This window comes from Algibacter sp. L4_22 (assembly GCF_023473045.1).
Classification (GTDB): Bacteria; Bacteroidota; Bacteroidia; order Flavobacteriales; family Flavobacteriaceae; genus Algibacter.
In genome coordinates, this window is sequence record NZ_JAMCOK010000001.1 from 1 (window position 1) to 230,686 (window position 230,686).

At 32.9% G+C, this 230,686-nt stretch carries 195 protein-coding genes, 3 tRNA genes and 1 riboswitch (1 of these 199 cut by a window edge); of the genes, 73 read left to right on the forward strand and 125 right to left on the reverse strand.

Going from position 1 to position 230,686, the window contains the following annotated elements; all coding sequences use genetic code 11:
• Positions 1-832: 832 nt before the first annotated feature.
• The 5 genes from M4I23_RS00005 to trxA form a co-directional block, all read right to left on the reverse strand.
• Positions 833-906, reverse strand: a tRNA-Asp gene (locus M4I23_RS00005).
• 233 nt (positions 907-1,139) lie between these two features.
• Positions 1,140-1,213, reverse strand: a tRNA-Asp gene (locus M4I23_RS00010).
• Positions 1,214-1,294: 81 nt separating this feature from the next.
• Positions 1,295-2,224: a DUF58 domain-containing protein gene (locus tag M4I23_RS00015; protein WP_249753025.1), complete on the reverse strand. Its 930-nt coding sequence runs from the start codon at positions 2,222-2,224 to the stop codon at positions 1,295-1,297.
• A gap of 107 nt (positions 2,225-2,331) precedes the next feature.
• The gene (locus M4I23_RS00020) at positions 2,332-2,877 is read right to left on the reverse strand and encodes a ClpP family protease (protein WP_158845515.1); all 546 of its coding nucleotides are present in this window, start codon (positions 2,875-2,877) and stop codon (positions 2,332-2,334) included.
• Between the two features lie 85 nt (positions 2,878-2,962).
• Positions 2,963-3,280, reverse strand: coding sequence for a thioredoxin (gene trxA / locus M4I23_RS00025; RefSeq protein ID WP_042496930.1), 318 nt, complete (start codon positions 3,278-3,280; stop codon positions 2,963-2,965).
• Positions 3,281-3,829: 549 nt separating this feature from the next.
• Between trxA and M4I23_RS00030 the strand changes: the two genes are divergently transcribed.
• Positions 3,830-5,416, forward strand: a complete 1,587-nt coding sequence (locus M4I23_RS00030; RefSeq protein ID WP_249753026.1) for a hypothetical protein — start codon at positions 3,830-3,832, stop codon at positions 5,414-5,416.
• A gap of 400 nt (positions 5,417-5,816) precedes the next feature.
• On the opposite strand, the gene M4I23_RS00035 is transcribed toward M4I23_RS00030, so the two are convergent.
• The 5 genes from M4I23_RS00035 to dnaE form a co-directional block, all read right to left on the reverse strand.
• Positions 5,817-7,571, reverse strand: coding sequence for a hypothetical protein (locus M4I23_RS00035; protein ID WP_249753027.1), 1,755 nt, complete (start codon positions 7,569-7,571; stop codon positions 5,817-5,819).
• The gene (locus tag M4I23_RS00040; RefSeq protein WP_249753028.1) at positions 7,559-8,776 is read right to left on the reverse strand and encodes a DUF4249 domain-containing protein; all 1,218 of its coding nucleotides are present in this window, start codon (positions 8,774-8,776) and stop codon (positions 7,559-7,561) included. The genes M4I23_RS00035 and M4I23_RS00040 overlap by 13 nt, the downstream gene beginning before the upstream one ends.
• A 2-nt stretch (positions 8,777-8,778) precedes the next feature.
• Positions 8,779-11,541, reverse strand: coding sequence for a carboxypeptidase-like regulatory domain-containing protein (locus M4I23_RS00045; protein ID WP_249753029.1), 2,763 nt, complete (start codon positions 11,539-11,541; stop codon positions 8,779-8,781).
• A 9-nt stretch (positions 11,542-11,550) separates the two neighbouring features.
• Positions 11,551-12,282, reverse strand: a complete 732-nt coding sequence (locus M4I23_RS00050) for a hypothetical protein (RefSeq protein ID WP_249753030.1) — start codon at positions 12,280-12,282, stop codon at positions 11,551-11,553.
• A gap of 167 nt (positions 12,283-12,449) precedes the next feature.
• Positions 12,450-16,838 (reverse strand): DNA polymerase III subunit alpha, encoded by a 4,389-nt coding sequence (gene dnaE / locus M4I23_RS00055; protein ID WP_249753031.1) that lies wholly within the window; start codon positions 16,836-16,838, stop codon positions 12,450-12,452.
• 221 nt (positions 16,839-17,059) lie between these two features.
• Between dnaE and M4I23_RS00060 the strand changes: the two genes are divergently transcribed.
• The 7 genes from M4I23_RS00060 (at position 17,060) to M4I23_RS00090 (ending at position 26,172) form a co-directional block, all read left to right on the forward strand.
• The gene (locus M4I23_RS00060) at positions 17,060-18,121 is read left to right on the forward strand and encodes a lactonase family protein (RefSeq protein ID WP_249753032.1); all 1,062 of its coding nucleotides are present in this window, start codon (positions 17,060-17,062) and stop codon (positions 18,119-18,121) included.
• Between the two features lie 119 nt (positions 18,122-18,240).
• Positions 18,241-18,756 (forward strand): 30S ribosomal protein S16, encoded by a 516-nt coding sequence (locus M4I23_RS00065; protein ID WP_158845537.1) that lies wholly within the window; start codon positions 18,241-18,243, stop codon positions 18,754-18,756.
• Between the two features lie 187 nt (positions 18,757-18,943).
• Positions 18,944-19,471: a ribosome maturation factor RimM gene (rimM, locus tag M4I23_RS00070; RefSeq protein ID WP_158845540.1), complete on the forward strand. Its 528-nt coding sequence runs from the start codon at positions 18,944-18,946 to the stop codon at positions 19,469-19,471.
• A 65-nt stretch (positions 19,472-19,536) separates the two neighbouring features.
• Positions 19,537-20,247, forward strand: a complete 711-nt coding sequence (locus tag M4I23_RS00075; protein WP_249753033.1) for a tRNA1(Val) (adenine(37)-N6)-methyltransferase — start codon at positions 19,537-19,539, stop codon at positions 20,245-20,247.
• A gap of 172 nt (positions 20,248-20,419) precedes the next feature.
• Positions 20,420-21,598 (forward strand): acyl-CoA dehydrogenase family protein, encoded by a 1,179-nt coding sequence (locus M4I23_RS00080; RefSeq protein WP_158845546.1) that lies wholly within the window; start codon positions 20,420-20,422, stop codon positions 21,596-21,598.
• Between the two features lie 143 nt (positions 21,599-21,741).
• Positions 21,742-25,188, forward strand: a complete 3,447-nt coding sequence (locus M4I23_RS00085) for a hypothetical protein (protein WP_249753034.1) — start codon at positions 21,742-21,744, stop codon at positions 25,186-25,188.
• Between the two features lie 84 nt (positions 25,189-25,272).
• Positions 25,273-26,172, forward strand: coding sequence for a metallophosphoesterase (locus tag M4I23_RS00090; protein WP_158845552.1), 900 nt, complete (start codon positions 25,273-25,275; stop codon positions 26,170-26,172).
• 5 nt (positions 26,173-26,177) lie between these two features.
• Here M4I23_RS00090 and M4I23_RS00095 read toward each other — a convergent pair whose 3' ends face one another.
• The 4 genes from M4I23_RS00095 to rimP all read right to left on the reverse strand — a co-directional run bounded on the left by M4I23_RS00095 (position 26,178) and on the right by rimP (position 31,640).
• Positions 26,178-26,867, reverse strand: a complete 690-nt coding sequence (locus M4I23_RS00095; RefSeq protein ID WP_158845554.1) for an aspartate/glutamate racemase family protein — start codon at positions 26,865-26,867, stop codon at positions 26,178-26,180.
• A gap of 109 nt (positions 26,868-26,976) precedes the next feature.
• A complete protein-coding gene (gene infB / locus M4I23_RS00100; protein WP_158845557.1) occupies positions 26,977-29,832 on the reverse strand; it encodes a translation initiation factor IF-2 in 2,856 nt (951 codons plus the stop codon).
• A gap of 100 nt (positions 29,833-29,932) precedes the next feature.
• On the reverse strand, positions 29,933-31,165 hold the full coding sequence (nusA, locus tag M4I23_RS00105) for a transcription termination factor NusA (protein WP_158845559.1): 1,233 nt from the start codon (positions 31,163-31,165) through the stop codon (positions 29,933-29,935).
• 13 nt (positions 31,166-31,178) lie between these two features.
• A complete protein-coding gene (gene rimP / locus M4I23_RS00110) occupies positions 31,179-31,640 on the reverse strand; it encodes a ribosome assembly cofactor RimP (RefSeq protein WP_158845561.1) in 462 nt (153 codons plus the stop codon).
• 214 nt (positions 31,641-31,854) lie between these two features.
• Here rimP and M4I23_RS00115 point away from each other — a divergent pair, with 214 nt between their 5' ends.
• The gene (locus tag M4I23_RS00115) at positions 31,855-32,682 is read left to right on the forward strand and encodes a universal stress protein (RefSeq protein WP_158845564.1); all 828 of its coding nucleotides are present in this window, start codon (positions 31,855-31,857) and stop codon (positions 32,680-32,682) included.
• Between the two features lie 54 nt (positions 32,683-32,736).
• Here M4I23_RS00115 and M4I23_RS00120 read toward each other — a convergent pair whose 3' ends face one another.
• From M4I23_RS00120 to M4I23_RS00145, 6 genes are read right to left on the reverse strand one after another with little or no spacing between them, the layout of a single operon-like run.
• Positions 32,737-33,285, reverse strand: coding sequence for a CopD family protein (locus M4I23_RS00120; protein WP_158845566.1), 549 nt, complete (start codon positions 33,283-33,285; stop codon positions 32,737-32,739).
• A 12-nt stretch (positions 33,286-33,297) separates the two neighbouring features.
• Entirely contained in the window at positions 33,298-34,650 is a 1,353-nt protein-coding gene (locus tag M4I23_RS00125; protein WP_249753035.1) for an MATE family efflux transporter, read from the reverse strand.
• 2 nt (positions 34,651-34,652) lie between these two features.
• Complete coding sequence (gene hemH, locus M4I23_RS00130) at positions 34,653-35,684, reverse strand: ferrochelatase (RefSeq protein ID WP_158845572.1); 1,032 nt, start codon at positions 35,682-35,684, stop codon at positions 34,653-34,655.
• Between the two features lie 5 nt (positions 35,685-35,689).
• On the reverse strand, positions 35,690-36,394 hold the full coding sequence (locus M4I23_RS00135) for a ThuA domain-containing protein (RefSeq protein ID WP_249753036.1): 705 nt from the start codon (positions 36,392-36,394) through the stop codon (positions 35,690-35,692).
• 8 nt (positions 36,395-36,402) lie between these two features.
• Entirely contained in the window at positions 36,403-36,558 is a 156-nt protein-coding gene (locus tag M4I23_RS00140; protein WP_199269907.1) for a hypothetical protein, read from the reverse strand.
• 53 nt (positions 36,559-36,611) lie between these two features.
• A complete protein-coding gene (locus M4I23_RS00145) occupies positions 36,612-37,520 on the reverse strand; it encodes a helix-turn-helix transcriptional regulator (protein ID WP_249753037.1) in 909 nt (302 codons plus the stop codon).
• A gap of 182 nt (positions 37,521-37,702) precedes the next feature.
• Here M4I23_RS00145 and hemA point away from each other — a divergent pair, with 182 nt between their 5' ends.
• From hemA to M4I23_RS00195, 10 genes are all read left to right on the forward strand, one after another.
• Positions 37,703-38,965 carry a glutamyl-tRNA reductase gene (gene hemA, locus M4I23_RS00150; protein ID WP_249753038.1) on the forward strand — a complete coding sequence of 421 codons (1,263 nt, stop codon included), beginning with the start codon at positions 37,703-37,705 and terminating at the stop codon, positions 38,963-38,965.
• Positions 38,958-40,532, forward strand: a complete 1,575-nt coding sequence (gene hemC, locus M4I23_RS00155) for a hydroxymethylbilane synthase (protein ID WP_249753039.1) — start codon at positions 38,958-38,960, stop codon at positions 40,530-40,532. The genes hemA and hemC overlap by 8 nt, the downstream gene beginning before the upstream one ends.
• A 55-nt stretch (positions 40,533-40,587) precedes the next feature.
• Positions 40,588-42,339: a TrkH family potassium uptake protein gene (locus tag M4I23_RS00160; protein WP_249753040.1), complete on the forward strand. Its 1,752-nt coding sequence runs from the start codon at positions 40,588-40,590 to the stop codon at positions 42,337-42,339.
• A 31-nt stretch (positions 42,340-42,370) separates the two neighbouring features.
• Complete coding sequence (locus M4I23_RS00165) at positions 42,371-43,087, forward strand: TrkA family potassium uptake protein (protein ID WP_158845588.1); 717 nt, start codon at positions 42,371-42,373, stop codon at positions 43,085-43,087.
• Between the two features lies 1 nt (position 43,088).
• Positions 43,089-44,114: a uroporphyrinogen decarboxylase gene (hemE, locus tag M4I23_RS00170; protein WP_158845591.1), complete on the forward strand. Its 1,026-nt coding sequence runs from the start codon at positions 43,089-43,091 to the stop codon at positions 44,112-44,114.
• Positions 44,115-44,270: 156 nt separating this feature from the next.
• Positions 44,271-45,032: an EI24 domain-containing protein gene (locus tag M4I23_RS00175; RefSeq protein WP_249753041.1), complete on the forward strand. Its 762-nt coding sequence runs from the start codon at positions 44,271-44,273 to the stop codon at positions 45,030-45,032.
• Entirely contained in the window at positions 45,019-45,564 is a 546-nt protein-coding gene (locus tag M4I23_RS00180) for a GNAT family N-acetyltransferase (RefSeq protein ID WP_249753042.1), read from the forward strand. Before M4I23_RS00175 ends, M4I23_RS00180 begins: the two co-directional genes overlap by 14 nt.
• Before the next feature lie 6 nt (positions 45,565-45,570).
• Positions 45,571-46,473: an oxygen-dependent coproporphyrinogen oxidase gene (hemF, locus tag M4I23_RS00185; RefSeq protein ID WP_249753043.1), complete on the forward strand. Its 903-nt coding sequence runs from the start codon at positions 45,571-45,573 to the stop codon at positions 46,471-46,473.
• Positions 46,474-46,491: 18 nt separating this feature from the next.
• Positions 46,492-46,878: a YchJ family metal-binding protein gene (locus tag M4I23_RS00190; RefSeq protein ID WP_249753044.1), complete on the forward strand. Its 387-nt coding sequence runs from the start codon at positions 46,492-46,494 to the stop codon at positions 46,876-46,878.
• 18 nt (positions 46,879-46,896) lie between these two features.
• The gene (locus tag M4I23_RS00195; RefSeq protein WP_159019122.1) at positions 46,897-47,670 is read left to right on the forward strand and encodes a hypothetical protein; all 774 of its coding nucleotides are present in this window, start codon (positions 46,897-46,899) and stop codon (positions 47,668-47,670) included.
• Positions 47,671-47,685: 15 nt separating this feature from the next.
• On the opposite strand, the gene M4I23_RS00200 is transcribed toward M4I23_RS00195, so the two are convergent.
• The gene (locus M4I23_RS00200; protein WP_249753045.1) at positions 47,686-50,313 is read right to left on the reverse strand and encodes a DEAD/DEAH box helicase family protein; all 2,628 of its coding nucleotides are present in this window, start codon (positions 50,311-50,313) and stop codon (positions 47,686-47,688) included.
• Between the two features lie 53 nt (positions 50,314-50,366).
• Here M4I23_RS00200 and hemB point away from each other — a divergent pair, with 53 nt between their 5' ends.
• From hemB to M4I23_RS00245, 9 genes are all read left to right on the forward strand, one after another.
• Positions 50,367-51,359 carry a porphobilinogen synthase gene (gene hemB, locus M4I23_RS00205; RefSeq protein ID WP_249753046.1) on the forward strand — a complete coding sequence of 331 codons (993 nt, stop codon included), beginning with the start codon at positions 50,367-50,369 and terminating at the stop codon, positions 51,357-51,359.
• Between the two features lie 88 nt (positions 51,360-51,447).
• Entirely contained in the window at positions 51,448-52,149 is a 702-nt protein-coding gene (locus tag M4I23_RS00210; protein WP_249753047.1) for an Ig-like domain-containing protein, read from the forward strand.
• Between the two features lie 21 nt (positions 52,150-52,170).
• Positions 52,171-53,037 (forward strand): hypothetical protein, encoded by an 867-nt coding sequence (locus tag M4I23_RS00215; RefSeq protein ID WP_249753048.1) that lies wholly within the window; start codon positions 52,171-52,173, stop codon positions 53,035-53,037.
• A gap of 522 nt (positions 53,038-53,559) precedes the next feature.
• Positions 53,560-54,645, forward strand: coding sequence for a CNNM domain-containing protein (locus M4I23_RS00220; protein WP_249753049.1), 1,086 nt, complete (start codon positions 53,560-53,562; stop codon positions 54,643-54,645).
• A complete protein-coding gene (locus tag M4I23_RS00225; protein ID WP_249753050.1) occupies positions 54,645-55,118 on the forward strand; it encodes a methylated-DNA--[protein]-cysteine S-methyltransferase in 474 nt (157 codons plus the stop codon). The genes M4I23_RS00220 and M4I23_RS00225 overlap by 1 nt, the downstream gene beginning before the upstream one ends.
• Position 55,119: 1 nt before the next feature.
• Positions 55,120-55,644, forward strand: coding sequence for a DUF4442 domain-containing protein (locus tag M4I23_RS00230; protein WP_249753051.1), 525 nt, complete (start codon positions 55,120-55,122; stop codon positions 55,642-55,644).
• 65 nt (positions 55,645-55,709) lie between these two features.
• Positions 55,710-56,864 carry a serine hydrolase gene (locus tag M4I23_RS00235; protein ID WP_249753052.1) on the forward strand — a complete coding sequence of 385 codons (1,155 nt, stop codon included), beginning with the start codon at positions 55,710-55,712 and terminating at the stop codon, positions 56,862-56,864.
• Positions 56,861-57,574, forward strand: a complete 714-nt coding sequence (locus M4I23_RS00240; protein WP_249753053.1) for a 3'-5' exonuclease — start codon at positions 56,861-56,863, stop codon at positions 57,572-57,574. Before M4I23_RS00235 ends, M4I23_RS00240 begins: the two co-directional genes overlap by 4 nt.
• On the forward strand, positions 57,575-59,251 hold the full coding sequence (locus M4I23_RS00245) for an ABC transporter ATP-binding protein (protein WP_249753054.1): 1,677 nt from the start codon (positions 57,575-57,577) through the stop codon (positions 59,249-59,251).
• A 344-nt stretch (positions 59,252-59,595) separates the two neighbouring features.
• Here M4I23_RS00245 and M4I23_RS00250 read toward each other — a convergent pair whose 3' ends face one another.
• From M4I23_RS00250 to M4I23_RS00275, 6 genes are all read right to left on the reverse strand, one after another.
• The gene (locus M4I23_RS00250) at positions 59,596-60,249 is read right to left on the reverse strand and encodes a 3-oxoacid CoA-transferase subunit B (protein WP_249753055.1); all 654 of its coding nucleotides are present in this window, start codon (positions 60,247-60,249) and stop codon (positions 59,596-59,598) included.
• A gap of 94 nt (positions 60,250-60,343) precedes the next feature.
• On the reverse strand, positions 60,344-61,045 hold the full coding sequence (locus M4I23_RS00255; protein ID WP_249753056.1) for a CoA transferase subunit A: 702 nt from the start codon (positions 61,043-61,045) through the stop codon (positions 60,344-60,346).
• Positions 61,046-61,284: 239 nt separating this feature from the next.
• Entirely contained in the window at positions 61,285-63,630 is a 2,346-nt protein-coding gene (locus tag M4I23_RS00260; protein WP_249753057.1) for a transglycosylase domain-containing protein, read from the reverse strand.
• A gap of 49 nt (positions 63,631-63,679) precedes the next feature.
• Complete coding sequence (locus M4I23_RS00265; RefSeq protein WP_158845657.1) at positions 63,680-64,174, reverse strand: gliding motility lipoprotein GldH; 495 nt, start codon at positions 64,172-64,174, stop codon at positions 63,680-63,682.
• On the reverse strand, positions 64,161-65,579 hold the full coding sequence (locus M4I23_RS00270; RefSeq protein WP_158845660.1) for a regulatory iron-sulfur-containing complex subunit RicT: 1,419 nt from the start codon (positions 65,577-65,579) through the stop codon (positions 64,161-64,163). The genes M4I23_RS00265 and M4I23_RS00270 overlap by 14 nt, the downstream gene beginning before the upstream one ends.
• Positions 65,580-65,852: 273 nt before the next feature.
• The gene (locus M4I23_RS00275; RefSeq protein WP_158845663.1) at positions 65,853-66,368 is read right to left on the reverse strand and encodes a CvpA family protein; all 516 of its coding nucleotides are present in this window, start codon (positions 66,366-66,368) and stop codon (positions 65,853-65,855) included.
• A gap of 146 nt (positions 66,369-66,514) precedes the next feature.
• Between M4I23_RS00275 and M4I23_RS00280 the strand changes: the two genes are divergently transcribed.
• A complete protein-coding gene (locus M4I23_RS00280; protein WP_158845666.1) occupies positions 66,515-66,871 on the forward strand; it encodes a hypothetical protein in 357 nt (118 codons plus the stop codon).
• Positions 66,872-67,009: 138 nt separating this feature from the next.
• On the opposite strand, the gene M4I23_RS00285 is transcribed toward M4I23_RS00280, so the two are convergent.
• Positions 67,010-67,082 (reverse strand) — tRNA-Gln (locus M4I23_RS00285).
• Between the two features lie 162 nt (positions 67,083-67,244).
• Here M4I23_RS00285 and M4I23_RS00290 point away from each other — a divergent pair.
• Together M4I23_RS00290 and M4I23_RS00295 are read left to right on the forward strand one after the other, a co-directional pair.
• The gene (locus tag M4I23_RS00290; RefSeq protein ID WP_249753058.1) at positions 67,245-70,628 is read left to right on the forward strand and encodes a DUF2723 domain-containing protein; all 3,384 of its coding nucleotides are present in this window, start codon (positions 67,245-67,247) and stop codon (positions 70,626-70,628) included.
• 5 nt (positions 70,629-70,633) lie between these two features.
• Entirely contained in the window at positions 70,634-71,302 is a 669-nt protein-coding gene (locus tag M4I23_RS00295; protein ID WP_249753059.1) for a polysaccharide deacetylase family protein, read from the forward strand.
• Here the strand turns inward: M4I23_RS00295 and M4I23_RS00300 are convergent.
• The 10 genes from M4I23_RS00300 to M4I23_RS00345 form a co-directional block, all read right to left on the reverse strand.
• Positions 71,292-71,921 carry a hypothetical protein gene (locus tag M4I23_RS00300; RefSeq protein ID WP_249753060.1) on the reverse strand — a complete coding sequence of 210 codons (630 nt, stop codon included), beginning with the start codon at positions 71,919-71,921 and terminating at the stop codon, positions 71,292-71,294. The two genes, M4I23_RS00295 and M4I23_RS00300, sit on opposite strands and share 11 nt — an antisense overlap.
• A 358-nt stretch (positions 71,922-72,279) precedes the next feature.
• Positions 72,280-72,858 carry an alkylphosphonate utilization protein gene (locus M4I23_RS00305; protein WP_158845676.1) on the reverse strand — a complete coding sequence of 193 codons (579 nt, stop codon included), beginning with the start codon at positions 72,856-72,858 and terminating at the stop codon, positions 72,280-72,282.
• Positions 72,859-72,985: 127 nt separating this feature from the next.
• Positions 72,986-73,807 carry a hypothetical protein gene (locus tag M4I23_RS00310; RefSeq protein WP_249753061.1) on the reverse strand — a complete coding sequence of 274 codons (822 nt, stop codon included), beginning with the start codon at positions 73,805-73,807 and terminating at the stop codon, positions 72,986-72,988.
• A 154-nt stretch (positions 73,808-73,961) separates the two neighbouring features.
• The gene (locus tag M4I23_RS00315; protein WP_158845682.1) at positions 73,962-74,321 is read right to left on the reverse strand and encodes an MmcQ/YjbR family DNA-binding protein; all 360 of its coding nucleotides are present in this window, start codon (positions 74,319-74,321) and stop codon (positions 73,962-73,964) included.
• 66 nt (positions 74,322-74,387) lie between these two features.
• Complete coding sequence (locus M4I23_RS00320; protein ID WP_158845684.1) at positions 74,388-74,789, reverse strand: GNAT family N-acetyltransferase; 402 nt, start codon at positions 74,787-74,789, stop codon at positions 74,388-74,390.
• A gap of 11 nt (positions 74,790-74,800) precedes the next feature.
• Positions 74,801-75,409 carry a DUF4230 domain-containing protein gene (locus M4I23_RS00325; protein WP_249753062.1) on the reverse strand — a complete coding sequence of 203 codons (609 nt, stop codon included), beginning with the start codon at positions 75,407-75,409 and terminating at the stop codon, positions 74,801-74,803.
• 49 nt (positions 75,410-75,458) lie between these two features.
• Positions 75,459-76,211: a cyclase family protein gene (locus M4I23_RS00330; protein ID WP_249753063.1), complete on the reverse strand. Its 753-nt coding sequence runs from the start codon at positions 76,209-76,211 to the stop codon at positions 75,459-75,461.
• A gap of 14 nt (positions 76,212-76,225) precedes the next feature.
• Positions 76,226-77,401, reverse strand: coding sequence for a radical SAM family heme chaperone HemW (hemW, locus tag M4I23_RS00335; RefSeq protein WP_249753588.1), 1,176 nt, complete (start codon positions 77,399-77,401; stop codon positions 76,226-76,228).
• A 67-nt stretch (positions 77,402-77,468) separates the two neighbouring features.
• Entirely contained in the window at positions 77,469-78,038 is a 570-nt protein-coding gene (ruvC, locus tag M4I23_RS00340; RefSeq protein ID WP_158845693.1) for a crossover junction endodeoxyribonuclease RuvC, read from the reverse strand.
• On the reverse strand, positions 78,035-78,673 hold the full coding sequence (locus M4I23_RS00345) for an outer membrane beta-barrel protein (RefSeq protein ID WP_249753064.1): 639 nt from the start codon (positions 78,671-78,673) through the stop codon (positions 78,035-78,037). The genes ruvC and M4I23_RS00345 overlap by 4 nt, the downstream gene beginning before the upstream one ends.
• A gap of 143 nt (positions 78,674-78,816) precedes the next feature.
• On the opposite strand from M4I23_RS00345, the gene M4I23_RS00350 reads away from it, so the two are divergent.
• Together M4I23_RS00350 and M4I23_RS00355 are read left to right on the forward strand one after the other, a co-directional pair.
• Entirely contained in the window at positions 78,817-79,737 is a 921-nt protein-coding gene (locus M4I23_RS00350) for a lysylphosphatidylglycerol synthase domain-containing protein (protein ID WP_249753065.1), read from the forward strand.
• Positions 79,734-80,858 (forward strand): glycosyltransferase, encoded by a 1,125-nt coding sequence (locus M4I23_RS00355; RefSeq protein ID WP_249753066.1) that lies wholly within the window; start codon positions 79,734-79,736, stop codon positions 80,856-80,858. Before M4I23_RS00350 ends, M4I23_RS00355 begins: the two co-directional genes overlap by 4 nt.
• A 44-nt stretch (positions 80,859-80,902) precedes the next feature.
• On the opposite strand, the gene M4I23_RS00360 is transcribed toward M4I23_RS00355, so the two are convergent.
• From M4I23_RS00360 to M4I23_RS00370, 3 genes are all read right to left on the reverse strand, one after another.
• A complete protein-coding gene (locus M4I23_RS00360) occupies positions 80,903-81,379 on the reverse strand; it encodes a hypothetical protein (RefSeq protein WP_249753067.1) in 477 nt (158 codons plus the stop codon).
• Positions 81,380-81,543: 164 nt separating this feature from the next.
• On the reverse strand, positions 81,544-82,968 hold the full coding sequence (locus M4I23_RS00365) for a M56 family metallopeptidase (protein ID WP_249753068.1): 1,425 nt from the start codon (positions 82,966-82,968) through the stop codon (positions 81,544-81,546).
• Positions 82,965-83,330 carry a BlaI/MecI/CopY family transcriptional regulator gene (locus M4I23_RS00370; protein WP_158845709.1) on the reverse strand — a complete coding sequence of 122 codons (366 nt, stop codon included), beginning with the start codon at positions 83,328-83,330 and terminating at the stop codon, positions 82,965-82,967. The genes M4I23_RS00365 and M4I23_RS00370 overlap by 4 nt, the downstream gene beginning before the upstream one ends.
• 141 nt (positions 83,331-83,471) lie before the next feature.
• On the opposite strand from M4I23_RS00370, the gene M4I23_RS00375 reads away from it, so the two are divergent.
• Positions 83,472-83,975 carry a DUF456 domain-containing protein gene (locus tag M4I23_RS00375; RefSeq protein WP_249753069.1) on the forward strand — a complete coding sequence of 168 codons (504 nt, stop codon included), beginning with the start codon at positions 83,472-83,474 and terminating at the stop codon, positions 83,973-83,975.
• Between the two features lie 266 nt (positions 83,976-84,241).
• Here the strand turns inward: M4I23_RS00375 and M4I23_RS00380 are convergent, their stop codons facing one another.
• The 5 genes from M4I23_RS00380 to M4I23_RS00400 all read right to left on the reverse strand — a co-directional run bounded on the left by M4I23_RS00380 (position 84,242) and on the right by M4I23_RS00400 (position 88,494).
• Entirely contained in the window at positions 84,242-84,916 is a 675-nt protein-coding gene (locus M4I23_RS00380) for a response regulator (protein ID WP_158845715.1), read from the reverse strand.
• Positions 84,917-84,925: 9 nt separating this feature from the next.
• Positions 84,926-86,755 (reverse strand): tetratricopeptide repeat-containing sensor histidine kinase, encoded by a 1,830-nt coding sequence (locus M4I23_RS00385; protein WP_249753070.1) that lies wholly within the window; start codon positions 86,753-86,755, stop codon positions 84,926-84,928.
• Positions 86,756-86,822: 67 nt separating this feature from the next.
• The gene (locus M4I23_RS00390) at positions 86,823-86,966 is read right to left on the reverse strand and encodes a hypothetical protein (RefSeq protein ID WP_158845721.1); all 144 of its coding nucleotides are present in this window, start codon (positions 86,964-86,966) and stop codon (positions 86,823-86,825) included.
• Between the two features lie 46 nt (positions 86,967-87,012).
• On the reverse strand, positions 87,013-87,180 hold the full coding sequence (locus tag M4I23_RS00395; RefSeq protein ID WP_158845724.1) for a hypothetical protein: 168 nt from the start codon (positions 87,178-87,180) through the stop codon (positions 87,013-87,015).
• Positions 87,181-87,486: 306 nt separating this feature from the next.
• Positions 87,487-88,494 carry a LacI family DNA-binding transcriptional regulator gene (locus M4I23_RS00400; RefSeq protein ID WP_158845730.1) on the reverse strand — a complete coding sequence of 336 codons (1,008 nt, stop codon included), beginning with the start codon at positions 88,492-88,494 and terminating at the stop codon, positions 87,487-87,489.
• Between the two features lie 135 nt (positions 88,495-88,629).
• Between M4I23_RS00400 and M4I23_RS00405 the strand changes: the two genes are divergently transcribed.
• The 3 genes from M4I23_RS00405 (at position 88,630) to M4I23_RS00415 (ending at position 92,969) form a co-directional block, all read left to right on the forward strand.
• A complete protein-coding gene (locus tag M4I23_RS00405) occupies positions 88,630-89,445 on the forward strand; it encodes a helix-turn-helix transcriptional regulator (protein ID WP_249753071.1) in 816 nt (271 codons plus the stop codon).
• An 80-nt stretch (positions 89,446-89,525) separates the two neighbouring features.
• A complete protein-coding gene (locus tag M4I23_RS00410) occupies positions 89,526-92,033 on the forward strand; it encodes an outer membrane beta-barrel protein (RefSeq protein ID WP_249753072.1) in 2,508 nt (835 codons plus the stop codon).
• 126 nt (positions 92,034-92,159) lie between these two features.
• Positions 92,160-92,969 (forward strand): HAD family hydrolase, encoded by an 810-nt coding sequence (locus M4I23_RS00415; protein WP_158845738.1) that lies wholly within the window; start codon positions 92,160-92,162, stop codon positions 92,967-92,969.
• Positions 92,970-93,050: 81 nt separating this feature from the next.
• Here M4I23_RS00415 and M4I23_RS00420 read toward each other — a convergent pair whose 3' ends face one another.
• Positions 93,051-93,719 (reverse strand): bifunctional 4-hydroxy-2-oxoglutarate aldolase/2-dehydro-3-deoxy-phosphogluconate aldolase, encoded by a 669-nt coding sequence (locus M4I23_RS00420; RefSeq protein ID WP_087520051.1) that lies wholly within the window; start codon positions 93,717-93,719, stop codon positions 93,051-93,053.
• Between the two features lie 89 nt (positions 93,720-93,808).
• A complete protein-coding gene (locus tag M4I23_RS00425) occupies positions 93,809-94,855 on the reverse strand; it encodes a sugar kinase (protein WP_158845741.1) in 1,047 nt (348 codons plus the stop codon).
• A 160-nt stretch (positions 94,856-95,015) separates the two neighbouring features.
• On the opposite strand from M4I23_RS00425, the gene M4I23_RS00430 reads away from it, so the two are divergent.
• Complete coding sequence (locus M4I23_RS00430; RefSeq protein ID WP_249753589.1) at positions 95,016-96,038, forward strand: LacI family DNA-binding transcriptional regulator; 1,023 nt, start codon at positions 95,016-95,018, stop codon at positions 96,036-96,038.
• A 58-nt stretch (positions 96,039-96,096) separates the two neighbouring features.
• On the opposite strand, the gene M4I23_RS00435 is transcribed toward M4I23_RS00430, so the two are convergent.
• The 10 genes from M4I23_RS00435 to M4I23_RS00485 form a co-directional block, all read right to left on the reverse strand.
• Entirely contained in the window at positions 96,097-96,861 is a 765-nt protein-coding gene (locus M4I23_RS00435; RefSeq protein WP_158845743.1) for an SDR family NAD(P)-dependent oxidoreductase, read from the reverse strand.
• Between the two features lie 49 nt (positions 96,862-96,910).
• The gene (locus tag M4I23_RS00440) at positions 96,911-98,194 is read right to left on the reverse strand and encodes an MFS transporter (protein WP_158845746.1); all 1,284 of its coding nucleotides are present in this window, start codon (positions 98,192-98,194) and stop codon (positions 96,911-96,913) included.
• A 136-nt stretch (positions 98,195-98,330) separates the two neighbouring features.
• Positions 98,331-99,032 carry a FadR/GntR family transcriptional regulator gene (locus tag M4I23_RS00445; protein ID WP_158845749.1) on the reverse strand — a complete coding sequence of 234 codons (702 nt, stop codon included), beginning with the start codon at positions 99,030-99,032 and terminating at the stop codon, positions 98,331-98,333.
• A gap of 162 nt (positions 99,033-99,194) precedes the next feature.
• Positions 99,195-100,112: a polysaccharide lyase family 7 protein gene (locus tag M4I23_RS00450; RefSeq protein ID WP_249753073.1), complete on the reverse strand. Its 918-nt coding sequence runs from the start codon at positions 100,110-100,112 to the stop codon at positions 99,195-99,197.
• Positions 100,113-100,126: 14 nt separating this feature from the next.
• Positions 100,127-102,091 carry a PKD domain-containing protein gene (locus tag M4I23_RS19845; RefSeq protein ID WP_306799958.1) on the reverse strand — a complete coding sequence of 655 codons (1,965 nt, stop codon included), beginning with the start codon at positions 102,089-102,091 and terminating at the stop codon, positions 100,127-100,129.
• A gap of 20 nt (positions 102,092-102,111) precedes the next feature.
• A complete protein-coding gene (locus M4I23_RS00465; protein ID WP_249753074.1) occupies positions 102,112-103,284 on the reverse strand; it encodes a hypothetical protein in 1,173 nt (390 codons plus the stop codon).
• Between the two features lie 12 nt (positions 103,285-103,296).
• Positions 103,297-104,898, reverse strand: a complete 1,602-nt coding sequence (locus M4I23_RS00470; RefSeq protein ID WP_158845762.1) for a RagB/SusD family nutrient uptake outer membrane protein — start codon at positions 104,896-104,898, stop codon at positions 103,297-103,299.
• A gap of 6 nt (positions 104,899-104,904) precedes the next feature.
• Positions 104,905-108,135: a TonB-dependent receptor gene (locus tag M4I23_RS00475; RefSeq protein ID WP_249753075.1), complete on the reverse strand. Its 3,231-nt coding sequence runs from the start codon at positions 108,133-108,135 to the stop codon at positions 104,905-104,907.
• Positions 108,136-108,627: 492 nt separating this feature from the next.
• Positions 108,628-108,999: a cupin domain-containing protein gene (locus M4I23_RS00480; RefSeq protein ID WP_158845768.1), complete on the reverse strand. Its 372-nt coding sequence runs from the start codon at positions 108,997-108,999 to the stop codon at positions 108,628-108,630.
• 24 nt (positions 109,000-109,023) lie between these two features.
• Entirely contained in the window at positions 109,024-111,297 is a 2,274-nt protein-coding gene (locus M4I23_RS00485) for an alginate lyase family protein (RefSeq protein WP_249753076.1), read from the reverse strand.
• Positions 111,298-112,177: 880 nt separating this feature from the next.
• On the opposite strand from M4I23_RS00485, the gene M4I23_RS00490 reads away from it, so the two are divergent.
• The 5 genes from M4I23_RS00490 to M4I23_RS19885 all read left to right on the forward strand — a co-directional run bounded on the left by M4I23_RS00490 (position 112,178) and on the right by M4I23_RS19885 (position 119,522).
• Positions 112,178-115,219: a TonB-dependent receptor gene (locus M4I23_RS00490; RefSeq protein ID WP_249753077.1), complete on the forward strand. Its 3,042-nt coding sequence runs from the start codon at positions 112,178-112,180 to the stop codon at positions 115,217-115,219.
• A gap of 21 nt (positions 115,220-115,240) precedes the next feature.
• Positions 115,241-116,791 (forward strand): RagB/SusD family nutrient uptake outer membrane protein, encoded by a 1,551-nt coding sequence (locus M4I23_RS00495; protein WP_249753078.1) that lies wholly within the window; start codon positions 115,241-115,243, stop codon positions 116,789-116,791.
• 115 nt (positions 116,792-116,906) lie between these two features.
• Entirely contained in the window at positions 116,907-118,094 is a 1,188-nt protein-coding gene (locus M4I23_RS00500) for a glycoside hydrolase family 88 protein (RefSeq protein WP_249753079.1), read from the forward strand.
• A gap of 573 nt (positions 118,095-118,667) precedes the next feature.
• The gene (locus tag M4I23_RS00505; protein WP_249753080.1) at positions 118,668-118,946 is read left to right on the forward strand and encodes a hypothetical protein; all 279 of its coding nucleotides are present in this window, start codon (positions 118,668-118,670) and stop codon (positions 118,944-118,946) included.
• A 414-nt stretch (positions 118,947-119,360) separates the two neighbouring features.
• Complete coding sequence (locus tag M4I23_RS19885) at positions 119,361-119,522, forward strand: hypothetical protein (RefSeq protein ID WP_368736168.1); 162 nt, start codon at positions 119,361-119,363, stop codon at positions 119,520-119,522.
• Positions 119,523-119,611: 89 nt separating this feature from the next.
• On the opposite strand, the gene M4I23_RS00510 is transcribed toward M4I23_RS19885, so the two are convergent.
• From M4I23_RS00510 to M4I23_RS00630, 25 genes are all read right to left on the reverse strand, one after another.
• A complete protein-coding gene (locus M4I23_RS00510; protein ID WP_249753081.1) occupies positions 119,612-121,378 on the reverse strand; it encodes a glycerophosphodiester phosphodiesterase family protein in 1,767 nt (588 codons plus the stop codon).
• 68 nt (positions 121,379-121,446) lie between these two features.
• Positions 121,447-123,948, reverse strand: coding sequence for a TonB-dependent receptor (locus tag M4I23_RS00515; RefSeq protein WP_249753082.1), 2,502 nt, complete (start codon positions 123,946-123,948; stop codon positions 121,447-121,449).
• Positions 123,949-124,218: 270 nt separating this feature from the next.
• On the reverse strand, positions 124,219-126,435 hold the full coding sequence (locus M4I23_RS00520) for a heparinase II/III family protein (protein ID WP_249753083.1): 2,217 nt from the start codon (positions 126,433-126,435) through the stop codon (positions 124,219-124,221).
• Between the two features lie 118 nt (positions 126,436-126,553).
• Complete coding sequence (locus M4I23_RS00525) at positions 126,554-128,866, reverse strand: chondroitinase-B domain-containing protein (RefSeq protein WP_249753084.1); 2,313 nt, start codon at positions 128,864-128,866, stop codon at positions 126,554-126,556.
• Positions 128,867-128,964: 98 nt separating this feature from the next.
• Positions 128,965-129,114: a hypothetical protein gene (locus tag M4I23_RS00530; protein WP_249753085.1), complete on the reverse strand. Its 150-nt coding sequence runs from the start codon at positions 129,112-129,114 to the stop codon at positions 128,965-128,967.
• Between the two features lie 342 nt (positions 129,115-129,456).
• Positions 129,457-131,556, reverse strand: a complete 2,100-nt coding sequence (locus M4I23_RS00535) for an energy transducer TonB (protein WP_249753086.1) — start codon at positions 131,554-131,556, stop codon at positions 129,457-129,459.
• A 156-nt stretch (positions 131,557-131,712) separates the two neighbouring features.
• Positions 131,713-132,507, reverse strand: a complete 795-nt coding sequence (locus M4I23_RS00540; RefSeq protein WP_249753087.1) for an energy transducer TonB — start codon at positions 132,505-132,507, stop codon at positions 131,713-131,715.
• A 128-nt stretch (positions 132,508-132,635) separates the two neighbouring features.
• Positions 132,636-133,355 (reverse strand): energy transducer TonB, encoded by a 720-nt coding sequence (locus M4I23_RS00545; RefSeq protein WP_158845798.1) that lies wholly within the window; start codon positions 133,353-133,355, stop codon positions 132,636-132,638.
• 61 nt (positions 133,356-133,416) lie between these two features.
• On the reverse strand, positions 133,417-133,794 hold the full coding sequence (locus tag M4I23_RS00550; RefSeq protein ID WP_249753088.1) for a VanZ family protein: 378 nt from the start codon (positions 133,792-133,794) through the stop codon (positions 133,417-133,419).
• Positions 133,787-134,167, reverse strand: coding sequence for a glycine cleavage system protein GcvH (gene gcvH, locus M4I23_RS00555; RefSeq protein WP_158845803.1), 381 nt, complete (start codon positions 134,165-134,167; stop codon positions 133,787-133,789). Before gcvH ends, M4I23_RS00550 begins: the two co-directional genes overlap by 8 nt.
• Before the next feature lie 99 nt (positions 134,168-134,266).
• Positions 134,267-141,496 carry a cell surface protein SprA gene (gene sprA / locus M4I23_RS00560; RefSeq protein ID WP_249753089.1) on the reverse strand — a complete coding sequence of 2,410 codons (7,230 nt, stop codon included), beginning with the start codon at positions 141,494-141,496 and terminating at the stop codon, positions 134,267-134,269.
• Between the two features lie 6 nt (positions 141,497-141,502).
• Positions 141,503-142,084, reverse strand: a complete 582-nt coding sequence (ruvA, locus tag M4I23_RS00565) for a Holliday junction branch migration protein RuvA (RefSeq protein WP_158845806.1) — start codon at positions 142,082-142,084, stop codon at positions 141,503-141,505.
• Positions 142,085-142,124: 40 nt separating this feature from the next.
• Complete coding sequence (locus M4I23_RS00570; RefSeq protein WP_158845808.1) at positions 142,125-144,416, reverse strand: NADP-dependent malic enzyme; 2,292 nt, start codon at positions 144,414-144,416, stop codon at positions 142,125-142,127.
• A 262-nt stretch (positions 144,417-144,678) separates the two neighbouring features.
• On the reverse strand, positions 144,679-145,584 hold the full coding sequence (locus M4I23_RS00575) for a hypothetical protein (protein WP_158845811.1): 906 nt from the start codon (positions 145,582-145,584) through the stop codon (positions 144,679-144,681).
• Positions 145,585-145,683: 99 nt separating this feature from the next.
• Positions 145,684-146,886, reverse strand: a complete 1,203-nt coding sequence (locus tag M4I23_RS00580; protein ID WP_158845813.1) for an ATP-binding protein — start codon at positions 146,884-146,886, stop codon at positions 145,684-145,686.
• Positions 146,887-147,045: 159 nt separating this feature from the next.
• Entirely contained in the window at positions 147,046-147,966 is a 921-nt protein-coding gene (gene queG / locus M4I23_RS00585; RefSeq protein WP_249753090.1) for a tRNA epoxyqueuosine(34) reductase QueG, read from the reverse strand.
• Between the two features lie 21 nt (positions 147,967-147,987).
• Positions 147,988-149,010, reverse strand: coding sequence for a Holliday junction branch migration DNA helicase RuvB (ruvB, locus tag M4I23_RS00590; RefSeq protein WP_249753091.1), 1,023 nt, complete (start codon positions 149,008-149,010; stop codon positions 147,988-147,990).
• 155 nt (positions 149,011-149,165) lie between these two features.
• Positions 149,166-150,959, reverse strand: coding sequence for a cbb3-type cytochrome c oxidase subunit I (locus tag M4I23_RS00595; RefSeq protein WP_249753092.1), 1,794 nt, complete (start codon positions 150,957-150,959; stop codon positions 149,166-149,168).
• 27 nt (positions 150,960-150,986) lie between these two features.
• Complete coding sequence (locus tag M4I23_RS00600) at positions 150,987-152,054, reverse strand: cytochrome c oxidase subunit II (protein WP_158845823.1); 1,068 nt, start codon at positions 152,052-152,054, stop codon at positions 150,987-150,989.
• A 30-nt stretch (positions 152,055-152,084) separates the two neighbouring features.
• Positions 152,085-153,470: a quinol:cytochrome C oxidoreductase gene (locus tag M4I23_RS00605; protein WP_249753093.1), complete on the reverse strand. Its 1,386-nt coding sequence runs from the start codon at positions 153,468-153,470 to the stop codon at positions 152,085-152,087.
• A gap of 22 nt (positions 153,471-153,492) precedes the next feature.
• Entirely contained in the window at positions 153,493-154,044 is a 552-nt protein-coding gene (locus M4I23_RS00610) for a cytochrome c (protein WP_158845827.1), read from the reverse strand.
• 8 nt (positions 154,045-154,052) lie between these two features.
• Complete coding sequence (locus M4I23_RS00615; protein ID WP_158845829.1) at positions 154,053-154,583, reverse strand: DUF3341 domain-containing protein; 531 nt, start codon at positions 154,581-154,583, stop codon at positions 154,053-154,055.
• Positions 154,584-154,592: 9 nt separating this feature from the next.
• Positions 154,593-156,326, reverse strand: a complete 1,734-nt coding sequence (gene nrfD / locus M4I23_RS00620) for an NrfD/PsrC family molybdoenzyme membrane anchor subunit (RefSeq protein WP_249753094.1) — start codon at positions 156,324-156,326, stop codon at positions 154,593-154,595.
• A gap of 28 nt (positions 156,327-156,354) precedes the next feature.
• Positions 156,355-159,618 (reverse strand): TAT-variant-translocated molybdopterin oxidoreductase, encoded by a 3,264-nt coding sequence (locus M4I23_RS00625; protein ID WP_249753095.1) that lies wholly within the window; start codon positions 159,616-159,618, stop codon positions 156,355-156,357.
• Between the two features lie 72 nt (positions 159,619-159,690).
• Positions 159,691-160,986: a c-type cytochrome gene (locus tag M4I23_RS00630; protein ID WP_249753590.1), complete on the reverse strand. Its 1,296-nt coding sequence runs from the start codon at positions 160,984-160,986 to the stop codon at positions 159,691-159,693.
• A 214-nt stretch (positions 160,987-161,200) separates the two neighbouring features.
• Between M4I23_RS00630 and M4I23_RS00635 the strand changes: the two genes are divergently transcribed.
• Positions 161,201-161,599, forward strand: coding sequence for an SPOR domain-containing protein (locus M4I23_RS00635; protein ID WP_158845835.1), 399 nt, complete (start codon positions 161,201-161,203; stop codon positions 161,597-161,599).
• Between the two features lie 9 nt (positions 161,600-161,608).
• Here M4I23_RS00635 and M4I23_RS00640 read toward each other — a convergent pair whose 3' ends face one another.
• The 4 genes from M4I23_RS00640 to M4I23_RS00655 form a co-directional block, all read right to left on the reverse strand.
• Positions 161,609-161,950, reverse strand: coding sequence for a hypothetical protein (locus tag M4I23_RS00640; protein ID WP_158845837.1), 342 nt, complete (start codon positions 161,948-161,950; stop codon positions 161,609-161,611).
• Positions 161,951-162,088: 138 nt separating this feature from the next.
• Positions 162,089-162,418 (reverse strand): 2Fe-2S iron-sulfur cluster-binding protein, encoded by a 330-nt coding sequence (locus M4I23_RS00645; RefSeq protein ID WP_158845840.1) that lies wholly within the window; start codon positions 162,416-162,418, stop codon positions 162,089-162,091.
• A 177-nt stretch (positions 162,419-162,595) separates the two neighbouring features.
• Entirely contained in the window at positions 162,596-162,841 is a 246-nt protein-coding gene (locus M4I23_RS00650; RefSeq protein ID WP_249753096.1) for a NifU family protein, read from the reverse strand.
• A 5-nt stretch (positions 162,842-162,846) separates the two neighbouring features.
• Positions 162,847-163,983: an Mrp/NBP35 family ATP-binding protein gene (locus M4I23_RS00655; RefSeq protein WP_158845846.1), complete on the reverse strand. Its 1,137-nt coding sequence runs from the start codon at positions 163,981-163,983 to the stop codon at positions 162,847-162,849.
• A 183-nt stretch (positions 163,984-164,166) separates the two neighbouring features.
• Here M4I23_RS00655 and M4I23_RS00660 point away from each other — a divergent pair, with 183 nt between their 5' ends.
• Positions 164,167-165,009, forward strand: coding sequence for a hypothetical protein (locus M4I23_RS00660; RefSeq protein WP_249753097.1), 843 nt, complete (start codon positions 164,167-164,169; stop codon positions 165,007-165,009).
• A 6-nt stretch (positions 165,010-165,015) separates the two neighbouring features.
• On the opposite strand, the gene M4I23_RS00665 is transcribed toward M4I23_RS00660, so the two are convergent.
• Genes M4I23_RS00665 through trmB form a run of 3 tightly spaced genes read right to left on the reverse strand, consistent with a single transcriptional unit; the run spans position 165,016 to position 166,654 of the window.
• Positions 165,016-165,345, reverse strand: coding sequence for an MGMT family protein (locus M4I23_RS00665; protein ID WP_158845852.1), 330 nt, complete (start codon positions 165,343-165,345; stop codon positions 165,016-165,018).
• A 2-nt stretch (positions 165,346-165,347) separates the two neighbouring features.
• Positions 165,348-165,977, reverse strand: coding sequence for a LysE family transporter (locus M4I23_RS00670; RefSeq protein ID WP_249753098.1), 630 nt, complete (start codon positions 165,975-165,977; stop codon positions 165,348-165,350).
• A gap of 2 nt (positions 165,978-165,979) precedes the next feature.
• The gene (trmB, locus tag M4I23_RS00675) at positions 165,980-166,654 is read right to left on the reverse strand and encodes a tRNA (guanosine(46)-N7)-methyltransferase TrmB (RefSeq protein WP_158845858.1); all 675 of its coding nucleotides are present in this window, start codon (positions 166,652-166,654) and stop codon (positions 165,980-165,982) included.
• A 284-nt stretch (positions 166,655-166,938) separates the two neighbouring features.
• On the opposite strand from trmB, the gene M4I23_RS00680 reads away from it, so the two are divergent.
• The gene (locus M4I23_RS00680) at positions 166,939-167,994 is read left to right on the forward strand and encodes a glycosyltransferase (RefSeq protein ID WP_158845861.1); all 1,056 of its coding nucleotides are present in this window, start codon (positions 166,939-166,941) and stop codon (positions 167,992-167,994) included.
• Here the strand turns inward: M4I23_RS00680 and M4I23_RS00685 are convergent.
• Entirely contained in the window at positions 167,971-169,014 is a 1,044-nt protein-coding gene (locus M4I23_RS00685; protein ID WP_249753099.1) for a cell wall metabolism sensor histidine kinase WalK, read from the reverse strand. The genes M4I23_RS00680 and M4I23_RS00685 overlap by 24 nt on opposite strands.
• Positions 169,015-169,020: 6 nt before the next feature.
• On the reverse strand, positions 169,021-169,701 hold the full coding sequence (locus M4I23_RS00690) for a response regulator transcription factor (protein ID WP_158845867.1): 681 nt from the start codon (positions 169,699-169,701) through the stop codon (positions 169,021-169,023).
• A 196-nt stretch (positions 169,702-169,897) separates the two neighbouring features.
• Between M4I23_RS00690 and M4I23_RS00695 the strand changes: the two genes are divergently transcribed.
• Positions 169,898-170,239 (forward strand): T9SS type A sorting domain-containing protein, encoded by a 342-nt coding sequence (locus tag M4I23_RS00695; RefSeq protein WP_233267602.1) that lies wholly within the window; start codon positions 169,898-169,900, stop codon positions 170,237-170,239.
• Between the two features lie 136 nt (positions 170,240-170,375).
• On the forward strand, positions 170,376-171,356 hold the full coding sequence (locus M4I23_RS00700; protein WP_249753100.1) for an acyl transferase: 981 nt from the start codon (positions 170,376-170,378) through the stop codon (positions 171,354-171,356).
• 130 nt (positions 171,357-171,486) lie between these two features.
• On the opposite strand, the gene M4I23_RS00705 is transcribed toward M4I23_RS00700, so the two are convergent.
• From M4I23_RS00705 to M4I23_RS00725, 5 genes are all read right to left on the reverse strand, one after another.
• A complete protein-coding gene (locus M4I23_RS00705) occupies positions 171,487-172,266 on the reverse strand; it encodes an amidohydrolase (protein ID WP_249753101.1) in 780 nt (259 codons plus the stop codon).
• 15 nt (positions 172,267-172,281) lie between these two features.
• Complete coding sequence (locus tag M4I23_RS00710) at positions 172,282-172,851, reverse strand: hypothetical protein (protein ID WP_158845876.1); 570 nt, start codon at positions 172,849-172,851, stop codon at positions 172,282-172,284.
• 552 nt (positions 172,852-173,403) lie between these two features.
• Positions 173,404-175,173: a DNA mismatch repair protein MutS gene (locus M4I23_RS00715; RefSeq protein WP_249753102.1), complete on the reverse strand. Its 1,770-nt coding sequence runs from the start codon at positions 175,171-175,173 to the stop codon at positions 173,404-173,406.
• A gap of 137 nt (positions 175,174-175,310) precedes the next feature.
• A complete protein-coding gene (locus M4I23_RS00720) occupies positions 175,311-176,015 on the reverse strand; it encodes a Bax inhibitor-1 family protein (RefSeq protein WP_249753103.1) in 705 nt (234 codons plus the stop codon).
• A gap of 40 nt (positions 176,016-176,055) precedes the next feature.
• Positions 176,056-176,754 carry a zinc metallopeptidase gene (locus M4I23_RS00725; RefSeq protein ID WP_249753104.1) on the reverse strand — a complete coding sequence of 233 codons (699 nt, stop codon included), beginning with the start codon at positions 176,752-176,754 and terminating at the stop codon, positions 176,056-176,058.
• Between the two features lie 150 nt (positions 176,755-176,904).
• On the opposite strand from M4I23_RS00725, the gene M4I23_RS00730 reads away from it, so the two are divergent.
• Both M4I23_RS00730 and M4I23_RS00735 read left to right on the forward strand, forming a co-directional pair.
• Entirely contained in the window at positions 176,905-178,320 is a 1,416-nt protein-coding gene (locus M4I23_RS00730; protein ID WP_249753105.1) for an SDR family oxidoreductase, read from the forward strand.
• Positions 178,321-178,387: 67 nt separating this feature from the next.
• Positions 178,388-179,137 carry a hypothetical protein gene (locus M4I23_RS00735; protein WP_249753106.1) on the forward strand — a complete coding sequence of 250 codons (750 nt, stop codon included), beginning with the start codon at positions 178,388-178,390 and terminating at the stop codon, positions 179,135-179,137.
• A 220-nt stretch (positions 179,138-179,357) separates the two neighbouring features.
• On the opposite strand, the gene ald is transcribed toward M4I23_RS00735, so the two are convergent.
• The 3 genes from ald to M4I23_RS00750 form a co-directional block, all read right to left on the reverse strand.
• Entirely contained in the window at positions 179,358-180,458 is a 1,101-nt protein-coding gene (gene ald, locus M4I23_RS00740; protein WP_249753107.1) for an alanine dehydrogenase, read from the reverse strand.
• 256 nt (positions 180,459-180,714) lie between these two features.
• A complete protein-coding gene (locus tag M4I23_RS00745; RefSeq protein WP_158845900.1) occupies positions 180,715-180,984 on the reverse strand; it encodes a SemiSWEET family sugar transporter in 270 nt (89 codons plus the stop codon).
• A 109-nt stretch (positions 180,985-181,093) separates the two neighbouring features.
• The gene (locus M4I23_RS00750; RefSeq protein ID WP_249753108.1) at positions 181,094-184,186 is read right to left on the reverse strand and encodes a leucine--tRNA ligase; all 3,093 of its coding nucleotides are present in this window, start codon (positions 184,184-184,186) and stop codon (positions 181,094-181,096) included.
• A gap of 173 nt (positions 184,187-184,359) precedes the next feature.
• Here M4I23_RS00750 and M4I23_RS00755 point away from each other — a divergent pair, with 173 nt between their 5' ends.
• The 4 genes from M4I23_RS00755 (at position 184,360) to M4I23_RS00770 (ending at position 187,845) form a co-directional block, all read left to right on the forward strand.
• Positions 184,360-185,274 (forward strand): DMT family transporter, encoded by a 915-nt coding sequence (locus tag M4I23_RS00755; protein WP_158845906.1) that lies wholly within the window; start codon positions 184,360-184,362, stop codon positions 185,272-185,274.
• A gap of 109 nt (positions 185,275-185,383) precedes the next feature.
• On the forward strand, positions 185,384-186,262 hold the full coding sequence (locus M4I23_RS00760; protein WP_158845909.1) for an ABC transporter permease: 879 nt from the start codon (positions 185,384-185,386) through the stop codon (positions 186,260-186,262).
• A gap of 40 nt (positions 186,263-186,302) precedes the next feature.
• A complete protein-coding gene (gene trpB / locus M4I23_RS00765) occupies positions 186,303-187,505 on the forward strand; it encodes a tryptophan synthase subunit beta (protein ID WP_158845912.1) in 1,203 nt (400 codons plus the stop codon).
• A gap of 85 nt (positions 187,506-187,590) precedes the next feature.
• Positions 187,591-187,845: a DUF3098 domain-containing protein gene (locus M4I23_RS00770; RefSeq protein ID WP_158845915.1), complete on the forward strand. Its 255-nt coding sequence runs from the start codon at positions 187,591-187,593 to the stop codon at positions 187,843-187,845.
• 75 nt (positions 187,846-187,920) lie between these two features.
• Here the strand turns inward: M4I23_RS00770 and M4I23_RS00775 are convergent, their stop codons facing one another.
• Positions 187,921-189,054, reverse strand: coding sequence for a glycerate kinase (locus M4I23_RS00775; RefSeq protein ID WP_249753109.1), 1,134 nt, complete (start codon positions 189,052-189,054; stop codon positions 187,921-187,923).
• 114 nt (positions 189,055-189,168) lie between these two features.
• Between M4I23_RS00775 and M4I23_RS00780 the strand changes: the two genes are divergently transcribed.
• The 3 genes from M4I23_RS00780 to M4I23_RS00790 are packed head-to-tail and all read left to right on the forward strand — an operon-like array spanning position 189,169 to position 191,435.
• Complete coding sequence (locus M4I23_RS00780) at positions 189,169-189,963, forward strand: undecaprenyl-diphosphate phosphatase (protein WP_249753110.1); 795 nt, start codon at positions 189,169-189,171, stop codon at positions 189,961-189,963.
• A gap of 1 nt (position 189,964) precedes the next feature.
• Positions 189,965-190,657 (forward strand): tRNA pseudouridine(55) synthase TruB, encoded by a 693-nt coding sequence (truB, locus tag M4I23_RS00785; protein ID WP_249753111.1) that lies wholly within the window; start codon positions 189,965-189,967, stop codon positions 190,655-190,657.
• A 52-nt stretch (positions 190,658-190,709) separates the two neighbouring features.
• Positions 190,710-191,435: an energy transducer TonB gene (locus M4I23_RS00790; RefSeq protein ID WP_249753112.1), complete on the forward strand. Its 726-nt coding sequence runs from the start codon at positions 190,710-190,712 to the stop codon at positions 191,433-191,435.
• Here the strand turns inward: M4I23_RS00790 and M4I23_RS00795 are convergent.
• Positions 191,432-192,052 (reverse strand): thioredoxin family protein, encoded by a 621-nt coding sequence (locus M4I23_RS00795; protein ID WP_249753113.1) that lies wholly within the window; start codon positions 192,050-192,052, stop codon positions 191,432-191,434. The genes M4I23_RS00790 and M4I23_RS00795 overlap by 4 nt on opposite strands.
• A 326-nt stretch (positions 192,053-192,378) precedes the next feature.
• On the opposite strand from M4I23_RS00795, the gene M4I23_RS00800 reads away from it, so the two are divergent.
• The 9 genes from M4I23_RS00800 (at position 192,379) to M4I23_RS00840 (ending at position 201,206) form a co-directional block, all read left to right on the forward strand.
• Positions 192,379-192,942 (forward strand): DNA-3-methyladenine glycosylase I, encoded by a 564-nt coding sequence (locus tag M4I23_RS00800; RefSeq protein ID WP_249753114.1) that lies wholly within the window; start codon positions 192,379-192,381, stop codon positions 192,940-192,942.
• A gap of 37 nt (positions 192,943-192,979) precedes the next feature.
• Entirely contained in the window at positions 192,980-193,606 is a 627-nt protein-coding gene (locus M4I23_RS00805) for a DUF2490 domain-containing protein (protein WP_158845930.1), read from the forward strand.
• Between the two features lie 117 nt (positions 193,607-193,723).
• On the forward strand, positions 193,724-195,574 hold the full coding sequence (locus M4I23_RS00810) for a tetratricopeptide repeat protein (protein ID WP_249753115.1): 1,851 nt from the start codon (positions 193,724-193,726) through the stop codon (positions 195,572-195,574).
• Entirely contained in the window at positions 195,574-196,311 is a 738-nt protein-coding gene (locus tag M4I23_RS00815) for a LytTR family DNA-binding domain-containing protein (protein WP_158845934.1), read from the forward strand. Before M4I23_RS00810 ends, M4I23_RS00815 begins: the two co-directional genes overlap by 1 nt.
• 107 nt (positions 196,312-196,418) lie before the next feature.
• A complete protein-coding gene (locus M4I23_RS00820; RefSeq protein ID WP_249753116.1) occupies positions 196,419-196,829 on the forward strand; it encodes a hypothetical protein in 411 nt (136 codons plus the stop codon).
• A gap of 42 nt (positions 196,830-196,871) precedes the next feature.
• Positions 196,872-197,843, forward strand: coding sequence for a hypothetical protein (locus tag M4I23_RS00825; protein WP_249753117.1), 972 nt, complete (start codon positions 196,872-196,874; stop codon positions 197,841-197,843).
• Between the two features lie 13 nt (positions 197,844-197,856).
• The gene (locus M4I23_RS00830) at positions 197,857-198,513 is read left to right on the forward strand and encodes a hypothetical protein (protein ID WP_249753118.1); all 657 of its coding nucleotides are present in this window, start codon (positions 197,857-197,859) and stop codon (positions 198,511-198,513) included.
• 38 nt (positions 198,514-198,551) lie between these two features.
• Positions 198,552-199,706 carry a DUF6882 domain-containing protein gene (locus M4I23_RS00835; RefSeq protein ID WP_249753119.1) on the forward strand — a complete coding sequence of 385 codons (1,155 nt, stop codon included), beginning with the start codon at positions 198,552-198,554 and terminating at the stop codon, positions 199,704-199,706.
• A 6-nt stretch (positions 199,707-199,712) separates the two neighbouring features.
• Entirely contained in the window at positions 199,713-201,206 is a 1,494-nt protein-coding gene (locus M4I23_RS00840) for a M48 family metallopeptidase (RefSeq protein WP_249753120.1), read from the forward strand.
• A 99-nt stretch (positions 201,207-201,305) separates the two neighbouring features.
• On the opposite strand, the gene M4I23_RS00845 is transcribed toward M4I23_RS00840, so the two are convergent.
• The 5 genes from M4I23_RS00845 to M4I23_RS00865 all read right to left on the reverse strand — a co-directional run bounded on the left by M4I23_RS00845 (position 201,306) and on the right by M4I23_RS00865 (position 204,096).
• Complete coding sequence (locus tag M4I23_RS00845) at positions 201,306-201,515, reverse strand: hypothetical protein (protein ID WP_249753121.1); 210 nt, start codon at positions 201,513-201,515, stop codon at positions 201,306-201,308.
• 70 nt (positions 201,516-201,585) lie between these two features.
• Positions 201,586-201,882, reverse strand: a complete 297-nt coding sequence (locus M4I23_RS00850) for a Bor family protein (RefSeq protein WP_249753122.1) — start codon at positions 201,880-201,882, stop codon at positions 201,586-201,588.
• Positions 201,883-202,035: 153 nt separating this feature from the next.
• Complete coding sequence (gene aat, locus M4I23_RS00855) at positions 202,036-202,659, reverse strand: leucyl/phenylalanyl-tRNA--protein transferase (RefSeq protein ID WP_249753123.1); 624 nt, start codon at positions 202,657-202,659, stop codon at positions 202,036-202,038.
• A 148-nt stretch (positions 202,660-202,807) separates the two neighbouring features.
• Positions 202,808-203,185: a DUF3127 domain-containing protein gene (locus M4I23_RS00860; protein WP_158845948.1), complete on the reverse strand. Its 378-nt coding sequence runs from the start codon at positions 203,183-203,185 to the stop codon at positions 202,808-202,810.
• A gap of 41 nt (positions 203,186-203,226) precedes the next feature.
• Positions 203,227-204,096, reverse strand: coding sequence for a flavin reductase family protein (locus M4I23_RS00865; protein WP_249753124.1), 870 nt, complete (start codon positions 204,094-204,096; stop codon positions 203,227-203,229).
• 120 nt (positions 204,097-204,216) lie between these two features.
• On the opposite strand from M4I23_RS00865, the gene M4I23_RS00870 reads away from it, so the two are divergent.
• Complete coding sequence (locus M4I23_RS00870) at positions 204,217-205,383, forward strand: HAMP domain-containing sensor histidine kinase (protein WP_158845952.1); 1,167 nt, start codon at positions 204,217-204,219, stop codon at positions 205,381-205,383.
• Positions 205,367-205,738 (forward strand): hypothetical protein, encoded by a 372-nt coding sequence (locus M4I23_RS00875; protein WP_158845954.1) that lies wholly within the window; start codon positions 205,367-205,369, stop codon positions 205,736-205,738. The genes M4I23_RS00870 and M4I23_RS00875 overlap by 17 nt, the downstream gene beginning before the upstream one ends.
• On the opposite strand, the gene M4I23_RS00880 is transcribed toward M4I23_RS00875, so the two are convergent.
• Entirely contained in the window at positions 205,722-206,111 is a 390-nt protein-coding gene (locus tag M4I23_RS00880; RefSeq protein WP_158845956.1) for an HIT family protein, read from the reverse strand. The two genes, M4I23_RS00875 and M4I23_RS00880, sit on opposite strands and share 17 nt — an antisense overlap.
• 56 nt (positions 206,112-206,167) lie before the next feature.
• Positions 206,168-206,641, reverse strand: coding sequence for a transcription elongation factor GreA (greA, locus tag M4I23_RS00885; RefSeq protein ID WP_158845958.1), 474 nt, complete (start codon positions 206,639-206,641; stop codon positions 206,168-206,170).
• A 170-nt stretch (positions 206,642-206,811) separates the two neighbouring features.
• Here greA and M4I23_RS00890 point away from each other — a divergent pair, with 170 nt between their 5' ends.
• Positions 206,812-207,240 carry a hypothetical protein gene (locus M4I23_RS00890; RefSeq protein WP_158845960.1) on the forward strand — a complete coding sequence of 143 codons (429 nt, stop codon included), beginning with the start codon at positions 206,812-206,814 and terminating at the stop codon, positions 207,238-207,240.
• A 53-nt stretch (positions 207,241-207,293) separates the two neighbouring features.
• Here M4I23_RS00890 and M4I23_RS00895 read toward each other — a convergent pair whose 3' ends face one another.
• From M4I23_RS00895 to M4I23_RS00925, 7 genes are all read right to left on the reverse strand, one after another.
• Positions 207,294-209,429 (reverse strand): TonB-dependent receptor, encoded by a 2,136-nt coding sequence (locus tag M4I23_RS00895; RefSeq protein WP_249753125.1) that lies wholly within the window; start codon positions 209,427-209,429, stop codon positions 207,294-207,296.
• A gap of 99 nt (positions 209,430-209,528) precedes the next feature.
• Positions 209,529-209,620, reverse strand: a riboswitch (TPP riboswitch).
• 55 nt (positions 209,621-209,675) lie between these two features.
• Positions 209,676-210,083 (reverse strand): alternative ribosome rescue aminoacyl-tRNA hydrolase ArfB, encoded by a 408-nt coding sequence (gene arfB / locus M4I23_RS00900; protein WP_158845964.1) that lies wholly within the window; start codon positions 210,081-210,083, stop codon positions 209,676-209,678.
• Between the two features lies 1 nt (position 210,084).
• Entirely contained in the window at positions 210,085-211,635 is a 1,551-nt protein-coding gene (locus M4I23_RS00905) for a DUF4301 family protein (RefSeq protein WP_249753126.1), read from the reverse strand.
• Positions 211,636-211,639: 4 nt separating this feature from the next.
• Complete coding sequence (locus M4I23_RS00910; protein ID WP_158845966.1) at positions 211,640-212,203, reverse strand: AAA family ATPase; 564 nt, start codon at positions 212,201-212,203, stop codon at positions 211,640-211,642.
• Positions 212,164-212,796, reverse strand: coding sequence for a nicotinamide riboside transporter PnuC (gene pnuC / locus M4I23_RS00915; RefSeq protein ID WP_158845968.1), 633 nt, complete (start codon positions 212,794-212,796; stop codon positions 212,164-212,166). Before pnuC ends, M4I23_RS00910 begins: the two co-directional genes overlap by 40 nt.
• 23 nt (positions 212,797-212,819) lie before the next feature.
• Positions 212,820-213,533, reverse strand: a complete 714-nt coding sequence (locus M4I23_RS00920; RefSeq protein WP_158845970.1) for a geranylgeranylglyceryl/heptaprenylglyceryl phosphate synthase — start codon at positions 213,531-213,533, stop codon at positions 212,820-212,822.
• The gene (locus M4I23_RS00925) at positions 213,530-214,159 is read right to left on the reverse strand and encodes a 4'-phosphopantetheinyl transferase superfamily protein (RefSeq protein ID WP_249753127.1); all 630 of its coding nucleotides are present in this window, start codon (positions 214,157-214,159) and stop codon (positions 213,530-213,532) included. The genes M4I23_RS00920 and M4I23_RS00925 overlap by 4 nt, the downstream gene beginning before the upstream one ends.
• Positions 214,160-214,290: 131 nt before the next feature.
• On the opposite strand from M4I23_RS00925, the gene ahcY reads away from it, so the two are divergent.
• Positions 214,291-215,607 carry an adenosylhomocysteinase gene (ahcY, locus tag M4I23_RS00930; protein ID WP_249753128.1) on the forward strand — a complete coding sequence of 439 codons (1,317 nt, stop codon included), beginning with the start codon at positions 214,291-214,293 and terminating at the stop codon, positions 215,605-215,607.
• Between the two features lie 389 nt (positions 215,608-215,996).
• The gene (gene tyrS / locus M4I23_RS00935; RefSeq protein ID WP_249753129.1) at positions 215,997-217,292 is read left to right on the forward strand and encodes a tyrosine--tRNA ligase; all 1,296 of its coding nucleotides are present in this window, start codon (positions 215,997-215,999) and stop codon (positions 217,290-217,292) included.
• 92 nt (positions 217,293-217,384) lie between these two features.
• Here the strand turns inward: tyrS and M4I23_RS00940 are convergent, their stop codons facing one another.
• Both M4I23_RS00940 and M4I23_RS00945 read right to left on the reverse strand, forming a co-directional pair.
• A complete protein-coding gene (locus tag M4I23_RS00940; RefSeq protein WP_249753130.1) occupies positions 217,385-218,989 on the reverse strand; it encodes an Ig-like domain-containing protein in 1,605 nt (534 codons plus the stop codon).
• A gap of 56 nt (positions 218,990-219,045) precedes the next feature.
• Positions 219,046-219,723 carry a ComF family protein gene (locus tag M4I23_RS00945; protein WP_249753131.1) on the reverse strand — a complete coding sequence of 226 codons (678 nt, stop codon included), beginning with the start codon at positions 219,721-219,723 and terminating at the stop codon, positions 219,046-219,048.
• Positions 219,724-219,796: 73 nt separating this feature from the next.
• On the opposite strand from M4I23_RS00945, the gene M4I23_RS00950 reads away from it, so the two are divergent.
• Complete coding sequence (locus tag M4I23_RS00950; RefSeq protein WP_158845982.1) at positions 219,797-221,338, forward strand: glycine--tRNA ligase; 1,542 nt, start codon at positions 219,797-219,799, stop codon at positions 221,336-221,338.
• A gap of 94 nt (positions 221,339-221,432) precedes the next feature.
• On the opposite strand, the gene M4I23_RS00955 is transcribed toward M4I23_RS00950, so the two are convergent.
• From M4I23_RS00955 to M4I23_RS00970, 4 genes are all read right to left on the reverse strand, one after another.
• The gene (locus tag M4I23_RS00955; RefSeq protein ID WP_249753132.1) at positions 221,433-221,999 is read right to left on the reverse strand and encodes a hypothetical protein; all 567 of its coding nucleotides are present in this window, start codon (positions 221,997-221,999) and stop codon (positions 221,433-221,435) included.
• A gap of 65 nt (positions 222,000-222,064) precedes the next feature.
• On the reverse strand, positions 222,065-222,535 hold the full coding sequence (locus M4I23_RS00960; RefSeq protein ID WP_158845987.1) for an Lrp/AsnC ligand binding domain-containing protein: 471 nt from the start codon (positions 222,533-222,535) through the stop codon (positions 222,065-222,067).
• A 254-nt stretch (positions 222,536-222,789) separates the two neighbouring features.
• Entirely contained in the window at positions 222,790-223,749 is a 960-nt protein-coding gene (locus M4I23_RS00965; RefSeq protein ID WP_158845989.1) for an OmpA family protein, read from the reverse strand.
• 30 nt (positions 223,750-223,779) lie between these two features.
• Positions 223,780-224,541: an exodeoxyribonuclease III gene (locus M4I23_RS00970; protein WP_158845991.1), complete on the reverse strand. Its 762-nt coding sequence runs from the start codon at positions 224,539-224,541 to the stop codon at positions 223,780-223,782.
• Between the two features lie 216 nt (positions 224,542-224,757).
• Here M4I23_RS00970 and M4I23_RS00975 point away from each other — a divergent pair, with 216 nt between their 5' ends.
• Positions 224,758-228,180 carry a hypothetical protein gene (locus M4I23_RS00975; RefSeq protein WP_249753133.1) on the forward strand — a complete coding sequence of 1,141 codons (3,423 nt, stop codon included), beginning with the start codon at positions 224,758-224,760 and terminating at the stop codon, positions 228,178-228,180.
• A 10-nt stretch (positions 228,181-228,190) separates the two neighbouring features.
• Here the strand turns inward: M4I23_RS00975 and M4I23_RS00980 are convergent, their stop codons facing one another.
• From M4I23_RS00980 to M4I23_RS00990, 3 genes are all read right to left on the reverse strand, one after another.
• A complete protein-coding gene (locus M4I23_RS00980) occupies positions 228,191-229,135 on the reverse strand; it encodes a M28 family peptidase (protein ID WP_249753134.1) in 945 nt (314 codons plus the stop codon).
• A 106-nt stretch (positions 229,136-229,241) separates the two neighbouring features.
• Complete coding sequence (locus M4I23_RS00985; RefSeq protein WP_249753135.1) at positions 229,242-229,919, reverse strand: hypothetical protein; 678 nt, start codon at positions 229,917-229,919, stop codon at positions 229,242-229,244.
• Positions 229,920-230,385: 466 nt separating this feature from the next.
• A protein-coding gene (locus M4I23_RS00990; RefSeq protein ID WP_158845996.1) for a ribonucleoside-diphosphate reductase subunit alpha crosses the window boundary here: on the reverse strand, positions 230,386-230,686 show its 3' end. 1,493 nt of this gene lie beyond the right edge of the window; the window shows 301 of its 1,794 coding nt (coding positions 1,494-1,794); its start codon lies beyond the right edge, outside the window; the stop codon is at positions 230,386-230,388.

The window sequence follows — 230,686 nt, forward strand, 5'->3', positions numbered from 1 at the left end:
TTAATCCCTTCAAAATCTAAACTAATCAACCTCTGTATGAACGTTACCGCTTTAAAATTTTTACCTTTTTTAGCGGGGTGCAAATATACATGCCTTTTTGATTCTAACAACCTTTTTAGGAAGGTTTTTTGGATTAAATTAAACATAAATTTTAACAAACTAATTACTAGTCGTTTACTAACAAAACAATATCAAAACATATTGCCTCTCGAGATAAAGATATACAAGAAGCTGATAAATCGATAAAACACACCTTGAAAGCATTAATCGATTAAGATGAATTAAACTAGTTATAAGTATTCATTATTATAGACATAATAACAATTAAACTATTGAATAGGTCAAAAAGAAGGCGTTTATTTTTTTAATCATTATCTCAATTTAGAAAAAAAAGGGATAAGCTATATTAAAACCTATCGCATACACCTAACAATATCTAAAGATAAAGCTTCTATTTTTAGTTGTATTAGCAAAATGGAGCATAAAGATGAAGACTGTTCGTTTTTAATAGTTCTAAAGTCACCGCAAAAAAGTAGATATCAAAGATAAAAAAACCACAACTACTTTGATCTTAGAAATTCAATACTTCTACCTAATCTTAGAAAGCTAAAACAAAAAATTTTAATCAAGACTCCTTTAAAGTTAAAAAATCAAAACCTCTCTAAAACAAAAAAGCATCCCAATCTTCTTCACAGAAAAAAGGAAAGCTTCTCATTGGTTTACCAAAGTAAATTTGATAAAACTACTTCCCCGAATAAATTCGGGAACAACACAACTTCTTATTGCCAAAAAAAGCCCTAATTTCTCAGAGCTTCTTTGTTTGCAATTTTAGCGGTCTGGACGGGACTCGAACCCGCGACCTTCGCCGTGACAGGGCGACATTCTAACCAGCTGAACTACCAGACCGTTGCTTTATTGCGAGTGCGAATATACACTATTATTATAATCTAAACAATTTTAACTTTACAATTAAAACAAAAAAGCATCCCAATCTTCTTTACAGAAAAAAGGAAAGCTTCTCATTGGATTACCAAAGTAACTTTGGTAAACTACTTTCCCGAATAAATTCGGGAACAACACAACTTCTTATTGCCAAAAAAAGCCCTAATTTCTCAGAGCTTCTTTGTTTGCAATTTTAGCGGTCTGGACGGGACTCGAACCCGCGACCTTCGCCGTGACAGGGCGACATTCTAACCAGCTGAACTACCAGACCGTTGCTTTATTGCGAGTGCAAAGATACACGCTTTTTTGAATCACACAAACTTTTTTTATTATTTTTTTTAAAAAAAATTCATCAAACAAACCGCTGCCGCTCTACAATGTAGGTTGTCAGTATGTTATTGAAATTTTTATTTATATCCGCTTCAACATATTTTATTTTGTATTGTGCACATTTCAATTTTAAATCTGAAAAGTAATTATTTACCGTTTGACTATAATTATCCTTAATAGAATCGGCATAAAGGTTAATATGCTCGCCAGTTTCAACATCAATAAAACGTTTTGGTTTATTATCAAAATCGAAATTCAACTCCTTTTCTTTATCAAAAACATGAAATAAAACCACTTCATGCTTATTATATTTTAAATGGCGTAATGCTTCAAAAAGCTTTCCCTCGTCTTCGGATGTTTGAAACATATCAGTAAATAAGAAAATTAAAGAACGTCTATGAATGTTTTCTGCTATTTCATGCAAATACTTATACGTTTCGGTTTGCTTGTTTAGAGGTCTCGATAGCACCGAATTACTCAACTCGTGTAAAAGCATTTGATGGTGGCGTTCACTCCCCTTTTCCGAAGTATAAAAATCATAAGCATCACTATAAATACTTAAACCAACAGCGTCACGTTGTTTTTTTAGCATATGCATTAAAGCAGCAGCTGCCAATGCCGAAAAACTAATTTTATTTAATTTATCAATCGAAAAACTATCTAGTTCTGGATAATGCATCGAACTACTATTATCCAATATAATATGGCAACGCAAATTCGTTTCATCATCATAACGTTTGGTATAAAGCTTTTCTGTTTTAGCAAAGAGTTTCCAATCTATATGTCTTGTACTTTCACCTGGATTATAAATTTTATGCTCTGCAAACTCCGCCGAAAATCCATGAAACGGACTTTTATGCATACCAGCAATAAACCCTTCGACTACCTGTTTTGCAAGTAATCCAAGATTTTTAAAACCTTCTGCCTTATTTAGCTCGTTTTGTAAATTCATAATAACCAGAGTTTAAATACTTAATTTATAAAACCACAAAACAGACCTTATTGTGAAGTTTAATTCAACAACCCAGTCTGTTTTATAGTTTCTAAAATTTTATTCTTTTATTTAGCAATGCCATCTACAATACCATAAGTTACAGATTCTTCTGCACCCATCCAATGATCGCGATTAAAATCCTTCATTACTTTCTCAAAAGTTTGTCCGCAATTATCAGCCAAAATTTTCGCACTTAATTCTTTAGTAATCACGATTTCTTTAGCAGTAATTTCGATATCACTAGCTTGTCCACGCGCACCGCCGCTTGGTTGATGTATCATAACACGAGCATGAGGTTGGATGAAGCGTTTTCCTTTTTGTCCTGCCGATAAAATTAACGATCCCATAGAAGCTGCAAAACCAGTACAAACTGTAGAAACCTCACTTTTTAAAGCCTTAATACAATCGTAAACAGCAAAACCAGAGGTTACGTAACCACCTGGACTGTTAATATAAAGCGTAATATCTTCAGTACCCAAAGCATCTAAATACATTAACCTATCTACAACATGCTTTGCAGAATCATCATCAACCTGTCCCCACAAAAACACTTTACGCTGCTCTATAAAATTACTATCTATTGCGTCTTGAATTTTTTTATGTCCACTCATCTTTTTAATATCTTTTAATTTTCATCTAAAATAAAAAAAGGTTCACCATTACGGCAAACCTTTTCAATTTTTATTTTACTATATGCTATAATAATGCATCGATCGCTTCTGCGTAAGTTGCTTTAGGTGCTACACCAACTTGACGACCAACAACTTCTCCGTTTTGAAAAACCAAAACTGTAGGAATGTTACGCACTCCGTATTTTGCAGCAAATTCCTGATTTGCATCTACATCTACTTTACCAACAACGGCTTTTCCTTCGTACTCGCTGCTAATTTCTTCAATAACTGGTCCAACCATTCTACATGGTCCACACCAAGCTGCCCAAAAATCAACTAATACCGGTTTATCACTTTTTAAAACCGTTTCCTCAAACGTTGCATCCGTAATTTCTAATGCCATAATATTTATATTTTTATATGTTCTTAATTCATTTTAATAACACAAATTTAGTCAAAAAATTACCGATTCCTTACAAAGCTATCATTTGTTTTACCTATAATGGCATTGAGTACAGTTATTTAATAGTGAATTTAGGCACAACCACAAGGGGACACTGCTTTCACTACTCGTTCGATCCTTTGCTTAAAAAACTTAAACATACCTTGTCATTCCTAGTGTGAGGCATAATATCTAACCAAGATTATTTATTGAAAATTAAAAAACAACCAAAAAACACAAACTTCTAACTAATAGTGTTTTATATCAAATTCAACTAACCATATCATAGGCACATAAATACTCTCCTATTTTTATTTCTGAATATAACAAAAAATTAAAGACCAGTAAAATATGGATTTTAACACAAATTAACACTTGTTAGAAATAGTAAAAACCGATAATAAAAAAAAACAAGGACGTATTGCATAAGACGATAACAAACATAAGTTAATATATTTTTTATATATTACAACCGCTATTTACAGCACAAATCTTAAAATAAACCTATTTATGTACAAAAAAATCACCCTAGCATTTGCATTGATTACTTATGCTTTTTCTTTTTCACAAAATGCCAATTTAGACAGAGAATACTTTGAAGTAGCTTATGTTAAGCTGCCATCTAAACCAATATTAGAAGATAGTAAACGAACATATACTTCTAACAAAAGAGCCATTTCCATTTCAGGATTTTCTAGAGTTAAATCTAATGGCACCATAGATGTCAACTATACATTTAACGGAACTAATATTGGAAATGTAGATATTATAAAAACAAAACACGAAACAAAAGACAAAGATGGTAAAGTAACTTCTACAAGTTATACTTATGCAGCACATAATACTTATTCTTCATCAGGTAGCTTATCAATAAACAATTCTGTGGTTTTAGAAAATAGTTTTGAAAAAACCTATTCAGAAAAAGATGATTACGTAAGTAGCTCATTCAAATCATACAAACAAGCACAAGACTACTACAACAACAATCGTTATAATATAAAAAAAACACACTCTACCAAACACCAGCAAAATATCCTTTCTTCAATTAATAGTAGTCTAAATAGCACGTATGGCTATGTGAAATCTAGCACTAGCAATGAGAATTTTTGGATTTTAGGAACTAAAAAACATCCAGAATATCCAAAACACATGGAAGCCTACGAAACCATGAAAGCTGCTTTTTCAAAAATGAAATACAACGAATCTACAGCTGATTTAAAAGCTGAACTTGAACCAGTAATAGATTACTTCAATAGCTTAATACCTGTTTACGAAGGGCCTAAGAAAAAAATGAAGAAAATGAGATATGCTAGTTATTACAATTTAGCTAAAATATACTATTACTTAGATATGCCAGAAGAGTCAAAAATATTTGGTCAAAAATTAATTGACAATGATTATGATAAATCAGACGGTAAAAACTTTATAAGAATCTCTGATAATCTATTAAGTAAATTTAAAGCAAACGAAACGGACAATAGGCACTTTGAAGTTGTAACTGAAGACCTTACGAATATCGAAGATGAACCAGAGGCTGAAGAAGAATCAGTTTCAGATAATAAATTAGAATTAGTTAAGGCTTATTTAATATCTAAAGCCGGAGACACCACTTTAGTAGACATGGAAACTAAAGATATTAAACAAATTGCTTATGAATTAAGAACAGTGCAATATACTACAGACGGTACGCCTATTGGCACAGAAGTTAAAAGCGCTAAAGGTTTTAACGAAGTTCTTTTTGTTGATGGTACACATTACAAAAATATAGCTTTCAAAGAATCTTCTGTAAAAGGAGATGCAGTAAACGCTGGCCAATTATTACTAGGAGGTTCATCAGAAAAGCTTTGTAAAATATTATATGAATCAGAAAAATTGAACTTATACCTTTTTAACAATGAAGAAACTGTAATATTTACTCCTGGAAGTAAAAAAGGCAAATCTACTTTATCTACAGGTTTTGTATTTGGGTTTAAAAAGAACCTTATTAAACTTGCGGAAGGATGTGCTTCTTTAATTGAAAAAGCAGAAAACAAAGAATTCAAAAATACTCCAGAAGATTTAATCAAATTCGCTAAAGAACTTGCTTCTTGTGAATAGTAGGTATAGTTTTTTGTAAAATTAAAAAGGTGTTACTAAATATTTAGTAACACCTTTTTAATTTTACAAAAATAAGCAGCACCTTTAATTCTTTTAAACATTTTGTTTATTGTATAACTAATTCAACTTATACTTAACATCTTGCGCTTCTAATTCAGTTATAAGTTCCTGAGAAACTTTAACCTTTTGCTTTCTACTAATCATAGGCAATTTAATTTTCTCTTTCATATCATAAACTAAAAAATTAAGCGCCTGACTTCCTGGGCGCTCATTTAATAAATAATTATAGTGCTACTAAATGAGTCGGGCTTTCACTATTCACCCCCTTCTATCGTATGGAAGCTTAAACATGCCGTTCAACCCCTAGCGCTATTTAGAATAGGTTGTAAATTTTGTACTTTTAATTGCCAACCTTAAATACACGCTTAGATTTAATGTAATCACCATTTACAGAATACCCTTCTAGAACGATTATAAAATCTCCGGTAACATCCGATGTGTAAAATTCTATTGTATTATTTTCTTTTTTCAACTCTAAATTTGGAACCCACAATAATTGCGTTCTGTAATCGGGAATTCTTTTTAAACTTTCGTTTTCAACAGTATAATTAGGATGATAATATAATTTTGACACTTGCGGAGCCTCAAGATTAAATACTACTAAACCTTCATTATTATGTAAAGGCCTAAAATCTCCCTTTTTTGTTTTAAAGTCTAAAACACCATTATAAATTACCGGTCCAGAAAAATAAATACCGCGCACTAAACTTATAGATTCTATTTTATCACAATCAAAATCTACTATATCTGCATTATCCTGAATTAAATACCCATCAACTAAAACTAATGGATCATAATCTTTAAAGGCGCTATTCTTAAATTCTACTAACGCATTAACCCTAAAACTATAACCTTCCTTAGACTCTCGAATAGCCGCGTTTTGAATAACCTCAACGAATGTTTCTCTAACCGTTGAAAACCTTTTATAATCATCCAAAACATAAGTTAGGGATGGCTTATCGTAAAAAACACCTTTAGGCACCCTATACACAATACTGTCCTTTTTAGAGTTAGCATAAGCATTCTCTATTTGTCTACGAATACTTTGTTTTAACAACCACGGCTTAATACTAGTATCTAACTTAACCTCATTAAACTTTAAATCCTTAGAATATAAAAATAATTTTGAATCTAAAACAACATCATATTGATCTCTATCAACATCTTGCACCTGAATTAAAGCTTCCGCATCTTTATAGTTTTCATATAGATTGAAGTAAAAGGCTCCAATATCGTTTGTTTTAACATTCTTAAAAATATAATCTTTTCCGGGTAATACTAATGTTACAATTTTACCTGCAGCAGACGTTCCATCTTTTTTATTTAACACTTTACCAGAAATAATTTCACTCCTAATTTCAGGCAGATAAAAACCATTGATTTCTTTTACGCTTTCATTAACTTGTTCATCCTGATTAAGTTTTAAAGAATTAATTTTTTTAATAGAAAGGGAATAATTCCCCTTATAGACATTTGCCAAATTACTTTTCAAATTAACCACAACCTTACTTCGTGTTGCGTAAGATTGCTTTTCTATATCAAGACTTATTTTATCAACTTGATTATCGAGATTATTTGTTACATTTTCATTTCTTATTATATGTACCGTGTTTTTAGTATTATTTTGATTTTCTTGAAACAACATACCATTTACAGTAAACGGATTTATTACATAAATATCCTTTACGAAAAATGGTGAGGAGACATTATTCTCCATCCATTTAGTATAACCTAATAATTTATAGTGTCCCGTATTAATACTAGATGGCATAAAAAAATCACTACTTGCTAATCCTTTTTCTAAATTTAATTTATGTTCAAATAGCAAATAATTATTTGCGCCAATTAACTGTACATACCCAACATTACTAACATCACTTGGTTTATTGTTTGTTGTTAAACTATAAAATTTATAATACAGAGTTTCGCCTGCCAAATAAACACTTTTATTAGTATGAACAACAACTTTTTCAGTTGGTATTACTTTTCTAACCTTGCTTAGCTGTTCTTTACTTATTTGTCCCGAAGCCTGAATAAAAAACAGGCACACCACGATACCTATAAAAACCTGTATTTGTTTAATTAATCTTCCCAAAATCCTGGTTTTATGTTAGATGCAAAAGTTGAACAATCTCCACATTCAGGATCAACAATCTCATAAAGAGTACCAAAACCTGAAATATATTTAAACGGAGGATTATCTGTTAATAACGTTAATAAAATTGACCTTTCATCAAGCTGATATGGATCCAAACTACCTACTTTATCATAATCAAGTAATCTTACCTCACAATCAAAATAATACGGCGGTAAAACAAAATTAAAATCGGCATAATTAAAATAAATTCTTTTTGAAGTAACCGTAGATACGTCGAAAAAACCAATAACTTTTTCTTCTAAACTTTCTTCCGAAAAAATATTTCCTTGAACAAAACCAGGTTGACTAGTTACAAATACACTTTCGCTATCTCCTCCTAATTCTTTCAAAATTTTATAAAAGTTATTAGCATCGGCCGATTGCACATACTGCTTAACCAAAATACTATATCGATCTCTCAAAAAAGGGCTGTTCTCCGAAATGAACTTAATTGGAAATCTCGAAACTCTGTTTTCACTTAAACTACTTACACTCATGAGAAGAATTTCGGTAGAAGCATTTGTGCTGTAGCAATTTTCTTGATCTGCGGGCCTTTCAATAATATCAATATCATAAGCACGCTCATTATCTATACCTTGTATATTAGAAACAGAAATATCTTGAAATCTAAAATATGGGGTTACAATTTTATAAGTCTCTTCATATTCATATCTAAAAAATGCAGCTCCATCTAAATCATTATTACTATCGACTAAAACCTGAACTCCACGCACCTCATCCGAACTCCCCAATTCTGCAAACAAATTTTCCAGCTCTGCTTTAGGAGCCAACACTTCAGAATTAGAATAGTACTTTTTACCATCGGAAGTTGTAATTAATAATTTATAGCTTTCATCTTTAATAGCTTGAAATTGTTCATCTGAATAAAAAACTCCCTCACCAACATGATGGAAATTATAAGTTTTACCACTAGTTGCAATCTGTACACTGGCACCAGCATCAAAAACCGGTGTATCACTTTCTAAAAGAAAAGTACGTGTAACTTTTACTTCTTGAATTTTAAATTCATCTGTTATTGTAGCTTCAACCACCAAAACATTTTTAAAATTTTCGGTTGATAAAGGAATTTCTTCTGTACAACTAAAAAGAACATAAAAGCCAAACAACAAAAAAACATGAGTATATAATTTATTTAATTTCATTTTTAAAATTTAAAATTATAAGTTACTGTAGGAACAGGAATAGAAAATATGGATGATTTGTAAGCCTTAATTTCTCCTGAATTATTTACAAAAAACACAGAGTACGGATTATTTCTACCTAACACATTATAAACTGAAATATTCCAAAAACTATGAGCCAATTTTACGTTTTTATGGTTCCCTTCAATATTTACTCCTAAATCCAAACGATAATAATCAGGGATTCTATGTTCATTTCTATCACTATACAAAACATGCTCACTATTGTTGTAATTATATTTCCCTATTGGGTATGTAATTGGCCTTCCCGTTTGACAGTTAAAATTTAAGGAAAAACTATAACGTTTGGTAAGTCTGTAATTTGAAATTATACTAAGGTCGTGCGGTCGGTCTTGGTTTGCAGAAAAATACTCACCATTGTTTACTTGATTACTTAAAATATCACTATCGAGTTTAACAAAAGATCGAGAATATGAATATCCTATCCATCCATTAAATTTACCCTTTTCTTTTTTTAATAGCACTTCTGCTCCGTATGCCTTGCCTTTACCTTGAAGCAATTCTGTTTCTATATCTTCATTTAAAAACACCTGAGCTCCAGTTTTAAAATCTAATAAATTATTCATTTTCTTATAATACCCTTCAAGACTTAACTCATACAAACCGTCTTCAAAGTTTTTAAATACTCCAAAAGAATACTGCTCGGCACGCTGAGGCTCTATATTCAAATCTGACAACTTCCATGAATCTACAGGCGAAGCTGTTGAATTTGTAGACAGTAGATGTGAGTACTGAATGGTTTTATTATAACCAGCTTTTATCGATAAATCTGGCTTCAATTCATATCGAGCAGAGATTCTGTATTCGGGACCTCCATAAGTTTTAATTACCTCGTTTTTGCTATATGTTTTAGCTTCAATAATAGACTCTTCGCTTTTAGGTTGCGATACATCATAAATATTTTGAGTACTTGCTCCTAAAGCGGCGTATATAGAGTACCTAAACCCGACATCTAATAATAATTTCTTATTCACTTCAATTAAATCTGAAATAAAAACAGCAGATTCTAAACCTTTTTCTTGATCAATACTTTGCCTTTCAATTACAGACTCGTCTCCTAAAGCCTCAATACTACCTGGTTTTACAGAGTAAAACTTACTACTAAAACCATATCCGAATTTATGTTTTTTATTGTGTAAATATTTTGCATTTAGTTTCAATTCTGTCTCATTAATACTGTAACCATAATCAAAATTTCGATTAAAATCACCATCGTAAACGATATTAAACTTATACTCACTTGTTGCCAATTGCAATGTTGCTCTATTTTTTTTATCAAATTCATGACTCCATTTTAATGAAGCGAGCTTATTACTGTATTCATAAATAGAATCTGAAGTAATACTAAACTGGTCGTTACTAAAATAACCTGTTCCCTGTATATCGTTTTTATCATTAATTTTATGATTATATTTTAAAATAGCATCATAAAAATTAGCTTTACTATTTTTAATAGACTCCTCGGAAACAGCTTTAAGAACCCAATCTGAATACGTTGCTCTAACCCCTGCCAAAACCGAAGCCTTACCTTCAACAACTGGTATTTCTAACATTAAATTCCCCGTTATAGGACCAATATTACCTTCACCAGAAAATTTTTTATTATTAGCTTCCTTAGTTGAAATATCTATTACTGATGAAAGTCGACCACCATACTCGGCAGGTATACTCCCTTTATAAATATTTACACTTCCTGTAGCAAAAGGATTAATAGCAGAAAACACACCAAAAAAGTGAGAAGGATTATACATGGTAGCACCATCAAAAAGTATTAAATTCTGATCAACTTTACCTCCTCTAACATTATAACCTAATGCGCCTTCGCCAGCCGTTTTTATACCCGGCATTGTTGTAGCCACCTTAAGCACATCGCGCTCACCCAATACTAACGGAATGTTTTTTATGCCTTCCACTTCTATTCTGGTAACACCAACTTCGGCTTTTCTAATATTATCATCCCTACCAGATTCTATAACGACCTCATCAAGATATTCTGCAGATTCTGACAGTATAAAATCTAAGATTCCTTCTCCATAAACCAAAAGTGTTCTGCTTGTTTTACCGTAAGAAAGCGAAGAAGTTTCTAATATATTTTCTCCTAAAGGAAGCTCCAAAGTATAAAACCCAGATGCATTTGTAGTTGTGTTGATGTTTTTATCTTTCACATACAAAACCAAGTTATCTATACCCTTAAAGGTATTAGCATCTCTAATATACCCCGAAATAGAAACCTTATCTATATTACGATTTTTAGCCTCTTTACCGATAGGTATAATTTTATTACTATTAAATGAACTAGGTTTATATTGTTTTTGAAAAACAGGTGTTTTATTAATACTAGCCACGACAGGACTAGATTCATCTGTTTTAACAATCCCGTTTAAACCAGGAGGTAAATGATCTATAATAGCATTATTTTTAGTTAAAATAACTTTCCCTTCAAATAATAGAAAATTAATAGGTGTCTCTTCTAATAGTTCGGTTAAAACATAATCTAAGGTTGTATTTGTAAATGATTTTGTAACGGTAGAATCATCAAACCAACCTGCTTCAAAATAAAACTTATAATCAACTTTTTTCTCAAGATCTTTAAGCGCTTCTAACCTATTAACATTAATAAACTCTATTGTTATCTCTTTATTTGTTTGACAGATGATAGTTTGTGCCACCAAAACCAATAACCAAGTAAATACTGTTCTAATCATATTACAATTTTACTTTTCTAAATTATTTAATTGATTAAAAAGCTTTTCGTAGAACAACTCTTTATCTGTTTTATAGAGTCGATTATTTTTATTGTAAAATGTCTGAATTTCTTTTTTTCTTATGGGTATTGCCTTTACTAAATCTTTTTTAGAATTGATTTTAAAAAATTGATCCTCAAAACACAAAACATAAGTTGCTTTCTCACTAAACTTATAATAAAGTTTATTGTCTTTAATTATTTTATGTTTCTCTTTTTTTAATTTAACATACAACTTGTATTTACTGGTAGCATTGTGAATTTCTTTAAAAAACCCATTACCATAAAAAGAGGATAAACCTTCATTTATTGTTAATCGAACAAATTTAGAATCACCTAAAAAAAACGATTCAACCATACTAGAGTTTAATTGTAAATAATTAACCTTTTTATTTACAAACTCTAAAATTATTAAATCGTCTAAGAGATTATACTTCAATTTTAAATTAAAATATGGCTCACCAGCATAAACGACGGTACCATTAAAAAAATCATAACTTTGATAAAACTTATTATTATCTGTATCCCAACATCTATAGATATCAAAATATTCTAACCCGTTATAAATACTTCTATTCTCTTCTTTAGAGAAAGAATCTAAAACACTATAATAATCCGGGTTTTTATCAATAGAATTAGGTTGCGAAGCCAGCAAATTAGAAGAAAACAAGCAAACTAAATACAGTAAGAGCAATGGCCTCATAAAACTTTCTATTATAACATATACTTAAACAAAATAAAAAACAGCCATTTTAATGACTGTTTAAAAAGATATTAGCTAGTGAGCTAAACTATGCACATATTTCAACAAAAACAAGAAAACAGTAAGAATTATTAACCAAAAAGTTGAATTCACTGAAAAAAATCAAACTAATTCAACTTATACTTAACATCTTGCGCTTCTAATTCGGTTATAAGCTCCTGAGAAACTTTAACCTTTTGCTTTCTACTAATCATGGGCAATTTAATTTTCTCTTTCATATCATAAACTAAAAAATTAAGCGCCTGACTTCCTGGGTGCTCATTTAATAATTCTTTTAACGCCATGATTTTTTGCTCCGTTAAATCTTTTATATTTATTTGAATAGATAATTTTTTAGCGTAATTCTCCATTACATCATGCAATAGTTGAAAACTATTAAACTGTAGTCGTGGATCACTTTTTTTACCTGTATCCTTATTAGTCCAACCTTCTCGAACAAAGGTTTTCACAAACACAAAACTATTAATCATAAAAAAGTGTCGAAACTTTAAATACTCTTCACCAAAAACTCGGAATTCAAAACTATCAGTATAATCTTCAATAGTAAATAACGCCCAACCTTTACCTTGCTTACTTACACGGTGTTGCACATCTGTAACTACGCCTCCAAAAACAATTTCACGGTTTACGTAAAGATTTAAATCATTAAACATCCCAATAGTACCGTTACAAAAAGTTTTCATTTCTGTTTTAAAGTCGTCGAGCGGATGTCCAGAAATATAAACCCCAACAACTTCACGCTCTTTGCTTAGTTTTTCCATAGTTCCCCACTCTTCACAAGGCGGAACTTCGGGTTCAGGTATTTGCACATCACTAGCTTCTCCAAATAAACTTACTTGCGCAGAGTTCTCGTTTTCTTTATGCTTGTGCGCGTATTTTATTGCTTTTTCTAAAAAGGTAATACCATCGCCATCATCATGAAAATACTGTGCACGATGCGTATCAGATAATCCATCAAAACCACCAGCTAAAGCTAAATTTTCAAAAGCTCTTTTATTAGCTGCACGTAAATCAATACGTTTAGCAAAATCGAAAATAGATTTATATGGGCCATCTTTTTCTCTATGTTCCACAATCGTCATTACAGCTCCATGCCCTACTCCTTTAATAGCCCCCATTCCAAAACGAACCGCATAATCTTTATTTACAGAAAATTTATAAAACGACTCATTTATATCTGGACCAAGAACGGCTAACTTCATACGTTTACATTCCTCCATAAAAAATGTAACCTGCTTAATATCGTTCATATTATTCGACAAAACAGCTGCCATATATTCCGCAGGATAATGTGCTTTTAAATAAGCCGTTTGATAAGCAATCCAAGCATAACATGTGGAGTGCGATTTATTAAATGCATAACTCGCAAAGGCTTCCCAATCCTTCCAAACTTTCTCTAAAATTTTAGCATCATGTCCATTAGCACTGGCTTGCTCAATAAACTTAGGTTTCATTTTATCAAGTACGGCAATTTGCTTTTTACCCATCGCCTTACGTAAAACATCGGCTTCACCTTTAGTAAAACCCGCAAGACTTTGAGACAGTAACATTACTTGCTCTTGGTAAACTGTAATACCATAAGTTTCCTTTAGGTACTCTTCCATCGCTGGTAAATCGTACTCAATATCCTCGTCACCATGTTTTCTACGAACGAAACTTGGAATATATTCCATTGGTCCTGGACGATACAAGGCATTCATGGCTATTAAATCTTCAAAAACTGTTGGCTTTAAATCTTTAAGGTGTTTTTGCATCCCTGGAGATTCATACTGGAATACACCAACTGTTTCTCCACGTTGGAATAAAGCATATGTTTCTTCATCATCTAAAGGAAAAGTATCTGGATCAAGCAAAATATCATGCTTGGCTTTTACAATTTTAACGGTATCTTTAATTAGGGTTAATGTTTTTAACCCCAAGAAATCCATTTTTAGTAATCCGGCATCTTCCACCACCGAGTTATCAAACTGGGTGACATATAAATCGGAATCTTTTGCCAACGAAACCGGTACGAATTTGGTAATATCATCGGGTGTAATAATAACACCACAGGCATGAATACCTGTATTTCTTACCGAACCTTCCAGTGTTCGAGCTAGATTTAAAGTTTCGGCTTGTAAATCACTACCATCGGCAATATTGAGAAGTTCATTGACTTTTTCTAAATCCTCAGCTCTAAATTTTTTCCCTAATTCCTTTTCAGAAAGACCAAAAATCTTTCCAAGTTTAGACATATTCGGAATTAATTTTGCAATTCTATCGGCATCAAACAACGGTAAATCTAGTACACGTGCGGTATCACGAATAGACGACTTTGCTGCCATGGTACCGTAGGTAATAATTTGTGCTACTTGGTTAGATCCATATTTTTCGATTACGTAATCCATAACACGACTTCGACCTTCATCATCAAAATCGATATCGATATCGGGCATACTTACACGATCGGGATTTAAGAAACGCTCAAAAAGCAAATCGTATTTAAGCGGGTCAATATTTGTAATCCAAAGGCAATATGCAGCCACAGAACCTGCCGCAGAACCACGACCAGGCCCAACGGAAACATCCATTTTTCTGGCTTCACGAATAAAATCTTCAACAATAAGGAAATATCCTGGATATCCTGTTTTTTCAATTACGCCTAACTCAAAATCGAGACGCTCAACAACTTCTTCCGATAGTTCTTCGCCATAACGTTTTTTAGCACCTTCATATACTAAATGATTTAAAAAGGCATTCTCACCTCGTTTTCCACCATCGGCTAAATCTTCAATGTGTTTAAATTTTTCTGGAATATCAAAGGCTGGCAATAATACATCACGCGCCAATTGATAAGCTTCCACTTTATCGACAACTTCTTGCACATTAGAAATAGCTTCAGGAACATCCTTAAAAATCTGCTTCATTTCATCGGGAGACTTAAAATAATACTCCTGATTTGGCATACCATAACGATAACCACGTCCGCGACCAATTGGTGTTGCTTGTTTTTCACCATCTTTTACACACAATAAAATATCGTGAGCGTTAGAATCGCCTTTCTTTCTATAATAGGTATTATTTGTGGCTATTAATTTAACCTCATGCTTTTTTGCTAACGAAATTAACGTTGGGTTTACACGATCTTCATCTTCTTGATTGTGGCGCATTAACTCCACATACAAATCGTCGCCAAATTGTTCTTTCCACCAAATTAAGGCTTCTTCGGCTTGATTCTCACCAACGTTAAGAATTTTACTTGGTACTTCACCATATAAATTCCCTGTTAAAACAATTAAATCTTCTTTATATTCTTCAATTAACTTCTTATCAATCCTTGGCAAATAATAAAACCCATTTACAAAGGCATGAGATGATAATTTAGCTAGATTATGATAACCATTTTTATTTTTTGCGATTATCACAATTTGATAACCGTTATCCTTTCGCGACTTATCTAAATGGTTCTCACACACAAAAAATTCGCAACCAATAATAGGTTTCATTTCTTTTGCAGTAACCGTCGCTCCAGTAATTTCTGCTTCTTTTCTTTTATTTTTTACACTCCCATTATGTTTGTTTACCGCATTCACGAAATGAAATGCTCCCATCATGTTTGCATGATCGGTAAGCGCAACAGCTTCCATATTATATTCCGCTGCAGCGGAAACAATATCCGCAACACCCATTGTAGATTGTAATACCGAAAACTGCGAGTGATTATGTAAATGCACAAAATCGACATCGGCTAAAGCAGATACGTTTTGCTTAATATCTTCGGAAGACAAACCGCTGCTTTCGCTTTTCTTTATGCCCTCTAGTATTTTAGAACTTTCGCGCTTTAAGTTTATGTGCTTTAAACCAATAAGATCAATGGTAGCCGGGTTTTTTTCATTAAAATCCTGAAAATACCCAGGCTCAACATCTAATTGCTCTTTGGTATATTCACCCAAACGTAACAACTCGAAAAAGCAACGCGTGGTTGCTTCCACATCGGCAGTAGCATTATGCGCTTCAGAAAAACCAACACCAAATAAATGTTCGTGTAATTCTGATAACGTTGGCAATTTAAACTTACCATAACGTCCACCAGGAATCTGGCATAAATTAGCTGTATGTTCCGTACAAGTATCTAAAACAGGCAGTTCTTGCAATGGGTTTTCTACATTGCCCCTCACAAACTCGGCACCCATAATATTTAAATCGAACTTTACGTTTTGGCCAACCACAAATTTAGTTTTCCCTAAAGCTTCATTAAATTTCTCTAAAACTTCAGCTAACGGAATACCTTGTTCTTGAGCTAAATCGGTAGAAATACCATGAATTTTCTCAGCATCATAAGGAATATTAAACCCTTCAGGTTTTACTAAATAATCTTCATGTTCAACACAATTCCCCATCTCGTCATGCAACTGCCATGCAATCTGAATACACCTTGGCCAGTTGTCGCTATCGGTTATGGGCGCATCCCAACGCTTTGGTAATCCTGTGGTTTCTGTATCGAAAATTAAGTACATGCTTTGCTTTGTTCTTTGAGGTTAAGCTGTTTAACTCCTATTAACCTTCTTTGTTATTTGAAGAAAATTTGAATATAAAAAGTTTATAAAAATACAGAGAATATTTTCTTTTTAGGGATGAAATGCTCAAGAGTTTTTAACAAATCTATTTTTAAAAGTAAGACCATTTTTATTAGACTTCATTTTAATTATTATATTTTTGAATCCATCTATACCATACTATGAAATTTAAAATATTGATTACAGGGCTCTTATTTACTTTTTTCAATGTGAAAGCACAAAACACATCACTTTATGTTGGCACATACACCAATGGTGACAGCGAAGGCATTTACCGACTTCAATTTAATACGGAAACAGGAGAACTGAGCCAAAAAGAATTGGCCATTACAACCGAAAACCCATCGTTTATCACCTTTTCGAAAAACAAGAAATTAATTTACGGCGTTAGCGAAGGCACAACCAGTGCAGTTACAGCCTTTAAAATCAAAGCTAATGGAAAGTTAGAAGTTTTAAATACCAAGAGCAGTAACGGAAAAGGGCCATGCCATGTATCATTGAATAAAAACAGTACAAAAGTTGTTGTTTCAAATTACGGAGCTGGTACGTTTTCGATTTATAATTTAAATAAAGACGGTAGTTTGAATAAAGCTTCTCAGGTTTTTGATCATAATTCTGAAACTAAAAAATCGCATGCACATTCAGCACAATTTTATAAAAATGATTTATTTGTTTCAGATTTAGGACGAAATCGCCTTTATCAATATAAATTAGAAACAGATAGTTATAAATTAAAATCTCCGACAATCGTTGAAATGAAAGACAACCCAGGACCAAGGCATTTTTCAATTAGTAAAAACGGAAAGTTTATTTATATCATAAATGAATACGGAAGCTCGATAACTTCGGTTAAAAAAACAAAAAAAGGATTTAAACAAATTGATTACGACTCCACTTTAGATGAAAACTATGATGGAGAAAATTCTTGTGCAGATATTCATTTATCGCAAGACGAACGTTTTTTATACGGATCTAACCGGGGAGAAAATTCTATTGCTGTTTTTAAAAGAAATAAAAAGAAAGGAACGTTAGATAAAATTCAGAACATAAGCGTTCATGGAGATTGGCCAAGAAATTTCACACTTGACCCTTCAGGTAAATTTATTCTTGTTGCCAATAAAAAAAGCAATAATATTTCGGTTTTTAAGATAAATCTTGATAACGGAAAACTTACTTTTTTGAATGATTCCCCTGTACCTGCGCCTGTTTGTTTACTTTTTTAAAAACACGCTTTAATTACCTATTAATTTCAAAAGAAATAATAAGCTGATAGTTAAATTATTATAGTATCTTTGCGCCCTTATTAATAACCGAGGTCGCGAACCTCAAATAATTAATTATTATGCCAGTAAAAATCAGATTACAAAGACACGGTAAAAAAGGAAAACCTTTTTACTGGATCGTTGCAGCCGATGCAAGATCAAAAAGAGACGGTAAATACTTAGAGAAATTAGGTATCTACAATCCAAACACAAACCCAGCAACTGTTGAATTAAACGTTGATGGTGCTGTAACATGGTTACAAAACGGTGCGCAACCAACAGATACAGCAAAAACTTTGTTGTCTTACAAAGGAGCTTTATTAAAAAATCACCTTGCAGGTGGTGTTAGAAAAGGCGCTTTAACTGAAGAGCAAGCAGAAGCAAAATTTGCAGCTTGGTTAGAAGAAAAGACAGGAAAAGTTCAAGCGAAAGCTGATGGTTTATCTGAAGTTGAAGCAAAAGCGAAAGCTGATGCATTTGCAGCAGAAAAAGCGGTTAACGAAGCAAGAATTGCTGCGGCAGTTCCTGTTGTTGAAGAAGTAGCTGAAGAAGCTGCTCCTGAAGTTGAAGCAGAAGCATCAAACGAAGAAGAATAAAAAACACAATTTTTTATACTTTTAAACTCCGATAGCAATATCGGAGTTTTTTGTTTTCTAGAATATATTTTTCAGAAAACCATCCCGTCGAAAAGCAGGTTCTTTAAATTGTAAATTTTGACTACTTTTGAATCGTCAATAATCAAATGAGATTTCCGTCTACGCGGAAACAAAAAAATGCCATTCTATGAAAAAGGAAGATTGTTTTTACTTAGGTAAAATTGTAAAAAAATATAGTTTTAAAGGAGAAGTTTTAGCCAAACTAGATACCGATGAACCGGCTATTTATGAAAATCTAGATGCTATATTTTTAGAACTTCGAAATAATCTTGTACCTTTTTTTATAGAGAGTTCACAATTACACAAATCGGAATTACTTCGAATTAAGTTTGAAGATGTTGATGAAGAAGCAGATGCTGATGCCATTATGAAAAGTGGCCTTTACTTACCTTTAGATTTATTACCAAAACTAGAAGGTGATAAATTCTATTTCCATGAGGTTATGGGCTTTACTGTTCAAGATGTAAACTTTGGGGAAGTCGGTATTATTAAAGCTATTAACGATTCTACAGCGCAATCCCTTTTCGAGATTGATAGAGATGGTATTGAAATTTTAATACCAATGAATGATGAATTTATCACTAAAGTAGATCGTAAAAACAAAACAATTATAGTGGAAACACCAGAAGGACTAATCGATTTATATTTAGAATAACTTTTTTATAAAACACCATACACCTCCATAAGTTTTTTGGAGATATGGAATTTAGAATTTTTAAAATGAAACCCTTCAAGTTCAAACAATTTACAGTTAACCAAGACCAATGCGCCATGAAAATTGGTACAGATGGTGTATTACTAGGCGCATGGACCAACTTAGAACCTAACACCTTTGCTATTTTAGATATTGGTGCAGGAACAGGCGTTTTAGGGTTAATGCTTGCGCAACGAAGTAATGCTGAAGTTATTGATGCTATTGAAATTGATGATGATGCTTACGAACAATGTGTTGATAATTTTGAACACTCTCCATGGGGCGACCGTTTATTTTGTTATCATGCTTCTTTAGAAGAATTTGCAGATGAAATTGATGATGACTATGATGTTATAATCTGTAATCCACCTTTTTATGCTGAAGATTATAAAACAGAAAACGATTCGCGAGATTTAGCTCGTTTTCAAGATGCGATGCCTTTTAACCATTTACTTGAAAGTGTTTCAATTTTACTTTCACCAGAAGGAACTTTCAATGTTATTATCCCTTTTAATGAAGAAGAAAAATTTATCGCATTAGCTAAAAATGTCCTACTGTTTCCTAATAAAATTTGTCGTGTTAAAGGTAATACGGAAACAGATGTAAAACGAAGTATGCTAACGTTCTCCTTCCGCGAAAGCGAAATAACAATAGAAGAACTTATTATTGAAACGAAAAGACATCAATACACCCAAGATTACATTAATTTAACAAAAGATTTCTACTTAAAAATGTAATTGATTTGCTAATTATTCTTTAAATTTGATAGCATAATCTGTTTTATTCTTAAAAAAATAAGTTTTATAGTAAATAAACTATAATCATTGTTGATTTCAATAACATCAACTTGACCATTAGAATTTAATTTCTAACCAACTTCGCATTTCGAATAAAACATAAATCTCTGCTATGAAACCAGATTTATTTGAAGCGCCCGATTATTATAATTTAGACGATTTATTATCCGATGAACATAAATTAGTTCGAGATACCGCACGTGCTTGGGTAAAACGAGATGTTTCGCCTATAATTGAGGAATATGCTCAAAAAGCAGAATTTCCAAAGCAAATAATAGGTGGCCTATCGGAAATTGGAGCATTCGGTCCATATATACCAATGGAATACGGTGGCGCTGGTTTAGATCAAATAAGTTATGGTTTAATAATGCAAGAAATTGAACGTGGAGACTCAGGAATTCGATCTACAGCTTCGGTGCAATCTTCTTTAGTTATGTATCCTATTTGGAAGTATGGCAATGAGGAACAACGCCAGAAATACTTACCCAAATTAGCAAGTGGCGAATGGATGGGCTGTTTTGGATTAACAGAACCAGATTACGGCAGTAACCCGTCGGGAATGATAACCAATTTTAAAGATAAAGGCGATCATTATTTGTTAAATGGTGCTAAAATGTGGATTTCTAATGCACCATTTGCTCAGATTGCAGTTGTTTGGGCAAAAGATGAAAATGGGCGAATCCATGGATTAATTGTAGAACGTGGTATGGAAGGTTTCTCAACGCCTGAAACACATAATAAATGGTCTTTACGTGCTTCGGCAACAGGCGAGTTAATATTTGATAACGTTAAAATTCCGAAGGAAAATTTATTACCGAATAAATCTGGTTTAGGGGCTCCACTTGGTTGCTTAGATTCTGCGCGTTACGGCATTGCTTGGGGTGCAATTGGTGCCGCTATGGATTGTTATGATACCGCACTGCGTTACAGTAAAGAACGCATACAGTTTGGAAAACCGATTGGACAATTTCAATTACAACAGAAAAAACTAGCCGAAATGATTACTGAAATTACCAAAGCGCAACTTTTAACATGGCGATTAGGTGTTTTAAAAAATGAAAATAAAGCAACTTCTGCCCAGATTTCTATGGCGAAACGTAATAATGTAGATATGGCAATTACCATTGCTCGGGAAGCTAGGCAAATACTAGGTGGCATGGGGATTACAGGTGAATATTCAATTATGCGCCATTCCATGAATCTAGAAAGTGTAATTACATACGAAGGTACTCACGATATTCATTTACTAATTACGGGATTTGATATTACAGGATTGAATGCTTTTAAGTAGTTTTCTTAAATTTTTCCTTAATAAATTGATTTTTTTTTAAATTTTTCTAATTACTGACATTTGACAGCTTTTTTAAATCGTTTACTTTTTATATTTACGTAAAATAGAACCTTTTACAAGGTTTAAAAGCTTAAAACAGCATTATGGAAGAATCAAGAAAAGACATCGTTCAATTTATTAACCTCCAATTAGCCTCATTAGGTCAACCTATTTACAGAGATTTAGAAGATAGTTTAGAAAAATTTTGCGACCCAAAATTTGAAGAATTAACCAGTGGTTTAATAAAGAGTATCCGTGAAAAATCAAGACTTTTAGCGAATCATCATTCCCCTGTAGATACAAGAATTCAAAATTTTTTAAACGATTATTTAAGCGATGTTTCTATTGATAAACCGTATATACTGCCTAACGATACTTTAGTTTTATCTAAAAAAGGACATGCTAGAGAAGTGAGCTTGCCTCCTAACGGGAATTCATTTAAAAGTGATAATGTAACGTCTCATAGAATTAAACAAGGGATTTTGAACAATCCGCTACATGATAAAAGAACAACAAAAGGCACGTTTCATATCGTGGAAGGTAATTTACCTGTTCCTTTAGATAAAAAGGAAGTTCCAAAAATTGCGTTCGCTCACTTTTTAAACTCAGCTTTTAATCCTTCAGATGAATTAAAAACATTGCCATTTACAGCAAATCAAAAACAACAGGCAAAAACCATAGTCTCTATGTTATTACGCCCAATGGTTTGCCCTGAAGTACCTTTAATAATTTCAAAAAAATCTCTAGAAGTTCGCTTTTTTGCTCCAGGAAGCCTAGTAAGTAATTTAGACTTTGTTGAATCTATTTTCGGTAATGCCGGCGATCCTAATTTAGCTCAAAACGATGCCGGATTAGATACAGAACACTGGACCGGACATACTGGATGTATCATTTTGGCTCCTCAATTAAGAACTTTAAAAAAGAAAGATGTAGGATTACCTCATTTTGATGATGCCACAGAGCGTCAGAAAAAAGAAGGCATGTGCTGGAAAAATGCAGATGAATTATATAATGAAGGTGGTGCTTTTAAAATTACTTGTAGAAATGACAGAGGTGTTGTTGTAACTATTATTGCTGATAACTATTACGGGTATTCTAAAAAAGAAATTAAAACTCAAATAAGTTATTCTGCTAATTTATTTGGACTAGTAGAAGAAGAACACTCTGGTGGTGCTATTGCATATCCAAGAGGTGTTATGGGTACTATTGTTGATGGTGTTGCATTTTCAGGAAAACACGGCGATAATTTCTCTTTTGAAGATGTTAAAAACTTATTAGGTGATAGAATTGATGTACAACCAGAAAACTATGCTATCGATAAAAAATATCCAGATATTATTTATATTCCGGAAGCATCTTTTATAAATACAAATACTAATAGTATTACTTGGACGCATAACGGAAAAGAGCAAAAGCTTAAATTATCACCAAAAAAGAAATATGTACACCCAACAGGTAATAAATTTACATTAGAAAAACATCCAGCTATCCCATTATGGCGTATAGTGAACACCATGGCAGAAGGCATATTTTGCCATAAACCTTGTACCGTTTCTGGTGGTGGAAAATCTGAGATTTCAAAATCCATGTTAAATGCAATTACATACAGCACATTTAACATAAGAGATATTGACGAGGATTTCAAAAAAGCAGATGAAATAATAGAATACAATTACGCCAAACGTTGGAAAGATTATGATCCTTCGCTAAAGCCATCTAGAACTTTTTTAAGTAAAGGAAGAACATTAGGTTCTGCCGTAAAACTACTAACACCTTCCGATAAATGCACCGATGAATACAACGAATTTGTAGCAAATATACCTGTACATATCCGATCTTTAGTTTTATTTGTAAAACGATTATACCGTCAAGATTTCGAAAATTTAAGTTGGAAAGATTGCATGTCTGTAGAATTTATTAACGGTAAAAAAGGAACAGGATTACTCTATAATAACACCGCAGTTGTGGGTAGTTATGTTCGTATTGGTTTCAATGAAAACGGCAATTGGTTATTAAACAAATTACGTTCAGATTTTTCTGCAAGTATAAAAATTCAGACTGAAGATGACATTTCCGCTTCAATAACAATTCCGCGTGAAAGATTTAAACACCTGAGCCCAAAATTTCAAAACAAAAGTTTGAAAGTTGTGGCAAATTGCGAATCTTATCTATTCCAAAGACCCGATGAAGCCATTATAAGAGGTTATGATAAAAATGCTGAAAGAGATATTGTTTCTCCAAACACCTATTTAACCAATTATGAATTACTGAAAAAGAAAGATGCTATTGAAATTTATGAGGACACCATTAATTTTGACAAGTACACACAACCAGTAAAAGATTTGATTTTAAGCGTTATTGAAAGTCCAAACGAGGAAGAATATTTCGCATTACCATCGCATACTAGAATCGTAAATGGTGAACCAACAAAAAACCCGCGTTATCTTGAACGTAATGTAAATACTGAAGAAACTAAAGAAAGCTATTTAGGTGAAATTGGAATTCGATTATTCCGAAAAATACCAACAAATGATCCTGTAATACAAGTTGTAAACGCTGTGCTACCAGGTCGTAGAAATAATCCTGCGGACAGAAAAGCTGGTATCCGTCCATTAGCTGTTTACAACCCAATACACTATCAAGAAACGCCAGAATTATTTATGGATTTTATTTGTAGCTTAACAGGTAAATCCCCATCAACAACTGGAGCCGGATCTGAAGGTGCTTTAACAAAAAGTCCATTCAATATGCTTACTCCAACAACAGATTTAAATAATGCTCTGCTATCACACATACTAACAGAATCCGATGCTTTTAGTACTGCTGCGGGTTATGTTGGTGGCGACAATAAAGTAGACCACGATATTAGCTTACTAATTCCAGAAATTTGGGCACGTTTAACTCCAGAGGATAGAGATCCTAAAAAATTAATTGAACATGGAGCTTTAGAAAAACTGGAAGATTTTGAACACAATGGAAAAACTATTTTGGCCAGCCGCTTAGGTTACAGAATAACTAAAACATTTTCTTTAAGATGTTTAAACCGTTTATTTGACGAGCCAACGGCTGTTTTTAACGAGAAAATGTTAAAACCAGAATTACAAGGTTTAGAAGATTATGTAGATGGCATTAATAATATTGTTGAAGCTCAACAAAAAGTAGCTTTAAGTTATTTTGAAGACGGAAGTATAACATCTGCCGTACCGCCGTTAAAAATATTATTACACATTATGGCTTATGGCAATTACGAAGGTAAAAATATTAGCGATCCAGAATTACGTAAATATTTTGATAGAGACTACGTATTAAATAGCGATTGGTATAAAGAGCGACTAGAATTAAAACAACAAAAGGATATTTCTTTTTATGATGCTCAAATTACATATTTGCAAGATTTTATAAAAAATCCAAATAACGAGATTCTTGTTTCTGAAATGAATATAGAAGATCGCTTACATGCTGCTAAAGAACATTACAGTAACGTAATATCTGAAGATTATTTAAAAGAATTGGTAGGTACTATCGGAGCAGATCCGCTGTATCGAAATTAAATTTAGATACATTTTACAATACCATTTTTTTAAAATCATTAAAAAGCGTTTCAAATTGAAACGCTTTTTGTTTACATTTACTTTATGTTTTCAGCTAAAAAAAGATTAGATAATGCTTATAATAATGCCAAAGTGGTCGAATTTGATGACGATAGCAAATTTATACTTTTTAGTGATTGCCATCGCGGTGATAATAGTTTTGCAGATGATTTTGCAAATAATAGAAACATTTATTTCCATGCATTAAAGCATTATTTTGATGAAGGTTTTGAATATTTTGAAATCGGAGATGGCGACGAACTTTGGGAAAACCTATCGTTCGAATCTATTTTAAATGCACACAAAAATGTCTATATGCTTATGAAACAATTTCATACAGAGCATAAATTACATATGATTTGGGGAAACCACGATATGGTTTACAGAAATCCAAGTTATGTTGAAAAGCATTTATCAACTTATTTCGATGCCAAAACTGGTGAAGATGTCGAGTTATTTAAAGATATAAAATATCACGAAGGCATTATATTAAAGCATTGTTCTACAAATCAAGAAGTATTTTTAACCCATGGCCATCAAGCTGATTGGTGGAACTTTTTATTTTGGAAATGGAGTCGTTTTTTGGTACGCATACTATGGAAACCTTTAAATGTAATGGGTATTGCAGATCCAACAAGCCCTGCTAAAAACTACACGGAGCTTATAAAAGTAGAGCGGCGAACAAAAACTTGGATTGCAGAAAACAACAATTTAATAACGGTTGTTGGCCATACGCACAGACCACGATTTCCAGAGCCTGGAGATATTGCTTTTTTTAATGATGGTAGTTGTGTGCACCCTAGAAGCATAACGGGGATTGAAATTGAAAATGGAGAAATCTCACTAATAAAATGGGGGATTTCTACAAAAGACGATGGCACTTTACAGATTGTTAGAAATGTTTTAGAAGGCCCAAGAAAACTTATAGATTATAAAACAACATAAAAATTTTACTTCACTGCTAATTCAAAAGCGGCTTTAGCATGAATAGTTGTGGTATCAAAAACAGGAACTTCAACATCATTTTGCTCTATGAGTAATGGAATTTCAGTACAACCCAAAATAATTCCTTCTGCTCCACTTTTTATTAATTTCTGAATGATCTTAAGGTAAATAGCTTTTGACTCTGAAGTTAATTTTCCTTTAGACAATTCATCATAAATAATTCTATGAACTTCATTTCTATCATCTAACTCAGGAATTATAGTTTCTATACCAAAAGATTTTAAAACATCTGTATAAAACGTTTTTTCCATGGTGTATTTTGTTCCTAGAAGAGCTACTTTTTTTAAGCTTTTGGTTATAATTTCTTTTGAAGTAGCTTCGGCGATATGTATTACAGGAACACTGACACCTTTCTTAACTGCCTCAATGGTTAAATGCATGGTGTTGGCGCAAATTAAAACACAAGTCGCCCCTGCCTTTTCTAAACTTACGGCAGCATCGCACATTAGATTATCTAATAAATCCCAACGATTTTCTTTTTGAAGTTTTGCTATTTCCCCAAAATCAACAGAATTTATAATAACTTTTGCTGAATGCGACTCACCATAAGTAGATTGCGCTAAATCGTTTAATATTCGATAGTATAGAACTGTAGATTCTGGCGTGATGCCTCCAATTAAGCCGATAGTTTTCATAAGTTATTTTTATTTGAATTAAAAGTAGCGCAATTACTTCAACCTACAAAACAAAAAAAGCCAGAACTTACGTTCTGGCTTTTTGATAATTTATAAAGTTAATTTTGAATTACTTCAACTTTTTCTTAACCTCTACTTCATGGAATGCTTCAATTACATCACCTTCCTTAATATCGTTGTAATTTTTAATTTGTAAACCACAGTCGTAACCTTTAGTTACTTCTTTAGCATCATCTTTAAATCGTTTTAACGAAGTTAATTCACCTGTATAAACAACTACACCATCACGTATTAAACGAATACCTGCATTACGCGTTATTTTACCATTAGTTACCATACAACCTGCAATAGTACCAATTTTAGATACTTTAAACATTTCTCTAATTTCTGCTGTACCTAAAATCTCTTCTTTCAACTCTGGAGATAACATACCTTCCATAGCATCTTTAAGATCATTGATAGCATCGTAGATAATAGAATATGTACGGATATCGATTTCTTCTTTATCAGCAATTGTTCTAGCATTTCCAACCGGACGTACATTAAATCCAACAATAATGGCATCGGAAGCCGAAGCTAACAATACATCACTTTCGGTAATAGCTCCAACTCCTTTATGAAGAATATTAACTTGAATTTCTTCAGTAGAAAGTTTTTGGAACGAATCGGTTAATGCTTCCACAGAACCATCCACATCACCTTTAAGGATAATATTTAATTCTTGGAAATCACCAAGTGCTATACGACGACCAATTTCATCTAACGTAATATGACGTTGCGTTCTAACGGATTGCTCACGTTGTAATTGAGCACGTTTAGAGGCGATTTGTTTCGCTTCACGTTCGTCTTCAAATACATTGAATTTATCACCTGCTTGTGGTGCACCATCTAAACCTAAGATAGAAACTGGAGTTGAAGGTCCTGCTGCAAGAACATTATTTCCACGTTCATCATGCATAGCTTTTACTTTACCACTATTTCTACCTGCTAAAACATAATCTCCAACGCGAAGTGTTCCGGCTTGTACTAATATAGTTGATACATAACCACGACCTTTATCTAAAAAGGCTTCGACTACAGTACCAACAGCTGGTTTATCTGGATTTGCTTTAAGCTCTAATAATTCAGCTTCTAGCAATACTTTTTCTAATAATTCTTTAACACCTGTACCTACTTTAGCAGAGATATCGTGTGATTGAATTTTACCACCCCAATCTTCAACTAAAAGATTCATTTGTGCTAAACCATCTTTAATCTTTTCAGGATTAGCATCTGGCTTATCTATTTTATTAATGGCAAATACAATTGGCACTCCCGCAGCTTGTGCATGCGAAATAGCTTCTTTAGTTTGCGGCATAATATCATCATCGGCAGCTGCTACAATAATAGCAATATCGGTAACTTGAGCTCCACGTGCACGCATGGCTGTAAAGGCCTCGTGACCTGGTGTATCTAAGAAGGCTATTTTTTGTCCATTCTCTAATTCAACGCCATAAGCACCTATATGCTGTGTAATTCCACCAGACTCGCCAGCAATTACATTTTCTTGACGAATATAATCTAGAAGAGATGTTTTACCGTGATCTACGTGACCCATTACCGTAACAATTGGTGCACGAGGTTTTAAATCTTCTGGTTTATCTATAACTTCTTCAATTGATTCTTCAATATCCGCAGTTACAAATTCTACTTGATAACCAAACTCATCTGCAACAATAGATAAAGTTTCAGCATCCAAACGTTGGTTCATTGTAACCATCATTCCTAACGACATACATGCCGAAATAATTTGTGTTACACCAACATCCATCATAGTTGCCATTTCGCTTGCCGTAACAAACTCGGTAACCTTAATGATTTTGCTTTCAGCTGCTTCTATTTGCTGATCAATTTCAGTCTGTTCTCTATGTTTATCTCTTTTATCTCTTCTGTTCTTAGCACCTCTACCTTTGCTAGATTTACCTTGAAGTTTTTCAAGTGTTTCACGCACTTGTTTTTTAACATCTTCCTCACTAGGTTCCTCTTTAACAATACTACGACGTCCAACACCTGGCTTACCTTTAAAGCGGTCATTCCCACCTGGTCTAGCTGGTCTAGCAGTACTTGGTCTATTATCTCCAGGAGCTCCAGCTTTACTAATACGACGACGCTTTTTCTTATTTGCCGCTGCACCTGCCGCTGGTTTCCTTTCTACAGGTTTCTTTTTAGGTTTATTAAATTGAGATAAATCAATTTTATCACCTGCTATTTTAGGACCTGTAAGTTTTTGATATTGTGTTTTTACCTTTTCTTCAGGAGTAACAATTTCACCATCAACAATAATGGTTTCTTGCTTCTCTATCTTTTCTGTTGCAATTTGTTTTTCTTCCGCTTTAGGTTTTTCAATAACCTTTGCCGCTGGTTTCTCTTCAACTTTTGGCTTAGCTTCTTCAACTTTAACAGGTTCCTTTTTAGTTACTTCTACAGGCTTTTCTGTTTTAGGAACAACTGCTTCTTCCTTAACAACTTCTTTTACCTGTTCTTTAGTAACTTCTTTAACAACCTCTTGTTTTTCAACTTTAGGCTCAACCACTTTTGGTTTCTCCTCGATTGTTGGTTTTGGAGTTTCTTTTTTACCGTCTAAATCAATTTTACCAACCTGTTTAGGTGGGTTAAGTGTTTTAGTCGCTTTAATAATCTCCTCTCTTTTGGCAGCTGCTTTTTGCTTTTCTTCAAGTTCACGCTCGCGTTGCTCACGTAACACTTCTTTCTCTTTTAGTTTTGCTTCACTAACCTCTAAAGATGCCACTTTTTTACTAGCGTCTGTTTGAAACTCATCGGAAAGAAATTTATATGTTTCCTTTGATATTTTCGTAGTCGGACGCTTCTCTATTTCGACACCTTTAGAATCTAAAAATTCTACGGCACGATCTAGAGAGATGTTAAGCTCGCGTAATACTTTATTTAATCTAATTGTTTCAGCCATAATTGCCTTTAAAATACTCAAATATATATATTATACCAATTCTATCATAAAATTAAGAAACATCTAACGATAATTTCTTGTAATTTTTATGAAATTGATATTATTCTTCGAATTCTTCTCTTAAAATCCTAATAACGTCGTTAATGGTTTCTTCCTCTAAGTCCGTTCTTTTAACTAAATCTTTCACCTCTTGTTCTAAAATACTTTTAGCAGTGTCTAATCCAGCTTTACTAAATTCATCAATAATCCATGATTCAATTTCATCTTTGAATTCACGTAATTCTACATCTTCCTCTGCGCCTTCTCTAAACACATCGATCTCATAACCTGTAAGTTGACCAGCTAAACGGATGTTGTGACCGCCTCTACCAATTGCTTTACTTACTTCTTCTGGTTTTAAGATAACCTCTGCACGTTTTGTTTCTTCGTTTAATTTAACCGAAGTTACACGGGCTGGACTTAATGCTCTAGTAACAAATAATGGTAAGTTACTAGTATAGTTTATTACATCAATATTTTCGTTTCCTAATTCACGAACAATACCGTGAATACGAGATCCTTTCATACCTACGCAAGCTCCTACTGGATCAATTCTATCATCATACGAATCTACAGCTACTTTTGCTTTTTCGCCTGGAATTCTTACTACTTTTTTAATAGTAATTAAACCATCAAAAACTTCTGGAATTTCTTGTTCGAATAATTTTTCTAAAAATATAGGGGAACTTCTAGACATGATAATAGTTGGTTTAGCTCCTTTAAGCTCTACACTATCAATCACTCCACGAACATTATCTCCTTTTCTAAAGAAATCCGAAGGGATTTGTTTGTCTTTTGGAAGTACAATTTCGTTTCCTTCATCATCCAACAAAATAACCGCTCTATGACGAATATGGTGTACCTCTGCTGTATATATCTCACCTACTAAATCTTTAAAATGTTTAAAGACAATAGTATTATCGTGTTCATGTATTTTAGAAATCAAGTTTTGGCGTAATGCTAAGATAGCACGACGACCTAAATCGATAAGTTTTACTTCTTCCGATACATCTTCACCTACTTCAAAATCTGGTTCAATTTTGCGAGCTTCCGTTAACGAAATCTCTTGATTTTCTTCTTCAACCTCACCATCAGCAACAACAACTCTATTTCTCCAAATTTCTAAATCACCTTTATCTGGATTCACAATAATATCAAAATTATCATCATCCCCAAACTTTCGTTTTAAGGCACTTCTAAAAACATCTTCTAAAATAGCCATTAACGTTACTCTGTCAATAAGCTTATCGTCTTTGAATTCTGAAAAAGAATCAATTAACGCAATATTTTCCATAACTGGTTTCGATTTAAAATTTTATCACAACTTTTGCTTCTACAATATCGTCGTAAGCTATATTCGCTTGCTTCTTTACCGTTACTTTCCCTTTACCAACGGGCTTAGGTTCTCTAGTTTTCCACTCTAGTAGTATATCGTTTTCGGTAGCGGCTGTTAAAACACCTTCTACTTCTTCCGTTTTTGTACGCACATTTAGCGTTCTATCAATATTTTTTATATACTGGCGTTGATGTGTAAACGAAGCTGTTGCTCCTGCCGACATCACTTCTATAGAATAATCATGTTCTTCCCTATCCAAATCATTCTCAACAAATCTGCTAATAAAAATACAGTCCTCAACTAAAACGCCGTTATCACCATCGATAACAATGTTTATATGACTTTCTGCACTAATAGTTAAGCTGATAAGAAATAAATCTTGTCGCTCTGTTAATGCCTCTTCGAGTAAATTTTCTACGGTAGTTTTAAACATTTTCTAGTATAAAAAGAGGGGACTTTCCGTCCCCTCATTTTCTTAATTCGCCTTTCAACGGTGCAAATATATAAAATATTATTGATTCTTAAAGGAATTTTTCATAAATTTAGATACGCCATAGCTTATGTTACAAACAAATAAGTGTATTTTTAAGCTTTATATCTGTAATGCAAATAATGCCTTACTCAACCACTAAACACCTAACGATTCTATGAAAAAAATTCTTGTACCCACAGACTTTTCCGACCAAGCCGAGAACGCCTTAAAAGTAGCAGCACAACTAGCTAAAACTTACGATTGCGAAATTTATTTACTGCACATTATTGAATTACCAATCGATCAAGTTGATGCTTTAACGTCTCATAGCGATTTTCCTGAAGCTTTATTTTTCATGAAGTTAGCACATAAAAAATTCGAAGAATTAAAAACCCAAGACTATTTAAAAGATATTACAGTTCATGAAACTGTTGATTTTCAAGAAATTTTTAAAGGAATTTTTCATGTTAGCAAAAAACACGATATTGATTTAATAATCATGGGATCTAATGGCGTAAGCGGACTAAAAGAAATGCTTATTGGAAGTAATACTGAAAAGGTAGTAAGAACATCAGAAACCCCTGTTTTAGTAATTAAAAACGAGCACAAATATTTCAACGTCAAAGATTTTGTTTTTGCTTCCGATTTTAAGGAAGAAAGCAAACCAAGTTACGAGCAATCGCTTCGTTTTGCTAAAATTTTTAATGCAAACATGCATTTATTAATGGTTAATACTCCAAACAAATTTAGAACCACAGGAGAAGCCAAGGCTTGTATGCATGCTTTTGCTAGCAACTTTGAATTCCCGAAACAGAGTATTAATATTTACAATGATATAAGTATTGAAAATGGCATCATGAATTTCTCGCAATCTATCTCAGCTGATTTAATTGGAATGAGTACGCATGGTCGACAAGGAATTTCGCACTTTTTTAACGGCAGCATAAGTGAAGATTTAGTAAATCATGCTAAACGCCCTGTTATCACTTTTAAGATTGATTAACAAAAAACTAGGGTTATCTGGATTAAAATAAGAATTAGGTACAGACAATATTTATTATGCGTCAGGATTTTTACTTCTTATATTTTTATAAACTTTGAATCCTAACATGATTAAAACCCCTAGAACAAGAATTCCTACTACACCCCAAACCCAGTTAATGGCGCTTTTTAAAATCACTAAAAACACAACAGCAAAAAGAATAAAAGTTGCACCTTCATTCCAAATACGCATAAAACTAGATGTTTTTTTAACCACATCATTCTGCAACTGCTTAAAATATTGATGCGTTTTTAAATGATAAATAATAAGAAGCACCACAAAAGTAAGTTTTACATGCATCCAAGGTTGCTCCAACCAAAACGGTTGTAAAACCAAGAGCCAAACAGCAAAAATAGTACACAAAATTGCCGACGGCCAAGTAATAATATACCACAAGCGCTTTGCCATAATTTTTAGTTGTTTACCCAAAATCTCTTTATCTGGCGATGGTTTATGATAGGCCTCAATTTGATAAACAAATAACCTAGGAATATAAAATAGGCCTGCAAACCAAGTAACAACAAATATAAGATGAAACGATTTTATATAATTATAATACTCCATACTGCTATTGATTTATACGGTTTTTACTATTAAATTTTTTCGGATTTCGCGATTTAAAAAATACGCTGTTACTATTGTGGAAAACACATCGGAAATAGGAAATGACATCCATACACCTAGTTCGCCATAAAATTTTGGTAATATAAATATAAGCGGTATAAAGAAAAACCCTTGACGTGACAAAGTAAGCAACAAAGCAGGCGTTGCCTTACCAATAGCCTGAAAATAAGCCGCTCCAATAAGCTGCAGCGCGATTACTGGTGTTGCAGCAAAAACCCAACGCATAGCGGATGGAGTTTGCTCTATAACCGCTGTATTTGTGGTAAACACTTTGGTGATAGCCTCCGGAAAAAGCATGAGAACAATAAATATTAGAGTTGCCAAAATAGCCGCATATTTTATAGCAATATTAAGACTCTCTCTTACTCTATCGTAATTTTTTGCACCATAATTAAATCCCGCAATCGGCAAAAACCCTTGGGTAACACCCAAGACAGGGAACAAAGCAAACATAAGCATTCTACCAACTATAGCATATGATGTAACCGAGGTTTCTCCACCTAAATCGAATAAAATATTATTCATAAACAAGTAAGTAACACTTACCACGGCCTGCCTAGCAAGGGTTACAAAACCCAAAGAACCTATCTCTTTTACAATAGGAAAATGCAAACCAAAGTCTTTTATATTTATTTTTAATTCTGAATTTTTAGAAATGAAAAACCAAAGAATAAATGTAAATGAAAAACCATAAGAAATAGTGGTTGCCCATGCAGCGCCAGCCATTCCATAATCTAAAACATTAATAAAAATATAATCTAACAGCAAATTCGCTACCGACGGAATCATCATGGAGTACATCGCAAACTTAGGCTTACCTTCCGCCCGTATTACATTGTTTCCAAGCATAGAAAACGCCAAAAGAGGAACACCATACAATACTATTTTATAATATATCTTAGCAGGTTCAAAAATGGCACCTTTACCTCCAAACAACAAAATGATATCGTCAACAAAAAACAACCCGAGTGCAACAATAGAAACCGTTAACAATAAAACAAGTGTTATTTGGTTTCCAAAAGTTTTTAGAGCTTTTTCGTAATTTGAAGCACCAAGTGCTCGAGAAATAATCGAGGCGCCTCCAATACCAATACTCATTCCCAAAGCCGCAATAAAAAAAGAAACCGGCAACACAATATTTATAGCAGCAATAGCAATTGCCCCAATCCATTGACCTACAAAAACTGTATCGACCAAAACATTAAGAGACATTACTAATACACCAATAGATGCCGGAACAGCCTGCTTAATAAGCAATTTACCAATAGGTTGCGATCCTAAATCTTCCGAAGATACCTTAGCCATTATCAGTCATTAGTTTTACCAGCTCCCCAAGTATTTATCCATTTTGAAAGCAATTCTACAAACTCATCATCGTCGTTTAAACAAGGTACCGTTGTAAAATCCTTACCACCCATTTCATGAAAAATTTCTTGACCTTCCATTGCTATTTCTTCAAGAGTCTCTAGACAATCACTAACAAATGCAGGTGTTATAATCGCCATATTCTGCACTCCTTTTTTACCCAAACGCTCAATAGTTCTATCTGTATAAGGTTGTAACCATGGATCAAAACCTAAACGAGATTGAAAAGATGTTGAAAACATATCTTCCTTAAAACCGAGTTTTTCACCAACCAATCGAGTTACCTCTAAACACTGGTGTTTATAGCAATACTCGTGAGCTTTACTTGGGGTAACACAACAACTTTTATCAATTTTGCAATGCGATTTTGTAACATCACTTTTTCTAATATGCCGTTCTGGAACACCATGATAAGAAAACAATACGTGATCATAATTCTTATCTTTTAAATGATTTTTAATTGAATTTGCAAGCACTTCTATATAATCTGGTTTATTATAAAAAGCAGGAACAGATTCAATTTTTAAATCAGGAAAATACTCCTGACGCAATTCTTCAGCTAAAACCGTTATTGTTTCAGTGGTTGCCATAGCAAATTGAGGATAAAGAGGAAAAAGTAAAACCTCCTCTACACCTTTATCTACTAATTCTTGAAGCCCCTTTTTAATAGTCATACTACCATAACGCATAGCAAGCGCAACAGGATACTCTACTTCTTTTTGAATTTTATTTTGAAGCCTTTCTGAAATTACAATAAGCGGAGAGCCCTCTTTCCACCATATCTTTTTATACGCCGCTGCCGATGCTTTTGGGCGCGTTTTTAATATAATCCCTTTAACTAAGGCGGCTCTAGCAATATACGGAAGATCGATTACGCGTTCGTCCATTAAAAACTCACCTAAATATTTTTTTACGTCTTTTGGCTCAGGACTTTCCGGTGAACCAAGATTGACAAGTAATATACCTTTTTTCATTTATTTTATTTATCTAAACAATATAAGATTCCACCTAAAAGATGCGCTCTAAATTCTGGATTTGAATATGATTCTACAGTATGCCCTAGCCCAGTGTAAAACATTCTACCACCATCAAATTCTTGACACCATGCAATAGGGTGAAATTCTCCATTTTCACCACCTGTATAACTCGATTCATCAAGTGTTAAAAGCACATGGATATCGCTACTTATACTTTTAAAATTATACCACTCATCATAATGACTCCATGGACTTGGCAAATGCTTGGTGGCTTCGTGATTTTTATCTTTTACCTCAATAGAGGCTTGCGCTTGCTTTGGGTGACTTACAAAATAAGCTCCAACAAGTTTTCCGTACCATTCCCACTCAAACTCGGTATCTGTAGCGGCATGTATTCCTAAAAAACTGCCACCATTATTAATATACTTTTTAAAAGCCGCTTCTTCTTCAGAATTTAAAATATCTCCTGTAGTGCTTAAAAAAATAATTAAATCGTATTTCTTTAATTTTTTACTTAGGAAAACCTTAGAATCCTCACTATGCGTAACTTTAAAATTATTATCAGCACCTAAAGTCTCAATAGCTTTCACTCCTGTTTCAATAGATTTATGCCTAAACCCTTCTGTTTTTGAAAAAACTAAAACGTGATCTGTAGCGTTACAAGCTAGAGTAAAAAACACCAATACTACAATTAAAATTGCTTTCATGTTTGCTCTTATTTATTTTTGGTTAGTTGTTGGTGATATAATTTAGGACGATCTTCTGTATACTCGCAATCTTGAAAAATACCACAAGAGGTACTTGTTCTAGCTAAAGACTTAGTGCTTTCATATTTGGCTAACGCCGCTATTTCTGGAGATAAATATTTCATTTTTTTTGTTTTTTTATCAGAAGGAAAACATAAGCTGTACTACTTCCGTGTTTTTAATTGGTTAAGGACATCACATACTTTTTAGGAGTCGTGCCATATTTCTTTTTAAATGCCGCAATAAAATGACTAGAAGTACTGTAACCTACTTTAAGTCCAACTTCGTTCACATTATCATTTCCTGCCTCTAGTAATTTTCGAGCTACTTCCATTTTATAGTCGAATAAAAAACTGAAAACTGAATCGCCATAAATTTGTTTAAAGCCTTCTTTTAATTTTTTAATATTTAATCCAATTTCATCAGCAAGTTCCTGTAAACTTGGCGGCTCTGCTATTCTTGAAATTACAATATCTTTAGCCTTTCTTATTTTTATAACATTTGTTTCATCAACTAAAAACGGACATTGTTCAACATCGGCATCTTCACTTCTATTAAAATACAAACTTAAAAGTTCATAAGCCTTTCCTTTAAAATATAAGTTTTTTATAGATTGATTTAAGTTATAATTTATTAACTGATTTAAAACTATAGCCATAGATGGCGAAATTACACCGTCTTTATAATATTTTTTATCTTTATTATCATCGCTTAAAAAAGTAATATAACCAGCTTCTTGAGAAAACAAACCGTGAAATTTTTTAATTGAAATTAATATAGAAACCATCCAAGAATTGGGTTCAATTTTTAGATTAATTGGCAAATCGCGCTGTGGGTTATACAAAAGCAACGAGTTTTCTTCAAGTATATTCAACGTATAGCGGCCTTCATTAAATATAAATTGACTAGAACCTTTAACACAAAAATGAAATTGAATGAAATCGCTATATATTTCTTTTACAATGTTTTGCACTTCACTTTTATCATTCTTATACATTAAAACAAAAAAACCATCATCAACTTCCGTTTCTAAAAACGAACTTTGAGCGTTACTTTTTTGGTTATTTTCAATGTTATTCTTATTCATCTTATTTAGATTGGTTCTAAATTAACTCCTTCAAATCAATTGATTTCACTACAAAAATATGATATTTATCACATATTCAGCAAAAACAACGCTAAAAAACCACAAACGACACTAAAAGTTCTTTGAGCGTTACTTTTTAACCCGCCATCCGTATATTTTTGCCACACAATTTTAATCAACGCATGCAGCAATATAACGTTTCGAAAAGCAGTTACTTTTACGCCATTGGTTTAAGTTACAAAAAAGCCGATGCCGATATTCGAGGACATTTTAGTCTAAGCGAAGATGGTAAACTTTCACTTTTAAATCAAGCTAAAGATAGTAAAATAGAAAGCTTGGTAGTAACTTCTACCTGCAACAGAACCGAAATTTATGGCTTTGCCCAACACCCTTTTCAACTTATAAAATTACTTTGTGATAACACACGCGGTACTGTTGAAGAGTTTCAAGAGGTTGCTTACATTTATAAGAATAAAGACGCCATATCTCACATGTTTCGTGTAGGCTCTGGTTTGGACAGTCAAATTCTTGGTGATTTTGAAATTATAAGTCAGTTAAAAATTAGTGCTAAACTTTCAAGAAAACACGGGTTACTTAACCCGTTCTCAGAACGATTAATAAATGCAGTAATTCAAGCGAGTAAGCGTATTAAAACCGAAACCGAAATTTCATCGGGTGCCACATCTGTATCATTTGCTTCGGTTCGCTATATTTTTAATGCTGTTGAAGATATTAGCAATAAAAATATTTTACTCTTCGGAACAGGTAAAATTGGTAGAAATACTTGCGAAAACTTGGTTAAACACACCAAAAATGAGCATATTACCTTAATAAACAGAACTAAAACAAAAGCGGAGCAAATTGCCGGGAAATTTAATTTAGTAGTTAAAGATTACTCTAATTTACAAGAAGAAATTACCGATTCGGACATTTTAATTGTTGCCACTGGAGCACAACGCCCAACAATTGATAAACATATAATACAAAATAACCGACCACTTTTAATTTTAGATTTATCGATTCCGAAGAATGTAGATGAAAATGTTTTGGAATTAGAAGGTGTTAAATTGGTGCATTTAGATCATTTATCTCAAATTACCGACCAAACGCTCGAAGCTCGAAAAGAACATATTCCTTCTGCGGAAGCGATAATAGAAGAAGTAAAAACAGAGTTTAATAATTGGTTAGAAACTCGAAAATTCGCGCCAACTATTAAAGCTTTAAAACATAAACTAAACGATTTTGCAATGGCGGAATTAGATACACAACGTAAAAAAATGTCCGATTTTAACGAATCGCAAGCCGAAATTATCAGCAGTAACATTATTCAGAAAATAACTAATCATTTTGCGCATCATTTAAAAGATGATGACGTTTCTACAGACGACAGTCTTGAACTTATTAAAAAAGTGTTCCAATTAGAACCTTCTACAAAAAATGTCTAAAATCATAAAAATTGGTACTCGTGATAGCGAATTAGCGCTATGGCAAGCCAAAATAGTACAAAGTCAACTCGAACAATTAGGTCATAAAACCCAGATAGTACCAATAAAATCTACAGGCGATTTAGTTTTAGACAAACCGCTTTACGAATTAGGTATTACAGGTATTTTTACCCGGACGTTGGATATTGCAATGCTTAACAACGATATCGATATTGCTGTACATTCCTTAAAAGATGTACCAACGGTTTTACCAAAAGGTATTGTGCAAGCAGCAGTTATAAAACGTGGTAATCCAAAAGACACTCTTGTTTTTAACGACAACGAAGAGTTTTTAGGATCGAAAGATGCCGTAATTGCAACCGGAAGTTTACGCCGACGTGCACAATGGTTAAACCGTTTCCCGACACACACCATTACAGATTTAAGAGGCAACGTTAATTCACGCCTACAAAAACTTGAAGACAGCGAATGGAACGGTGCTATTTTTGCTGCCGCCGGTATTGGAAGAATTGGTGTTAGACCGGAAGAAGCCATTAATTTAGACTGGATGATTCCTGCACCAGCGCAAGGAACTATTATGGTTACAGCTTTAGAAGAAGATGAATTAGTAAGAAGCATTTGCGCCGAGTTAAATCATGAAGAAACCGAAATTTGTACTACAATAGAACGTGAATTTCTAAATAAATTAGAAGGTGGTTGTACAGCTCCTATTGGTGCTTTAGCCGTAATAAAAGACGAAGAAATCACCTTTACCGGTGTTTTATTAAGTCCAGATGGAACAAAACGTATTGATGTATCTCGTGTTAAAAAACTAGGAGAGCACCATGATGTTGCTCAATATTGCGCCGATTTTATTATTGAACGTGGCGGAAAACGGTTAATGGATAACATTAAAAATTCTGATAGAAAAACTAATGTATATTCTACAAAATCACTAACAGAAGATCAACGTTTGTTATTTCATGAAAAGGTGAAATCTGAAAGTACCGATGTGGTTAAAATTAGCTTAAACCGTATTCATCCTAGATTCTTAAAAAACGAAATTGAAAACGTGATAATTACAAGCAAAAATGCTGTAGAATCGCTAACCACAAACTATTCTGCTCTAGAGCTACAGTTTAAAAACATTTATTGTGTTGGCCGTAGAACCAAGCGTTTAGTTGAAAATAGAATAGGAAAAGTTACTCACTCGGAAAATAATGCTAAAAAATTAGCCGATTATTTGGTAGAATATATGACCGGTGCAGAAGTAACTTACTTTTGTAGCGATATTAGATTAGATGCTTTGCCAACTATTTTAAGTGAAAACAATATCAAAGTTACCGAAATTGAAGCTTACCAAACTAAATATGATGGCGTAAGAGTTAACGACTCTGTAGAAGCTGTTATGTTTTATAGCCCTTCTACAGTTGAAAGTTTTACTCAGAAAAACAAAAAACAAGTTATTGCTTTTTGTATTGGTGAAACTACGGCAGCAGAAGCTAGAAAACATTTTGAAGATATTCGTGTAGCAAAAGTACCAACGGTAGAAAGCGTTATAGAGTTAATAAATGAGTATTATATTTAGTACCATCTAGCTTTTATTTTAAAACAGGTTTTCGTTATAAATCATTAGATTTAAAATGCCTAAATTAAAAAAACAATCATTATTAAATTACGTGTATCGGTTTTTCGATATAATCGTATTATTTTTTATTGTCTTCGATTTAGGCTACGATCATGCCGATAATTATACATCACCACATGTTTTTGGTTTAATAGCATTATCGGTTTTATTACTAGTATTTAATACTGTAAAACTTTTTATTTACAAGTATAAAAACAACAAACGCGTAGCTCAAGTTAACATTTTAATTATCTCAATTTTATTGATAACCTCTATAGTGGTCTCGCTAACGCATATGCATAACGACTACCATTTTGTTCTACAAAAAATAAAACCCATACTCGAACTCGGCCTTATTTTATACTTCCTAATAAGGTTACTTGTATTGGTGCGTTATATTTATGAAGTCTATTTTAATCCAGCCATCGTTTTTGTAGGCAGCTTTTTTATTATGGCCATTCTAGGTGCTTTTTTACTTATGCTGCCAAGTGCTACTATAGAAGGTATTAGCTTTACAAATGCTCTTTTTACAGCTACAAGCGCCGTTTGTGTTACGGGCTTAGCCGTTTTAGATACTAGTCACGATTTTACGTTAGTTGGTCAATCTATTATTTTAGTTTTAATTCAACTAGGAGGATTAGGAATATTAACTTTCACCTCCTTTTTCGCATTTTTCTTCAGAGGAAGCTCCTCATTTAAGGAAGGTTTAAATACTAAAGATTTTATTGCACAAGAAGGTTTGAGAGATGTGTTTAGAGCAGCTCTAAACGTGGTTGCATTTACGCTTACTTTAGAACTTATTGGAGCTGTATTTATTTATTTATCTGTACATGATAACACGGTAATTAAAGACAAATTGTTTTTCTCGGCTTTTCATTCTATTTCGGCATTTTGTAATGCCGGATTTTCAATTTTACCATCTGGATTGTTTGAAAAAAGTATTCGTTTTAATTACGGTTTTCAATGGATCATTATGATGCTTATTATTTTTGGAGGTTTGGGACACAACATCATTTTTAATTTCTATAAAAAAATAAGAATTTATTTTTTAGAAATTTTCGAAAGAGATGCTGTCCATAAACGTGTGCCAATAATTACTTTAAACACTAAAATAGTAATTTATACCACATCTATTTTACTATTTGTAGGATGGGTGTTTTTCTTTATATCAGAATACAACAACACCATGTTGGAACACACGACCATTGTTGGTAAGTTAACAAATTCAGCATTTAATTCGGTTAGCCCTAGAACTGCAGGATTTAACGTGATTAATTATAGTGAAATGACTATGCCTTCCTTATTATTTATAATATTATTAATGTGGATTGGTGCTTCACCAGCATCAACTGGTGGTGGTATAAAAACGAGTACCTTTGCATTAGCAACATTAAATATTTATGCTACGGCAAGAGGAAAAAGTCGTATTGAAATTTTCGGAAAACGAATCTCGGCAGAGTCAACATCAAGAGCCTTTGCTATTTTATCTCTTTCTCTAATAGTTATAGGTTTTTCTATTATGGCGCTTTTAATTTTCGAACCTAAACATACGTCATTATTAAGTATAACTTTTGAGTGTTTTTCGGCATATAGTACAGTTGGCTTGAGTTTAAATTTCACACCTAGTTTAACAGAGCCTAGCAAATATGTTATAATTTTAGTCATGTTTATTGGTAGAATAGGAATGCTCAATTTAATGATTGGTTTAATGCGCCAAATCAATCATCAATTTTATGAGTATCCAAAAGAAAATATTTTGATCAACTAAATGTTTTTCAAAAAATAAATAATTTATATAGATGAAAATAATAGTTATTGGACTCGGAAATTTCGGAAACGCTCTAGCATTGAGTCTTACCGAAACAGGCAACGAAGTAATTGCCATAGACAAGCAAATAGAGAAAATCAACCTGGTAAAAGACCTAGTTTCTCACGCCATTTGTATGGACTCTACCAACGAGTTAGCCTACAGCGCCGTGCCTTTAAAAGATGCCGACAAAATAGTCGTTGCCATTGGTGAAAATGAAGGAGCCGCCATAATCACTACAGCTATTGTTAAAAAATTATGCGATGTAAAAATTATTAGCCGTGCACTTTCACCCATCCACGATACCGTTTTAGAAGCTATGGGCGTGCATAATATTATTCATCCAGAACAAGATTCAGCTAACAGGTTAACCAAACAAATCAATTTTAAATCTACTTTAGAAAATTATCAATTAGATAATAACTTCACAATTTCCGAAGTAAAAGCTAAAAAAGATTTCTTCGGAAAAACACTAAAAGAGCTAGATACAACAAACAAATTTCAGCTTACATTAATTACCATAATTCGCGAAATAGAAAAACGTAATATTTTAGGTAAAAAACATATTATAAAAGAAAGTATTGGCCGAGTTAATTCGGAAACCTTAGTCCTCGAAAATGATATTTTAGTCGTTTACGGAAACAACAAAGACATTGAAGATTATTGCATGGGCCAAGAAGAATACGATTTAAGAAATAAAAATATATAACATGATTAAGAACGATTTATTTTTACGAGCATTAAAAGGAGAAACCGTAGACCGTCCACCCGTTTGGATGATGCGTCAAGCAGGGCGATATTTACCAGAATTCATGGAAATTAAAGCCAAATACGACTTTTTTACGCGCTGCCAAACTCCAGAATTAGCGAGTGAAATAACCGTACAACCCATAAAACGTTTTGGTATGGATGCCGCTATTTTATTTAGCGACATATTGGTGATTCCACAAGCCATGAATATCGAAGTGCAAATGAAACCAAATTTTGGTCCATATTTACCTAATCCAATACGCACACAAAAAGATGTCGATAATGTAATCGTTCCCGATGTTACTGTAGCGCTAGATTATGTTTACCAAGCCATAAAAGCAACTAAAGAAAAACTAAACGACGAAATTCCTCTAATTGGTTTCGCAGGTTCTCCATGGACTATTTTATGCTATTGCGTACAAGGCCAAGGCAGTAAAAATTTCGATAAAGCCAAGGAGTTTTGCTTTACAAACCCAATTGCAGCTCACGGATTATTACAAAAAATAACAGATACTACAATTGCTTATTTAAAAGAAAAAGTAAAAGCAGGTGTTAACGCCGTACAAGTTTTCGATTCTTGGGGAGGCATGCTTTCCCCTGTAGATTATCAAGAATTTTCTTGGAAATATATCCAACAAATCATCGATGCCTTAAAAGATGAAACTCCGGTTATCACTTTCGGGAAAGGTTGTTGGTTTGCACTTAACGAAATGGCAAACTCTGGTGCTTCGGCACTTGGTATCGACTGGACGTGTTCTGCAAGAAACGCGCGTTATTTAACTGGTGGAAACATAACTTTACAAGGTAATTTTGATCCTACACGTTTATTTTCCCCACCAGCAGAAATCAAGAAAATGGTGCACCAAATGATTAACGAATTCGGTAAAGACAAATACATTGTAAATCTAGGACATGGTATTTTACCAAACATCCCAATAGAAAATGCTCGCGCCTTTATCGATGCCGTAAAAGAATATAAAGTTTAAAATTATTTGGACGTTACCTACTTTTTTAAGTAACATTTTAGCTAAACATGCTACATATAGCTGGAAAAAGTAGGTCGCGCTTTCACTACTCGCTCCCTCCCGAAAAGGTCGGGGAGCTTAAACAGACCGTTCAATCGCTAACGCAAGAGTAACGTCATGATTAAAAACATAATTTCTGGTATTAAAGCATACTTCGGTGCTTTCAGCTTAATATCAAAACTCAAACTCTGGAAATATTTTGCCATCCCCATGCTCATTAGCGTGGTAACAGCGGCCGCTATTTTCGGTTCAGCCTATGGTCTATCGGATAATATTGGGAGTTTCATTTCTAAAATTTGGATTTGGGATTGGGGTAAAGACACCTTCACCTCTATTAGTAATTTTATTGGCGGCCTTTTTATTGTAGTTATTGGTCTTATATTATTTAAACACATCATTATGGCACTATCTGCGCCATTTATGAGTCCGGTTTCCGAAAAAATTGAAGCACACCTAACAGGCAACGCTCCGCATTCTCATCGCGATACCACATTCTGGCAACAATTAATGCGTGGTATAAAAATTAACGGACGTAATTTAATAATGGAATTACTACTAACAATTCCTTTACTTATTTTAAAATTCATTCCAGTTGTTAATATTTTTTCCGCAGTTTTACTATTTCTTTTACAAGCCTATTATGCAGGTTTTGGTAATATGGATTACACTTTGGAGCGCCATTTTCAATACAAAAAAAGCGTACAATTTGTCAAAAAAAATAGAGGTATCGCTATAGGAAATGGTATTGTTTTTATTCTATTTTTATTAATTCCAATTATTGGTGTAATTTTAGTGCTACCTTTATCAGTAACTGCAGCAACTATAAAAACAGTTAATGCTCTAGAATTAAAAAACAATGCAACACATGCAAACTCTTAGTTTTAAAAACTTCAACATAATACCCATTAATGCTAACGATGCTTGGCCTCTATGCAATTTTATGTCAGCAAATGAAGATCGATTAAAACGTTATTTCCCAAAAACTTTACAAGAAAACTTAACACCAAGTTTAGCTAAATCCTTTACAGATAAAAAAGTTAAACAATTTCAATTAAAAGAAGAGTTTCTATTCACGATAAAAGAAAAACAATCCAATGATGTTGCGGGCTTAATCTATATAAAAGACCTTAATTGGACAACCAAACAAGCAGAATTTGCATATTGTATTTCTTATCAATTTGAAAGCAAAGGCATCACAACAAAATCAGTAGCCCTTTTATCCGATTATGCTTTTGAAACTTTAGGCCTAAAAACGCTTCAAATTATAGTACATAAAGACAATCTTGCAAGTGTTGCTGTGGCAATGAATAACAGCTTCACTTGGATAAAAACATTAAAAAACGAACATACACCTCCAAACGAAAGCCCATTAGATATGGAACTTTACGAGCTGTATTATGAAATGGAATAATTAAAAATGAAAAACAAATTCTACCAATATATTCAAAACCTTCAAGATAGTATTACATCTAAACTAGAAGCTATTGATAGCAAAGCAACCTTTCAAGAAGATATTTGGGAACGTCCAGAAGGCGGTGGCGGACGCACCCGAGTAATAGAACATGGAAATGTTTTCGAAAAAGGAGGTGTAAATATTTCAGGTGTAAACGGCAAATTACCAAAGTCTATGCAAGACTATTTTAAAGTTGGCGATGTCGATTTTTTTGCATGTGGTTTAAGTTTGGTACTTCACCCTACAAACCCAATGGTACCAACCGTGCATGCTAATTGGCGCTATTTTGAAATGTATGATAAAACTGGAGAGATCGTAGGTAGTTGGTTTGGTGGCGGACAAGATTTAACGCCTTATTATTTATTTGAAGAAGATGCTAAACATTTCCATCAAACATGTAAAACAGCCTGCGATAAACACAACCCAGAATTTTACTCAAAATACAAAGCTCGTTGCGATGAATATTTCTACAATACACACAGAAATGAAGGTCGTGGATTAGGCGGTTTATTTTTCGATTACTGCAAAGCAACAGAAGACATGACTATGGAAAACTGGTACAATTTTGTAACCGAAGTAGGCGATAGTTTTCTAGAAGCTTACGTACCAATTGTTGAAAAGCGTAAAGATTTACCATATACAGAAGCCCAACGTAATTGGCAAGAAATTCGTCGTGGACGCTATGTGGAATTTAATTTAGTGCACGATAAAGGCACCCTTTTTGGATTAAAAACCAACGGACGCATAGAAAGTATTTTAATGAGTTTACCGCCACATGTACAATGGGTTTACGACCATCATCCAGAAGCTGGTAGTGATGAGGAAAAATTAATTGAAGTTTTACAAAATCCAATAAACTGGGTTTAAAAACTTAACACCTCATCGATGAACTGTTACTGCGGAAACGAAAAACCATACGCCAATTGTTGCGGAAAAGCACATAAAGATTTAAGCAAAGCTAAAACAGCCGAACAACTTATGCGCTCGCGCTACAGTGCTTTTGTGTTAGCCAATGGCGATTATTTAATGGCTACGCATCATACATCTACACGCCCAATAAAAGAAAAAAAAGCAATAGTAAACTGGGCGAAATCTGTAAAATGGATAAAATTAGAAGTTCTAGAAACCTCCGAAGGACAAGAAAACGATACTAAAGGCACTGTTACGTTTAATGCTTATTTTTTCGAAAATGGAAAAGTAGATATGATACACGAAAAATCGGCTTTTGTACGAGAAAACAATCTTTGGTCGTATTTAGGACTAAGTAAATAGAAAACATACTACAACATTATGAGTAAAATATTTCAACGCGTGTTTTTAATTATTAATTTTAAAACACTCTTGATCACGGGTTTATCTATTGCTTCCACAGCGTTTTGTTTACATTTTGAAATTAAAGCAGATTTCCCATTAACCTTAATTGGTACTGCTATTGTGTTCCCAATTGTTTTTTCTATTGGTGGCGCTTACAAACGTCGTGAAGTTGCTTTAGATGAATATGGTTCGATAAAAGCTCATGGCCGAGCGTTGTTTTTTGCAGTTTCAGACTGGGTAGAAAACCCACCTCAAGAGCTCAAAGATGAATTAAAAGAAAACCTGAGAAACCTTTTAAACTCATGTAAGCATGTTTTTAGTAATCCTAAAGAACAACTAGAAGAAAACGAAAAAGGTGTATATACCAGCTTTGAAGATCTTTCTAAGTTTATAAAAAGTATGCGTGCACATGGTTTACCTTCTGGCGAAGCATCGCGTTCTAACCAGTTTTTAAGCAAAATGATGATTTCATTCGAGCGCATCAAACATATTTATCAATACAGAACACCAAGAACACTACGTACTTATAGTGATATTTTTATTGTGCTTTTACCAATTATCTACGGACCACATTTTGCACACAACGTAACAAGTTATAACTACGGCTTGGAGTTTGCTGTTCCTATTATGTTCAGTGTTATTTTAGTCGCTTTAGATAATATACAATCACACTTAGAAAACCCTTTCGATCAACAAGGTGAAGATGATGTTTACATTAATGTCGATAAATTTATAAGAAATTTAGACTAAGTTTTTTCAACTTAATTATTTCCAAACCATCACCTCTTTTGATACTTTTTTAAAAGCATTATGCACATGCGCCAATCTAGCTTTTAATAGTAATTTCCGGCCTTCCTTATGCCTTGTGTAAAACAATTTACTTTTGCCAATATGCATGTTCCAATGTTTTTGAAAAACTAAGGCCTTAGTTTTTTTATCTCCAAAAATTTCAGGAACCGGATAGAAGTTTTCAATATCTAATCGCTTTCTGAAGAAACTACTTTTAATAATAAGATATCTCGGTGAATCTATCGGGTTTATAATTTCACTTAATGCTTTAGAGAATACAGCACTTTCATAAGCATTCCCTCCAAGTAAGCTACACGACACATCGCCTTTATTTACAAGACTAGATGTTACAATTAGCTCATCTTTTTTCGTTGTTATATAATTCAATTCAACCATAGTATCCAATATGGAAAGGCCCATATTTTGTATCTTTTTGTACAGATATCCATGTTTTATATAAAGCGTTATAGCACGATATAACTTAAGTCCAAACGAAAACAAAAAGGCCGCTAGAAATGCATAAATAAAATATAGCACACCACGTTGTATCACGAGGTTTATACCTCTTAAAATAAACTCGACATAAAACACAGAAACAGCAAGCATTAACTCGACTACAAAAAAGCGAATAGCATCAAAATAATATAATTGTCGCTGTCTAGTAAAAGGTTTATCGCCTATATAAAACAGCCTCACATCTTTAGTTAATCTTGTTCCTTTACCAATAGAGTCTTGCCATTTTTTGGCTGTTTCACTTCTGCTTTTTGCACGTTTTAAAGTCGTTTCATTTAAAACATCAATATCTTCTTCTAAAAAATGCTCAGGAAAATTTAAACGATCAATGCCGTTAGAAATAAACGGAATATCATTATTAGTAACACCTACAAAAGCATCAAAACGTCGCTTTAAAACTTCAACATCTCGCCCACCGCTTGCATCTGTAATATCAACGCAAGCCAAATGCCAAATATTCCCAGTTTTATCTGGCTTATCGGCATCTTTTCTAATAGCACGACCGCGCATTTGATTAGATGAAACAAACGAACCAATAAAGGAAGCTAAAATTAAACTATTGATAGAAGGTGCATCCCAACCTTCACCAAGCAACGATTTTGTACCCACCAGAACTTTAATATCTCCATCTTCAAAAAGCTTTGTAATAATACTAACAATGCTATTTTTTGTTTTAATTTTAGATGATACCACTAAAAAATCGGCATCAATTTCTAAAGGGGAAAAGGAAAAATCATCACAACTTTCAATCTTATCAAAAGCCACCAACAGGTTTTTATGCACAACAACTAAGCTTCCTGAAAGCACCGCCAGGTCTTCTTTATGCGAGCAACTACTTCTTATAAACTGAAATATTGGCATAACACCAATACTATTTATGAGTTCTTTTTGGCTGTTTAAAAATTCTTTCCGAATGTAATCGGTTAAAATAACGCAACGTAAATCTTCTTTTAAATTTTCGCGTTCTGCCTTTACAATATCAACAATACTTTTTAATTTACTCGGGCTGTTTGACAGTGATTTATACAGCAAATTTTCACCAATAAAATCTACTCTTCTTTTTCGAAACACATCTAATTGTCGGAGTTTCTTTTCCAACCTCATCAAATACACCTCGTGATCTATCAAAAGCTCTCGATCGGACACTAATAAATTCTGAAATAAAACACCCAACCATTCTAATTGTAACTCTGGAAACTGAATAGTTTCATCACCCTCAAAACCAAGAAGTTCAAGTTTTTCCTTTTCAATACTAATTCCGCAGACATTTAAAAAAATAAGTATGGCCGAAAAATATTCAGTATTGCTATAAATAGCTTCTAAATGATACTTCGGACTTTTATAAAAACGATGGGCTTTTAAAAAAGAAATAAAAATTTCATCTTCTATTAATTCATCTTTAAACGTTGCTATTTTCTCTCTGTATTCAACTATAAAATTAATCTCTAAATCTTCAGGTTTAGAAAAGTAAACAAAATCTTGATGCGGACATAAATCGGTTTCTCTAACTAAATCTGGTACCGCGATTTCATCGTCTATGTCTCCACATAGCTTAAAATATTTAGCAACTTCCGTTCTATCGCTATCATAAGGTGGCGTGGCGGTTAAGGCCACTAAATGAAACGGAATATTTTCTTTTAAATCAATTAAGCAGGTCCACCATGCATTTTTTAAATGATGCGCTTCATCTAAAACCAATGTTTGAATATTATGCTTTTTGAAAAAGGCGTAATAATCATTTTTATCTTCGAACGTTTTGTAAAAAGCATGTAACGATTGGTAAGTAGAAAAGGTAATATCTTTAGGCGCTTTTAAATCGAAAGAAAACGGCTCGAAATCTTCATCTCTAGTAAAAAAGGTTTGTAAGCGGTTTTCCCATTGATTTCTAATAGTTAAGGTTGGAGCCAAAACCAAAGTTTTCTTGTTTAATTTTCTAATAATTTCAATGCCTAGAATGGTTTTCCCAGATCCTGGAGGTGCAATAACATGAAAATGATTGTCCTCAATATGAGTATTGAAGTGTTTTAGCAAATTAGCCTGATAACTTCGCCAAGGAAAGTTAAATTCTAAAAATCGAAACGATTCGAGCAAGATAAAAAGGGTTTAAATTATTAACTTTGTATTCGATAAAAGTAATAAAAACTATGTATCCATTACGAAGAAATAGAAGATTGAGAACTAATGAAGCTATTCGTAGCTTAGTTCGTGAAACTGTAATAACTCCAAACGACTTTTTAGTACCACTTTTTGTGGTTGAAGGGAAAGGTATTAAAGATGAAATAGCATCGATGCCAAACTATTTTAGGTATAGCTTAGATTTATTAGAAGGTGAAATAAAAGAACTTTGGAGCCTTGGACTAAAATCGGTTTTACTTTTTGTAAAAGTGCCAGATAACTTAAAAGATAATAAAGGCACTGAAGCTTTAAACCCAAACGGATTAATGCAACGCGCCATTAAAACGATAAAAAACGTTTGTCCGGATATGTTAGTGATGACGGATGTTGCACTAGATCCTTATTCTTCTTTTGGACATGATGGTATTGTACAAAATGGTATGATTATAAACGATGAGTCTGCTGCTGTATTATCGCAAATGGCTTTAACACATGCACAAGCAGGCGCCGATTTTGTAGCGCCGAGTGATATGAATGATGGCAGAACCTTACAAATTCGTCAAGTATTAGAAAACGAAGGCTTTAAAAATACGGGAATTATGAGTTATTCAGCAAAATACGCATCGGCTTTTTACGGGCCTTTTCGTGATGCTCTAGACTCGGCTCCTGTTGATTTGGTTGATGTACCAAAAGATAAAAAAACCTACCAAATGGATTGCGGAAATAGAATAGAAGCTATACGCGAAACACTAATGGATATTGATGAAGGATCGGATATTGTTATGGTAAAACCGGGCTTATCTTACCTTGATATTTTAAGAGATATTAAAAATGAAGTAGATGTTCCAGTAGCAGTATATCAAGTTTCTGGCGAATATGCTATGATAAAAGCTGCCGCTGAAAAAGGCTGGTTAAATCACGACCAAGTTATGATGGAAACCACCATGGCTTTTAAACGTGCTGGTGCCGATATTATAGCAAGTTACTTTGCTAAAGATGTGGTGAAAATATTAAACGGTTAAGACGTTTTACCTTTTTCATATTTATTTTTTTCGCATACTCAAGTAATCTTCTAAAAAAAGATACGACTACATGCGAAACATTTTATTTATGAAAAAGGTAATCTTTATTTTTATTTTAATTACTTCAACCATAGTTTCTAGCTGCATTGGTGAAGACATTAGGCAAGATGAAATTTCTGAAGAACTACGAATTTTAAACCCTATTGAAAACATCGTTGTTTCTGAAAGTTACCAGTTCAACACCTCTTTTTTTAATAATATTGGTGAAATAGACAACTCTACTACAGTAGTCTGGTCCAGTAGTAACGAAGCTGTAGCAAGTATTGATACTTCAGGTTTATTATCGGCTCTTACTGAAGGAACTACTATAATAACGGCTCAAATAGAAGACGGCTCTTCTATTATTACTGAAACATCTCTATCAATTATAGTAACTTTAGAGCCTACCGAAATAGAAACGCCTCCTGCTAATAAAAGTGGGACTATAACAACCACAAGCAGTTATAGATTAGAGGGCGATTTTACCATAACCGAGATAGAAAACACAAATAATATTCTAATTTCTATAGCCGATAATTACACGGCTACCACAAGTCTTCCTGGTTTATACGTATACCTAAGCAACAACCCTAACTCTATTAATGGTGCTCTAGAACTTGGTGCAGTAACCGTATTCAATGGCGCTCATACCTACACCGTTAGCAATACCAATATTAACAACTACACTTATATTCTATACTGGTGCAAACCTTTCGGAGTTAAAGTTGGAGAAGGAAAAATAAACAATTAAGAGCACATTAATAAAGATATTATGACGTTAAAAAAAATTCTAACCCTTGTTGCAGTAATCTGTTTTTTCTCGACCAACGCTTTTGCACAATGGACACAAAAAAAAGGAAATGGTTATTATAAATTATCAGCGTGGTACTTAGAAGCAGACTCGCATTATACCGATACAGGAGAAACAGACCCTAACACGACTAGAGGTCAGTTTAGTGTTAATCTATATGGAGAATATGGGCTTTCAGATAAACTAGATGTTATTGCTTACCTTCCTTTCTTTGCCAGAAGTTTTGAGAATGATGTTATATCGGGAACAACCGGGCAAACCCTTTCAGAAGGCCAAGCCATTAACAGCATAGGAGATATTGATTTAGGAGTTAAATACAGTATTCTTCAAGGAAAAAACTACGCATGGTCTACCAGTCTAATTTTAGGGCTACCTACAGGAGAAAATGCTGGAGGAAGTAATGGTAGTTTTCAAACCGGAGATGGCGAATTTAATCAACTTATACGTACTGCTCTTGGAATGTCTTTTAATCTGGGAAATCTACCTGCTTACGCTAAAACATATGTAGGGTTTAATAACAGAACTAATAATTTTTCAGATGAATTTAGAACCGGTTTAGAAATTGGAGTAAATACATTCAACAAAAAATTATGGTTTATTGGTAAAGCTGATGTCTTAAAATCTTTTAAAAACGGCTCTTTAAGTGCTCAAAATTCACAAGGAAGTATTTTTGCAAACAATATAGAATATGTTAGTTTAGGGTTAGAAACAGCTTATTATTTAACCGAAAAACTAGGGGTTTCTTTAAGTTTTTCGAACGCCGTAAGCGGCCGTTTAATTTATGCTAACCCGTCATTTTCGGGAGGGGTTTTCCTAGATATAAATTAACAAATAGATTTTTTTATCGACGGTAAATTGGATTTCAACACACTCCTTTTTACCGTTTTTTGTTATAACTTCAACTATAACAAACATATCACCAATATTATCGGCATTGTAAAACTCTGCTTTTACTTTCCCATATTCGTCGGTTGTACATTTGAAACCGAATATACAACCGAGCGTAAATCGGGAACTTTCCAAATCGTTTTATAACTCACTACTGTTTTAGAAGCAAAACCTAATGCTGTAATAAATGCCTTTAGTTCTAAATATCCTCTAAAACCCTTTTCCTTCTAAAGAATAAAAACTATTAAGCAAAATTATTTTCCTCTACTATCCATCTAGGTATCTAGGTATCTTCTGTAGATAAACTTTAAAACAAGTATAATCTCTAAATTTTAAAGTAGTTTCATGGATAATACCAATAGCTATTTCCTCGCTAGAGATATGAGTATTAATATAAAACAAATTCTTACAAACATGGTGTTGTTTGATTTTGTAAATTAGCGGTTAATTAAATCATCATTAATGAGCGCATTAATTTTCTGGGCAACCATATCCGTTTTCTTTTCTTTTTTATGTTCTATACTCGAAGCCGTTTTACTGAGTGTAACACCAACCTTTATAAATGTTAAAAAGCAAGAAGGCAAAGATTACGCTTTAACGTTAGAAACTTTAAAGAAAGATGTAGATAAACCTCTAATTGCAATTTTAACATTAAACACTATTGCACACACTTTAGGTGCTATGATGGTGGGTATTCAAGCAGAAAGCTTACCGTACAAAATAGAGTTTTGGGGTATAAATACCGTTGGTGTCGTTTCGGCAATTATGACGTTGCTTATTTTAGTGGCTTCGGAAATTATCCCGAAAACAATTGGTGCCATGTACTGGAAACAATTGGCTAATTTTACATCTAAAGCTTTAGTTGTTTTAATTTTCCCATTAAAATGGACTGGAATTTTATGGACACTTCAACTTACAACTAAACTTATTGGCGGTAAAGGTCATGGTAGTGTTTTAAGTCGTGAAGGCTTTTTAGTTATGGCAGATATGGCACATGAAGAAGGCGTTTTTCAAGAAAACGAAAGTAAAATAATAAAAAACTTACTAACCTTTAGAGAGGTGTTTGCTAAAAACGTAATGACGCCAAGAACGGTTATGCAAGCCGAAAATGAAAATACAACGGTTGAAGATTTTTTTAATAGAAACTTAAATTTACGTTTTTCTAGAATTCCAATTTTTTCTGATAATCCAGATAATATTACTGGTTTAGTTTTAAAAGATGAAGTTTTTAAAGAAATGGCTTTAGGGAATGGTACTAAAAAACTATCAGAACTTCAACGAGATATTATTATTGTAGATAGAAATTTACCAATACCAAAACTATTTGAACAACTTGTTGAAACGAGAAACCACATGGCGTTAGTGGTTGACGAGTATGGATCTGTTAGCGGTCTAGTAACTATGGAAGATGTGATAGAAACACTTTTAGGTTTAGAAATTATGGACGAAAGTGATAGTGTTTCAGATTTGCAGCATATGGCTAGAAAAAGTTGGGAATCACGAGCTAAAAAACTTGGTATTTTTGATGAACCCAATACTGAAAAATAATGGAAACCTGTATCATCAAATCGCCTTTAGGATTCACTAAAATTAGTGGTGATATAGATGGTATTTCTCAAGTTACAGTTTTAAATTCCGAAGAAAAAGAAACCGATATTATCCCCGTAGAATTAGAAGATTGTGTGATGCAACTCCGAGAGTATTTTGAAGGTTCTCGCACACAATTCAACTTAAAACTAAATGCCCAAGGTACCGATTTTCAACAACGAGTATGGGATACACTGGAACAAATTCCACATGGAAAAACAACATCTTATTTAGAGCTTTCAAAAAAACTTGGTGATGTAAAAGCCATCAGAGCAGTTGCGAACGCAAACGGGAAAAATCCGCTTTGGATCATTGTGCCTTGCCATCGTGTTATTGGTAGTAATGGCAGTTTAACTGGTTATGCCGGTGGATTACACCGCAAACAATGGCTAATAAATCACGAAAACCCATACAAACAACAATCGCTTTTTTAGGATGTATAGAACGATAACAAAGATTGCAAAACGTTTTTTTACAGATGCTCAAATTTATAAATATGGGTTTAACTGGTCTCCTATGTACAGGCGTTCCACGGGTAGGCTTGTTACTGTTTCGGAAGATTTAATGTATGTTAAAATCAAAATCCCTTTAAGTATTAAAAATAGAAACTATGTCGGGACTATTTTTGGTGGTAGTTTATTTTCGGCAACCGATCCCATTTACATGATTCAGCTTATGAATATTTTAGGCGAAAACTATGTAGTTTGGGATAAAAACGCTTCTATAAATTTTAAAAGACCAGCCAAAGAAACAGTTTTTACGGAATTTATTTTTTCCGAAGAGGACATCCTTCTTATCAAAAATAAGGTTTTAAAAAACGGTGAATTTAATTTAGTAAAAACACCAAATATTGTAGATAAAAATGGCGTTATTATTGCGGAACTCTCAAAAACTATTTACGTTGCCGATAAATTATTCTACAAAGAAAAACGGAAACAAAAAGAAAATTCACCCTCTTAAACTCTACCCTCTTTTTTATTAGTATAGAATTTTATTATCTTTAGTTTCTACATTAAACTAAATAAATGAAATTCCTTAAGAAATTTATTAAATGGCTTGCCATAATATTAGGCTTGCTTATTCTAACACTCTACATCACAGATACCGATTATCTAATAAAAGCCGTTAGAACTGTATATTTAAAAGGCCATACTACGGCATATATTGAAGATACCAACCAATTTGACAATAGAGTTATTGAAAACGGAACACCAGAACCTTGGCCAAATCACAAAAACTACAATACCGTAAAAGAAACTGAAATATTAAATAAAATTAATGCGGCCAACGGAACCATCGCGTATGTTATTATAAAAAACGATAGCATTTGGTTCGAAAATTACTACGATGGTTTTAATGAAAACTCCCAAACCAACTCCTTTTCTATGGCAAAAAGTTACGTGTCGGGCCTTATGGGTAAAGCTATTGAGCAAGGTTATATTAAAAGTCTAAATCAACCAGTTTGCGATTTTCTTCCAGAATTTTGCGACGGTTTAGCCGCTAATTTAAAAGTAGGTGACTTATCTAGTATGGCATCGGGAACCAATTGGGACGAGAAATACTACTCGCCTTTATCTATTACAACACGTGCTTATTTTGATGATGACTTAGCAAAAGTTGCTAATAGCTTAAAAGTAGTTGCAGAACCTGGAAAAGCTTTTAAATATGCAAGTGGAGACACCCAAATGTTAGCGATGGTTATTGAAAAAGCTACAGGTAAAAAACTTTATGATTATTTAACCGAAAGCTTTTGGAAGCCCTTAGGTAGTGAGAACCAAAGTCTTTGGCAAGTAGATAGTGATACTCACGATTTAGTAAAAGCTTATTGCTGTATAGCCAGTAATGCTAAAGATTTTGCACGTTTTGGAAAATTATATAAAGACCACGGAAAATGGCATGGTAAACAAATTTTAGATTCTGCTTTTGTTGCAAAATCTATTACACCACGTTTTAAAGCAAGTCCCGAATACGGATATGGTTGGTGGATGAGAGAACTAAACGGAAAACATTTTTTTATGATGCGTGGTCATTTGGGGCAATATGTTATTGTAGAACCTGAAGACAACGTAATTATAGTCCGCTTAGGACATTCTAAAGGTAACTCAAATAGTGTAGGTGCCTTTTTTACCGACGATATTTCGGTTTACATTACAGAGGCTTATAAAATGCTAGAAAAATGATAAGAAAACTCAACTTAGAAAACATTTTATTTTTAGATATTGAAACCGTTCCGGAAACTCAATATTTTTCAGATTTAGATGAAACGAAACAAGTCCTTTGGGAGCACAAGTCTAAATACCAACGTAAGGACGATGAAACTGCTGAAGAGTTTTACGATCATGCCGGAATTTGGGCCGAGTTTGGCAAAATAGTTTGCATTTCGGTAGGGTATTTTAAAATTTCGGATAATTTACGAACCTTTAGAACCACTTCTTTTTTTGGTGATGAGACTAAGATTCTAGTAGATTTTAAAAATTTATTAAACACTCATTTTAACCAAGCAAAACACTTACTTTGCGGTCATAATGGTAAGGAATTCGATTTTCCATTCATCGCAAGACGAATGATTATAAATGATATTGAATTGCCAGAAAAATTAAACCTTTTCGGTAAAAAACCATGGGAAGTACCACATCTCGACACACTTGAGCTTTGGAAGTTTGGTGATTACAAAACCTACACGTCGTTAAAGTTATTAACTAGCGTATTAGGAATTCCTTCACCAAAAGATGATATTGATGGCAGCGAGGTCTATCGTGTATTTTACGAAGAAAATGAAATTGACAGGATTGTTACCTATTGTGAGAAAGACACCATTGCCGTGGCTCAAATATTTTTACGCTTACGAGGTGATGCCATTTTAAAAAACGACGAAATTATTCATATTTAAATGAAGAAAAATATTCTTAGCGTTAACGATTTATCGATTGCATTTAATGGCAATGAGGTAATCCATAATATATCTTTCAACCTAAAAGAAAATGAAATTTTAGGTATTGTAGGCGAATCGGGTTCAGGGAAATCCGTATCCTCTTTAGCAATTTTAGGCTTACTCCCGAAGAAGATTTCTAAAATTACTTCCGGAAGTATTATATATAATGAAGAAGATTTAACCAAGCTTTCTTCTAAAGCATTTAAAAGTATTAGAGGAAAAAAAATTGCCATGATTTTCCAGGAACCTATGAGTTCTTTAAATCCATCTATGACTTGCGGAAAGCAAGTACAAGAAATTCTTCTACAGCATACCAATTTATCGAAAAAAGAAGCCGAAAACGAAACAATTTCCTTATTCGAAAAGGTCAAGCTTCCAGACGTTAAGCGTACCTATACAAAATATCCGCACGAAATATCTGGAGGCCAGAAACAGCGTGTTATGATTGCCATGGCTATTGCGTGTAAACCAGACGTTTTAATTGCCGACGAACCTACAACGGCACTCGATGTTACCGTTCAAAAAGATATTATAAAATTACTTAAAGAGCTGCAAGCCGAAACCAAAATGAGTATTATTTTCATTACTCACGATTTGGCTTTAATTTCTGAAATTGCCAATCATGTATTAGTTATGTTTAGAGGTAATTTAGTTGAAGAAGGCCTTGTGGAAACCATTTTTAAAAACCCGCAGCATAATTACACCAAGGCACTCATTAATTCTAGACCCTCGCTTGATACCAGATTAAAGACCTTGCCAACTATTAAAGATTTTTTGGAAGATACCATATCTACCGAGATTGTAACCGATGAAGATCGAAAACAAAACCACAAAAAAATCTATAGCAAACCTCCAATACTAGAAGTTATAAACGTTGAAAAAGAATACTTCTCTAGTGGTGGCTTTTTTAAAAAAGCAACCTCGTTCAAAGCTGTAAATAATGTGAGTTTTAAATTATATGAAGGTGAAACTTTAGGTTTAGTAGGTGAATCTGGCTGTGGAAAATCGACACTTGGTAACGCCATTCTTCAATTAGATAAAGCAACTGCTGGCCAAATAATATATAAAGGTACAGATATTACAAAATTAAATAAAGCAGAAACACGAAAACTAAGAAAAGAAATTCAAATTATTTTTCAAGACCCGTATTCATCTTTAAACCCAAGAATTCCGGTTGGAGAAGCCATTATGGAACCAATGAAAGTTCACGGACTATTCAGCTCTACTAAAGAAAGAAAAGAAAAAGTAATTGATATTTTAAACCGCGTTGGTTTATCTGAAGATTATTTTAATCGTTATCCTCACGAGTTTTCTGGTGGACAAAGACAACGTATTGGTATTGCACGTACTATTGCATTGCAACCTAAGTTAATTGTATGTGATGAATCTGTTTCTGCACTAGATATTTCGGTGCAAGCGCAAGTTTTAAATTTACTAAATGAATTAAAAGAAGATTTTGGCTTTACTTATATATTTATTTCACACGATTTAGCCGTTGTAAAATATATGAGTGACCAATTACTAGTAATGAATAAAGGACAAATTGAGGAATTAGACGATGCAGATATTATTTACAAATCGCCGAAAAAGGATTATACTAAAAAACTAATAGAAGCTATTCCAAAAGGAATTTAATATATCACCAAAATAAATTCACGCTATAACTTGGGGAGGCTATAGCATGAAAATTTTCTTGGTTAAATAAAGTAGGCTTTTTAAAAACTGTAAGTTTCCTTGAACGGATTCTTGAAATTTACTCGTTTTAATTGTAGATTGTTCAGGTAGATTTGGTGCAAAATTCATAGGGGTTAGGTTATGGTAGATTTGGGGAAATCTATAGTTAAACTTTATTTCTTTGTACACTGTAAATATATTATTTTATTTCATTTAATCAGTTAAAAAACATATATTATCGATAAAATACAATAAATTTTAACATTTAAATTTGTTTATTGCCCTAAACCATATAATCACACGTATTAAAATTGCATTTCTGGAATATCACCTTCAACGATTAATGTCCCCTCTGTTGCGTTTTTTATTTCATCTACAGAAACTCCAGGCGCACGCTCTAAAAGTTTAAAACCTTTTTCAGTGATTTCAATTACAGCGAGATTCGTTATAATTTTTTTTACACAACCAACACCAGTTAATGGTAAAGCACATTTTTTTAAGAGTTTAGACTCTCCGTTCTTATTTGTGTGCATCATAGCCACAATAATATTTTCGGCACTCGCTACTAAATCCATAGCACCTCCCATACCTTTAACCATGCGTCCTGGTATTTTCCAATTTGCTATATCCCCATCTTCAGATACTTCCATGGCTCCTAAAATAGTTAAATCAACATGTTGCCCGCGAATCATAGAGAAGCTTAAAGCAGAATCGAAAAAACTAGCACCAGGTAACGTCGTTATCGTCTGTTTTCCAGCATTAATAACATCAGCATCTTCTTCACCTTCAAAAGGGAAAGGCCCCATGCCTAAAACACCGTTTTCACTTTGGAACTCCACTTCAATATCATCTCGAACATAATTTGCTACCAAAGTAGGAATACCAATTCCTAAATTAACGTAATAACCATCTTGAACCTCTTTCGCTATACGCTTTGCTATACCTATTTTATCTAACATGCTTTGTGTCTTTATCATTTCCGCGAAAGCGAAAACATTTTTAATTTGGATACTTCTTTATTTGAAATTCTTGTTTACAAAAATCAAGAACCTTCTAAGTACGCTGTCTTACCGTGCGGTGCTCGATACGTTTCTCATAATGTTCACCCTGAAAAATACGCTGTACAAAAATACCAGGAATATGGATTTGATTAGGATCTAACTCCCCTAGCGGCACCAACTCTTCAACCTCAGCAACAGTAATTTTAGCAGCACCACACATTACCGGATTAAAATTTCGAGCTGTTCCTTTAAAAATCAAATTACCAGCGGCATCGCCTTTCCAGGCCTTAACAAAAGCAAAATCGGCTTTAAACGCATTCTCTAACACATACATTTTACCATCGAATTCTCTCGTTTCTTTACCTTCGGCTACTTCGGTTCCATAACCTGCAGGTGTGTAAATAGCAGGGAATCCCGCTTGGGCAGCACGACATCTTTCAGCTAATGTACCTTGCGGAATAAGTTCAACATCGAGTTCTCCAGAAAGCATTTGGCGTTCAAACTCATCATTTTCTCCAACATAAGAGGATATCATTTTTTTAATTTGCCTTTTCTGAAGGAGTAAGCCTAAACCAAAATTATCAACACCCGCATTATTAGAAATACAAGTTAAACCCTTAACGCCAAGGTTAACCAATTTAGTTATGGCATTTTCGGGTATACCGCTAAGTCCAAATCCACCAAGCATAAAAGTCATATTATCCTTCACACCCTTTAGACCCGTATCAACATTGGCTACTTTTTTATTTATCATTATGAATCCGTTTTAGAATTAAGCTTCATGATTTTATAAAAACATCATTTAAAGCTGCTTAAATTTACGAATAATTCAAAAGAATACTAAAAATTAAAGAGATTTTATTACAAAGTACTAATCTAAAAATAATTTAAGCCTAATAAAATCTTTGTAAAAAACAAAAAAACCACTCTTTTCAGAATGGTTTTATATTTAAGTCTCTATTCTGAAATGATATTCAGAACAAAATTTTCTATCTAAAAATCTAAATCATGAGGCGTATCGGTATCTTGTTGATCACCATCTGTACCACCTGTCTCTTCAACTTTAGAACAATCTACATTTATAGATAAGTTTTTAGGTCTTTTAAAATCTGTTTTCGAAATATTTAAATGTTTATCCTCATAACAGCTCTTCATATAAACACCCCAAATAGGTAATGCCATAGCCGCACCCTGCCCATAAGTAATACCAGGGAAATGTACTGATCTATCTTCAGCTCCAACCCAAACACCTGTTACTAAATTTGGTACCATCCCCATAAACCAACCATCACTTTGGTTTTGCGTTGTACCGGTTTTACCAGCAATTGGGTTTGTAAATTCGTATGGATATCCTGTAATAACTTTTCTATAATCGGATCTGTAAGAATCTCTTCCTTTCCCTCTTAAACGTCCACCAGACCCCGACTGCGTAACACCCTCCATTAGTTTAACCGTAACATAAGCAGTTTCGGCACTTAAAACATCTCTAGTTTCAGGCTTAAATTGATATAAAATAGTTCCGTTTTTATCGGCAATTGTAGTAACCATTACCGGTTTGGTATAAACACCTTGATTTGCAAATGTAGAATAAGCACCAACCATTTCGTAAACACTAACATCTGCCGTTCCTAATGCTATGGATGGCACTGCAGGAATATCAGATTCTACACCTAGTTTTCGCACTAAATCGATAACCGTTTGCGGACCGACTTTATCAATTAATTGAGCTGTAATAGTATTTACTGAGTTTGCTAAAGCATTTTTTAAAGTACGTGTTCCACCATACTCACCACCAGAGTTTTTAGGACACCAAGCTTCTGGATTCCCATATTTATTAGCTTCTATACAGAATGGAGTATCTGGCAATTCATCGCAAGGCGACAAATGTAACTGATCCATAGCTGCTGAATATACAAAAGGCTTAAAGGTAGAACCTACTTGACGCTTACCTTGATTTACCATATCGTATTGAAAATGACGATAATTTATACCTCCAACCCATGCTTTAACATGGCCTGTTAATGGATCCATAGACATCATACCTGTTCGTAAAAAAGATTTATAATAACGCATAGAATCCATAGGTTTCATAATGGTATCTATTTCTGATGCTTTACCGTTTTTCCAAGCAAAAACAGACATTTCTGCTGGTTTTGAGAAAGAAGCCTCTATTTCCTTATCCGTTTTTTTTAAGTCGTATTTAAGATGTCTCCAACGTTCAGATTGTTTCATACCACGTCTTAACAAAGAGGTGATTTGATTTTTATCAAGATCTAAAAATGGAGCCGTTGGGTTATGTTTTGGTGTATTTTGATTAAAAAACTCAGCTTGCAATCTAGGCATATGTTCTTGCACAGCATCTTCGGCATGTTTTTGCATACGCGAATCGATAGTAGTATAAATTTTTAATCCGTCGTTATACAAATTATATTTTGTACCATCTGGTTTTGGGTTATCTTTAATCCAGTCTTTCATAAAACCATCTAAATAACCTCTAAAATAAGTTGCTATACCTTCACGATGAGACTCTGGAGAATAATTTAAATCTAAATCTGTTTTTTGAAGTGAATCTTTTACTGCTTCCGATATAAAATCGTATTTCTCCATTTGAGCCAACACCACATTTCTACGTGTTTTTGTAAGTTCGATTCTTTTTCTTGGATTGAATAAAGATGAATTTTTAAACATCCCGACTAGCATAGCAGATTCTTTTAAATCTAATTCCATTGGCTCTTTTCCAAAATAAATACGCGAAGCACTACGAATACCGTCGGCATTATTTAAAAAATCGTAAATATTGAAGTATTGCGCAATAATCTCTTCTTTGGTATATTGACGTTCTAAACGAATAGCAATAATCCATTCTTTTACTTTTTGCAAAACACGCTCTATAATATTTTTTGAACCTTCACCATGAAATAACTGCTTTGCCAATTGTTGAGAAATAGTACTTGCTCCTCCACCGCTACCAAGCGTCAATATTGCACGTAAAGTTCCTTTGGCATCAATACCAGAGTGATCTTTAAAACGTGCATCTTCGGTTGCTATTAAAGCGTTCACCAAATATTGTGGTAACTCATTATAACCAACAGGTGTTCTGTTATCATTAAAATAGAATTTCCCCAGTGTTTGTCCATCTGAAGAAATAATTTCGGTTGCTAAATTTGTTTTAGGGTTTTCTAACACTGTGTGATCTGGCATTTCGCCAAAAACACCCCATGATGCTAATAAAAACACTAAAACAATGGAGAAAATTCCTCCTAAGAATATCAACCAAAACCATCGAACGTATTTTGTAAAATCCTGAACTGTATTTGTTTCTTTTTTTGCTTTTGCCATGTTTTAAGATCCTTAAACTATGAGAGATTTAAGTTTTAAATTTTAGGGTTTATTGTATTGTAGGGTTTTCTATTCTAAAGCCAACATCGGTTATACCTTCTAGGTTTACAACACCGTTCACTTTTCCGCGTTCGCGCATAGCTTGTTGTATTTTCACCTTATAATCGCCAGCTTCATTAAAAACAAAACCTTCTTTATACCAAAGTTTATTTTCTTTTACATCTGTATAACCTGTACCTAATAGTTTCCCGCTAGGTTCGGCCATTTTATATTCCAATGTGTCTTTTTGAATTTTCCCATTCGGGTTTACCATTTCAACAATTAAAAATATGTTGTTAAATTTATAAGCATTTGTATTTCTAAGATTTACAAATAGATTATAGGGCGTAACAGAATCGGTTGGTTTTACATTAAAACTAATCACATTCTCCTTATTCCAAGTATTTGGAACAGATTGATATTCATCGAAAACACGATTAGAATCGCATGATGTAAATACACATGCCATTATTAAAAAAAACAAGAAGCTATTATTCGGTAGCATTGTTATTATTTTGCGGTTTTGGTTTTCTTTTATTATTCCGGTTTCGGTTATTCTGATTAGGGTTACTGTTAGGTTTAGCCGTATTTTTTGGATTATCACCACCAGCACCAGTAGCCCTCTTCTTAGGAGTCCTTTTTGGAGCTGCTTTTTGAGTTCCTTCACCACTTTGATTAGAATTCTGATTCTTCTGATTAGGGTTCTGTCTCTTTTGATTAGGATTCCTTTTTTTCTGATTAGGATTCGGTTTCTTATTAGAATTCTGATTCCCGCTCTGGTTTGGTTTCCTTTTATTATTTTTACGTTTATTATTACCTTTTGGACTATCGAAACGTGTTAAACTATCTTGACCAACTACATTTTCGAACTCTGTTTTAACATCTTCTAAAACGTCTAATGCATATTCTTCTAAGCTAGCAATAGGTTCGTTCTTTTTATTTGCTTCAATAATTTCATTGGCTTGCTCCGTAGTAATTTTATGCCAATTCATCCATTCACCTTCATAAGCATACCACATGTGGCCTTTGAAAATGTCTGTTTTTTGACAAACCGCAGTTCCTTTACCCGTTTTAAGTTTAATATCTGTTTTTGGAAAACTTTTTAAAGCATCTAAATACGTATCTAATTCGTAATTTAAACAGCATTTTAATTTACCACATTGCCCTGCTAATTTCTGCGGATTAAGAGATAATTGTTGGTATCGCGCTGCCGATGTACTTACCGATCTAAAATCTGTTAACCATGTAGAGCAACATAATTCGCGGCCACAAGAGCCAATACCACCAAGTCTTGATGCTTCCTGGCGGAAACCAACTTGCTTCATTTCTATTCGTGTTCTAAATTCACGAGCAAAAACTTTTATAAGTTCACGGAAATCTACGCGTTCTTCAGCGGTATAATAAAAAGTGGCTTTACTAGCATCACCTTGAAATTCGATATCCGAAATTTTCATTTGGAGTTTCAAATCTATTGCAAACTGGCGTGCGCGAACCTTCATAGGTTCTTCTTTATCACGGGCAGCTTGCCAAATATCAATATCTTTCTGACTTGCTTTTCTGTAAATTTTTAAAACTTCATCTGGAGTTACCGAAACATTTTTACGTTTCATTTGTACCCGTACCAATTCTCCCGAAAGGGTAACCATACCAATATCATGACCAGATTGCGCTTGAGTTCCTACAATATCACCAATACTTAATGTTAAATTTTCGGTATTTTTGTAGTAGTCTTTTCGTCCGTTTTTAAAACGAACTTCTACCCAATCAAATGGTTTTTCACCATTTGGAAGTGACATATTTGCTAACCAATCGAAAACGGTTAATTTATTGCAACTATCTGTACCACAGGTTCCATTATTTTTGCAGCCACTAGGAGAGCCGTCTTTTGTTGAGCAACTTGCGCAAGCCATATATTTTATATATTGATTCTGGCTAAAACCGAGGTTTTACCAGAAGAAGGTTTATAACTATTTATTTTGAATCTTTACTTTACAGCTATTTACACTGTAAAAGCAAGAGTATAACTCGGTTGATAAAGTTTGTTAACTTAACACAACTTCAAGATGTAAAGATAAGATTATTCTAAAGACTAGAAACAAAGATTTTTTGCTTTAGTAATTAACGTCAATTATCTAGGTAAATTTCAATTATTTAAGATACGATTTCTTTCTAATTTAATAAAACTAAATTTCAGTTTCTTCGTTTTCGCTATCTTCTTTCAGACTTAAAATATTTGGAAAAATCATAGGCACCAACGATTTTACAGGCTCATAAAGTACAGAGTCGTCCATATTTTCTTCATCTATAAAAGTAATTGTACTATTCATTCTATCAAAAATTATTAAAACTACACTTAAAATAACTGCTATTTTTAAGGCACCAAAAACACCACCAGCTAATTTATTAATAACACCAAGTGCTGCAAAATCGGCTAATTTGGTTAGCGCCTTTCCTGCCAATGAAATAATTAAAATGATAACTACAAAAGTTACTGCAAAAGCCGTTATGCTAATGGTTTTCTCATTCCAATCGGTTTTAGTTTGCAAAAACTCGGCCGCAAAATCGCTAAAATGTATGGCGCCATAAACACCGGCAACCAAAGCAACTAAAGAAGCAACCTCAACAAAAAGCCCTTTCATAAAACCACGAACCAACCCAAATAGAATTAAAGCACCTAAAACAATATCAATAACACCCATAGTAATAATTTAATGCAAATATAAAATAAAAGAACTTACACCCTAATACGGCTTATGTAAACAATAACGGCAAATGAACTACTATGTTATCCGAAATACCAAAAGGTTCGTTAACTTTGCACGAAATTTCAATTTAAAAACTAAAAATGGCAAGAGACGAAGAATTAAAGGAACGCTGGAACTTGGTTGTAAAAAAATTATCTGATCAATTTGCTGACGGTGACACTTTGGACCTCGACGCGATTATTTACCTTATAGGCGTACAAGAACTTGGACAGCTAGAACGTGCTTTTAAAAAAGATCAAAAATTAGATTTAATGCATATTGCTATCTGCAAACTACTTATGCCTTACGGCTATTACTCACTAGAGTTTGTAGATAAAGACGGTTGGCCACATTACAAAACACTTGAAGCCTTGCCGCACTTAAAAGCTGGTGAACAAAGTGTTTTAATGAAAGAGGCTATTGTAAATTACTTTTTGGAAACAGAGTATATCGAATAATTCTTTTTAAAAGATTCAAAATCACCTTTTAAAATGGCTCCATAATAGAATTTATGGAGCCATTTTATTTTTTTCATCCCCAAAATAACGTGCAAAAAAAAACCCCAACTACTTTCGTAATTAGGGTTGGTTTCAGAGTTGGCCCACTAGGGCTCGAACCTAGACTCTTCTGCACCAAAAACAGACGTGTTGCCAGTTACACCATGGGCCATTCTTTATTCGAGACGGCAAATTTAGAACTTTTTTTGCTTTGTGCAAGCTTTTTTATTTTTTTTTTCAAATATTTTTTTCAAACACTTAACGTTTCCTTAAAAACATAAGGTATTGAGTATTTATTATTAAATTCGCCAAAGCAATTAATGTATAGATTTTTATGGCAAATTTTAACTTTAAAAAATGGAATACCATTTTAGGATGGTTCTCTTTTTTAATAGCACTTATTACTTATAGCTTAACTGTTGAGCCAACAGTGAGTTTCTGGGATGCAGGCGAATATATTTTAACCTCTTCCAAACTACAAGTTGGCCACCCACCAGGAGCACCACTATTTCAAATGTTAGGTGCGTTTTTCTCTATTTTCACGTTTGGAAATAATGCTCTAATTGGTTGGATGATGAATATGATGAGTGCTGTTTCCAGCGCTTTTACAATTCTTTTTATGTTTTGGACCATTACTATTTTACTAAAAAAAATGGTTGGATCTCATAATGAGATTAATAAAAACCAAGCTATTGCCATATTAGGTAGTGGTTTAGTTGGGAGTTTAGCCTTTACTTTTACCGATTCGTTTTGGTTTAATGCTGTAGAAACAGAAGTTTACGCCATGGCAACACTAATTATGTCGGCTTTATTCTGGCTAGGATTACGTTGGGAGCAAGACATGGATAACCCAAGAGGTAATCGATGGCTTGTTTTAATTGCCTTTGTTATCGGTCTTTCTTTTGGAGTTCACTTTATGGGCTTACTAACCATACCTGCCATAGGGTTGGTTTACTTTTTTAAGAATTACAAAACCGTTACCATAAAAAACTTCATCATTGCAAATATTGCTTCGGTGGGTATTTTATTATTCGTTTTTAAACTTTTGGCTCCAAACATCTTAAAAATATTTAGTGCTTTCGAAATCTTTTTCGTGAACACTATTGGCTTACCTTTTAATTCAGGATCTATTATTGCAGGCTTATTGCTTGTTGGTCTTATTTCTTATGGTTTAAAATACACTCGAAAAAAGCACTTTGTACATTTAAACACCGCCATTCTTTGCTTAACCTTTGTTATTATTGGTTTTTCTACTTGGTTAATGTTACCAATTCGTGCTAATGCTAATGTGGTAATTAATGAAAACAATCCATCGAGTGCAAGAGAATTACTGGCTTATTACAACTTAGAACAATATCCAGAAACGCACTTGTTTTATGGCCCTCAGTTTACCGATCAATATGCATATTTAGATGATAACAATCCGTATGTAGATGATAAACCTAAGTATGAAAAAGACAAAGAAAAAGGCGAATACGTTATTGTAAACGATTGGAAAAACGCCAAACAAAACTACAACTCCAAGCATGCGTCTATTTTTCCAAGAATGTGGAGCGCTGAACATGCCGAAAACTATATGATGTTTTCTGGATTTTTAGATTTTAAAGTAAAACCAGATGCACAGAATTCTTATTACAGAAGCGCCATTAATGCAGGAGCAAGCGAAGAGCAAGCCAAGACATATGCTTTAAATCAAATCACAAAATACAAAAGCCAAATAAATGATTTTAAAAATCAAGTAGCACAAGGCAATGTTGATTACGAAGATTATAACAACTTCTTGAAAAAGGAAAAAAGTTTAATTGAAGTTGAAAAGCCTTCTCTTATTAGCAACGTTATTTACATGTTCGAGTACCAATTGGGCTACATGTACTGGCGTTATTTTATGTGGAATTTCTCCGGAAGGCAAGATGATATTCAAGGTCGATACGATAATCATGGTAACTGGATTACTGGTATTAAATTTATTGACGAATGGCATTTAGGTTACCCGCAAGAGAATTTACCTAGCGATGTTAAAAACAATAAAGCTAGAAACGCTTATTACATGCTACCGCTTATATTAGGAATTATAGGCTTGTTTTTCCTTTTCAATAAAGACAAAAAACTATTTTGGGTTATGCTTGTGTTTTTCCTATTTACAGGAATAGCGATACAAGTTTACACCAATGTACGCCCGTTTGAACCTCGTGAACGTGATTACTCTGTAGTTGGTTCTTATTACGTATTTGCGTTATGGATTGGTTTTGGTGTATATGCATTGTACGACTTCTTTAAAAACTACTTACCAAAACATCTAACCGCTCCAATAATTACAGTGGCTTGTTTAATTTTGGTTCCAGGTATTATGGCGGCGAGCAATTGGGACGACCATGATCGTTCGGGAAAATACACTGCCAACTCTATGGCAAAAATGTATTTAGATTCTTGTGCTGAAAATGGTATTCTATTTACTATTGGAGACAACGATACCTTTGCACTTTGGTACGCTCAAGAAATTGAAGGTTACAGAACAGATGTACGTGTGGTAAACACGAGTTTATTTCAAACAGATTGGTACATAGACCAAATGAAACGTAAGGCTTACGAAAGTGACCCTGTGCCTTCGCAATTAACTCACGACTTATACAAATACGGAACCAACGATTATATAGTAATAGAACCTGTAACTAAAGATACTATTGAAGTTAAGCAGTTTTTAGATTTTATTGCTAGCGACAACCCTAAAACTAAATACAAATATGTTTTAGAGCAGCAAGGTGTCGATATTTCGCAAGTGAGAAGTCAGGATTTAAAAGCAAGTTATTTACCGACCGAAACATTACGTTTACCAGTAAATAAACAAAATGCTTTAAATTCGGGTATTGTTAAGCCAGAAGATGCAGATAAAATTGTACCCTATATAGATCTTACAATAAAAGGGGGAGCGCTTTATAAAAACCGCTTGTTAATGCTGGATATTGTTGCAAATAATGAATGGAATCGCCCAATCTATTTTACTGGAGGAAGCTTTGGTGACGACGATTATATTTGGATGAAAGATTACCTCCAACTCGATGGTATGTGCTACAAACTAGTACCTATTAAAACTGAAGTAGATCGCTCTAATCCTTTTGATATGGGTCGTGTAGACAGCGATTTAATGTACGAAAAAGTTAAAAAATGGGATTGGGGAAATAGTGGAAGCCCTGATATTTATCACGATGTTGAAACTAGAAAAAACTCGATTACTTACCGTGGCAACTTAGCACGGTTAGTAGAGCAGTTAATTAATGAAGATAAACTTGATAAAGCTGAAGAAATAGCTGATATAGCAATGGACAATATGCCTGTTGAATATTTTGGGTATTATACACTTTTAGAACCTTACATTAGCGCTTATTATGAAGTTGGAAACAAAGAAAAAGCACAACGTTTATTTAAAGAAGTCGCTAAAAAATATCAAGAAAACTTAGTGTATTATAGCAGTTTAAAAACAGACAAACAAGAACGTTTATTTGAAGATATTTATACAGATATACAACGTTACAAAGGTTTAGTTGATGTTTTAATTAAATATGACATTGATTTTGCTGAAAGCGAAGGTGATGTTTTCAACAACCATTTAAAATTATTCGAATATTTTTATGGTGATGACACCTCTGATGAATATGAGAAAAAAGCAAATAAAGATATTCCTGCGGAAGTAAGCACTGATACTATTGAACCTATAGACTAAGGCACATGACCTTAACACCTGTAAAAACACCATTTGTTGTGAAAAAGATGTTCCCAAATTACATTTGGGACATCGCAACAAATAAGAAAATAATCTATCTCACTTTTGATGATGGTCCAACTCTAGAAATTACAAATTGGACATTAGATACCCTAAAAAAATATAACGCTAAAGCAACGTTTTTCTGCATAGGAAACAATATTGAAAAAAACCCCGAAATCTTTAAGGACATAATAAAACATGGTCATGCTATTGGTAATCATACCCAGAACCATGCAAAAGGCTGGAAAACTTCAACAGTAGATTATTTATCTGACGTTGAACAAGCTGAGCAAAACATTCAAAAAGAAAAACCTCAACAACACGCTTCAACTTCTAAGATCGTAAAATTATTTCGTCCGCCGTATGGCAAAATAAGGTCTAACCAAGGCAAACAAATTATTAACCTTGGTTATAAGATAATTATGTGGGATATTTTATCTTTCGATTGGGAACATAAAATAAGTAAAGAAACCTGCTTTAAAAACGTTATTTCTAAAACTAAAAATGGAAGCATCGTTGTTTTTCATGATAGCGTAAAAGCATCTAAAAACATGCAATACACACTTCCGAAGGTTTTAAAACATTTTAGCGAACAAGGTTTCATTTTTAAATCACTAGATTTTAAGGCTTAACACCAACTTTCACATTCATTTTACGTTTCCAATACAAAATATAAATAGTTCCAATAATTGTTGGAAGCGTCCAAGATATTAGGTTTCCAATTCCCAATCCAGCAACAATAAAAGCTGTGAATGATGCGATTAAAGCGCCAACCATTTTTCCGATATGCAATCGTAACCACATGTTTCTTGGTTTTTTAGGGTTAAAGTAAAATCGAAAATCCTGAATACTCATTAATAATCCAAAACCTCCAAAAAACAGAAATAAAATACTCATTGAGGAATTATTTATAAGACCATAAATTCCGTTTAAAACCATAATAGCAGAAAAGAAAACCATAGCCCCAGAAAGTAATTTATCTTTCTTATCCGCTTCCTTTTTCGTTTTAAAAGTCAATGCGCGATTACCTGCTAAAACCAGATATATTGTAAATAACCCGATTAAAAATAAAAATACGTTTTCATGATTAGGCATACATGAAATAGGCAATGAAATTAAGGAACTCACAAGCATGCCAATCGAAAATAGTTTACCCATTTTTTTATGCATACGACCTCCTTTTTTAACAATAACACTTCCAATTCCTGTAATTAATCCAACGCCACCAAAAAAGGCGTGAATGTATATCAAAATTTTAATCGCTTCTTCCATTTGTAGTTAATTAAATTTATTACTTCAAATTTGAGATTATTATCCGATTTCAATAAATTTTAATTTCCGAAGTGTTGTTTTTAAGGTTTGAATTGTCGAATTTCTTAAAACTCGAAATAATAAGCTTTAACCAACTCTATATAAACCTATTATAGTAACGATGCTAAAACAGCATAGTCTTGCGTTGCTTTCAAGAATAAAAGTAATAAAACATAGAATTAACCTCTAAAAGCCAATGCTTTTGCATAAAAAAACGGTTAAAGCTTTATTGAGTTTTATCAATAAGGACTTAACCGTTATAAGAGTTTTTAAAGTTGAATAGAAATCCCTCTAAAAACTATGTTTTCTTTACATATTTTGTAATAATTACAATTTGTGTTGGACCTACTTTACCTTCTATAAATTCAGCATTTTCGTGATCTAGTCTAATATTTCTAACAGCCGTACCTTGTTTGGCAACCATGCTAGACCCTTTCACTTTTAAATCTTTTATTAAAACCACATTATCTCCTGCTTCTAAAATAACACCGTTTACATCACGATGAATTATTTTGCTTGCAGCATCTTCATGCTCGCCTGTGGCTCTAGCTAAAGCAATAGCATCATCATCAAGATACATCATATCCAATAAATCTTTTGGCCAACCTTCATTTCTTAATCTTTGCAACATACGCCATGCCATAATTTGTACAGCAACATGCTCACTCCACATACTATCATTTAAACAACGCCAGTGGTTAGCATCCATATCAACATCGCCATTAATTTGATCTAAACAAGTTTTACAAACTAAAACATCATTCCCTACATTTTCGTTCAACGACGGCGGAATTGTATATTGGTTTAAGTCTTCTTTTGAAGTACATAATTCGCAACTAGAATTGCTTCGCTCTTGTAATGTTTGTAAAACGCTCATAAGTATAAATTTAATTTTGCAATAGTACAGTAAAATCGAAGATTGAACAAATTTAGGTTTCTGTAATATTTTTATTAAATCAAAAAGGACGCAAGGTGCGCCCTCCCTTAAACTCAATTATCGTTATTTATTTTGCTAGATCATGGATAAAAGTATACACGTAATCACCATGGACACCAGTAAAATAAGAACTCCACGTTTTTACTTTAGCCTTATTCTCATCATTCTCCGGAAAAGCCTCCGTAAACAATTCATCATCCCTATCAAACATATTTTCTAAATCACTTAATGAATCTAAAAAATATACTTCTAAATATTCCGTTTTGTCAGCACCCCAAGCATGAACATATGCCGAGTAACCTTTTATATAATCATTCTTTTGAGTAATCCCTTTGTTTCCTTCTAATCGTAAACTTTGAAACTCTTCCATTGTTCCGTTTTCGGGAAATGCAAAATGACTTTTTCTAGCATAAACCACCATATCTTTAGTTGGTTTTTCCGCTAAAAACTTAACACCAGAAAGCGGCATATAAATTTCGTCCGAATGCTCATTGGAATAATACGAATTTAAATTTTTTAAGAATGCCTTCCGCTCATCTTCATCCGGCCAAGCCTCTTTTTCCAACTCTATGCTTCGTTCGGCTTGTTTCTCAATATCTTCCCAAGATGCATAACTAAAAGAACTTACTATCTCTGTATTATCTGGTGTTAGGTTATGCAAATATGTTGAAGCGCTCATAATATATTCATTCTTCATCGTTACTTTCTCGAGATACTCTTTTTCGGCAACTTTCCATTCACTCATTTTAAAATCCTCCTTGTCCATATCCCAGTGACTTTCTGTCACCGTAATATACTTTACTTCTTTTTTTTCTTGTGCTTGGAGAGTTGTTGCACAAAACAATAATAACACAACAATTGTAGCGAATAATTGATTCGTTTTTTTCATAATCTGTTAATTTTAAAGTTAATATAATGGTTAATTAATTACGACTTTAAGATTTAAGGGTGTTTAGATTATGCTAGTAAATATGTAAGGGAGAGAGAAATAGATGTTGCCAAAATACAAAAAAAACAATTGATAATCAAAGCTTTAAGTGAAACTATAAAGATTCACGCATTTTTTTACTCATACCTTTTAGAACCATATCGTAGGAATGATCGATAAGCTTGAAGATAAATTCAGGTGATAATTCACCTTCGTGAATATAAATAGTATTCCAATGTTTTTTACTCATATGAAACCCCGGACGGATGCTTTCATGTTCTGCACGTAATTCTTGGGAGTATTCTGGATCTGCTTTTAGATTTATTGATGCCTCACCACGCTCCCATTTTGATAATCCAACCAAAACAAACATTTTACCTAATACTTTGAATACTAAAGTATCTTCATCAAACGGAAAATCCTCGGTAGTTCCTTTCTTTTCTAGGCAGTAATTACGGAGTTGCTCGATATTCATTTTAATGGTTTTAAGTTGAACTCATCTAGGAGTTTACAATTCGATAGGCTAGATATTTAAACCATATCATTTCAAAATTCGCTCCATTACTTTTTCTGGATTCCTCAATGCCGTATAACCAAACTGCTTATACAAACCATGAGCATCGGCCGTCTTTAACATCCACACTTTGCATGATTTTAATTCTTCAGCTTCATGAATAAATTCAATTAATTCTTTTGAATAGCCTTTGCCACGATGTTCTTTAAGAATAAAAACATCCATTAAATACGCGAAAACAGTATAATCTGTAGCTATTCTTGCAAAACCAATTTGCTTATCATCAAGATATACACCAAAACAAAAACAATGCTCTATAGTTTTTTTAACCTCAGCAACTGTTCTACCTTTTGCCCAATAGGCATTGGTTATGAAGTGATGAACAACATCTATTTGAAGTTTACTTTTATCTGTTGAAATTTCAATCATTATTAAATAATTTACTTGATCAACTTTTTACCTTTTTCTTCAATTTTTAAAGCCGAATAATCCAATTCCCATCCAATAGTTTCCACAATGGTTTCCATAAGTAAAATGGTTTCTAAGGCTTCCTTTTGCGCAACTTCAATAAGTCCACTTTCAGGTACTTTGTCCTGAATATGAAGTTTGGCTTCTTTATGTAGACCTGTTAAATCTGATGCTTCAAACCTATTAAAAATCCCGTCAGATTTATCGTAATAATTCAAATTAGTCTCAATAGATAAAATTTCAGGTTGCGGAAAATGTTCTAAAATAATCTTCTTACTTTCAGTATCTGCCTTTAATTCAATTTTAGCTAAATCGTATCCTACATGCGCTTTGGCATTAATAATAACTAGTGCTTTTTTTCGACTACTTACTAGTTTTAAAAAACGCTCTTTAACATCTTCATAATGATAAATTTCAGCAAAATCACCTTCAACTGTAATAAACTTACACACCTTTTTAATCTTGTCTAGCAACAAAACAGACTGCGCGTTTACTAAGCTTTTCTTTTTAAGCGACTTGGTATAAGTTACAACACCCATTGTCGCCAAAATTCCGATTATTATGCCTAAAAATGCTTCCATTAATTCGTTTTAGTTTTCTCTTATGAAATCAATTTCTGTTCCAAAATTTTTAAACTGGCTCTACTTTGTATAAAACAGGCTTACTTGGCGTTGCATCATTCTCAAAAGAAGCAATTTGCAGATTCAAAAAATACTCGCCATCCTCTACACGGTTTTCCACGTAAACAAATTCGGTTATTGTAGCATCCATTCTTAATTTCCCTTTGGTATTCCAAAAAGCATTATGTGCCAAAAGTTCGCCTTCGTCCTTTTCTTTATCTACACTCGGCAAATCTACCAATAAATGCTTTACACCTTTTTCACGCAAGTAAATAGCGGCTTCCTCTAATATATATGTCGGGTTTGTATTTGAATATTGTCGTGATAATTTCCCTTTAGTATTTGGTAAGGTACGAATAACTACAGCATCACGTTTTTTATTTCCTAATGCATATTGTAGTTGCTTTTTAGAAATAACAAAATCGTCATCTAAACGCTCCGGAGCTACAGTAATAACTTCTGCCAAAAAGAAAAATTGTTTTAAATTTTGGTTAATAGAATGCACTTTTTCGGTAATATGCCCAACACATTCGGTATGCGTACCGTGAGCATGTGGATTAAAAATTATATTATTAAAATTAATAGCCGCACCTTCTTTTACACTAGCAACCCATTCGCCATCTTTAGCAGGCTCAATTTTTGGATCGTCTATATACCAAGCATTCACACTCTGTTTTGACGCTTCAATTGCAATCGAAATATCTATTGGTTTTGTTAAATCTATTTGAAGTTTTCTTGAATTATATTGTATTGTTGTCTGCATATCATCAAATATAGTTAAATCATAAATAATTCGGAAGCAATTCCGTCAACAAGAAACTTCCCTTTTTGAGTTGTTTTTAGAATTTGGTGACTAGCCTTACTTTTTAAATCGGTATCCAATTTACTCTGAGCTATTTGCTCGTTTTCATTCGAAATAACTAACAAGCCTTCTTTTATAAATTTATTTGAATATTTTTTTAAATGCTGGAGAAATACGTCTCCAAATTCAACCTCAACTCTATTAAGTGAAACACCCCAAATAGTTCTCAAACCCGTCATCACATACTCGTTAAATTGATCTTCTTTAGAAAGTATTTCTATCGTGTTAGGTAATTCATTTTTTTGAATGGCTTGTATGTATTTTATGTTATTTGAAACATGCCAACTACGCTCATTTCCATAAAAGGAATGTGCCGATGGGCCAATGCCTAAATAAGGTTTCCCTTGCCAATAACTTGTATTATGTTTAGAGAAATAATCGGGTTTTCCGAAGTTTGAAATCTCATAATGCACGAAACCTTGAGCCTCAATTTTTTCAACTAAATGATTAAAATGTTCTAAAGCCAAACCTTCGTCTATTGGTGGATAGCTGCCGTTCTTCACAAAAGTATCTAATGCCGTTTTTGGCTCTACAGTTAAGGCATAACTCGAAATATGATTGATTCCAAAACCAAATGCAATTTCTAAATTCTTATCCCATTTTTCCAAACTCATATTTGGAATACCGTAAATTAAATCGATGGTTATATTATCAAAATACTGAGTAGCTTCCTCTAAGCAACGCTTTGCTTCTTCAGTATTATGAGCACGATTCATGCTTTTTAAATCGTCTTCAAAAAAAGATTGAATACCAATGCTTAAACGGTTTATTGGGCTTTTAGCAAGCTGAAGAATAACCTCAGTTGATAAATCGTCTGGATTAGCTTCTAGTGTAATTTCTGGATTTTCGAGAACATCATAATTCTTATAAACAGTATCTATTAATAATTGAATTTCACTAACCGTTAACAAGCTTGGTGTTCCTCCTCCAAAATAAATGGTTTCAATGGTAAAGTTTTCTAATTTATTCTTTCTTAACTCTAACTCTTTCACCAAACATTGAATTAATTCATCTTTCTTTTTTAATGAGGTTGAAAAATGAAAATCACAATAAAAACAGGCTTGTTTACAAAAAGGTATATGAATATAAATAGCGCCTCCTTGCCTTTCCGATGCCTCGGAATATTTAATGTTATGGGTTTCTTTCGTATTTAACACTTTATTTTTTTAAAGTTCTTTTAGCAACTCTAGTTGCATTCTGTTTTACAAAAGCATCCCAACCCGTGTAACTTTTACCAATTTCTACCCGACCGGAATTATAAAAATGACAGACAGCTGCTGCCAACCCATCGGTTGAATCTAAATTTTTTGGAAGCGTTTTTAAACCTAATAGACTCTGAAGCATTTTAGCAACTTGTTCCTTACTAGCATTTCCGCTTCCAGTAATAGCCATTTTTATCTTTTTAGGTAAATATTCTGTAATAGGAATTTCGCGGCTTAAACCTGCTGCCATTGCAACACCTTGAGCTCTACCCAACTTCAGCATACTTTGTACGTTCTTACCGAAAAAAGGTGCTTCAATAGCTATTTCATCTGGATTATGTGTGTCTATAAGTTCGATGGTACGCTCGAAAATGAGTTTTAATTTTAAATAGTGATCGCTGTATTTTTTTAAATCCAATTCGTTCATTTGAAGAAACTCCATGTTCTTCCCAACTACTTTTATTAACCCAAATCCCATAATGGTTGTACCTGGATCTATCCCTAAAATAATTCTTTCTGGTTTCATTGTCCGCAATATTTACAACCACTTAACGAAATAGACGCGCCAACTGTTATGGTTAATAAATTTCCATTAAACGATCCAAAACCTTCGTTAATTGGGTTAAAAATTTTTCCGAATCCTAAAATATAAGAAGTATCTAAATACAACGATAATTTATCCGAAACGCCATAATGAAACTCTACGCCTGCCATAGCATTTAAGAACGTCGTTTTATTTTCACCATAATCTCCCAATGGCTTTATTATTGAAATACCCGGCCCTGCATGTAAAAACGTTACAAAGTTATTATATAGACCTAGCAAGTTTGAAGCATTATAAACCAGTTGCGCATTTATACGCGTATAGTTTGTTTTAAATTCTGGTGTGTTCTTAGCATTTGAAAATCGATTATAACCTAAATCTAATTTCGCTCCAACTAAAGAGTTAAACATATACTGCAAACCTAAATTAATGGTTGGAAAATTAACAGAATTAGCTTCGAAATTACTAACAAAACCATTACTAGACGGACTATTAACCCCCAAAGCAAATTGTGCTTTAAACGTACTCGTATCGCTTTGAGAAAAGCATAAAGTTGCAAAACAAATTAAAGATATTGCAATTAGTTTATGTTTATTAAATTTTAAAATAGGAACCATGTTATAATATTAATTTAATTTGCACTTTATTTATCGTGATAAGGTATTAAACAACCAACGAGGTTACTTAAACCTTATTGGATAACTATTTCAATAAAATGTTACCACACAAAACTAAACAATTCTTTTTTGTACTCATTAAATTGAGCATAGTTGTTGCTGCATTTTATTTTATTTATCATAAACTGGTAAATAACAACGAACTTAGTTTTTATGATTTTAAAGAAAATATCATTAAAAATGATGCGTTTTCACTTAAAGCCATATTTTTTTTAATCCTTTTAAGTAGTTTTAATTGGTTTTTCGAAATTCTAAAATGGCAAAATTTAGTTTCAACTCAGGAAAAAACAAGTTTTAAACAAGCTACAAACCAAACTTTAGGATCTTTAACAGCGTCTTTAATTACTCCCAATAGAATTGGCGAATACGGAGCAAAAGCAATGTATTTCACTAAGAATTTACGCAAACGTATTATGCTCGTTAATTTAATTAGTAATTTACAACAAATGGGTGTTACTGTTGTTTTAGGAATTATCGGGCTTTACTTTTTTGTTTCCAAATATAATCTCGATCTAAACTATTATCGCTTATCAAAATATACTACTATTGGCTTTGTATTAATTTGTTTAATCATTTTTATTCTACGTAAAACTAAATTCATCGTTAAAGGATTTTCTATTGAAAAACTGAAAATGTTTATTCTTAATTTTCAAAAAACAAACCTATCAATTGGTTTTTTATTATCCTTTCTACGCTATGCTATTTTTTCATTTCAATTTTACTTTTTATTACAATGTTTTCATGTTGAAATTGATTATTTTAATAGTATGATTGGTATAACATCTATGTATTTATTAGTATCTATAATACCAACAATATTTATATTCGATGTTGTGATTAAAGGAAGTGTAGCTGTTTATTTATTCTCTTTTTTAGGTGTAAATGAACTCATTATTCTATGTGTAATTACCATAATGTGGTTGCTAAATTTTGTATTACCAAGCATAATAGGTAGTTTTTTTGTACTCCGTTTTAAAATGCCAAAAACCATAATAAATTCATGATTTTAACAAGCATCATTATTAGCATTATTTATCTCGCTTTAATATGGCGTTTTGCTTATGGTTTTGATAAAGTCTTAACCTTTAAATTAACGGATTTAGCATCAAAAACACAATTTTCAATACTAATTCCTTTTAGGAATGAAGCCAAAAACTTATCAAGCCTTCTGCTGTCTTTAGAAAATCTAAACTACCCAAAACATCTATTTGAAATCGTTTTTATTGATGATGACTCAACTGATGGTTCTGCTGAAATTATAACCCAGTACTTCAATAAAAAACAACAAAAATTTAAGATAATTGGAAACGACAGACAAACAAATTCACCTAAAAAAGATGCTATTACAACAGCTATAAAACAAGCTAAACATGAGTGGATAATTACTACCGATGCCGATTGTTCGCTACCAAAATACTGGCTTGATAGTTTTGATGAGTTTATACAAAAAACAAAAGCAAAATGTATAGCCGCCCCAGTTGCTTACAATAAGCAAAAAGGTTTTTTAAATCGTTTCCAAACCCTCGATCTTTTGAGCTTACAAGGGGCAACTATTGGCGGCTTTGGGATAAAAAAACCTTTTTTATGCAACGGTGCTAATTTTGGTTATACAAAAACACTTTTTAAAACTGTTAATGGTTTTGAAGGCAACACCAATATTGCAAGTGGCGATGACATCTTTCTACTAGAAAAAGCTGTAAAAAAGCACCCTAAAAACACGCATTACTTAAAATGCAAGCATGCTATAGTAAAAACAAATGCGCAACCTAGCTGGAGTAGTTTAATAGAACAGCGCCTACGATGGGCATCTAAAGCAAGTGCTTATAATAATTTCTTTGGTAAACTTACAGGGCTTATTGTTTTACTAATTAATACCATAATTATTTCTATAATACTGCTATCGTTTTTTGGATATTTCCCTTTAAAAACGCTATTCTATATTTTACTAATTAAATTTAGTATCGATTTTTATTTAATACATAAAACAGCCTCGTTTTTCAATCAAAAATGGGTTTTAAAAAGCTTCATTCCAACTTTTTGTATATATCCGTTTTTTAGTGTTTATATTGCTTTTTTATCGATTTTTAAAACTTATAAATGGAAAGGGCGAGAATTTAAAAAATAGACCACGAACCGATCTTCTAAATTGAAAAGAGTATTCTGAAAACATTATTTTATGTTAATAATGATTGGTAATTCAAATTCTGTTTTAACTTGTTGTCCGCGTTTATTTGCAGGAAAAACTTGAGGCAAGCCATCTAAACTTTTATAAAGTAACGATTCAATTTCTGGAATTTCATGGCGTGTTAAGGAATCTATTTTAGCATTTCGAAGTTTTAAATCCCCAGTTTCCGAAACTCTAAAACTTAAAATAATAGTATCGCTAATATCATGAGTAACTACAATTTTTTCTTGTTTTAAAAACTCCCAAATATGCAAAGTTAAAACACTCTCGAAACAAGATTTCCTATCGGTTTTTGTTTCAATCGAATCGCACTCCGAAAAACTAGGATAAGCATCAACATCACTCCAATTAAAAGTTTGTAGTTCCTCTTTTAAAATGGCTTCTGATGATGTTTTTTTCACATTAAAATACTCGCAAGAGCAGAGCATTAAAACAGATAGAAAAACACAAATTTGTTTCATAGATTAAAACTAAAACCGAAAAGTACGATTTTTTTGGTTTTTAAACTCTTTTTGTTCAGAATAAGGCACTTAATAGCTGTATTGATGGCTTTTATTTCCTAAAATTAGAACAAAATAAAACCGAAGCTCTCTCTTCAGTTTTAAAAACAGGATCTATTTTATTTTTATTCCTTCACTTGAAAAACTATTGGTAACGAATAAGGTACATTTACCTTTTTACCTTTTTGCTCTCCAGGAATCATTTTTGGTAATGTTTTTATAACTCGAATTGCCTCAGTTTCTAATGCTGGATGCGGTGCCCTAGAACGTACGCCTTCTACTTCTCCTTTCTTATTTATTACAAAAACAACATTAATGCGTTGCCTCCCTTTTAACCCTAAGCTATCTGCTAATTTCGTGTTGAAATTTTTAGCAACTAACTCTTGAATTCCTTTAGACATACACGCTTTTTTTTCAACGTTAGATTCTAATCCTTCACAACTAGGAAATACAGGAACATGCTCTACTACAGCAAAAGGGACTTGGACATTATCTAACATAACATCGGAGCCGTTATTTGGAATTCCTTCGCTCCACACTTTATCTTTTTTCATCATAGCAGAAATTAGGTTTTTAACAGCTTCTCTCTCAGAGTCGGAAAACCCATCTCTTGTCTCAAGCTTAGATTGAAGATCAGAAATTAAGATTTCAATATTTGCTTCGTCATTTAAAGTTTTACCATCTCCCTTTTCACAAGACGTATAAACTAACATTCCACATATTAAAGGAATTAACAACGCATACTTAAATAAATAAACTTGTTTTGATTTTGATTTTTGTAACATAACGATTCGTTTTTTGATTAATGATTGATTAAAAAATGGATTGATGAATGATATTTTTTTGGTATCGAAAACTTGAGTTAATAAGTTTTGATAATAAGTTGACTTCCCTTCTATTTTAGCAGCTTCAGCATCGGCGATAAACTCGTGCAGTTCTGTTATTCTATTTTGATAAATATAAATTAACGGATTAAACCAAAATAAAACACGCAACAACTCAAAACACATTAAATCTAAACTATGCCATTGCTTTACATGTATCTCTTCATGTTTTAAAATGATTTCTTTTTCATCTTTATTAAGTATTTCACCTAAAAAAATGTATTTAAAAAATGAAAACGAAGCACTACTGTTTAAAAGTTTAACGATAATAAATTGGTCTTTATACTCCTTAGGATTTGAGTGAATTAGCCTTACAAGCTTACTAAACTTGTAAATAAATAATAACATTACTACCCCAACGCCAAAATAAAATGTTAACTCTAAAAAGGTGAAACTAGAAGGTAAAATGGTTTCATTTATTTCTTCGGCCTTAATATTTGCCTCTGTTTGCCCCAAAATAACAGCTGGTAACCTAATGATATAATTTTCTGGCACAACATTTTCAAAGCGTGCAATCTTCACCAAAGGGAGTACTAACGATATTAATGCTGTAGCTAATAAATAGAATCTATTCCAATTAAAAAAGGTTTCTTTCTTTAAGAATACATCGTAAATTAGTAAAAAGAATACCTGAAAAGCTATAGTTTGAATGATGTGATGTATCATGATTTATCCTTTTTATTAATCTCGCTTAGTATAGATTCCAGCTCATTTAAACTGATATCATTTTTCTTCATAAAGAATGACACCATACTTTTAAATGAACCTTGAAAATAATTGTCTACCAATTTATTTATAGATTGGTTACTATAGTCTTGCTGTTTCATTAACGGAAAATATATATGGCCTTTCCCTGCTTTTTCATAATCTACAAAACCTTTACTTTCTAAAATTCGAACAATAGTTGATACCGTATTATACGCTGGTTTTGGTTCTGGAAACTGCTCTATTATAGCTTTTACATTGGCTTTTTCGAGTTGCCAAAGTATTTGCATAATATCTTCTTCTGCTTTAGTAAGTTGTTTCATTTTTATAGAAATTATTTATTCAACTAAAAACTTAGTTTCACAAATATAACTAAAAACTTAGTTAAAACTAATTTTTTAGTTTAAAAATGTAACATTTGGCATGGTATTTCGTCTTATTATTATAATAACATAACACTTTATATGGATATTATTTTAATTATTATTGCATCTCTTTTTATAATACTAGGTATTATTGGCAGTTTTTTACCAGTTTTACCTGGGCCAGTAACAAGTTGGTTTGGGCTTTTAATAGCACATTTTACAGATGCTGTGCCTATGAACAAATCCTTTTTAATTATAACTTTACTTATTGCTATTGCAATCTGGGTATTAGATTACATTATTCCTGTTATAGGTACAAAACGCTTTGGAGGCACAAAATATGGAGTAATTGGTACAACGGTAGGACTCATTGTAGGCTTAATAACTCCTATTCCTGGAGGTATTATTATTGGCCCTTTCTTTGGAGCATTAATAGGAGAACTTATAAATAAAAATGATGCAAAAACCGCAACGAAGGCCGCATTTGGATCGTTTATAGGCTTTTTAACATCAACTTTTATAAAATTTGTTGTTGCTATAATTTATTTAGGTCTCTTTATTGGAATACTAATTGATTATGGTAGTGCTATTTTTACTTACTAAAGTTTTAAAATGAAGAAACCCTGTGGGTCTCTCACCTCCACAGGGTCTATGTAAATTGCTATTATCAACAAAAAATTGAGGGATTAATTAATTTTCGAAGTGTTGATACATCAAAGATAAAAATATCTTTTCTTTTCAAACTGTGGGAAACCCGTAACAGACTTACGGGTAAATAATACAAATCAAGTATAATCATGCTTACGGGCTCAAAAAAAAAGTAAAATTTTATTAAAAAACTTATACTTTTAACACTTTTGTAAGAATAACTACACGAAACCTTTTTTTCTTGCTTCATTCAACAAAGTCTCGTCTTGACCGTCTTGCACTTCAAAAATATCTCTCAACTGTCTTTTACGTTTTTCTACTGCACTTAAAGAGATATCTAAATGAGATGCTAAGTTTTTAGTTTTTATACCTTGAGATAATAAATGAAGTATTTTCCTGTTTTTATCATCTATAACGATATCACTAACGATGGATTTTCGAATATGATTATTAACCGTACCGCTATAAAATGGAGGATTATTAATTACCGCCTGAAACGCACTAGCTAATTCACTAGACGTTAAATCACTTTTTATTAAAAATCCTTCTGGATCTATAGTCTTTATAATATTATGAATTCTAAAAGACTCATTAAACATGGTTAGAATAATAATTTTAGCGTCTGGCAGCACTTTTCTAGCATACTCAGCTAAATCTTCACCAGAACTCATAATTCCATCTTTAGATGGTGGTATACTAATATCAACAAATAGCACATTATAAGGTAAACCTGCTGCAACCGCCTTATCCATATACATAATCGCTTCGTCGCAATTATTTGCAATATCTATTTCTAATTCTTGGTTCTCTTTTTTAGTAAAAAGCAATGTGTTTTGATACCCTTCAATAATCATAGGGTGATCATCAATCATTAATAGTTTTAATTTTTCAATCATTTTTTTTGGTTAAAGCATTGGCACTTCAATTACTACAGTTGTTCCTTGGTTTTTAATCGAAGTTATTTTTAATATGCCGTTAATATCGTTTATTCTTGAATTCATGTTTTTTAAACCAATACCAGACCTTGCTTTTCCTACATCATAACCTGAGCCGTTGTCTTTAATAGACAACCAAATTACGTCATTTTTTAATTTTAAACTAATATTTACGCTTTCTGCATTAGCATGCTTGTAAATATTATGTAATGTTTCTTGGATAATTCTGTAAATATGTATTTTCTTTTTATTATTAACATCTTCCCAACTTATGGATTCATCATAATTTAAATTATAATTTAACCCATAAGCTAATGTTTGTGTTTCTACAAGTGTTTTAATGATATCTATAAATCCGGAACCAGAAACAAAATCCGTATTTAACTCATGCGATACCTTTCTAATTTCATCTTCAATAGTTTTTAATTCAGTGATATATAAATCCCTAGACTTAACGGCCTCATCACTATTATTTCTATTTAAACTATCTAAACTTAAACGCGTTCCAAATAATCGTCCCAAAACACCATCGTGAAGTTCTTGAGAAATACGCCTCTTTTCTAAATCTCTAGCTTCTTCTATACTTTCATTTTGAGAAAGCATGAGATTATAAATTTCCTCATTTGTTTCTTGTTGCTTTTGAACAAACTTCAATTCAATATTTTTATTTCTTTGAGTTATTACGAGATATAATAAAAAAGAAGAAATCACGACAACAACCGAAATAATAAATAACCACATACGTTCTTTTGTAAGCTGGATATTTTCTTTCTCTTTCTGACCTGTTTCAAAACGGATTCTTGCAAATCTATTTCGAATGTTACGTTCATTTTTTTGTAGACTATCACTCAATTTAATATAAGCATTGAAGTATTCTACGGCCTTGTGATCTTCTTCTATTTTAGACAGTAAGAGTAAGGATTTTAATAAATCGTCTGTGTAGTATTTTTCTGAAATATTTTTTGCCTTATAAGCGTAATATTTAGCAGAATCAATATTTCTTTTATTATCGAAGTAATATTCTGACAAATGCTGGTTGATAATTATAGAATAGTAATCGTCTTTACCTACGCTATTACTAACTTTTAAGGCTTTGAGGTATAACCCAGGAAGTTCTCTCAAGTTACCCGAAAGAAATCGTGTATGCGCATAATTATCAAGCACTAATGAAAATATCCGTGGACGTTCTTTAACAAGATCCTTATTGGATAAAATTTCACTATAATAATTTAGTGCTAGGTTATACTGCTTATTCTTTTTATAAGTATTGGCTAAGTTGTTTTTAGAAGCATCAATACTGCTTTTAACATTTAACCTATATTTTAATTCGAGTGCTTTTTTATTGTATTCTATTGATTCATCAAATTCATCGAGTTCTTTAAAAACAATACCTAAATTATTATAAATATAAGACTTTACTTCTGTAACCGATCTGGTTTCATAAAGAGGCTCTAATAAAGCTATAGCTTCAAAACTAGCAACCTCACTCCCTATAAAATCCTTTTCATTTTTTAATATAACAGCAATACCATAAATAGTACGCGCTAATTTAAAATTGTTACCTAAGCTCCGATATATTTTTTCAGCTTTTTGGTAGTAAAAGTATGCACTATCGGCGTAGGTCGTGCTCTTTCTAAATGTATGCGCTATTAAATAATGGGTATCCGCTATTAAAGAAGAGTCTTGTTTTTTAATATTAAAAACGGTTTTCTTTAAGGAATCTATTTCTAAAAATGCATCTTCCTGCTGGCAAAAGGAAAAATTACAGATAAATAATATTATAAATATACTGAGTCTCAACAATAATGCATTTTATGATTACTTCAAATGTATTATTATTTTCTTAGTTGATTAAATTTTTAACTAGTTATTCGTCTATGTCTCCGCCTGTATCGTTAACTTCTGTTTCATTCCCTGCTAATAAACTATCGTCGTTTAAGTCCTGCTCTGTGCATGATGTGAATATGGTAACTAATAAGGCTAGTATGAAGGTGATTTTTAATGCTTTCATTTNTCATGTGTTTTTAAGGTGAATTGTATTATTTGTTTCTAATGTTTTACTCGTCGATATCGCCGCCTGTAAATTCGTCTATGTCGCCGCCTGTATCGTTAACTTCTGTTTCATTCCCTGCTAATAAACTATCGTCGTTTAAGTCCTGCTCTGTGCATGATGTGAATATGGTAACTAATAAGGCTAGTATGAAGGTGATTTTTAATGCTTTCATTTGTATGTGTTTTTAAGGTGAATTTTAATTTTTGGCAAATGGAATCCTGGCCCCATAATTTGTACGAATTAAAGGGTAAAAAACTGGTAATTATCTTAAGATCAGTGAAACAAAAGTACACAAGAAATTATTTAAATTTCTTGTAAAAAAAGGATTAACCGTAAAAATTGCGCATAAAAAGGCTTAGCCTTACTGAAAAAATAAGGTAATTCTTGCAAGACTTGTATTACATCGAGAATCGAAAGTAACGAAGACAATAAAAAGTAGAAAAATGAGAGTAAAATTTACAAAAAAAAGGTAAAACTACTATAAAGTAGATTTGTTTTTAACAATACTCGTCTTAACAATCTTAGTTTTCACATCGGCATTAGCAGCTAAATTTTGCATTCGAGTAATTAACATTTGAGCTGCACTTACTCCAATTTCTTTTGCATGTTGACGAATAGTTGTTAATTTGGGAATGGTGTGGTTGGAATCAGATTTACTAGCAAAGGCTATAACCGAAAAATCTTTTGGTACTTTTAAGCCTAAATTTATAGCAGTATTTAATGCTATAATACCAGATGAACTATCGGCAGCTATTACAGCATCTACAGTTCTATTCTTCTTTAAGAAGGATTTTATTTTTTTCTGATGATCGTCTTTCTTCTTTTTAATTTTTAAAACTAATGGCTCCTGCTTACCATGTTCTAAAATAGCTTTATTATAACCGCGTTCGCGTAACTTACCAACACTTAAGTCATTAATATTACTAATAAAGACTATATTTTTCCTTTTTTCATTTAAAAGGCTTTTTGTAGCATTATATATCGCATCAAAATCATCAACTATAACCTTGTCGCACATGACATCATGAGCAACACGATCAAACATTACAATTGGCAACCCTTGACTAATGGTTTTTTTAAAATGTTCAATCTCATTATTAATCTGCGTTTCTTCAGCAACCGATAAAATAAAACCATCTACACTACCATTAGCTAGTAATTGTAAACTTTCCTTTTCTTTCTCTAAAGATTCGTTAGATATACACGTAATAATATTGTAGCCGTGTTTTGCTGCTTCAGTTTCAATACCAAAAAGCACTTTGGCTAAAATCCTGTTTAAAATATTAGGAATAATAACACCAATAGTTTTAGTTTTATTATTTTTTAAACTCAACGCCACTTTATTTGGCTTGTAATTATATAGTTCTGCGAGTTCTTTTACGCGTCTAACGGTATCTTCTCCAATTTCTTCGCTATTATTTAAAGCTTTTGAAACTGTAGAAATAGACACGCCTAATTCTTTCGCTAACTGTTTTAATGTAACCATACAAGTTTGATATATAAAGAAGTGTAATTTACAAAAATACTATTTTCAAATTACCTTACTATATATAACTTATAATTATTTTATATTTGTATTTCTTACATTTTAAATTCTAAAGCATTCTATTAAGGCATAAATATGACAGAGCTTACCGTAAAAGATAAAACCAATGCCCAAGAATTTATAAAAATTGAACCTTTTAGAAAACACACTAGAGTAACTAAACCACACAAGCACAACAAATATTTAGAGTTTGTTTATTTCACTAAAGCAACTGGTTTTCATGTTATTGATAATTTTAAAATAGAAATAACGAACCCTATTTTTTTCATAGTAAGAAAAGAACAAATTCATTATTGGAACTTAACTTCAGAGCCCGAAGGTTATGTTATTATTATCAAAGAAGCCTTTATTGAGCAATGTTTAGATATCGAAATCAAACAACAATTAGCAAAAATTAGTGCATTTCCGTATTTAAGCCCCAAAGATAATACTACAATAGAACAGTTATTTCAATTATTAATTACTGAAAATAAAAACAAAAAAAACAAGACTATTGTTGAAGCTTTGATGAAGGTTCTATTAGGAAAGTTACTTCAAATTGAAAACAAAAAGAATATAACCCATCAATCTATTTATCAAGAATTCATTGCTCTTCTTAGTACGCAAGAAAAACTATCGAACAGTGTAAAGCATTACTCCAACTTGTTAAACACCAGTCCGCAAAACCTTAACAAAAGCTGCAGAACCGAATGTAATAAATCGGCCTCCGAAATTTTATCAGACTTTATTTTAAGTGAGGCCAAGCGTTTCCTTTTATATACTGAAAAAAATATTTCGGAAATTGCATACTCACTTTCCTTTCGAGATAACTCACATTTTACAAAATATTTTAAACGTCACGTTGGAAAAACACCAAGCGAGTTTAAAAACAAAACATCATATATACCATAAATTTTTCAAAAACACCATTTTGTTATATTTAATAAGTATAATTTCGCCCTAAATAATGTAGCCAACTCAAATTAATTAAAATGAAAACAAAAATTTCAATTGTATTTTCCCTTATATTTTTCTCAACCCAACTCATTTTTAGCCAAATAAACGGTAAAATTATCGATGGTGATGTAACCGAACCATTAGAATATGCCACTGTTGCTTTGTATAAAACAGGTGGAGAACTAGTTACTGGTGTTGTAACTAACATAGAAGGTGCTTTTTCAATAGAAAACATAAAATCTGGCAACTATTATTTAGAAGCATCTTTTATGGGATACACATCTTATAAATCGGAAACAATTTCAGTAAATAAAAAAGGACAAACGATTAACTTAGGTATCATAAAATTAACTTTAGGAAGCCAATTAAACGAGGTGTTGCTAAAAGCAGAACGCTCTGCCGTGGTACACAAAATTGACCGCCAAGTATTCGATACTAAAAAATATCAAAACGCCGAAGGCGGAAGCGCTGTCGATGTTATAAAAAATTTACCATCGGTTACTGTAGATGGCCAAGGAGATATTAGCGTTCGTGGTAGTAAAGGTTTTACTGTTTTAGTAAACGGAAAACCAACACAAGGAGATGCCGCTTCTATTTTAGCGCAATTACCTGCAAATGCTCTAGAAACCATAGAACTTATTACAGCACCATCCGCCAAATACGATCCAGAAGGTAAAGGTGGTATTTTAAATATTAAAACAAAAAAAGGTGCAACAAATGGCACCTTTGCACAAATAAATGTTCGTGGTGGTTTCCCTTCTATTGAACCTTACAACACCCAAGTTCCTGCCAAACGTTATGGTATTGATGCTACTCTTAATAAACGCACCGATAAGTGGAACATTTCACTTGGAGCAAGTTATCAACGTAATGATAAAACAGGACGTCGTGAAGGTAATATGTTTATTGTAAACCAAGCCGAAAACAAAACAACGTTCTTGCCATCAGATGGTGAACGTAGTTTTGATGAGACAAGTTATAACGGACGCCTTAATATAGATTTTACACCAAATAAAAACGATGAGTTTTCTTTAGGGTTCTTCGCCGGAAAACATACAAAAGAAAGACTTGCAGATATTGTATATTACGATAATCACGCGGTTTCTCCAGTTGGAACAGAAAACAGATTGTATACCTTTGAATATTATAACCATAACTTAAGAATTAGAAAAGGTGATTTTGCCTTAGGAAGTTTTGATTATGCCCATAAATTTAATGATGATTCTAAATTATCAACTTCTATTTTATATGAATACACTTTTTTAGGAGGACCAACGGTTAATGATAATTTAGGCCATCCTGATAATTCTATTATCTATCAACAAGAATACAACACCAACGATAATCCGCTTTACGGTACACGATTCAACCTAGATTATGCTTGGAAACCCTTCTCTTTCGGAACTATTGAAACCGGTTACCAATATCGCGACATCGATCACAAAGGAGATTTTGTTTATGAACGTGATGGCATTTTAGTTCCAGAATTCTCTAGTGATATTCAATTAAAACGTGCCATTCATTCGGGTTACGCACAATTAACAGGTAAAAAAGACAAATGGGATTATGCTGCTGGTGCACGTTTAGAGTCTATGGATAGAACGTATACCGAAGCTTTAAAAAGTGAAACATCAGAAAATGTTTATAACTACGATTTTATAAAATTATTCCCTTCAGCATCTTTACAATACGCTGTTAACAATAAAACAAACATTAAAGCGGCATACAGTAAACGTGTAGAACGTACCACAACTTTAAAAATGAATAGTTTTGCCGAACGTGAGCATTCCGAAGTTTTTGAGCAAGGAGATAACACCTTATTACCAGAGTTTATAGATTTGGTTGAATTAGGCTTTACTAAAAAATTAAAAGGCGGGAATTCAGTTTATGCTACTACATATTTTAGACATGTTGATAACGTAATAAACCGTGTAAATACATTGGCCTACGAAACTAACGGAGCCGTAATTGATAGTGTTATAAACCGTGTATATTCCAACGTTGGAAAAAGTAACGCAATTGGTTTAGAGTTTGGAGCAACGCTTAAACCTTCTAAAAACTGGGCAAACGTTATTGGCGCTAATATTTACAATTATGCTATTGATGGCTTGTTGAGTTTTAATCACAGAGACGGTGTTACTAGAACTTATAATATTGATTCAAAATCAACAATTTATTCTTTCAATTTAAATTCAACCTATTCATTTTGGGATAATGCATCACTTCAATTTACATTCAACTATCTATCGGATAGAAACACTGCAATGGGAGAAGATTCTCGATTCTATTCGCCAAATTTAGCCTTTAGAAAAACCTTTTTAGACAACCGTTTAACAGCAACTCTACAATGGCAAAATATAGACATGGGAATATTAAACACCAATGAGCAACGCATTACAACCTCGAGATCAGATCAATTTTATACCACAACAAATTATGCTTACGAAGTAGATATGGTGTCCTTAAACCTATCGTACACGTTTAATACGGTTAAAAACAAATCTAAATTTATTGATAGCGAATTTGGTAAAAAAGAGTTTTAACACTCCTAATTCTATTAAAAGCTAGATCCTGTAAGTTTTCAAAAATTTACAGGATTTTTTATTTTAATCTTTAACTAACAAGGCTATCAGTTCTAGTTTGTATTTTTGCAATTAGAAATATTTTATATGAATTTATCTGAAGTAAAACTAGTTGTCACCGATATGGATGGCACCTTATTAAATAATAACAGCGAAGTAAGCGATCGTTTTTTTAAACAGTTTGAAGAATTAAAAAAGCGAAATATACACTTTGTTGCAGCAAGTGGCCGACAGTATCAAAGTATTGTTCATAAACTAGAAACCATAAAAAATGAGATTTCAATAATTGCAGAAAACGGTGGATTGATGCAGTACAAAAATGAAATTAACATTTTACTAAAATTATCTTCGGAAGATGTTTTTAAATCTATTGAAATACTTCGGGAAATACCAGGTTCTTTTATTGTTTTATGCGGAAGAAAAGCTGCTTATATTGAAACAACAGATTCTGAGTTTATCTCAAAATTCAGTGAGTATTATACATCTTATGAAATAGTTGACGACCTAACTAAAGTAACCGATGACGATTTTATGAAAATAGCCGTTTATCACTTTGAATCTTCCGAAGATTGCATTTTACCAAATATTTCAGGAATTACAGCAGACTATCAAGTAACGGTTTCGGGGCAAAACTGGTTAGATATTTCGCATAAAGATGCCAACAAAGGCTATGCCTTAAAAATGCTCCAAAAGGATATGGGAATCAACAAAAATGAAACTATGGTTTTTGGTGATTATAACAACGATTTACAAATGCTTGAATTAGCATATTTTAGCTACGCCATGGAAAACGCACACCCTAACGTGAAGAAAATTGCAAATTTCGAAACCAAAAGCAATACCAATCAAGGTGTAGAATCTATTTTAGAAGAATTAATAAACAGTAAATCTATCTAAAACCTTTTATTTATAAAACTGAAAAAGCCTTCCTATTTCATTTAAGAAAAAGGAAGGCTTTTAACTTTATATTTTTTAAGTTTATTTTCTAACCGCTTTTACAATAGCTAAAGCTGCTCTCACATCTTTTTCTAATTTAGCATAATCTTGATTAGCAATAATCTCTTTAGAAATTAATTTAGATCCCATTCCAACACAAGTTACACCTGCATCAAACCATCCTTTTAAGTTTTCTTCAGTTGGAGAAACTCCACCTGTAGGCATTAAACTTGTCCAAGGTTGAGGTCCTTTAACTCCTTTTACAAATTGAGGTCCATAAATATCACCAGGGAATAATTTTACGATTTCACATCCTAATTCCTCTGCTCTAGTTATTTCTGTTAATGTACCACAACCAGGAGACCATAATACTTTTTTACGGTTACATGCAATTGCAATATCTTCTCTTAATACAGGAGTTACAATAAAGTTTGCACCTAAAGCCATATACAATGAAGCCGCTCCTGCATCTGTTACAGAACCTACACCCATTATCATACCTGGTAATTCAGCAATAGCATATTTTGTTAACTCACCAAAAACTTCGTGAGCAAAATCTCCACGTGCTGTAAACTCCATTAAACGAGCTCCACCATCGTAACATGCTTTTAATACTTTTTTACTTAACTCTATATCGTTATGAAAAAACAAAGGAATCATTCCTGTTTCTTTCATTACTTGAGCTACTTCTAATCTTGAAAATTGTGCCATTATAAAAAATGTTTAGTTGTTGAATTGTGTTTTTGCTGAACTGCTAAACCTAATAAACGATTTAGCAGTTCAGCAATTAAACACTTATTTTATCTTGCTACACGTCCTGAAGCATCTCCACCCATAAGTTTTTCAACTTCGGCAACAGTTACTAAATTCGCATCACCTTTAATTGTGTGTTTTAAACAAGAAGCTGCTACTGCAAAATCTAATGCATTTTGGTCATCTTCTGGGTATTTCAATAATCCGTAGATTAATCCTCCCATAAATGAATCTCCACCACCTACTCTATCTACGATATCAGTAATTTGGTATTGACGTGTTTGTAACATTTGCTTACCGTCATATAAAACACCAGCCCAAGTATTATGAGATGCAGAAATAGAACCTCTTAAAGTAGTAATTACCTTTTTAGCTCTTGGGAATTTTTCTGTCATTTGTTGACAAACAGATAAGAAAGCTTCTGCTTTTACATCATGTCCAGCTGTTTGAACTGCTGCTCCTGCTGGCTTAATACCAAAGTGCATTTCTGCATCTTCTTCATTACCAAGAACAATATCACAATAAGAAGTTAATTCAGTCATTACAGCCTCTCTATGAGCATCATCACAGTAATTCCATAATTTAGCACGGTAATTTAAATCTGTAGAAATTGTAATTCCTTTTGCACTTGCAGCTTTAACCGCTTCTAAACAAACATCTGCAGAACCTTGAGAAATAGCAGGAGTAATACCTGTCCAGTGAAACCATTCACATCCTTCAAAAACGGCATCCCAATCAATCATTCCTGATTCAATTTCAGCAATTGCAGAATGCGCACGATCATAAACTACTTTAGACCCTCTTGATACAGCACCCGTTTCTAAGAAATAAATCCCTAAACGATCTCCACCGTAAACAATTTTATCAACACCAACACCTCTTTTACGCATTTCCATCATAGCGCACTCACCAATATCATTTTTTGGTAAACGTGTTACAAAATCAACATCTACACCGTAGTTTGCTAAAGAAACTGCTACATTAGATTCTCCTCCACCATAAATAGCGTCAAAATTATTTGCTTGTGAAAACCTTAAAAATCCTTGAGGAGCTAATCTTAACATGATTTCTCCAAATGTTACTACTTTACCCATTTTCTTAATACTTATTTAATTTATAATTAAAGCTGGTTAATCGTTTAAGCACTCGTTTACAAATAAAATCAAAACCTTATATTTTAAATATCTCGCTTTGATTATAAATACAAACTCAGTATATTTGCTTAAACGTTTAAGCAAATATATAAAAAATTTCATTGTGAAAAAAAAAACGACCATAAAAGATATTGCAAACGTTTTAAATATTTCAGCTGCAGCGGTTTCTAAAGCACTTCACGACGACTCTAGAATTAGTGAAAAGACAAAAAAAGCTGTAAGGCAAGTCGCAAAAAACCTAAACTACCAACCCAATCATTTAGCAAGTGCTTTACGAAAAGGTAAAAGTAATTTGGTTGGAGTTATTGTGCCAAGAACCAATAGCAACTTTTTTTCTTCAGTAATCCAGAATATGGAAGAAGTTTTAAATAAGGCTGGTTATAATATTATTATTACCCAATCGAACGAATCGTACAAAAAAGAATGTGCCAATATTGACACCTTATTATTTACACAAGTCGATGGTATTATTGCCTCTATGGCAAATGAAACCGTAGATCTAAGTTATTATGAAAAAGTGAAATCGAAAGGAATTCCTTTAATCTTATTTGATCGTGGTGAAAACGATTTAAATGTAGATTATATAGGAATTAACGATTATGAAAGTAGCCATATCATTGTGGACCACTTGGTAAAACAAGGTTGTAAACGTATTGCTCATATTGGTGGTTTTAAACGCACTCGAATTTTTAACAATAGAATTCGCGGTTATGTTGACGCCTTAATGAAACACGATTTACCTCTAGACAATGAACTTTTAATTGAAAGTAGCTTAACAACCGAAGATGGTCGAGAAAAAATGACACAATTATTGGCGTTAAAAAACAGACCAGACGCTGTGTATGTTGCTGGCGATTATGCGGCCTTAGGAGCCTTCCAGGTTTTAAATGAACAACAAATTAAAATGCCCGAAGAAATTGCTTTGGTTGGTTTTGGAAACGAACCATTTACAGCTATAGTTTCTCCTGCCATTACAAGTCTGGAACAACATAGTACTGAAATTGGACAACTAGCAGCAAAGACTTTTTTAAAGCATGTTGAGCATAAAACATTTACTCAAACATTAAATAAAATTATTTTAAACGCTGAATTGGTAATTAGAGATTCTTCTGAAAAGCAATAAAGCGCTTTTGTAATTAAACAAAAACGCTTTATTAGATTTTGACTAAATCTATAATTATTTAGATACCTAAAGCTTGTCCACCACCAATTTGGATAGTTTCAGCTGTAATGAAAGAAGCATCTTTACTAGCTAAGAAAGAAACAACACCAGCAACTTCTTCTGGCTGACCTAATCTACCTAATAAAACACTATTTGCCCAAGAAGCAAAAACTTCTGGTTTAGACGCTTTAATTTGTGCGTGGAAAGGCGTATCGATAGTACCAGGAGATACTGCATTTACTCTAATTCCGTATTCAGCTAAATCTTTAGCTAAAGCTCTAGTGATAGATTGTACTCCACCTTTAGATACTGAATAGATTCCAGCTCCAGGTCCAGCACCATTCCATGCTGCATTAGAAGTATAGTTAATTATACTAGGGTTTTCACTTTTCTTAAGGAAAGGAATCGCTGCTCTTGATGCAAAAAATACTGAATCTAAGTTTAAAGCCATAACAAATCTGTATTGCTCAGTTGTCATTTCTTCAAATCTAGCTCTAACACCAATACCACCAGTGTTGTTTACAAGAACATCAATTTTCCCGTATTTTTCACCAATTTTAGTAATGTTTTCAGTTACTGCTTCGTCTTTTGTCATATCAAATCCGAAATATTCAGCCGTAATTCCTTCAGCCGTAAGTTCTTTTACACGTTGTGCACCTATTTCATCTTCAATACCGTTTAATATTACAGTAAATCCGTCTTTACCTAATCTTTTCGCTACTTCGAAACCAATACCACCTGTAGCTCCTGTTATTACAGCTACTTTTACATTTGAATTACTCATTTTTTTAAATTTTTAAGTTTTATTTTACTCGTTTATTTTTAATTATTCTTTACTCTACTGATTTAATATCTTTAGCGAAATAATAAATAGCTCCAATACCAAGTGGTACAAATAATGCAATAGCAATAAATACAGGTGTATAAGATACTTTAGCAACTATAGGTACAACAAAGTTCATAATGATTACCGAAAACACACCAACCATTCCGCCTAAACCGGCTAACGACCCAACATTTTTACCACTAAATAAATCACTTGGTAAGGTTTGTACGTTACCAATAGCAAATTGGAAACCAAATAATACTACGAATACAATACCAACAAAACGTTCTGGTGTATTACCAAATAATACGGTAGCTACAAGGCCTGAAAACATTATAATTCCACCAATTAAAATGGTATACTTTCTACCTTTGTCAATGGAATTTGTTCTAGAAATAATTTGTCCAGAAACATAGCCTCCAATAATACTACCAATGGCAGCACCAACATAAGGTACCCAAGCAAACATACCTACTTCTTTTACGTTAAATCCATAAACATCAAATAGATAAATAGGCATCCAACCTACAAACAACCACCAAATTGGTTCTAAAAAGAAACGACCAACAACAATAGCCCATGCTTCTCTATGCGATAATATTTCTCTTAAACTTAATCCTTTACTGTCTTCTGCAGCATCTCGATCCGCTTGACTTTGACCATCTAGAATATGTTCTTGCTCTTCAGGAGTAATCCAAGGGTGTTTTTTTGGTCCGGCTTTATTAATAAGTAACCATGGAATAATCCAAAGTATACCAAAAGAACCTACAACCATAAATGTAGTTCTCCAACCATAAGCAACAAAAAGCATTGCTATAAATGGTGGCGCAATTACAGAACCTATAGAAGCACCTGCATTAAATAAACCTTGTGCAATTGCACGTTCTTTAATAGGAAACCATTCCGCATTACTTTTAACTCCACCTGGCCAGTTTCCTGCCTCAGATAAACCCAATGTACTTCTAAAAAATGCTAGTCCAATAAATCCTCTTACTGTAGAGTGTAAAAAAGAAGATATTCCCCAAACACCAATACTAATAACATAACCTACACGTGTCCCTACTTTATCAAATAACTTACCCGAAAACAACTGTCCCAAGGCATAGGCTACCATAAAAATGTTAAGAATATAACTATAATGCTCTTTAGTTAAACCTAAAGAGTGAGATATTGAGCCTTCTAGGTTTTCATTCCCCCACATTACTGCTAATGCACTTCTATCTATGTAATTAATTACAGAAGCTAAAAATATGAGCCCAATAATAAACCACCTTAATCCTTTTACTTTCATACAAACACATTTTTAAAATAAACTATTCAACGTTTACTGTTTTATTTGGCAATTAAACTTTTTAATTATCCACTTATAAACTTTAAAATCAACTTATAACATGATAAGTTAACTTTATTTAAGCAAATTCTTCTTATTAAATTTTATAACAATACTGATACAGAATATTAAAATGATCTTTCATCTTCTGTTTTGCCAATACTGGGTCTTGTTTTTTTATGGCTTCATAAATATTAGTATGCTCATCTATTCCAACTACAGCTTGGTTAATGTCACAAACATGATACTTTCCAAAATCAATAATTATTTGCGGTGTAATAGTTAGCATAAATGTATTAATACTACTATTTCCACTCGCCTTTGCTATAGCTAAATGAAAAAGCAAGTCTTCCTGAACAGCATCTTCTCCTGATAAGGCCTTTTCTTTATAAGCATCTAAAGCTGCTTTTATATTTTTTAAATCTTCATCAGTTCGTCGCAAAGAAGCCAATCTAACCGTTTTTAATTCTAGCAAAATTCGAGTTTCTACTAAAGATTTAAAATCAGGATCCTTAAGCCCTAAAATATCATCTATCATCCCATTCATGGCAATAACACCAATATTTGCTACAAACGTTCCACTTTGTGGAATAGATTTTAGTAAACCATAAAACTCTAATCTTTGAATAGCATCACGAACATTAGAACGCGTTACTTTAAACTTTTCGGATAACGTTCTCTCAGCTGGTAACTTATCCCCTGGTTCTAAGTTTTTATAATTAATAAGCTCTCTAATTTTACCAATTATATCGTTTTGTATTATCTGATTATCGCTTATTGTAAGTGCTTCTAACTTCATATGTTATTAAATATATTTACTACTATTTGATTAACAACAAATTAATTAACCAAACAAAAGTGCCGAATTTAAACAAAATCGTTAAATTTTAATCCCGTTTAATCTAGTATTTCACTTTCTTTCATAATTCAAAAATTAAATATATTGCATTTAATTCCTTTTTTAATGTGTTACCTCTAATTCGTAATACTTGATTTTAGAATATGAGCCTTCATCTCTTGATTGAAAATAATTCCCTGCCTTAAAATAGTTTTCGAAAACGCCCCATTTTCTCATATGAATGCCTTCGTAAACCTTGTACTCGTTATTATTTAAAACAATGACCATTTTACCTTCGGATACTTTAACTTCTAACGTAAACTTTCTAAAACCAACTTCTTGTTCAAAATTAAATCCATCATCATCATCCCAAGCATCTTCATGCAATAAAGCCTCACCAGTTGCACTTAAATCTTTAAGTACTTTGGTTTTCACTCTAATTTTACCTTTATCCCAATATATTTTTAATATTGGAGGCGCATTATTGTCTTTTTCACCAATTAAATCCCTTTGTTCATTTGTTAAACGCCCGTGGATTTGCATGATAATAGTTCTATGATACTTGCCTTCCGAATCTTTTGTAGTTTCTCCCATGGCTAGTTTCCCTTTCATGTTAGCACCGTCTGCAAAGGTCCAGTTCGTGTTATTATCACCAGGAACCATTTGCTCTCTTAATTCAGATCTCGTGTACTTTGTATTTGCCGTTGTGGCATTACTCGGAAAAGAATAAAAAACTAATGCTCCACTAGTAGAATCATTATACATATAAGGTATTAACCTTTCGTCTGTAGCGTAATTCAAAATTTCAGGTGGTTCAATATTCATTGCGCCTCCTTTTTTGTTTAACTCTGGTGTTGTAACACTCCAATGGCTTAAATCAATATTTGGAAGCTTAACCTTTTTTCGTTTTTTCTTCTTCTTTTTATTTTCAACTTTAATACCCGAATCTGAAACGTTGCTTTTCTGTGCTTGACAAGCAACGTTTCCAGATAGAAATATCGATAATAAAAGTACTAATAGTTCTTTTCGGATGTTATTCATTTCTTATTTATTGATTAAAACCCTGGAGTTTGAATTGAAACATCATCTAAAAACTGATTATTTGTTGAAGAACCAGCATCCGGAACCGCATAAAACACAGCTGTTGTTGAACTAGCAGTAAACGTAAAAGTATATTCCTTGTATGAATCCTCTTCATCTGAAACAACATAAACGGCATCACTATTTCCTGCTAAATCAGTCTCATCCTGAACTTCATTATTTAATATGTACACGGTAAAATTTTCCGTTCCTTTAGTTCTAACAAACATTGAAATAGTATATTCTACACCAATTTCGACAGCAAAAGGCTGATAAGCTCTACGATCATCACTATCAAATTTTAAAGCATAAGTACCGGAATTCTTAGTTGAAGTAATCCCCCCTGCTTTCTTTCCTAAGGCCTTAAGACCTGCGTTAGCCCACGTATATGGACTATCTGTTATTCCGTCTTTTAATACATTAGGAGGATCTAACTCCCAAGCATCATTATTATCATCTTTATTCCCTGTAAACTCATCAATTGAACCATTTAGAATCTCTGCAGCAAAAGTTGCATTAACTCCAGTTGCGTTCCCGTCTTCATCGAACCCAGGTGTTTGAATTGATACATCGTCTAAAAACTGATTATTTGCTGAAGAATTATCATCAGGAACCCCATAAAATACTGCAGTTGTTGAACTCGCAGTAAAAGTAAACGTATATTCCTTATATGAATCCTCATCATCTGAAACAATATAAACAGCATCACTATTTCCTGTTAAATCAGTCTCATCCTGAACTTCATTATTTAAGATATACACGGTAAAATTTTCTGTTCCTTTAGTTCTAACAAACATTGAAATAGTATATTCAACGCCAACTTCCACAGCAAAAGGCTGATACGCTCTACGATCACTACTATCAAATTTTAAAGCATACGTGCCGGAATTCTTAGTTGAAGTAATGCCTCCTGCTTTCTTTCCTAAAGACTTAAGACCAGCATTAGCCCATGAATAAGGACTATCAGAACCATCTTTTAATGTATTTGGAGGATCTAGTTCCCATGCATCATTATTATCATCTTTATTTCCTGTAAACTCATCAATTGAACCATTCAAAATTTTTGCAGCAAAAGTTGCTTGAACACCTCCTACAGGAACACCCTGTGTAATAGTTTTAGATACACCGGCATCATTTGTTGTAGTTAATGTCACTTCATAACTACCTTCACCAGCATAAATATGTGTTGGATTAACCTCTGTTGACGTAGTTCCATCACCAAAATCCCAACTATGAGAAACTGCTAATATTGATGCATCTGTAAATTGTACGCTAAAACCAGAAACAGCAAAAGTAAAATCAGGAATTGTTGATAAGACTAATCCTTCTATATTTTTAGATACAGAAACTTGAACGTTCAAAAAAGTAGTTGCCGTAAGGGTTGCTTCAAAAGTATCAGCGGTTTTATATATATGTACAGGATTAAAACTAGGATCTTCTTCGGTATCACCTTCTTCAGAATTCCACACTAAAGTCTCTCCATCGCCAAAATCCCAAACTAATGCTTTAGCACCAGAGGTTAAATTTTCGAAAGCAACTTCTGAATCTACCATAGTAGGCGTGAAATCAACAAAAATAGGTGCTACATTTGATGAATCTTCAGCAACTAAACCATCAGAACTTTTTGTAGTTAATGTTACTGTATATTCACCACCTTCAGTATAAGTGTAATCAGGATTTGCTTCAGTTGATGTATTACCATCTCCAAAATCCCATAAATAAGAAGCTGCGTCCGTTGAATAACTTCTAAACACAAATGACATAGTATCATCTGCACTTGTACTTGTTGTAAACAAAGTATTTGGTTGAATATTATTTACATTTCCCGTTGGTGGTATAAACTCGTCATAACCACTATCATAGCATGATACAAGCCCCAAAAGCATAGAAAATAATACAAAAACACTTCTATTAAATTTTTTAAATATTTTATAATTCATAATATTAAATTTTAGAACGTTTATTGTTTAACTGTTATATCAAATGCATCTAATCTACTTTCAACACCAGAATTAGTAAGTAAAATGATTACTTTTTCATTTTCTCCAGCTTCAAAAGTTATAGCGTGCTTTTTGAAAACATCACCTACTCTACCTACATTATTATCCGTTCTAGAAGCAATAATGTTAGCAGCTAACTTTGCCTCATCTAAACTTGTTGCATTTGTACTTACTATAGATACAGTAACATCTCCAAAAGCATTTTCTTCAAAAGCACTAAAATAAGTTAATACGTAGGTTGCTCCTGCAGTTACCTCTATTTCTTGATAACCAGTTCTAGTTCCATCTGCTGGAAATTTCGATGCTTGTAATCCTTCAGGTAAAACACCTTCTGCTTTTGAATTAATCTGAAATACACTACCCCAAGCACTACTGCTAGGTGCTCTCCATGAATCTCTACCATCTCCAGTGCCGTCAAACAAACTATTATCCTCGAAACCAGGCTCTCCAATTTCCGGTTGTGGAATTGTTGGTACAGCTTGATTTACAGTAACTAGTTTTTCAGTATAATTAAATTTACCAAGGTTATCGGTAACCGTTAATCCAACGGTATACTCTCCTGGGCCAGGAAAAGAAAATATTAATTCTTGATCTTGTAATGTTGCTGGAGGTAAAGCCGTAATTTCACTTTCTAAATCAGAAATATTTTGTAATATTTCATCTGAAAGTGCTGCTTCAGCTGCTACTAATTGAGCTTCAAAGTCAACAATTTCTGCTTCTAAAACATCAATCTTAGCTTGATTAGTTTCACATGGTAATTTAAACTCACGTTTAGCAATCTCTTTTTCAATAGCTACAACAGATGCTCTTTCCGCTTCTATTTTAAGATTTAAAATAGGCAAGTCTTTATTGATGAAAGTAACTCCATCTGCAGGAGCTATGGACCACTCATACATTGTTCCGTTTACTGCTAAATTAGAACCTGCTTGAAAATTAAAATCATACTTCGCCCATAATTCATTTTTTTCGCAGTCAAATTCTGAAGTCGTTACGTCGGTTAAGTTATAAAAAGGTGTCGGACCCGTAATATCCTCTAAATCACCTACGTTAGCTAAATCATCGCTAACACACGCTGTTAGGAAAACGAATGTACCTAACACTATATATTTTAAATTAAATAAATATTTTTTCATAATTATGCGATTTTAGTATCCGTTATTTTGGTTATAAAAACCAGGTAAATTGTCTATTTCTCTTTGTGGGAAAGGAAGGTATTTCTTTTCGTTTGTGTAAAACAAACTGTTTTGATTTGAGAATGTTGTTAAAACATCATCTGCCTTACCAAACCTAATTAAATCGTACAAACGTTGATTTTCGTAAACAAATTCAACACGTCTTTCCGCTAATAAATCAGCCTTTGTTAAGTTAACTACCTCTTCAAGACCAGCTCTTAATCTTACTTTATTAAAAGCGTCAATAGCTCTAGAATCTGTGGTACTATCATCATTTCCTAAAATAGCTTCCGAGTACAACAATAATACATCGGCATATCTTAAAACTATCCAATCATTATCTCCAATCTCACCATTTGTTGGGAATTTAACATTAAAAGTATCTTTTGTATTATCTATTAATGTTGCGCTATAATCTAATGCATTAACACTAGCATAGAATCTTACAGGTTGTAATTCTGGATTCATAACTTCTAAAAAATCAAGGGTTGCAATATTTACACCATTTGAAGGCCCTTGCAACGTCATAGCAAAACTATGCGATTCTGAATCGGTTTCTACTTGATCGCCTAAACCACTATCACTAGTTACATAATTGTCACTACTAACTAAATCGTAAGCTATTGAAAAAATAACTTCATCATTAATTTCCAATGCAGAACTGTTTGACCAAGATCCATCAAGAACACCATCTGTATAACCATCAGAAATTGCATTTCCTAAAACATGCCCATAATCGATTACTAGGTTGGCATAATATTCGGCATCAGTTAAAACATCAGTTGTAGGGTTTAAAGGATCTGCATTAAACTCGAACTGCTCAGCGTTATTTCTTTCTGTAAATATTAAATCATAATTATATGACCCATTATTTTCTATTACAGAGGCTAATAAAAGTTCTGCTTCAGCATAATTAGGATTAGGTTGACTTAAATATGCTTTTGCAGCTAAACAAATTGCAGCGCCTTTAGAAGGACGATATCTATTTTGTACACCACCGTCTAAATATGCTATGGATGTTTTAAAATCGTTAATAATCTTAGCATAAACATCGGCTTCTGGTAATTGAGGATAATCTAAAGCTTCATCCTTAGTGATATCTAAAACTTTATCTACATAAGGCACGTTTTGATACGCTCTTACCAAATTAAAATGACACAAAGCTCTCATAAAATAAGCTTCACCAACGGCATATTGCTGGTTTTCTGGGGCTAAAAATCGATTATCGATAATATTATTAGCGTGTTTAATAGTAGACATATTATTAGAATAATATGTTGCTACATCACCATTATTTGCATTTACATTATAAGCATTGATTGCTGGAAAGTTTCCGTTTTCTGAATTAGCTCTTACATTATCAGATCGTAATTCTATTAATAAAAACTCATTTGCTGGAACTTTTTGATACGCATCTAAAACTCCATTTGATAACAACTCAAATCCGTTATCTGTTTGTAGTAACTCCTCTATTGAAAGTGCCGTAGGATTACTAAGGTCTAGTTCTTTCTCACAACTTGTAACTAAAGCTGCTAAAGAAAAACAAACTATTATATTTTTATATATCTTTTTCATAATTAATTAAAATTGAAAGTTAATCCCTGCTGAAATTGTTCTAACCACTGGACCATCTCCTCTTTGATAACCTGATGTTAATGGCGTATTGGCATTATCTGATGTTTGACCAGAAGCATCTGGGTTAAACCCTTCATAACCTTTAGCAGTAAAAAACAATAAATTCTCTCCTGTTAAATAAAACCTTAGCTTATCAATTCCATTTCTTGAAGTAAACGATTCTGGTAAAGAGAAACCTAATGTTACATTTCTTAAAGTCACAAAAGAAGCATCTTGAATATGATCGTCTGTAAATCTTCTATGAACTGTTAAATCTCTATCAGGAAAACTAGCAAGCTCATTTACGGCAGATTCACTAGCATAATACAACTGATCTAAATCGGCAACTCTAACTTCGGCTCCATGAGACCCTTGCCATTGGAATGAAAAATCGAAATCTTGATATCTAAAATCTGAACTGAATCCCCAAGTAAAATCTGGATAAGGACTTCCTAATTCCGTTCTATCCTCATCATCTATAACACCATCATTATTTAAATCTTTTACATAAACATCTGCAAAATCATTATTAAACCTATTAAAAGGATTATCAACCCACTCTAACGGAATTTCTTTTTCGTAAACCCAACCGTAAAAAGATGTTATTGGTTGCCCTACTTTAGCTATAAACTGTGTAGCTCTGGTATCCTGTGCAATCTCAGAAATAATTTGTTCACTTTTCCCTAAACTTTGAACTGTATTTCTGTTTAAAGAAAACTGACCTGAAGCAGACCAACTAAAATCTTCGCTAGTAATAAGTCTTGAATTTAATTCTATTTCAAGACCTTCGTTTTTAACTTCACCAATATTTTGTAACCAATTATCTGCACCATAAGTACCTGCTACCGGAGCAAAAAGAATTAAGTCTTCACTTGTTCTTGTATAATAATCTAATGATAAATTTAAAAGACTTCTACCAAAGGTAACATCTATCCCAGGGTTAAACTCTACTAATTTTTCCCAACCTAAATCTTTATTTGCTAAAGTTAACCCTTTAACTCCTGTTTGACCATTATAACCAACAGTTCCGAATGTTTCTTCGAATCTATAAAGTGATTCAAATATATTGTTAGATATTTCATTAGAACCCGAAACACCATAACTAGCTCTTAATTTTAAGAATGTTACAAGATCGCTTGACGACAAGAAATTTTCCTTCGACATAACCCAACCTACAGAAGCTGCAGGAAAGAACCCAAACCTAGTATTTGGTCCAAATCTAGTACTACCATCAGTACGAGCAGATACTTGTAATAAATATTTTTCATTATAGTTATAATCTACTCTTCCAAAATAAGACACTAACTTATCTGTTCCATTATCTGTATAAGTAGTTCCTCCATCTGCAAGCGCAATATTATTATTAAAATCATTGGTATAACCTACTGCTTCGGTCTCTTGTGTATAAAAATCTCTTTGTGTATACTCAAATCCAAAAACTGAATTAAATTCATGTTTACCAAAACTCTTCTTATACTTAACAAGTGATTCAAATACAAATTGATTTAATTCATCTCTTCCTTCTGCTCTGAAAGCTTCTTGATCTCTATTTTCTTGACCATATAAATAGTCAGCATCATTATTCTTATTGTGTCTAAAAACACCTGAAACAGTTTGTCTAAAATTAAGCCCTTTCGCTAATTCAAAATCAATATAAGATGATGCATTTAAACTTAATTTCTTCTTCGTTCTAGATCTTTCCAGAAAATGAACTAAAGGATGCACATTTTTTGTAGTAGATAAAGTTAGTCCTCCTGATGTTAAATCACTAGCCACTGGAAGTCCTGTATTAGGATCTCTAAGAATTTGTCTAGGATTATTTGGGTCTTGTGTAAAAACATGATCAAAAGCTCTAGAAAAACCATAACTTCCTTCTCCAAGGTTCTCAAATAGTTTCCCAGCATCTGTTGAAGTCCCTACATCTGTAGAAAAATTAGTAACATACTTTAAATGTTCTTCATTTAAGTAAAGCGGCACATGCCCATATTGTCTTAATGGATCTGTAAAACGCGCTGGCAACTTATTTTGATCGTTATAATTAACACTTAAATTTGCACCAAATTTAATTTTCTTGTTTTTTGATTTACTATCAACTTTTATTCTTGCATTATATTTCTTGAAATTATCGGTTAATGCAATCCCCTCATCTTCAAGATATCCTAAAGAAGCCGTGTAACTTGTTAATTCAGTACCTCCTCTTACTGCTAAAGAGTGGCTAGTTATAACACCTCCATTAAAAACTTCATCTTGCCAGTTTTTTTCACCACCACCTAATGAAGCAATGAAATCCATAGCTTCAAGCTCAGCATAAGCAGAATCATAATCACCTAAAATCCTATCATAGTTCGGGCTATCAAGAGATATCCCATTAATCACACTCTCTAATCCATTTAACCTAGCTCTTTCATCTGCTATGGTAGTATTAAAATTGTCATTTTTATTAGCGTATTTATACCCCGTAAATGTATTGTACGAGAATTTTGTTGTCCCTGAAATACCTTTTTTAAGAGTAACTAATATTACGCCATTTGCTCCACGAGAACCGTATATAGCAACAGACGATGCATCTTTCAAAACACTAATAGAATCAATATTATTATTATCGATAGATCCTAAAATATCAGCATCATTACCTAAAACAATTCCGTCTACAACAATTAAAGGGGACGATGAACCTGTAATTGATCCAGGCCCTCTTAATGTGATTTTTGGATCACCACCAGCCTCTGATGATGCTACTTGAATTCTTAAACCAGCTACTTTCCCTTGAAGAGCATCCTCTACACGAGACACCGAAATATTTTCAAGATCTTTACCAGAAACTTTTGTTAAAGCACTAGTTATAGTCTTCTCTTTTTGATCTCCGTAACCAATAACTACAACTTCATTTAGTTGAGCTACATCTTCAAGAAGCGCTATATTCAATGTTTTTTGATTAGCGACAATAATAGTTTGAGAAATAAAACCAACATAAGATATTTGAAGAACATCTCCTTGCTTTACTTCTATTTGAAAAGCACCATCAAAATCTGTTGAAGCTCCTTTTGAAGTATTTGATATAATAACATTTACCCCAGGAATAGGGATGTTATCTGCAGCCGAAACAACAACACCCGTAAGTTGCCTGCTGCTCTGCGCAAATAAAGTAATATTGAAAACCAACATTACTGTTAAAATTAGTTTAGACTTTAAATTCATAATTAAATTAAATTAGTTTAATTTTTACTGTGTTTGAAATGGAGTTTAATTTTCAAAATTATTTGAATTTTAAAAATTGAAATAACTCCATAGTTTTAAGAATTGTTTAACTCCTAAAATTGTATTAAAAACATCTGTACTAACTATAATTATGTAATTTTGTAGAACACATGTTTTAATTAATGTAATGGCATGTTTTAATTTACTTCCCTCCTACAAGAAGTAAATAGTTTTAAAAAGGACGGGGATGAATCCGTCCTTTTTTTATATTTTATAAAAAGCTTTCATAATTATAATTTATAAAATTAACTTTAGTACTCTTACTCAATCAAATAACTGGTTGACCAGATTGGTTTACCAAATATATATAAAATTTTGTTAAAAACAGTAATTTCATAAATTTTAACTAAAAAATCTATTAAAATATCTCCTGTATAAAAAAAACACTTTAAAAAGCATTAATTTATCATCATAACAGATTTTTTACTTTGACTATTTATCTCCAAAATAAGACACACCATCACCACTTAGAAAATCTTCTCTTACAGGACTAAATGTGTCAATTAATTCGCCTTCTTCTAAACAAACCGCACTATGTAATAAATTAGGCTCAATATATACGCCATCTCCTGCTTCTACAATTTGCTTTACTCCATCAATTTCAAATTCAAATTTACCTGAAGCACAAAAAGTAGCTTGCGTGTGAAAATGTTGATGAGGAGAACCTAATGCACCTTTCTCAAATTTCACTCTTACCATCATAATTTGGTTATCGTAGCCTAAAAACTTTCTTGAAACTCCTCCTCCAAGTTCTTCCCATTCCATGTCTTTTGTGATGACGTACTTTTCACTTAATCTTTTCATAATTTTTTATTTAAGTTGATTTATTTATTTGAAATAATGAGAACCAGACCACTCGTAATTCTCATTATTAATTTTCAATTTATGTTTTACTTCCTTTTCACTATTGATATTAGCAGTAATAAATAATTTCGAATTACCTTTTACATTAGTAATAACAATTGCTGTATAAGCTTCGGTATCTAAAAGCACTTTTAACTCCGCTATATTACTTTTAGAATTTACTGCAGATTCTGTTACTGGACTATAACTTCCATGCGCCTCAATTGCAGACACGAACGTTGTGTTCTTAACATTCTTACGTCTTAAAAGTAAAGCAGCCTCTCGTCTTAAATTAAAATACGGATCGTTTGCACCTATTCGTGTAAACAACAAATCGTCGGCAGTAGTAGTAACCGTTGTTAACGTATAAAACTCACCCTTATTCAACCAAGACAATTTACTATTACCACTTTGCGCTTTAGCGGAACCTTCAACAAACAAATGCTGATATCCGTTTTTATTACCTAAAGTTTTTAACGTAGCTGGTGTTTTATATTCAAAGTTTGTTTGTAAAACCTGACCTAAAAAGTAATATGGAAAATCATATTGATTGGCCTTGTTTGATGTCACCTTCATAATATCCAAAACATAAGGTTTTTCAAAATCTTCGTCCTTTATAACAGCCATAGTACGAAGCATTTCTGTTCCTGCATAGGCATGAACATCTTTTGCACTTACTACTTGCACATTTTCATGCTCTGAAGAAAAATAATTAAGTTCTGGATGATATTTATTCCCTGTTTCAAAATCACCATTAAAATGAGAGGTTTCATTTTGGGTCACGGTATTATGAGCTATGGTTTGTTTCGCCCAAGTTTTATTTTCTTTTAAATAATTTCCGCCACCTTTTTGTTCAATATTTACAAAACGAGCTAAACCATAATCCTGGATAACCTCATCACCATTCTCATATAATGAATATGATAATTTATCGTAATGCCCATGGCTTGAACCTTGCGCCGCATATTTAAAAACAAGCTCTATGCCTTCGTTACGCAAAATACCCACACCACCCTGGGAACCATTAGGACCATCGGATAAATTAATCGACTTTTTATTAAACGGTTTTTCTTCTCCATTTTTTATTCCGAGTGCTACTGCTAAACCAGAATCATCCAACAACACTCTATTTTGTTGCTTCGCTATACTTAACAGGCCTGGATCTTGCACTCCAAAATGATAAGAAATATCTACAGCCGTTACTAAAGCACTATTGTAATAAGACATCCCTTTTTGACCATCGTTAAGCGGAAAAAAATCACCATCCGCATCAGATAAATTTAAAAGAGCATTTATTGATTTCAAAAGCACGCCTTCTTTATATTCAAAAATCTTCACATCTGGTCTTACATTATGCAAGCCTTCAGCAAAAATTAAAAAAGGATACATAGCATATCTTTGATAATAAGGTCCTTCATTATAATATCCATCAGGTGAAAAAGGCTCTTCTATATTGGCTAAAAATCCTGCTTTTCCGTCCTTATTAATATAACCACCATCATCATCTTTGGCGGTTTTATCCATTTCTAAATCTTTAATCCCGTATAAAGCACGATTGATTAACTCTTCATCATTCATTACCAAACCAATCATACCAACTGCAGCATTTCCCCATGTACTGTGGTTATGTACTCTGTTGTAAAATTGAGGGTTTTCTATAGAAATATAATCTGCAAAAGGCTTAAATAAATTAGTTTCTAACTTGTTTCTTTCTTCTTCAGTTAAATAATCATAAACACAATCGTAAGCCTGACTTACATAAACCAACCAATTAGAATCATTTAAACATTGCCAGAACAACTTGCCTCTAGCATAAGATCTTGTTTTAGGATGCTTAGGCAATGTTTTATACATACCCTCGTATTGCATAAGCATATCTTTTACATACTTTGCATACTTTTCATCATCTAAAATTTGATATAAAACTCCTGCTTTTTGCAAAACAATCATGTTACGTTTGTGACGCACATGAGTATAACCACCAGAATAATCTTTTGGTGTTGGTGTATCGATACCTAATTCAATTTCGGCATCAATTTCTTCTTGAACTTCTTTTAAAGTATTATCAAAAATTGGAATATTACCCAATTGCGCTCTAATCTCCCTAACTCCTTGTTTTGTAAGAATTAAATTGGGGTGACCTCCTTCAGTCTCTGTAGAAACCATTTCACTTTTTTCATTCGACACTTGCTCCTTACAAGAAAACATAACGATTAAAACGAGTATTAAACTGAGTAAATTGACTCTTGATTTTTTCATTTTTTTTAGAAAAGGTTTAATTGGTTTACCAAATTGGTTTACCAAATATAAGCATTATTATCACTTGCGCAAAAGAATGACCAACATATTAATGATTTTAAAATTGAAAAAAAGTCAAAAATAACCAAGTTTTCAACTTATAAATTAAACAAATTCATTGTTAATTTAAAAACACAACAACAAATAACCGACATAAAATAAATTACACTATTTCACTGTTTTGTGTCTTTATTTGTTTAATTTTCCTACTTTAGGTTTTTCGTAAGAAATTAAAAATAAAAGATATAGGTTAAACGTGCTATATTTTCAAAACTTTTAAGAACCTCTTACCTATAACTCTGCACGCTAAAAACAAGGTGACAATAATGACTTAAATAAAGTATTTAATGCTAACGAATATACTTTTTATTAAAAAAACATTAGTAACAAACGGATATGAGAGGGAATTTAAAAAAATTCAATAAAACATACGTCCAATATTGTAATAAACTTATTAATCTAAAAAAAATAATACTATGTCGCACCACTAGTTAGTTCAACATCACTCATACTAAAATAAGTTTCTTTCACACTTTCAAACCCTTAGCACATAAAAACAAATTGACTCAATCTTGTTTTTATGAAAAATTTAACTATATTTGGTAAACCAAATTGGTAAACCAGTTTAAACAATATTCAAATTCGGACAATTTCACTCCTAATTTCGAACTCTTAAAAACAACAATTAAACTAATTTTAAAATCTACTAAAAAGACTCTATGAAAAACTAAAAAAAGAAAAGAAAGAAGAAAAACAAACAAGCCAAGATATCTGTTGAATCGCCACAAGAATCAACATATGTCTTATTATTTATTCTAAACTAATCTAATTTATTAAACTAATGAAAAAACACAAACGATTAAAAAAGGTTTACCTTTTATTATTAGCCTTTTGTTTTGCATTTACTGTAAATGCCCAACAAAAAACAATAACAGGAACAGTAACCTCGGAAGCAGACAACCAGCCGTTACCTGGTGTTAATGTAATTGTAAAAGGGACAAACACAGGGGCTTCAACCGATTTTGATGGAAACTATTCTATAACTGTAGAAGGAACTAATTTAGAACTAAGCTTTAGTTATGTAGGTTTTGTACTAAAAACGGTATCAGTAGGAAGTCAATCTAAAATTAACGTAGCTTTAACCGAAGACGTAAGTGCTTTAGATGAAGTAGTTGTTGTTGGTTATGGTGCCCGTAAAAAAAGTGATTTAACAGGGGCTGTATCTTCAGTTAAAGCAGAAGAATTAAGTGCGTTTCCTGTACTAAATGCAGAACAAGCTCTTCAAGGGCGTGCAGCTGGTGTAGTTGTACAATCTAATAATGGTGGTGAGCCGGGAGCTCCTATTAATATTAAAATTAGAGGTAATACATCTATCAATGCAAGTAGTAGTCCACTTATTGTAGTCGATGGTTTTGTAGGTGCGAGTATGCCACAGCCAAATGATATTCAATCTATGGAGGTCTTAAAAGATGCCTCTGCAACCGCTATTTACGGATCTAGAGGTTCAAACGGCGTGGTATTAGTAACGACAAAGAAAGGTAAAAGTGGTAAATTAACTATAGAAGTTAATACTAATTACGCTATGCAAAGCACAGGAGATAAACTAGATTTATTAAATGCAGACGAATTTGCAGCTTACCAACAATTAAGAAACCCGTCTTATGTACAAGGAACTGAAAATACAGACTGGCAAGACCTACTATACAAAACAGGTCATACACAAAATCATCAGTTTTCTTTTTCTGGAGGAAGTGATAATATAAATTTTTATGCTTCTGCAAACTATTTTCAACAAGAAGGTGTTATTGTAAATTCCGACTACGAAAAAATGACATTCTTATCAAATATTGATGCTCAAGTAACAGATAAATTAAAATTAGGGTTTAACCTTTTTGGAAGTAGAGCCACTAAAAATGGAGTTTCTACACAATCTACAGGTGAAACTGCTAATGGAGGTGGAGATGATGTTATTTCACTATTAGTTAGGTTTTCTCCAGACTTAGGCATTTTCGATGAAAATGGTGATTATACTATTAACTCTGTTGGAGATAATGTAGACAACCCTTATGCCGTTGCCACAGAACGTATAAATGAGACAAAGTCTGATAGATATAGAGCAAACTTATATGCCAACTATGATATTACAGAAAACTTTGCTTTTAAAACAACTTTTGGTTATAGCACTTTTAACGAAAATGTAGGTACATATATTCCAAAAACATTACTAATTACCGATGGAGGAAACAACGGTACTGCAGAGATTAATAACAGACAATCTACAACCTTATTAAGTGAGAATTACTTAACTTATAAAACCGAAATTGGTAAAGGTAGTTTAACCTTATTAGGAGGGTATTCATATCAAAAAAATACAACAACAAGATTTTCAGCAGGAGTACAAAACTTAATTGATGACGATTTCTCTTTCTATAACTTATCTGGTGGAGATACACCTTTAATCCCGGACTCTTCGATAGTAGAATCTGAAATTCAATCTCAATTTGGTAGAATAAATTATGATTGGGATGACAAATACCTATTTACAGCGACTGTAAGAAGAGATGGTGCATCTAATTTTGCTGAAAACGAGAAATATGCAATTTTTCCATCTGGAGCTATAGGTTGGAAAGTATCTAATGAAGACTTTTTAATGGATCACGAAACCATATCAAACTTAAAATTAAGAGCTAGTTATGGTTTAACAGGTAACCAAGCAATTGATTCTTACCAATCCTTAGCCAAATTTGATAATATTAACGGATTATACGGAGGAAGTGTTGTAAATGCTGTTGTACCTGATCAAGCTGCTAATAATGATTTGAAATGGGAAACATCTTACCAAACTAATATTGGTATAGACTTAGGTTTATTTAATAGCAAAATATCCTTATCATTAGATTATTACAACATTGACACTAAAGATCTTTTAATGGAAGACGGAAGTCAAGCTCAATATTTAGGGTTTCTTACCGCTGCTAGTTTAAGAAACGTAGGAGAGGTAAACAATCAAGGATTTGAAATATCGTTAAACACTAGAAATATTACAAACGATAATTTTACTTGGACAACAGATTTTAACTGGTCTACAAATAAAAATGAATTTAAAAAATTATTAAATGGTCAAGATGTATTTCTAAATGCAGCACCAAGTTATTTATCATTAGGTGGTAGCACTCACGTTTTAAGAGAGGGTGAAGCTATTGGTGTATTTTACGGATATGAATACCGAGGTGTATATGATGGTACTAACATTCCTGCAGGAACAGCTGTCTTTAGTGGTGCCGTTGCTGGAGATGCCTTATACACAGATATCGCTGATGCTAGCGGAAACAGTGATGAATTAATTAATACCGACGATCAAAAATTAATCGGTGATCCAAATCCAGATTGGACTTTAGGTATAAATAATAACTTCTCATACAAAGATTTCGATTTAAATATATTCTTTCAAGGTGTTCAAGGTGGCGATATCTACAACCTAACAAAGCTACAGTCTAATGTTGGAGATTCTAACACAACTAGAGATGTTTTAAATGCTTGGTCGCCAACTAATACAGACTCCAATATTCCTACAGTTTCTGGTGTAAGACGCTCAACTTCTAGATTTGTAGAAGATGGAAGTTATATTAGACTAAAAAATATTGCTTTAGGCTACAACTTACCTGCAAACATCACAGAGAAATTAGGTTTAGATAACCTTAGATTATCTGTAAGTGGACAAAACTTATTAACCTTTACAAACTATTCTGGTTTAGACCCTGAAGTTAGTTATTCTGGTTCTGGTGGAAGCAACGATTCTAAGGCTAACACAACTCAAGGATTTGACTTTGGTAATTATCCAACAGTGAAATCGGTCACTATGAGTCTTAATTTGAAATTTTAATAATAAACTAAAACAGACATAATGAAAACATATAAATATTTATTTTTATTGATAGGATTATCAATGATAGGCTGTTCAGACTTAGAAGAAGAGCCAGTAGGGTTATTATCGCCTACAACCTACTTTACGTCTATAGACAAATTACAAGTAGCAGTTAATGGTGCTTATGGTTATATGCATAATCGCTATTTCCTAACTAGAGAAACTGGCATGACGCTTATGCTTCGTAGTGATATGATTGAAATTTCAGACCCTAACACAAGACAAGAAAGAATTGACCATGATGAGTTTACGGATCTAGATGACAATGGGCAAACCAGAGTAAGTTGGCCAATAATGTATCAAATAATTTCTGCAGCTAATCAAGCTATTGCAGGAGCAGAAACTATAAATGCAGATGAAGCAGAAGTAAATGCTGTTGTTGCTCAAGCTTATTTTGCAAGAGCATTAGCATACTACCATTTAGTGAGACAATTTGGAGACATTCCTTACCTAAGCGAACCAGTAACCAATGTAGAAGAAGGTAATAATATAGAAAAAACAGCAGCGGCAGACGTTTACACAAACATTATTGCAGACTTTACCTTTGCAAAAACATGGCTACCAACAACGCAAGCAACAAAATCTATACCATCTGCAGGAGCAGCGAGTTCTTATTTGGCTTCAGTTTATTTAACTATGGGCAACTATCCAATGGCTTATGCAGAAGCTAAAGATGTTATTAATAAAAAGAACACTTATGGGTATGATTTAGAACCAGATTTTCAAAATTTATTTAATTCAGCCTTAGTTCGTGATTCAAAAGAACCAATTTTTGCATTAGATTATATTGGCGACACGTCTCTTGGAAATTATAGTACAGATTATCTTGTACCATTTACTGGAATTAGAGCAGATGACCAATATGGTTCTGGTCAAGAAGGTTGGGCAGTTCTAGTTCCACCACTTAAAGCATTTACAACTTGGGATGAAAACGATTACAGAAGAGCTGTTAGTTTTAACACCACAGGAGTTTTTGATGGTACTGAAAGAGCTTATAACCAGCCCCCTACAGCTCAAGAATTATTAGGAGACTCTAATAGTCAAGGAGGTTTTAACGCTAAAGATGCTAGAAATAAAAATCAACCATATTGTGCAAAATACACACGTTTTAGAGGTGAATCTGGAGGAAATGGTAGAGCATCTAGCCATGCTTACTCACTTATGCGTTATGCAGAAGTACTTTTAATTGCAGCAGAAGCTGCTAACGAGGTTACTCCTGGAAGTCAAGAAGCACACGACTGGGTAAACGAAGTAAGAGAAAGAGCTAGAGATGGTGCTGCAGGAAGTACGCCTAGTGCATCACCAGCAGATGTTTCTGGATTATCTGGCGCTGCTTTTACAGACATGGTATTAGAGGAACGCAGATTAGAACTTGCTTTTGAACTTAAAAGATGGTACGATATTGCCAGAAGAAAATTGGGTACACAGGCATTTAGTGCATCTGGTTTAGAGGGGGCAAAATCTTTTAGCGAAGACGACTACCTTATTGCAATTCCAGAAGTAGAACAAGAGAGAAACCCAAATCTATAAGTTTAGCACCAATTTTATATGAAGCATATTAGTCGCTTCTAGTTTTAAAACCTCGGATCATTTATTGATTTGAGGTTTTTTTTATTTAATTTACCAATACTTAAATGATACCTCGATGAAAAAACACATACTACTTATCGTGATAATAATAAACCTTTTAAGCTGCAAAAATAAAAGTAGCACAGAAATTACGTCTGTAAAAACTGCCAAAGAATTATTAAACGCTCGATATAAAAAACTACTAGAATACCCTTTAGATTCCTTAGCCTTTCCGCGTAGCGTAAACTTAAAAACCAATACTATAAAAAAAGTACTACCCAAAGATTGGTGCAGTGGTTTTTTTCCTGGAAATCTTTGGCAGATTTACGACTTAACGGGAAACGAGGCTTATAAAAACAAAGCCAAAGAATGGACAGCTTATATTGAAAATGAAAAATTTAACAACCGAACCCATGATATGGGTTTCAAAATTTTCTGTAGTTTCGGAAATGGATTAAAACATGAAGAAAACGAAGAGTACAAAAAAGTTATAGTTGAAAGCGCAAAAACATTAAGCACACGTTTTAATGAACATATAAGCAGTATCCGCTCGTGGGATTTCAACAAAAATGTTTGGCAATTTCCAGTCATTATAGATAATATGATGAATTTAGAATTACTGTTTGAAGCTGCTAAAACCTCCAAAGACAGCTCTTACTATAATCTTGCGGTTAAACACGCTAATACCACGCTAAAAAATCATTTTAGACCAGATAATAGTTGTTATCACGTAGTAGATTATGATACTATTTCGTTTCAACCAAGAATGAAGGTAACACACCAAGGTTTTAATAATGAATCCTCTTGGTCACGAGGACAAGGTTGGGCAATTTACGGTTACACCATGGCATATAGATACACCAAGGATAAACGATACTTAAACCAAGCAGAAGCCACCGCTAATTTCTTTATAAATCATAAAAACTTACCTGAAGACGGGATTCCATATTGGGATTTTAACGATCCTTCAATTCCAAACGCACCAAGAGATGTTTCAGCAGGAGCAATTGTTTCCTCTGCTTTGGTTGAATTATACGGCTATACAAATAACGAGACCTATTTAAATTATAGCAAAAAGGTAGTAAATAGCCTCAAATCTAAAAACTATCTTCTAAATGAAGACATTGAAGCTCCATTCATTTTAGATCATAGCACAGGTAATTGGCCGAAAAATGATGAAGTAGATGAACCTATTGTGTATGGTGATTATTACTTTTTAGAAACGTTACTTCGATTAAAAACTTTAAGAAAAAAAATAGACTAAATTTTAATTGAAATCACTTTACCATGTTTTATTGGAACTTCCTTATTTATATTGTTAGCTTTCAATGAAACATTTACTGTTTGATTAGCCAATGATTGGATAGACAACTCTGCATCTGTAACTTTTACAAACACATCTGTAATTTCAGAAAACTCAATTTTAAATTTATTTAACTCTAAGGATTTTACCGAAAAAAAGACAGTTTCATTTCCTTCAGCAAAACTTGATGCCTAATGTCCCGTAACCTTATAACAGCCTATAATCGAGCAACAAATAACGCACTGGACAATTAAACAAATTAGAATACTAATAACACTAATTTAATTGTTAAATGTCGTCATTTTTATTTATCTCAGAGGTATGGCAAAACCCCAAGAATTTCAAATAACAGAGAGTTAATTAGATTTGATTACACTCCGAAAACAACAACCAAATTTTAGGCTCGAAAAAAGGATTATTTAGCTATTAGCATTACAGAAAAAAAGATTCAAGACTAGAAATGAGCTCTCAGAATATTTAAACATAAGCCCTAGAACTCAAGAACGTTGGGCAAAAGAGTATATTACCAATGGTTTGCAAGGTCTACTAACAGATAAACCAAAAAAAAAGTCTAAAATCATCACAAAAGAGATTCACGATGGGCTTTCAAAACGTTTAAATTCAAACGCGCATGGTTTCTTAGGCTATTGGGATGCACAACAATGGGTCTTATCACAATATAATGTTGATGTTAAATACCATTTATTGAGGCAATACTTAATAAAGCATTTTAAAACAAAGCTTAAAAGTCCTAGAAAATCTCATTATAAAAAAGACGACCAAGCAGTAAATACTTTTTTAAAAACCACCTAATACCTTAAAATATAATAGATTAAGTCTAAATAAATATAAGTGTAGTGATATAAATCTATATTTTCAAGATGAAGCTAAGTTTGGTATGATGACCCATCTAAGAAAATATCTAACCGCATCTGGAATAAAGCGTATTGTTTCCTACCTACAAGTTTTAAAACTATATACTTATATGGCAGTTATTCGCCTATAAATGGTGATATTTTGTATGGGAAATTAATGGAGTAGACACTATTATTTTTGAAACATACTTAAAACAATTTTCCTTATACAAGCCAGAAGGGTTTAAAATTGTAATTATAGACAATGCAGGGTTCCATTCAACAAAAAACATAGAGGAACCTGAATATATATATATATATATATATATTCAGAATACCTCCATATTCCCCTGAACTAAACCATTGCGAACAAATATGTCAATACATGAAGCAACGTTATAAAAATCAGCGATTTCAATCTATGGAAGACTTAAGGACCTGGCTACACGAATCTGTCAATAATATGAGTCGAAAAACTATTAAATCAATTACCGGAAACCATCATTATTTAAATGCTTTTATAGCGACATTATAAAATGAAATTGGTGTTAAACATCAATTCTTCATAATTTAGTATGCCCTTGACACTCTTCTTTTTTTTATTAAATGGTTGAAATAATTGACTTATTTTCTTAAAGGAATTGCAATATTTGGATAATCTGTAATAATACCATCAACGCCTATTTTAAGTAAATTAATCATATCCTCTTTTTTATTTACGGTCCAAGGAATTATTTTCATATTACTATTATGTATCGTTTCAACTTCATTTTTATTCAATAGAATGTAATATGGGCTGTATATTTCTGGAACAAAACTTAACATTTTCATATTCGTTTCAAAATCATTTTGATACGTTAAAAATGCCAAAATAAATCCTGGATATGTTTTATGAATATATTCTAAAACTCTTGAATCAAAACTTTGTATCGTTATTCTTTCTAACGGTAATTTCGCGTTTTTTAATTGCTCAATTACAAGATCAGAAAATTCAGCAACAGAAGGTTGAAATCCGTTTTTTTCGTCTGTTGGTGTACTTTTAATTTCAATATTGTAACGAATTTTATCATTTTCCGCTTCAGCAAAAGCGATAACTTCAGACAATAATGGTTTGTAAGTTTTTTCTTTTTCCTGCAATAAAAACTTCGGATTTCCAATAGAACCAACATCGTAACTCTTTATCTTTTTGTATTTATTTTTATAAATATTAAAAGCCAAAGCATCTTCTTTTGTGATATTTTTTCCTTTTGAATCTAAAGTAACCTCATCATTTAACCAAGGCTCATGAGAAACAACTACCTTGTTATCTTTACTAATAACCACATCTAATTCTAACGTGTTGACACCTAAAGCCAATGCTTTTTCAAAAGCTTGAATGGTGTTTTCTGGAGCTAAACCTCTAGCACCTCTATGACCTTGTAAATCAAAACTATATTTTTGTTGTTTCTCTAAAATGACATCATCTATAAACGCCAATGTTTGATTGTATACATTTCGCCAATCTTTAGACCTTAAATCGCAACCTATAACATGATTTCCTGCTTCTGGAAAAGCTTTTTTTACTTTTTTATTTTCCGGAGTTCCTAAACTATCAAACATTTTTAAAATTGCCGGAACAGAAACAACTTGATCTTGCTCTTCTTCATTTTTATAATAATAACCAACAAATGTAGGCGTTTTTACTTTTGAAAAAGTTTGAGGTGTCATGGTCTTTATAATCATCTTAATTAAAGCTTCATATCCATCTACATGATAAATTGTAGACCAGTATTTTGCTTCTTCTTCCGGTCTCGTTTGTTTTATAATTTCACTTCCTTTGTTCATTTTTATAAATCCTGCTTTACCTTCTGGCGTAACAATTGTTTTAAAAGCAGGATTTATAAGATCTATAAAAGGAGAATACATGATTAATCCTGCAATAGAACTATCTTCTGAAGCTAACTTTAAACTTAAAGATCCACCTGTAGAAGTACTTACTAGAATTACTTTTTCACCAATTAATTTCCCGATAGATAACGCTTCCTTTGCTGTTTCTAAATAATTTTCTGGAGTTAAATCTTTAAAATTATCCGCTCTTTTAATACCGTGCTCTTTTAAACGTGACATGTAAACATTAGCATTATATCTTTTAGAAAGTTTACTCATAATGGGTTCTCCTTCTCTACTACTTGCACCAAAACCATGTAAGTACACAAATGCTATTGGAGATTGTTTTTCTTTGTAGTTTTCTGACCAAATAATTCTGGCTTGATTGTTCGGCTTTATATTTTTAGTGTTGCTTTCTTTGGCATTCACAATATTTTCTATGTTTTTTACTGATTGTATTTCTTGTGCTTTAATAACAAAACCAAAAGTTATTAAAAATATAAATGTGAAAAATGTTTTTTGCATACTTATTGAATTTAAAAAACTATCCAATAAAACGTATTAGATAGCTTTTAGTTTTACTAATATTTATATTAAAACGTTGCTTTTACTTGTACTCCAAAAAACCTTGGAGCACCTGAAATAAAAGTAGGAATACCAAATGCACCACCTGTATTCCCTGCATCAACAATAAATTCTTTATCTAAAGCATTCGTCATATAAAAATTAATTTCATAATCTTTATTAATAACAAAACCGGTTCTAAAGTTCAATAAACCATATTCATCTTGAGAAATATCAGGTAAATTTGTTTCTTCAAAAAATACTTTAGATTTATAAGTATATGTAGGTCTAAAGAAGTAATCTAAATTTTTATTGACATCTAAATTGATATTAAAACCTGCTGAAAATGAGTTTTTAGGTGTTAATCTAAATGTGTTTCCAGCTAGTTCTTGTGGATTTCCATCAGCATCTTCATCATCAAAAGAAGCATCTATATAACCATAATTAGCAAAAAAGCTTGACGTTTTTGAAAAAGCATATTGTAAAGCCATTTCAAAACCAAAAGAGCTTGCATTACCGCTATCTTCAGTTGTATTTGTTAAAGCCCCATCTTCTAATTTAGCTACCGATGTTTGAAAGTTTGAATAATCATACATATAGGCATTTACATCAAACTGTAATCTATTATTTAAAAATAATGATTTTGCACCTACCTCATAAGACCAAACAATTTCATCAGATAAAATATTAGTTTCTGTTGCTGTTACATTGATCACATTAGGTCTTCTACCTCTAGAGGTTGTACCAAATAATGTAATCTCTTCATTTATTTCATAATTTACAGCAAAACGACCCACTGCTGATAAAAAGTTTTCACTAGCTTCTATTTTACCATTTGTTGGTGCAAATAATGTGTTTGGATAATTTCCTGATAAATACCCTAAATAAGAAGGTGTTTCTGTATCTATAACCTCATAAGCGGCATTTATATTTTCTAATGTTGCTCTTAATCCTAATGTAAATGATAATTTATCAGTAACATCATAAGAAGCATCAGCAAAAATATCTCCAGAATAATTTTTCCCGTAATTTGTATAAGCTTCTTTATTAAATGAATTTAATGGTGCGCCTGCAATTGCACCAAATGTAGTTGGGTCGTTTGGAATAGCTGATAATAAAACTGGAACACCACCAACAACAAGGTTAGCAGGATCTAATAATAACATAGCCACACTTCTTTCATCATACTCCCAAGGCACACTTTGTGAACCATCTTCATAAAAGAAGTTAGTTCCAAAAAAACCTCTAAACTTATCATCATTATCAAAATTAAATCTAAATTCTTGACTAAATTGTTTTCCTATTGATATTTCATTAAAGAATAACGCAGGTGCAGCAGTTCCATCTGCATCAAAAGCTTCATTAGAATCAAACTCTCTATAGGCACTTGTAGAGGTTAAATCCCAAACATCATTAAACTCGTGTTTTAAAATAGCTGTTACACCCCAAACTGTTCTGTCTAAACCTAAATCTTCACCTCTTTCTAAATCAGCAAAAGTATTTGGATTTGTATCTCCACCTAAAGGTGCATAAGTTCCACTTTTAAAAGAAGTTCCAGGTGGTGTATCTTTTTGCCAATTTGCAATGACGTCTAAATTGGTATCAGCATTTATTAGATATTTAAATGAAGTTCTAAAAGCCAACGTTTCTTTACCGTTTAAATCTCCACCAGAAATATTTTCAATAAAACCATCTCTTCCATTATAAATTGCGGCTGCTCTAAAAAACAATTTATCTTCTACTAAAGGCGCATTAAAATGTCCTGTAGCTAAAAATTGATTAAAATTACCATATCCTAATTTTATAGATCCAGATTTTTCATTTTTCGCTTTATTTTGGATAATGTGCATGGCTCCTATTTGAGCTCCTCTACCAAACAATGTTCCTTGCGGGCCTTTTAAAACTTCTACACGTTCTATATCGTATAATTCTACAACTGAACCTCTAGACTTACTAATAGAAACTCCATCTTGAAAAATAGAAACTCTTGGTTCTACTCTAGAATCTCCACTATCACTTGTAATGCCTCTAATTACAATACCTGGATTATTAACACTTTGAATTTGCACTTGAAAACCAGGCACATATTCTGACAAAGCATCATATTCAAAGGTTCCTTGATTTTCAATAAAGTCTGTTCCATAAGATGTAATGGCAATTGGAACGTCTTTATTTTTTTGTTCTCTTTTTTGTGATGTTACTAAAACACCTTCCAACATATAAGAACTTTCTTTTAATGTAAAATTCTGAATAGTTTCTGTAGTTGTAATTTCTACCTGTTTATTAATTGTATTATACCCCATGTACGATACTTGAACTACATAAGTATTATTTGGAATTTTTTCTAATAAAAATGTTCCATTAACATCAGACGTTGTTCCCATAGACAGATCTTTTATAAAGATACTAGCCCATATAATTGGTTCTCCTTGTTCGGTAGTAACTGTACCTTTTAATGTGCCTGTAGTTTGGGCATTAATATTGATTATACTAAACAGTATAAATGATGTAAATAAAAATTTAAAGTGCATTATTAATTGGATTTTAAAGAATTGGTATAAAATCCAAATTTATGGCCGCAGTATTACAACCTTGTTAGGTTAATGTAATTTCACAGTTACTTTTTTATCTGTATTTAGTTTATTTATATGAAAAATTTACATAATCATAATTCATTGGATACATTATATTAATTTTGAATATTCGTTTTGTTGTATCCCTTCTTAATCGGGTCATTCCAAAAATAACAAATCTATCAAAGAGTTTTCCTTTTGTTTTATGATAATTAACCAAAAAAATATTTAAATTTTAATCAAAATAACTTCTCCAGGTTTTATTAAAAATGCTTCATTAATTTTAGATGTTTTCACTTGAGTCTTTACATCTTGTTTTCCTAAACATTGAATTGTTAAAACACTATCAGAGTATTTTATAAACATATCCGAACTTTCAGAAAACTCAATTTTAACACTATTCAACTCCAAAGATTTTGCCGAAAAAAGCACGACCTCATGTCCTTTAGACAAACTCGAAGCAACTTCTCCTGTAATGTTATAACTTGAAGTATTTAGTTCCCACCCTTTTATTTTGGGCATTTTGGCATTTTCATCAATTCTATTACTATAACCCTCATAAGGATATAAAGCCGTAATAAAACTGAAATTATTTTCGTTCATTTTTGAAACTACCGACCATTGTTTACCACGTTGTCCAGAGTTTAAAACAGCATCGGCTTTATTTATTTGTAAAATATCCAATCCAGAAGCATCATCGAAACTAGAACGAATTAAATTCGCTCCTTCTTCTAAAGTATAATGCCCTTGCCAAACCTGTTTATAAGTATGCTTTTCTTCAGATGTAAAATTATCTTTTACAATCCAAAAATCATCCTTTAGATAAATGACTTGTCGGTTATATTTAACACCTATATTTTCAAACCCGTCATGACTTCCTATAAAAATATCTAAATCCTTATTTTTCTCCCACGCAGTTATTTTTGGCTTAGGTAAATTTAAAAACTTCCCAAAACCGCTTCCTCCTTTGTTAGACGTATATTGTTTACCTATTAATTCATCATCAACCAAAGCCACATTTTTTGTCATAGAATTTTTAAAAAGCTCCAAATCTTCCAAGGAATAACGTACTTGATAATTTGGCAAAACAACTTTTCCGTTGGCCATAGCTTGAACACCTAACATATCCCCATGCTGATGATCTGGCTTATCGGTATCTAAACCAGCAGAAATAATCATCATTTTATCATTCTTCTCCCAACCTTCACGCATTATGTAATAACCTGTAGTTGCAAATTCTACCGATTTCATACTTGGCGATTTAGATTCAATATTACTCAACATCTCTAACTGCTTATCGGTAACATACCAAAACATTTTAGCGTCTACCTGACTATTGGCAAAATAGCCCATTTTAGGTGAATCGAACAACAAATAACCCAACGTTAAAGCGCCAGAAATATTATTTTTTTCCGCCCAAGGATCATCAGTATCATCAGATAAAACAGGAGCCGATTTATCGGGATACGCTATTTTTGTTAAACTTACAAAAAGGGATTTCAATCTATCTTTCCAAAACGGACTCACATCTAGATTACTCATTTTTGCAAGCTGATAAACGTAATAATAATTACCAATATCACTCATATGATAATGTACCGTACGCTCAAACTGAAAACCATCATCATTTATTTCTTTAGATAAATGCTCTTCCAAAAGTTTCATAGCGTGATTGTACCATATATCTGTTCCTTCAAAATCCCTAAGTAATATAGAAAGCATGGCTAAAGCCGACAAACCTCTTGTTTGGTGATTACCTGCATGAAACTTAGCGTTATGTTCATACAAATGCTGACCATGCTGTAAAAGCGTTGCTATAGTGATTAACTCATCTTCATCTGTATAACTTTCTTCCCCTAAAAACAAATTATGAATTTGCAACCAATTTAAAACTCGGTAACCAGACCTAAATGATTCGAAAACACCATTTCCATCCTCTATTTTTTCGTATTGATCAGAAGCAAGCGCAGTGTTTAAAGACTTTAATTGATTTTTAAAATAATCTAGATATGTAGTGTCCTTGTTTCTATAATGATATAAATAAGCGATATCTATCATTTTATGCTGGCGTGCCAAATGCCTCATAGCATAAGCGTTTACCGGTTCTCCATTTTGGTAGTTAAACGGGAGTTTCCATTGTGGAGCATCTGGAAATTTTGCCATATGATCTTTGGCTCGCTCTATATGTGATTTTTCCGCGGAAACGTATAAACTTTTATACTCTAAAAAGCGTTCGTCTTTATTCTTCCAGTTGAAAAAATAACGTTCGGAAAATTTTTCTCGCAAATAATTAGCAAGAACTGCTATTGATATTTCACTTTCATTACCTAATTGAACCTTTACACTTTCCTTTAAATAATTAGAGAGTTCTTGATTTTTAATAATACTTCCAGAAGGAATATCTTGAGCGTAAATAGGTGAAATTATTCCAAGAAAAAACAGCATTAAAATTAATTTTGAATGCTGCAAACTTCTTTTCTTTAATATAAAATATACTTTAATTGAAGCTGTAGAACAAAACATTTTAATGCTGTTTTAATGATTTTTTAAACTGAAGCGTCTTTTAATACATTAACGTCATTTTTAAATTCTCTTCGGTTTTAATTTTACCAGAATTATTGAGTTCGTTATCCGATTCGTAATTCTCTTTAGCTCCCCAAAGAATGGCAACATAATCAACCTTATTATTTTTAAAAGTGTTTTTTGTAAGATTTACATAAACAATACCTCTATGATTTAACAACATTTTGTTTGGTTCTTTTTCTCCACAATTAGTAAATGTGCTGTTTGTAACGTTTAGATTCCCACCAATGGTAGACTCATCGTAACCTCCGCGATAATAATCAATCACGTTTTGTTTTACATTATCAAACGTACAGCTATTTACTGTTAGATATTCTGTATTATAATCACCTCTATCGTTTGTTTCTTCAGATAATTCTAAACCATTTTCACAATTTGAAATCGACGTGTTTTCAAACGTGATTTTTTCTGCAAACGATTCTTTATACACTTTTAAAACATAATTAAAGTCGCTTATCTCACAACCAGAAACTGTTAAGCCAAAATGGTTAGACATGTTTTCTTTTAAACTTGCAAAAGCATAATTTGAATTATTTCCTGTAAGAATAATGTTTTTAATATTTAAAATTCCGTAAGGATTTAGCTCAAATACCGGCGTATTCTCTAATCCTTCAAACACTATTTCAGCCTTATCGCTTCCTTTAGATTGAATTGTAATGGTTTTATTAATTACTATAGATTTTGACACCTGGTATTTTCCAGGATTTAAAGAGATAATGTCTCCAGCTTTAGCCGTCGCTATTTTAGCTTCTAATTGTCCTTTAGTTGCAGTAACTTCTATAACATTAGGCTCTATAATTTCAACTTCATTAGAATACCAGCTAGCTCCATATTTAGTTTTATCTAAAATTGGTGGAGCATTTAATTTTCCTTGAATTGTTGCACCGATAGAGTTATTATCTACTCGAGAATTTCCAAAAAGATCTTTGGTAATGGTTTCAAATCCAAAGCCTTGATAAATATCAAATTCACCTGTTAATTTAGGTAAAAAAATATTCTCACTAACTTTTGTTAATTCAAATTTATTGGGCTCAATTCTCTCTTTGTTACCAAAATCTACACCTTGATTATTAATAATGTTATTACTAAATCGAACACCATCGGCCTTATCATGCTCAATAATTACATTTTTATCTCCTGTTTTATTATAAATAATATTATTAGCAACGTTAGTTCTAAGGGCTCTTGCCGAACGAATTTCCGATTTTGGTAACACATCTGCTTGAGCTATGTTAGTACCAACTCCAAACTGCCAAGGCGATTTACAATTCACATAAGTATTATATGCCACCACAACATCTGTAACTTGATTATATCTATTTAATGGTGATTTTGGTATTCCGTTCATAACAGCCAATGGGCTTCTGAAGTTTTCACCAATAATATTATAGAAATAATTATTTATAACCCAATGTCCTGTGTTTACAAGTCTAATTCCTCCAAAGTTTTTATTCACACCATCTCCAATAAAATAATTACCATCAATAACAGCATAATTACCATGGCGTGTTACCACAGAACCTTCACTTTTATAGAATACATTATTTCTAATTTCATTGAAATTTGTTTTGCTAGAAATAATTTCTACCTCTCCATTACATTCTTCAAATAAATTATTAGCAATAGTTGTATTACTTGGCGACATAGATGTAAAACTACTACCTAATTGAATAGACTCTCCTCGCGCACCACCTTTTCTTGGTCTTGGACCAAAATGATTATTTACAATTTGATGATAATTTCTAATACTTTGATTGCCTTTTAAATCTACTCTAAGTGTTGGACCACCATTAGTTTTACCGGCAATATAACAATGATCTACTTGATTATGTTTTCCAAAAAGTTGAATCCAAAGATCATCTTTATCACGTTGTTTTTGGTTGAAATCTAAAATCACACAGTTGGTAACCCTAGAATAGTTCGCTACTTCTTCTTCACTAGTTCTAAATGCAATAACATTACTTGTTGGTGTATAACCATTTCTAAAATACAAGCCTTCTACAATTAAATAATGTCCCGCAATTTCTAAATTAGAAACACCTTCAATGAATACTTTTCCAGGAGTTTCTGCACTTAAAGTAATTGGAGCTTTCTCTGTTCCTTCACCAACAAACTTTATTTCTACATTTTCCCAAACACCATTTGCTAAAACAATATTATCTCCGGCTTTTGCATTTGTTATAGCTTCATACAACTCCTTATTAGTCTTAACTAGAGTATCCGAACTCTTAACACTTTCCTTGCAGGAAAAAGACAATGCAACTACCAATAAAAGGCAAACTAACTTATTCATAAAAAATATTTTTGATAATTTAAAAATAAACAAAAAAGAAGGCCAATTACAACAAAGACCTTCTTTTAAAAACAACTAACTACTCAACTATAATTTTTTTAACCAAGCTTATTTTTTAAAGTGCTCATTCTTAAAAGATAAACACCACTATTTAAACTTGAAATATCTATATTATTATTTACTAAATTCTTTCCTAAAATTAATCTTTCATCAAAAGTGCTATATATTTCTACAAATACCACAAGCATAAAAGAAAAAAGCGTTTTGTTTTCATACTTAATTTAGGCGAACAACATCTTGGAAAACCAAATTGGTTAACCAGATTGGTTTTCCAAATATATGCATAATTTCAAGGTATTCAAATTTTTTTAACACAAATATTTGATAATTGAGCATATTATAAGGTTAAAATTCTATAACTTATATAAACGTTAGAACATCCACTAACACCTTCCCGCTTAACTACCTCATGTAAATAAAGGCCTTTACGGAATATATATTAAAAATAAAATCTAATGCAACGAGAAATCGCCTTAATAAGTTTGAAGAAAAAAAATTAAAAAAAAAGGGATATAACTCTTAAGATGAGACTAATAATCGAAATACCAATTAAATAAATCGGTTCTAATTCCGAAATTAAACCAAACAGTATTGTTTTTAAACGTTGTTGTTGTAGTTGCGTCTGGGTTAAAATTTCGAACAGTAATATCTGTAAATATTTTTAAGTTGGACGCTGGATTAACAACATAACCCGCTTGCAAATTACCATTAAAAATATTGGTTTTTATTCCCTGCCCTACTTCTACACCAGAGTCGAATGGACGATCGTTATAGTTTTTGTAGATATCACCACCGTAACTAAAGCTGTCTGTATCATCATTAAAATCTAAACCTCGTACACCAAAAATTAACTTAGCATCTGCAAACCACCGTTTGTAATGATAACGACCAATAAATATAGCTTCACTAAAATTTGCGCCCCAAAGATGCGCCATAGACTGATTATTATGTCCGTAATTTGTAGCTATCGTGTTATGCGAATACGTGTAAGGACGAATGCGATTATATTCAAATTGAAGCAGTAAATTTTCAACCTTAAAAGCATTAAAATATTTAACACCCAATTGATAACCAAACTTATTCTTCCAGCTTCTCTCTCCTGCTTTTACATCGGCTAGGGAAAATTCATCTAAAACAAATTGGCTATATAAATTTATATTATCATTCCACTTATATTTTGCTGTTGCTCCCATTATAGCGTTTCCAGCATCTTGACCTGTTTCAAACTCTATAGCTCTATAAAAAATAATAGGGTTTAAGTAATTTACATCAAAACCACGACTGTTTGAGTCTGTCCAAATTACAGATTCAAATAAACCTAAATTAAATCGTTTTGAGACATTCCAACTTAAATAATGGTTAGCCATATATTTTGTTAGAAACGCACCATCTTCAGTTACTTCTGGACGTACATCCTTTAACCACATCCATGTATTGGTGTATTTAATTTTCCAGAATTTAGTGTTTAATTTTAGAAACGGGTGCGGACTAGCAACATCGCTCAATAATAAAGATCGGTAACCATCTCCAATAAAGTTTTTACCATGACCAAACTGGACATTTATAAATTTTGCAGGCGCATAAGACATATAAGCCTCCGCTACCGGATAATCATAAGAATCCGTTTTAAATCGTTTTGCAATACCACGACCGGGTATAATTGCAGGATCGGGACCAAAAGCTTTTAAACTCTCGGCATATCGATTTACATAATCGGCAAAACGTCCTTGACTTTCAAAAACAGAAGCTTGGAAATTAAATTTTTCACCCAAACCACCTTGCACTAAAAACCCACGTGTATTATTGTAAGTTGAACTGAATTCGGCATCTGTATCTTTACCTACTTCTAAATCGAAAACAGGATCGATTGTAAACCAATAATCATCACTTTGTAACTGCACCAAATGCTCATTCCAAAGTTTTTGTCCAGCCCATGTTTTAGTTTCACGTTCTAAAGCTTCTTTTTCCTCATCAAAATCATAATACGGTGCTACATCATCATAAACAAATGGTTTTGAAGCTGTGTGGCTGTTTGTACCAACAAGATTCATTTGTCTATCAAATTTGGCATAATCACTATGTGTAAACTGAATATTTAACTGACTGTTATAGGCTTTATTTTCAAAAGCTTTTAAATCCTTATCAACTTTATCAAACTCTTGTTTTGCTTCTTCTTCTAATTTAGAAATTAGATTTATGTCATTAGTTTTCTTCGTATCTAAACTTGTATCAACTAAAGGAATTTTAATTTGAAGCGAATATTGCTTAAAAGTAGCGCGACCGTTATAAGTAGCAGGTTTAATTTTAGGGAGATCTGAAAACACTCTTTTTGCTTCCTGTTTTAATTCACTATAAACAGCATCGACATAAATTACTTTAAAATAACCTGTTGTATCCACTTCAAAAAGCACAACCACTTCACCTTTATAATTTTCTCTTATCACCTTTTCGGGTACCTTAAAACTATTATAAATATGTGCATGAACTTGATTATCGAAACATTTTTGTTGTTTATCAAAAGAAATGCTATCGCAAGCAGGAAACACTGGAGGTTTTTCTGAATACGAGCTACTTTGAGCATTCCCAAAATATTGAACCAAAATAAAAACTAGTACAAGTATTTGTTTCATCACTTTACTGGGTATTGATAAATAGTATAAAATTTATTTAAGCTCGAAAGATACTATATTTTTTAGATTTTGAAGGGCAACAAACCTTCTTCATTTAAACAACAAAGCCGTTAACCTATATAGGTTAACGGCTTTTGCTTAATTATATTGAGTATTTTAATTTTGCACACTAAATACTATGGGCAAAGTATAAATAACTCCTACATTTTTATCTCGCTGTTTCCCAGGGGTCATTTCTGGAATTTTATTGATAACACGTTGAGCTTCTTTCTCTAAATCGGGATGTGTTCCTCTCGTTTTTATATCAGTAACATGTCCTGTTTTATCAATCTTAAATTGAGTTCGAATTACTTGTTTTCCCGATAAGCCAAGTTCACTACCTAAATTGGTGTCAAATTTTTTCTGAACTAATTTGGTTATTTTCTCAGACATACACTTTCGCTTATCTAAATTGGTTTTTCTGTTTTCACAACCTGGGTAGATAGGTACCTCTTCAATAGTCATAAAATCTACTGGAGGCTCTTCTATTGGAGGACCTACAACTACTACATCTCCAATCTTAATTGGATCAGACGTTGTCTTCTGCTCTGCTTTTTTAATATTTAGCGCTTCTTTAAGTGGTTCATCATTATCAATCACCTCAACCTTGTCTATTAACTTTGTTGATTTTTTTGGTTCTGATTGAACTTCCTTTACTGGTTCAACATAAACTCTAAAATTTTCAATTCGAATCTCTTCTGGTCCAGGATCAAAATTAAACCCAGTATCTGTGGGTATTTCGGATTCAAACTTCATTTCAAAAAGTCCGTATACCATAAATAAACAGATGATTAAACCTACTTGAAAGTAAAGGGTGGAGTTTTTTTGTAAATTTGCATCATGCTTTTGCGACTTTTTCACGATTTGCTCATTTTGCCGAATGAGTTCGTGAGTTTCCTTTGGATTACTCATAATTATTAAAATTTAAATGTTAATATTATGATAAAGTTGCAATAAGCATACCAAAAAAGAAATCCCGCTACAGAAATGTAACGGGATTTTATATTTATATCACTGTTAGTTAACAGCCATAAAGAAACTTAATCTTGAACTTGGAATACAATAGGTAAAGAGTAAGGTACTGTTACTGCTTTTCCACGTTGCATGCCTGGTTTCATTTTTGGCAACATATTGATAACACGTGCTGCTTCTTTTTCTAAACCTGGATGCGGTGCTCTTGAACGAACTCCAACAACATTTCCTGTTTTGTCAATTTTAAAGATTACGTTTATACGTTGTCTTCCTGAGAGACCTAATTCACTAGCCAACTCAGTATTAAACTTCTTAGTAACGAATTTTTGAATTTTTTCTGACATACAAGCTTTCTTTGCCGCATTGTTTCCTTTTTCGCAACCAGGAAAAACTGGTACGTTTTCAATAACTGCAAAAGGAACTTCAATATCTTCTTCAACTTCCATAACCTCTACTTCTTCAACCTCAACAATTTCTGTTTCTTGATCAACTTCTGTAGACTCTATAACAGTCTCTTCAATTTCCACTTCATCCTCAACAATCTCAATAACATCTGGAGCTGCTGGTGGTGGTGGTGGTGGTGGTGGAGTTTGCATTAAGTTTGTAATTGGAATTTCTTCTTCAATTACTTCATCCATACTTACCACTCCTATATCGGTAACTACATCATCATAAGTTTTAAAATTAATAGCATAGTTCGTTAAAAATAACATTAACGCTAAGCCGATTGCAAAATAGAGTGAACTGTTACGTCCAACATTTGCTTTAGGATTTTTTTTAGGTTCCATAGATTTAATTAGTTTATCAAGATTGCTAAAATAACTATTTATTTATCAAAAAAACAAGTCTTTATTGCTTTTTAACTTGTATTTTATTTATTCGCCACAATATTAAAGCCGTTAATAAAGCTCCCGAGGTGTTCGCTATTACGTCGTAAATATCCATTGAGCGATAGTCCGTCATTGTACCTTGTAACACTTCAACAACTATGCCAAACACTACTGCAAATACAGTTGCAGATAATAAAGCTCTCATTTTTTCAAATTTTATATTGAATATAAAAGCACCATACCACAGAACTACAAAAACAGCATATGCACCAAAATGAAATATTTTATCACCATTAGAAACATTTACCTTTGGCATGTCTTTAAGCGACATTAAGCAAGCCGCACTCAAAACAATGGTATATATAACAGCAAAGACTAATGCGGATTTTTTAAGCACCAATAAGAGCTTTATAATCATCGGCAGACATTAACCCATCAATTTGAGAAATATCAGAACATTTTACCTTAATCATCCATCCATCTCCGTAAGGATCGGTGTTTACCTTTTCTGGCTCATCTTCTAAAGCTTCATTAAACTCAATAATTTCACCTGATATTGGTAAAAACAAATCAGATACCGTTTTTACAGCTTCTACCGTTCCAAAAACTTCTTCAGCCTCTAAGGTTTCGTCTAAAGTTTCTACTTCAACATAAACAATATCTCCTAATTCACTTTGTGCAAAATCGGTAATACCAATTGTAGCAATATCATTGTCAACTTTAATCCACTCGTGATCTTTTGTGTATTTTAATTCTGCTGGAATATTCATTTTAATTTTATTTATTAAATACTATTAATTTGTAAAACTGATTCATTTAAGTTTTCACAAATGTATTTATTCAATCTTGAATTTCAAATAGATTATTTATTAATTCCCAAAATTATATCTAATAGTAAATCCTGAACGAATAGTGGTTAATGGAAAAGCTGTAGAAATAGCATACTCGGAGAACGAATAATCGAAATAAAAGATACCCGTTAAGTTTTTACTAAAGGCATAATCTGCGGAATACTTCAATCCCCAAATGGTTTGCCCAGAGGTTACTTGATTGTTTTCAAGATCTAAATAGCGAATAATAGTTTTATTATCACGTACCGAGATATCGGCTTTCATATTTAAATCGCTAACAATACGTTTTTGCGGACCAGCCAACTTCGATCTAATTCTTAAATCTTTAATTCTATACCCTAGTCCTATAATGTATTCGTTACCTATTATCTCTGTCATTAAATTATTATCGAAACTTAATGATAGTAAACGGTCCTTTTTAATTTCAGCTAGAATTTTTACGGAATTTTTCATTTCCATATCAATTCGTATTAACGGACTAAACATTTCTGTTAAGTTAATGTTGCTAAATAGACGTTCGTTTTTATAATTTCCAGACTGATCCTTGGTATCATCAGGTTGATCGTCATAGGATAAAGAGAAATCTACTTCATTATAATCTAAATTAGTTTGAAACTGATTTATAGTATAAGTTGAACGGTATCCATGTGTTAATGAGAAACGCTTGAAACGCTTTTTAAACCATTCCATTTTCATGAAACCAGAATATTTTAAATCCCAGTTTGGTATTGGCACATTTCTAAATGCACTCATGTTTACTTTATTAGCATCTGCACCTGTGTAAGCAGCTAAAAACGCTGGTAATAAAACATTCTGATTATTTTTACCGAATCCTTTTGGATAACCATCATCGTCTAAATCGTTAATATCTGCACCATTTTGAGCGGCTAAACGGCGAGCAATAGTAAGTCTGTTACTTCTAAAATCGTTAAACGCATCTGATACCGTTTCATCACTTTTACTAAAAGCCGTTTTTATTAACAATGTTGAAATATTGAAATTCCCAAACGTATTTGGTGTTAACCCAACATATTGATTATCGTTATTAACATCTACTCTATAATTTTCTGTGAAGTTTTTATAGTAAGTTCTATTAGCAACAATATCAATTTTTAAATCTTTTACCGGCTCTAAACTTGCAGACACATCTAGTTGTTTTGTATTGGTAGATGTAAATTGTTGATTAAAATCTTGATATAAAGTAAGCCAACCATTACGCGCAGCTAAGCTTCTAATATCGCTTTGGCTACCAAAAGTATACCCAAAAGAAGGTTTAAGCGTTCCTAGAAAACCAGGTGTTTGCGTATAACCTGGTAAGTAAGTCCCGTTGTTTTCAGAATAATTAAATTGAATTCTTTTAACCGATGTTAATATATCTATACCAGCGTTTAATAATTTGGTACTAGATTGACTTTTAACCTTAGATTGTTTTTTATCTTTTCCTGAGGTTTTAGAACCTGGAGGTCCAGCCGTTCTAGTCCGTATACGCCTAATTGGTTTTTTAACCAAACCAATATATTTATACAGCTTATTCATATCTAAAGATGTATTAATATTGTGCGTATTGGCATTCTGTATGGTGTTTCCTAGATCGTAAGTTTCACCATCTAGTTCTAAATTACCATATAAATCCGATCCTTTTTGCCATTGAAAATTACCCGTGTACTGGTAAGTAGCATTAACAAAACTAAAGGTTGGAATTTTATTAATAGGCAATTGATAAGTAACTCCAATATTTTGCATTTGCCTATTAGGATCTCCAAAATCTAAAAAGCCATCCCAAACATCGAGTGTAGGATCTTGCTCACCATTAATAATATTGTCCTTAAAATAATTACGAACAATGTTATTATTAGAAGCAGTAAAATTAAATTGAAGCGACTCGGTTAAATTATAATTTATGGTATACTGAAAATCGAAAGTATAATTTCTTCTAAATAATTCTTCAATTTCAATATTAGAACTTCCTGACAAATCGGAATCTCTAAATTTTTGTCTATTAAACTGACGGTTTAAATCTGTATTTACAGTGAAACTTGTCGGCAGTAAATTCAAGTTAAAATCTTTTAATATTTTCCAATACTTTCCAGTGAATAATGAATCGTTCTTTTTAAAAGGCTGAATAGTAACTGGATTGAAGTTGTGCGCATAATTTGCACCAACACGTACCGTTTTATTAATCGATTTTTCTATTTCGAAATCACGATGTTCTACTTTGTTATAAGAATAGTTTAAAGTAACATTCTCAACATCATAGAATCTTGGTTTAGAATCACCTGTTCTATTTTTTCGTACACCAATTAAATTAATGCTTTGGCGTTTAGTATAATCTTCCGAAGTTTGTTTAATACGTTCCTTATCAGCGTTTGTTTCTGCTGCGTCTAGTCGTGAATCTAAAGTTAAATCTTCGTAATATTGATCGTATTTTGGCGTAATTAACTCTTCACTTTGTCCGTAATTAAATGGTACCTGAATCCCCCATTTTTTAGGCAATAACTGTCCCACGTTAACATTAGTAACAACATCGTACTGTTTAACATCTTCCAAACTACGTTGGCTTGGCCCTTGCTCAATAGATCCAAAACCAGATGTGCTTTGGCTTCCTGTAGCACTAATACTTGCAAAATCGGCAAAGTTAGTATCCATACTAACTACAGCTGCCCAGCCACCTTCGTTATCCATATCGGATAAACGCATTTCGTTAAACCAAACTGCACCACAAACATCGCCTTTATCTTGAGAAACATTTTTAACCCCAACCATAAGGGTTCTAATGTCTCCAAAATTAGGATTTCCTTTAATTCCTACACGATGGATGCCTGAAGTATAACCTGTAAACTCATCACTTACTATACTAAGTTCATCATTTATAATATCATAAAATGTTGGATCTTCATTCGATAAAGTCATATCTGAAACTCCTTGGGCTTTAACCTTTCCTAAAATTTCAATAGGAATATTAATTTCATTAACCGTTGGCCACAACCCTTCTCTTGTAGTAGACTGCGAAACTTGTAATGGTATTTCTATTTGATAGTAATTCTCGGTTAAATCATTACCCATTCTAATAAAACCAACGAGTTCCTCATCATTTAAATTACCAGAATCGTCATCATCGGCATGCATAAACATTCTTAAACGTTTATACTGGCGCATATCGAAACTCACATTTTTATAAACTCCTCTTGAGTCTTCTGCTTCTAAATCACAAGCTTTAAGCACCAAAGATTGTTCATTTTGCTCAACTACCGTATTGTTATTATAAAGTTCTTCAGGTTCAATTCCTGGAGGTCTCTCGTAACTTCCATCGTTTTCAATGGTACCAATAATTTCAACAGAAAAATCAGTATCCGCATCGTATGGAATATCGTTATTCAAGGTCTGTGTATATCGGCGCCAATCACTTCTAACCAAATCTAACGTACCAAAACGGAAAACCGTAGGTTGCACAAAGTCCTTTAAATAAATTCTAGAAAAACGTACAGAACGTAAGTCACTAATACCACCAATTGCGACACGATCTTTTCCCTCAACAGGGATTCTAAGTTGATACCATCTTACCATAGGAGTCTCACCATTTGGAAGTGTACGCTCTTGTTCTTTAAAATCTCTTAAATATTCCTTTAAAGGATTACTATCAGGAATATTATCAAAATTCGCACGACTTGTTGGTAAATATTGTGGTTGAATATCTAATTCATATTCATAATAACTATCAATCGTGTTCATGGTATTATCACGGTTAATATCTTCTACATCAGGTTGTGTATTTGCACCACGATCTGTATCGCTAAAAGAATCGGGAGTATTACCTTCAACACCATTATATTTTTTATAACGATCGAAAATATCACCTTCAGCATTTAAAAAATACTCGTAATTATCATTTGCAGGATCATCCAAGCCACTATAGTTACTGTAAATAGCAGTAAGCTCAGGATCATCATCAATTACTGGTGTTTCTCCAGAATCGGGATACCCATCGTAACCAACATCTTGATTAGTACGCTCGTCTCCCGTAGAATCGAATGCATAAATCAAAGATTGGTTTTGAGGCACAACCGTTCCCCAAGCTGTTTTTTGAAGCAAATCGATATTACCATCATCAGGCAATCCGTTTTCATATAACTTTCTGCCATCTTTTATAATATCTTCCGAGATATTTCCTAAGTTAAAAACTAGTTTACCACCTGGATTAGTTTGATTTTCTTGAAACGGATCTTGCAACCAAAACTCGATATACTCTACGTTTTGCTGCTCAAAATCTGTTGAAGTTAATTGGCGCGTAATACCTGCCCAACTATCTCTAGCTTCTGTATTATCAATACCGTCTGCAGCTGCAGGATCGTAATTATAAGGACCACGTTCTTGTGGATAATATGCTAAATCTAACGTGTAAATTACAGAATTTTGACCTTGAACTAAATCTCGATCTGGAAACAACTCGTTAATAAAAACACGACTTGTGTAAAGACTAGACATATCCTCATCTGTAATTTCACCTGGTCTTTGGCTTGTATAAAAAATAGGATCTATAGAATACCAATTCAACATGGCACGTTGGTAGCCGTTTTGGATTCCATTATCATCTTCATTACCATTAGTAGGTGTGTTTAAACCAATAGGTCTACTAGATAAAAACCAAGATTGCTGCGAACGTAAATCGATTGCGTTTTGCGAACCTTCAAAATCGTCTATATAAGATGTTGCCTCACCATCTAAGTCCGTTCCGCTAGGAGAACCTGGTAGTAAATAAGCAACTTCACCACGAACAGAAAAGTTAGATTCTGCATCGGTATCTATATTCGGTAATTTATTTACCAAGCGTGTTAAAAACGGAACTTTAGTTGCATAATTCCCGTTAAAGCCAATAATAGTATTGTTTATTGGTTCGGTACCATAATTTGCTTTTTGAGTAATTGGTCGTTCATTTAAATTTAAAAATGTTCCGCCTAATACAAAATTCTCATTAAACTTATGTTCTACATTAATTCCAGTGAAACGCTTAGTTTGCTGACCAAAAACAGCATTATTTTCTGTTGAAACTTCAATAGGTGTGTTTGAAGCTTTTAAAGATTCATCTAAAATCTGAACTTGCCCTAATTGATAATTTACAGTATAATCTATTCCTTCAACTAAAACACGACCACCTGCGGTAACTCTTACCGAACCTGGTGAAAGATTAAAGCCACCAATAGAAATACCATCGCCACCCGATGATTTATAACGTCCTTTTAGTTTGAATTTATTCTTTTCGCTCTCGTCTAAAGCTTTTGTTTTTGTACTTTTATACAGTACATCGTAAACATATTTTTCTTGATTTTCGTTGTATGATGTATCATTTTCATAATCACCACCACCTAAAACATCAAATAAATATTCTCCAAAAGGTTCTGCATTCGGGAAAATAATTTGTCCGTTTTGAGAAAGTACTGTAATCCCTTCTACATAATCGAAAAAACCATCACCACTTGTTTGCGGATCGTTATTATAATTTAACTTATCTAAATTAAAAACACGCAAAAGCGGTTGCTCTTCTAAAGGTTTCTCTCCAGGTAATGGATCTGGAAAATCGGTTGTACCAACTGGTGTAATGTAATTTAAAGGTGAAGCTTCATTATAAAAAATATTCAATTTAAAATCTTCCGAACTTAAATTGTAAGCACCTGTATCGTAGATGTTTTTCATCATTAAATCCCAGATAGGAAGATCGACATTGGTAATACTACTTTTTAATAATTTCACAACTAAATTGCTATTTACAACTTGGGTGACATCACCATTCGTATTTGTTGTTACATCGGTTGCGCTAACACCATCGTTAGCAAATTCCCCTACTTGATATACCTCACCACCTATGGTATATTGAAAGGCAACAGCTAATACTTCATCACTATTTAAACGTTGATTTAATGAAATATAACCTAATTCAGAATTTAAATTATATTCCTGACCACTCGTTAATTTTCGAGCATTTTCAAGAGTTGCATAATCAAAACCTTCATTAGTACCCGATACTTCTATACCAGATTTTATAGTTGCTACATCTCTAATACTTGTATTTAATTGAGAGGTTGGACCAACCACATTTATTTTAGTTGGATCGAATGCATTATTATCATTTTTAGGAAGTGCACCAAGGCCACCGAAAACATTAACAGCAGAATAGACCTTATCACTTTCTCCTAAATCCTGAAGTGCAACAATGTTTCTAACGTTTTCTGTTCTATTACTTCTGTTAGTAATCCAAACTTCAATTCTTGTAATTTGTAATCCTTTTGTATCTAAATATGGGTAAGTTTTTAAAGCTTTATCGTAATTATCTCTAAAATATTGTGCTAAAAAGAAATGTCGGTTTTCATCATAATCTCGAATAAACAACTCAAAATCCTCAAGAGTTCCACCGCCTTGTGCAACCACCGTATTAGATTCCGATCGTTGTTCCGAGAAAACACCAGTTATAGTTGTTTTACCAAATTGTAATTGGGCTTTTACACCAAATAAACTTTGAGCACCTGTTATTAAAGAACTATTTAGCGGCATACTTACATTACCAACTTCTATTTTCTGAATAATATCATCCTCGGTTGGAGTATACTCTAATTTTATAAGGTTTTGAAAATCGAACGTAGATTGTGTATCATAATTTGCATTAATCTGAAGTCTTGTACCTACCTTTCCTAAAAGGCTTAAACTGATACGTTGATCAAAATCAAACGTGAAATTACTTCTATTTCTTGGTGAAAAAGTGGGATTATCTTGTTTTGAAAATAAAACACCCAAATCCATTTCTACAGAACCTTGCGGGATTACTTCTATGGTACTACCGCCAAAGATAGATTCAAATAAATCGGAATTCACATAAAACTCTGGTAATAGATTTTTTTGAGCATCATCAGAACCATCCTTTTTACCAGAAAAAGCATCAACTTTTTCTTTATAATAACTACTTAAATTTTGTTTTGAAACCAAAGCATAATACTCCTTTGGTGTTAAAATTACAGGATAATTAATATTGAATTGCCCTATTTTTTCGGTATAAATATAACGATCGGTTAATGGATCATAGGTGTATTTAGACTCAATACTGTTAGGTCGTGATGTTTTTATTTCACCTTGCTGATACCCTTTTTTTACTGAATCCTGTTCCTTTTCCTGTCCCCAAGATGCTATTGAAAAACACACCATGGACACCAAAAAAGCGACATGTTTTATTGATTTAAAAAAATAAAGATTAGTTCTCTTCAAAATGTACTATAATTTTTTTAGGGCTTGTTTTATAATAGATTCTACCGAGGCATCGGGTTCGGCTATTACAATTTTATCCACAACACGTTCTGCTTGTTTTTTAACAAAGCCAAGCACTTCTAAAGCAGATAACGCTTCATCCTTATTCGTATTGCCTTTAGAAACAGAAACTTCGTCTATATCGTATATCTTCAAAACTTTATCTTTCAAATCGAGTATAACGCGCTGCGCTGTTTTTGCTCCAATCCCTTTTATGGATTGAATAAGCGCAACATCTCCTGTCGCAATACCTTCTCGCACCTGCTTTGGCGTTAATGAAGACAGCATGGTACGCGCAATGCTTGCACCAATACCACTAACCGACAATAACAGCCTAAACATTTCCCGCTCGGCAACCGAAGAAAAACCATATAATGTATGTGAATCTTCTTTCACCTGAAGGTGTGTAAACAGTTTTAAAAACTCTCCGTCTGGGATTTGAGAGAATGTATGTAATGAAATATTTAGCATATAACCAACACCGTTGCAATCTATTACAACATGTGTTGGGTTTTTTTCTACTAATTTTCCTTGAATGTGTGTTATCATAGCACGTTATTGGTTCACTTTCAAATGTAATAAAATTATTTTAGCCAGCGTGTTCAACGCCACCCTTCTCTTTATTCTGAGCATCAATTACAGCAATAGCAGCCATATTAACAATTTCATCAACATTTGCTCCAAGTTGAAGAATATGCACAGGTTTACACATACCCATCATAATTGGTCCAATAGATTCAGCTTCATTTAATCCTTTTAATAATTTATAAGTGATATTTGCTGAGTCTAAATTTGGAAAAATTAAAGTATTCACTTTTTTACCAACTAATTTAGAAAACGGGAATTTTTCACGAAGTAACTTATCATTTAAAGCAAAATCGGTTTGCAATTCACCATCAACAACCATTTCCGGATAGTTTCTATGTAAAATTGAAACAGCTTCTCTAACTTTTGATGCACGATCATTAATAGATGATCCAAAATTTGAATACGACACCATAGCCATAGCAGGTTCTAGACCAAACATTTGAACCACTTTGGATGTCATTTGAGCAATTTTAGCTAAATCTTTTGCTGATGGATCGATATTTATAGAAGTATCACTTAAAAATAGCGGACCACGTTTCGTCATCATTAAATTGGTAGTTGCCGCACGAGAAACACCTTTATCTAAACCAATTAACTCTAACATCGGTTTTATTACTGTTGGATAATTTCTAGAATATCCAGAAATTAAACCGTCTGCATCACCTTCGTTAACCATCATGGCAGCAAAGTAATTACGCTCACGCATTAAACGCTGCGCGGAATATAGAGTTACACCGCGACGCTTACGCTGTTCCCAATATACTTTAGCATATTTGTTTTTACGCTCGTTCTCTTCTTCTTCTTTTGGATCGATGATTAAAATATCGTCATAAAACTCAATTTCTTTCATTAACGATAATATGGTTTCTCTTCTTCCTAATAAAATAGGAATAGCAATACCTTCATCATGTACAATTTGCGCTGCTTTTAAAACATCTAAGTGATCGGCTTCTGCAAAAACAATACGTTTTGGTGCTAGTTTAGCTCTGTTTAATAGTAAACGAACTAATTTATTATCCGACCCTAAACGTTGTAACAAACTATCTTTATAACGTTCCCAATCTGTAATGGGTTGTTTTGCTACACCGCTTTCCATCGCTGCTTTTGCAACTGCTGGTGGCACTTCGGCAATTAAACGTGGATCGAATGGTTTCGGAATAATATACTCTTTACCAAAAGTTAAACGTGTTTCGCCATAGGCAATATTTACTTGTTCTGGCACCGGTTCTTTAGCTAATTTAGCTAAGGCTCTTACCGCTGCCATTTTCATAGCTTCGTTAATTTTAGTAGCGCGAACATCTAAAGCCCCTCTAAATATAAAAGGAAATCCTAACACATTATTAACCTGATTAGGATGATCACTACGGCCAGTTGCCATAATAATATCTTTTCTTGTATCTACTGCTAACTGGTATTTAATTTCAGGATCTGGGTTGGCCATAGCAAAAACAATTGGGTTTTTAGCCATCACCAAAAGCATCTCTGGAGATACAATATCCGCCTTAGACAAACCGATGAATACATCGGCATCTTCCATGGCTTCAAGTAAAGTATCAATTTTTCTGTGAGTTGCAAATTCTGATTTTTCATCAGAAAGATTTTCTCTATCATTACGGATAACACCTTTACTGTCTAGCATCACCATATTTTCGCGTTTTGCACCACAAGCTTGGTACATACGAGAACATGAAATAGCTGCGGCTCCGGCTCCACTCACCACTATTTTTACTTCTTCTAGTTTCTTTCCAGCTATTTCAACGGCATTTATTAGGGCTGCTGCCGAAATAATTGCAGTTCCGTGCTGATCGTCGTGCATTACAGGAATATCTAATTCTTCCTTTAAACGACGTTCAATTTCAAAAGCCTCTGGTGCTTTTATATCTTCAAGATTAATTCCACCGAAAGTTGGTGCTATATTTTTTACTGTTTCTATAAAAGCATCTACATTTTCAGTGTCAACTTCAATATCAAACACATCAATATCTGCAAAAATTTTGAATAGTAAACCTTTACCTTCCATTACGGGTTTTGAAGCTTCAGGACCAATATTTCCTAATCCTAAAACGGCCGTTCCATTAGATATTACAGCTACTAAATTCCCCTTAGCTGTATATTTATAAGCTGCTTCCTTATCTTTTTCAATTTCTAAACAAGGTGCTGCAACACCTGGTGAATAAGCTAAAGATAAATCGCGTTGGGTGGCATATTTTTTTGTTGGAACAACTTCTATTTTACCTGGAGTTGGTTTTGCGTGATAAATAAGGGCTTCTCTACGCTTGCTTTCTTCACTCATATAGACGGATATTTAATTAATGGTTAGCATTTTATGCTTTAAAATCAATTCAATTAATTTGAAATAATCTCATAACTTAAAACGCTCTACTTCTAACCAACAAATATAAGAATCCTGCCATGTAAACTGCTATTCTTTTAAAGAATTGATTTTTATTTTCCTCTTCATATTTATTCTTTTTTTAAGTTCATTATTAAAAACAAAAAAGCCTTAGTTATCAATTAGTGACAACTAAGGCTTTTTAATACTATTTGTTGTTGAATTATTTATTCAACACTTCTGCTCCTTCTGGTTTAGAAAAGAAATTATCTTCTACAGTTGGAGAAAAACTAATATCGCTAACATCTATTTTAGTGATATACTCACCTAACCCATCTTTATCAGATGTAGACCAGTATGTTTTAAACCCAGTTGCAAATACAATACCATTTACAGTAGTAGTACCTTGAGTTACTGTAATTTTTTCTGGAGCATGACCTCCGTTTGGAAAATACTGCGGATAAGACACAATATATTTAAAAGCATCTACCAAGTTTGTTTCTGCATTTATATACAAAATATAGTAATCATCCGGTGCAGCTCCAATACCAGCATCATAAGTTGCTTTTAGAACTTTTTGAGTAGCGCCTTGAAATTCTTGTTCTGGTAGTAATTCAAGATTTACACCTTCGCCATCTAAAACAAACGGCTGACCAGAAAAATATAAAGGAGTTAAAGCCCAAAACTGCGTATCGTAAGCAAATGAAGTGCTATCCTTAGCCTTTAACCAAGCTTCTTTACCATCCCAACCATAAATAGATGTTGGATCTTGAATGCTATTATGTCTTGCTTTATTGTTCCAAGTATCAATAGTTTGATAAGAATCTCTAACACCTTTACCATTTAATGGTTGGTAATTAAAATGAAAGGAAAGGTACCCGTTTGAGAACCATTTATCTAATCCGCCATGAGCTTCCATAGCGCTCCAAAGCACTTTACCTGCTTCTGTAGCATTAAGTTTTTTATTTGCAGCTTCTACTCTTTTTTCTACCCAAGACGCTGGAATATCATATTTTGCTTCAGCATTCTCAACCTTTTCACTAGCAACGGCTTCTACTTTATTTGTTTGCTTACAAGCAACAATAGTTAATACTAAAAATAAACCTAGAAGTTTATAAGATGTTCTCATTGTATTATTTTCTTTTATTGATTAATCTATTTTAGTCGAAACTAAATCCTGAACATTTCAAAAAAATATTATTTCTTTAGAAAATATTAAAGCTTACTCCTATTTCTTTATCGAAAAATTAAATGTAGCGCCTTGTCCTAATTCCGAAGTTACACTTATTTTTCCACCTAGTTTTTTAACTATCTTTTTTACTGTAGCTAAGCCAATACCATGTCCGGCTTGACCAAATTTATCTTGATCGGCTACTTTTGCAAATAGTTTAAATATTTTAGATTGATTACTTGGGGCAATACCTGGCCCATTATCTTTTATAAAAAACTGATAATGTGTATCTGTTTCTTCCACATTCATTTCAATAAGCACATCATCTTTATCGCTATACTTAATAGCGTTACTCACTAAATTCATTAGAATATGATGAATAGCTGTTTTGTTAACATGCACAGTCTCTAAAGATGACTTTAAAACCATTTTTACACGATGATCCGAATTAAATAACTGAGCAATTTCAGTAGTCAATTCTTGTAAATTAATGGTAGATTTCTTTTCTTTTAAAAGACCATCACTTCTACTATAATTAAGCAATCCATCAACTAAACCACGAAGACTATCTGCAGAACTTAGAATTAACTCTAAAAGTTTTAAGCCTTCTGCGTCAATCTTCAGCTTGTAATCCTCAATAAATATTTCTGCTAAACTAGAAATATTGATTAAAGGGGATTTTAAATCGTGAGCAGCGATGTATGCAAAACGTTCTAATTCATGATTCTTCTCCTCTAAATCCTTAAGTGTTTTTTCTAATAAAAATTTGTTTTTTCGAAGCTCTAACAAATTCATAACCTGGTTTGAAAGCGCAGACAATGATTTTATTTGTCCTTCATTTAAAACATTTGGTTTATGGTCCATAACGCATAAAGTGCCTAATGGCAATCCATTTTTACTAGTAAGTTGTGCACCCGCATAAAAAATAGCATTGGAATCTCCCGTTACTAAAGGGTTATCATGAAATCGAAAATCTTCTCGAGTGTCGGGAACAATAAAAACTCCATCGGTATTATTTATAGCATGAGCACAAAAAGACTGTTCTTTTGGGGTTTCAGTAGTATCTATTCCATGATGAGATTTAAACCATTGGCGTTTGTTATCTAGTAGACTAATTAAAGCAATTGGAGTACCACAAATTTCGGCAGCAATGGCCGTAATATTGTCATAATCTATTTCCGGAAGCGTATCTAATATATTATAAGACTCCAGGTTTTTAAGTCTTTCAGCTTCATTTTCTGGTATATCTGGGGTAACCATAATAATTAAATTTAAGATTATAGCAAATTACTTTATATCGATTAAATAATCCCACAATAAATTGTTAAAGTTAACTACACAACCATCACCAACTTATTAAAACCCTTCAATTTAGAAAATCTAAAAAGGATATATAATACGGGTTATCTTTCTTATAAGCTATTTTAAAAAATTGATGTTTCTTTTTAACCCAGTAAATTTAGTGCGTTTAACAGCAGATTTTTGAAACACTTTTTTAAAGGTGTCTTCAGTAATTTCTTCCCAGTCTTTTTTAGTCATTGAAAGTAATTCTGGATGCGGATTGAATAAAGGTTCATTATGTGCTTTAGAAAATCTATTCCATGGACAAACATCTTGGCAAACATCACAACCAAACATCCAATCGTCCATTTTTCCTTTAAATGAATTAGGAAGATTTTCTTTTAATTCAATGGTTAAATATGAAATACATTTACTCCCATCTACAACAAAAGGATCTACAATGGCCTCTGTAGGGCAAGCATCAATACAAGCCGTGCAGCTACCACAATGGTCGGTAGTGGCAGAATCGTACTCCAACTCTAAATCAATAATAAGTTCTGCTATAAAATAGAACGAGCCAACTTGCTGCGTTATTAAATTACTATGCTTCCCTATCCAACCCAAACCCGACTTAGCAGCCCAAGCCTTATCTAGAACTGGTGCAGAATCTACAAAAGCACGGCCACTAACCTCTCCTATTTCATCTTGAACAAAATGTAAAAGGCGTTTTAATTTATCTTTTATGATATGATGATAATCATTTCCGTATGCGTATTTACTCAATTTAGGAGCATCGAGATTTTGCTGAATTTCAGAAGGAAAGTAATTCAATAATAACGAAACTACACTTTTTGAATCTTCAACAAGTAAGGTTGGGTTTAAGCGTTTATCGAAATGATTTTCCATATAACGCATTTCACCGTTCATGTTTTTATTTAAATAATTCTCTAACCTTGGTGCGTCTTCCTCTAAAAACTGAGCTTTACTAATACCACAAGATAAAAAACCGAGGCGTTTGGCTTCGGTTTTTATTAGTTTTGTATAGTCCGTTTTATTCACGTAAAATATTTAAGATAAAGCTTAAAATAAACCGCCTTGAGTAGGTCCCTTTACACGATCCAAATGTTTATATGCCGCTTCGGTAACTTCTCGACCACGAGGTGTGCGCATAATAAAACCTTGTTGAATAAGAAATGGCTCGTAAACTTCTTCAATGGTTTCTGTACTTTCACTTACTGCTGTTGCAATAGTAGAAATCCCAACAGGTCCACCTTTGAATTTATCAATAATAGTAGTAAGTATTTTATTATCCATTTCATCCAATCCATGTGCATCCACATGCAAAGCTTCTAAAGCATATTTAGCAATAGCTATATCAATACTTCCATTGCCTTTTATTTGAGCAAAATCACGTACACGACGCAGTAATGCATTGGCAATTCTAGGTGTACCTCTACTACGGCTAGCGATTTCAATAGCAGATTCCATTGAAATAGGTACATCCAAAATACTTGCACTTCTTTCAACAATTGTAGTGAGTAAATCTGTTTTATAATATTGCAACCTACTTTGAATACCGAAACGAGCACGCATAGGTGCCGTAAGTAAACCAGATCGTGTTGTAGCACCAACCAATGTAAACGGATTTAAGTTAAGCTGAACCGACCGTGCATTTGGTCCAGTTTCAATCATAATATCAATTTTATAGTCTTCCATAGCTGAATACAAATATTCCTCAACTATAGGGCTTAATCGATGTATTTCATCAATGAACAATACGTCACGCTCATCCAAATTAGTTAACAATCCAGCTAAATCACCTGGTTTATCTAAAACAGGACCAGATGTTATTTTGATACCAACATTCAACTCATTTGCCAAAATATTAGCCAAAGTCGTTTTTCCTAGTCCAGGAGGTCCATGAAACAAAGTGTGATCTAAAGCTTCTCCTCTAAGGTTAGCCGCTTCTACAAATATTTGAAGGTTTTCTAAAACCTGATCCTGCCCTGTAAAATCATCAAATGACAAGGGTCTTAATTGTTTTTCGACATCGAATTCTTCAGGGGAAAAATGTGCATCGCTAGGATCTAAATTTTCATTCATTTGTAAATAGTATATATTTTTAAGATACTGAAAAGAGTTCTAAATGTGATTAGAACAATATAGCAAATATAAAGAAAAAGCCTCTCCAAATTGGAAAGGCCTTTTTATATATCTTAATTTATCTTTTAAAAGATGCCTTTATTAAAGGCTTAATTTTAGTGTTGTAATTCCTCTTCACCATCCATTAAAGGAATATTCTGAGGCACAAAATCTACATCATGACCAGGTTTACTGTAATCATAAGCCCAACGGTGTACATGAGGAATTTCTCCTGGCCAATTTCCGTGAATATGCTCCACTGGAGTTGTCCACTCCAAAGTAGTTGCTTTCCATGGATTTTGAACTGCTTTCTTTCCGTAGTACATACTCGTAAAGAAGTTGTATAAATAAATAATTTGAACCACACCACCAACTAAAGCGAAAAGTGTAATAACCACATTTACATTGGCTAAATCATCAAACAACGGGAAATTAGAGTTTGTATAATAACGACGTGGTAAACCAGCCATTCCTATAAAGTGCATTGGAAAAAATACGCCATAAGCACAAACTGCAGTAATCCAGAAGTGGATATACCCTAAATTCTTGTTCATCATACGACCGTACATCTTTGGATACCAATGATAAATACCAGCAAACATACCATAAAGTGCAGATATACCCATTACCAAGTGAAAGTGAGCTACTACAAAATACGTATCGTGAACATTAATATCTAAAGCACTATCTCCTAAAATAATACCTGTTAAACCACCAGTAATAAATGTTGACACAAAACCGATAGAAAATAACATAGCCGGATTCATCTGTAAATTACCTTTCCATAATGTTGTTATCCAGTTAAAGGCTTTAACCGCAGATGGAATAGCGATTAATAAGGTTGTGAAAGTAAACACCGAACCTAAGAATGGATTCATTCCTGAGATAAACATATGATGTCCCCATACAATTGTTGAAAGGAAAGCAATAGCTAAAATTGAAGCAATCATCGCACGGTAACCAAAAATAGGTTTACGCGAGTTAGATGCCATAATTTCTGACACTAATCCCATTGCAGGTAATATTACAATATATACCTCTGGGTGACCTAAAAACCAAAACAAGTGTTCGAATAATACCGGTGAACCACCTTGATAGTGTAGTACTTCACCTTGAATAAATATATCTGATAAGAAGAATGATGTTCCAAAACTTCTATCCATTATTAATAATAAACAAGCAGATAATAAAACTGGAAAAGAAATAATACCAATTACAGCTGTAATGAAAAATGCCCAAATAGTTAAAGGCAATCTTGTCATTGACATTCCTTTTGTACGTAAGTTAATTACGGTAACAACATAGTTTAGAGATCCTAATAATGAAGATGCAATAAAAATAGCCATAGCTACTAACCAAAGTGTCATTCCCATACCAGAACCACCTTGTGCCATTGGTAATGCACTTAATGGAGGGTATATTGTCCAGCCTGCCGCTGCAGGGCCTGCTTCAACAAATAATGAACATACCATGATTATACTTGATAAGAAGAACAACCAATATGAAACCATATTTAAGAAACCCGATGCCATATCTCTTGCACCAATTTGCAATGGAATTAACAAGTTACTAAACGTACCACTTAAACCAGCCGTCAATACAAAGAATACCATAATAGTACCATGAATTGTAACTATTGCCAAATAAATATCAGCATCCATAACACCATCTGGTGCCCATTTACCTAATAATGCCTCAAAAAGAACATTTGGTTCTTCTGGCCATGCGATTTGCATACGCATCATCATAGACATTAAAACCCCAATAACTCCCATAATAGTACCCGTAACTAGGTACTGCTTAGCAATCATTTTATGATCTTGACTAAATATATATTTAGTCACAAAGGTTTCTTTATGATGATGTCCGTGGTCGTCGTCGTGAGCGTAAGTATCTGCGTGTGCTGACATAATCTTATATCGTATTTATCTTTTTAATTAGTTAATTAGAGAGTTCTTGAATTGTTTTTGCTCTTTAATCCAAGCATCATATTCTTCTTGTGTTTCTACAATAATCTTCATTTGCATATTGTAGTGCGATTTTCCACAAATTTTATTACAAAGTAGTAGAAAGTCAAACTCGTAACGTTCTAAAGCTTCGTCTCCTTTAGCAATTAACGCCTTACTATTTTCAACTCTTATTTCATTTATATGTGCTACCTTCTCTTGAATTTGTTCAGTTAGACGCATATCTGCTGTAGTAATACTTGGTGTAAAACCAAACTGAGTAATCATCCCAGGAACACAATTCATTTGTGCTCTAAAGTGAGGCATATAAGCAGAGTGCAATACATCTTGAGAACGCATTTTAAACAACACTGGTTTTCCAACAGGTAAATGTAATTCAGTAGTAATAATATCATCCTGAGCATTAGGATCAGCTTCATCTAAACCTAAAATATTAGCTCTATCAATGTCAATTAAACGCACATTTGCTTTTCCTAAAGTATTGTCTTCACCAGAGTATCGAGCTTTCCAGTTAAACTGTTGTGCGTACAATTCAATTACTAAAGGGTCGTCACTTTCATCAACACTTGTAATGTTAATCCAAGTACTTAAACCGTAAATAATTAAACCAGCCAAAACAATTACCGGAATAATAGTCCAAATAAATTCTAACTTATTATTATCCGCAAAGAATAATGCTTTTCTTCCTTTTTCACCTTTATATTTAAAAGCGAAATAGTGCAGTAAAAACTGAGTAAGTGTCTGCACAACGAAAATAAGAATCATTGAAATAACCATAAGGTTATCAATAGTTGCTCCGTGTTCTGATGCCGCATTCGACATTAAAGGTAAATCGCCCCATTTTACAAAACATACAATTGTAATGATATAAATGAAGGCTAAAAAACCCATCATTAAATATGCATTCATTGCATTGTCTTTGTCAGTAGCAACGGCACTATTTTCGCCTTTAGCTTGAGCTAAATCAAAAATTTTAACCATTTGCCATATGGCAACTAAAATAAATACTAAAACTATAATTGTTAATAAAGCAGTCATTGGTATCGTTCGTCTTTATTTATTTCTTAATTAATAATGAAAATCTTCACTTTCTTTTCTAAAAGGATAACCTTTTACTAATAATGGCGCTTTTGTTAAAGCTGTGAACACCACAAATATGAATAGTCCTGCGAAAAGTAAAACAGAAGCTATTTCAGGAATTCCTATAAACCATCTATCTCCAACGGTTGCAGGCATAATCATATTGAAAATATCAATATAATGTCCGAATAGTATAACTAATCCAGCCATAACAACAAACCATGGTACACGCTTATAATCAGCATTCATTAATAGTAATAAAGGGAACACAAAATTCATAACCACCATACCTAAGAAAGGTAATTGATAATCTTGGAAACGTGTTACAAAATAAGTTACCTCTTCTGGAATGTTTGAATACCAGATTAACATAAATTGTGAGAACCATAAATATGTCCAAAAAATACTGAAAGCGAACATAAATTTAGCAACATCATGTAAATGATTTTCGTTTACAAATTCTAATACACCTTTAGATTTTAAGTAGATAGTAACTAATGCAATTACAGTAATTCCACTTACAAACATACTAGCAAATACATACCATCCGAATAAAGTTGAAAACCAGTGTGGATCTACACTCATAATCCAATCCCAAGACATAATAGACTCGGTGTATATAAAGAATACTAAAAATGCTGCTGAAATACGAAAAGATTTTTTAAAGTTACTTTTATCATCAGCAGTATCTTGAGCGATAGAGAATTTACGTGAAAAATGACGATATGCACTCCAACCTGCAATAAATATTAAACCTCTTACTGCAAACCATCCTGTGTTTAACCAACTAGATTTCCCAGCAATTAGCTTATCGAAGTGATGACTTTCTGGGTTTGTAACCTCAGGATTCATCCACATAAAGATATTATAGTGACCTATAGTACCAGAAGCGACTGCAATTGCAAGAACAATTAATGCTCCAGGAAGCAAGTAAGCCGTAATACCTTCCATTACTCTAAAAAGTACTGGTGACCATCCCGCTTGTGATGCAATTTGAATTGCATAAAATGCTAAAACACCTAAAGCAATCATCATGAAGAAAAATGCAGCAACATATAAAGCAGACCAAGGTCTGTTTGCTATTTGGTGTTGTACATGTTCAATGTGTTCTTTATGAGCATCTACATGATGTTCTCCAGATTCTGCATGAGCAGATTCACCGTGAGCGTTTTCTTTTACATGTGCATCATGAGATGGTGCTGCATGCGCCGCCTCTTCTTCATGACCTCCACCGTGATGAGCTTCTTCTGCTAATAAGGTTTCAACCTCGTCAAAAGATAAATGAGATGTAAAAAAACCATAACCAACTCCTATTGCTCCTAAAAGCATTAGAATGAAAGAGAATGTCTTTAATTTATTTGAAAATGTGTACATATCTATAATAATCTTATCAATCTTACTTTTCTAAATCTGCCTTCAACGTTAAAACATAAGCAACAACTTGCCAACGTTCTTCTTCGTTTATTTGGTTAGCATACGATCCCATGGCGTTTTTACCATAATAAATAGTATGATAAATACTTCCAGCGGTAATAGCTCTACCAACATCATCATAACTCGGTATACCCAAGATCTTCTCACGCTTTACTAAGTTTCCTTGTCCGTTACCTTTAGTTCCATGACAGATTCCACAGTAAATATTGTATAACTCTTTTCCTCTTTCACTATCAATATCATCAGCACTAAGTGGACTAATTAAAGTTGCCTTTGCTAATTCATATCCAGCAGTAGAATTTTCAATATCAAAAGGTACATGACCTCTTGCTACAGAACCTTCAGCAGGTATTTGAGCCTCTACTCCATCTTTAAAAGCTGCTTCACCATAAGTTTCATAACCAGCAGACTCATACATGTTAGGCATAAACTGATAGTTAGGCGCTGTATCCTTTTTACAAGAAACAGCTACTAAAACAACTGCAATTACTAATATTTTAATTAAGCTTTTCATACTATAAATTAATGTGCTTTATCAACTAAATTAATTTCTACTGCTCCTGTTTCTGCTAATAAACTTTCTAACTCTTTTTCATTTCCATTAACAGCTATTTCCATTAAGAAATGATCATCCGTTGTTCTAGGATCAGGATTCTCAGCATTTTTAAAAGGCCACATTCTACTTCTTAGGTAAAATGTTAGTACCATTAAATGCGCTGCAAAGAAAACAGTAAGTTCGAACATAATAGGAACGAAAGCTGGCATATTTTCTATGTAGCTAAAACTTGGCTTTCCACCAATATCTTGAGGCCAATCTTCAATCATTATGAAGTTCATCATAACCGTTGCAACGGTTAAACCAATTAGACCATATATGAACGCCGTAATAGCAATACGTGTAGGCGCTAACCCCATCGCTTTGTCTAGTCCGTGAACTGGAAATGGTGTGTATATTTCTTCGATATGAAATCGTTCTGCCTTAACCTTTTTAACAGCCGACATTAAAACGTCATCATCCGTATAAATAGCGTGAATAACTTTTGAAGCTTCCATTGACTATGTTTAGTTTATTAATTTTTTAGCTTGTCCTGACCAATCATCACGTTCTGCTCTTCCTGGGAAAGAACCTGTGATACTGTCTAACAAATCATATTCTGTTTTTGTCATTTTACTAACTTGAAGGAATGTATAAATACCTATACCGTTAAGTACTTCCTCCATTTTAGGTCCAATACCATTCACTTCTTTTAAGTCATCGGCCTTTTGAGACGATGCATCAAACGCACCTAGACTACCCAGCAAGTTATTTACTTTTTCTGAATCATCTGCGGTAGAAACTTCTTCAACTTTCGAAACCGTAGCCACTTTACCGTTAGATGTTCTAGAATCAGATCCTGTTCCAACTAAACTATCTCCGCGTTCTCTGATGTTTTTATAACGTTCACCAGAAGATTTTAAAATAGTTTTAACCTCTGCTTGTGCAATTACTGGGAATGTTCTTGCATATAATAGGAATAATACAAAGAAGAATCCAATTGTCCCAACAAATATTCCAATATCTACAAATGTTGGAGAGAACATAGTCCATGATGATGGTAAATAATCACGATGTAACGATGTTACGATAATTACAAAACGTTCAAACCACATTCCAATATTTACAACTATAGAGATAAAGAATGAAAACATAATGCTCGTTCTTAATTTCTTGAACCACATAAACTGTGGAGAGAATACATTACAAGTCATCATTGACCAATATGCCCACCAGTAAGGACCGGTTGCTCTGTTTAAGAATGCATATTGTTCGTATTCTACACCAGAATACCAAGCGATAAATAACTCTGTAATATAAGCTACACCAACAATAGAACCTGTAATCATAATTACGATGTTCATCAATTCTATGTGTTGTACTGTAATATAATCTTCAAGATTACACACTTTTCTCATAATAATAAGAAGCGTATTTACCATAGCAAATCCCGAGAATACCGCCCCAGCAACAAAGTATGGAGGAAATATAGTAGTATGCCATCCTGGTATAACCGATGTTGCGAAATCGAAAGATACAATGGTGTGTACAGAAAGCACTAAAGGCGTTGCTAAACCAGCAAGTACCAAAGATACTTCTTCAAAACGTTGCCAATCTTTTGCACGACCAGACCAACCGAAACTTAATAAAGCATAAATTTTCTTTTGAAAAGGTTTTACTGCTCTATCTCTAAGCATCGCGAAATCCGGTAATAAACCCGTCCACCAGAATACTAATGATACAGACAAATATGTTGAAATTGCAAATACATCCCAAAGTAAAGGTGAGTTAAAATTCACCCATAATGAACCAAATTGATTTGGAATTGGTAATACCCAATAAGCTAACCAAGGACGACCCATGTGGATTATTGGAAACAGACCTGCTTGTATTACCGAAAATATAGTCATAGCTTCCGCAGAACGGTTAATAGCCATTCTCCACTTTTGACGGAATAATAAAAGCACCGCTGAAATCAGAGTTCCGGCGTGACCAATACCAACCCACCAAACGAAGTTAGTAATATCCCAAGCCCAACCTACAGTTTTATTCAAACCCCAAGTTCCAATACCTGTTGAAATAGTATAAATAATACATCCTATACCCCAAAGGAAAGCGGCTAATGCTATAGAAAAAACTATCCACCATTGCTTATTTGCTTTTCCTTCTACAGGACGTGCCACATCCACAGTAACGTCGTGGTACGACTTTTCCCCTGTAACTAAAGGTCTTCTAATAGGTGCTTCGTAATGAGACGCCATAATTATATAATTGATTCTTTAATTAGACTTATGCTTCTGTTGTATTTCTCACTTTTGTTTGATACTGTACGTTAGGTTTTGTTCCAACGTGTTCTAACAAGTGATACATACGGTTATCTTCTTTAAGTTTTGCAACTTGACTTTCTTTATCATTGATGTCACCAAATGCCATTGCGCCACTGCTACAAGCTGCAGAACATGCTGTTTGGAATTCACCATCTTTAATAACACGTCCATCACGTTTAGCATCAAGAATTGTTTTTTGTGTCATTTGCATACACATTGAACATTTTTCCATAACACCACGAGAACGAACAGTTACATCTGGGTTTAAAACCATACGACCTAAATCATCATTCATATGATAATCGAACTCATCGTTTCCATTATATAAGAACCAGTTAAAACGACGTACTTTATAAGGACAGTTGTTAGCACAATATCTTGTACCTACACAACGGTTATAAGCCATGTGATTTTGACCTTGACGACCGTGTGATGTTGCCGCAACTGGACAAACAGTCTCACAAGGTGCGTGGTTACAATGTTGACACATAATTGGTTGGAAAGCTACTTGAGGATTCTCTGAAGCATGCTCCATTTCTCCTAAAGCACCAGCAATAGCCAATCCTGTTGTATTCTCTTTTTTCTCATTATCACCATCGAAAGATTCTTCCGAAGAATAATATCTATCAATACGTAACCAGTGCATATCGCGACTTCTACGTACCTCAGATTTACCAACTACTGGCACATTATTTTCAGCGTGACAAGCAATAACACAAGCCCCACATCCTGTACAAGAATTTAAATCGATAGATAAGTTGAAATGGTGTCCAATAGAACGATCAAATTCATCCCATAAATCAACCTTTGGATCCGTTACTGCAGTTTCTTCGTGATTTAAAGAAACCATAGCCATAGGGTTCCACTCTTGCTTATCTTTGGTATTGAAAATCTCTAAAGAGGTTTCTTTAATAATATCTCCACGTCCCATTAACGTATTATGCAACTGTACAGAAGCAAATTCATGCTCTCCTGCTGCTACTTCAATAGTTACATCTTGTACTGTATTAAAGTTATGATAGAAAGCAAAGGCATTTACACCTGTTTGCATCTCTTCTTTTAATCCTTTTGTTTTACCGTAACCAAAAGATAATCCAACAGAGCCTTTAGCTTGTCCTGGTTGAATAATTACTGGTACCGTTAAACTAACACCATTTACAGTAACATTTGCGTAACTACCATTTAACGCACCGTTTGCAACGTGCCTGTTCATTAACCCTAACGCTTCAGCATCAGCTTTAGAAACAGTTAAGTAGTTATCCCAAGATGTTCTTGTAATTGGATCTGGAAACTCTTGTAACCATGGGTTGTTAGCTTGTTGGCCATCTCCCATGCCTACTTTGGTATATAATGATAATTCTAATCCACTTGATTTTACTGAAGAAGCTAAAGCTTTCGCTGCAGCTACACCACTAACAACACCTACTACTGCAGATCCATTTGTAGCCTGACTATTACTTAAAGTTGATGTAGATGTTGTAGAAACAAATTCATCTTTATCCTCATCCTTAAGACCTACACCTACAGCAGCACCATGAATAAGACCACCAACTAACGTTCGTTTTTTCTTATCTTTTAATTCTGTTGTTGTAGTTGTAATCGATTTAGTTGAAGCAGCATTTAAACCACCAATTGAAGAACCATAAACAAACACACCATCATGTAATGCTTGATTAAATGAATTTCCGCCTAATACGCTAGAATTCCAGTTGTTCTTAATATAATCGTGAAAAGTATCTTCATTACCTGTCCATTTTAGTAAAGCATCTTGAAACTGACGTGTATCAAATAATGGGCGGATAGTAGGTTGCATTAAAGAATAATGACCTTTTTTGATTTCAACATCACCCCAAGACTCTAAGTAATGTGGTGCTGCTGCGATATATTCTGTTTCAGTTGATGTCTCATCTTCTTTTAAAGAAAAAGTAATAGACAAATCAACTTTCTTTAATCCTTCTGAAAAATCTGAAGCATTTGGTAAGCTATATACTGGGTTAACACCACTCATAATAAGAGCGCCAACACTTCCAGCTTTCATATCTGCAACTAACTTAGTCACCGCTTTATCGCTACCTTGTCTTGTTTTTATTGGAGTATTAGAATCGAAGGCTTTACTATTCAATGCCTCATTTATCTCTAAAGCAATCGTTTGAGCATTTACATCTTGAATACCTGTAATGACTACTGCTTTACTTCCAGCTCTTTTTATTTGAGAGGCCGCATTTTTAACAGCTTCATCAACTTTAGCAGGCAATGTTCCAGAAACAGAACCTCCAACAACATAACTATATAATTTGGCTAAAGCTATCTTTTGTTCTGATGGAGTTAAAGGCACACGCTTATCAGCATTAGCACCAGTAAGAGACATATTAGATTCAAACTGAATATGACGAGACATCTTACCATGGTTAGGCACTTTGTTTTTCGAATATCCTGAATCGAAACCACCACCTTGCCAATCTCCTAAGAAATCAGCTCCAATAGAAACGATTGTCATCGCTTTAGAAAAATCGTAATTTGCTAATCCGCGCTCACCATATTTAGCTTGGTAAGCATCAAGAGCAGCAGACTCAGAAATAGCATCGTAAACCACGTGGCTTACATTACCATATTTATTTTTAAATTCAGCAATTAACTTATCAGTAGAAGGACTAGCAAAAGTTTGTGTTAATAACACAATGCTCTTGTTTGCCGCTGCTAAATCGGTTAATTTCTTAGTTGTTTCACTATCAAAAGTATCCCAAGAAATAGAATCTCCAGCCTTTTTAGGACCTTGAACTCTTAAACTATCATACAATCCTAATACAGAAGCGTTAACTCTTGCGTTAGCACTACCATTGGTAGCAGCCATCACATTGTTCTGAATTTTAATTGGACGACCTTCACGGGTTTTCACTAAAACACTAGCAAAATCAAAACCATTCGCTATAGTAGTTGCGTAATAGTTAGCAACACCAGGAATAATCTCTGTTGGTTGTACTACATAAGGAATCGCTTTTTTAACAGGACCCTCACAAGCAGCTAAAGACGCTGCAGCAGTACTAAACCCAACATATTTTAAGAAATCGCGACGCGTTGTAGAGCTTTCTTCTAATGTATCTTTATCTCCTAAAAATTCATCAGTAGGAATCTCAGCTACAAACTCGTTTTGTTTAAGCGTCTCAACAATAGAGCTATTTTCGTTTAGCTCTTCAACACTTTTCCAGTATTTCTTGTTTGATGACATATTATATAATTGAATTACTTCTTATTAATTTTTAAAAGTTTCCTGCTTTAACAGAAAAGAAAAACTATTTTTTTAGTAGTGACACTTACCACATTCTAAACCACCAAACTGAGCAGCTGTTAACTTATCTACACCATACTTTTTAGATAATTCATCATGAATTTTAGTATAGTAAGCATTATCTTTTACGCTAACATCTGTTTCTCTGTGACAGTTAATACACCATCCCATAGTTAATGGAGCATATTGATAAGCAACCTCCATTTCTTCAACAGGACCGTGACAAGTTTGGCACTCTACTCCTGCAACTGTTACGTGTTGTGAGTGATTAAAGTATGCAAAGTCTGGCAAGTTATGAATACGAACCCATTTTACTGGACTAGATTCACCTGTGTATTTTTGTTCAGCATCATCCCATCCTGCAGCAGCGTATAATTTTTTAATTTCACCATCGTAAAACTCTTTAGAATATTCTGGAGATGTTTCACCATTGTACTCATAAATCGATTTGTGACAGTTCATACAAACATTCAATGAAGGAACACCTGATGTTTTACTAACTCTTGCAGAAGAGTGACAGTACTTACAGTCGATACCATTATCTCCTGCATGTATTTTATGTGAAAAGTGAATTGGTTGTACCGGTTGGTAACCTTGATCTACCCCGATTTGAGATAAATACCCGTAAACAAAATAAGCACTTGATAACAAAAAGAAGATAGTAACAACCATCATCAAGAATTGATTCTGCAAAAAGGCTTTCCAGAGTGGTCTTCTTTTTGAGTCTTCTGGCAACTCAATATTAGAAGCTATAGCATAGCGACGTAATGTTTTATTTACTAAATATAACCCAGCAGCTAAGAGAATAAATAATATAGCTAAAGCGCCTAATACAATTTCGTTTGAAATACCTCCTGTTGTTGCAGAAGCCTGTGTGGCAGCCGCACCACCTGTTGCAGCAGCAGCCGGAGCTTTCTTTTCTTCAGCTGTATAAGCTAAAATATTGCTTATATCGTCATCTGATAATTGTGGGAAAGCCGTCATGGCAGCACCACCAAACTCATTGTAAACTTTGTTTGCGTAAGAATCGCCAGACTTAATAAGTCCAGAACTATTACGAATCCAAGAATGAATCCAATCACGATCTAAACCTTGCTCGTCAGACAAACGTGCTTCTACATTACGTAGAGCAGGTCCAGTCATTTTCTTGTCTAATTGATGACAAGCCGCACAGTTGGCATTGAATAAAGATTTTCCTTTCGCTGAATCGCCTTCCTGAGCAGAAAGGACTGATGTAAACGCTAATAAAATTATTAAGCAGAAACTAAGAGTGTTTTTACTTAATATACGGTGAATCACCTGTCTCATATTGTTGGTTAAATTAACTTCTAAACTTTGGTATGATTTTTTCATTACTAAATAATTGAAAAAAACAGTTAAAAAAATCTCTCGCAAAAGTAATATTAAAAGTCGATTTTAGAAATCTAGTATAGGTATTATTAATAATTTAGAGAGATTCTAAATAAATAAAAGAACTAATAATTTAATTGCAACGTATATATTTGCACAAAATAATTTGAAAATGAACCTATTGAAAATGAAATTTAGTTTGTTATTCCTCCCCGTATTCTTGCTAACATCAACAATTAGTTTTTCGCAAGAAGGCCATGTTTCTTTAAATCAAGATAAAAACATATCTGTTTTATTAGATTTAAAAAAGGAAATGAATAAAAATGAGCATGACTCTGAGCGCTATAAAATCCAAATTTACTCTGGAAATCGCTCTGCAGCGCAAAATGCCAAAGCAGATTTTAATCAAGCTTTTGGAGAATGGAACCCATCAATAGAATATGAAACACCAAACTTTAAAATTTGGGCAGGAAATTTCAGCACACGTTTGGAAGCCGATAGAGCACTAAAGAAAATTAAAAAGAAATTCCCTGCAGCCTTCATTTTTAAACCGAAGAAAGAGAGAAACTAAAAACTGGTTTTAAACTGCATAAGTTAAGTTGTCTATTTTAGCAAATAAGGCAACTTTTTTTATTTCATCTATTTTCTGTTCCATAATCTTTTGATTTAAGAAGAACTCACTAAACCCAACAACCTCATTGGATAGCCCTTTTATGAATTTAAAATATGGATTTCCGTTTTTTGAAGCTAAACGTAAATAGGAATTATTATTGAAGGCCTGCTTCCTAAATAATTCAATTTTTCTTAAACACAGTAATTTTGAAGAAAATCCCGCGCTCATAAAACTAATATGCTTTGCATCGGTTTTTAAAAAGAACCGATATAAACCTTCTTTGTCTGTATAAATTTTAAATAATGCCATTTTTAAGAGAATTAAATCACATACTCTATATAATTAGACACTCAACCTCGCGAAAAGTCACATAAGACTAATTTATAGCAAGTTAAAAACTTAAAACTTAGGTTTTATCTAAGTTATGGCAATTTTAAAAAAGAGCTTTTAACTTTCAGGAGCAAGCTCTACTTCAAGACCTTCCATTTCAGGAGTCATTTGTATCTGACAACCTAAACGGCTGTTATCCTTAACATCGAAAGCCTCAGATAGCATTGCTTCTTCATCATCTCCCATCTCTGGTAATACTGTTTCACTAGTTACATAACATTGGCATGATGCGCACATAGCCATACCTCCACAAACACCAATAGTTCCTTCTGGAGCCAATTCATACGAACGAACCACTTCCATAAGGTTCATGGCCATATCGGTTGGGGCTACAATTTCGTGTTTAACACCGTCTCTATCTGTAATTTTAATGTTTATGTCTTGCATGATACTATTTAGTAATTCTATTAGTGATACGTCATAATTCGTGCCACAAATTTAAGTTTTGTCTCTTTAATTTTAATACTTTTCTTGTAAAAAATAGAAACGTTTTAAAAAAAAATAAAGAATCTTCAAAATTTTAATTTGAAGATTCTTTATTTTAAATTATAATAATTTTTTCTATTAACCAACAATATTTACCACAGTTTCAATCTGTGGTGCATATTTTTTAATTGTCATCTCAACACCTGATTTCAAGGTCATTTGATTCACAGAACATCCAACACAAGCACCTTGCAATTGCACTTTTACCAGTGTATCATTATCTTCAATAGATAATAACGAAATATCACCTCCATCACTTTGTAAAAACGGACGAATTTCTTCTAATGCTTTTTCAACATTTAACTTTACTTCTTCGCTGGTCATAATTCTTATTTTTTTACGGCAGAACACCCAGCCATTGTTGTGATTTTTATTGCTTCAGTTGGTGGCAAATCGTCATTTCTACTAACAACTTCCTGCACTACATTTTGTGTTATTTTCTCGAAAGCTTTTTCTAAAGGCGTTCCTTTTTGCATAGCTGCTGGGCGACCAACATCTCCTGCTTCACGAATACTTTGCACCAAAGGAATTTCTCCTAAAAACGGAACCTTTAAATCTTCAGCCAAGTTTTTAGCGCCTTCTTTTCCAAAGATGAAATACTTATTATTTGGTAGTTCTTCTGGAGTAAAATACGCCATATTTTCAATAATACCTAAAACAGGTACATTTATACTTTCTTGTTGAAACATAGCAACACCTTTTTTAGCATCGGCTAAAGCTACGTTTTGCGGCGTACTAACTACAACGGCTCCTGTAATAGGAAGAGATTGCATAATACTTAAATGAATATCCCCTGTTCCCGGAGGTAAATCTAAAAGTAAGAAATCTAATTCGCCCCAATGTGCATCAAAAATCATTTGATTTAAAGCTTTTGCAGCCATAGGTCCTCTCCAAACAACCGCTTGATCGGGTTGTGTGAAAAAGCCAATAGATAAAACTTTTACACCATAATTTTCAACAGGTTTCATTTTCGATTTCCCTTCAATATTAACGGCTAAAGGTTTTTGGTCAATAACATCGAACATAATAGGAATTGACGGCCCATAAATATCAGCATCTAAAACACCAACTTTAAAACCCATTTTAGCTAAAGTAACCGCCAAATTAGCTGTTACTGTAGATTTACCTACACCTCCTTTACCAGAAGCTATAGCTACTATATTTTGAATTCCAGGTACTGGTTTACCTTTTATAACATTCGCCTTTGGCTTAGCCGGAGCATCAACTTTTACATTAACTGTAATTTTAGCTTTTTCGTAAACTTGTTCGTGAATGATTTTTAAAACATCAACTTCTGTACGTTTTTTCGCCTGTAAACTTGGGTTGTTAATAGTAATATCTACTATAACTTCATCTCCAAAAGTCATCACATTTTTCACGGCACCACTTTCAATCATATTTTGACCTTCACCAGGAACAGTAATATTTTCGAGTGCTTTTAGTATATCTTGTTTATTTAATTTCATTGCTTTTATTAAGAATAAATCTAAGTACAAAGATAATTAATTAACATTATAAAAAGGACGTACTACATTAGAAGTTTAATTTATACAGATATAACGTTTTAGTATAACCTCATATATTTCAAAAATTGTTTAAATTGGCACAATTTATGTTGATTTTCTTACCATTAATTCAGATATACCTCCATGAAACTAACAAAAATGGCCGTCTTTTTTTTCCTCATATTCCAACATGTTAGCTACAGTCAGGGCAAAATAAATAAAGCTGAAGAGGAATTAAACAAAGAAAAAATCACGACTAACACCAACCATTCTATAAGTAAATCGTCAAAAACTTATAACGACTACGATTCTAGAGGCAACTTTTTATCGGATGTTATTGGCGGTTTATTTATTCAACTTTTTGCATACACAGCTTACGGAGTCGCCATTGAAAGCCCTTTTGAAATGGCACACAAAGCAAGTGATGCGTATTTAACAAAACATCCATACGCAAAGACTAATACTGGTCATTATTCTTACGAGTGGAATGATAACACCGAAATTTTCACCACGACCATTAGTAACCGCTTGATTTATGAAAGTAATTCGGTCTACGGAAATCATTTAAACCTAGATTTGCGGTTTTTAAAACGTCTAGAATTAGAGCTAGACTTTTTACAATTGTGGGAACATAACACAAATGTTCCAAAAAATTCACTTGGTATTTACACAGCCTTGGCCAAATATAACCGCGTTCGCACAGAACGTTTCAATGCGTCTTGGGGATTGGGAGTCGCTTATGTTGCCGGAAATGTTAACAAATTAGGTTTTACTTATGGATTAAGTGGCGAACTATTTTTTAAAAAACCATTTAGTTTAGAGTCTAACTTCAACCAAACTTTAGTGAACAGCGAGACCATTAATAAATTTAATGGTTTATTAAATTACCATAAAAAACAATATAAATATATACTGGGCTACGAACACTTAAAGATTGCAAGTGTTCCTTTTTCGAATGTAACAGCTGGTTTCGGTATTTCTTTTTAAAAAGAATTATAATTCTACTGAAGGATCCCAATACACCTTATCTAAATGTTGAATTTGATTTTCAACAACTTGAATACCTTCACTTTCTAATAGTTGCTGCATAAGATTTGTACCATCAAAATGATGTTTACCGGTTAGCAAACCTTTTCTGTTCACAACACGATGTGCAGGAACATCTTTTCCATGCGAGCCATTCATGGCATAACCAACCATTCTAGCACTTTTTGCAGCTCCTAAATATTTAGCAATCGCGCCATAACTGGTAACACGACCAAAAGGAATTAATTTAGCCACTTCATATACTTTATCAAAAAAATTGAGTGTTTCCGGCTTCATTTCTATATTTCTCTAATAATATTTATTAAAGTCACAATAGCAATAATTCCAGTAATACTTCCAATAATACGATTCATATTTTTTTGCGATGTTAAAGTTTTACTCTTTATTCTATCGAAAAAGAAAATATACATATATAAGGTAACGAATGTCCCCATAGCTGCACCAGCAACATATGAAATAATACTGGTTTGACTAAAATCTAACCAACCAAAAGACGCTAAAGTAATAGTTATGTAGGCCTGATAAGGAATAGGAAATACATTAATTCCCGATAAAAAAACACCTTGAAAAAACCGACTTCCTTTACTTCTAACCTTTGGCTCTACTTGCTCTTTAGGTTCCGGTTTTGCTATAAACAAAAAATAAATGGTCACTAATACAAAAACAACAAAAGCTACACGTTGTAAAACATCTATAACATCATGATTTCTACTTAAATAAAGTGCAAAAACTGCCGCGATGCTAGTTTGAATAATTACTACTACACAAGCTCCTACAGAAAACATAATACCGCGTACATGCCCTTCTTTTAGACTAATTTTAGCAGCCGTCATGTTTAACAACCCTGGCGGAATAACACCAACGAGCGCAAAAACTAACCCCAAAAAAAAGATAAATGTAATGTTCAAAACTATTTAATTTTAAATTTAATATAAGTGATAGGTTTATTTTTCTCTAAATATTGCGACTCGTAAAAGGTTTGAATACTAGTCACCTCTTCTGGGCTACCTTCTTGTTTGTAAACATTATGGTTGGCATACAAAACTTCGTGACCAGCTCCATGTAGCAATCCTAGTGTATAACCGTGCATAAATTCGCTATCAGTTTTTAAATTCATAACACCATCTGGTTTCAGAATCTGTTTGTAACGTTCCAAGAAAACAGCATTTGTCATACGGTGTTTGGTACGCTTGTATTTTATTTGTGGATCTGGAAATGTTATCCAGATTTCGTCTACTTCATTGTTAGCAAAAGCATGATCGATAAGTTCTATTTGCGTACGCAGAAAAGCCACATTAGGTATATTTTCTTCTATGGCAGTTTTTGCTCCTCTCCAAAATCGAGCACCTTTAATATCGACACCAATAAAATTTTTATTTGGATACTTTTGAGCTAATGCTACTGAATATTCTCCTTTTCCGCAACCTAATTCTAGCACTAACGGATTCTCGTTTTTAAAAACTTCGGAGCGCCAATGTCCTTTTAGATTGAAATTTGACTCGACCAATTCTTCTCGCGATGGTTGAAATACGTTGGAAAAGGTTTCGTTTTCTCTAAATCGTCTCAGTTTATTTTTACTACCCACAGTATATTAACTATTTGTTATTATTAGTTTTGAATTGGTAAAATTACGGAAATATACCCAAGTCTTTATATGCTTACCTTTGAATTTGCGGAAATGTGCGTTAGGGATTGATGCGGCATCCTTTTTTTGTGCTAGCCAAAACATTAAAAATAAGCCAAATCTACTTGATTATCTTTGTGTTTAATGATATGCTAAAACAAAGGAAAGCACAACAAAAGATATAGTGGAAAGCCCGACCCATGTGGTAACGCCCAAATAATACTTTTTATTTATAAATTTAATTAATGAAAAAACGAATTTTAGTAGCTCCATTAAATTGGGGTTTAGGCCATGCCACACGATGTATACCTATTATTAATGCGTTAATTTTAAATGGATTTGAACCCATTATTGCTAGTGACGGCGTAGCTTTGGCTTTATTGAAAAAAGAATTTCCAAATCTAAAATGTTTGGAATTACCATCATACAACGTAACTTATGCTAAAAACGGGAAGCATTTTAAGTTGAAATTAATTAAAGATTCACCAAAACTTTTGAAGGCAATTAAAGCTGAAAAAAAAGCGGTTAAGAATATTGTAGATTCAGAAGGGATTTCTGGTATAATTTCGGATAACCGATTAGGTGTGCGGAGTAAGAAAGTGCCATCGGTTTTTATCACACATCAATTAAATGTTTTAAGTGGTATCACAACTTGGTTTAGCACTAAAATACACCAGAAAATTATTAATAAATTCCATGCTTGTTGGGTTCCGGATACTGCTGGAGAAATTAATTTAAGTGGAAAACTAGGACATATTAAGCATTTTGAAATACCCACGACATATATTGGGCCTTTAAGTCGCTTTACTAAAAAAGAGACTGAAATTAAAAATGATTTAATGGTTTTAATTTCGGGTCCAGAACCGCAGCGCAGCATGTTGGAAGAACGCCTTTTAGCAGAACTGAAAGATTTTAATGGTAAAATTATGTTTGTAAAAGGTGTGATGGAAAACGAGCAAACCATACAAGTAAACGGCAATATGACGATTTACAATTTTATGACATCCACTTTATTAGAAAAAACAATTAATGAAAGTGAATTAATAATTTCGCGCTCTGGTTACACTACAGTAATGGATTTAGCTAAACTGAACAAAAAAGCCTTTTTTATACCAACACCTGGGCAGTTTGAACAAGAATATTTGGCTGAAAGATTAAGTGATATGCGATTAGTACCAACTTGTAGTCAGGATAATTTTAGTTTGAAAACACTTGAAAACATAACGGGTTATGCAGGCTTGAAAACTTTTGATTTTGAGGTTGATTTTAAAGTATTATTAAGCCTTTTCCAGGGTGAATGAAAACTCGCTACCTACGCTGTACTCGCTTTCTACATATATTTTTTCTTGGTGTGCTTCAATAATATGTTTTACTATCGATAGACCAAGACCTGAGCCTCCTTCTTTTCGGGATCCTGTTTTATCTACACGATAAAAACGCTCGAATAATCGTGGTAAATGCTTCTCAGATATACCTTCTCCATTATCAGTTACACGAACAATAATTTTATTTTTTATTAAATTTTCTATACTAATTTCGGTAGTTCCTTTTTCACTACCATACTTAATAGAATTTACAATAAGGTTGATTAACACTTGCTGAATGCGCTCTTTATCGGCCTTAACGAATATTGCTTTTTTATATTTCATATCGAAAGTTAGCGTAATTTTCTTTTTTGCTGCTTTCATTTCTAGCATATCGAAAATAGTATCTACTAACTCTACAATATCAAAAGTTTCTATTTTTAGTCTTAAATCACCAACTTCTAATTTGGTAATCATATCCAAATCTTCCACAATATAACTTAATCGCTCAATGCCTTTACTGGCACGTTCTAAATATTTTTCACGAATTTCTTTGTTATTCATAGCACCATCGAGCAGCGTTAAAATATAACCTTGCACAGTAAAAAGTGGTGTTTTTAACTCGTGAGATACATTACCAATAAACTCTTTTCGGTATTGTTCTCTAACTTTAAGAGTTTCTATTTCTAGTTTTTTATCGCGCGCAAACTTATCAATTTCTTGAGTAAGTGTATGCATATCTGTCGTAATAGCTCCTTTGGTAAGCTTCGCAGATTCCAACAACGTCAAATCGTCGTATATTTTTTTTACACGACGATAAATAAATCGTTCTACTCGATATTGAATAACAATAAAACAAAAAACGTAAGTACTAATAGCTAGTACAGGGATTTCCCATAATTCTATATTAGAAAAATAAAATAAAAAAACGCTCAATAAGAGCGTTATATATAAGGTGATATAAAACGAAGTGATTCTCGCGAATCGATACGATTTTTTAAATTTGGTCTCCTTCATTTAATATTAATCTACAAACTTATAGCCTACGCCTTTAACGGTTTTAAAGCTTTTATCCCCTAGTTTTTCACGTAATTTACGGATGTGAACATCAATAGTTCGTCCGCCAACAACAACCTCGTTACCCCAAACGGTATCCAAAATTTCGTCGCGTTTAAAAACTTTCCCTGGTCTTGACGCTAATAAAGATAGTAATTCAAATTCCTTTCTTGGCAAAATAATTTCTTTGCCTTTAGACGTAATTTTGTATTCGTCTCTATTAATTACCAACGTACCAATTTTTAAAGTATTGGCAACCTCCTCTTCTTTAAAACGACGCAAAAGTGCTTTTACTTTACTCACCAAAACCTTTGGTTTTATGGGCTTAGTAATATAATCGTCGGCACCAGCATCAAATCCAGCTACTTGGGAATAATCTTCACCACGAGCTGTTAAAAAGGTTATTATACTGTTTGATAATTCGGGCTGCTTTCTAATTAATTCACAAGCCTCGATACCATCCATTTCGGGCATCATAAGATCCAGAATTATTAATTGAGGTAATTCTTTTTTTGCGACTTTAACACCTTCTGCACCATTTTCGGCCGTAAGTACCTGATATCCTTCATTTGATAAATTGTATCCTACAATTTCTAAAATGTCCGGCTCATCATCAACCAACAATATTTTAATATCTTTTTTTTTCATTTGTAAAGAAAATCTGTTTCTTGAAGTAAAGGTAAAGCTAATAACATAATTTTATTAAAATTACAAAATTAATAACACTAAGGTAACAATACAGAAACAAATACTTAAACTTTTAAACCAAACACATCAATCTTAACTGTTTTTTGGCATTAAAATTGTTAGTATTATCATAAATTTGACGCAATAAATAGTAGATATGAAGAAACAATACTTTTTAATATTTTTTACAATCATTTCTTTTTTTGCAATCCACTCCATGGATGCGCAGAATAGTATAGGTTTTGAATCTAAAAATGATAAAATTGAAAATTTAACAATTTATCCAAATCCAGTAAGCGCGCAGGGAAATGTTGTTTATATAGCCTCGAAAAAAAACTTAGTAAAAAACATTAAAGTTTTTAATGTTTTAGGCAAACAGGTATTAGCGGTTAAACTCGTTGGCAAAGCCTTAAATATTTCGAATTTAAGCAAAGGCGTTTATATTTTGAATATCACAGAAAACAATATTAGTGAAACTAGGAAACTGGTTGTAAAATAATTTTACCGAATCAACAAATATAATAGCGTTACCATTTGGTAGCGCTTTTTTATTTTATATACTTTTGTTATTCTAAAATGAAGGACTACAGAACACCTAACTAGTTTTAATCCTTAATTATTATTGAAATCTATTTATGATCGATAAAAACGCCATTTTTAAAATACAAACTCAAGCCGAATTCGAAGCTTTAGCATTAGAAGTTTTTAGATTTCAATTTAAGAATAATCGAGTTTATCGTTCATTCTGCGACTTACTATACAAACACCCTACCGATATAAAAACGGTTATCGATATTCCTTTTTTACCTATTCAATTTTTTAAAACACGTGATATTTTAAGTACTAAAAATGAAGTAAAAACAACCTTTACAAGTTCTGGAACTACCGGAAGTGAAACAAGCAAACACCATGTAACAGATTTAGATATCTACGAGCAAAGTTTCAATAAAGGATTTGAGTATTTTTATGGTGCTATTGAAGATTATGTTGTTTTAGGTCTGTTACCATCTTATTTAGAACGCAAAGGCTCTTCTTTAATATATATGGTAGATGCCATGATTTCCAAATCAAAACATCATGAAAGTGGATTTTACCTTGATAATATTTCAGAATTAAAAGATACTTTGATAAAACTAGATTCCGAAGGTAAAAAAATATTACTTATCGGTGTTTCTTTTGCTTTGCTAGATTTAGTTGAAATGCACCAATTCAACTTAAAAAACACTATCATAATGGAAACTGGTGGGATGAAAGGGCGCCGAAAAGAATTAATTCGTGAAGAACTACACAAACAATTAAAAACAGGTTTTGGAGTTAACAACATCCATAGTGAATATGGCATGACTGAGTTATTGAGCCAAGGTTACTCTCAAGGTAACGGTACATTTAAGTGTCCAAATTGGATGCGAATTTTAACACGCGACACTGAAGACGCCTTAACCATAAACACGAATGGAAAAGCTGGCGGTATTAATGTAATAGATTTAGCTAATATTAATTCTTGTTCCTTTATTGCAACCCAAGATTTGGGACGTGTAGATAGTGATGGATCTTTTGAAGTTATTGGCCGTTTTGATAATTCGGATATTCGTGGTTGTAACTTAATGGTACTTTAATATAAAAAAACTTGTAAGTAATGAAAAACATAAACGACTAAACTATCGCTAAGTAAAAGAAAAATTTAGTAATAAATTTGGTTAATTGATAAGGCCCGATGTAAAAATCGGGCTTTGTTATTTTTAAGAATTAATTAATTGAAAACGTATCGCGATCATTTAGGAACTTAAGCTTGTTTCTATAAGCTTCTACATGCCTTTTCTCTAAAGTAATAACTTGAGTTTCCTCCTCATGAGGTTTAAAAGCAGTCAATTGGTTTCCTAAAACATCATAAACAGCCGAATGTCCAGAATATTCACTATTCACACCATCTACTCCTACTCGATTTACACCAATACAATAACTCATATTTTCAATAGCGCGTGCTTTTAACAGCGTATCCCAAGCAGAAACTCTAGGTTTCGGCCAATTGGCTACATAAATTAACACATCGTAATTTTCGATGTTCCGTGCCCAAACAGGGAAGCGTAAATCATAACAAATTAACGGACAAATTTTCCAGCCTTTATAATTTATAATTACTTTTTTGTTGCCTTCAGAATACGTTTTTTCTTCGCCAACCAAGGTAAAAGCATGGCGTTTATTATAAATAGTAATTTTACCAGAAGGTTCAACAAATAATAAACGGTTATAATATTTATTTTCTTCTTTTATAACTAGACTTCCAACAATAGCCGCATCGTTTTCCATAGCCATGTCTTGCATCCAAGTTACCGTTTCGCCTTCCATGGTTTCAGCAACTTTTCCCGCATTCATGGTAAAACCGCTTGTAAACATTTCAGGCAGTATAATTAGATTTATACTGCCTGAAATTTGTTTTATTTTCTCTGTAAACTTTTCACGGTTCTCTTTTGGGTTTTCCCAAACTAAATTAGCTTGAATTAATGCAACCTTTAGCTCCTTCTCCATACCGTGGTTTTGTTTTTATAATTTACGTTTTGTTTTTTCCAGCTTTTCTTTAAGCTTTTCAATTTTATCAAGCGATTTCTTTTCATCAACCGGAGACAATTTACCTTTATTTTTTAACTTTTCATATTTCTTGATTGCATCTTTATGTTTTTTGCCTGCTTTTTCAAAATTAGATTTCGCTTTCTCTTTCGCCTTCAAAGCTTTTTCAGATTTCTTTTGTTCTTTTTGAGCTTTTTTTAATGCTTTTTCTTGATCATTTTGGGCTTTTTCTTCTTTCTTAATAGCCTTTTCTTTGTCTTTACGCTCGTCTTCTTTTTTCTTTAAAGCATCTTTTACCTTCTTATTTTCTTCTTTTACTCGATTTGCTTCAGCTTTAGCTTTATTAGCTTCTACTTTAGCCGCTGCATTAGTTTTTTCTAATTCAGCCTTTTTAATACTAAAAGCATCTTTTATTTGTTGCTTATCTTCAACAGATAATGCTTTTGTAACATCGGCGCCATCCTTTAAAATCTTGTCGCCTTTTACTTGATATGTTACTTCTTTAAATATTACTTCTTGAGCTTGTAGTGTTAATCCAAAAACCATACATGCAACTATCATCCAAATTTTCATAATCTATTTTTTAAAATTACTTTATATAAATTTAGACACCATTATATAAAAAAGGTTACCTATTTAAGATGAATTTAACTAAAATAATTTAGACAAACATGAACCCAAATTTTCAAAACCCGAATTTACATAACAAATCCACATTATATGTTCGTCCAATAAGGATATTAACCCTTTTTAAATGAAGTATATTTCCCGAAGTTTTATCAACAAACTTGCCATTAACAATAAATGATTTATGTGTTTGAAAAGTGTAAACGATGTCTCTTTAACTTTGTAAACCATGTGCCTTTACCGTACCAAAATTATTATTAAGTATGAGCTTAAAACCAGATAATAAAAATGTAGTAAACGTAGTTAAAAAATTTAAAAGTGAACAAAATAAGCGGACAAAACTAAACTTTAATTCCTGCTACATTCTAGTTAGTCAAACACTTCTAAAACCTTTATTTTCAGGTTTTGATCCTGTTGAGTTTGTTGCCTAATAGGTTTTTTTTGAATTTTTCATTCCTCGAAATAACTAATCTAAATAATCTCCATTTTCTTCAGTAAAAAAGAGGCATTCATATTTTTACAAACACCATTTTTAAGTGTATAATCAAAATGAAGTTCATCATTTATAATTTCAGCATCGAAATAGTAGTTTTTTACTTGCAGTAATTCTTTTTCAATATCACATAAACTTAAATCGTGTGTTGCAATAATTCCAGTAGCGTTAGAAGCAACAAGTTTTTCAACAAATTTACGCGACCCAATAGCTTTATCCGTACTATTTGTTCCTTTCAAAATTTCATCTAAAATTATAAAATACGGTTCCTTTTGGATGGCATCAACAATATATTTTAAACGTGTTAATTCCGAAAAGAAATACGAACTATCATCAGTCAACGAATCTGTGGTACGCATGCTCGTAATCAATTTTACAGGCGAATACTCACTCGCTTTCGCACAAACAGGTAAACCAATATTAGCCATTACAATATGTAAAGACATGGTTCTCAAAAAGGTACTTTTCCCTGCCATATTTGCTCCGGTTACAATAAAAAACTGTTCGTTTTCTATAATAACATTACTATCTACACGCTTTGTTTTATTTAATAAAGGATGCCCTAAACCGGTTGCTTTTATAACAGAACCATGCTTCGCTATTTTAGGAAACACAAATTCCGGATGATTAAAATGAAATCCGCCTAAAGAGTTATAAGCATCGAAAAAGGAAACCACTTCAAACCAATCTTCAACTTTATCAGCATATTGATTAATCCATTTTTCAATACGGTAGCTATTTTTAATATCCGATAGAAATAACCCATTCGCAAAAATGGCCGAAATAATATTGTTTCGGTTATCCAAAGCATCTAAACCTTTTGAAAGTTCCTTGAAGATTAACGATGCTTTTTTATGTTCCGATTGAATTTTCTCTTGTTTCTGTTGAAGTAATTCTGAAGTAAACGTTTCATTTTCGATTAAATTCAACAATGCAGCATACTGGCGAAAGGTATCTTTTACCTTATCGGCTCCAGAAGAAAGTTTATTTATTTTCTTTACATAGAAACCTGTAAAACCTAACCCTGTAAGTAACCAATATCCAACAAATTCCTGATTAATCATGTCTAGTATTGTCAACCCAAATAAAACCACAGAAATAACCGTAAATACTATTGGTAACCACTGCATCGCCTTTGGCAAAAACGTTTTATAATTTTTTAACCAACTCACAATATGCTTAGCAGACGTTTCTGTTTCAATTAAGCTAGAATTTGCATCGTAATGTTGTCTCCACTCAGGCTTACTGCTTAATTCTTCAATAGCTTTTTGACGAGAAACAATAGCTTCGGTATTGTTTGCTTTTAATAAACCAGCTAATTTTTCTTGACCTTCGGTAATAGTTGTTCTATTAATAAATTGAAAAAAGGAGCCTCTACCAAATAAATCGATATCTAAACTATAAAAATGATTGGGATCCTGGAATTTAAGCCCTTCATCGCGATCATGAAAATCACCAGAACTAATCTTAATTTCTTCCTCGTTTATAGATATAAGCGCTTTTTTAAAACTGCGTTCACGCTTAATATTGTTATATTTTGAAAGTAAAAAAAGAAAAAGAGCAATACCCATAACACCTATTGCAAGTGCTATTTGCCAATTTTGAAATGTTAAATATATTCCAAAGCCCATAGCCACGAATACCACCAACCTCAACATACTTAAGGTTATCATTTGCTTATGTAACTTTTGTGCTTCTAAGGTGTATTTAGCTTGATGTTCTTGGTAATATTTTATGTGTGCACTCATTTTATTTAATTGAAATGGTAAAGAAACGAAAAAGCCCTGAAATCTGTTTTTTCAGAGCTTTTTTATTTTGTTGTTTTTGCTATTTATTTTGAAAAGCTTCTACAAGCTCAAAATCTTATTATTATACTTTACCTTAATTAATCTCTAGACATAAAAATTCGTAATACATACCAAAACAGTAGCATTAACGAAGCAAATAAGCCTAAAGCAGCAGGAATATAATCTTCAACACCATATTTATTTACTAAATTAGAAGTTTGATACAAAATTGAGCCGGCAGCTAAAAGACACATACCAACCGAGAACCAAAGTCCTAAATTGAAACCAAAAATACTTCCAGCAATAATTAACCCAATGGCTATAAAAAAGCCAACTGTTAGTCCTGCTTTTAAGAATGAAAAATCTTTTTTAGTCACAAAAACAATAGCTGATAAACCTGAAAACAAAGCCAAAGTAACAATACCTGCTTGCTTTAAAATATCCGGTCCTGTTTCCATAGCATACGCCGCGATATAAATAAGCGGTACAAAAATAAAAGCTTCGGCTAAAATGTAAAGTCCAAATGCTAAATACTGCTTATTTTTATCTGGAGTTTTAATCGCCATACCTTCGGCATAGTTTGTAATAAACATAAAACCACCAAGCATAATAAGCCAACGCCAACCTTGCGTCATCGATAAAGCGAACTCTACAACCGTATCACTTTGTAACAATAAATATTCAAAAAGAATAAATACTAAAACACCACCCGCAACATGCGAATACGTTTTTTTGTAAAAAGCCACTCTATCTACTTCGGATAGTTGACTAACCATAAGTTTACCATTAAATGTTTGATTCATAAATTTGGGATTTAATTGATTTTTTAATTATTTATAGGTATTAATTTCTAGAGCCACCAAATACTTGAAAAGCCCAATATACTAAAGATGCTAAAGAACCAATTGCTGCAACTAAATATGTTCTAGCAGCCCATTTTAAGGCATCTTCCGATCCTGCGTATTCTTCTTGAGATAACATGTTTTTATTTTTTAACCAAGCCAAAGCACGGTTACTAGCATCGTATTCTACCGGTAAAGTTACAAAACTAAATAAAGTTGCAAACCCCATCATCACTAATCCAGCAATAGCTACCCAGTAGCCAAAACCTAAACCTGCTGCTGCACCTAACATTAATCCACCAATAACAACCCATTGCGACATATTTGAAGTTACACTAACAATAGGCACTAATTTAGATCTTATTCCTAACCATTGATATGCTTGCGCATGTTGAACGGCATGCCCACACTCGTGTGCTGCCACAGCCGCAGCTGCTGCATTTCGTTGATTATAAACAGACTCACTTAAGTTTACTGTTTTATTTGTTGGGTTATAGTGGTCGGTTAATTGCCCAGGTGTAGAAATAACCTCAACATCGGTAATACCATTATCAGCTAACATTTTTGTAGCAATTTCTGCTCCACTCATGCCATTTCTCAGTTGTATTTTCGAGTATTTGGCAAATTTCTTTTTTAAGGTACTGCTCGCTATCCAGCTTATAAGGGCTATAGCGCCTAGTAATATATAATATCCAATCATTTTGTTTTCGTTTTAAAATTCTAATGTAAATATATCAAAAATAAAGCCAATTGTAATTTATGCTAGTTTGTCAGTTAATTTTTAAATGAATAACGCTTTATAAAAAAATGATTAACTTCGTTTAACATCGTGAAATTCTGATTCTTTAAAATGAAAATACTACTAACAGGCTCAACAGGATATATTGGTAAACGACTCATTCCCGTTCTTGTTGAAGCTGGACATGAAGTTATTTGCTGTGTTAGAGATCCCAAAAGATTCAATCCGCCAGAATCCTTATCAAAAAGTATAACTGTACTTCAATTGGATCTTTTAGATCAAGCATCTTTAGAACATATTCCAAAAGATATCGATGGTGCTTATTATTTGGTACACTCCATGTCTTCCGACGGAGATTATAAATCTTTAGAAGAAATCTCGGCCCAAAACTTTAGGAGCGCCCTAAAAAACACCAATGTAAATCATGTAGTTTATTTAAGCGGTATTGTTAATGAAACCGAACTTTCTAAACATTTATCCTCTAGAAAAAATGTAGAAATAGAACTTGCTAAAGGCGATTACAATTTTACAGCATTGCGAGCAGGAATTATTATTGGCTCCGGAAGTGCTTCTTTTGAAATTATTAGGGATTTAGTTGAAAAGCTCCCTATTATGATTACTCCAAAGTGGTTAAACACCAAATGCCAACCTATTGGTATTTCCGATGTTTTGGCTTTTCTTTCTAGGTCTATGTTTACCCCAGAAACCTTTAATCAGAATTTTGATATTGGCGGCCCCGATGTATTAACATATAAGGAGATGCTTTTAAACTTTGGTAAAGCACGGAATTTAAAACGTAAAATTATTACCGTTCCTGTAATGACGCCTAAATTGTCTTCGTACTGGCTTTATTTTGTAACCTCAACCTCATACAAACTTGCTGCGTCTCTTGTAAACAGTATGAAAATAGAAGTAGTTTGCCGTGATAACCGTATAAATAATATTTTAGGCATAACACCTTTAAGTTATAACGAATCTCTAAAACGCGCTTTCACTAAAATTGAAAATAACGAAATTCTTTCGAGTTGGAAAGATGCTTATTCAAGTAGCGGACTAAACTTTAATATATCCGAATTTATACAAGTCCCGTCTTTTGGTTGTTTTAAAGATAGCAGAACGAAACCTATTAAAAATCGTGAAGAGACCATAGATAAAATATGGGCTATTGGCGGAACTACCGGATGGTATTATGGCACTTGGCTTTGGAAAATTAGAGGCTATATGGATAAGTTATTTGGTGGTGTTGGATTAAGACGTGGACGAACAAATCCATCTACTATAAACGTGGGAGATTCCATCGATTTTTGGCGTGTATTGTATGCGGATAAAACAGAAGGTCGTTTACTTTTATTTGCTGAAATGAAACTACCTGGCGAAGCTTGGTTAGAATTTAAAGTTGTAAATGATAAACTAACACAAACCGCAACATTTAGGCCTCTTGGTTTAGCGGGCAGATTATATTGGTATGCTGTATTACCTTTTCATGGGTTTATTTTTAAAGGTATGCTGAAAGCTTTAGCTAAATAAACACACTATTTAAATAATTTACAGACTACCCCAAAAACCTACCTATAATAAGAAACCTTTTTATTACATGAACTTAGAAGATATAAAAAGAAATTACGAAAATTTCGATGATGAAAAACTAATTGAAATAGCTACTAAAGACATAAAATCTTTAAGAAAAGAAGTGGTACCAATTCTTGAAGCCGAATTATTAAAAAGAAATATTTCGTTAGTAGATGAAGAAGAAAAAACTATAACAAAAACAAAGAAAAAACAAGGAAACAAAAACGAAATATTTACAAAAGAGAATATAGCGTTTATGAACTCTTTTGAAATACCTCATATTTTAAAAAACGGAAAAGCATATTACGTTAAAGGAGGTATTACTACAATTTTTTCGATTTTACTGGCAGTACTTCTTGTTCTGTTTTTATTTAAATCGCAATTTGGTGGTGGTGTTAAATTAATATTATCGACGATAATTGCCTCGGTTTTATTTAAAATGCTATTGAGTAAACTAAACTTTGGGAAAATAGCAGAAGTACAAGCTGCTAAAATTATTTTGCCCAAATACCCTACTGTAAATTTTGGAGTGTTTAGAATATTTATTCTAATTAGAATAGCCTTAAACAATTTAGGAACCTATGAGTTTAATTTTAGAGACATTTGTAATGTTTACCAGAAAAACAAATTCGCAAACAAAGGGTATTACTTGGATATCGTTAACAGTGCTTCTAGAGAAACTACTAGTCACAGAGTTTTTCTTGAGGTTCTTTCCGAAAATGATAGAAACCAAATACTAGAAATTATAAAACAAAAATCGGATAACTTAACCTAAAGGACTTGGTTTTATCGTTAAAACCTAACCACAACCAAAACTCGCGTTAGGGATAGAACGGCCTGTTTGAGCTCCCGACCTTAGGAGGAGCGAGTAGTGAAAGCCCGACCCTTTTCGGGTAACGCCCAAACTCTTATTTTTCAAACCAAAAAAAAAAATCTGATTCTGGATGTGTTATCCAAAATCAGATTTTATGTATTTAAAAAGTGTTTACCTGAAACTATGCTGTTTCTAGCTCCATATCAAAAGCTTCGGCTATTTCTTTATACACTATTTTTCCTTTTACAATGTTTAAACCTTTACCTAGTGGCACGCTATTTTCGCAAGCTTGCTCCCAACCTTCGTTTGCTAATTTAATAACATACGGTAAGGTTACGTTGGTTAAACCCATTGTAGATGTATATGGTACAGCACCTGGCATATTGGCCACGGTGTAATGTACAACCTCGTCTATAATGTATGTTGGATCTTGGTGCGTGGTTGGATGTGTGGTTTCGAAACATCCGCCTTGATCTACAGCTACATCTACCATTACGGTACCTGGGCGCATTTCTTTTAGCATATCGCGTGTTATTAATTTTGGAGCTTTTGCACCTTTTAATAATACACCACCAATAATTAAATCGGTATCAGAAATGTGTTTACGTATGTTATATTCACTAGAAAACTCACTTACTACGTTGTTTGGCATAGAATCACTTACATAACGTAAGGCTTTCATGTTAACATCCATAATGGTTACTTGTGCGCCTAAACCCGATGCCATTTTTGCTGCTTGATACCCAACAATTCCTGCACCTAGAATAAGTACTTTTGCTGGTGGCACTCCTGGAATACCACCTAATAAAATACCACGACCTTTAATGGGTTTCTCTAAGTATTTTGCGCCTTGTTGTACAGACATACGACCTGCAACCTCAGACATTGGGATTAAAAGTGGTAAAGATCCATCGTTATCTTCTACGGTTTCGTAAGCGATACAAATAGATTTACTTTTAATCATGGCCATAGTTAATGGCTCGCTAGATGCAAAATGAAAATAAGTAAACACGACTTGGTTTTCCTTAATTAAATCGTATTCTGGCTCGATAGGTTCTTTTACCTTTACTATCATGTCTGCAATATCGTAAACAGCTTCTATGCTATCTAAAATAGTTGCACCTGCCTCTATATATTCTTCATCGAGAAAACCACTATTGAAACCTGCGTTGGTTTGCACGTAAACTTCGTGGTTTCTTTTGGTTAATTCGAAAACTCCAGAAGGTATCATACCTACGCGGTTTTCGCTGTTTTTTATCTCAATAGGAACTCCAATTTTCATGTATTAAGCTTTTTATAGTTTTAAATCGAAGTAAAATTAATACAAAATTTTTAATATTATAATCAAAATAACGATTTTGTTGTATTATTTTTAACTAATACGCAATAACACTGATTAATCTATAATTTGTGTCGATTTAATAAAAAATCACTTTAAAAATATTTAATTCATCTAAAAAATAGTGAATTTTTTATTAAATCAATATTTACGCTTTTTGAAATGGGAAGCGTTTTTCACCGCAATAAAATTCTATAAATTACTTTTTTCTATACTTAATTTTAAGTACTAAAACAGCAAAACATAATACCGATGTAACTGTATTTGCTATTACCATAGACAAACTTTTTAGGCTGTATCCATAAATTAACCACAATAAAACACCTATAAACATGGCCGTAAACATGGTTAAGGATATGCCTTCTACCTCTTTTGTTTTCCATGCTTTGTATACCTGCGGAATAAAAGATGCCGTAGTTAAGGTGGCAGCTACTAAACCTACAATTTCTATGGGTTGAATTTCGAACATAACTTAAAACTTAAATGGATACTTTTTATTTTTTTAGGACTAAATTAAAATAAGCCATCTCATTATTATAAACGAGATGGCTTACATGCTTATTTTTAACTAAATAGGCTTAACCTACTATATTTACAATTTTACCTGGCACAACTATTACTTTTTTAGGTGTGCGATCTCCTAATTGTTCTTTTGTTTTCTCGTGAGCTAATACCGTTTTCTCGATATCTTCTTTACTCATATCCATGGGTAACTCTAAAGTGAAACGCATTTTTCCGTTGAAAGAAATTGGATAGTTTTTACTACTTTCTACCAAGTGACTTGCATCGAATTCTGGAAATTCTGCAGTTGAAATAGATTCGCTATTCCCTAATTGGTTCCATAACTCTTCTGCAATATGTGGCGCGTAAGGTGACAATAAAACCAATAATGGTTCTAAAATATCTTTAGACGTACATTTTTGAGTTGTTAACTCGTTTACAGCAATCATAAACGTTGAAACCGATGTGTTGAATGAAAAATTCTCGATGTCTTCTTGAACCTTTTTAATAGTTTTATGAAGTGTTTTTAAAGCATCTTTTGTTGCTGCTTGGTCTGAAACTTTCAATCCGTTATCATCCACATACAATTTCCAAAGTTTTTTAAGGAAGTTGTGCACACCTGTAATTCCGGCCGTATTCCAAGGTTTGTATTGCTCAAGTGGCCCAAGAAACATTTCGTATAAACGAAGACTGTCTGCTCCGTAATCTGATACAATTTGGTCTGGATTGACCACGTTGTATTTAGATTTGGACATTTTTTCGACTTCTCTACCTACTTTAAAAATATCATTATCTCCTTCAATCATTTTACCATTTTCACCTATGAAAACAATATTATTATATTCTTCTCTCCAATTTTTAAACTCTTCAATATCTAACTCGTCTGAGGCATTTACAAAAGAAACATCTGAGTGAATTGGCTTCAAAGAAAAATTTGTTAGCTCTAATTCTACATCATAAAAATCTAAAACTTTTTTATCCTCTACATTCTGTAAAATTTCTTTCAGCACACGATTTGTCCAACTCACCTTATCAAAACCAAATACATAAGTTAAAGTATCTATACTTGGATTAACATCCTTATAATTTTCATAAATAGATTTTGAAACCAAGTATTTACTATCAACACTTCCCTTTTGCTCCATTTCTTTACCAAAAGGCTGAGCATAATTAAGTAATATTTTTTCTGGTAAAGGTTTTAATTTGTATATCAATTTAAATTCTAAATTGATTTTGTACACAAAAGCACTAGTCCCCAAAATCATACCTTGGTTAATCAGTTTTTTAGCAAACTCATCAACAGGTACAACACCTTTATCAAACAAGAATTTTTGCCAAAAACGAGAATATAGTAAATGTCCGGTAGCATGCTCGCTTCCGCCAATGTATAAATCGACATCTTTCCAGTAATTCAACGCTTCTTTACTTGCGAATTCTTCAGTATTTGCAGAATCCATGTAACGGTTAAAATACCAAGAACTACCTGCCCAACCTGGCATGGTGTTTAATTCTAGCGGATGGATGGTTTCATTATCGATTAAATCGTTAGAAACAACTTCGTTTTTAGTGATATCCCAAGCCCAAACGGTCGCATTACCTAATGGTGGCTCGCCAGTTTCGGTTGGTAAATATTTTTCTACTTCTGGTAATTTAATTGGTAAATGTGCAGCATCAATCATTTGCGGCATGCCATCTACATAATACACCGGGAAAGGCTCTCCCCAATAACGTTGGCGGCTAAATACAGCATCGCGCAAACGGTAATTGGTTTTCCCTTCGCCATGCCCAATTTTTTCTAATTCGAAAATAGCACGTTTAGTGGCTTTCTTGTAGTTCATGCCGTTTAGGAAATCACTATTAGCAATAATAGTTTTATCTTTATCTGTAAAGGCTTCTTCCGAAATATCGGCACCTTCAAAAATATTTATAATCGGGATATTAAAATGTTTTGCAAAAGCATAATCACGTTGATCGCCACATGGCACCGACATTACAGCTCCTGTACCATAACCTGCCAAAACGTAATCGCCAATCCAAATTGGAATTGGTTCTTTAGAAAAAGGATGCTCGGCATAAGCACCAGTAAATGCACCAGAAATGGTTTTTACATCGGCCATTCTATCGCGTTCGCTACGTTTTGCGGTTGCTAAAATATAAGCATCTACATCTGCTTTTTGTTCAGCAGTTGTGATTTTAGAAACTAAATCGTGTTCTGGAGCAAGCGTCATGAAGCTTACACCAAAAATAGTATCGGGTCTTGTTGTAAAGACATCAATAATGGCATCGCTATCCTTCACATTAAAAGTTACCGAAGCTCCAACAGATTTTCCAATCCAGTTACGCTGGCTTTCCTTTAAAGAATCTGTCCAATCAATTTTATCTAAACCTTGAAGCAAACGTTCCGCGTAAGCAGAAATTCGCATGCTCCATTGTGTCATCTTTTTTCGCACTACAGAATGTCCGCCACGCTCGGAAACACCATTAACTATTTCGTCGTTCGCTAAAACCGTTCCTAATCCAGGACACCAGTTTACTTCTGTTTCAGCTAAATATGTTAATCTATATTGTAATAAAATTTCTTGTTGTTCTTTAGATGTATACGCCTTCCATTCTGCTGCTGTAAATGGTTCGATATTATCATCGCAAACCGCATTTACTGTAGCGTTTCCTTCTGCTTCAAAAAGAGTGACTAAAGTTGAAATATCTTCAGCTTTATCGTTATCATTATTAAACCAAGAGTTGAACAATTGAATAAAAATCCATTGTGTCCATTTGTAATAACTAGGATCGGATGTTCTTACCTCACGAGACCAATCGAAAGAAAAACCAATTTGATCTAACTGGCGACGGTATGTTTTAATATTATCGGCAGTAGTAACCGCAGGATGTTGACCTGTTTGGATAGCGTACTGCTCGGCAGGTAAACCAAAACTATCGTACCCTTGTGGATGCAATACGTTAAAACCTTGATGACGCTTGTAACGTGCATAAATATCGGATGCGATATAACCTAACGGATGCCCAACGTGCAAGCCAGCTCCACTTGGGTAAGGGAACATATCTAGCACATAATATTTTGGTTTTTCGCTTTGGTTTTCGGCTTTAAATGTTTGGTTGTCTGCCCAATATTTTTGCCACTTTTCTTCGATTTTATTGAAATCGTATATCATCCTATATCTTGTTTTCGTATTACTATAAGGTGGTTTTTAAAACCGCCATATTCGGCGCAAATTTACGTTTTATAAATCAACTTAAAAATCTTTTATTTTTATAAGTTAATTCACCCAAAAACTATGCTATATCAACATTATCCTTTTACTTTTGTCCTTTAAAATAGAACACATTGAATTCTAATACTTATAAAGCCCATTTTGCACTTTTTAGCGCCAACCTTATTTACGGTGCAAACTATATTATAGCAAAAGGCATTATGCCACATAAAATTGGTCCAACCGCTTTTGTTTTTATTCGTTTGGCTTGCTGCGCGATGCTATTTTGGGCATTAAAATTTTTGTTTGTAAAAGAAAAAGTAGAACGTAAAGATTTTATACAATTAGGCCTTTGCGGTCTACTTGGAGCCGCTGCTAATATGATGTTTTTTTTTCACGGTATTAATTTAACATCACCTGTAGATGCGTCTATAATAATGACCGTTACTCCTGTTATGGTTTTTATTTTTAGCTTCTTTATTTTGAAAGAACGCTTAACAAAAAACAAATTTATAGGCATTATAATTGCCGGTATAGGCGCTATATTTTTAATCGCCTATGGAAATAAATCTACGGGAACAAGTTCTTTATTAGGTAATTCACTTGTGTTTTTAAATGCCTCAAGTTACGGCCTCTATCTAGTAATCGTTAAAACTTTAATGAAAAAATACCATTCCATAACGATTATTAGTTGGATGTTTTTATTCGGATTTATTTTTATTTTACCATTCGCCTATCAACCTATAATAGATACTAATTTTGAGTCCTTTAGCACAAACACATATTTAGTTATTGGATATGTGGTTCTTTTTACAACTTTTTTCGCCTACTTACTTAATGTTTTTGCATTAAACCATGTTATGCCATCGGTTACCAGTAGCTATATTTATTTACAACCGGTAATTAGTTTTTTAATGGTAACTATTTACGCTTATGTTTTAATGAAAGACGAATATGCACAAGATATTAACTTTGTAAAAATATTAAGTTGCCTTATGGTGGTAGCTGGCGTTTATATTATTAGTAAACCACCGAAGAAATTAGCTTAATTTTTAGTACAAATTAAAGCCCAATAACAACAATTTCAATATGTTTCAGTTTATTTAAATGAAGATTCACTATTCTTTATTATTTTTACAGTATTAATCGACATCTTTTATGAGTTCATCTTTTGAAAAACATCAAAAACGCAGACTAATTTCATCTTATTTCTCGGTGGTTTTAAGTATTGCTTTAGTATTATTTTTACTAGGACTTTTAGGTATGTTGGTACTGAACGCCAAAAAAGTTTCCGATCATTTTAAAGAACAAGTAGTTCTTACCATTTATTTGAAAGATTCGGCTAAAGATGTTGAAACCAAACAGCTTGAAAAAAGTTTGGCTATGGCCGATTATGTAAAATCTACCGAATACGTATCTAAAGAACAGGCTGCCGAATTTATGAAAGCTGAAAACGGTGAAGATTTTATGGATTTTGTGGGTTACAATCCATTGCAAAATTCGATTGATGTACACTTAAAAGCAGACTTTGTAACATCGGAACATCTAGAAAAAATTTCAGCGGAAGCTATAAATAAAAACTTTGTAGAAGAAGTAACCTATGATAACGACTTGGTGAACCTTATGAACGATAACGTTAAAAAAATTAGTTTTTGGGTTTTAGTGATCAGTGGTATCTTCACGCTTATTGCGGTGTTATTAATAAATAGTTCCATCCGTTTAGCAGTATATTCTAAACGATTCACCATAAAAACCATGCAAATGGTTGGAGCAACGAAACGGTTTATTAGACGTCCGTTTATTTGGAAAAGCGTTCGTTTAGGTATTATTGGTGCTATACTCGCCTTAATAGGTATGGCTATTGTTTTATATTATTTAAACAAAACTTTTGCAGAGTTAGAATTACTAAGTAACCCGATTTTAATAGCTATTTTATTTGGTGCTATTTTCGCGCTTGGCATTTTAATAACATGGATAAGCACACATTTTGCGACACAACGTTTCTTGAATTTAAAAACAGACGAGCTGTATTATTAAATACAAGCCTTATATTTAGTTACTATAAAAAATCATAACAATGTCTAAAAACTATTTCAAAAACAACCCTGATAAAGATGGGTTTTTCGGAACATACGGAGGCGCATTTATTCCGCCTAATTTAGAAGAAGAAATGAAAAAAATTAATGATGCTTACTTCTCAATAAGTAAATCTCATAAATTTATTACAGAACTACGACAAATAAGGAAACATTTTCAAGGCAGACCAACACCTGTTTATCATTGCAGTAGGTTATCTGAAAAATATGGCGGTCAGATTTATTTAAAAAGAGAAGATTTAAATCATACAGGCGCGCATAAATTAAACCACTGTATGGGTGAAGCTTTACTGGCAAAACATATGGGAAAGAAAAAGCTAATTGCGGAAACCGGAGCAGGCCAGCACGGTGTGGCATTAGCTACCGCAGCCGCATATTTTGGTTTGGAGTGCGAAATCCATATGGGCGAAGTTGATATAGCTAAAGAATATCCAAATGTGCAAAAAATGAAAGTTTTAGGCACCACCGTAATACCAGTTACTCATGGTTTAAAAACGTTAAAAGAAGCTGTAGACAGTGCTTTTGAAGCTTATTTAAAAGACCCTATAAATTCCATATATTGTATTGGCTCTGTAGTTGGGCCACACCCATTCCCTATGATGGTAAGAGATTTTCAACGTGTTGTAGGTATCGAAGCTAAAGATCAATTTTTTGAAATGACGGGAGAATTACCAGATAACGTTGTGGCCTGCGTTGGTGGAGGCAGTAATGCTATGGGTATTTTTTCTGCATTTTTATTTGATGATGAATGTGCACTTTATGGTATTGAACCTGGTGGAACATCTTTTAAAATGGGCGAACACGCAGCAACAATGACTTTAGGTAAACCAGGTACTATCCACGGTTTTAAATGTTATGTTTTACAAGATGAAAATGGAGAACCAGCACCCGTACACTCTATTGCTAGTGGGTTAGATTATCCTGGAGTTGGACCAGAACACAGTATGTTAAAAGATTTAGAAAAAGTAACCTACGATTCTATTACAGACAAAGAATGTATTGATGCATTTTTTGAATTAAGCCGCTTAGAAGGTATTATTCCGGCTTTAGAAAGCTCACATGCGGTTGCATACGCCTTAAAACTAGCTAAGAAAAACCCGAAACAATCTATTTTAGTTAATTTAAGTGGTAGAGGAGATAAGGATTTAGATTATATTATTGATACTTACGGCATACCAGATTAAAAAAAAGTAAATACACTTAACAAAATTTAAGAAATAAAAACAGTTACTTTGCTTTTTAGTAAAAATTAAGGGAGATATAATTACTATGGGAGATAAAAAACAAAAAGACGCAGTAAAAGCCACATTTGTATTTGGTAAAAAAAACTATAAATTCATGTTTATTGGTCTAGCTATTATTGCACTTGGTTTTATTTTAATGTCTGGTGGTGGTAGCGACGATCCTGCTGTTTTTAACCCAGAAATATTTAGCTGGAGACGTATCCGTTTGGCACCAATGCTTATTCTTATTGGGTTTGGTATTCAGGTTTATGCTATTTTATTGAATCCGGATAAGAAGTAAAACTTCTTGATTAATTCCTTATTTTGAATGATATGATTTCTCTTATCGTCGAAATGATGGAAGTATTTTAAAACATCAAGTTGATTGCTGTAAATGTTCGGCAAACGTTTTAGCCATTTTTTCAACATAACTTTTGGAGTTCCTCATAGCATCATTTAAATTTTTAGCATAATTCATAACGGCATCGGCATATTCTATTCCGAAATCTTTTACATCCTTTCCTTCCAAATCTATAGCACCACAAAACGCAGCCACTTTTATCTGTTTCGCTTTCGCGGAAGATAGCACGCCTTGTATCGTTTTCCCAGACATGGTTTGAGTATCGAGCTTACCTTCTCCTGTAATAATCCAATCGGCATGATCCAATTGTTCATCGAAATTTGCTAAATCCTTAATAAGCTGAATACCGCGCTCTAAAGTGCCTTTTAAAAATACTTTTGATGCAATCCCCATACCTCCAGCGGCTCCTGCACCTTGAGTTTTTTGAGCATCGATGCCAAAAACGGCGTCTATAATTTTTGAAAACGATTTCAAACCTTCATTTAACATTTTAATATCTCTAGCCTTTGCTCCTTTTTGAGCAGCATAAATGTGAGCAGCACCATTTTTACCGTATAACGGATTGGTAACATCGCAGGCCACTTTAAAACTGACTTCGCTAATATTTGGATGTACATTGGTAACATCAATATATTTAATTTTCGATAAATTAACTCCAATGGGTTTTACCTCTTTTTCATTTTTATCTAAAAAACGATAACCTAAAGCAGTTGCCATACCAATCCCACAATCGTTGGTTGCACTCCCACCAATACCTAAAATAATGGTTTTAGCTCCCTTATTTAATGCATCCACAATCATATCGCCAGTACCAAGTGTTGTTGCATTTTTACAGTCGAATTCTTTACGCTTTAAAAGTTTTAAGCCCGAAGCTTCAGCCATTTCAATAAATGCCGTTTTAGAATCTTCAGCATATAAATAAGATGCCATTACCGGTTGAAAGAAAGGATTATTTACCTCAATGGAAACAACCTTACCTTTTAAATAATAATTAACCACTTCTATGGTTCCATCTCCGCCGTCTGCTAAAGGCAGTTTAACGATGCTCACATCTGGCATTACAGTTTTAATTCCTGTTTCAACAGCACTGCAAAACTCTAAACCTGTTAAAGAATTTTTAAACTTATCTGGTGCTAGTATAATTTTCATATATATTTAATAATTCTTCCTTGTTTTTCCGAAATTAGAGATTCTACTTTTAAAGTATAAAATTTTTATAAGATTATCATGACGATACTACGCCAATTTTAATATTTTTGCGCCATGGAAATAATAGATGCAATTATACTGGGTATTATTCAAGGACTTACCGAATTTCTACCCGTTTCGTCAAGTGGACATTTAGAAATAGGAAAAGCCATTTTAGGCGATACTCAAGTAGCAGAACAAAGTTTACTTTTTACGGTAGTACTTCACTTTGCAACAGCTTTGAGTACCATTGTGGTTTTTAGAAAAGATATTTTGAGTCTTATACAAGGCGCGCTTAAATTTAAATGGAACGACGATTTGCAATTTATTTCCAAGATTGCAATTTCTATGATACCAGCCGTAATTGTTGGTTTATTTTTTGAAGAACAATTAGAATCTCTTTTTGGCGGTAATATTCTATTAGTAGGTTGCATGTTAATTGTTACGGCTATTTTACTTTACTTAGCAGATAAAGCCAAGGACACCAATAAAAACGTAACCTTTAAAAATGCTTTTATAATTGGTATATCTCAAGCCATTGCCATGTTACCAGGTATTTCTCGTTCTGGAGCTACTATTTCTACGTCGGTTTTACTTGGAAACGATAAAACAAAAGCAGCACGTTTTTCTTTTTTAATGGTTGTACCTTTAATTTTTGGTAAAATTGCTAAAGATATTATAAGCGGTGATTTAGCTTACGATAGCGGAAACTTCACTGCACTTTCTATTGGTTTTGTTGCAGCTTTTATTGCAGGTTTGTTTGCTTGTACTTGGATGATTTCTTTAGTAAAGAAAAGCAAACTATCCTACTTTGCTATTTACTGCCTAATTGTTGGAATTATTGCCATTACTTATTCTTTATTAAATTAAGATGAAAACAGCCGACGATTACCAAGCGGGTCAAGTTCTATTGATCGATAAGCCACTAACATGGACTTCTTTTCAGGTGGTTAATAAACTCCGTTGGGAAATTCGCCAGGCTTTCAATATTAAAAAAATAAAAGTTGGCCACGCTGGAACTTTAGATCCTTTAGCTACTGGCTTATTGGTGATTTGTACCGGAAAAATGACCAAGCAGATTGACACCTTTCAAGGACAAATAAAAGAATACACAGGTACTTTTATTTTAGGAGGCACAACTCCATCTTACGACTTGGAATCTGAAGTAAATGAAACCTTTGAAACCAGCCATATTACAGAAGATTTAATTTATGGTACTACTGCAAAATTCATTGGTGATATTGAACAATTTCCACCTATCTTTTCAGCATTAAAAAAAGATGGAAAACGCTTATACGAATACGCTCGTGCCGGCGAAACAGTTGAAATTAAATCGAGAAAAATAAATGTTTCAGAATTTGAAATCACCAAAATTGATGGTTTAAATATTGATTTCAGAATAGTTTGTAGCAAGGGGACTTACATTCGCTCTTTGGCACACGATTTTGGAAAAGCATTACAATCTGGAGCCCACTTATCTGCTTTACGCAGAACAAAAATTGGTGATTTTAATGTGAATGATGGAGACTCTATCGAAGGCTTCATCGCATCGCTAAAAGTCTAAGTTCATCATTTTTACGTATATTTATTAATTAAAAGCTCCTAAATTCATCGATTTGAACCTAACAGATCAACATAAAGCCCTACTTATCACGCTTCTAATTGCTGGAACCGTAGTGCTTACCGTATTCAATATTGGGCTTAAACAACAATATGATTTAGCTTCTGAAAGTTACTACGAATTAGAGCCTGAAAAAGAACTACTCCCTGAAGAAATTAAAATATTGGAAAGCTTAGAAAAGCTTAGTAATGCTAAAGCAGAAACTAATTCGGCATTTAACGAAACACAAAAGAGTAAACATTTTGCTCAAGCTTATAAAACCCTCGCTCCACCAGAGGATTATGTCCCACAAAACCAAAATAGCTCTGAGAACTCAGATGACTCTGACAATTCTTACACTAAGAAATATAAAGCAATAGATTCTAAACTTAATAAAGAGCAATTATCATCTTTTAATAAAGTAAATGATTTATTGAAAAAACAAAAAGACGAAGGAAACAATTCTAAAAGCACAATAAGTTACTCGTTATCTAATAGAAAAAAAATATTTATTCCTATTCCCGTTTATCTTTGTGAAGTAGATGGTAAGGTCGTTATAAACGTCTCTGTTAATTCTAACGGAAATGTTATGGAAGCTTATGTTAACTCGTCTTCAAACTCATCCAACGATTGTTTAATAAAACATGCCTTGGAATACGCTAAAAAATCGAAATTTAGTAGTGATGGTTCCAAGGCATCTCAAATTGGAAGTATTACTTTTAATTTTATCGGTAAAAGCTAAACTGATGCAACTGGACTTACTTCCGAAAGTATTTTAGTTACATCTTTTATAATATTTTGCCCCTTATCCTTATTATACCAATACTGTAAATCTTCTTTAAATTCTGGAGTTAAACTACCATTTTCGGCCTTAAATCTGTTAACCAAATTAGTAGCTTCGCTTGGTCTTGGCCCAAAGGTATTTAAGACTTCACCTGTAGCATTATCAATCATAATTACTTTAGGAATAGCACGACCTCCGTTTGTTAAAAAAGCATCTATAAGCTCCAAATTTTCATCACGAAGCACTACTTTCATATCAATATTGTCATTTAATTCTGCTATCTTATTAATAGCAGGTAAAACATGAGCTGCGTCACCACACCAACTTTCGGTAATTACTAACCAAGTCGATTTTTGACTAAAAGCTTCAATTTGCTTTTTATCATCTTCAGAAATTTTAATAGTTTTATCCCAACGCTTCATACGTTTATCGTTAAGCTTAGTATAACCAGCTAAATCCGCATTTTGTTCTGGACCCGTATTCGCATTTTTTTCTACTAATTGCTTAACCAAATCTCTATATGCTTGGTAGCTAATACTGTTTTTTAATCCTGAATTTATAATAGCGTTGCTCATAACATTCTCTTTTAACTAATACAAAATTAGTATCTTGTACTATGATTTACGATGACTTTTGTCATGTTTTTTTTACTAAACTTACACTATCTTCAATTGGTTAAAAATCTTGAGGCCCTTACACATTGTTTTCATTTTACTTTTTGCAGTGTTTTATTGTATTCAACGCTCTCAGTTAATTGAAAACATCTAACTTCTAAAAACTTTTATCTATATAGTTTGCCATCTTTATGTGTAATTCTATATTTTGCTTGCTCAATTAAAATTTTGCAGATACAAGTAAAGCAAAAAGAAGAAGAAATAGCAAAATTAAAACCTTAATTACAATGACAAAACACAGATGTGGCTGGTGCGAAGGCGATGCTTTATATGAAGCTTATCACGATGAAGAATGGGGAGTTCCCGTTTATGATGATACTACCATTTTTGAATTCTTAATATTAGAAACTTTTCAGGCCGGTTTAAGTTGGATTACAGTTTTACGGAAACGTGAAAACTTCAAAAAGGCTTTTGATAATTTCGACTATAAAAAAATTGCAGAATACAGTCAAGATAAAATGAACGATTTACTTTTGGATGCTGGCATTATTCGGAATAAACTAAAAGTAAAAGCTACAGTTACCAATGCACAAGCCTTTATAAAAATTCAAGACGAATTTGGAAGTTTCAGCAAATACATCTGGGCTTTTGTTAAAGGAAAACCTATTAAAAACAGTGTAGATCATTATAAAAACGCACCACCAAACACAGCAATTAGCGATGCTTTAAGTAAAGACTTAAAAAAACGTGGTTTTAAATTTGTAGGTTCTACCGTAGTTTATGCTCACATGCAAGCTACAGGAATGGTAAACGATCATGAAGTGAATTGTTTTAGGTATGCGGAAGTATAAATTAATCTTTCTATTTTTCATTTTTATAACCTTTGAAATGGTTTCTCAGGAAAACCTCAATACTTTAGGCGAAACTAGAATTGCTGTAAACAAAAAAGTTTCGAAGGTGTATGATATTAATTTCACACTAAGATCGCGCTATTTTTTATACCAAGATAGCCACTTACATTACGACCAACAACAAGTAGATTTTTATCATTTTTCAAAATTAAAATTAGATAAACGCCATACTTTAAGTTTAGGTGTTTATTATAGAACTAGAGCCCCTTTTGATAGTGGTAGTAATGAATTACGCTTCTTTGAGCAATTTAGTTATAAGCAGCAAAAACTTGGTGTAAAATACGGCCATAGATTTAGAGCCGAACAACGTATTCTAGATGCTAATACTATTTTTAGAGAACGTTATAGGTTTGCGGCAAACGTTCCTTTAAAGGGTGAAACACTAGACATTGGAGAACCTTATTTGACAAGTGCACTTGAAGGTTTATTAAGTTTAAGTGAAACAGAAAAACCAGAAACAGATATTAGATTAACCACCCAAATTGGTTGGCAAATTACTGAAGACATAAAATTACAAACCGGCTTAGAGCATAGACTCGAAGCTTTTAACCTTGCTGCAAAAAACAATTTATTTATTTTAACATCGGCAACCTTAAATATTTAAAAACTTCCATTAAAACCTAAACTTCCGCAGTGATATAAAACATAACTCTAAATTTCTTTATTAAACATTGATGATTGCTTATTTTAGCTTATCCAAATAATACCCAGTTTTGCTTTTATGATTTCAAAATACAAAAGCCTGTGGCAATTAAGTTTTGTCATTTCTTTTTTCATGTTATTTTTCACTTGTTCAAGGCAAGATACTATTCGTCCCGAGATAGAAAAAAAACTAGTTACATTAGGTAGTTTAGCTCAAACACAACCTCAACAATCACTTCTAGAATTAGATAGTTTACTCGTAAATAATAAAAACCTAACAACTCTGGAGCGCGCCATGTTGTTGTTTAATAAAGGAGAAACTCTTTATCTAAACGATAAATTTCAAGAAGCATTTAATGTGCATTTAAAGTGTTACAAATTATTTATTGAGCTAAAAGACATATACAATGAGGGCCGTTGCTTAATTACATTAAGTGGTGCATCTCTGCACATGGGGGATTTAGAAACATCTCAAGTTTATGCATTAAAAGCATTGAATTTAGCCCAATTAATTGGAGATACACGCATAGAGGGTAAAACCTATAATCAGTTATTTAGTTTACATTTTAGATTAAAAGATTACGACAAAGCATTATCCTACATAAAAGCAACAGATAGTTTATACTCTAAAGGAACGGATACGCTTTCTATTATTTCCATTAAAAACAACACAGCTAGTGTTTATTTGCAATTAAAAGAATACAACAAGGCTTTGGCGAGTTACTCGGAAGCAATGTCTTTAAGCCAATCTAAACGAAACCCAAAAATATTAGTTAGTATTTTAAATAACATAGGATACACTTATATTGAAGCTGGCGAATACCAAAGTGCAGAAAAATTTTTAAGAGGAGCCATTTCTTTAAATAAAAATATAAAAGCGATTAATGCCGCGCCATATAAAGGCTTGGGGAATCTGTTTTTATTAATGACTAAAAACGATTCCGCTCAAGCTAATTATAATAAAGCACTAGATATATATGTTTCTAATAACAACACAAAAGATGAGATAGAGGTTAGAGATAAGCTAATCGCTATATCTATTATGTCTGGAGATTATGTAAAGGCTTTAAACAACCAAATAGTTCGGGATAGTTTACAATTAAACGTAAGCCGTTTAGAAAAAAACAGACTTTTAAATTTTGCTAATGTCAACTATGAAGTAAAACAAAAAGAAACGGAGATTAATCATCAAAAAGAAATTAACTCCAGAAATCAATGGCTTTTAATAAGTACGGTTATGCTGTTTATATTCCTATCTATAGCAACAGCCTTTTATATATATAACACCAAATTACGTGCCGCCAACAAAGCCTCGAAACTAGAACAAAGCTTACTGCGTGTACAAATGAATCCTCATTTTATATTCAATACACTAGCTGCTATTCAGAATATAACTTTAGAAGGAAACCCAATAAAGTCATCGAATTATATAGCGAAGTTTTCTAAATTAATTAGGCAGAACTTCGACTATGTTAAAAAAGAATCTATTACGCTAGATAAAGAGGTCGCCATGATTTCTAATTATATAGAAACACAACAATTACGCTTTAACAATGCGTTTACATATTCTATAGAAATCACAGAATCGATAGATAGCGCCATAATAAAAGTACCGCCAATGCTATTGCAGCCTTTTGTAGAAAATGCCATAGAATACGGCTTAAAAGAAAAAAAAGAAGGCGGAAAACTTATTCTTAAAATAGAAAAAGAAGCACAAGGCTTGAAATTTGTTGTTTTAGATAACGGCATAGGAAGATCTGCAAAAGCAAAGCAAGAAAAAATAACAGAAGAGCTCCACGCAACATCTATTTTTATAGAGCGTTTAAAAATGAGAAAAAAGGGTGAAGAGAAAACCTTTACTATCGAAGATTTATTTGATAATGACAACAACCCTATTGGTACTAAAGTATTTTTTAAATTAAAAATTTAATGATAAAAGCAGTTATAATAGAAGACGAGTTTAATGCTTTAAATACGTTAGACAAACTTATTAAATACACCCAAAAAGATATTGAGGTTATTGCTAAAATAGATAATGTTACAGACGCTATAACATTTTTAAAAAGCCAAACTCCAGATCTTGTTTTTTTGGATATTGAACTTATTGGCGGCAATGCGTTTCAAATACTAGAAGCTCTAGATAGTATTGCTTTCAAAATAATTTTCACAACGGCCTATGATGAGTTTGCTATAAAAGCCATTAAATTCGATACTATCGATTATTTATTAAAACCTATAGATTCTGAAGAATTATCGGAATGTATTGATAGATTTAGAATTGCTTTTAAAAAGGAACAAGTTTATAAAAATGCGATAGATAAGGTTTCGGAAATTAATGATAAGGAACTTCAAAAAACATTATTAATTAAAACTGCAGATGCACAATATTTTCTTCAAACAAAAGATATTGTTCGTTGCCAATCCGATGGTGCTTATACTATTTTTCATACTGTAGACAAAAAAATAATGAGTGCTCGCAACTTAAAATATTATGAAAATATTTTAAGCGAACACACCTTTGTACGCGTACATCAATCGCATTTAGTAAATATAAAATACATAAAATCGATTAATGCTAACAATACCGTTTGCTTAACAAACGATGAAAGAATACCAGTCGCTACACGAAAAAAATCTTACTTAAAACAGCTTTTAGACACCCTATAAGCGCAAATACAAAACAGAAAATGGCGAATGTAAAACGGTTTTAAAATCATCCTATTCAAATCTTAGTTTTGAGGTATATAAACAAATAACCTTTAAATAAAAAGATCATGGGATTAAAAGAAAACAGATTTACAAGAACCTTTCAAGAAGAACAATTTCCAGAATTAAAAGATCAAATAATTGAAGCTGCAAGCTTCGATGTTGCTTTTAATATTGAATGGAGTACTTTATTCGAAGACCGCTTTTTACACCTTTATAACGACTCCTACCCAAAAATATATTTCTTACCTCTTATAGAAGCCTTTAAGTCTATCACTACAGACGATATGGGTAAAGAAGCCTTATCTGAAAGCTTAAAAGAAATACACATCACAAACACTAAAGATCATCACAATCCTAAAAATGCTTATTCATTTTCTAACGGAGTTTTAACTGTAGACCACAGCCCGATACTTAATGCAGATGATGTTGATAACCGAACTAAGGTGTTAGTTAATTTGTTGGAAAACAATTTATAAGTAAAAGTTTAACGTGTAATTTAATTAGTAATAGTTTTTGATATGTATAGATCTATTTTTTATATTATTTTAATCGGATTGTTTTTATCGCTTGCGAGTTGTAAAGTTTCTGGAGTGGAAGCTAAAAAAGGACTTGTAGCATATTTAAAAATGCATCATAAAGACAAGTATGAGGTTCTAACTTTTAAAAGAAACTTTAACGCAGCTAGCATGAACCCAGATTTATTTTGGGTAGAATTAGAGCTTAAAGAAAACCCAGATATAGTAATAAGCTTTGAATGGAATGCTAAAAACAAAGCATTATACATCTCCTCTCAATACAGCCAAGACAGAAGTATTGAATCTCTAACACGTTACCAAGAAGAAGAAATTGTAATAAAAAAGGAATTACACGAGGCATTGGATGATGATGTTCTAGATATGGATGTGAATGTGTTTAACCAAACTATTAGCATCAGTTTAGAAACAGAACCATCTCAAAAAGACTTTGAACACTTTTCGAGAAAAATACGTTACGTTTTAGAGGATTACCCAAATACCTGGACTAGTGAGGCTCATGTAAACTTTAAAACAAAAACAGAAGAGAAAGGATTTTATCAACTTATAGTAAAACCGAATACTTACAATGATAGTAACAAATCATTTAGATACTATCCAAACTCGATTGTTACAAATAATTCTGGATCCAAAAAAGCTGAAAACATTGATCGTATTATACAAAAAAAATTTTCTAAACCAGATGCTCCAGTTTTTCTGAATAACATCTGGGTAAACCAAACGCAACTAAACTCATTTTACATTGCTCTTGAAAAATACGAGCCACTAAAAAAAGCTGAAGGAAACAGAAATATAACTGAAGGTGTAGGTATGTATATGGTAAAAATGACCTATCCAAACCTTGAAATGGAAACCTTAGCATACTACGATTACAAAACAACACCACGAGATGGCATCTCTCTTTATCTAATAGATCAATTACCAGAAGATTACAAATACTTAATAGAACATTCATAATATCATTTATACCATGAATAAAACAAGTTATTACAAAGCGTTTGTTGCCCAAACGCCAGAGGAAATCTTACAGTCTGTTTTAAAAAAAAATGAAGATGTATTAATAGCCATTTCATTGAGTAATGGAATGTATGTAGAAGGCATAATTCTAGATATTAAAGAAAATAGCAGTCAGCAAAAATCGGTTTGTATGCTTTCTCAAGATAAACAAGTATCCTTTTTTAACATCTATAACATAGCATTCATAACTATAAAACAACCAGAAAAAATGGTTGTAGAATTATCTAAAGGCTCTATTAGCAGGCCAATATCGTCCACCAATCAAGAGCTTACTGTATTGCAACTAAAACGCTGGTTAAATACTGAAAAAAATCTATTCGGAAATCAAATAAAAGAACTCAACATAGACCACCTTCCTTTAGATCAATTAAATAACAGATTGAATGTTCAAGATATTTTTGCTGCCTTGAAAAGAGCTATAGATCAAATAACAAAAGACACATTAGGGCAAGACGCGTGGCAAGGCATCGATATCATTGTTTTGCAACAAGCAGACAAGCTACAGTTAAATATTCAAGTAAAAACCTTAACAATATCTATGGCTGTTAGCAAAGCCTTACCAGAAAAACTATCTAATATTTTAGAAGAAAAGCTTCTTCAGGTATTATAAAAAATAAAAATTCATTTAAAACATTAAAAAATAAAATTATGGGACTTAAAGAAAAAAGAATTATTCAAGCATTTCAAAACGATTTATTTCCAGCATTAGAAACTGAGATTAACACGGCGGCAGGCTACACAGTTCCCTTAAATATTTCGTGGAACACTTTAATGGAAGATCGTTTTTCTCATTTATATAACGATACGTTTCCTAAAATATACTTTTTACCATTAATAGAAGCTTTCAAAGCCATTTGTGTAGACAGTATGGGTGTAGAACTTTTGCAGACCGGATTAAAAAACGTGATTATTGTAAATGAAAACAACGAGCATAATTTAGAACGCGCTATTACTTTTGAAGATGGCATTTTAAAAATTAACCACAGCCCCGTTATCAATGCAGATAAGATAAAAGACAGAGCTGCACGTATCACTTCTTTATTAGAAGATAAATTAGAAGACTTTGCTGAAGCACCAACAGAAACCACAACTTCTGAATCTAAAAACAAAGAAGAAGCCAAGGAAACTCCTAAAATGGATATCCAAGAATTATACAATCAATCGTTTCTTATTTCAGCAGAAAAACAAGAAATTTTTGGAGAAATGGTAGATGGTTTAGGCTGGAGTTGTGATATGCTAGAGGGGAAGTTAACTTACGGAAACGATAAAGTTTTTGACATACAGGTTATAGGAACATATTCTGAAAATGAAAAGAGCTGGTTATGGGCTTGGGGCAATACACAAAGTGGTATTCCTGAAAAGTTTTTACAAACCGCTCTAGGTATGAAAGCAATAGGAGAAGCTTATCAAATAGACGATTTAACCAATCCAAAAAAAGAACTAGACTCAGACCCAGGTGCTTATTTTTCTACCATTGCTTCTGCCATGTTAAAAGAGAGTTGTTATGTTCCATTAACTTTTAAAGGATTAACTGTTTATGTTACCATAACTTCAGAAGAAGCAGACAGTAAAGCGCGAACTGCTCCAGCTCTACTTTGTTCTCATTTTACTAAAATTGCAGCAAGCTATACATTCCCTCATAAGTACAGTCTATATTTTTATCTAAAAGCAAAAGGCTACGAAGTAGAACTTCCAGGTAACAATATTATTGCTAAAAAAGATGATGATCAAATTTTAGGAATCTTTGACTTAAAAGGAAGACTCATGAAAATTTCTAATTCAAAACTAACAGTTAAAGCCTAAAATATTATGTCATATACATCACAAACACTTTCAGATTTAGAAAAAGAACATTTAGCTGCTATAAATACAGCTCAAGAAAAAATGATGACAGATTTAAATGAGGCACAAACCTCAGGAAATCATGAAAAGCTACAAGAAGCAAGTATTCTATTTCAGAATATAACAACACAATTAGCAGAAGAATACACCAAACGTATCGATGAAATTAATGCTTTAAACCATAAAGCTGTGGCTGAAAAAGAGCCAGAGATTTACACCAATAACAGAACCGATATAGATTTAAATTTATTAGTATATGATGGTGATAGAGATTATGTTATTGCTTTTCAACAAGACGAATTAATTCAAAAAACTTTAGAAAAAGTAAACAAAAACAGTGGTAAATTTAAGTCTAGAAAACATTTATTAAAATCTAGCTTAAGGTTAACAAAAACCTTAGCACCAATGCTTCATGAAATAGGAGAGCATTGTAAAAATACATTAAAACTTAAAGCCGATATTGAATTTTTTGTTTACCAAAGCGATATTTTTAATGCATCTTGCTATCCGCCAGACGATAATAAATTATACATTATTTTATCATCAGGAATCTTAGAACGTTTTTCTAAAGAAGAATTAACTTTTGTTGTTGGCCATGAAATAGGGCATGTACTTTTTGAGCATTTTGATTATCCAGTGCGTCAAATTTTAGATACGGGAGAAAATGAATTAGCACCAATCCATGCCATGAAATTGTATGCATGGAACAGAAATGCAGAAATAAGTGCAGATAGAGCTGGTTTATTATGTTGCCAAAACTTTGAAGCTGTAGGCCGTACTTTTTTTAAATTATCATCAGGTGTAACAACAGATTCTTTAGACTTTCAATTAAATGCATACATCGAACAATTTGTAGATTTAGAAGAAGTTTTAAACGATTCTAATTTAGATCCTTCAGATTGGTATAGCAGTCATCCTTTTAGTCCTTTAAGAATTAAAGCCCTAGAACTTTTTAATAAAAGCGAGACTTATGCTGCTTTTAATAAATCTATTTCTGGTGAAATTACAGAAGAAGCTATGGAGGTTGAAATTAAACGTATTATGTCTTTAATGGAACCTGAAAATTTAGATGAAGAAGGAGAACATTCTGAAAAAATACAACGCTTAATGTTTTTAGGTGGTTATCTAATTTCGAATGCAGATGGTGTTGTAGACGATTCTGAAATACAAGCATTAAGTAGTATTGTTGCTCCTAAAGTTTTCGCCAATTGTATGATGACTATAAAAGGATTAACAGAACAAGAAATGATTGAAGAAGTACAACAGCTTACCAAAGATTTGGATGTTGCGCTGTCCGTTATGCAAAAGCTAAATATATTAAGAGACTTATCTATTATATCTTATGCCGATGGAGAAATAGATGATAGTGAAGTTAATGTTTTATATAACCTAGCAAGACTTCTATATATAAACACAGATTTTATAGATCGTGTTATTGGTGATGCGCAAGGTGTAAATTAGTTAGTGTTTTAAGGGTGTGTGTCCTTAAAAAGTTTTACCACAATAAAGGTAGTAATTTAATTTACTGCCTTTTTTTTAAGCATAAAACGGATTAAAAATCTATTCGTTTTTTATGGCAGCAGCCTTAATCTTTTTTTCTCGAGTGAAGTAGGCTATCAGAGCAAACACCATAAATAAAACTATTTTACCGGTTAAATATCCAAATCCAAATTTAGTTAACCTCTCAAAATAAGTTATTAAAATTTCTAAAACATTCACCAATAAAAGAAATGCAATAAGTATAGAAATATAAAAAATAGTTTTTCTCATTTTATTTTTTTGATTTAAAAAGAAAGGCAAGGTATTTACCCCCTGCCTTCCTAATAATAATTTTATTAAATTATTTAGTTACTGTAGTTGTAGTTGGTGTATATATACCAAAAGTTATAGCAGAAATTAAACCATTAACAAATGATTGTCTTGTGAATACAGTATAATCTGTTGCTCCACCAGCCATTTGTTTTGAATCTGAAACACCAACTGGTGCTAAACCACCGATTACATAATGGTTCCAGCTAGTTGTTTGGCTATTTCCTTTAGCTCCACTTCCAACAACACTTGTATAAGAATAACAAGATGTTAATAACATAGATGCAGCACATACTGCTACCATCATTTTCATTGATTTTTTAATCATTTTTTTTAATTTAAATTAATATTAAATAAATTCACTCAATTAGAGTCTCGTATAGATTTAGACTAAGGCGTTTTCAATAAAACAGTTGAAACGTATAAAATATCCGACGAAAATAAGAATAGTGGAGTTAATAACCAAAAAAATTCTTACTAATTATAAATATGATAGGAAAACCTGCCGATCAACCTCCTCCGCACCTAAACTTTCTAAATGATTGGTATAAACCTGGCAGTCAATAAGCTTGTAATTTGTATTTTGAATAAACGTAATAAAGCCAACTTTACTAGCATTACTTACTTTGGTAAACATACTTTCTCCACAAAATACACCGTTACCTAAATCAACTCCGTAAAGCCCAGCAACAAGCGTATCGTTTTGCCAAACTTCAACAGACTTAGCAAAGCCTTGTTCGTGTAGTTCCACATAGGCATCAATCATATGCTCCGTAATCCAAGTGCCGGCTTGACCATCTCGTTTCATTTTAGAACACTCGGTAATTACAGTTCTAAAGTCTTTATTTACAGTAACGACAAAATCAGAATTTCTTAAAACTTGCCGCATACTTTTAGAAACCTTAAGTTTCTCCGGAAATAAAACAAAACGCGGATCTGGAGACCACCATACGATAGGTTCGGCATCATCAAACCAAGGAAAAATACCCGATTTATAAGCAAGTATTAAGCGCTCTACAGATAAATCGCCACCAATAGCAAGCACACCTTCGGGAGACGCTTCCGAGACATCGGGAAATTGTATGTTTTCGTTTAAATAATACACTTAGCAACTGTTATAACATAGCGTTCCCTTTAAATAAATTTAACGAGACTCTATTAATTGTAAAAATAAAAAACCTCAACATTTTTTATAAAATATTGAGGTTTTTTTATAAAATCTCTACTCTCGTAGAAATACAAAATCATTTTTATTAGAAAGGTAAATCGTCGTGATCTTCTTCTTTTAAATCTCCTGCTGGTTCAAAAGCATCTGCAGGTGGTACAGCTGGCATACCTGCACTAGAACCTTCTGCTTGCACTGCTTCAATTCTCCAACCTTGAATTGAGTTAAAATATTTAGTTTCTCCTTGTGGATTAACCCATTCTCTACCACGTAAGTTAATGCTAATTTTAACTTGTTGGCCTTCTTTATAACTATTTAATAAATCTGTTTTATCTTGTACAAATTCCACCATAATGTGTTGTGGATATTGCTCTTCTGTTGTCACTACAATCTCTCTTTTTCTAAACCCATTTCCACCGAACGTTTGAGTTTCTCCAACCATTTTTACTCTTCCTTGAACTTCCATTTTATATATATATTAGTATTCGTAAATTTAAAATGCCTCTATTAAGACAGTAATATTCTCCAAGCATCTTCAACATTACCCAAACTTAAATAATATTGAGCAAGCTCATGCTTTTCATTGTGCGTTGCTGTTTTTATGCTCGGGTTATTCGATCCTAAACTGGCAACAAATGTTTCAACGCTTTCGGTTGTTGGTAAAGTTTCAACATTACCCAACATCCCTAAATCGTTCCCTGTTAGAACCATGCTGTTTTTAACATGATCAGGAAAATTATCAACTCCAACCCCTTTGGTTGCAACTGGTTTTGGTATTTCAAAAAAACCGTTTTTAGCACGACTATAAAAACTACCTCCAGCTCTAGCCACTAAATCAAGCTTTTCTTGATTTATGGTATCATCTTCATTTAAAACAGCATCATCAATATGCAATTTTACAACCTCACAAATCACCAAATTACCAGCACCACCTTCATCCCCTAACCTAATAACTTCATTTACCTTACACTCTATTTGTATAGGAGATTCGGCTACTCGAAACGGTTTCACAATATCAGATTTCAACATGGTTAACCCAACTTTATCAAATTCATTAACACCATCGGCATACTCTGTACTTGATAATGACATTTGATGTACTAAATCAAAATTAACCACATTAATTACCACCTCTTTCGTCGCTTCTACATTTAATAATGTATGCTTTTCCATATTATCTTTAACACGTCTAGCTGGCGAAAAAATTAATATTGGCGGCTTTGCGCTAAACACATTAAAAAAACTAAATGGTGATAAATTAGGATTCCCATCGGCATCCACAGTGCTTGCAAACGCTATTGGCCTAGGCGCTACGGCACTTAACAAATAGCTATGCAATTTACTTGTTGCAACACTTTTAGGGTCTATAGATACCATTAAGTTTTTAATTTGGACAAAGGTAACTATTCTCTTGTGGAACTAAAAACAGATTTACTAACAACTTTGAACAATAATATTAACAGATTTGCATTATATTACTTGACAATTAATTATAGCATGATTTTCACCAAATATAATGCCGCTTTCCGCTGGGTAATGATAGCCACATCATTTATCATTGTTTCCTTAATTTTATGGAATACCTACGAGTTTTTCCAGCATTTTAAAAAGGAAGAAAGTATAAAAATGGAAAATTGGTCGTTTGCCCAAACCGATTTTATAAACGATGAAACCAATGGAGATTTAGAACTCACACTTAAAATTTTAAGCAGCAACAAAACAACTCCAATGCTTGTTATTAATGAAGACGGCAGCTTAGGAAGTTACAACAATATTGATGAAACAAAAGTTACCGACTCCGTTTATGTTCAAAAGTTAATCGCAAAATTCAAGGAAGAAAACACACCAAAACACGTAAAAATGGGAGACACTATCGTTAGCACCATTTACTATGGCAATTCTCCTTTGCTTAATAAATTAAAGTATTACCCGCTGGCTTTATTGCTTATTATTTTTCTGTTTTCGGCCATGATTTACTTTTTTTATAGCAGCAATAAAAACGCGGTACAAAACAAGTTATGGTCGGGTATGGCAAAGGAAACCGCACACCAAATAGGTACGCCCCTATCCTCTTTAATTGGCTGGACCGAAATTTTAAAAATAGAAGAAGTAAACCCAGAATATATTGTAGAAATTGAAAAAGACATAGATAGACTAAAAACTATTACAGAACGTTTTAGCAAAATAGGTTCGTTGCCAACACTGGAGTCTGTCGATATTATAAAAGAAACTATAGAATCTTTCGATTACTTAAAATCAAGATCGTCCAAGTTAATTGAGTTTGAAATAAAAACACCCGTAGACCCAATTCCCGTAAAAATAAACAAACAACTTTATAGCTGGACGATTGAAAATCTTGTTAAAAATGCTATCGATGCCATGAAAGGACGAGGCAAACTAAAAATTGAAATTTCGCAATTAGAGCTACAAGTTAAAATAAGCATAACCGATACCGGAAAAGGGATTGCAAAAAAGGATTTTAATAAAGTTTTTGAGCCGGGTTACACCACAAAAAAACGTGGTTGGGGACTTGGATTGTCACTTACTAGACGTATTATTGAAGATTTCCACAACGGAAAAATAAAAGTATTACAATCGGAAAAAGGTATAGGTACTACGTTTTTAATAACTCTAAAACGCGACTCTCATGAAGAAACAAGATAAACTAATCACCATAAAAGAAGTTGCATTAAAAAACTATTGCCCAGAATGCTATAGTAATGGCGGCATGCAACTCACCTTTAAGCAGCGCTTTATTGAAACTACATTTTACAAGCGTATTACAAACGAGATTAAACATGTGCTTTTCTGTAAAACATGCGATTCTATAATTTATCCCGTACAATGGGATGAGCATATTGAGCGTGTTTTTGAATATCAAAAAAGAGCTTTTGTACCAAAAAAAACATCGCGACAATTTAAAAAGCCGGCTTATCTTATTTTTGCATTGATAGGTGTTGCTATTGTTGCAGTAATTGTTAGTCTTTTAATTTATAACAAGATTATAAATTTGCCTTAATAGCTTCGGCTAACGCAACAAACTCCTCGGTAGATAATTTTTGTTTCTGAATAAATCGTGCATCTTCCATAGACTGTAACGGTATTAAATGTACATGCGCATGCGGCACCTCTAAACCAATAACAGAAACACCAATACGTTTACACGGAACAGCCTTTTCAAGGGCTAATGCTACTGTTCTTGAAAAAGACATTAAACCATTATAAGTGGCTTCATCTAAATCAAAAATTTTGTCAACCTCCTGCTTAGGTACACAAAGCGTGTGGCCTTTTGCATTTGGATTAACATCTAAAAACGCTAAAAAATCGTCGGTTTCTGCTACTTTGTAACATGGAAGTTCTCCGTTTATAATTTTAGTAAAAATAGATGCCATAATTTGTGTGTTTTTTAAATGAGGGTTTCGCTTTCGCGGAAATAAAAAAAATAATTCTATCTAGAAATTTCAACTATATCGAATTTCATTACGCCGTTTGGCACTTGAATCTCGGCAACATCACCAACAGACTTACCTAATAAACCTTTTCCGATAGGAGAGTTTACCGATATTTTTCCGGTAGCCAAGTCTGCTTCACCATCTGCAACCAAAGTATAATTCATTTCCATACCATTGGTTTGATTTTTAATTTTCACTTTGCATAACACTAAAACTTTAGAATTATCTAATTGTGACTCATCAATAATACGAGCGCCAGCTAACGCATCTTCTAACTTAGAAATTCTCATTTCTAACATACCTTGCGCTTCTTTTGCTGCATCATATTCAGCATTTTCACTTAAATCGCCCTTATCTCTCGCTTCTGCAATGGCTCTAGATGCCTTTACACGCTCAACATCTTTCAATTGTTTAAGCTCGCCTCTTAATCTTTTTAGTCCTTCAGGTGTATAGTAAGATACTTTACTCATAACTTCATCGTTTACTTAATAAAAAAAGATTCCGAAATACAATTTAATAATAATTATTAAAGCATTCGGAACAAAAAAATCCCGTTCACACGAGATTCGAAAACAAATATACAAAATAATTAACTCAATTTGCTTTTTGTTGTAAATTGCAAATCAATTTCCCCTTAACTATGCGATTCATATTTCTTTTAATAGCTACCTTAGTTTTAACTTCTTGCAATGATAACTCGATAGATAATCCTAACTGCCAATTTCTCCTAGACTTAAGTATAAATGAAGTTGTTAACTTAAATTTACCACAATACAGCCAACTGCAATTTGCAGGAAACTCGGTGTATTTACCTAATGCTGGAAATGGCGGAATTATAGTAGCGAGTACTGGTGTAGATTATTATGCTTGGGATGCTGCAGACCCAAACCATATACCTAGCTCGTGCTCTATTTTAGTGAATTCTGGTTTAACCGCCACTTGCGGTTGCGATGATAAAAATGAATATAGCTTAGTAACAGGGCAAGCTTTAGGTGATAACGACTTACCTTGCACATTGTTATTTTACAGAGTTCAAGTAAACGGGAGTACGTTAATTATTTCAAATTAACACCTTTCTAAACCTCTAACAAGATTCAGAAAAGTGTCTAATCTATATTTTAATTAAAACTTTAATGTAGCTCCAACTAAAAAGTTAGAAGTTGCTTGCGGATAGTACCCTGAGTAATAACCTGTAGTTGTACCTGTTTGACTTCCAGAATCATCATAATCATAAGATCCGAAATAACCGTTAGACACATATTTTCTATTTAATATGTTGTTTGCTAATGCAGATAAAGTAATCGACTTAAATATTTTGTTAGTTTTAATAAGGTAGTTTATACTTATATCATTTACAAAATAATCGCTTAAAACAGAATCTTCATTATCAATATTCCCCATATACTGTTCGCCAACAAACTTACTTAAAAGTGATAATTGTAAATTTTCTATAGGTGAAAAATTAATAGCGTTCCCAATAACAACTTCTGGTGAAAACGAAATATTTGTACTTCCTAAATCGACAACCTCACCATTTATAGACGAATTGAAATTCTCGTTTTTATTAGTACTCAATGCAAAATTAGTGGCTATACTAAACATTTTGTTAAATCTAATATTAGCATCAACCTCCAAACCTAAGCGGTAACTTTTTCCACTAGTTGCTCTAATTGGGCTTCCAACATCATCCAATTGTCCTGTTAAAACTAATTGGTTTTTATAAAACATATAATATAAATTAGAATTTACACTCACTTTATTTTTATTAAAACGCCAGCCTAACTCAATATCTTTAAGTGTTTCGTTTTGAGTAACTCCTGCTTCAAAATCATCACGATTAGGTTCTCTATTCGCTATAGCAAACGAGGTGTAAAAACTACTAAACTCAGAATTTTTATAAGTTAAACCTACTTTAGGGTTAAAGAAACTAAAACTAGCATCTGCATTAAAATCAACTCTATCAGAATTTAATCCGCCTGTTTTATAATCTACAAAACGCCCTTGTAAATCAACGAAACCAATAAGTTGATCACTAAATCTAACGGTTGCCTTAGAGAATACACTAAAATCATTTTTAGTAGCATCACCATCGTAATAATGATCTCTAATATTTGCGTTTGCAGCTAAATCACTACCCCAAATAACTTCTCCAAAATGGTCACCATCATAAGAACTGTACGATAATCCGGTGATAACCTCAACCGCATTGTTCTTATAAGTAACATTAGCATTAACAACGTAGAAATTATTATCTAACCAACGACGCACAATAACATCCGAATCTTCTTCAATTAAATTATTAAAATCGGTAGCAGATTCTTCTGCTTTGTACTGCTCAAAATATCCTTTTCCTTTAGTATAGTTTAAACCTAAGTTTGTAGACCAGTTATTATCAAAACGCTCATTCCAATGTAATTGGTAGTGATCTTGCCAGTAATTATCGGTTTCATTATCATAAGTATATGGGTTTTGTCTACGATCTTCTTTAAGTTCATCTGCAGTTAAACCATACCATGCTTGGTAAGTTCGCTCTTCATTTCCAAAAGTTAAAGCTTTTATTAATGTGTTACCATCTTTATAAACACCTTGTAAAAAATAAGATTTTAAATCTGTAAAAGCACGATCTACATAGCCATCGGATTTTAATTTTGAAAAACGACCAGAAATTTCAAAATGATCATTCAGCAAACCTGTACTTAGTTTCACGGTATGCTTTCGTGTACCAAAACTTCCAAAACTATTTGAAATTTCACCTGAAGCTTCATCAGAATACGCATCGGTTAAAAGATTTAAACTCGCTCCAAAAGCACCAGAACCGTTAGTAGATGTACCAACACCACGTTGCAACTGTAAACTCTCTGTAGATGATGCAAAATCTCCTAAATTCACAAAAAATGATCCTTGACTTTCAGGATCATTATAAGGAATCCCATTAATAGTAACATTTACACGTGTTCCATCGGTTCCCCGTACACGAATACTGGTATAACCTACTCCAGCACCAGCATCACTTGTAGTAACTACAGATGGTAAAAAATTAAGAAGAGTAGGAATATCCTGTCCTAAATTACGTTTTGCAAGTTGTTCTTTAGAAAGATTAGAGTGTGTAATTGGCGAATCGGCATTTACACGCACTGCTTTTACTAAAACCTCATCGAGAGTTTCTATTTTAGTAGAATCTGTTTGTACTGGGTTTTGTTGTGCATTTGCACAGACTGATAACACAAGAAGTGTTAAAAAAAGAAAAATGTTTTTCATTACGATTATATTTATAATCGAATAAAAAGAGGTGATTATTCTTTAAAATTAATTAATTTTCGAAATGCTTAGACAAGCTTAGCATAACTATTCGCACCATTTGCATGATGTTACATTTCCTAAACAGCATTACCTGTTCTAGGTTCAATGGGTATGATCTCAGCCGATATTAGGCACCCCTTTTTTGAGAACGTTGCAAAAGTAAATAACAATTTAGAATTAACAATAAGAATAAAACAATTCTTTTCAATCTATATTTGGCTTACGCCTATTTACTTTTTTATCAGAAAGGTTCTTTTTGTTTTTTAATCGTTTTCTAATAACCGATTTTGGAATTTTTGTTGCAATTCGCCTTTTCGGAATTACAAGCGACGATTTTATTAACGTTAAAAAACGTTTTATAATAAGCTCTTTATTTTTATGCTGACTTCTACTCTCTCCGCATTGCATTAAAAGCACGTCGTTCTTGGTTAAACGGTGTTTCAACTTTATTAACAAACGTGCTTTTCGAGGTTCGGAAAACACTAAAGAATTTACCAAATCGAAGCTCAGTTCAATTTTTGAAGATACTTTGTTTACATGCTGTCCGCCCGCACCCGAACTTCTCACCGCTTTAAATTGTAACTCTTGAATTAACGCTGCTTCATTAAACATATTACCCTTGATGTTCCGGCTTTAAAAGATCATTAACCGTTTTTACCGGACTAAAAGTATTCAATGGCACTTCAACAAAAACAGTAATCCAATCGGCCATACTACCATTCCATAAACCGGGAAGTTCTAACGCTTGAATATCGGTTCCATTTTGTGTTTTCATAGTGATAAAAGCAGCTTCGGGATCAACATAATTTAATAAATTAAACTTTTCACCTTTATAGTTTTTAACACCACAAACTAGATCTGTTGGGTTAAAATGAGTTGCATTCTTAACAATTTCAGCTTGCGCTTTATTATCTATATCAATTTGAGCAAACTCAACAATTTGTAAAGAAACATCTCCGTTTTTGTCCTTAACCCAAAACGGACCACCACCAGGCTCACCAACATTTTCAACCATACCGCAAACACGAATAGGTTTATTTAATTTATTTTTCAAGTAATTTTTCTTGTCTTCGGAAGCCATATCGTCAAATTCATCACCAATAGAGATATTCATTTTGGTTGTAATAAACTGAGCTATTTTCAACATTTCTGCTTCTGAAACCCCTACTTCATCTAATTGATTTAAGAAATTAAATGCACGCTCTTGAGCTTCAACTAAAACACCTCCAAGCATTTTTTTATACTCCGAAACACCTTTATTATCATCGAAAACAACAATGTTATCAATGTTTTTTATAAAAACAATATCGTGATCTAAGTCGTTTAAATTCTCGATTAAAGCACCATGACCCGCTGGGCGAAACAAAATAGATCCATCTTCTTTTCTGTAAATTTCATTATCAGTAGTTAAAGCTAATGTTTCCGTTTCTTCTTTTTGATATGAAAAAGAAATATTAAAAACTGTATTTGTTTTTTCCTCTAAAGCCGATTTAATTTTATCCAATTCAGCATTAAAATATTTATGATGTTTTTCCGAAACTGTAAAATGAAGATTTGCTTTATTATTTGAAGATGCATATAAAGTAGATTCTAACAAATGCTCTCTAAAAGCAGTTACTTCAACATTGTTATACTTATGAAATGGTAATAATCCTTTTGGAAAAAAACTATAATTTAAAGCATCTTCATCGAGCATCGTTTTTACAAATGCTGTACAAGCTTCACCTTCATTTAAACTATCAAAATTAGGATTTATAGATTTTGCTTTTATTAAAACGTCATTATAAAATGGAAGTTTTTCTAAGCCAGAAATAAATATTTCTATTAATTTATCATTCTTATTTTCAATGTATTCTTCAATAGATTCTTTGTTCGCATCAAAGTTTTTAAGAAACTGAAAAAGGAACTTAAACATTCTAGTTGCCGCACCGGAAGCTGGTACAAATCTCACCATATCAAGGCTATTTTGTTTCGCTTCAAACCCTTTTATATAATTCTGAATTTCAGCATCATTATAACTTTCAATGCCTTTTCCTATATTTCCAGCAGCAATTAAATTAGAATACGTCATCCCATTTTTTATACGAGAAACCTGCGCTTCAACTTGATTTAAAGTTATTCCCTTATTTTTAATTTGTTGAATATCTTGTTCAGAAAACATCATTTGTTTATTTAATTAAAAGGTTATCTATATATTTAATAGCTGTTTCAAGACGAGTTTTCATATCACCTTTCAACAACACATAGGGTCGTTTGTTCTTTACTAATTCATCTTCAAAAGCTTTAAACATAGCTTCTCTTCGTTCTGGCTTGTCACGCAAATCATCTGCTTCCCAAGGCGTGTCAATATAAGTCAAAAAATACAAATCGTAAGTATTCTCTAACGCGTATTTTTCAAGATCCGGATCACAACTACCTAAGTAATATGCTTCCGAATACACTTTGGTTTCTAACAAATCTGTATCGCAAATTAATACGGTATCCGTCTTTTTAGCCAAATCGTTTTCCAACTTCATTTGGCCTCTAGCAATAGGCAACAAATCTGCTATTTCGCATGTTTTACGCTCGTTATTCCATTTATCTTGCAAATAATCGCGTGCAAATTCTGGAACCCAAACCGAGTTATAGTATCTAGCTAATTGTCTCGACAAGGTTGTTTTCCCTGTCGATTCTGGACCAAATAAAACTACTTTTACACAGTTTGAAGGCTCTTGCTTATATTGTTTTTCCATGCTAAATAGCCAAATATGGCAATAAATGTAAATACTAAATACTGAAAACTTGTAAATGTAAATCCTTTATAGAAATACAATGGCACTGAAATTATATCTCCCACAATCCAAAATAACCAATTTTCAATTTTTCGTTTAGCCATAAGCCACATACCCACAAAAAATATCGCTGTTGTAAGCGTATCAACATACGCCATCCAACTCGTCCATTTCCCAAAAGCATTGTAAACTAAATAAACAAATACTAAAGTGGCTAAAAATATAGTTAAACTAAGTTTTTTCTCGTTAAACGTGGTTTTAGAAATAGGTGTAACGTCACTTTCGTCTACTTTACGTGTCCAAATATACCAACCATAAACGCTCATAATAAAATAATATGCATTTATCATCATATCTCCTAAAAGCTCCCATTTCAAGAGCAAATAAACAAAGATTAACGTACTTATCATACCCGTTGGAAACACCCAAATTTTATTTTGTTTTGAATACCAAACAGAGAACAAACCAAAAATAATGGCTACAACCTCAAGCGCGATATCAATAGTTTCATACCCAGAATATTGTTTGAATAAAAATTCGAAAATAGCGTTCATAAAAATTATTATCGTGCTTTAATTTATTTCTTTAATGCATTAAAGAACAATTCATCTTCTTCAAAAGCTGTACCAATAACTACTAAATCGGCACCCGATTGATATGCTTTTTCCAATTGTTCTAAATTTCGAATACCACCACCAACTATTAACGGGATTTCTATTTCCTTTTTTACTTTTGAAATAATAGTTTCCGAAACAGGAAAATCTGCCCCACTTCCGGCTTCTAAATATATTAGTTTCATACCTAACAACTCACCTGCTTTCGCGGTATCGATAATGTTTTGGGTATTTTTATCAGGCATTGGCAACGTTTCAGTAACCTGCTGCACTGCCGTTTCCTTTCCGCTTTCAACTAAAATATAACCCGTTGAAATAATTTCTAATTTCGTGTCTCTTAATTTTGAAACTGCTTCCACATGTTTACCTATTAAATATTCCGGATTTCTCCCAGAAATTAAAGATAAGAACAAAATAGCATCTGCTTTTTTAGTAATTTGAGTAACATCACCCGGGAATAAAACTACGGGTAATTTGGTGTGTTTCTTTATTTCTTTGACTAAAACATTAGTAACAAAATCATCAACTATACTTCCGCCTACAAAAATATGTGTAGCTATAGATGTGTTTATTTTTTCAATAAAAGCACCTGTTTTTTCAACTAAAAATTTATCAGGATCTATTAAAACCGCAAGTTGCCTTTTACCGCCTTGTATGTTAGAATAAATATTTATCATTCTCCAATAGCAAAAGCACAAACAAATCCTTCAAACTCAAAAAAGTGAACTAAATATCGGTGTTTTTTTTCTTTATAATCAATCCAAGCAATTGTTTCTTCATCTTGCAATTCAAAAGGAATCACCAAAAAACATTGTTTAAAACTCGTACCGGGCGTTGCGAAAAGTTTGTATAAGGATTCTTTTACACACCAAACAGTGGTTAGTTTTTTAATATAATCAACAGCTATTTTATCTAAGTAATCTTCCTCATAGTCAATAAATTTATGAGCAATCACCGTGATTTTATCACGTTGCTTTTCAATATCAATCCCAATAATATGGCTACTAATAATTACCGCCGAAAAATTAAAAGAATGTGTTATAGAAATTTCTTTACCATCCTTTAAATGTGGTTTACCATTGTCATCATAAAATAAATCGGCATCCTCATATCCAAATTCTGCAAGTAAGTGGCGTACACTTAAAAACCCACGTTGGTGCAATGTACTCTTCATTCCCAACACCCTTTTTAAGGTCTCTGGTTTTAAAGTAATTGAATTCATTAAATCATCAAAAGACTCTGTAATCTTCCAGATTTTAACAACAGTTTGTGAATTTGGCGTAATGGTTTTGTAAAGTGGCATTTAATATTCTAAATGTTATTGATTATCTTTGCACAATCTTAAACAAATTGTACGATTCTCACGAGCGAATTTAACGATTTTAACACGAATCTCAATCCTGTTTAAGTTATTAAATAAAAAAGAACATTGATATGAGCACAAAAACAATTCCTTACGTAGCTAGCAAAGTTAAAGATCTTTCTCTTGCAGCTTGGGGACGAAAAGAAATAGAATTAGCCGAAGCAGAAATGCCAGGTTTAATGAGTCTTCGTGAAGAATACGGTAACTCGCAACCACTTAAAGGTGCGCGTATTGCTGGTTGTTTACACATGACGATACAAACTGCGGTTTTAATCGAAACTTTACAAGCATTAGGTGCCGAGGTAACTTGGAGTTCTTGTAATATTTTCTCAACTCAAGATCAGGCAGCAGCAGCAATTGCAGCAGCAGGAACAGCAGTTTACGCATGGAAAGGATTAACAGAAGAAGAATTTGATTGGTGTATAGAGCAAACGCTTTTCTTTGGAGAAGACAGAAAACCATTAAACATGATTCTTGATGACGGTGGCGATTTAACTAACATGGTTTTAGATAAATACCCAGAATTAGCAGCAGGAATTAACGGACTTTCAGAAGAAACAACTACAGGTGTTCACCGTCTTTACGAGCGTGTAAAAAACGGAACATTACCAATGCCTGCTATTAACGTAAACGATTCTGTAACAAAATCTAAATTCGATAATAAATACGGATGTAAAGAATCTGCAGTAGATGCAATTCGTCGTGCAACCGATATTATGCTTGCCGGTAAACGTGTAACTGTTTGTGGTTACGGTGATGTTGGTAAAGGTACAGCCGCTTCTTTTAAAGGTGCTGGATCTATTGTAACAGTAACAGAAATCGACCCAATTTGTGCGCTTCAAGCGGCAATGGACGGTTTTGAAGTTAAGAGACTAGAAACTGTTGTTGGAAATTCAGATATTATTATCACAACTACAGGAAATAAAGATATTATCCAAGGGCGTCATTTCGAAGCCATGAAAGATAAAGTTATAGTATGTAACATTGGCCACTTCGATAACGAAATCGATATGGCTTGGTTAAACAAAAACCACGGAAATACAAAAGATACTATTAAACCACAGGTAGATAAATATAATATTAACGGAAACGATATTATTCTTCTTGCAGAAGGACGTTTAGTAAACTTAGGTTGCGCAACAGGACACCCAAGTTTTGTAATGTCTAACTCGTTTACAAACCAAACTTTAGCGCAAATCGAACTTTGGACAAACGCAAAAGCATACGGAAACGATGTATATATGTTACCAAAACACTTAGACGAAAAAGTAGCAAAATTACACTTAGCAAAAATTGGCGTAGAGCTTACTGAGCTTCGTGAAGAGCAAGCCACTTACATTGGTGTAACTGTAGACGGACCATACAAACCAGAACATTACAGATACTAAAAAACGAAAGTTTTTTTATGCTGAACTTATTTCAGTATTTCAATTATAAATCAAATCCCAAGCAGTTACTGTTTGGGATTTTTTATTTCAACCTGTTTTTTGGCAATTTTATTTTGGTCGAAAAGCCCAAAATAAACTGGGCTTTCCGCTATATCTTTTTATAAAGCTCCACAGAACTTCATTCAAAACCTCATCATTTCAAAAAAGTTTCAGTAAAAAAACGAAAACTAAGTTCATTTTAAAGCTTTACAAAAAGGATGCCGCTGCAATCCCTATCGCGAAATTACCGTCCCGAAACGGCAAATCTATTCGCAAAGAATTTCATTTAAAACCTCACAAATTCTACACGTATTTTTATATTTGCCAAAGATTACTAAATACAATTAATAATGATAAAGAATTTTGTTGAAGAACTGACTTGGAGAGGCATGATACAAGATAGTATGCCAGGAACGGAAGAGCACTTATTAGAAGCCATGCGTAAGGCGTATGTAGGCATTGACCCTACAGCAGACTCCTTACATATTGGACATCTTGTTGGTGTTATGGGATTAAAACATTTTCAATTATCAGGGCATAAACCCGTAGCTTTAGTTGGTGGCGCTACCGGAATGATTGGTGATCCTTCTGGAAAATCTGCCGAGCGTAATTTACTTACCGAAGATATTCTGCTACACAACCAAAATGCTATAAAAGAACAGTTATCTCGTTTTTTAGACTTTGATAGCGATGCCGAAAATGCAGCTATTATCGTAAATAATTACGATTGGATGAAAGAGTTTTCATTCCTAGAATTTATTAGAGACGTTGGTAAACACATTACCGTAAATTACATGATGGCGAAAGATTCTGTAAAGAAACGTCTATCTTCAGAATCTTCTGTAGGTATGAGTTTTACAGAATTCACGTACCAATTGGTTCAAGGTTACGATTTTTTACATTTATATAGAGAAAAAGAATGTACCCTTCAAATGGGCGGAAGCGACCAATGGGGAAATATTACAACAGGAACCGAATTAATTCGTCGTGTAGATTCTGGAAAAGGTTACGCATTAACTTGGCCATTAATTACAAAAGCCGATGGTACTAAATTTGGTAAAACCGAAGGTGGAAATATTTGGTTAGACAGCGAAAGAACATCGCCTTACAAGTTCTACCAATACTGGTTAAACACCAGTGATGTTGATGCTGAAAAATACATTAAAATTTTCACATTCATTACAAAAGAAGAGATTGAATCTTTAATTAAAGAACATCAAGAAGCACCGCACTTACGTGTATTACAAAAACGATTGGCTGAAGAAATCACAACCATGGTACATTCTAAAGACGATTTAGACAACGCCATAAAAGCAAGTAACATTCTATTCGGAAAATCTACTAGTGATGATTTAAAAGGCTTAAACGAACAAACCTTTTTAGATGTTTTTGATGGTGTTCCATTAACTGAAATATCTCAAGCCGATATCGATAACGGTTTAGATATTATTGCTGCATTAGCAGAAAAAGGTGGGTTTTTAAAATCGAACGGTGAAGCCCGTCGTGCTTTAAAAGAAAACTCTATTTCTGTAAATAAAGAAAAAGTAAAAGATGATTACTCGATTACAACTGCCGATTTAATCAACAATAGATTTGTACTCCTTCAACGTGGAAAAAAGAACTATTTTGTATTACGTGTGGTGTAACTGAATAACAGATTACAAATAAAAAAAGCCTCGTATTAAATTTAATACGAGGCTTTTTTATATATACTTTTCTTTATTTGAAATTTAAAAAATTAATCTTTAAAAGTCAATGTTTCTGGGTAACCCCAATCGGCACGAATCTCTATGGCTTTAAAATGGCTCACCTTTTCTGGTTGTATCTTTTTTAAATAATTTCCCGTGTCGTATTTCTTGTTACCATTAGCATCATGAATTACTCGAATCTTATAGGTCGCAGGTTTTACATTCAAAAAATTAACAAGTTCATTAGTTTCAGCAAATTGCTCATATATAACTTCACCTTTATCGTCAGTTAATTGAATTATCAATGGAAATGAAGCATTTATCAAAGTAAAACGAGCATATCCAAATTCCGATTCCTTTTTTGTTTTAAACGAATAATTTAACGTATCATTTTTATCATCATAGAAATCAATAAACGCTTCTGGCAATAGCTGTATTTGATAGCTATTATCTTCAGTTTTATCAAAATCGAATTTGTAGGTGTTATTTATAGTATCAAACTTTGTTGTAAACGCTACATTAGTAGAATCCTTATCCAAAATCGTCATTTTCTCAGCATTAAAACTAACAAACGGTGTGGTTCCGAAGATAAAAAAAGATTCATTATAACCCACTGCTCCCGCAGGTTTCGACTGTATAACTAAGCTATCTCTATCCAATTTCCTTATTCTAACAGTATAATCCTTTTCATAATCAATATTAGAAATACTAAACAATAGCGAATCCACTTCCAATTTTGGTTTGTACCAATAATTAAGCGTATCTGTTTTAAAATCCTTAGTAATGCGATAATCAAAACCTTCAGGAACATCAGAATTCAATTTAATTTTCATCCCTTCGTAAACACCTTCATAACCAAAAGCTATTTTTTCTCCAGCAATAATCATTGGTCGCGTAGCCTTATAATCGAGCACTTCATTAAACAATTTCAATGTATAAAGCGAATCGTTTGGTACGGTAATAAAACTTTTATGGAAAGCAATTTGATCTACTTTTTGTTGAAACTTATTATCAGAATTCCCATCCTTTAAAGCCATAAGCATATATTTTCCAGCCTTAATATTATCAACAGAAAATGTTGTAAGACTGTCCAATGTATTGGTAATATATTTAGGCGTTTCCTTATAAACAATAGAATCTGTATAAGTAGAATCGACCTCGTACAACATAACCGAAACAAAAGTATCTGGTTTTTCTTTTACAGCATCTACAACGGTTCCTTTTACGCTTAACGAATCAATATAACTCCCCGTAGAGAACACATAACGATAGTAAGGGTATGGATTCCCTTCGTTATTATCTTGAATGCTATTACCAAAGTTAAATGCGTAAGTAGTATTGGGCTTAAGCGTATCGTGAATTTTAATAGTAATATATTTACTTGCCGTTCCCAAAGGTGTAATTTCAGGCTGATTTACCATGGGTGGCGAAATAATAAGCTGCTTATTTAAATCTTTCATTTTAACGTATTCGTCAAAATAAATCTTTATTTCATCGCCTTTAAAATTGGTTGTTAAATTTGCAGGCTCTGTTTTCACGATAACAGGAGGAGTCACGTCTTTTGGGCCACCATCGGGCGTTCCACGATTGGCACAATTAAAAAAAACAACACCAATAACTGCAGCTAAAATAAAATTTGAAAGTGTTTTATTCATTACCAATTAAAATTTTCACAAACCTACATAATTTTAAAGATATAACGCTTAAAGTCCTAAGCAATTGCCATAGTAGCTATACTTATTTTTATGTTTTTAGCTTGATTCAGAATTAAAATACAAGCTTCTAAAGTTGCACCAGTTGTTATAAGATCGTCTACTATTAAAATATGTTTATTTTCTATGGATGCCATATTCTGTAAAGCAAACAATTCTTCACTATTAACCAAACGCGCAATACGCCCTTTATTAGTTTGCGATTTATTATTCGATATTTTAACCAGCACATCATCTAAATAATCCGCTTCTAAAGCTTCAGCTATTTGCTGTCCAAATTTTTCAACTTGATTAAAACCGCGTGATTTCAACTTCTTCTTATGTAAAGGCACAGGAATTATAACATCAACATCACGATAAGTCTCTAACTCCTGAAGCTCGGCTCCTAGCCAATTCCCTAATACAAAACCAATGTTTTGATAACCTCGATATTTTAGACCATGAATAAGCTGTTGCACTAAACTTTTCTTTTCAAATCTAAAAAGCGCGGTGCCATTTTCAACTTTACAACGTCCGTAAAGCACTTTTTTAACAGCATCACTATTATCAAAATGAAAATTGGTAACCGGTAAATCGTGCCTGCAATCCACACAAATAGTGTCTTCATTATCGTTTAATGCACCAAGACAAGCATAGCACACCTTAGGAAAAAATATATTTAATACCGATTTAAACATTTAAATTAAAAGTAGTTCTGTAAATTTAGTTAATAATATCGAATAGTTTCAAACGCTTTTTTATTTTTGCACTATGGCAAATCAAGATGATAAATTTAAAAAGGTAATATCGCACGCAAAGGAATACGGATATGTATTTCAAAGTAGCGAAATATACGACGGTTTAAGCGCCGTTTACGACTACGCCCAAAATGGTGCTGAGTTAAAGAAAAACATACGTGACTACTGGTGGAAAGCCATGGTACAAATGAACGAAAATATTGTTGGTATCGATGCCGCGATATTTATGCACCCAACAACTTGGAAGGCATCGGGACACGTTGATGCGTTTAACGACCCATTAATTGACAATAAAGACTCGAAAAAGCGTTACCGCGCCGATGTTTTAATTGAAGATTATTGCGCCAAAATTGAAGCTAAAATTGATAAAGAAGTCGCTAAAGCAGCAAAACGTTTTGGTGAAGCCTTTAATAAAGAAGAATTTTTAGCAACAAACGGACGTGTTGTTGGATACCAAGAAAAAATAAATGCAACGCTTTCGCGGATGGGTCAATCTTTAGAAAAAGAAGATTTAGTCGATGTTAAAGCATTAATTGAAGAGTTAGAAATCGCCGATCCCTTAACAGGAAGTAGAAACTGGACAGATGTTAAGCAATTTAACTTGATGTTTGGAACAAAACTTGGTGCTTCTGCAGAGTCTGCAATGGATTTATATTTACGTCCAGAAACAGCGCAAGGTATTTTTGTTAACTTTTTAAACGTTCAGAAAACCGGACGTATGAAAATCCCTTTTGGAATTGCACAAACCGGAAAAGCCTTTAGAAATGAAATTGTTGCAAGACAATTTATTTTTAGAATGCGTGAGTTTGAACAAATGGAAATGCAATTTTTCATTAAACCAGGTACGCAAGCCAAATGGTACGACTACTGGAAAGAAACACGTATGAAATGGCATTTATCTTTAGGAATGGGTGCGGAGAACTATCGTTTTCACGACCATGATAAATTAGCACATTATGCTGATGCTGCTGCCGATATTGAATTTAAATTCCCATTTGGGTTTAAAGAACTAGAAGGTATTCACTCTAGAACAGATTTCGATTTAAAAGCACACGAAGAGCATTCTGGAAAGAAATTACAATATTTTGACCATGAAGAAAATAAAAGCTACACACCATATGTATTAGAAACCTCTATTGGTTTAGACCGTATGTTTTTAGCCGTATTCTCTAACTCTTTACAAGAAGAAGAACTAGAAAACGGAACAACTAGAACGGTATTAAAATTACCAAGTGTACTAGCTCCAGTAAAAGCTGCCATTTTACCATTGGTTAAAAAGGATGGCTTACCAGAAGTGGCTCGTAAAATTGTAGAAGAATTGAAATGGGATTTCAATGTGATTTACGATGAAAAAGATGCTGTTGGGCGTCGTTACAGAAGACAAGACGCTAACGGAACTCCATTCTGTATTACAGTAGATCACGATACTTTAAAAGATAACACTGTAACTATTAGACATAGAGATACTATGGAACAGGAACGTGTTAATATTGATGATTTACAAAAAATAATAAAACAAGAAGTTGATGTACGTACTTGGTTAATGAAGATGTAAAAATCTAAAGAACTAAATAGGGTATATTTTCAATATTAAAAATCCCAATCGAATTGCTTCGGTTGGGATTTTTTATGTTTTTATAATTTAAGTATTAGAAACGATATCCAATTCTAAGATTAAGATTAATGATGGTATAACCTTCATTTTCAAGATAACCAGCACTTTTGGCAAAGTAATAAGCATAACCAATACCTATTCCGGTTTCGTAATTAAAATGCTTGCCAATGTTTCTTTTTATACCCCAAGTTGGAATAATTGAAACTTGATTAACAACCTCAACATTATCGTAATTAGAAATTGTAAACCAATTAGGATGAAAACTAGTTTGTAATGCTAAAAAATTACCAGCATTTCCAGAAATACTTCTAGATTTTGAAACTCGTTTATCCAAATTATAATACCATCGTGGCTCTAATCGAATTACGGGAGCTAATAAATATCCCGATTTTGGATAAAAATCACCACCCCAAAGACCTAAATCCATTCCGAGTTCTGCACGAAGTGCTATTTCATTAGATAATTTAACTTCGCGATGTGCCCAAACTCCTAAAAAACCTGTTTGAATACCATAAGTTGATTTTTCTACACTTGCTTTTTGAGCATACGTTGCTACTGAAACAACTGCTAATACAAATAGAAATAAGTACTTCTTTTTCATGAAAATAGTTTTTGATTAATGGTTCAGGTTGAATCAATAATCATTCCAATGAATAAAGTTTTAAACTAAATAGTAATCTGTCTATCTATTTGTTGATCTAAAGATATAAATGTTTCCGTACGAGATACGCCTGAAATAGTCTGAATTTGGTTGTTAAGCAAATGCATTAAATCGGCATTATCTTTACATAAAATTTTGATTAAAACATTCCAATTCCCTGTTGTATAGTGACATTCGAGAACTTCTGGCACTTTTTTTAACTGCTTAATTGCTTCTGGATTCTGTATGGCTTTATCTAAATAAACACCAATAAAAGCTACGGTTTCGTAACCTAACATTTTTGGGTTTATCACAAATTTTGAACCAGATATAATTCCAGATTTTTCGAGTTTACGTAGACGTTGATGTATGGCTGCTCCAGAAATATCAACATTTCTTGCAATTTCTAGAATTGGAATTCTAGCATCCTCCATTAAAGTTCTAAGTATTTTTTTATCTATCCCGTCTATGCTAGCACTTTTTTCTTTTGATTTCATCCCCTACTATTTCGAATTAAAAGGTAAAAATAATAATTTCCTTGTAAAATGAAAGTCTTTTGCATGTTTTTGATTACAAAGACCTTGTAAATAGGAATTTACCAATAGGAAGCATGTAAATATGAGAATAATTGCGTTAGGGATTGAACGGCTTGTTTGAAATCCTTTTTTTTGAAAAATAAAAAGATTGAGTAGTGAAAGCCCGACTCCTGCTGCGCCATAAAAGCGCAGCAGGAGTAACGCCCTACTAAATATTAATTATCGTTTAAAAGTTTTGAAAGCTCATCTAATTTTGGTGTTAAAATCACCTCGATACGACGGTTTTTAGCTTTACCCACTGCTGTTTCGTTTGATGCCACTGGAGCAAACTCACCACGACCGGCGGCTGTAAGGTTTTCAGCATTTATATCTGCATTCTCACGTAAAATATTTACGATTGCTGTTGCACGTTTTGTTGATAAATCCCAGTTGCTAGTTAAAATCCCGTTCCCTTTATAAGGCACGTTATCTGTATGACCTTCAATTAAAACTGCTATGTCTGGATTGTCTCCAAGTACGCTACCCAATTGTTTTACTGCGCGCTTACCTTCGGCACCAACAGCCCAACTTCCTGAGCTAAACAATAGTTTGTTTTCCATAGACACATAGACTTTTCCGTCGCGTTGTTCTACGGTTAATCCTTTGCCTTCAAAATCCGTTAAAGCCTTAGAAATAGCATTCTTCAAAGCCGTCATAGCTGCATCTTTAGCCGCTATTACACTTTCTAATTCAGCAACACGATTAGATCTATTTTCTAACTCAGATTTAAGTTTTTCTAAACGCGCATTCTCGGCTGCCAAAGCTTGTTCTTTTGCTTCTAGCTGTGCTAATAACTCACGGTTCTTTTGAGAATTTGCCGCTATAGACGCCGAACTATTTTTTTCTAAAGCATCGTAAGAATTCTTTAAATTATCATAGTTCGTTTTTGTTGAATTATAATCGGATTGTAATTTATCTCGTTGTGCTACAGCTTCATCATAGGCAGTATGCAATTGTTTTAACTCATTTTCGGCTACTGTTTTTTCTCTTAGCAAAGCTTCATTAGCATCCGAAATTTTTCGATTTTCTTGTTTCAATTTAGCATATTTACTCTCTAATTCTTTGTAAACTTTAGGAGAGACACAACTGGTTAAAACGGCCAGTGTTAATAGTGTGAGTACGGTTTTTTTAATCATTTTTACTAAGGTTCTATTTTGGTTGTTTTTCTAATTTTCTATTTCTACTAAAATTGGACAGTGATCGCTATGCACGGCTTCCGTAAGTATAACGGCTCTTTTAATGTTTTCTTGTAAGGGTTGAGAAACTAAAGCATAATCTAAACGCCAACCTTTATTGTTAGCTCGCGAATTAGCACGGTAACTCCACCAACTGAATGTTTGTGTTTCTGGATGTAAGTAACGAAAAGAATCTATATATCCACTATCTATAAACTTCCCTAACCACTCACGTTCCTCTGGTAAAAACCCAGAAACTCCTTTCATTTTTGGATTATGAATATCGATTTCTTCGTGACAAATATTATAGTCGCCGCAAATTACGAGATTTGGGATATCCTGTTTTAGATTATTTATATACTCTTGAAACATATCCATGTATTCAAATTTATGACTAAGCCGCTCACTGTTTGTACCCGATGGCAAATATAGGCTCATTACCGAAACACCATCGAAATCTGCTCGAATATTTCGACCTTCGAAATCCATTGACTCAATTCCTGTGCCAAACTCAACATGATTTGGCTCTATTTTACTCAAAATAGCAACACCGCTGTACCCTTTTTTTTGCGCGCTAAACCAATAATTATAAATGTATCCTGCCTCTTCAAAAACCTCTAGATCCAATTGCTCCTTCATGGCTTTGATTTCTTGCAAACAAATAACATCTGGATTTGCACTTTTTAACCACCCAATAAAATCTTTTTTTAATGCGGCACGAATACCGTTTACATTATATGATATAATTTTCATTGTTCTTCTTAACCTAATACAAATGACAAGGGATTTTATTTAAATGATGGTCTTAGTTTCAAAGATTGAGACCTTTATCTAGATAGATTTGTTTACCAACAAACCTAATTTCAGCAAAAATAAATAATACGCTACTTTTACACTATAATTTACAGCAAGAATTTTAACGAAGCTATCAACAAAATATTTTAAAGTTTTTATAGTTTAAGTGTCTGAATGAAGTTTTTTACATGCATAATTATGGTTTTAATTGGTTTTTGCGGGTTTTCGCAGGAGCAAACCTCTATTTATAAAACTAAAAAGGTTGCAGTAAAGCCCGCTATACAAATAGATAGCATAAGTATTAACTCCAGTTCTTTTTCTATTAGAAGAATAGATGGCACACTTATAGACTCAAGTTTTTATAGCATAGACTTCCCTAAATCGCTATTAACTTTTAAAAAACCGATTGATACGGATTCTATCATTATCAATTTTTTAAGATTTCCAGATTTTTTAACGAAAACTTATCGTCAATTAGATGAAAATATTATTGTTGAAAACACAGATAACCTTCAGAAATTATATAAATTATCGGAACCGAACACTGAAAAAGAAGTTATCCCCTTTGATGGTTTAACAACTTCCGGAAGCATTTCGCGAGGTGTTACCATTGGGAATAATCAGAACTCCGTTTTAAATAGCGAACTCGATCTTCAAATTACAGGGAAATTAAATGATAAGGTTTCGCTGCGTGCTTCCATTCAAGATGCGAATATACCTTTACAAGAAAGTGGATACAGCCAGCGTTTAGATGAATTCGATCAAGTTTTTATAGAACTTTTTACCAACGATTGGAATATTAGAGCTGGTGATATCGACTTAGTAAACACCGACTCTTATTTCGCAAGTTTTTCTAAACGTGTACAAGGTTTAAATTTTAATTTGAAGTTGGGAGACGATAGCGCTAGAACAGATTTGTTTGCTGCAGGCGCATTGGTTCGCGGCCAATTTACAACGAGCCAATTTACTGCTCAAGAAGGAAACCAAGGCCCTTATAAATTACAAGGCGCTAATGGAGAATTATTCGTGCTTATTGTATCTGGAAGTGAAACGGTTTATGTGAACGGCGTGGCCGTAAAACGTGGCGAAGACCAAGATTATATTATTGATTATAATGCCGGTGAAATTATTTTTAATTCAACATTCCCCATAACTTCCGAGATGCGAATTACCGTAGATTATCAATTTAGCGACAGAAACTATTCTCGTTTCGTGGCTTACGGCGGCGGTAAATTTGAAAATGAAAAGCTGAAAATTGGTGTTTCTATATATTCTGAAAATGATGCTAAAAACCAACCTTTACAACAAAATTTATCGGAAGAGCAGGTTCAAATTTTAGCTGAAGCTGGTGATGATAAATCTTTAATGGTAGCACCTTCGGAAATTCAAGAAGCTTTAAACGAAAATAGAATTTTATACAAAAAAGAACTGATTGATGGTGCCGAAGTTTTTGTATTCTCTAATAGTGAGGACGATGAATTGTATCGTGTAACGTTCTCTCAAATTGGTGACAACCTCGGTGATTACATATTAAGTAGTAGCAACGCCATTAATAACATTTACGAATATGTGGGTGTTTTACAAGGCAACTACGCTCCTATTACACAGCTTATTGCTCCAACAAAACTCCAATTAGTTGTGGTGAACGGTGCATATAACCCTTCGGAAAAAACACATATTAATTTTGAACTTGCAGGAAGTAAAAACGATTTGAATTTATTTTCAACCATCGACGATCAAAATAATGATGGTTTCGCAGGGAAGTTAAATATTGAACAACAACTTATAAAAACAGACAGTCTTTGGAATCTAAATGCACTTTTTGATTCTGATTATATTAGTTCAGGTTTCAGAAATATTGAAGGACTTTATAATCCGGAGTTCAATCGGGATTGGAATTTAGATTTAACGAACCTCAATGGTATTGGCTCCAATTTAGGAAATCAATTACTTGTAAATTCCGGTTTTAGCGTATTTCATCGTGAAAAAGGATATTTAAATTATCAATTTGAACATTTAAATTTTTCCGATGGTTTTAATGGAAATCGCCATGTGGCGAATGCTAATTTAGTTTTTGGTAAATTGAGATTCTCTTCTATCTCTAGTTTTTTAAATGCAGATTCTAATAGTAATACATCCACCTTTTTAAGATCTTACAATCGTATTTCTTATAGTTTCAAATCGAGTTGGATTGGTACAAAAATGGCTATTGAAGACAACCAACAAACCGATATTGCAACAAAACAATTAACAGAATTAAGTCAGAAATTTAAATCGTATGAGGTGTTTTTTGGAGTTGGAGACAGTACACAAATATTTGCAGAAATAGGTTATAAACATCGTGTAAATGATAGCATTAGAAACAATGTATTAGAAAAAGTAAATACATCCAACACGTTTTATTTAGATTCAAAATTGGTTCGAAAGAAAAACACCACCTTATCTCTATTTGCCAATTACAGAACTTTAAAAAGTGAAGATATTGATATTGCAGATGAGCAATCGCTGAATTCGCGGCTACAATTCAACCAAAAACTATTTAATCAATTAATACAGTGGAACACCATTTTCGAAACCAATTCGGGTACTTTACCTCAGCAAGATTTTACTTATATTGAAGTCGAAGCCGGCTTAGGTACATATACTTGGGTAGACTATAATGCAAACGGTATTCAGGAACTTGATGAGTTTGAAATTGCACAGTTTCAAGATCAAGGAAAATATGTTCGGGTGCTATTACCTAATCAGGTGTATATTAAAACGCACCAAAACCGTTTGAGCCAGACATTAACCATTAACCCATCGAAATGGTCGGTTTCCAAAAAGAAAACAGAAAAATTTTGGTCGCATTTTTATAATCAAACCGCTTATTTAATCGACCGAAAAATAAAACGTGAGGGAAATAAATTCAACTTAAATCCTTTTGAAAAAAACGCGAACGATCAATTAGGTTTACAGTTAAATTTTAGAAATGTATTGTTTTTTAATCGCGGCAAACAGCACTACACAACATCTTACACCTTTTTAGATAACACTACCCGAAGTGTTTTATCTATTGGCTATATCGAGAATAGCATCAAAAGTCATCAACTTAATTTTAATCATAAAATATCGGGTAATTGGTTAATAAACGTGCTTTCAACTTTTGAAAACAATGAAAGTGTGAGTGAAAACTATTCTAGTAGAAATTACAATTTTGATGAAACGCGATTCAACCCTAAACTCTCTTATTTATTTAACGATAATTCTAGCTTTGATATATTTTATCAATATGAAGACAAAACAAATACTATAGGCGATTTTGAAGCTTTACAGCAACAAAAATACGGCGCATCATTTACACTTAACAATAAAGACAAAGGAGCTTTAAATGGAGAGTTTAACTATTTATCTAATACTTTTGAAGGTTCTGCTGGCACACCTGTTGCTTACCAAATGCTAGAAGGTTTACAGCCAGGGAAAAATTTCACTTGGACGTTACTTGCGCAAAAAAAACTAACTAATTTCTTAGATTTAAATTTTAGTTACTTCGGAAGGAAAACAGAAACTAGCAAAACCATCCACACAGGCTCTTTTCAACTGAAAGCTTATTTTTAAAAGTTTTAATTTATTTAATATCATCTACTTTTTCGAATACAGAAATAATAGTTTTTACCGCATTTATGTAAAACTCAGGTTGAATATTCTCGAAATCATCGGTTGGTTCGTGATAATCTTTATGATCGTCTACTCCAAAATATAAAAATGGAATATCCTTTTTATAAAAGTTACCATGATCTGATGAATATGTCCAATTTTCCAAACCATCATAACCATCATGTCCTGGAATAAGCTTTAGATTTCCCGAGCCTTCAACTGTAGCTACAATATTTTTTAAAGTTTCGTTATAGGCCGTACCTACAGCAAATAACTCATTTTTATCACTGCGGCTAATCATATCCATATTTAGGTTGCAACTTATATTTTTATAAGCCAAGGTTTCACTCTTTATAAAATATTTAGAACCTTGTAAACCTAATTCTTCACCATCGAAGGCCGCTAAAATAACAGAATGCTTAGGTGGGTTTTTCTGAAAATATTCTGCAAAACTAAACAAGGCGCTTAATCCTGATGCATTATCATCTGCTCCATTATAAATTTTCCCCATTTTGATACCTTCATGATCATAATGCGCACTTATTACAATATATTTTTTAGATAATTCAGATCCTTTTATAAGTCCCAAAATATTGACTCCAGTATAGGTTTCTCTTTTTGCATAAAAATGAAACGACTGCTGATAATTCTTCATAAAAGGGAAAACCCCTAAAGCATGAAACTGGTTAATAATATATTTTCTCGTTTTTTCCGCTCCCTTAGTTCCTGTCCGTCTTCCTTCAAAAGCATCAGACGATAAAGATTTCAGATGCTTTAATAGGGTGGTTTCGTTAAATAAAAACGCACCATTTTCTTGAGACTGACTTGTTCCTTCAAAAGAAAACACAACACAATGAAGGGTAATTAAAAATAGGTATTTAAGCATATTTGGGGTTGATAATCTGTAGTTTTTCATCTTAAAAAAACAGACTCATTAATGGTGAAATAAATATACGTAATTTTTTACATATCAGATTTTTTTAATAAAAAAAGCATCTCCGTAGAGATGCTTTTTATTATAATTATGCCACATTCCAAAGAGACTTAACCTCTTCACAAATCCCCTTAATATCAGAGAGTGATTTTGATAAATTTTCAGGAACTGAAATAACTTTATCCCCAAATACGTCAATTGACAAACAAAGCTCATCAAGTACAACTTCATTTTCTGTTGCAACAACTTCTTTAAGATATTTATATAACAAACTAGAAATATACCTTGACTGAATATTATCAAAAATATTATTCTTTGAGATATGAACTTTAACAGCTCCTAAATAAATTTTGCCATCAATTTTTAACTTAAAAATTACATCAGGAGAAATAACAATTTGAATCCCATTCAAAATAATAGATTTAGACTCAACCTTTTTAATTATTTTATAAGGTACACTTCTTAAAATATCTGGCAATTTTATACCAACATACCTATTTAAAGCTTCAATTGAGACTGCTCTATCTAGAACTTGTCTTTGTTTTTCTGGTTTTCGAAGTTTTAATTCTTCAATTCCATCTAAAATAGGTTTTAAATCACAATGATTTGCTATTGATTTTCTAATCCTAGCTTTAGGTAATTGGTACCACGCAACCATAAATTTATTGGGCACTTTTTGCTGTTTAATAATTCTTCGTTTACTAGCATTCGTTCCTTTTGAAAAATCAGCAAACTGATTTAACGAAATTATATATTTACTTTCCATATATTAAATATTTAACCAAGTCTTAGCTTGGGTTATTAACAAATTTAAAAAACAGTTGATAAATTTATAAGGTTCATAAATCCTTATATAACATAGCCTACCGACTGTTTGATTATTTCATAAAATATTTAACTTGGCTAGAAGATTCTAATTTTGTACGTTTGAAGAACAAAATAGGAGATGAGTTAATCTCACTTCAATTTAAATTACTTTTTAGGGGTCGGATCCAAATTTGTAATTTTAAAAAACCAAGAGGGATATTTCTATATAGATTTTCCCTTTTTTTTATGTCTTTTTCTAACTCACATTATTTTTTTTAAATTATAATTTACTAAAAATCAGTGTTTTAAATTTTATTTATTTCAACAAAGTTCTAAAAAAAGCACCTCCGTAGTAAGCAGAGATGCTTCAATTAACACTTACCTACTACCGTAGGATTTACTTAACACTATATTTTTAGTGAAGATTAACCTTCACAACTTTTACATTCTTTCTTCTGCTTAAATTTTTGTGCAGCATTCATACTGTGTTGGTAGTATAAAGACTTAACACCTAATTGCCAAGCAGTAACATATATTTTATTAATCTCTTTTACAGGCATATCTGGATGCACCATAATGTTTAAAGATTGTGCTTGATCTATATGGTTTTGTCTGTTAGCAGCCTGATAAATAATAGTCATCTGGTCGATTTCAGAATACGTTTTAAACACATCTTTTTCATGATCGGTAAGTTCTTCTAAATGTTGAACAGAACCATCGTTATCA

Coding starts and splice junctions, on each gene's coding strand:
- M4I23_RS00020 (WP_158845515.1), bottom strand. CDS start 2,877: ATGAGTGGACATAAAAAAATTCAAGACGCAATAGATAGTAATTTTATA.
- M4I23_RS00040 (WP_249753028.1), bottom strand. CDS start 8,776: ATGAAATTAAATAAATTATATACTCATGTTTTTTTGTTGTTTGGCTTT.
- M4I23_RS00295 (WP_249753059.1), top strand. CDS start 70,634: ATGACCTTAACACCTGTAAAAACACCATTTGTTGTGAAAAAGATGTTC.
- M4I23_RS00630 (WP_249753590.1), bottom strand. CDS start 160,986: ATGAGACAGGTGATTCACCGTATATTAAGTAAAAACACTCTTAGTTTC.
- M4I23_RS00535 (WP_249753086.1), bottom strand. CDS start 131,556: ATGAAACAAATACTTGTACTAGTTTTTATTTTGGTTCAATATTTTGGG.
- rimP (WP_158845561.1), bottom strand. CDS start 31,640: ATGTTTAAAACTACCGTAGAAAATTTACTCGAAGAGGCATTAACAGAG.
- M4I23_RS00115 (WP_158845564.1), top strand. CDS start 31,855: ATGAAAAAAATTCTTGTACCCACAGACTTTTCCGACCAAGCCGAGAAC.
- M4I23_RS00660 (WP_249753097.1), top strand. CDS start 164,167: ATGAAACTAACAAAAATGGCCGTCTTTTTTTTCCTCATATTCCAACAT.
- ruvA (WP_158845806.1), bottom strand. CDS start 142,084: ATGATAACACACATTCAAGGAAAATTAGTAGAAAAAAACCCAACACAT.
- M4I23_RS00485 (WP_249753076.1), bottom strand. CDS start 111,297: ATGAAAAAATCAAGAGTCAATTTACTCAGTTTAATACTCGTTTTAATC.
- truB (WP_249753111.1), top strand. CDS start 189,965: ATGAAAACAGCCGACGATTACCAAGCGGGTCAAGTTCTATTGATCGAT.
- M4I23_RS00975 (WP_249753133.1), top strand. CDS start 224,758: ATGAAGTTTTTTACATGCATAATTATGGTTTTAATTGGTTTTTGCGGG.
- hemB (WP_249753046.1), top strand. CDS start 50,367: ATGTATCCATTACGAAGAAATAGAAGATTGAGAACTAATGAAGCTATT.
- trpB (WP_158845912.1), top strand. CDS start 186,303: ATGTCTAAAAACTATTTCAAAAACAACCCTGATAAAGATGGGTTTTTC.
- M4I23_RS19845 (WP_306799958.1), bottom strand. CDS start 102,091: ATGAATTATAAAATATTTAAAAAATTTAATAGAAGTGTTTTTGTATTA.
- M4I23_RS00635 (WP_158845835.1), top strand. CDS start 161,201: ATGAACCTATTGAAAATGAAATTTAGTTTGTTATTCCTCCCCGTATTC.
- M4I23_RS00905 (WP_249753126.1), bottom strand. CDS start 211,635: ATGATGTTTTCTGAACAAGATATTCAACAAATTAAAAATAAGGGAATA.
- M4I23_RS00580 (WP_158845813.1), bottom strand. CDS start 146,886: ATGGTTACCCCAGATATACCAGAAAATGAAGCTGAAAGACTTAAAAAC.
- M4I23_RS00920 (WP_158845970.1), bottom strand. CDS start 213,533: ATGATAAATATTTATTCTAACATACAAGGCGGTAAAAGGCAACTTGCG.
- hemC (WP_249753039.1), top strand. CDS start 38,958: ATGTCTAAAATCATAAAAATTGGTACTCGTGATAGCGAATTAGCGCTA.
- M4I23_RS00265 (WP_158845657.1), bottom strand. CDS start 64,174: ATGCTACCGAATAATAGCTTCTTGTTTTTTTTAATAATGGCATGTGTA.
- M4I23_RS00160 (WP_249753040.1), top strand. CDS start 40,588: ATGCCTAAATTAAAAAAACAATCATTATTAAATTACGTGTATCGGTTT.
- M4I23_RS00165 (WP_158845588.1), top strand. CDS start 42,371: ATGAAAATAATAGTTATTGGACTCGGAAATTTCGGAAACGCTCTAGCA.
- M4I23_RS00450 (WP_249753073.1), bottom strand. CDS start 100,112: ATGAATAACATCCGAAAAGAACTATTAGTACTTTTATTATCGATATTT.
- M4I23_RS00695 (WP_233267602.1), top strand. CDS start 169,898: ATGAAGAAACAATACTTTTTAATATTTTTTACAATCATTTCTTTTTTT.
- M4I23_RS00445 (WP_158845749.1), bottom strand. CDS start 99,032: ATGAAGTTAGAAGCACTTACAATAAGCGATAATCAGATAATACAAAAC.
- M4I23_RS00735 (WP_249753106.1), top strand. CDS start 178,388: ATGAACTTAGAAGATATAAAAAGAAATTACGAAAATTTCGATGATGAA.
- M4I23_RS00210 (WP_249753047.1), top strand. CDS start 51,448: ATGAAAAAGGTAATCTTTATTTTTATTTTAATTACTTCAACCATAGTT.
- M4I23_RS00045 (WP_249753029.1), bottom strand. CDS start 11,541: ATGATTAGAACAGTATTTACTTGGTTATTGGTTTTGGTGGCACAAACT.
- M4I23_RS00870 (WP_158845952.1), top strand. CDS start 204,217: ATGATTTTCACCAAATATAATGCCGCTTTCCGCTGGGTAATGATAGCC.
- trxA (WP_042496930.1), bottom strand. CDS start 3,280: ATGGCATTAGAAATTACGGATGCAACGTTTGAGGAAACGGTTTTAAAA.
- gcvH (WP_158845803.1), bottom strand. CDS start 134,167: ATGAATATTCCAGCAGAATTAAAATACACAAAAGATCACGAGTGGATT.
- M4I23_RS00235 (WP_249753052.1), top strand. CDS start 55,710: ATGAAATTCCTTAAGAAATTTATTAAATGGCTTGCCATAATATTAGGC.
- rimM (WP_158845540.1), top strand. CDS start 18,944: ATGAAAAAGGAAGATTGTTTTTACTTAGGTAAAATTGTAAAAAAATAT.
- M4I23_RS00850 (WP_249753122.1), bottom strand. CDS start 201,882: ATGATTAAAAAATCAATGAAAATGATGGTAGCAGTATGTGCTGCATCT.
- M4I23_RS00360 (WP_249753067.1), bottom strand. CDS start 81,379: ATGAAACAAATTTGTGTTTTTCTATCTGTTTTAATGCTCTGCTCTTGC.
- M4I23_RS00230 (WP_249753051.1), top strand. CDS start 55,120: ATGTATAGAACGATAACAAAGATTGCAAAACGTTTTTTTACAGATGCT.
- M4I23_RS00750 (WP_249753108.1), bottom strand. CDS start 184,186: ATGATATACGATTTCAATAAAATCGAAGAAAAGTGGCAAAAATATTGG.
- M4I23_RS00145 (WP_249753037.1), bottom strand. CDS start 37,520: ATGAATAAGAATAACATTGAAAATAACCAAAAAAGTAACGCTCAAAGT.
- M4I23_RS00540 (WP_249753087.1), bottom strand. CDS start 132,507: ATGAGTAATCCAAAGGAAACTCACGAACTCATTCGGCAAAATGAGCAA.
- M4I23_RS00255 (WP_249753056.1), bottom strand. CDS start 61,045: ATGATAAATAAAAAAGTAGCCAATGTTGATACGGGTCTAAAGGGTGTG.
- M4I23_RS00825 (WP_249753117.1), top strand. CDS start 196,872: ATGTATAGATCTATTTTTTATATTATTTTAATCGGATTGTTTTTATCG.
- M4I23_RS00270 (WP_158845660.1), bottom strand. CDS start 65,579: ATGGCTTGCGCAAGTTGCTCAACAAAAGACGGCTCTCCTAGTGGCTGC.
- M4I23_RS00180 (WP_249753042.1), top strand. CDS start 45,019: ATGCAAACTCTTAGTTTTAAAAACTTCAACATAATACCCATTAATGCT.
- M4I23_RS00390 (WP_158845721.1), bottom strand. CDS start 86,966: ATGAAAGCATTAAAAATCACCTTCATACTAGCCTTATTAGTTACCATA.
- M4I23_RS00970 (WP_158845991.1), bottom strand. CDS start 224,541: ATGAAAATTATATCATATAATGTAAACGGTATTCGTGCCGCATTAAAA.
- M4I23_RS00655 (WP_158845846.1), bottom strand. CDS start 163,983: ATGAAATTAAATAAACAAGATATACTAAAAGCACTCGAAAATATTACT.
- M4I23_RS00310 (WP_249753061.1), bottom strand. CDS start 73,807: ATGAAAAAAACGAATCAATTATTCGCTACAATTGTTGTGTTATTATTG.
- M4I23_RS00215 (WP_249753048.1), top strand. CDS start 52,171: ATGACGTTAAAAAAAATTCTAACCCTTGTTGCAGTAATCTGTTTTTTC.
- M4I23_RS00425 (WP_158845741.1), bottom strand. CDS start 94,855: ATGGGTAAAGTAGTAACATTTGGAGAAATCATGTTAAGATTAGCTCCT.
- M4I23_RS00715 (WP_249753102.1), bottom strand. CDS start 175,173: ATGAGTGCACACATAAAATATTACCAAGAACATCAAGCTAAATACACC.
- M4I23_RS00575 (WP_158845811.1), bottom strand. CDS start 145,584: ATGAGAACATCTTATAAACTTCTAGGTTTATTTTTAGTATTAACTATT.
- M4I23_RS00085 (WP_249753034.1), top strand. CDS start 21,742: ATGGAAGAATCAAGAAAAGACATCGTTCAATTTATTAACCTCCAATTA.
- M4I23_RS00470 (WP_158845762.1), bottom strand. CDS start 104,898: ATGAAAAAGATATATAAAAATATAATAGTTTGTTTTTCTTTAGCAGCT.
- M4I23_RS00280 (WP_158845666.1), top strand. CDS start 66,515: ATGGCAAGAGACGAAGAATTAAAGGAACGCTGGAACTTGGTTGTAAAA.
- hemF (WP_249753043.1), top strand. CDS start 45,571: ATGAAAAACAAATTCTACCAATATATTCAAAACCTTCAAGATAGTATT.
- M4I23_RS00440 (WP_158845746.1), bottom strand. CDS start 98,194: ATGAAAGTAAAAGGATTAAGGTGGTTTATTATTGGGCTCATATTTTTA.
- M4I23_RS00250 (WP_249753055.1), bottom strand. CDS start 60,249: ATGTTAGATAAAATAGGTATAGCAAAGCGTATAGCGAAAGAGGTTCAA.
- M4I23_RS00245 (WP_249753054.1), top strand. CDS start 57,575: ATGAAGAAAAATATTCTTAGCGTTAACGATTTATCGATTGCATTTAAT.
- M4I23_RS00330 (WP_249753063.1), bottom strand. CDS start 76,211: ATGCAGACAACAATACAATATAATTCAAGAAAACTTCAAATAGATTTA.
- M4I23_RS00640 (WP_158845837.1), bottom strand. CDS start 161,950: ATGGCATTATTTAAAATTTATACAGACAAAGAAGGTTTATATCGGTTC.
- M4I23_RS00420 (WP_087520051.1), bottom strand. CDS start 93,719: ATGGCACAATTTTCAAGATTAGAAGTAGCTCAAGTAATGAAAGAAACA.
- M4I23_RS00275 (WP_158845663.1), bottom strand. CDS start 66,368: ATGGGTGTTATTGATATTGTTTTAGGTGCTTTAATTCTATTTGGGTTG.
- M4I23_RS00805 (WP_158845930.1), top strand. CDS start 192,980: ATGGTTTCTCAGGAAAACCTCAATACTTTAGGCGAAACTAGAATTGCT.
- M4I23_RS00525 (WP_249753084.1), bottom strand. CDS start 128,866: ATGAATAAGTTAGTTTGCCTTTTATTGGTAGTTGCATTGTCTTTTTCC.
- hemH (WP_158845572.1), bottom strand. CDS start 35,684: ATGAAAAAAGGTATATTACTTGTCAATCTTGGTTCACCGGAAAGTCCT.
- M4I23_RS00410 (WP_249753072.1), top strand. CDS start 89,526: ATGAAAACAAAAATTTCAATTGTATTTTCCCTTATATTTTTCTCAACC.
- ald (WP_249753107.1), bottom strand. CDS start 180,458: ATGAAAATTGGAGTTCCTATTGAGATAAAAAACAGCGAAAACCGCGTA.
- M4I23_RS00775 (WP_249753109.1), bottom strand. CDS start 189,054: ATGAAAATTATACTAGCACCAGATAAGTTTAAAAATTCTTTAACAGGT.
- M4I23_RS00520 (WP_249753083.1), bottom strand. CDS start 126,435: ATGCTGTTTTTTCTTGGAATAATTTCACCTATTTACGCTCAAGATATT.
- M4I23_RS00315 (WP_158845682.1), bottom strand. CDS start 74,321: ATGAATATCGAGCAACTCCGTAATTACTGCCTAGAAAAGAAAGGAACT.
- M4I23_RS00325 (WP_249753062.1), bottom strand. CDS start 75,409: ATGGAAGCATTTTTAGGCATAATAATCGGAATTTTGGCGACAATGGGT.
- M4I23_RS00320 (WP_158845684.1), bottom strand. CDS start 74,789: ATGATTGAAATTTCAACAGATAAAAGTAAACTTCAAATAGATGTTGTT.
- M4I23_RS00090 (WP_158845552.1), top strand. CDS start 25,273: ATGTTTTCAGCTAAAAAAAGATTAGATAATGCTTATAATAATGCCAAA.
- M4I23_RS00865 (WP_249753124.1), bottom strand. CDS start 204,096: ATGGTATCTATAGACCCTAAAAGTGTTGCAACAAGTAAATTGCATAGC.
- M4I23_RS00840 (WP_249753120.1), top strand. CDS start 199,713: ATGTCATATACATCACAAACACTTTCAGATTTAGAAAAAGAACATTTA.
- M4I23_RS00960 (WP_158845987.1), bottom strand. CDS start 222,535: ATGAAATCAAAAGAAAAAAGTGCTAGCATAGACGGGATAGATAAAAAA.
- M4I23_RS00595 (WP_249753092.1), bottom strand. CDS start 150,959: ATGTCAGCACACGCAGATACTTACGCTCACGACGACGACCACGGACAT.
- nusA (WP_158845559.1), bottom strand. CDS start 31,165: ATGGAAAATATTGCGTTAATTGATTCTTTTTCAGAATTCAAAGACGAT.
- M4I23_RS00645 (WP_158845840.1), bottom strand. CDS start 162,418: ATGCAAGACATAAACATTAAAATTACAGATAGAGACGGTGTTAAACAC.
- M4I23_RS00125 (WP_249753035.1), bottom strand. CDS start 34,650: ATGGCTAAGGTATCTTCGGAAGATTTAGGATCGCAACCTATTGGTAAA.
- M4I23_RS00910 (WP_158845966.1), bottom strand. CDS start 212,203: ATGGAAAAACAATATAAGCAAGAGCCTTCAAACTGTGTAAAAGTAGTT.
- M4I23_RS00400 (WP_158845730.1), bottom strand. CDS start 88,494: ATGGTTACATTAAAACAGTTAGCGAAAGAATTAGGCGTGTCTATTTCT.
- M4I23_RS00135 (WP_249753036.1), bottom strand. CDS start 36,394: ATGAAAGCAATTTTAATTGTAGTATTGGTGTTTTTTACTCTAGCTTGT.
- ruvC (WP_158845693.1), bottom strand. CDS start 78,038: ATGAAACCAGAAAGAATTATTTTAGGGATAGATCCAGGTACAACCATT.
- dnaE (WP_249753031.1), bottom strand. CDS start 16,838: ATGTACTTAATTTTCGATACAGAAACCACAGGATTACCAAAGCGTTGG.
- M4I23_RS00745 (WP_158845900.1), bottom strand. CDS start 180,984: ATGTTCGAAATTCAACCCATAGAAATTGTAGGTTTAGTAGCTGCCACC.
- M4I23_RS00480 (WP_158845768.1), bottom strand. CDS start 108,999: ATGAAAAGATTAAGTGAAAAGTACGTCATCACAAAAGACATGGAATGG.
- M4I23_RS00770 (WP_158845915.1), top strand. CDS start 187,591: ATGGGAGATAAAAAACAAAAAGACGCAGTAAAAGCCACATTTGTATTT.
- M4I23_RS00610 (WP_158845827.1), bottom strand. CDS start 154,044: ATGAAAAGCTTAATTAAAATATTAGTAATTGCAGTTGTTTTAGTAGCT.
- M4I23_RS00050 (WP_249753030.1), bottom strand. CDS start 12,282: ATGAGGCCATTGCTCTTACTGTATTTAGTTTGCTTGTTTTCTTCTAAT.
- greA (WP_158845958.1), bottom strand. CDS start 206,641: ATGAGTAAAGTATCTTACTATACACCTGAAGGACTAAAAAGATTAAGA.
- M4I23_RS00370 (WP_158845709.1), bottom strand. CDS start 83,330: ATGAAACAACTTACTAAAGCAGAAGAAGATATTATGCAAATACTTTGG.
- M4I23_RS00065 (WP_158845537.1), top strand. CDS start 18,241: ATGCCAGTAAAAATCAGATTACAAAGACACGGTAAAAAAGGAAAACCT.
- M4I23_RS00260 (WP_249753057.1), bottom strand. CDS start 63,630: ATGGCAAAAGCAAAAAAAGAAACAAATACAGTTCAGGATTTTACAAAA.
- infB (WP_158845557.1), bottom strand. CDS start 29,832: ATGGCTGAAACAATTAGATTAAATAAAGTATTACGCGAGCTTAACATC.
- M4I23_RS00015 (WP_249753025.1), bottom strand. CDS start 2,224: ATGAATTTACAAAACGAGCTAAATAAGGCAGAAGGTTTTAAAAATCTT.
- M4I23_RS00815 (WP_158845934.1), top strand. CDS start 195,574: ATGATAAAAGCAGTTATAATAGAAGACGAGTTTAATGCTTTAAATACG.
- ruvB (WP_249753091.1), bottom strand. CDS start 149,010: ATGAATGAAAATTTAGATCCTAGCGATGCACATTTTTCCCCTGAAGAA.
- M4I23_RS00690 (WP_158845867.1), bottom strand. CDS start 169,701: ATGAAAAAAAAAGATATTAAAATATTGTTGGTTGATGATGAGCCGGAC.
- M4I23_RS00980 (WP_249753134.1), bottom strand. CDS start 229,135: ATGAAAAACTACAGATTATCAACCCCAAATATGCTTAAATACCTATTT.
- M4I23_RS00895 (WP_249753125.1), bottom strand. CDS start 209,429: ATGAAAAACATTTTTCTTTTTTTAACACTTCTTGTGTTATCAGTCTGT.
- M4I23_RS00940 (WP_249753130.1), bottom strand. CDS start 218,989: ATGAATAAAACACTTTCAAATTTTATTTTAGCTGCAGTTATTGGTGTT.
- M4I23_RS00700 (WP_249753100.1), top strand. CDS start 170,376: ATGATCGATAAAAACGCCATTTTTAAAATACAAACTCAAGCCGAATTC.
- M4I23_RS00810 (WP_249753115.1), top strand. CDS start 193,724: ATGATTTCAAAATACAAAAGCCTGTGGCAATTAAGTTTTGTCATTTCT.
- M4I23_RS00405 (WP_249753071.1), top strand. CDS start 88,630: ATGACAGAGCTTACCGTAAAAGATAAAACCAATGCCCAAGAATTTATA.
- M4I23_RS00875 (WP_158845954.1), top strand. CDS start 205,367: ATGAAGAAACAAGATAAACTAATCACCATAAAAGAAGTTGCATTAAAA.
- M4I23_RS00830 (WP_249753118.1), top strand. CDS start 197,857: ATGAATAAAACAAGTTATTACAAAGCGTTTGTTGCCCAAACGCCAGAG.
- M4I23_RS00845 (WP_249753121.1), bottom strand. CDS start 201,515: ATGAGAAAAACTATTTTTTATATTTCTATACTTATTGCATTTCTTTTA.
- M4I23_RS00820 (WP_249753116.1), top strand. CDS start 196,419: ATGGGATTAAAAGAAAACAGATTTACAAGAACCTTTCAAGAAGAACAA.
- M4I23_RS00490 (WP_249753077.1), top strand. CDS start 112,178: ATGAAAAAACACAAACGATTAAAAAAGGTTTACCTTTTATTATTAGCC.
- M4I23_RS00120 (WP_158845566.1), bottom strand. CDS start 33,285: ATGGAGTATTATAATTATATAAAATCGTTTCATCTTATATTTGTTGTT.
- M4I23_RS00495 (WP_249753078.1), top strand. CDS start 115,241: ATGAAAACATATAAATATTTATTTTTATTGATAGGATTATCAATGATA.
- M4I23_RS00355 (WP_249753066.1), top strand. CDS start 79,734: ATGATTTTAACAAGCATCATTATTAGCATTATTTATCTCGCTTTAATA.
- M4I23_RS00925 (WP_249753127.1), bottom strand. CDS start 214,159: ATGCCACTTTACAAAACCATTACGCCAAATTCACAAACTGTTGTTAAA.
- M4I23_RS00800 (WP_249753114.1), top strand. CDS start 192,379: ATGACAAAACACAGATGTGGCTGGTGCGAAGGCGATGCTTTATATGAA.
- M4I23_RS00395 (WP_158845724.1), bottom strand. CDS start 87,180: ATGAAAGCATTAAAAATCACCTTCATACTAGCCTTATTAGTTACCATA.
- M4I23_RS00705 (WP_249753101.1), bottom strand. CDS start 172,266: ATGGAGAAGGAGCTAAAGGTTGCATTAATTCAAGCTAATTTAGTTTGG.
- M4I23_RS00530 (WP_249753085.1), bottom strand. CDS start 129,114: ATGCTTGTGGTATTTGTAGAAATATATAGCACTTTTGATGAAAGATTA.
- M4I23_RS00515 (WP_249753082.1), bottom strand. CDS start 123,948: ATGCACTTTAAATTTTTATTTACATCATTTATACTGTTTAGTATAATC.
- M4I23_RS00725 (WP_249753104.1), bottom strand. CDS start 176,754: ATGATTGGATATTATATATTACTAGGCGCTATAGCCCTTATAAGCTGG.
- M4I23_RS00615 (WP_158845829.1), bottom strand. CDS start 154,583: ATGGAAGCTTCAAAAGTTATTCACGCTATTTATACGGATGATGACGTT.
- M4I23_RS00950 (WP_158845982.1), top strand. CDS start 219,797: ATGGCAAATCAAGATGATAAATTTAAAAAGGTAATATCGCACGCAAAG.
- M4I23_RS00600 (WP_158845823.1), bottom strand. CDS start 152,054: ATGACTGCTTTATTAACAATTATAGTTTTAGTATTTATTTTAGTTGCC.
- M4I23_RS00095 (WP_158845554.1), bottom strand. CDS start 26,867: ATGAAAACTATCGGCTTAATTGGAGGCATCACGCCAGAATCTACAGTT.
- M4I23_RS00190 (WP_249753044.1), top strand. CDS start 46,492: ATGAACTGTTACTGCGGAAACGAAAAACCATACGCCAATTGTTGCGGA.
- ahcY (WP_249753128.1), top strand. CDS start 214,291: ATGAGCACAAAAACAATTCCTTACGTAGCTAGCAAAGTTAAAGATCTT.
- M4I23_RS00710 (WP_158845876.1), bottom strand. CDS start 172,851: ATGGTTTTTGGATTAACACTACAAGCTCAAGAAGTAATATTTAAAGAA.
- M4I23_RS00380 (WP_158845715.1), bottom strand. CDS start 84,916: ATGATTGAAAAATTAAAACTATTAATGATTGATGATCACCCTATGATT.
- M4I23_RS00780 (WP_249753110.1), top strand. CDS start 189,169: ATGGAAATAATAGATGCAATTATACTGGGTATTATTCAAGGACTTACC.
- M4I23_RS00605 (WP_249753093.1), bottom strand. CDS start 153,470: ATGTACACATTTTCAAATAAATTAAAGACATTCTCTTTCATTCTAATG.
- M4I23_RS00720 (WP_249753103.1), bottom strand. CDS start 176,015: ATGAATCAAACATTTAATGGTAAACTTATGGTTAGTCAACTATCCGAA.
- M4I23_RS00220 (WP_249753049.1), top strand. CDS start 53,560: ATGAGCGCATTAATTTTCTGGGCAACCATATCCGTTTTCTTTTCTTTT.
- M4I23_RS00195 (WP_159019122.1), top strand. CDS start 46,897: ATGAGTAAAATATTTCAACGCGTGTTTTTAATTATTAATTTTAAAACA.
- M4I23_RS00985 (WP_249753135.1), bottom strand. CDS start 229,919: ATGGAAAGTAAATATATAATTTCGTTAAATCAGTTTGCTGATTTTTCA.
- M4I23_RS00175 (WP_249753041.1), top strand. CDS start 44,271: ATGATTAAAAACATAATTTCTGGTATTAAAGCATACTTCGGTGCTTTC.
- M4I23_RS00890 (WP_158845960.1), top strand. CDS start 206,812: ATGCGATTCATATTTCTTTTAATAGCTACCTTAGTTTTAACTTCTTGC.
- M4I23_RS00510 (WP_249753081.1), bottom strand. CDS start 121,378: ATGCAAAAAACATTTTTCACATTTATATTTTTAATAACTTTTGGTTTT.
- M4I23_RS00760 (WP_158845909.1), top strand. CDS start 185,384: ATGAGTTCATCTTTTGAAAAACATCAAAAACGCAGACTAATTTCATCT.
- M4I23_RS00860 (WP_158845948.1), bottom strand. CDS start 203,185: ATGGAAGTTCAAGGAAGAGTAAAAATGGTTGGAGAAACTCAAACGTTC.
- M4I23_RS00545 (WP_158845798.1), bottom strand. CDS start 133,355: ATGGAACCTAAAAAAAATCCTAAAGCAAATGTTGGACGTAACAGTTCA.
- M4I23_RS00625 (WP_249753095.1), bottom strand. CDS start 159,618: ATGTCATCAAACAAGAAATACTGGAAAAGTGTTGAAGAGCTAAACGAA.
- M4I23_RS00225 (WP_249753050.1), top strand. CDS start 54,645: ATGGAAACCTGTATCATCAAATCGCCTTTAGGATTCACTAAAATTAGT.
- M4I23_RS00415 (WP_158845738.1), top strand. CDS start 92,160: ATGAATTTATCTGAAGTAAAACTAGTTGTCACCGATATGGATGGCACC.
- M4I23_RS00680 (WP_158845861.1), top strand. CDS start 166,939: ATGAAAAAACGAATTTTAGTAGCTCCATTAAATTGGGGTTTAGGCCAT.
- hemE (WP_158845591.1), top strand. CDS start 43,089: ATGATTAAGAACGATTTATTTTTACGAGCATTAAAAGGAGAAACCGTA.
- M4I23_RS00955 (WP_249753132.1), bottom strand. CDS start 221,999: ATGAAAAAGAAGTACTTATTTCTATTTGTATTAGCAGTTGTTTCAGTA.
- hemA (WP_249753038.1), top strand. CDS start 37,703: ATGCAGCAATATAACGTTTCGAAAAGCAGTTACTTTTACGCCATTGGT.
- M4I23_RS00835 (WP_249753119.1), top strand. CDS start 198,552: ATGGGACTTAAAGAAAAAAGAATTATTCAAGCATTTCAAAACGATTTA.
- M4I23_RS00240 (WP_249753053.1), top strand. CDS start 56,861: ATGATAAGAAAACTCAACTTAGAAAACATTTTATTTTTAGATATTGAA.
- M4I23_RS00570 (WP_158845808.1), bottom strand. CDS start 144,416: ATGAGTGAAGAAAGCAAGCGTAGAGAAGCCCTTATTTATCACGCAAAA.
- M4I23_RS00730 (WP_249753105.1), top strand. CDS start 176,905: ATGAAAATACTACTAACAGGCTCAACAGGATATATTGGTAAACGACTC.
- M4I23_RS00435 (WP_158845743.1), bottom strand. CDS start 96,861: ATGAGTAATTCAAATGTAAAAGTAGCTGTAATAACAGGAGCTACAGGT.
- arfB (WP_158845964.1), bottom strand. CDS start 210,083: ATGTTTAATGAAGCAGCGTTAATTCAAGAGTTACAATTTAAAGCGGTG.
- M4I23_RS00030 (WP_249753026.1), top strand. CDS start 3,830: ATGTACAAAAAAATCACCCTAGCATTTGCATTGATTACTTATGCTTTT.
- M4I23_RS00880 (WP_158845956.1), bottom strand. CDS start 206,111: ATGGCATCTATTTTTACTAAAATTATAAACGGAGAACTTCCATGTTAC.
- M4I23_RS00375 (WP_249753069.1), top strand. CDS start 83,472: ATGGATATTATTTTAATTATTATTGCATCTCTTTTTATAATACTAGGT.
- M4I23_RS00345 (WP_249753064.1), bottom strand. CDS start 78,673: ATGGTTCCTATTTTAAAATTTAATAAACATAAACTAATTGCAATATCT.
- tyrS (WP_249753129.1), top strand. CDS start 215,997: ATGATAAAGAATTTTGTTGAAGAACTGACTTGGAGAGGCATGATACAA.
- nrfD (WP_249753094.1), bottom strand. CDS start 156,326: ATGGCGTCTCATTACGAAGCACCTATTAGAAGACCTTTAGTTACAGGG.
- M4I23_RS00795 (WP_249753113.1), bottom strand. CDS start 192,052: ATGAGCAACGCTATTATAAATTCAGGATTAAAAAACAGTATTAGCTAC.
- M4I23_RS00475 (WP_249753075.1), bottom strand. CDS start 108,135: ATGAATTTAAAGTCTAAACTAATTTTAACAGTAATGTTGGTTTTCAAT.
- M4I23_RS00290 (WP_249753058.1), top strand. CDS start 67,245: ATGGCAAATTTTAACTTTAAAAAATGGAATACCATTTTAGGATGGTTC.
- M4I23_RS00060 (WP_249753032.1), top strand. CDS start 17,060: ATGAAATTTAAAATATTGATTACAGGGCTCTTATTTACTTTTTTCAAT.
- pnuC (WP_158845968.1), bottom strand. CDS start 212,796: ATGAACGCTATTTTCGAATTTTTATTCAAACAATATTCTGGGTATGAA.
- M4I23_RS00365 (WP_249753068.1), bottom strand. CDS start 82,968: ATGATACATCACATCATTCAAACTATAGCTTTTCAGGTATTCTTTTTA.
- M4I23_RS00650 (WP_249753096.1), bottom strand. CDS start 162,841: ATGACCAGCGAAGAAGTAAAGTTAAATGTTGAAAAAGCATTAGAAGAA.
- M4I23_RS00305 (WP_158845676.1), bottom strand. CDS start 72,858: ATGAGCGTTTTACAAACATTACAAGAGCGAAGCAATTCTAGTTGCGAA.
- M4I23_RS00140 (WP_199269907.1), bottom strand. CDS start 36,558: ATGAAATATTTATCTCCAGAAATAGCGGCGTTAGCCAAATATGAAAGC.
- M4I23_RS00665 (WP_158845852.1), bottom strand. CDS start 165,345: ATGAAGCCGGAAACACTCAATTTTTTTGATAAAGTATATGAAGTGGCT.
- M4I23_RS00080 (WP_158845546.1), top strand. CDS start 20,420: ATGAAACCAGATTTATTTGAAGCGCCCGATTATTATAATTTAGACGAT.
- M4I23_RS00965 (WP_158845989.1), bottom strand. CDS start 223,749: ATGATTAAAAAAACCGTACTCACACTATTAACACTGGCCGTTTTAACC.
- M4I23_RS00465 (WP_249753074.1), bottom strand. CDS start 103,284: ATGAAAAAATATTTATTTAATTTAAAATATATAGTGTTAGGTACATTC.
- M4I23_RS00685 (WP_249753099.1), bottom strand. CDS start 169,014: ATGAAGGAGACCAAATTTAAAAAATCGTATCGATTCGCGAGAATCACT.
- M4I23_RS00075 (WP_249753033.1), top strand. CDS start 19,537: ATGAAACCCTTCAAGTTCAAACAATTTACAGTTAACCAAGACCAATGC.
- M4I23_RS00945 (WP_249753131.1), bottom strand. CDS start 219,723: ATGTTTAAATCGGTATTAAATATATTTTTTCCTAAGGTGTGCTATGCT.
- M4I23_RS00500 (WP_249753079.1), top strand. CDS start 116,907: ATGAAAAAACACATACTACTTATCGTGATAATAATAAACCTTTTAAGC.